Source organism: Paenibacillus sp. J22R232, assembly GCF_056269165.1.
Window position 1 is genome coordinate 1 of record NZ_JBWDNK010000002.1, and the last position, 230,686, is coordinate 230,686.

The following is a 230,686-nucleotide window of genomic DNA, read 5'->3' on the forward strand; positions in this document are numbered from 1 at the left end:
ACGTGACGCTGTACGCGCAGTGGACGGCCAACCCGACATACACCGTAACGTATAACGGCAATGGCAGCACGGGAGGAACCGTGCCAACGGATAGCAATCCGTACGAGCAAAGCGCAACGGTAACCGTATTAGTAAACACGGGAAGCTTGGTGAAGACGGGCAACACCTTCACAGGTTGGAACACGGCGGCCGACGGAACAGGAACACCCTATGCGGCAAATGCAACGTTCGGCATGGGAGCGGCGAACGTGACGCTGTATGCGCAGTGGACGGCCAACCCGACATACACCGTAACGTATAACGGCAATGGCAGCACGGGTGGAACCGTGCCAACGGATAGCAATCCGTACGAGCAAAATGCAACGGTAACCGTATTAGGAAACACGGGAAGCTTGGTGAAGACGGGCAACACCTTCACAGGTTGGAACACGGCGGCTAACGGAAGTGGCACAAACTATGTGACGGGCGCTACTTTCAGCATGGCAGCGGCGAATGTGACGCTGTATGCGCAGTGGACGGCCAGCCCTGATGGCGGTAGCGGTGGCATCCCAACACCACCAGATGACAGCAAAGTAATCTCAAAGAATGGTGAATTATTGCTTCCCGCAGGCAAAACGGGTGAGGTTAGTTTGGGAGATGCAATTACAATAGATATTCCGGCAAATGCAACGGGCAAAGAACTGAAATTAACGATCGAAAAACTTACTGGAACTCAAGATCTTCTAACGGATGAAGACGTTCTGGCTAGTCCGATCTTCGAGATTCTGAAAAATTTCTCAGAGAACTTCAGTAAACCGGTAACACTGACTTTTAAGTTTGATCCGACAAAATTGAGCGGTAATCAAAGAGCAGCCGTGTTCTATTATGATGAAGTGCAGAAGAAATGGGTGGAAGTTGGCGGTGTTGTTAGGGGTAATCAGATTACCGCAGAAGTAACCCACTTTACAAAATTTGCGGTAATGGTTGTAGGGCAAGCGGCAAGTGAGCCAAAACCAACGATTAACTTTAGCGATATATCCGCACATTGGGCGAAGGCAAGCATCAAGGAAGCGGTAAGCAGCGGAATCGTCACTGGTTATCAGGACGGCACGTTTAAGCCGGACAAAACCGTGACTCGTGCGGAATTTGCCGTCATGCTGATGAATGCGTTGAAGACGCAAGGAGCGGGAGCGGCGCTGACGTTCACAGATACAGCGAAGATCGGAAGCTGGGCGCAGAAAGCGGTCGCGCAAGCGGTGCAAGCAGGCATTATTAATGGCTATGAGGATGGTACTTTCCGTCCAGCTGGGGAAATTACACGAGCAGAGATGGCAGCGATGATTGCGGGTGCATTGGGTAAAGATAGCGAAGCGAATGCCACAGCAACTAGCTTCGCAGACGACAAGGACATCCCAGCGTGGGCAAAAGCTGCGGTTGCTTATGTAAAGCAAGCAAGCATCGTGCAAGGGAAAGGCGACAATCAATTTGCCCCTGGGGACCATGCAACAAGAGCAGAGGCCGTAACGGTTCTGCTGAACATGCTGGCTCAAAAGAGCAAGTAAAGTAAAAATCGTCAACCCAAACTGATTTTAGATGTAAATAACAAGGGTTATTCCTTAAAGCGGTAAAATTAACTGCTTAGGGGATAGCCCTTGCCTTATTTAAAATAGGAAGTCTCGACACATGTGGAGTATTGTGTGTTGATAATGAGGGAGTATTATTGGAGCCGCATTACCTGAAAATATTAAGCAGGGCAAGCTCTGAATGGATTTGAAAATAGATTACGGGCGACTAAAATTGTTAGCTTCGTACTAAACATTAATATTTAAAAGATGAACGTGGGATCTACATTTCTTGCAATCCAAAAACGATTTAATGATTATGAGGTTCTTTAAAAAATGACTGCACACATACGAGGGTTTTTCATGTCGTGATATTCCACGACTTCAATGATTATAGGGACTTTCTTCTTAAGGGGTACTGTCGGGTGACAAGAACATTATCTCATTAAGGGCCGCGAATATCGCGGATTTTTGTATGTATAGCATCAAATTCTTGTCAAAACCAAATGACAAGAACTTGATCTCATTCCCGCGGAGAACTTGGAATTCGTATTAATGAAGCATCAAGCGAGAAATAACCGGCTGCGCTACGTTGAACTAACTGGCAGGAGAGTTGAGTATTTTGGTGGAAAATATATTATCCTGGGATTTATAGATAGAAAGGTGAGTCGAATGAAATTCAAATTTTATAATGACACTGGAAGAATAATCAGTATTCACCCTGGTACGGAGATAAGCGGCATTAAGTGTGATATGGATAATATTAAACCATTAGAAATAAGGACATTTCTGCTTCCCTCTTGAACATATCCGTGGGTGAAATTATGGGATTATGGTGAAGAACGGGGCTTATCTATTTTAGTATCAGCTCAAGTTAATGATTAACCTAACTAGGAGCTATAGCTTCATAATCACCAGGACGAGGCTGCCGGCATAGATCGGCAGCCTCATTGAGCTAAGAGGCAGATTTGCTTGATGAAATTGTGATAAAATGGAAAAGTTATGATTTTATCAGTTTTCTGCTTAGGGAGTTGAGTGAGTTCATTGTCCTTGCTAAAACAATCAAATGTAAAATATCTATATTTAATACCTTCCTCAGTTATTACGATAATCGTACTTTTTTGTTCTTACGTCTCGATATTCGGTTTTGAATATGAACACCGTTTTAGAGAAGAGTACATTGGTCCAGAAACGGGTTCAAAAGTTATTGGAGTTTTAATTATATTCGTGTATCTTATTTTCACCTATGTAGTGACTTGGTTTTATAATCAAGACATTAATGGTATTGTCTTACGGCTGAACAGATCTTTATTTAATACCTTTGTTATCGTTACTGTGGGGTTCTTATCGAGTTTCCCGTTGATGCTTTCCGCTTACCTTTCTCTTTTATACTAACGGGAAACGATAGCTCAATGCATTAATTTTGCTAACATTATCGGCAGTTTTGAGTAAAAGACATTAGACAATGAAAGGTGAATGTAATTGAATCAAAAAAAAACTTTCAAATTAAATGAAGACGATATTTTAGAAATTTTAACTGAATATCTTGCAGAAGAAAGTGGATTTAAAACATTTCAATCAAGAGCAATTCTTTTGGGTACGCCAGGTAAAGACTTCAGGTTAATTTCAGTAATTGTTGATTTAGAAGATGATGATATTTCGGAATTAGATTTAGGGGATATCGATAATAAAATAGAATTTAATGGTTCGCCTTGATGTTATAAAAACTTGTTCTTTGTTCAACTAGGGAGGAACGATAGTTCAACCAAGCAAGGAGCGGTATGCCAGCGCCAGCCTGATCCTTGCTCATGAAGTAGTGAGCAGTTTAGATTCATTAGTGGTATATAAGTGTGTTGTTGATCAAAATAAGGTGGTGCTGTAAATGCACAATAATGAGATTGATGGGTCTAAAACATTAGAGGAAGTTGAAAAGCTAGTCTGGGGCGAGCCCCAAATGAGTTCAAACTTAGTTTTGACAGCACATGCTTTGAGGAAAAAACCTCTTAAGGATTTTACTGCAGGTGATTTAAGATTGATGATTGGACAACAGTTAAGTTTAGAGCATCTTGTACCTATAGCTCTTGATGTATTAGGAGCAGATCCGTTTGTTTGTGGGAATTCTTACCGCGGGGATCTGTTAGAGCATGTTCTAAAAATACCGTCTTCTTTTTGGGAGTATAATACAGCCCTCTATTATTGTCTTGATGAGATTGTTACTGATGCTCAGTGTACAATAGAATCAGTAAAACCTCTTTTAGATTCTTATAAACCACCGTACTGAAAGGTTTTGAGCTAACTGGCAGGTGAATTATTGGAAGAATGTCATATTCAGGAGGCGTTTTTATGGGGAAGACATTCTGCAAACGAACTAAAAAGATAAGGATAGATGGTTCTCAATTCCACTGCGTTATTAACGAGATTCCTAGTAATAAATTTGTGAATTTTAAGGTCTATTCGTCAAAAACCTCATATTTTGAAGTGTTATTTACATGGAAAGGTAGCTGGCACTTTATCCCGCATAAGCCAAGTAATTGTGAAAGTTTAATTAGATATGCGATTGAAAATGGATGGGAATTTAATAGTGAAAATAAAATATTGAAAATAGGACAAGGGGATTTTCTCATACATAAATTAGGACTAACTTCACATACATCTCAGGAAGATATCGGAGAACTATAGCTTAACAATCACCAGGACGAGGCTGCCGGGCAGTATAGTTAAATCACTTCGCGAATACTTCAAGTAAGGAGAATTTGCGTAATTCGTAAAAAAGACGTTAGGTGAAATTGCTGTAACGGACAATAAAAATCAAAAATTTAGGGAGCAACTAATTGAAACGTATACAAATATTTCTATTAATATTTATTTTGATGTTATCTGGATGTGGTAAGAAATACACAAATAATAATGAAAATGAAGGGATGAGCTCAGTAATGGATGCAAAGGCAGACATTTTATCTATGTTTCAAGAAGCAGGACTAGAAGACTATTCGGAAACTTTTCAAAGAATGATCAAGCCATCTATCCGTTTAATAACGGAAAGAGAGTCAGAGAAAAAATTAGAAATTGGTCAAACAAAGTTAGGGGGCCAACCAGATTTGCCTGCAAATATTGAATGGCCGTATTGGAAAGAGTACCCTATGTCATTCATTGCGCAGATCAATTTGCAAGAAATGCCTAACATTCAGACAGATAACGATATTCATCCAACTAAAGGTATCATTTATTTCTTTTATACAGCAAATCCCGAAGCGATGTATGAAGAAGCCGATTTTGATAATAACCCTGAGACCTCAAAAGTTTTATTCTACGACGGAGATATAAAAAACCTAGTAAGAACACTACCTCCTAAAGAACTATCGGAAGAATTGCAGTTTTCAAGTGCGAGAGTTATACCAAAACTTGAATGGACTGTTCCCAGTTCGGATTCTTTTGAAGTACATGAATTGCTTAGGTTATCAGGAAATGATGAAGAAAAGTACTGGAGAGTATTCCTGGGAAATTTCTCAAATAAATATATAGAAGGCCATACTTCGGAATTCCATGTAGGAATGAATAGACTTTATGGATATCATGATCCAGTTCAAGGTGAATATAAGGGCGAGGGTTGGAGGCTCCTACTACAAATAGATTCGGAAGACAGTACTAATATGGACTGGGATGATACTGGAAGAGTTTATTTTTGGATTAAAGATTTTGACTTAAAGAATTTACAATTTGATGGCGTATCCACTATTCGTGAAGGGACCTAGGGATCACGAATGGAATTTACAGTAGATTTAAAGATGCCAGCAACATCGCCTAACACCATATTCAAACTTCGGGCCATTCGGCTCTTGGTCTGCCCAAGTCAATTCGGGGATATTCAACCGAATCTTCATTAAACTCCCTCGGTAAAATGTAGTTTCCTCACGAATGCTCGCTTATTCGCAGGATCTCTCCCAATAGATGAATCGCTATCCGGAAAGAAGTGGGGATGTACCGTCAAATCAGTAGCCGAAGCGCATGCGGGAACAGAAGGGGCGAATTTTCGCACCTTTTTTACTGCTCTATTGCACGTTGCTCCACGTACCTCCGGAGGCGTTCACTCCCATTTCTCGACGGGTCGATGTCCTTTCATTCCTTCGTTACGCTTATCCGGTGGGTGGAGGCCGCTTATCCTAACGGTACGGGTCTATGCCCTTTTGTTCAACGCAACCGTTACTCCGTGCAGTCTTGAGATCCCGCGAATAAGCCAGTATTCGTGCTAATTGAGAAGCGGTTAAGCAGCTTGTTTCATAGGGAAGATTCGATTCGGTTCGTAAGCTTCGCCGCTCTGTGCCTTGCCGTCGTATATTTAAAATGGAATCTACTGTAAGATGAAAGGGAAATCTTGGAAGGAGCGATGTGATCATGAAGTGGGAACGTAAAGAACTGAAGAGAAGAGCGAAGGATGTGCTTCGGACATCCTATTGGAAGGCATTTCTGGTGAGTATTATATTGGCATTTGTTACTGGAGGAGGCAGCCCACCGTCCTTTAACTTTGGCTCCTCCAATTCCTCCGGCATGGATGTGAATTGGGAAAGCATTGGACCTTTCCTTTTTATTTCCATTATCTTTTTTATTGCTTTCATGCTATTCGCATTTGCGTTTCGTATTTTCCTCTGTTTTCCCCTTGAGGTGGGCTCTATGCGTTATTTCAAGAAAGCGGCAGAGAATGAAGTGAATTTAAATCATCTCGGTTTTGCGTTTAATAAGCTTAGATACTGGGATATCGTGAAAACGATGCTGTGGAGAGCTTTTTTGATTTTCTTGTGGATCCTTCTGCTCATCATCCCAGGCATCGTGAAATCCTATGCATACAGCATGGTGCCGTTTATATTGTCGGATAACCCGAACATTGGGTACAGGCGTGCGGTGGAATTAAGCAATGAAATGACACGGGGAAACAAAGTCTGGATGTTCGTGCTTGATCTAAGCTTTCTCGGTTGGATCCTACTGGGACTAATGCTATTCTTCGTCGGTATCTTGTTCGTGCTGCCCTATATCAATGCCACGAAGGCGGAGCTGTATCTAACACTGCGTCAACAGGCATTGAAGGAAGGCCTGACTTCAGAAGAAGAGCTGAGACTGAATCAAACACCTGTATTATAAAATGTTAGAAATGCAAGCAGGCTTTAGTTAGGCCCAAGCATGGATTGGCCGGTACAAGCACAGGGCTATTGGCTGCATTTTACTCTGGACCGGCCAACTCATTGGCAGCATGCTCATCGTCTGTTCAAGATTAATGAAGGCATGGAAGCTATACAAAGCTGAAAATGAAGGCTTGACTGTATGATTATAAACATGATACGTTGACGTTATAAAAACGTTATGACACAGTACTGAAAGGTGAATAAATGAGCGCCACAATTAAAGATGTAGCATTGATGGCAGGCGTGTCTATTGGAACGGTGTCTCGGGTCATTAACAACAGGGATCGAGTAAGTCCGGCAACAAGGGCGAAGGTTCAGGCCGCCGTTGACAGGCTGAACTTCAAACCGGATCAGACGGCGATAAATATGATTCGCAAGAAGACGCACACAATCGGTTTAATCGTCCCCGAGTTATCCAACGAATACTGGTCCGCCCTAGCGGAATATATTCAGGAGGCTGCCTGGGAGAGCGGGTATACGATGCTGCTTAGCACAGCCGGCTATGGACTGGAGAAACAGCTGATGTGCATCTCCACTATGGCCGAGCGGAAAGTGGATGGCATTATTGCGGGTATCCGTCTCGATCGCCCGGATGACCGGCGGATGCTCCAAAGCGCAAGCTTGCCGAAGATCGAGATCGTATCGCTCGTGCAGAAGCTGCCGGGCTCCGTCCACATCAGTACAGATCAATTTCAGGGAGCATTCACAGCCGTTGAGCATCTTATTCAGCTTGGGCATACCGATATTGCTTATATTGGTCATGCATCGGAGCGTGAGTTGGGGTATAGGCACGCGTTAACCATGAATGGCATTACGCCGAGCCCGGTGCTCAACGTGACTAACAACAGCGGAACTTTTCAAGCAGGGCTTGAAGCTGTGACTGAGCTATATGCAAAAGGTTGTACGTTTACAGCAATATTTTGCTGGAATGATATGACCGCTCTCGGAGCGATACAGGGTCTTGGGACTTTGGGCCTGCGGGTGCCGGATGATGTTGCGGTAGTTGGCTTTGATGACATTCCATTGGCGGGTCTGGTCAAGCCGTCGTTGACGACTGTTCGCCAACCTCTGGAGCAGATTGGAAGAGCAGCGGTGAAATGTTTGCTGGAAAAAATCGGTGAAAGGGAACCTTCTTCGGAGATGCAATCTATCCAGCTTTCAACAGCGCTGATTGTGAGAGAAAGCTGCGGATCACATCTGAATGCCAAGCGATTGTCCGCTCGAGAGTGAGCGCTTTCGCTTTTCCTTTTTATATTTGTCATAACGTTTTTACAAAATGAAAAGCAGAGGTGTTTATTTATGGAAAGTAGTCAAAGCATTATTTTTCCTGGTCCTTATCAAACAGATATAGTTCATAATCCTATTGCCAAGCTTGCGGAAAATCAAATTCTCATTAAAACGATGTATAGCTTAATAAGTCCTGGCACAGAGCTGGCTATGTATACAGGAACACACACCGGTATAAGCAATCCCGGCAACAGCTGGGCTAAGTATCCTTTCATGCCGGGTTATGCCCTCGTGGGGGTTGTTGAAGAAATTGGCGTGGACGTGAAGGAATTTATAGTGGGACAACATGTATTTGCCATTGCTCAGCATGCAAGTCATAACGTTATGACATTCGAAAGAGAGGAACAGACTTCAGTATTTCCGCTTCCTGCCGGAAGTAATCCCGAGCATGCTGTTTTTGCCCGGCTGGCAGCAATCAGCGCGACTTCATGGTTGCAAGGGAGCATTCAGTATGGAGATAAGGTTGTTATTATAGGAATGGGGTTAATTGGACAATTTGCAGCCCAACTGTATGCATTGCACGGCGCGAAGGTCATTGCCGTTGATCCTGTCGCACAACGGCTGCAAATAGCGAAGCAGGCGGGAATTACTAATACGTTCGATCGAATTTCTTCTCCGTCCGAGCAACTCGGTCAGGATATAGCTGTTGTGGTTGAGGCTACAGGCATTCCAGAAATGGTCAACAGTGCACTGGAGATTGTGAAGCCGCTCGGACAAGTCATTCTGTTAGGCTCTCCTCGTGGACCGGCTGAAATCAAGACGTATGAGCATATTCATTGCAAGGGGGTCAGCTTGACCGGCGCCCATGAAAATATTCAAAATATAAAGGGCCCTGATGTGCGCAGCCGCTATATTCGTCACATGCTGCAATTAATTGCTACTGGCAAGCTGCAAATTGAGCCTCTTCTGACCCATACGTTGCCTGCTGCAGAAGCAAAGTATGCTTATGAACTGTTGTTGAATGCGAAGGAAAGCACCTTGGGGGTCTTATTGAATTGGAGTCATACATAGAGGAGGGCTTGGAATGAACGCGACCATATATGGTATTGGTATTGTAGGAGCGGGAGCAATCGCTCAAGTGCATGCAGAAGTCATTGGCCGTATCGGGCAAGTCCGGTTAGCAGCGGTGTGCAGTCATAATCCGCAAAGCGCGCAACGGTTTGCAGAACAATTTAATTGCGATTGGTATAGCGACCTCGGCGCTATGCTGAGAAATCCCAATATCCACATCATCGTTCTTTGCACGCCAAGCGGTCTTCACGGGGAACAGGCCATCCTCTGCGCGCAAGCGGGCAAGCATATTCTCACGGAGAAACCCATGGACATTGGATGGCAGCAAGCGATGAACATGATTTCGTCTAGCCGCAGCCATAATGTGAAGCTGGCTGTCATTTCCCAGCACCGCTTTCAGCCCGATGTACTGCGCGCGAAATCGCTGACCGACGCCAACAAACTGGGCAAAATTATAGCAGCAAATGCTTCAATGAATTGGTATCGAACACAAGAGTACTATGATAGCGCTTCATGGCGGGGAACCTGGGAGTGGGATGGCGGCGGCGCGTTAATGAATCAAGGCATTCATACGGTTGATCTGCTGCAATATTTGGCCGGATCTGTAGTGAGTGTATATGCGCAATGCCGGACCGCTTCGCATGAACGTATTGCGGTTGAAGATGTTGCTGCTATAATCCTGCAATATAAAGCTGGCGGAATCGGTACATTGTTTGCATCCACAAGTTGTTATCCGGGACTTCAATCCAGAATCGAGCTGTTCGGAGAGAACGGAACGATTATTCTGGAAAATAATATAATGACTAAACTTCATATAAAAGATGAAACCCAGGAAGGACAGCTTAACGGGATGAAATCGGAAGAAATGATCTCGTACAACCCTGCTCTAGCTGTCGGGAACATGCATTTTGCTCAATATATGGACCTCATTGAAGCGATTGAGCAAGACCGGGAGCCTTCCATCAATGGCGGGGAAGGTATTAAGCCACTTGCTATTGTGTTGGCTGCCTATCAATCCGCGAAAAGCGGCCAATCTGTTGAAATTGACCAGATCGGAATTTAGAATCGAGACCGTCAAGTTGAGACCGACGACGGAAGAGAGTTGTTTGTTGGCTTTTGTGCCCGCACCTCTTGAACCTTAATCCAAGCGCCTGCCTCGCCCGACTTGCCATAGACGAACGTAAAGAGGCGAGGATTGCTCCTCGCCTCTTTACGTTCGTCTACTTAAATTCACTCCGCTTTAGTTAAGCTGTCTACGACAAATGTAAGCTGGGCTTCCAACGAAATCGGGTCACTTAACACGAAGCCGCGACTGTTCTCACGATAAACGTGGTTATTCTGGACAGCGGGGAGACTATCCCAAATACTTCCTTCAAAAACCGGAGCCGCATTCTCATCGCCTGTCCACCCGCTAATAAAGATATAATCCCCTGCGTACTCCGGCAACAGCTCAAGCGATAGCTTGGCCCAGCCCTGACCGCTGTCGATGGCTTCCTTCTGAATAATCGGAGGTGCCTTCAGGCCGAACTCTCCATAAATAATGTCTCCGCCTCTGCCAAAGCTGCCGTAGGCATAAAATTCTTTGGCACTTCCCGAATCGAAGATCGATACGGTGCGATCACCTACCGCTTGCTCAACGATTGGTTTGTATTCGGCGATTTTAGCGTCCCACTCCGCAATCCAAGCCTTCGCCTGATCTTCTCTACCTGTCATCTTACCGAAATCGATTAATTGCTCCCGTAGAGGTATGCCATATTCTACAGCGACGGTCGGCGCGATTTTGGACAGCTTCTCGATCGTTTCAGGGTCGTTCCAGACTACAATTAAATCCGGCTGCAGCTCCATTATTTTCTCGTACGGTACATCGTTTCCGATGTTGACAACGTCGTCGAGCTTTCCTTCCGTATAGCCGTTAAAGGACTCGTCACCGGTCCCGACTGGCTTTAGGCCAAGCGCTAGCAAATGTCCCGTAAAGGCTCCTGCCACCATGACGATCCTTTGAGGATTTTTGGGAATTTGCACCTCGCCGTTAACGGCAGAATAGGTGACCATCTCCGAGCTGCCGGTTGTATTTCCGATTGCCGCGTTGCTGGAATTGTTGGCATTGCTCTCTGTACCTATAGTGGGGCTTTGTGTAGTGTTAGTCCCGGCATTCGAGTTCGCTGGTCCGGAGCATGCGCCAAGCAATAAGGTTAGGCAAAGCAGCAACGTAATTCCAACAGGTAATTTGCTTCTATACATCAGTAAATCTCCTTTTTCGCCATATTGATAATGATTATCATTTCTAATATCAATATAACGACGAAGTCTGCGCGGAACAATGGACGATCCAAGCCTAATGATAGGACGATAAGAGCCTCTCGCTATTTGTACGGACTCATCCTTGAATTGCTTTGGTGTTATTCCGGCATGCTTTTTGAACATTCTAATGAAATAGGATACGTCAGCATACCCGACGCTTGTTGCGATCTCTTGCAGCGATAAATCGGTCTGTTGCAGTAGTGCTCCTGCTTTATCCATCCGAATGCGGATTAAGCAATCGATTATACTTGCGCCAGTTTCCCGTCGGAAATGCTTGGATAGATAAGGTACGCTGTAGTGGAAAGTATGCGCAAGCGTTTCTCGGGTCAGAGGCTCGGCATAGTGCTCCTGCATAAAGCGAATAAGCTGGGAGGCAAGGTTGGGCCTAACGATGCTGACCTGCTGTTGATCCATCTGCCGGAGCAGCTCATATACAAATTGATAGAATAGCGTTTTGACATGGAGCCGCTCCAAACGCCCCTGTTCCAGCCATTCGCCCAGCATTCGATTAGCCAGTTCGTAGAGGATGGCAGGGTGGAGCGGAATAAAACCGTACTGGAGGCGGAATGGCAAATGTCGATCCGTATGTCGAAGGGTATGCTGCTCGCCGGATAGCGGTAAGGTGGCTTTATAGAAAATCAGGTAATAATGAAAGGATTCATCCGTTAAGACGATGTCCAGGCTGGTACCCTTGCCCCCATGAAGCATATAGAAACGCTGAGCAGCATGCTCGTTTCCGTCCATAATCATCGTTGCACTGCCATGCGTCACGTACAGAAAAGCGCTGGCAGGAAACAGGTAAGGACGCACGCGCTCGCCGACCTGTATGCAGATATGTCGAACATCCATGATTTTGAGCGCTGCATCATTCCAGACCAATATATGCTCTTGTACATCCACAGTTGCTTTCAATGGAGAGTTGTCTTCCTTCCGTGGGCTGCTGAAGCCAGCTTTTTATGTGGTGAGGTTATTATAATCATATTACTTGGCTCTTGCAAAAAACATCTCAGAGAATCATGGCCTAGCAAAAACACCTTCAAGTTGAACGATTATTTTACAATAGTCGTATCGTCAACTTAAAGGTGTTTTATTCTGCCTCATGCATGGGGGTCAATTCCTTCGTGATGTCGTGCCTACGGTTTTTGGGTTTAGGCTTCGATGCCCGGTTGTAAGGGAGCGTTGGTCTTCTTCTTGCGGCTCGGAAGCGGGCCGAAGAGCAGCCAGTGCCATTTGAATGGAGCGCTCAGCGTAACGATGGCCCACGGAATAAGGAGCGCGGCCAGGAAGCCGCCAACCACCCAGGCATGGTAGAGAAGCGGATCGCCTACGGAGCTGGTCTTGCGGTACAGATTCAAAATAAAGGGATGAACCAAATAGATGCCAAAGGACGTTGCGCCTATATGGATAAGGGCACGGACAACGGCTTTGTTCCAAGCTGCGTATACCCAAAAGGAGATCTGCAGCAGCAGGATGCCTGCCGTAATGCAGCGAACTTCATCGATAATCTCTAATAAATCGGTATTGATAACGGCTGTTTTATAGAGTCTATTCTCGTAATGAAAATAGAAGAGAAGCATGCTTGATGCAAGGAAAAGCAGCCACATGCCAATCGCTGCTGCTATTTTGCGAGGGGTCGCCGTATTTCTGGCAAGATTGATCCAAGGCGCCAGCTTCATATAATAAATGCCGATGAACGCACCAGCCGTAAAATAAAGCATGTAGGTGAAACAAAAGCTACCTGGGCTTTTGACTCCCCATTGGCCGGCCAGCTTATAAACAAACAACCACTGCACGAGCATCCCGATCCAGACGATATGCTTGCCGAGAACAGGGAATTTCTTGACCGCATAAAGGAGAAGCGGGGAGATCGCATAAAACTGAATAATGATAATGACGAAATAGAGATGCGTGTACGTTTTTCCCGACAGCAGCATGTTCAGAAACTTGGTCGTCGTGAAGTAACCGATAAAGGTTTGCATGTCTACAAATCCGAATTGCACGTATCGCGTATAGGCAAAGTAAAAGATTGAAAACAATAAAAAGGGTATAAAGATCTTGGACATTCTTTTTTTGTAAAACTGTCCGATTGTTCCAGCAGTGAAGGGTTTGTCATAGTAGTTGTAAAACAACACGAAGCCGCTTAAAAAAATGAAAACGGGAACTGCGAATTTGGCTGCGGTGTTCAAAAAAACATAAAGCGGATAAAGCGCAGCCTGGTGATCGTAGGAGGCTACGACCGATGAAGTAGCATGAATCATAATAACCGCCAAAATGCCGAATGCTCGTACGAGATCGAGCTCGGGTATGTACGGTCTTTTTTCAGCTTGTGCCATTGAAATCCCCTTATTCGCTATGTAATGATATCGGTTGCTAGAAACGCGGAACTGTCTCTAACGCTATTATAAGGTCCATGCTATATTCAGCCAATATATTTATTTTTTGCTAGCTTAGTTGTGAAGATTGCCTCTGATTGGATACAGACAAATGCGGCTCGGCTTGATATGATAGGTCCTATTATGTTTATCAGCCTTATAGGCTTAATTTCAGAGAGGGGCGATTTCTTCACATGTGGCTAACTTATTCGGTGTTCGCCGCCCTTTGTTTTGGCTTGCGCGGAATTCTCTATCATTGGACCAGCCAAATGCCGATAAATCGCAATCTATTGCTATTCGGTACGTTCAGCATGGGTGCTATTGTAAATGGAATCTGTGCGCTTGCGTTCTCATCGACTTGGACGCTATCGGCGCTTATCGGCATACAAATGGGGCTATTTTCTTTTGGAGCCAACGCCAGCATGTTCAAGGGCTTTGCGGTCGGGAAAGCATCGCTAGTCGCTATATTGACTGCGCTTCCGTCCGTTGTTGTCGTCATCGTTGCATTCGGCCTATGGCAGGAGAAGCTTCATGCGATGCAGCTAATCGCTTTTGTCGTGATTATCGGCGGCGTGCTGCTAGTGCGTCTATCCAATGATATTTCCCTGCGCAATCTGCAAGGAGCGCAGTGGGGGCTGTTAGCCATGCTGCTGTTTGCTGCCAATGACCTGTCAGGGAAATGGTCGACATTAATGGAAGCGGATTTGTTTCCTACGATGTTTTTTATGTTTGTAACGGGCGCGAGCTGTTTCGGGCTATGGTGGCTGCGGGACCTGCAGAGCGAACGCGGCAAGCGTGCGCTCGCGCTCGGAGCTTCGGGCACTCGTAGACGGGAGGTAGCCGTTTCTTCGCAGCTTGCTTCAGGAGGCCGGGCAGTGGAACCGGCGCTATGGACAGCTAAGCGGACATTTGCAGTAGGCCTGGCTGTCGGAACGACGAATGCGGTTGGCATGATGCTGATCGTTACGGCATTCGACCTCGGCAAAGCTGGACTTGTATCGGCGGTTACGGCACTGAATGTGCTGATCGTGTTGCTTTACACGCGTTTTGTCGTGAAGGAGCGGTTCACGCTGCTGGAGATAACGGGTATTTCGCTTGCATTTGCCGGCATACTGCTCATGAGGCTATTTGGGGCATAGGCTGTCCGAGCAGCATGGGCTATAGGCTGAATAGTCAATAAAAAAGGACTCGCCGGATGGTCAATGACCTCATGGCGAGTCCTTTTTGTTCTGGTAGAAATCAAGCATGACGTGTAGGAGGTTTGGAAAATCTCTGTCGCATGGGCGGGCTGGGCGAATGCTTCAGATTATTGCTGGCCGGGACGAACGCGAACGACACCGATGTCGGATGCATTGATCGCGAATGCATTGCCGCCTTGATTGATGGAAGCGTTAGCGCCTTGTTTCACATTGACGAAGGTTTTGCCATTGTCTTTTTTGACTGAGTTGCCTTGTTTGTAATGTTTGTTTTTGAATGACATGTTCTCACCTCCCTTCAAGCGAAGCGATGGCGGTTGCCTCGTGCACGGCTGCGTTTATTTGCGTTTTTGATTTTTGAAAATTTGCACGGTAGCTGCGTTGCTTGCCAGTACATTGCCCTGCTGGGCGCTTGCTTCTGCGGTTTGATAAATATTAATAATGAGGTAATTGTTTTTACCGACGCGGTATTTGATCGTTTTGACGTTTGAGCGGACCATTGCATTCCCTCCCTGCCAGCAGCTTTATCTTTGCTAGATAGCTTATGAGAGAATGGGACAACTTGTATCCGCGAATGATAACCGTCAAATCTATCAATTTTCGCTTCTTTTGTAATGGGAGGGGGTCATGCCCGTTAGTTTCTTGAACATGCGGTGGAAATGCGGAAGGCTTTCGAAGCCGCATTGCTCGGCAATCTCGGCGACGTTAACATCGCTTTCCGTAAGCAGCTCCTTCGCGCGGATAATTCGTTTGGTCGTGACGTATTCGGTCACATTCATGCCTGTAAGCTTCTTGAAGACGCGCGAAAAATGAGCAGGAGTGACAGCCGCGCGCTTGGCTAGCTGTGCGAGGCCGAGAGGGCTGCCGGGGTGGCTGTCGATGTAGGCAAGAATGGCTGTCATCCAGCCTGGTGCGGACGAGGAAACCGCCGGACCTTGTACGGAAGGCAGAGTACGGCCAAGCAGCAGCAAAATGTGCTGCAGGTTAAGAAGCACGGCTTGTCGATACCCTGGCAGCTTGCCCGTTTCCTCTTTATGAATGTTTTCCATTAGCAAGACGATCGTCTGCCGTTCAACATCGGCTTCCGCCGATAAGCGGTAGCGCTTTTGGCGCTTTGCCTGATCGAAGCAGCGCAAATAAGAGAAGGAGTCGCCGAGCGGCGCGCTATGCACGAGTGATGCGTTGAAAAATAGCGCGGTTGACGTTTTTGGCTCATCGGGGTCGGGGAAGGAACGGTGGATTGTATTGCCGGGAATGAGGAAGATGTCGCCTGCCATCGCATCATAAAAGGTTTGATCGACAAAAAAGGTGCCTTTGCCGCTATAGATGTAAACAAGCTCGTACCAATCGTGGAAATGGTCGGGCAGCTCGTTTTGTGCGCTTTTGGTATCCCGGTAGACGCATTCGAAGGGAAACGGCGTCAAGGCGTCAAACCTTTTGCGATATGGATTCACAGGGTCACCTACTCTTTTCGTATTTGTCAGCTCGATTGTAGCAAATATCAAAAAAGAGTACAAATATGCGATAATTACATATTTATTACCTCTAAATTGTTTTTTATAATAAAGAAGAAGATAATCTGCTGTATAAGTTGAACTAATAAATGAAGTGTAAGCGAAGTGAGAAGAACGTTCTGGAGAAACGAAGTGTTCGCCTTTGTAGGTGGATTCTTACCTTTAAATGTCTTAGGAAATCGAAGAATCTGGCTGCAACAGCGATCGTAAGAATGATCTACTCGCGCAGCGCCCAAAGCGTAAATGTTAATTCAAATGACATAGAAATGAGGCGGAATAGATGAGATTGGATGCGCATCAGCATTATTGGAGCATGGAACGCGGGGATTACGGCTGGATTACGCCGGAACTTCCAGTGCTGTACAGAGACTTTTTGCCTCAGCATTTGGAGCCACTTTTGAATAAGCATCAGTTGGACGGATCGATTGTCGTACAAGCGGCGGCGACGCTGGCAGAGACGGATTATTTGCTCGCTTTAAGCGAATCGGAGCCTACCATCCTAGGCGTTGTGGCATGGCTGGATATAACCGATCCTGATTATAGGAAGCACTATGAACGATTCGCCGAGCATCCGAAGTTCGTCGGCTTTCGTTTGATGATTCAGAACATGGCAGACGCGAATGAGATTCTTTCACCTGCCTATGTGGAAGCGCTCGCTTTTTTTGCGGAGCAAGGGGTGCCTGTCGATTTGCTGGTCGTATCGCATCAGTTGGAGCCTCTCGTTAAACTGCTGGATCAGGTGCCGGGATTGCATGGGGTCATTGACCATATCGCCAAGCCGAGAATCAAGGACGGGGTGATGGAGCCGTGGAAAACGCAGATGGCGCAGCTCGCTGCGCATCCCGGCCTCTATTGCAAATTGTCCGGCATGGTAACCGAGGCTGACCACGAGAATTGGAAGCCCGAAGCATTCAAGCCGTATATCGAGCATGTGCTGGATGTATTCGGAACGGACAGGGTGATGTATGGCAGCGATTGGCCAGTCAGCTTGCTTGCCGCAAGCTATGACGAGGTGGTCGAGGTGCTTGAGCAGGCGCTGCCTAATAACTGGACGCCAGCAGAACGAGCTCGGCTGTTCGGACTAAACGCGAAGGAGTTTTACCGACTATGAGGACCTTGCAGCAAGATGTGCTGAACGGGGAAGAAGCGCGGTTGTACGAAGCATCAAACCAAGCGAAGATAACGGTGCTGCAGATTGGCGAGGGCAACTTTCTGCGCGGTTTTTTTGATTGGATGATTCAACAATGCAAGAAGCAAGGCTTGTATGAGGGAAGCATCGCGGTTACGCAGCCTCGTCCGGGAGGGAAGCCCAAAATCGATGCGTTGGCAGGCCAAGACGGATTGTATACGCTTGTCATACGCGGGTTGGAAAACGGACAAAGCGTGGAGCGTACCGAGGTGATTTCCGTTTTTGGGAGCGTATTCGATCCGTACTCGGAGTGGGACCGTTATCTCGCTTTGGGCGAGAGCGAAGATTTGCAGGTTATCGTATCGAATACGACGGAAGCAGGACTCGCCTATCGGGAGGAAGCGACGGTGGAAGGACAGCCGGTGCAATCTTTTCCAGGCAAGCTGACGCAGCTGCTCTACCGGAGATTTGTTCATTTCGGCGGAGATCCGGGGCGTGGCTTGATATGCTTGCCGTGCGAGCTGCTGGAGAGAAACGGCGACGAGCTTCGCGGCTGCGTGCTGCGCTATAGCGATGATTTCGGCTATCCCGAAGCTTTCAAGGAATGGGTGACGCTGCATAACCGATTTTTGAATTCGCTGGTGGACCGCATTGTGACGGGCTATCCGGAGCAGGCGCAAGCAGAGGCCTGGTTTAGCGAATGGGAGTATTCCGATGCGATGCTGACGACGGCTGAGCCCTATCACTTATGGGCAATAGAAGGGGAAGCGGAGCTTGAAGCGGTGCTGCCGCTGCAGAAAGCGGGGCTGAACGTACACTGGGTCGAGGATCTCAAGCCGTTCCAGCTGCGCAAGGTTCGTATTCTGAATGGCGCGCATACGCTTATGACGCCGCTCGGCTTGCTTTATGATATCGAACAGGTACGAGAAGCGATGGAGCATCCGATGCTGGGCGGCATGGTGCGTCACACGGTAGAGGCGGAAATCATTCCGGCGCTGGTTGGCATGGGCGAAGATGAGCTGAAGGCATACGCGGGAGATGTATACGAGCGTTTCCTGAATCCGTTTATCCGCCACAGGCTTGCTGATATTGCGATGAACAGCTTGAGCAAATTCAAAGTACGGCTGCTGCCTTCTTTGCTTTATTATATGGGCGGCGATAAGGTACCGGGCGGCCTCGCTGCGGGTATGGCCGGTTTGTTGCGCTACTACAAGGTGCAGCATGCGGACGCGGGCTTCGAAGGCCGTACGTTGAGCGGTGCACCGTATACGGTGCGCGATGATGCTGCCCTGCTGGAAATCGTTGCAGGCGTCTGGGCAGAGGCAGGGAAGCAGAGCTGGCCGCAGGAGCGGATCACGTTGGAGCTGCTTCGTTTAAAAAGCGTCTGGGGACGCGATTTGGCTGCCGAATGGCCTGCCTTGGCGGATGCAATTGACATAGAACTTAAGGAAATGGAGCGTCGCGCCAATGAATAGCTGGGTTCGATTACACGAGCAGGATCATGTCGTCATTGCGCTTCAGCCTTTTGCCAAAGGGGATAAGCTGACGCTGGAGAACGGAGCGGAGCTTGAGCTGCTGGAAGAGGTGCCAAAGGGCCATAAAGTGCTGACGGCGGCAGTCCGCAAAGGCGAGCATGTGCTCAAGTTCGGCTACTCAATCGGGTTGGCGAAGGAGGATATCCAGCCTGGCAGCTGGGTGCATACGCATAATATGGGTACGGGCTTGAAGGGGGTTCTTGATTACAAATATGAGCAAATTGCGATAGAGCAAGGCGATATAGCGGGCGGAGCCAGCGGGAAGATTGGGTCAGCGTCTCCGGACGCAGAACGCACCTTTCAAGGCTTTGTACGCGAGAGCGGCGATGTCGGGATCCGCAATGAGATTTGGATCATTAACACGGTCGGCTGCATTAACAAGACCTGCGAAATCGTGGCGCGGAAAGCACATGCGCTTTATGAAGGACGCGTAGAGGGCGTCTACCATTTCGCGCATCCGTTCGGCTGCTCGCAGCTAGGCGATGATCTGGTGCACACGCAGAAGCTGCTTGCTTCGCTGGTGAACCACCCCAATGCGGCAGGCGTGCTCGTTATCGGGCTCGGCTGCGAGAACAATCAAATCGATGCTTTCAAGCGGGCGATCGGCGAGCATAGCCCGGAGCGGGTGAAGTTTCTTAAATCGCAGGAGGCAGAGGATGAGATTGAGGAAGCGCTTGAGCTTGTTGAGCAGCTAGTGCTGTATGCGGAGCGCTTCAAGCGCGAACCGGTTCCTATATCGAAGCTAAAGCTTGGCCTTAAGTGCGGCGGCTCTGACGGATTGTCCGGCATAACGGCCAATCCGCTTGTAGGCGCGGTATCCGATCGGTTGATCGAAGCAGGCGGAACGGCGATTCTTACGGAGGTACCGGAAATGTTCGGCGCGGAGAAGATTCTGATGAGCCGGGCGGCGGATGAGCAGGTTTTTGACAAAATCGTTCACCTGATCAATGACTTCAAGCAATATTTCATTAAGCATGACCAGGAAATCTATGAGAATCCGTCACCGGGCAACAAGGCGGGCGGGATAAGCACGCTTGAGGAGAAATCGCTAGGCTGTACGCAGAAGGGCGGCCATGCGATCGTGCAGGACGTGGTGCCTTACGGCGAGCGCATAACGAGCAGCGGACTTAACCTGCTGGAAGCGCCGGGCAATGACTTAGTGTCGGTAACCGCTTTATCCGCGGGAGGAGCGCATATCGTGCTGTTCACGACAGGCAGAGGCACGCCGTTCGGCGGCCCGGTACCGACGGTGAAGATTGCGACGAACAGCGAGCTTGCCGGAAGGAAAAAGAACTGGATCGATTTCAATGCCGGGCAGCTGCTTGAGGACAAGAGCATGGAGATGCTGACCGATGAGCTGTGGGAGCAGCTGATCAGCCTCGCCTCGGGCGAGATTCAGACGCATAATGAGCGCAACGGCTTCAAGGAAATCGCGATTTTTAAGGATGGCGTTATTTTGTAAATGGCAATAGGATTACATTTCCCGCAATGAGGAGTAGATGCTTGTGAAATACAGAAAGCTTGGAAATACGGGGCTGGAGGTATCGGCGCTTAGCTTTGGCGCTTCGTCACTTGGCTCCGTATTCAGGGAGACGGATGACGCCGAAAGCATACGGACGGTGCATGCGGCCGTGGATATGGGCATTAATTTAATCGACGTCTCGCCCTATTACGGGTTGACCAAGGCGGAGTCGGTGTTAGGCAAGGCGATAGCGGAAATTTCGCGGGATCGCTTTATGTTGAGTACGAAGGCGGGGCGTTACGGCGCGGAGGAATTCGACTTCTCCGAGAAGCGCATCATTCGAAGCGTCGATGAAAGCTTACAGCGTCTGCAGACCGATTATATTGATATTTTGTTTTTGCATGACATGGAGTTCGTACCGTTCGAGCAGGCAGCAGAGGGGGCGTTCCTTGCGCTCGATAAGCTGAAGCAGTCCGGCAAAATTCGCTTTAAAGGCGTTTCAGGACTTCCGCTGTCGGTATTCGAGAAGTCGCTGGCGTACACGGAGCTGGATGCGGTGCTGTCCTACTGCCACTATTCGCTTAATGACACGTCGCTACTTGCCATATTGCCGCTGCTGGAGCAAAAGCAGGTCGGACTAGTCAGCGCCTCGCCGCTGTCGATGGGATTGCTCGGCAATCGAGCGCTTGCAGACTGGCATCCCGCAGGGGATGAAATTCGCGCCGTATGCAAGCAGGCCGTTGACTACTGCACGGCTCAAGGCGCGGACATCACGAAGCTTGCCGTACAATTCGCCACAGCAAACGAGAGCATACCGACGACGCTGGTTAGCACGGCTAATCCGGACAATATCCGCAAAAACATTGCATGGACGGATGAGCCGATCGACGACGCGCTGCTGTCGGGGGTGCTTGCCATCCTAGAGCCGATACGCAACCGAAGCTGGATCAGCGGGCTGCAAGAATACAATACGAGCGTGAACGCATAAAGGGAGTGCTGCCAGTTGAAAGCCATCGTATGTGAACAAATTGACCAGCTAAAGCTGGTGGAGCAGGAGGAGCCGGCGCTGCTGCCCGGAACGGCCATCGTTCGGATTCGGCGCATCGGCATTTGCGGCACCGATCTCCATGCCTTTAAGGGAAACCAGCCCTTTTTCTCTTATCCCCGGGTACTTGGCCACGAGCTTGCCGGGATTGTCGAACAGGCAGATGATGCGCAGGATGCCATCAAGGCAGGCGACCAGGTCAGCATCATTCCTTACATGCACTGCGGGAAATGCATCGCATGCCGTTACGGGAAAACGAACTGCTGCACCGATATGAAGGTGCTGGGCGTACATATCGACGGAGGCATGAGGGAGCAGATTGCGGTACCGCTGACGCATCTTCTCGTGACGAACGAGCTGACGCTTGATCAGGCTGCCGTGCTGGAGCCGCTTAGTATTGGGGCGCATGCCGTGCGGCGCGCGGAGCTGCGTGCGGGCGAGACGGTCCTTGTAATCGGATCTGGACCCATTGGCCTTGGCGTGATGGCATTTGCCAAGCATCGCGGAGCACGCGTGATCGCCATGGACATTCAAGAAGAGCGGCTCGCCTTCTGCAAGCGCTGGGCGAGAGTAGATGAGACTGTGAACGCGCTGCAGGGCGCGAAGGAGCGGCTTGCCGAATTAACGGATGGCGAGTATCCAACCGTTGTGTTCGATGCAACCGGCAATGCGCGCTCGATGCAGGATGCGTTCGGCTTTGTCGCGCATGGCGGCAAGCTGGTTTACGTAGGACTGGTCAAGGCGGATATTTCCTTCCATGATCCCGAATTCCATAAGCGGGAGATGACGCTGCTTGGCAGCCGCAACGCAACGATTGAGGATTTCGCGGCGGTACAGGAGGCAGTGCGGAGCGGGAGCATCGACGTAGAGCGCTTTATTACCCACCGCGTGCCGTTCACGGAGATGATCAGCGAATTCGAAAGCTGGTTGAAGCCTGAATCGAAGGTTATTAAGGCAATGGTGGAGCTATAGCCGAAATATGCGATATCGCAACGAATATTGAAAGTCCGATTATGGGGCATTGCAGCCCATGACCGGGCTTTCTGCTCGTTCACCGGTAAGATTCCGCAGAACATGGTAGAAAACGATTATAAGCAATTCATGCATTGACAAGAAGGGCGAGCGGAATTATGATTGGTAGCTGGCTTACAGAAATTGGGATGCGGCATAGTGCTTATCGAGCAATAACCTAGGGGGGGATACCGATGCCAAAAACAGAAAAGCAACCGGAGGCAGCGCGGCAAACGAACGAGCGCAGCAACCGAGCGCGGAAGCAGCAGGAGAAGCAAAAACAAAAGGCGGAGCTTGACGAGTCCGGGCGTTCTTACGTATGGGCGCTGCGCTTTCTGCTGCCGTACAAGAAGCAAATCGCCGCGCTTGCCGCATGCGGCACGATGGCGGTCGCTGGTGAGACGCTGACGCCAAAAATGATTCAATATATGATTGACCATGTCGTTCCGAATAAGGATAAGTCGTTATTTTTGATCATATTGGCGGCGCTTACAGCCGTTAATTTATTGATGCTCGTCGCCAAAAATTATCGAAACCTGCTGCAGCGGACGATTGGCGAGCTTGCTTCTCGCGATATGCAAACGGCGATTTTCAAGCATTTGCGAAGGCTTGGCTTCGCGCATTATGAGCAGCATCCGGCAGGCGAAACGCTGTCCATGTTCAACTCCGAGGTGGCGTCCGTTCAGAAAATATACCGGAATGTCCTGCCGAGCGTCATCGACAACCTCTTGTTTATTATGGTAGCCATTGTGCTCCTGCTCAGCATTAGCGGCTGGTTATGCCTGATCATGCTGCCGACGTTCGGCCTTTATTATTTATTCGGTCCGTATTTCGAGCGGAAGGCGGCTCTGTACGGGAGGCAGTCCGGCCAAGGCCGCATTGACTATAACCAAGCCGTGTATGAGAGTATTTCCGGATTGCGGGAGTTCCGTGCGTTTGGCTCGCAGCCTTGGTACCATGAGCGGACGCTTGGCAAGCATAAGAACTGGTCGCGTGATTATCTCCTGGCAGCAACGTTTAGCTTTGGACGGGGAAGCTTCCGGCGGTTCACGTTTTATTTGGGAGCAATCGCCCTGTTCATCGCCGGCTACTATTCGGTTCAGAATCAATGGATTACGTTAGGGGGATTCATCGCTTTCACGCTCCTGTACATGACGACGATGTTCCGCCTCACGCTGCTCGTCACCCAGCTTACCGAGCAGAAGCTCATTATTCATCAGACGATTCCGTTGTTCAGATTCATGCACAAGCAGATAGATATTGATGACCCCGATGATCCGGTTACGCTTGCTGAGGTGCGCGGAGGCCTTGTGTTCGAGGATATCTGTTTTCAATATCCGGAGCAGCCTCCCGTTATTAACGGCTTCTCGCTCACGATCCATCCCGGTGAGAAGGTTGCTTTCGTAGGCGCAAGCGGTAACGGCAAAACGACGATGTTCAAAATGATCGGGCGATTCTATGATCCCACGTCAGGCATCATTAAGCTTGACGGCGTGCCGATTAAACAATTGACGCTGGAACGCCTGCGCGAATCGATCGGCTACGTGTTCCAAGAAACGTACCTGTTCGGCTCATCGGTCAAGGAAAATATCCGTTTCGGCAAACCCGAGGCGAGCGATGAGGAGGTTGTCGCAGCGGCGAAGGCTGCTTATGCGCATGATTTCATCATGCAGCTGCCTGAGGGGTACGATACGCTCGTCGGAGAGCGCGGCATGAAGCTGTCCGGCGGACAAAAGCAGCGTATAGCGATTGCGCGCATGTTCGCGAAGCAGCCGGCCATTGTGCTGCTCGATGAAGCGACCTCCTCGCTGGACAACGTGAGCGAATATGAGGTGCAGCGCGCTCTTGACGAGGTGCTCAAGGGTCGAACGACGATTGCGATTGCGCATCGGCTGTCTACGGTGAAGCATTTTGACCGCATCGTGGTCATTCATAAGGGACGAGTGGCCGAGGCCGGCAGCTATGAGGAGCTCATTGCACGTCAAGGTTTGCTATATGAGCTTGAAATAGGGCAGTTGGAAATGACGGAAGGGAGAGCGGTGCATGAAGTATCTTAAAATCTTTTGGTCGAACTCGGTTATGCTGAAAGGTACGTATTTGATCGTACTGCTCTACCTGGCTCTTGAATCGGTATCCAACTATACGCTGGTTTATGTCCAAAAAATACTAATCGATGACGTATTCACGAAAGGGCGGTATGAGCTGCTGCCGATCGTAATCGGAGTGTTCGCAGCGGCGGGCCTTATTTATTCGCTTATGTTTACGATGACGAGCCGCAGCCTCGTCCGCAATGAATTCGCAGTCAGCCGCTCGCTACTCTCCCGCATGCTCAAACGTCTCGAAGGCGTTCCGATCGAGCGGTTCCAGCAGGAGCGCACGGGCAAATACGTCTACTCCTTCACGCAGGATCTATTCATCTCTGCGAGTGTTATGGGCTGGCAAATTCCGCGCGGCATGCAGGAAATACTGAATCTCTGCATTCTAATGGTCATTATCTGGCTTGCCAGTCCCACGCTGCTGCTGCTCATAGTGGGATTGTGTGCGATATATGTACTGATTGGTTATTATTTCACGCCTAAACTTAAGGCACAGGCGAAGCAGGTAGCGGAGAAGCGAACCGCACTGCTTATTCAGATCGAGGAGGGGGTAGCATCAACGCGCGAGGTCGTCGCTTACCACCGGCTGAAATGGGAGTCGAAGCTGTACAACAAAATGTTCGGAGAATATTTTGAACAAGTCATGGCCGAAGGCAAGCTGGTAAACCGCCAAATCCGGTACAGCGATCCGATGAAATGGGGAATTGGCATTGTGGTACTCGGTTATTGCGGCATGCAGCTTATTAATGAGCAGATGTCGATCGGAACGTTCGTCATTTTGTTCCAGTTCTCGACCCAAATGGCAGATGCCTTCTATAATATTTTTCAATTCATAATGGGCATGTCCTCTCAGCTTGCGAACGTGGACCGCGTGCAGCGGATTCTGGAGCTGGAGCAGGCCGATCCTGGGGAAAGCCGTATGGAAGGGAAGATCGAGCAGCTATCGTTCGAGCAGGTCGGCTTCCGTTATTCCCCTGAGCTCCCAGAGGTTATTAGGAGCTTCACGGCGGAGCTTCCGATCGGGCAAAAGATCGCGTTCGTAGGCACGAGCGGCGGGGGCAAGTCGACCGTTGCGCAGCTGCTGGTACGATTCTTCGATGTGTCGCTAGGGCATTTTAAGTTGAACGAAAAGGATGCGAGTGCTTACAATCGCGGTGAATGGGCGAAGCGAGTATCGATCGTGTTTCAAGATCCGTATATGTTCTCAGATACGATCGAGGAGAATCTCATGCTCGGCAGAGACGGCGTATCGGAAGCGGATATGGAAGAGGCTTGCCGCATTGCGCAGATACATGATTTCATACTGGGGCTTCCGGAGGGTTATGCCACCAACATTGGAGAGCGGGGCATTAAGCTGTCCGGAGGTCAGCGTCAGCGCATTGCCATAGCGCGGGCGATTGTCACCAATCCCGAAATATTGGTGCTGGACGAAGCAACCTCCGCGCTCGATCTGGAGACGGAGCGGCAGCTGCTTGGGGCGCTCGAGGCAAGGCGCGAAGGATTGACGACGATCATGATTGCGCACCGGCTGTCTACGATTGAGAATGCGGACGTGATTTTCGTTATGGATCAGGGAGCCTTAGCGGAGTCGGGTACGCATCAGGAGCTGCTGGCTGAAGGCAGAGTCTATCAGCAGCTGCTTAGGGCGCAGCATTAATGAATGAGGGAAGTCGGCATTGACTGCTTGCTCGGTACATGAATTCAAAGCCCTCTGAGGACTTTCAGTATCGGATAATTACTTTTTCGTTTTACATCTTACATGGCCTGTTTATCTAGCTGGGGCTGTGCTTACATTCTCACTGTACGCGCTTTGTGTCATCGTAATAAGCAAATTACGGAAAAAGCAGAATAGTCCTTAGCCGATATATGACCTCGTTATCATGGACTAGTTATAGAGGTCGAGCATTTCTTAACTATAAGAAATGCTTTTTTTATATTTGGTTTGAAAACTTCGAATTTGAAAAAAACAATTAATATAAATTGTTTATCAATTAAAATATATTGCAAAACGATAAATTTTGTATTATTATCAAATTGAAAATAACAAGGCGAGGTGCTTTTTATGAAACGAGGAACAACGCTCTTTTTAAAGCTAGCTGTTATTATTATAGGTCTGCCTGCTTTGGCTCTGTACATATTTGTAGTGCCTGAGATCGGGAATTTCGCAGCAGAGCTTTATCCCGATATTGCTTATTTGAAATACCTCTTTTTCATTGATTTGTACGCCACGGCGATACCGTTTTACTTTGCGCTGTATCAAGCTTTTAAAGTGTTAAGCTATATTGATAAGAACATCGCTTTCTCGGAATTATCCGTACTTGCTTTGAAAAATATAAAATGGTGTGCGATTATAATTAGTGGCATATATGTGTTAGGCTTGCCGCTCTTGTATCTCTTAGCGGAAAAAGACGACGCCCCAGGTATCATCGTAATCGGACTGGTCATGGTTTTTGCCTCGATGGTGATTGCCGTTTTTGCCGCTGTTCTCCAAATGCTATTAAAAGAGGCGATTGATATAAAATCAGAAAATGACTTAATAGTCTGAGGTGAATATTATGGCGATCATAATCAATATTGATGTGATGTTGGCTAGACGGAAAATGAGCGTAACCGAACTATCGGAGAGGGTTGGCATTACGATGGCTAATCTCTCTATATTGAAAAATGGCAAGGCAAAAGCGATTCGAATCTCCACTTTAGAGGCGATTTGCAAAGCTTTGGATTGCCAGCCTGGCGATATTTTAGAGTATAGAAGCGATGAGGACATGCAAGGATTATAAGCATTCATCCAATCAAAAAACGGTCTACGCCTAGTAAAACAGGGTAGACCGTTTCATTTTTAATGCAGGATATGCCAAAGCCTCAGCAAGAGAACGCCTGCTTCGGCTCTTGTCGTTTTGCCGCGCGGAACGAATAAGTGGTCTCCCCGGCCTTGTACGAGTCCCCGCTCGCTCACTATGGTCACATAGGGCATTGCCCATGCTGGAATACTAGCAAGATCAGCGAAGGATAGCTCCTGCTCGCCGCTTGATTCCCATTTCATTGCTTTTGACAGCATTGCAGCCATTTCTATCCGCGTAATCGTCTGCTGCGGACGGAACGTCCCGTCGGGGTAACCATCAATGATTCCTTCTGCGAGTGCTGCCTGAATCATAGGGCGTGCCCAAGCTGGAATGCTCTCCTCATCACGGAATGACGGGGAGGCTTCACTTTCAATGGCAGAAACCTGAAGGGCGCGTGCCAACATGACGGCGAATTCAGCCCTTGTTATTTCCATGTTCGGTGCAAAGCGATTAACGTCCACGCCCTCAACGATAGCTAAGCTTGCCGCTTCGCAAATATCCGATTTGGACCAATGCTTCTCAAGATCCGTGAACGGACAAGCCGCTCCTGGAAGATCAGGCCCCGGATCAACAACCGGCGGTGGAGTAGATGGCGTTGTCGGCGGGCTCGTCGTTCCCGCTCCTGTCGTAAAGGTTATGTTGGAGCTATAACGCGTAGCTTGATCGGTTACCGCATAAGCACGCGCATGATAGGTTGTACTTGGCAGCAGTCCCGTTATTGCAATATGTTGTTCCCCTGCTGCATGAATCCCGGTAGAATAAACGGAATTCGAAACGGTAGGATTCATCGATGTGCTGAGCGCTATTCCGCTCTTCGTATATTGATCCCTATCGCTAGACATGATTTCGTAGATGGCTTGAGCCGAGTTTGCCGTTACATCCGCGTTATCCAGCTCAAGAGATACCGACCAATTGTCAATGCTGAAAGCGCCGTTTGTGGAGTAGGCATACGCCGTATTCGCCGTATCCGCAACGATGACCTTCCAGTAGTAAGGGATGCCTGTATACAGGTCACTTGTATCCATGGCATATGACTCTTCGTTTGTTAATATCACAGTTCGGATCACATTTCTGTAGGTGGGATCCGTGGACAGCAGCAATCTGGTTTGGTCGTAACTTCCCGGAACGTTCGGATTGTCCCATTCAAAGGTGACTTCCGGCGAATCCGGATAAAATCTCGTACCAAAAGTAGGCGATTGCAAAACTGGCTCAACAGGTGACGAAGCAGAGCTCAAGAATACGGGCTCATACTCAGCGCCATGGGAAACGTTGAAATAAGTGCGGTAAGGGAATAGTTTCACGACATCACCCGCACCTACTGATACATGTGAACCCGTTGCGCCAAAATTAACGTAATCAACCTCCCATAATACTAAGTCCTCCATCGTATTGCTGTTTCCTTGATTTTTGTCGACCTGTATTTGAATTTCGCCCGTCTCTTCCGAAAAAATCATCTGGAGAGTTCCGGAATTCCAATCGTTATCCAGATTATTGAACTGAAGGATAGCTTTGCGCTTCCCACTATCTCCAATAACCGCTTGGTATATCGTACCCGGCATTGATTTCAGTTCAAGATACGTCTCGCGAACCCCGTTAAAGAGAAGCTCATCCCCATTTAGGGTAAGAGCATTCACGACAACGCCGTTCATCGGAAAATCTATGCCTAAGCTAATCGTATTGGACGTTACTAGATTGCCTGCGATCTGGTCCAATTCATCTTCGTTCGTCAAAAAAGCAGGTGTATCAGATAGCGATGGCGCAGCGACGGTAATCCCTACGGGAATCGTCCGCACCGTGCGCAAGCTGGAGTCAAAGAACGTTTTTAGAACCATTCTGTGCCCATTGCCCTTATAAAAAGTGCTGGATCCATAATTGCGATCAGAAGACGTATATAGGGTGCCGGATGTTGCTGGATCAACAATACTCCAATACTTGTCTGCATTTACGGCAATAAGCCCCGACGGATCAAACCACGACGGATACCAGCTAGTCCAATCGGTATCTTCCGTTTCGAAGGTGTTAATGTTAATGAATCGCATGTTATAGGTCACGCTCATGCTTAGGGATACGAGGTCGTCTGACTGCATGGTTAAATTATAGCCCGTAAATGGATAAGTGTGGATCAATGTCCTTGTGTTATTAACGGGATCGATTGCATATTGCTCCAGTTGGTTCTCCCGTGCAACGAGCAGGGTTCCGCCCGGAGTTGCGAGAACAGACACGGCATCATTCCAAAGCGTATCCACATAGCTAAGATCAGCCGTCGAGATAGCAACGACACGGCCATTATCGTCATCGGCAGCGTAGAGCAGCCCATTGTAATACGTGAACTGATATAGGCTTCCGTCGAAATGCTTGCTTCGAACATACAAGCCTAGCTCATCGAATTCATCAATGGTGCCGTTGCTAGAATCCAATATAAATACATGGCCTTTCTCATCTTGTACAAAGCTGTAGTGATTGTTATCGTAAGTAGTTTCTCTACTTGTGCCAATTGTTCCAACCACTTCATACTTATTAGTAGATGCATTATATTCAATGACCTGTATGGGATGTTGATAAAACGAACCGACAAAGATCGTGCCCTGATTATTGATTTCAACGTAACGGGCATATCCATCAAGCTCAATCGCCGCATTTTCATTTACATACACCATAGAATTAAAAGAATCGCTCGAGCCGAAGCCAACAACCTGAGTACCATCAGGAGATGCGCTGATCTCCGAAAAGTAATTTTCGCTTCCCGTTAATAGATTACAACTAGCATCGCAGATATAGCCTTTGTCCGGATAAAAATAATTGCTAGCCATAAACTTTCCGTTTTGCAGCTTAACGATACTGTTAATTTCAAAACCCCAGCTCGTTGTTTGGGTGTTTATTGCAGGGGCTGACGGATCAATGGTGTAATAGGTATTCGTCTCTCTTGTCGATACATAAAAAAGTCCATCAAATGCTTTCTGAATGGAGGTTACCGGCTGGGTGAACATGATTACTTCCGGATTCGTGACGGATTTTGTATTCAGATTGTATTTGATCATTGGATAATTCGTATCATTCTGGTTATGTATAATGTACAAATAATCGACGCCCGACTCGCTAGAAAATACAATCTTTTCTGGCTTGAAGTCGAATTCTCCCGATAACCAAGTAGCGCCGGCGTCTAGGAGGTCCTGTTCGAGAGCCGTTCGATCAACTAACGCTCCATGATAGGTGCCATCTGTTTCGAAATGAAAGATATCCCATTTGTCTCCATACGGCAATTGAGCTATGACAAATAGATCATCCGCTGAACTAGACTCTAATTGCGATACATTTCTAATCGCTCCGCTATTAGGGAAGGTAAAAGCATGGTCATCCCAGCCTAGATCCGTTTCTTCAAACCTCACTGAAGCGTCTGCCGGTGCAGCATTTGCTACTGAGAACCAACCTGATCCACCAAAAGCTGACAAAAATAATGCAACAACCAAGAAACCCGTTAACGTTCGTTTCATCATAATCCTCCATTTGCTTCCACGTTTTTTGCTGCTTGTCGAAGTATAGCAAATCACTATGAAAGAATAATGAAAGAAAGGAGCTGTGAGCTTGAACGCCAACAGGCTCCTGTAGATTTCACCTGGCAAAGCCTGTTCAATTACTTGAAGGCAGAAGGCAATTTAACGCCTATCAGTTTGCCTGGCGACTGTATAATGAGAAATCCGTCTTCTTTAAGGATATGATCATATTGACGCGCACCCGTTTTTACACGGAATTGGGGTTTTCCTGAATCAAAATCGATGGCATGCAGAATGCCATCCGTTTGGGCAAGATAGACACCTTTTCCATAGATCGCAGTCAATGCGGGCGGGTTATCACCAGTCCAGCTTATGTTTTGCCCGTTTACCGTTTTCATGCTGAAGAGAGAACCGTCCTGCTGCGTACGGAACAAAATACGACCGCGGTGAACTTTATAAAGCGGGTATGACCCTTGATCATAGTTAGGCTCATAGTAAGTTTGTAAAGGTTTGGCCCCTGGTCTGTAATTTTTAAAATCATACCTCGCTATCATGCCATTCTGATGGATATAAAAATCATTTCCATTCAAGTAGTGTGGCGCGTTTCCGCCATATTCATTGGACGAATCTGCACGTACATTCCAGCGGTAATCGCGCGCGCCTTTTATTTCACCCGTTTTCACATTAATGACGGTAACTGTCACGCTGCGCTCGGCATCATCAACTATCGGTTGGTTATGATGCTTAATGGAGTAAGCTAACCCGGCTTCGATCTTTAATGGGGCGTCCTGGTTGTTCATACTCCAAAGCGTCTTTCCCGTTTTCTTTTCGATGGCATGGAGTTGACGCGTGGTTTGTGTAGGTTCATTCAATAGGATTGCGCGTAATACGATATCTCCAGCATCCATGATTCCTAAACTGGTGTAATAGCCTTCTTTTGGTTGGGTAGCAACTTGGGACCCCGTGTTTACCCAAAGCTGCTTTCCCGTTTTCACATGGACTGCAAAGGTATAATTGTCTATCAGGGCATATAACGTATCGCCGAAAACCTCGATAGCATTTGGTCTTTCAATCAGGACGCTCGACTGCCACAGCTTCTTCCCGCTTGAAGCGGAAAGGGCAAAGAGGCCTCCGCCTATTAAATTCCCGTAAATAACCCCATCGCGATAGACAAACATGGAATACACATGCTCGTTGAATGTCCAAAGCGTTTTTCCGGTTTGTGCGTTCAAGGCGATTAGCTTCTGATCTCTAAACGTGAATACTTTGCCCTCAGCCGTCGTTGTCAGGTCAGCGGAAGTGTAATAGCTATACCCATTATCGACTTTTGCGGACCAGGCTGGTTGGACAAACGGTGTCTGAATCCCGGGGTTTCCTAATCCGAAGGATACAACAGGCTTCTCGGCATACACTTGGCTAATACTACTATTATCAGCTGATTGTCCGATTTGCAAGGCAATGAGTAAGGCAGAGGCTGCAAGCGTGGTTCGAAGTATCGCTTTTCTACGCATGGATGTTCCTCCTCTAATTTCCATATATTCACTTTACCTCATTATAAACGCATTGCCACAGAAAAGGTTGCCATGATTCGTACGGGACTAACGTTAGGGGAAACCGATGCATGCAGCCGGTAGTTTCAGTTGTAGCAATGAGCGGTAAAATTCAACTATAGTTGTTAATGACGTTCATCTACGGTAGGCCATTTGGTAAAATAAGTTTAAACGCTATTGGGAATTGGAGTGATACGATGGATCCATTAATTAAAGTTCGCCAAATGGCAGAATCGGACGTAGATCTCGTATATCGGATTTTCGCGGAGCATCATATTAAAAAACCTAAGGATTACATCTTGAGGTGTTGGGAACAGAACGCAGCAGGAGAAAGAATAACGCTGCTAGCTTTTTACGAAGGTCAGTTTACGGGGAGCTTACATCTGCTTGGAAGATCTTATTATCCTTACTTTGCTGAAAATGGCATTCCGGAAATTAATGATTTTAATGTAATTCCGCCATTTCGAAAGCTTGGAATCGGAAACGAATTAATGGAAGCCGCCGAGAAAATAGCGTTTGAGAAATATGGGAAAGTGGGAATTGGCGTTGGGCTGTACCAAAGCTATGGCAATGCCCAGCGTTTATACGCAAAGAGGGGATATATACCGGATGGCAGGGGATTGATGTACAAAGGACAGCCTGTCACGCCTGGTGCGATAGTGTGTGCGGATGACGATTTAAATCTGTTTTTCATTAAAGATAAACCTAATGATTGAATGATATAGGATGGATAAGCTGAATTGGAACTGGGTATTAGTGTCAATGATATGCATTTTTGGATAGCAAATATAAGATAGGCGAAAATAATAAAATACGATGTCACAGATCAATGTGGTCGGTCGTTTTATTAGTGTCAAAACAAATCAGGAGGTATACAACAATGACACAACGCTTAAATTATATGCAGCAATCGCCGGAGCTTTTCAAAGGAATGATGGGATTCAGCATGTCTGAAAAGGATAGCTCTATTGAAGCGGAAATCCTTCATCTTGTTCATATTCGCGCATCGCAAATGAATGGCTGCGGGTTCTGTCTGGACATGCACGTCAAGCAGGCCAAAATCCATGGCGAGAGCGAGCTTCGCCTCTACCATATCTCGATTTGGCGCGAATCAACGCTGTTCACTCCGCGTGAACGGGCTGCGCTGGCATGGACTGAAATTTTGACCAAATTGCCTGAGCATGGTGTATCTGATGAGGTTTATGACCGTGTACGCGGGCAATTGTCCGAAAAAGAAATCTCGGATTTGACGTTCTCGGTCATGGCAATCAATGCTTGGAACCGTGTAAACATCGCTTTCAAATATGTACCGGGTTCTGCTGATGTGCAGTACGGATTGACGAAAGCTGGACTGAGCTAAGCCGTTGCAAAGCATTGATTAGGGTTAGCAGAATTAATCGGATTATTGTTTTTTAGATAACCAAAAAGAGCAATAGGTTTGAGTCAGAAAAAGGAGAGCCGTATGTTTACGGTTCTCCTTTTTGTTTTGGTTACGTTTTTCTGCTGAGGTGCAATGGACAATTATGACGCTCATTCCAGTACCTCTTATTGTAAAAGTTAACGTCCTGAGATAGAGTTGAAAAAACGAATGAGCTGCGCGGGCGGAGAGAACAAAGTCGTTCTGGAGAAATGCAATGTTCGCTTTTGCAGACCAAATGGTTACTATATATGAAGTTAACGAATCAAAACCATTTGGCTGCAACGGCGATCGGAAGAATGGCTTTGATCACGCAGCGATAACGGCGTACTCATGTTAAGTTTATCTGATTTGAACAAGAGGCAGCTGACCTTTCGCTTGTATTGCATGTCTTTTTCGATCAGCCGCAATCGCGCTATAATGGAAAGAAAATGAAAAGGAGGGCAATGATGAAGCCTATACTGGAGTTCAGTCAATTGAAGAAAAAAATAGGCGGACCAGTGAATAGCCCTCTTTTTTCAAATGTTTCCGCCAAGGTTGCTGAGCCCGCCATTATTGCGCTGCTCGGCATATCCGGCCAAGGAAAAAGCACATTGCTTCGGATACTTGCCGGACTTGAAGCCGTGGATGAGGGAGATATTCGATTGCATGACGTCTCGCTTCAAGGCTCGGATCCGAAGGAATGGCGGAAGAAGATGTGTTACGTCGCACAGCAAGCAGTCATGCTGCCAGGCAGCATCGAGCAGAACCTGCGTACGGTCAGCATGCTGCACCGTATTCCTTATGACGAGAAGCTAGTCCGGCGATTACTGCCCAAGTTAGGGCTTGATCATCTGGAGCTAGGCAAAAACGCGCAACAGCTCTCAGGCGGAGAAAAACAGCGGGTTTCCTTATTGCGCTCCTTGCTCCTACATCCAGCGGTGCTGCTGCTGGACGAGGTTACCGCTTCGCTGGACAGAGGAAGCAAGGAAATGGTTGAGCAGGTGCTGCGGGAATGGCATGAGCAAGCAGGCACAACGCTTATCTGGATTACGCATGATTTGGAGCAAGCCCGCCAGATGAGCGGGTCTGTCTGGTTCATGGGCGAGGGCACGCTGCTCGAAAATAGCCGAACCGAGCGTTTTTTCGAGCTTCCCGAAACGGAGCTCGCGAGAGATTATATCGCTTCACCTATGCAGAAGGAGCAGTCGCATGTCCATTCTAGCTCTTAGCTTTACGCTCTTATTCGTGATGATAACGATGCTTGTTTCCGTATGGCAGAAGCTCGGTCTCGAAAGGGATATTGCCGTAGGCACAATCCGTTCAGCGATCCAGCTTCTTCTGGTCGGCTATGTCCTGCAATTTGTTTTTGGAACAAGCAATCCATTGTTTATCGCATTGATCTTGCTGCTGATGATTGGGGTCGCATCACACAATGCGGCAAAGAGAGGATCAGGCCTGCGCGGTATTGCATGGAGAATCGCGATTGCTATCGGTTCGACTGAGCTGCTACTGATGGGACTGCTCCTCGGATTCAATATCATTGAAGCGACGCCGCAATATATCATTCCGTTAAGCGGCATGACAATCGGCAACGCCATGGTCGTATCGGGATTATTATTGAACCAGATGAGAAGAGAAATAAGTACGGCAAGGGGCGAGATTGATACGCTGCTCTCACTTGGAGCGACCGCCAGGCAAGCGGTTCAGGATGTCATGAAACGAGCGGTCAAAGCGAGCATGATTCCAACCATAGACGGCATGAAGACGGTGGGGCTTGTCCAGCTTCCCGGCATGATGACAGGCATGATTATTGCCGGAGCCGATCCAGTTGAAGCGGTTCGCTACCAAATTTTAATCGTATTTGCATTCGCCAGCTCTGCTGCGGTAACGAGCATTATTTTAAGCTTGTTGAGCTACAAGCTGTGGTTTACAAAAGAGCTCCGTCTACAACCTATGGAAGAGAAGGGATGATGAATGTCGTGAAAATCTATAACGGCGGCCCCGAATTGGTAAAGCAAATTATGGAGACCGAGTTGCCTGAGCATGCGCTTTCGTTATGGGCGCTGGGGCAGGAGGGTTTCCTAGTCAAATGGAAGAAGACAACGATTCTGTTTGATCCGTATTTGACGAATTGGGTATACGAGCTGAGCGGCCCGCCTTGGTCGCGTGCGTTCGAATCACCGCTGCAGCCTGCGGACTGCCTCGACGTGGACTTTGTGGTCTGCTCCCATCATCATGAGGATCACATGGACAAGCAGACGCTGCAGGTGATTGCCGGATCGGAGAAAACGCGCTTTATCGTTCCTAAAGCGCATTTGCGCTTATTGAAGGAATGGGGCTTGCGGGATGAGCAGCTAATCGGAATATCAGATGGTCAAACCTTGCAGCTTGCCGATGGCGTTCGGCTGGAGGCATTTGCCGCTAAGCATGAGCAATTCGAACAGGATGAAGCGGGCGAGCATAAATTTCTTGGATTTGCAGCACAATTGGGCAGTCTAACCTTATACCATGCCGGAGATACTGTCGGGTTTCCGGAGCTTGTGGAGTGGCTGCGGAGCAAGCAAGTCGATGTTGCTTTAATGCCGATAAACGGAAGAGATTTCGTGCGCGGCGGGCAAGGCATTGTCGGCAATTGCAACTATCGCGAGGCCGTAGAAATAGCGGTGCAAATCAACGCGGATATGCTCGTTCCGATGCACTATGGTTTATTTCCGCACAATGATGAGAACCCGGCTTATTTCGTCGATTATATCCAGCGTCACTATCCTGCAAAGAAGTTCCACATGTTCGCGCCGGGTGAACGCTTTATTTATATGAAGTAGGATCGTTATGGCATAGCTGGATTAGTGCTCAATTGCTGCTCGATTAGGGCGGGGCGGTATCGCATATCTGCCAACAGCTTGCGTAATGGACAACTCGATTCCTGGCTACATGATTTTGCTTCAATAGGACAAAATGATGAAGCAGAAGGAATGGAGGTGACGGCTGTGTCAAATAGAGGACTAGTGACTGCACTTGCTGCCGTTGGAGCGGCTCAGCTGCTAAAGCTGCCGCTGCATTACGCGAAAACGGGGCATTGGGACTTGCGCAGAGCCATTGGATCGGGCGGCATGCCAAGTGCCCATTCAAGCGGCGTTACGGCGTTAACTGCATATACCGCTACGAAATACGGCGTGAGAACGCCTGAATTTGCGATATCGGCGATGCTTAGCATTGTGGTTATGTATGATGCAATGAATATTCGAAGGCATGCAGGCGAAATAGCGGTGCAGGTGAATGATTTGGATGAGGATGTCGAGCGGCTTGCCGGAAAGCATCCGGGGATTTATCATAAGCGCAGGCGTGAAAGGCTTAAGGAAAGTCTCGGACATCACCCGCGCGAGGTCGCGGCAGGGTCGGTGCTCGGCGCGCTTTTTGGCTTTATAGGCGGAATTACTTCTTTCAAGAGGTAATGCTTCGGCGACCTCATGAGCATTCATCGCATACACGGGTTTAAGCCGGTAAAGGCTTAAGCCCTTTTTTTGCTAAATATGAATTTACAAGTTGTAGCATACAAACATGCTTATACTATCTCAACGAAACGACTGCTTTTGCCACAGAGGATGGCGATAGCCGTTTCATCTTGCTTAATAACGGATAGCTGGCCTGGCCGGTTAGGTATATAATGGAACAGGAATGAAGATACATACGAGTAATTAGGGGGTTATTCAAGTGGCGGAGCAATTATTGTGGATGCACGGGGCGCCCTTCGCGCGCAGCAATGAGGACGAGGATTGTCCGGCAATTACGCCTTATCTCGTCGAAGGAGAGCATGCGCCGGCTGTTATCGTATGCCCAGGCGGCGGTTACGGCGGCAGAGCTTATCATGAAGGTGAACCGATAGCGCAGTGGCTGAACAGCCTAGGCATATCGGCGTTTGTCTTGCGATACCGGGTATCGCCTTATGAATATCCGTGCGCGCTGCTTGACGTGCAAAGGGCCATTCGCACCGTGAGGTTCAAAGCAGATCAATACCGAATCAACCCGAATAAGCTGGGGCTGCTGGGCTTTTCCGCTGGCGGCCATTTGGTTTCTAATGCAGGCACAAGCTATGATGCGGGGAATAAAGAGGCCGAGGATGTGATTGAACGCGAGTCATCCCGTCCCGATCTGCTCGTGCTTTGCTATCCCGTTATCACGCTGCTTGATCCGTATGCCCATGCAGGATCAAGATCGAACCTGCTAGGGACCGAGCCGGATCCGCTCATGGTAAGGCAGCTAAGCAGCGAGCTGCAAGTAACGGAGGATACGCCTCCGACCTTCTTGTGGCACACGTCGGACGATGCAGCCGTGCCCGTTGAGAACAGCCTGATGTTTGCGGCCGCTCTCCGAAAGCATAACGTGCTCTTTGACCTGCATGTATACGCGAAAGGCCACCATGGCTTGGGATTGGCCGAGAGTGAGGAGCATACGAAGGAATGGACGGCTGCCTGCGCCTCATGGCTGGCATGGAACGGCTTTCAATCCTAATCATCGGCCTCCATTAGACACAAACGAGGATTTGCCTAATAAAACTGCCTTTCCGCGTCGTGCAGCGATCGACTATCGTGAATCCAGCTTCCGCAATGGACGCATCGACCGTTTCTGCCGTGATAACGATGACTCTGTCAGCGATGCGGCGGGCATGTACGAGCAATTCATGCTGCTTCTCGGGTGTTGTCGTAGAGAAGTGGTTGTAGGGCATGTCTAGAATCGCCGCATCGTAATGCTCGGTAACATCAGCGATATCACCGCAAACGACCGATGTCTCCAGTTCGAAGTGCGCTAAGTTCTCGCGCGTTCCCTGGACAACGAAGTGGTTAATGTCTCTTCCGACGATATTGATCCCCATCGATAGCGCTTCGACCAGCACGGTCCCGATTCCGCAGCAAGGGTCGATGGCAGTCTTCCCGCTTGGGAGCGGTACGGCAATGTTGGCTGCGGCTCTCGCAACCCGGGTGCTAAGGGCAATGGAATAGCTGCGGGGCTTCTGGATTTGCGTAAGCCAGACCGCTTTGCTCTTTATATAATGTCCGAAGTAGAAACGCCCACCCCAATAAACAAGGCCGAAGATGCGATCAGGATTCCGCATGTCGGCTTCTCCTTCTATATAAATGCCTATCTCTCTCTCCACTAAGCGCATCTGATCGAAATCGATTTTATCCTCGGGTGAAAGATCACTCATTTTGACGAAAATAACCTTAAACGTCTCATCGCCAAGCTCAATCTGCTTGACTTGCTCAAGGATATCCGCAAGCTGCTCACCTTGGTAGAGGACCTCAATCCGCTCTCTCATGAAGGGGCTTCGATCAGGGTGTACGGCAATTTCGCTCATCAACAGCCCGGATTCGGATTGCTTATCGAAAAAAGAACGCATTTCCAAGTAGCATAGCTCGGTTTCTTCCAGCCTAGAGCCATAAGTATATAAATATAACGGTACAGCATTTCTTGGTTCCAAGTGGAGTCGCATCCTTTATAAAAACGAATTGAAGCTTCTAGTATACAGGAAAAAGGGGACCATACAAAGGAAATGGAGGGAAGAAGCGTGCTTGGCGGCCAAGCTTGCACGCAATAGAAGGCGACAATGGCAAGTGCTGCCGCTGTCGCCTCCATGTAAAGGAAGGTATCCGATTATGTGTCATCATGCTGTTATCCAATGAGTGCTACCGCATGCTGCTCCGCATGCATAAGCCGCTCGCGGACACGTACGACCTCGCCAATGATAATCAGTGCCGGGTTAGCGAGCTTCATCGTCACGGCAAGCGTGTGGATATCCGCAAGCGTGCCAACGATGGTACGCTGCCTTTTCGTCGTGCCGCGTTCAATTAACGCTACGGGCGTTGCTGCCGACTTGCCATGCTTCAGCAGCTCTTCGCGGATAGCAGGAAGCTCGCTCACCCCCATATAAATGGCAAGCGTATCGACGCCGTGAGCAAGCAAGTCCCAGCGGATAGGCGTTTTGTCCCCATGGCATCTGCTCCCGGTTACGCAAGCGAAGGAAGCGGCGTATTCACGGTGGGTAACCGGAATCCCGGCAGCGGCAGCTGCGCCGATGGCCGACGTGATACCGGGAACGATCTCGTACTCGATTCCCCATGTAGCGAGCTCTAGAGCTTCCTCGGCGCCTCTTCCGAAGACGAGAGGATCTCCCCCTTTGAGACGTACGACCGTTTTGCCATCTTGCGCGAAGCGAACCAGCGCTTCATTGATAAGATGCTGGGGCATCGCATGTGAGCCGGGGGCTTTGCCGCAATATATAAGTTCTGCATGGGGACCGGCATATGCTAATAATTCTTTGCTAATAAGGCGATCATAGAGAATAATGTCAGCCTGTTGAATGCGCCGCATCGCTTTTACGGAAATGAGCTCAGGATCGCCTGGACCTGCACCTACTATATAAACCTTGCCTGCTGTTTTGTTTCTCATAGGATGCTCCCTCCGGCTCTTAAGCCGTTTTAGTGTCCAATGCTTTGGGATCCTGCAATAAAGCGATGGAGGTATGTCTTTAGCTAACCATTAATCTAAGATAATAGACGGCTTCCGGGCATTCGAGCATTATCCTTAAATCGTAACGTAGATAGAGCCGCTCTCACTGTCGATTTCCGTTTCGAAGGTCGTTATGCAGCCATCGTCCGGTTCATGTACTTTGCCGCTGCGCAAATCTATTTTCCAGTCGTGGAGAGGGCAGTGTACGGCTGTGCCGCACACCATCCCTTCCGATAGAAGACCGCCCTTATGCGGGCATTTGTTCTCGACAGCAAGCACGCTGCCGTCTGTCAAGCGGAATACGGCTATTTCAATATCCTGCACCTTTATGCGGCGGGATCCTTTTACGTCGATATCGGATAGATTGGCTACGAGCATTTTTGTAGTCATGTGAATTTCCCTCCTGGAAAGTTTAGTTGATCCATGCTGACTTGGATAACGTACGCATCCAACTTTTGCTACAGCTGTACCGGAACGGCGCTGTTCAGTTGCTCGAAGTTTTTGCGGAGTTCATCCGATTCAACGATTTGCTTCCAAGGATCGGTCGTCAGGCTCAGCGTTTTATCGATACGGGATTTGAGAGCGAGACGGTCTTCCGGATTTTCAAGTCCTTTTTTGACGTAATCCAGACCAACACGTTCAATCCACTGTGCGGTACGCTCGTTCCATTGTGCATTTTCACGGTAGAGCTGCAGGAATGCGGAGGACCATTCCATGACCTCGTCTTCTGTTTTCACGATGCAGAGCAGATCGGTTGCACGGACCTTCACGCCGCCGTTGCCGCCGACATGGAGCTCCCAGCCGCCGTCAATTGCGACTACGCCGAAGTCCTTGATGGTTGCCTCCGCGCAATTTCGCGGGCAGCCGGATACGGCAAGCTTAACTTTAGCTGGTGCGTTCAGCCCCTCGAACGCCTTCTCCAGCTTGATACCCATACCGATCGCATCCTGCGTGCCGAAGCGGCAGAAGGTGGAGCCTACGCAGGTTTTGACCGTTCTCAGCGTTTTGCCGTAAGCATGACCGGAGGGCATATCGAGATCTGCCCACATTTTCGGCAAATCCTCTTTCTTAACGCCTAGCAAGTCGAGACGCTGGCCACCGGTGAATTTCACCATCGGCACATCGTATTTCTCTGCGACCTCAGCGATTTTCTTCAAATCGGCCGGGGAGGTGACACCGCCGTAAATGCGCGGTACGACCGAATACGTTCCGTCTTTTTGGATATTGCCATGGAAGCGTTCGTTGGTAATCCGTGACTCATTCTCATCAACGTATTCCTCTGGATTGATCATGCCCAGATAGTAGTTGAGTGCAGGGCGGCATTTCGTGCACCCTTCAGGGTTGCTCCATCCAAGCACGTTCATGACTTCTTTCGTCGTGTTCAAGTTCATTCGCGTAATCTCCGCGACGATTTCATCTCTCGTATGGGTCGTACAGCCGCAAATGCCTTCTTTCACCGGCTCGCCAACAGCATCGTCAGCATATAAGTGAAGAAGCCCTTCGACAAGAGGCTTACAGCCGCCGCAGGAGGCGGATGCTTTTGTGCACGCTTTGATGGCTCCTACCGTATTGCAGCCTTTATTCAGAATGGCCTCGCCAATATCGCCTTTGGATACGCCATTGCAACCGCAAATGATCTCATCATCGGCCATGGACTCAAGCCGGCTGTTGCCGCTAGAGGATTGACCGAGCAGATCGGAGGAAATGCCAAGCAAAATTTCCTTTTCGCGTCCTGCGATGGATTCGCCGCTTTTAATAGAAGCAAACAACTCAGCGCCGTCAGCCGTATCTCCGAAGAGGACAGCTCCAACGAGCTTGCCGTCTTGGATCACGATTTTTTTGTAGGTGCCAGCCAGATCGTCCTGAATCTTCAGAGCACGGGTGCCTGGCGTATCTGCGAAACGTCCGGCAGAGAATACATTTACGCCGGATACTTTCAGCTTGGTTGAGGTTACCGAGCCAGCATAGCCTGCCGTTTCTATGCCAACCAAATGCTTGACCATAACGGCACCTTGTTCATAAAGCGGAGCTACGAGGCCGTAGGAGATACCTCTATGCTCAGCGCATTCTCCGACTGCATAAATTTCGGGCACGCTCGTTTGCATGAAGTCGTTAATAACGATTCCGCGGTTAACCTCGATACCGGCTGCCCTAGCAAGCTCAACATTAGGACGTATGCCAACCGCCATAACGACCAGATCACCGTCAACCTCAGTTCCGTCAGTGAAAGCAAGGCCCGTTGCGCGGCGCTTGCCTTTGATCGCTGCTGTATGTTTATTCAATAGAAATTGCATGCCTTGTGCTTCGAGGTCACGCTGCAGCATTCTTGAAGCGGCCTCATCAAGCTGGCGATCCATTAAGTGGTTATGGATATGGACGACATGTACCTCCATACCGAGGTGGAGCAAGCCGCGGGCGGCTTCAAGTCCGAGCAGGCCACCGCCGATGACGACCGCTTTTTTATACTTTTTCGCAGTGTCCATCATGATTTCGCAGTCCTTGATATCACGGAAACCAATGACGCCTTCCTTGTCAGCGCCTGGAAGCGGAAGCATGAACGGGTTAGAGCCTGTCGCAATGATGAGTGTATCGTAAGCGGCTTCGATGCCCAGATGTGAGATAACCCTCTTGCGGTCCGTATCAATTTTGGTTATTTTGTGGCCAGTATGGAGCGTGATGTTATTTTCTCTATACCATTCCCAGTCGTTGATGACGATTTCCTGCAAATCGGCACCGCCTACTAGAACGGAAGACAGCATGATTCGATTATAGTTAGGATGAGGCTCTGAGCCGAAGATTGTGATGTCATAGCCCTCCGGAGAAAGTTTTAATAAGTGCTCGATTGCCCGAACCCCCGCCATTCCGTTGCCGATGAGTACTAATTTTTTCTTCGTTGTAGTCATTGTATTTCTCTCCTCTCAGTCTCTGTCTATGCGAAAACGAAGTAAAAGCCTGCCTCGACCCATAGGAAAACGTACGTCCCCTTGGAAATCGAAAGCAGGCTTCTTTGCCGCTTATAACGAATACACCGTTGTACTCGTGAAAGATATGAATTTGATATGGTAAATATACAACGGCTTACAGGTTCGTGTCAAGATAGTTAACATGAAAAACGGTGAAAAAACTTGGTTAGTGACAATAAGTTGTTTTGTATGTTATATATAATCACAAAGGTATCGGCTTGTGCTGTGTTCACAAAAAGTCGAAATAGGAGGGGGCGCTTCCAAATGCGTTCTTTGTTAGTGGTCGATCATCGTACGGCAACCGAGGGGGCAATGGCGGACCCTCAGTCAGATCAGCTGTCCAAGAAAGAAACGCCGAAATATGTATTGGAGAATTACGGCTATCAGGTACTCCGCGCAGTGGATGAGAAGAAGGCTGAGTTGCAAATGGTCAGCGCAGACGCAGTCGTTCTTCACGTCCCTCTTAATGAAGTAAAGCAATGGGGAAGAAGGCTGCTGAAGCAAAAAACGGTGCCGATGCTTTGGTGGTGCAGCGCAGCGGCGGCATCCCAGTCAGCGGCATTCTGCGAGGATGACATCCAGGTGGATGGCATACTTACCCCATCCATGAGCGAGCAAGAGCTGCACTGGGCTCTTCATTTCGGCTCCAAGCAATGCTTTGAGCGCCTGCAGTGGATGAACGAGCGGAAGCAGCTCGAAGGCAGGCTTGAAGAGCGGAAGTGGATTGATATGGCCAAGGGCATTTTGTGCAAAATCAAAAATATTTCTGAAGCGGAAGCTTATGATGTGCTGCGCAAGCAAGCCATGAACGAGAGGAAACGCATGGTGGACGTGGCTACATCAATCGTTAAGGTCTATCAAATCCTTCAGGATCAAAAATAAGGGGGCTTTGCGATGATGATCAACCTGTTAAAGGAAGTTGGCCGGGGAAAAAGGGGAGCGCGGGATCTCAGTTATGAGGAGTCGCTGCAGGCAGCAACCGCCATTCTGGAGCTTAAGGCGACACCGGCGCAAATAGGCGCCTTTTTCGTTGCTGAACGCATTAAAATGGAAAGCGTTGAGGAAATTGAAGCATTCGTTAATGTCTGCCGGAAGCATGCATACCGTGCGCCGATTCAGCAAGGGCTAGACTGCGCGGGCCCTTATGACGGCAGGAAGAAATCGTTCTACGCCACGTTCGCGACCTCGTTTGTCCTGGCAGCCGCAGGACTTCCGGTCACGCTGCACGGATCAGCCTCATTGCCGCCCAAATGGGGGATTACGCTGCATGATCTGCTGATGGAATCGGACATTGACGCTGACCTGCTCTCAAGGGACCGTATCGTTCAGGCGGCGAAGGAGACTGGCGTTCTGTACGTGCCTGCCGAGGAGTGGTGTCCGCCGCTAAAGGCGCTGCGCCCGATACGGGTTGAGCTTGGCATGCGCACGGTGCTCAATACGGCGGAGAAGCTCATCGATTACGCCCATTCACCGTATCTCATTTTCGGCGTTTACCACAACACTGTTTTTGAGCGGATGGCGAAGCTGGCGAATAATCTGAACTATAAAAAGGCGCTGATTGTTCAGGGCACGGAAGGTTCGGAGGATCTGTTTATCGAGCGGCCAACCCGAACTTATTTCGTGGAGAACGGACAATCGCAGCTTAACGTTATTGATCCGGATGCTTACGGACTCGAGACGGCGGTGCCGGAGAAGGACTGGACGCCGGCGGAGCAGGTGCTGGAAACCGAAGCGATCCTGCAAGGGCGCGGGCATCTCGCCTTTGCGAATCAAGTGCTTCTCAATGCGGCTGTAAGGCTACAATTGGCGGAGAAGGTGGGCTCGATCGAGGAAGGCATTTATATTTGCAAGGATCTGCTTGATAATGGCGCGGCGTGGAAATTGTACCGCAAATGGCAGTCGGTTATGCGCAGCCAAAGCGCGCAGCCATGCAGCAGCTAGCTGCAGGCAGGAACGGATGGAATACGGTAGCCGAAACATGACACCATGGCTGTCTCAGAAGGCGATTTTGCCAACCGAGACGGTCTTTTTAATGTGATAGTGCCGGTATTTCGCGCTTCGAGCAGGCTTTCTATGAGAGATAAGGGGGAGAGCGGAGCTTCTGGAACGCTTGAATAGCCGTACATTTGCAGTGCGGCTATTCGTTCTGTTTGCTTAATAAAGGTTGTCGCTTGACCACTCGCCAGGCAAAGGGGAGTCGGTGAGGATGGGCAGCTTTAACGATTCCACGGCTTCCTGCAAATAAAGCTTGTTGAACTCCAAGCCGCCGTTATTTTTCTTATGCGCCGAAAGCCAATCGGACTGGCCTTCATTGAAGCGATTCAAGGTTTGCAGGTCGCGGCTGTAGATGGATGCATCCCACCTGATTTGCGTAAGTACGCTGGCGACGAGCGGAAGGGGAAAGCCGCTGGCTTTGTGTATCAGCTCGGCCGCGCGCTGCTGATCATGGCGGATGAACTCGTGTGCTCTCAAATGGGCTTTCAAATAAGCGATAACGATGGTTTCGTTGCCTCTTGACCAATTGCCATCGGTTACGAGCCCGGTCAAGTAATCGCCGCCGATTCCTTCGGAGAGGAGGGGGACGCCAGCGCCGATCGATTGCACCCAGCTTAGGTAGGGCTCCCATAGCATGCTGGCACCAACCTGCCCTTCAATGATGCCGTTAAGGCAGTCGCCCATGCCGCGATGAACGATAGGCTCGGAATGCAGGCCGTAGGTCTTCATCCATTCCTTCAGCCGGTATGAGGAGCTGGAGTTGCCTACCGTGGAAATAGATAGGGACGATAACGCTTCAATGTGGTCGACCTTGCCGCCAGTCGGAACGACAAGCGATATGCCGCCGCCGCTTCCGGTTTTACCGTCGAAAGCGATGACCTGCGGTTGGAAACGGGGAAGGATCTGGCTAAGTGCGCGGCTGGCTATAATCGGGTAATCGCCGACGGAGGCGATGTGGACCCGTCCAGCGATAAGCTCCTCGACTAGCTCCATGCCGTTCGGAGCGTTTACGTACCGGACCTGGTAGCGCTTCGAGGGGTTCATGCGCCTCAGCTCTTCCTCGAATAAACCGAGCTGTTTAATAATGAGCGGGCTCCAGAGCAGCGCTGCCCCGCTTTGATAGCCGATCGTAACGACGGTTGCATCATCCGGGACGATCGTCGGGGTAGCGGGATTCTGCGGCTCGGAAATGCCATGCTGCTTGATCCAAGCTTGAAGCTGCTGCTCGTCGATCCATACTTCCTTGCCTATTTTGATATGAGGAAGCTGCTTATCCTTGCGCCAGCGGTCGATGGTGGCACGGCTGATCCCTAGCAGGTCCATCGCTTCCTGCAGGCTGAGAAGATTCAAGCGATCATTCATCATAGTTGAACTCTCCATTTCTATGTGACAGACTAAATCATAGTTAATTCATAGGAATTATTATGTATAATGATAAGCTATGGACCATTAAACTTCAATTGATAAATGCAAAAAAACGGCATCATATTCCTCATTCCTCCTCATCGCTCCTCGTCTTTCCTCATTCTATTGACAGTCTTAGAAGCAAATGATAATTTCGATGTACATAAAACAAAGTAACTTAATAGGAATTATGAGTTATTACGATTTTAAAAAAAGCTGAGGGGCTGTGATTAGAGATGAATAAAGGAACGGTTACGCAAAAAAGAGGTTTGGCGAGAGTGGGGCTTCTGCTCGTTTTAGCTGCAATGATGGTGCTATCGGCTTGCGGTGCGAACGAGGCGGGCAATGATTCGGAAGCGGGCGGAGAGAAAGCGAAGACGGTTCGGATCGGCTATCAAAAATATGCTTCGGTGAACATCATGAAGGAGCGCGGCGGTCTCGACGAGAAGCTGAAGGAAGCGGGATATGCGGTAGAATGGACGGAATTCCCAGGCGGCCCGCAGCTGCTTGAAGCGTTGAATGTTGGCAGCATCGACTTCGGACACACGGGTGAAGCGCCTCCGATCTTTGCTCAAGCGGCCGGCGCACCGCTTGCGTATTTGGCCCATTCGCCAGAAAGCCCGAAGGCGGAAAGCATTCTAGTGCCTGAGAATTCCGCGATCCAATCATCGGCGGATCTGAAAGGCAAAAAAATCGCCTTGAACAAAGGCTCCAACGTACATTATTTGCTTGTTAAATACCTAGAGCGGGAAGGCCTTGCTTATAGTGACGTAGAGGTTGTCTATTTGCCGCCGGCTGATGCTAGGGCTGCATTCGAAAGCGGCAATGTGGATGCATGGGTCATCTGGGAGCCGTTCTACTCGGTTGCGCAGCTAGCTACCAAAGCACGCGTGCTGGCCGATGGGGAAGGGCTCGTGAAAAACTATGAGTTTTACTTGGCATCCAAAGATTTTGCGAAATCGAATAAGGAAGCAATCGATGTCATTCTCGCGCAGCTGGAAGAGACGGATAATTGGGCAAAGGACAATCAGCCTGAGGTTGCGAAGCTGCTCGCTCCTGCGCTAGGTCTCGATACGGCGCCGCTTGAGCAAGCGCTCTCCCATCGCGGCTGGGGTGTTATCCGTGTCAGCGACGAAACGTTGGAAGCCCAGCAGAGCATTGCGGATACGTTCCTGAAACTGGAATTAATCCCTTCTGCCATTAAAGTAAGCGACGCGGTAGTTAAATAAAACCTCATACCCTGCAGAGGATTAAGGAGCATGATGATGGAATTATTTTGGTTCATACCCTTACATGGGGACGGCAGATATTTGGGAACGTCAGAAGGCGCAAGATCAGTTGATTATGACTATATCAAGCAAATCGCACAGGCTGCCGACCGTCTAGGCTACCATGGCGTTCTGGTTCCTACCGGCAAGGCATGCGAGGATGCTTGGGTTGCGGCATCCTCGTTAATCGGCGCTACCCAGCGTCTGAAGTTTCTCGTTGCGATTCGGCCAGGTCTTATGTCGCCTTCGACGGCTGCGAGAATGGCGTCAACGTTCGACAGGCTCTCAAGCGGCAGGCTGCTTGTCAATGTTGTTACCGGAGGCGACCCGCATGAGCTCGGCGGTGACGGCATCTTCCTTAGTCATGGCGAACGATACGAGCAGACGGATGAATTCCTGTCGGTATGGCGGCGGATGATGGAAGGCGGAGAAGTGAATTTTGACGGCAAATATATTCGTGTCGAGTCGGGAGAGGTGCTGTTCCCCGCTCTTCAGAAGCCGTACCCGCCTATCTATTTCGGAGGCTCCTCGCCAGCCGCGCAGCAGATTGCAGCCGATCATGTCGATTGTTATTTGACATGGGGGGAACCGCCTAGCGAGGTTGCCAAAAAAATTGCCGATGTTCGCAAGCTAGCGGAAGCGAGCGGCAAGAAGGTTAAATTCGGCATCAGACTGCATGTCATTGTGAGAGAGACCGAAGAAGAGGCATGGGATGCGGCCGAAAGCCTTATTCGCCATGTCGATGAGAAAACGATAGCCGAGGCGCAGCAAATCCTGGCAAGATACGATTCGGTTGGCCAGAGGCGCATGGGGGAATTGCACAAAGGCGACAAAAACTCGCTGGTTATTTCTCCGAATCTATGGGCGGGCATCGGGCTTGTGCGCGGTGGGGCTGGGACAGCCTTGGTAGGCGATCCGGACACGGTTGCTGCTCGAATTAAGGAGTATGCGGAGCTGGGTATTGATACCTTTATTTTATCGGGATACCCGCATCTCGAGGAGGCTTACCGCGCCGCTGAGCTATTGTTCCCAAGGCTGCCGTTGGCGCCGCAAGGAGAAACGCTATACGAGGGGATCCAAGCGTCGGGTGAATTGGTCGCTTACAATAAACGGCCCCAATCAGGCAGTGCTATTTAAACGGAAGGGGCTTGCATCTTTATGTTTACTCGAATCTTAAACAGCCGTATCGCGCCTGCTATCGTCCCGGTTCTCATATTGATCGTTTGGCAGCTGCTCGGGGAGCTCGGCTGGATATCCAGCCGCACGCTCCCAACTCCGCTTAAAGTGGCTGAGGCGGGCGTTGAACTTGCAAGAAGCGGACAATTGTTCCATTACATGGGCAGCAGCACGAGCCGTGCGTTTATTGGTTTTGCTATCGGAGGCGGCATAGGCTTTCTGCTCGGCTTGCTGAACGGCTTGTCGCAGACGGCGAACCGGCTGCTGGATAGCTCCATTCAAATGGTACGGAACGTCCCTCATCTGGCTTTGATTCCGCTCGTTATTTTATGGTTCGGGATCGGGGAAACGGCCAAAATATTTCTGGTCGTGCTTGGCGTGTTTTTTCCGATTTATTTAAATACCGTGCACGGCATTCGTTCCATTGATCCTGGTCTCGTGGAGATGGCGAAGGTGTACGGCCTGCGCGGCTATGCATTATATCGAGATGTCATTCTGCCGGGCGCGTTATCGTCGATTCTGGTTGGCGTGCGTTATGCGCTTGGGTTTATGTGGCTGACGCTGATTGTTGCGGAAACCATATCCGCGAACTCGGGCATCGGTTATATGGCAATGAATGCCCGTGAATTTATGCGGCTTGACGTAGTGGTGCTGGCCATTATACTTTACGCGGTACTCGGAAAACTATCGGATACGGCAGCGAAGCTGCTAGAGCAATGGCTGTTGAAATGGCATCCGAATTACGTGAAACGTTAACAGAGAGGGCGGATACGCATGCATGCCACACAAGCGGGAGCGAGGTTACTCGTACAAAAAGCAGGGAAGCAATTTGACTCTAAGCAGGTGCTTGAAGGAGTGGAGCTTGATATTCCTCCGGGGCAGTTCGTTGCGATTGTCGGGAGAAGCGGCTGCGGTAAAAGCACATTGCTGCGGCTGATTGCGGGATTGGAAGATCCGACGCAGGGAGCGATCAAGCTAGACGATGCCGTAGTAACGGGCATCCGCGAGGATACGAGAATGCTGTTTCAGGATGCGCGGCTGCTGCCTTGGAAACGCTGCGTGGATAACGTTGCGATTGGCGTCAAATCAGGAGACAAGCAAAAGGCATTGGAGGCGCTGCGGCAAGTGGGGCTGCAGGACCGCGCGAAGGAGTGGCCGGGCGTGCTGTCCGGCGGGCAGCGCCAGCGCGTCGCGTTGGCAAGGGCTCTTGTCGGTGAGCCGAGATTGCTGCTGCTTGACGAGCCGCTTGGTGCGCTCGATGCATTAACCCGAATTGATATGCAGCAGCTCATCGAGGAGCTTTGGGCGGAGCAGCAGTTCACGGCGGTGCTCGTAACGCATGATGTCAGCGAAGCCGTTGCCCTTGCTGACCGTGTTATTTTGATTGAAAACGGGCATATCGCACTCGATGTGGCGATCACGCTGGATCGTCCGCGCGAGCGTGACAATGATTTCGTATATTTCGAGAAGCTGATCCTGGATCGGATACTCGTGCGCGACAAGCATGGCTCGCAAAGTGAAACGACGTATTCGATTTAGCGTAGGATCCGGTCGAACCGTTGACCTATATGCCGCTCTTGCTTCTACCGAATAAGCCGGGGAACAGTCCGAGACGTCTCGAACGTTTGGAATGCCTGCCGAATTCCGAGTGAAAGAGCAAGGCGGCAAGCTTGTATTTGAATGCGATGTAGTAAACATACTCTCTCAGGCTGCCGCATTTGTGGGCGAAGCCAAGCTGCTTGGTGCTGTCCGTCATCATCTTCAGACGGACGATACGCTTCATATCCCCTTTGGTAGCGGCATCCGGGCTGTTCCGCATATTCGTAATCAGCATGGACCGGATCGCGCTAATGTAATAGGAGGCCATATCGTCTCTGTACCTGTCATTGGCAAGCAAACCGGATTTGTCAGAAAGACGCTTTCTTAGCTCATATTGCAAAATCAGGCATTTCTCCAAATGAGGCTTAAAGGAGGAGCGGGTTAGACTGTTTGCATTGTTATCGGTATTATAGCGGTATAGAAGATCCGGAATCGCATAGACGCGATTGGCGGCTAGTACGACCTCGAGCAAAAAGATCGTATCCTCTCCGATGGTTAATCCCTCTTGAAATCTGATATTCCTCTTCATAATGAAGCTGCGCAGAAAAAGGCAGCGCCACACGAAGCACAGCTCGTTGCCGGAATGGGCCCGTTCGGCGCTGAGCACAAGCTCCTTGCCGCTCATGACGGCGTGAAGCGTGAATTGCGGCGGTTTTTCTTCCTTCGTCTGCAAAGATTGGTACCCGCAAATGACAGCCTCGCATTCGAATTGTTCCGCAGCCGCATAAAGCTTAACGAAGAACAGATCGTCAATTTCATCGTCCGCATCCACAAATGAGATGTATTTGCCCGTAGCAGCCTTTAATCCGATATTTCTCGCGCTGCTCGTTCCGCGGTTAGGCATATGCATCACTTTAATCCGTGAATCTCTCGCAGCAAACGCCTCGCAGATCGCCCCGCTTTGGTCGGTGGATCCATCATTGACGAGCAGCAGCTCGATATGGCGAAATGGCTGGTTGATAATGCTGTCTAGACAGATGCTTATCCACCTCTCGGCATTGTATATGGGCACGATAACGCTAATGGAGACAGTCATGCGCTTCACCTCGGGAGCGGATTGGATTTCCATGCAAGTTCGTTCATAGGCTATAAAATGATCATATCATATTCGTTATAAAGAACAATTATTATTTTATAAAGACGCGCTGCACGCTCCCTGATCCTCCTAAATAGTGGTAAAATAAGAGGTGAAGCGGAGGGGATAAGCGGTTGAAGCGAATTTATTTGAGTGTAATGGCATTGCTGCTGATAATAGGCAGTTGGGGCTGGAATATTTGGTATTTTCAAAGCATGCAGCTGTCTGCCCCTTTATTTCTAAAACATGATATCAGCTTGAACGGAAATGACGGCCATATGATCAATCTCTATTTTCTGGAAAACAAAAATAGTTCTAAAAAGGTTATGCAAATCCAAGTGGAGGAGCTGCCGGAGCTTCGGTTTCAGGTTCATGCGGGCATGCCCTACTCCCATCAAATGTTAAATATGGCATACGCCGAATGGAGGCCGGACCAAACGTACGGAGCGGGCAATCAAACTCCGCTTGTTATTAGAGAGGTTACGGTGTTTTACGACAAAGGAGGCGCGGAGAAGCTGCCGATCGGCAGCATTAATATTGAGTGGGGCGACAAGAAAGGGATTGTTGCATCCACCTGGGGAAGTGCTTCTTCTAACGGCGAAGGAAGCATTCATATGAGAATGACGCAAGCTGCTGATTTAGACAGAGCGGACGTTTCCTTCAGTGCTGAAGCAAAGCGGTGGTTGACGGTGCGTTTATCCGGGGTACCGATCGAAAATATCGATTTTCCGCTTGAGCTCTCCGAAGGGGAGGGCCTGTCATTTGAATATGAGTGGACAATACCGGGCGACAATGCTGTTTTTGGCGTTTATGATTCCGATCTGCTGCTTTATTTCAAAATGGAAGATGGGCAATCCGTAATGGAGAGCGCTCGTATAAACCGAAGCGCAAGCTTTACGGAATCTGAGCTGAAGCGGCTTGTCCGGTCAGGCGGTGAGCTGCATTGAAGGCTGCCTTATATGGTTCGTTTCGCGCGATTGGCTGGGGACTTGTTCTCGTTCTTATCGACATTCGTATCGTGACCATTGATCTATTGCCCGATTTTGCCGGGTATATGATGGTTGCCTTCGCGTTGCGTACAATTGGTAGGAATCATCCTGCATGCAATAAAGCCAAATGGACAGCGGTGTGCCTTGTTTTGCTTAGCATGCCCCGGGACTTCGCAATACCCCCTATTTCATATGAGGATTTCTCGGCTATTCCGCTAGCTGTGCATATGTACATGCAAGCGATATTGGCGCTGCATGCGCTGCTTGCTTTCTGGCTGTGCAGCAGCATGGCGGAAATCGCAAGACAGGATCATCAGAAGCTGCTGCTGGATTCGATTATTTTGCGGAGAAACCTGTTTCTGTTTGTTCAATTACTGCAGCTGATTTTATATCCGTTTTTATTGAACACTGGCAACTACCTGCTGCTGCTGTTTATGGCAATGAGCGCGTTCTCTTTCCTTCTAGAGCTGCTTTATGTCCAATTGCCGTTTCGATTATCCAAGCCGCCTAGAAGACTGTTGTAACCATTCGGAGAGGGAGCGGGCGCAGGCTGCCGCTTCCTTTTCCAATTGTGCTAGCCGAGGGAAAAGGAATAGGTGAATTCGTCTAGAGAATACTGCTATACTGAAAGCTGGTACTAGGAAAAGGGGGATCTCATGTCTTTTGTTAATCGGCTCCGGTGGTTTTTTAAAGATCGGTGGGGGAGCTATGCGCTCGCAATCGGCATTATGGCGCTCGTTAGCTTGCTCTCTACGATACCGCCTAATTTAATCGGAAGAACGGTCGATCATATTCGTGAAGGTGAGCTGACTTCATCGGGTCTAACGCAAACGGTTCTTCTGCTCATAGGTCTAGCTGTACTGCTCTATGTGATGGTTTACATATGGATAACGACGCTGTTCGGCAACTCGGCGCTTATTGAGAAGGTGCTGCGGGGAAGGTTGCTCGCGAATTTATCGCGGATGACGCCAGCATTCTTTCAACGCAACAGCACGGGGCAGTTAATGGCGCTTGCAACAAATGATATATTGGCAATCGGGCAAACGGCAGGCTATGGCGTCATGACGCTAGTCAACACGCTCGTTGGCGCGTCCGTCGTTGTCATTATGATGGTATCGCTAGTCAGCTACAAGCTGATGATCGCGGCACTCATACCGCTTCCGCTGCTGGCGGTCGTGATCAGCAAGCTTGGCAAAAAGGTAAGAACCCGGTTTCTGGACGCGCAGGCCTCCTTTGGCAAGATGAATGACCACGCGCTGGAGTCGATCTCAGGCATTCGCGTAATCCGCTCTTATGTGCAGGAGAATGACGATTTGCATGCATTTAATCGCGTTACGAATGACGTTATGCTCAAAAACAAAAGAGTATCGGTACTCAACGCCATGTTCCAGCCGATTATTTCATTGATCGTAGGAATCAGCTACTCCATCGGTATCGGCTATGGCTCTTACCTTGTTTTTCAGGATGAGATTTCGCTTGGGCAGCTGATATCGTTCAATATTTATTTGGGCATGCTGATTTGGCCGATGATTTCCTTCGGCGAGTTTATTAATGTGCTGCAGCGCGGAAGCGCCTCGGCCGATCGGCTGGATACGGCTCTGAACCAGCAGCCGGATCTTAAAGACGCGGAAAAGCTGGCGCAAGTTGACGTGCCGGGAAGCATCGAGATGCGGAAGCTGACCTTTGTTTATCCGTCTGCAACCAAGCCAGCCCTGGAGGATATCACGCTTCAGCTGGAGCGCGGACAGACGCTTGGCATCGTAGGAAAAACCGGAAGCGGCAAGAGCACGCTGCTGAAGCAGCTGCTGCGCCAGTATCCGGTGGAACGGGAGCTGCTCATGATCGCTGGTTTCCCAATCGAGCAAATCGCGATCGATCAGATAAGGCGCTGGGTGGCTTACGTACCGCAGGAGCACTTGCTGCTCTCGAAGTCGATCCGCGACAATATCGCTCTTGGGAAGCCGGACGCGACGGCAGCGGACATTGCACGCGCCGTCGAGATGGCCTCATTCACGGAGGACATTGCCCAAATGCCGCAAGGGCTGGAAACGGTCGTCGGCGAGAACGGCGTCATGCTATCTGGCGGGCAGAAGCAGAGGCTTGCCATTGCGCGCGCCTTGCTTGTTGACTCCGAGATCCTGCTGCTGGACGACTCGTTGTCCGCGGTAGATGCCCGTACCGAAAGCCGAATCCTTCACCACATCAGGCTGGAGCGCGAGGGGAAAACGACCTTTATCGCAACCCATCGCCTCTCGGCCGTCAGCCATGCGGACTGGATTATCGTCCTGAGCGAAGGACGCATCATCGAAGAAGGAACACATGATGAGCTTATGCTGTTCGGAGGCTGGTATAAGGAACAGTGGGATAGGCAGCAAATGGAAGCAAGCTTGGAAGAATGAGGAGGCTCTAGCATGCCAAAGCAATCGACGGCGAGAAGACTATTCGCATATGCTCTCGTCTATAAATTTAGAATTATCGGCGCCCTGCTTATTCTTTGCTGCGCGGTAGGAGCCGAGCTTGGCGGTCCTTTTATCATAAAAACGATTATTGACAAGCATTTGTCTGCGGGAGGCGAAGAGCTGGCACCGGTACTATGGCTGCTTGCGCTTTATATGGGGCTCTTGCTCGTAGCGAGCATCGGGAATTTCTCGCAGTCCTATATTTTGCAATCGACTGCCCTGCGCATCATACAGAACATGCGCATGGATCTGATGCGGCATATTCAGCGGATTCCGCTCCGGTACTTCGACAATACGCCAATCGGCCAAATCGTTTCCAGAATCGCCAACGATACGGAGGCTGTGCGTGATTTATTCATGAGCTTCATGGCTACCTTCGTCGTGAGCTTCGTGCAGCTGTTAGGCATCTTCACGGCGTTGTTTATATTGGATGTACGTTTAGCGCTGTTCTGCTTGCTGCTTCCGCCGCTGTTCGCGCTGATTATGGTCGTGCATCTGAAATATTCCAAAAAGTATATTACGGTCATGCGCGCCAGGCTTAGCGATATGAATGCCATGATTAATGAATCCATCGTCGTTATGCCCATTATTCAGGCTTTCCGCCGCGAGAAGGTGACGCTTGCGGAATTCGAGGTTCTTAACGAGGACAGATATGTCAATCAGATCAAGCAGTTCCGTGTCTTTTCGTTGTCCTCAAGGAATATCGTAGGTACGATTGGCGCGCTTGTTACGGCGATGGTTATTTGGTATTTTGGCCGCCAATCTCTCGAAACGGCTATTATGTATGGCGTATTTTACGCGTTTATTGATTATTTGGGGCGCATCTTTCAACCGATTATCGGGATCTTCGATCAATTGACGAATGCGCAGCGTGCTTTCGTATCCGCAGAGAAAGTATTCGCTATTCTCGATATGGAAGGGAAGGAGGTTGAAGAGGTTCAGCTGGTGCAAAAACCGGATGGCGCCGTCAAATTCGATAACGTGACCTTCGCTTACAAAGAAGGCGAGAACGTACTGAAACGGATTTCATTCGAGGCGCGCAAGGGAGAGACCGTGGCGCTGGTCGGGCATACGGGCTCGGGCAAAAGCTCGATCATGAACCTATTGCTCGGATTTTATGAACCGGATCAAGGGACGATATCGATCGATGGACGCAGCATATCGGGTTATTCGAAGCAAGAGCTGCGCAAGCATATGGGGATCGTGCTCCAGGACCCGTATTTATTCGCGGGGGACATTAAATTCAATGTCAGCCTCTACAATAAAGACATCACGATTGAACGGGTCAAAAGCGTGCTGAGGGATGTCGGCGCCGCGCCGTTTGTCGAGCAGCTGCCTAACGGCTACGATGAACTTGTGGTAGAACGCGGCAGCACGCTGTCTTCGGGGCAGCGGCAGTTGATCTCCTTCGCAAGGGCGCTAGCATTCGATCCATCCATACTTATACTTGACGAAGCGACTGCGAGCATTGACAGTGAGACGGAAGGACTAATCCAGCAGGCGCTCCGCGTTGTCAGCGAGGGGCGGACAACGCTCGTTATTGCGCATCGGCTGTCTACCATCCGCGAGGCCGATCAAATTCTCGTGCTGCATCGGGGCGAGATCGTGGAGCGCGGCAACCATGAGGCGCTAATGGCGCTGGAAGGCAGGTATTTCAAGATGTACCAGCTTCAGAAAGGCGAGAAAGCGTCGCTGAAGGCGGCTGGGGTGCCGAATGAGGCTTGAAGAAAGGGATTGTTCGCATTAACGATCCAACTCTAGTGAAATGAGCAAAAAGTGCCATGTACATGACGTAATAAGTCTTGTGAATGGCATTTTTTTATGTCTATAGCCTTACATTTCAGCCTATCAAATCACATCCTTCTACTAATTGACAGGGAAATAGTTCCAATGTATACTCTCAATAAGTTTAATGTCAGTTTACTTTACATTCGGTTTGAACGGCTTTAGCTGCTTTGGGCCCAAAGCGATAATCCCCTGCCTTCATCAATGCAATAGTCTGTTACAGGATGTCATGCATGTATTGGAGAAAGGGGATTTTTATTACCGTTCATGAACAAATGTGCAACTTTACTAGAACTTAATTTCACACTGATATTGCGATGACAAATTTTCTTTACGCTTACAGTGGCATATTAAGGGTAATGTATGATTTCTGGAGTGAGAGAGGAGAAATAAAATGCAGAAGCTTGTTAAACGAATACAAAAGAAAGCGTGCATGCTGCTTGCAGCTGTTCTCGTTGCCGGGAGCACGCTGAGCGGTATCGGAGGCTCCGTCCAGGCTGCCCCGGCGGGAGGCGATATCGTCATCTCGCAAGTATTCGGCGGCGGGGGAAACAGCGGAGCGTTAATCAAAAATGATTTCGTGGAGCTTTACAATCCTACTTCATCCGAGGTATCGCTCGCGGGATGGTATATCGCATATGCAGCAACTGGAGCAACAGCCTATCCGGCAAGGAACGCTTCGAATACGCTTGAATTAACAGGAAAGATCGGAGCAGGCCAATATTATTTAATACAGCTTAAAGCTGGAACTAGCGGCACAGTGGATCTCAGCTCGCCGAATTTGAGTTCAACAGCGATCGATATGAGCGGTTCGAACGGAAAGGTTAGATTGTATAACAGCACATCCGCAGTAGTGGATACAGTCGGCTACGGGACGGCGAGTGTCGCTGACACCTTGGAGACAGCACCAGCCGGGGGGTTAAGCTCAACAAAAGCGGCAATACGCAAATCGCTTCTTCCAGGCGATAGAGCCCTCGATACGGATAACAACAGCACGGACTTTGAAGTCGCGACTCCCGACCCGCGCAATTCGTCTTACGGCGTAGTTGCGGTGGAAGTCGAAGCGGTTAAGGCGGATATCGCTCCGGGAGCCGTAAAGCCAGGCACGGTCATTAAGCTATCCACCCCGACCGTTGGGGCGAGCGTGTACTACAGCGTATACGGAGCAGGTGATACGCAGGTTGATCCCGAGGATTTCACTTGGTACCAGCCAGAGAGCTCTGCAATCGAAGTAACGGAGCCGACGACGGTTCATGCTTACGCCACAAAAGAAGGGCTGACAAGCAGTCCGTTACGCGAGTTTGCATACAGCATATCGAGCCTTGGCACGATCGCCGATGCTCGCGCAGCGGCAATAGGCACGAATGCTACGCTAAGCGGAATCGTTACGCATCGGGCTGAGTCAGGCGCATTCGTCAATCTTTTCGTACAAGATGCGAATAATGGGATTATCGTTCGTGTTCCAAGCAGCACCGAGGCAAAGCCCGGCAATCTCATTGAAGCCTATGGCAAGCTGACCGAATTTTCCGGCTTGCTTCAATTGGAGGCTGCCGTAGAAAATACGGAGATTACAGGCTCCTCAGCGTTACCTGCGCCGACAAGCGTAGATTCCACAAGCTTCGGCAAAACGATAGAAAACCGCAGCCAGTTCGAGGGCCGTCTCGTACAGCTTGAGAACATAACCGTTGAAAGCGCGGCAGGCGGTGTCGTTACGGCAACGGACACGGTAAGCGGCGGCAAAATAATCATCTATTCCTCAGATGCCGCGTTTGTCGCTGGCAAAACATTCGAGCTGGTAACAGGAGTAATGACCTATCACTCCAGCGTTGGGCTTGAGGTACTGCCTCGCTCGCCGCTCGATATTGTCGAGAAGAGGCTGACCGTGCAAGCCAGCATTCCTTCCGGAAATATCAATGAAGGAGCGGCTATTGAGCTGAACACGCTGGCTGCAGGCGGAGTCATTCGTTATACAACGGATGGAACCACGCCTGCCGCGGCAATCGGAACGATTTATGCGGCACCAATCGTCGTGAACGAGGATACAGTAATCAAAGCGGTCGTAACGGCTAGCGGCGAGACGAGCGAAGTTGCAGTCTTCACGTATAAGGTGCTCGCGAATACGGACGGCATCGCCATCCACACGATTCAAGGCGAAGCGCACTCATCCCTTTATAATAATGTGAAAGTATCTCATGTAACAGGCATCATCACTTCCGTCAGCACGAACTCGTTCTACATGCAGACGCCAGATGACAAGCAGGATGACAATCCAAATACATCGGAAGCCATTCAAGTGTACAAGCCTGGTCATGGTTTAGCGGTGAAGGATTCTGTTTCCGTTGCGGGAACGGTGGAGGAGTACGGCAACAGCCCATCTCTCTCCGTTACTCAAATCAATGCTTCTGCAATTGAAAAGATATCCGGCAACAACGTACTTCCTACGGCGACTTTATTAGGAAAAAATGCCGATGAAACGAAAGAGCGCATCATACCGAGCATGATCGATACAGACAGCTTTGGCGTGTTTAATCCTGAGGTCGACGCAATCGACTTTTTTGAAAGCCTAGAAGGCATGCTGGTTGAGGTGATAAAACCGACGATTACGGGTCCTTATGCGAACGCGGTAATTCCAGTAGCGATCGATAACGGCGCTTTTGCGAAAAACCCTATTCGGACGGCCGCCGGAGGCCTCGTGCTTCAAGGCAACGGTTTGGACGGCACGGACAGCAGCCTTAATCCTCAGAAACTGTTCATTGGCGGCTCGAAGCCGGCAGGCGAAGAGATTAAAACAGGCGATGCATTCAACGGCAGCATCGTTGGCGTCATTCAATACGCTGGCGATTTGTACAAGCTGTTGCCAACGGAGGCATTGCCGGCAATTACGCGCAGCACGAACGCGCAGAAAGTTACTACTATCCAGCCTGATGGTGAAAAACTGACGATTGCTACGTTTAACGTCGAGAATTTCAGCGCGGCAGATACAGTAAAAGCAGGCAAAATTGCTTCGATTATCGTTACGAACATGAAGCAGCCGGATATTATCGGTTTGATGGAGGTTCAGGACAATGACGGCGAGAAGGATAGCGGCATAACTGACGCTTCCCAAAGCTTCCAAACACTTATCAATGCGATAAAAGACAAAGGCGGGGCTACGTACTCCTATACGGATATCGCTCCAGAGAATAACAAGGACGGCGGCGCGCCAGGAGGCAACATCCGCGTAGGCTTCTTGTACAAGGCCGATCGCGTTACGCTTGCTCCTGGAATCAAGGGAGATTTTGAGTCAGCCATAGCTGTGGACGCAGATGGAAGCTTGACACAAAACCCAGGACGGATCGGCTCCGCAGACGCTACTACCTTCAACGCGTCGCGCAAGCCGCTCGTTGCGGAATTTCTTTTTAACGGAAAACGGGTAGTCGCGATAGCGAACCATTTGAACTCCAAGGGCGGGGACGGCAAGCCATGGGGAAGTATTCAGCCGGTAATCCGCAGCAGCGAGGTTCAACGCGCGAAACAAGCGGAGACGATACACGGCTTTGTTCAGGAGCTGAAAGCAAAGGATTCTGAAGCAAGCGTCGTCGTATTGGGCGATTTTAACGATTTTCAGTTCTCTGGAACGTTAAACAAGCTGAAAGGCTCGGAGCTAACGAATCTGGTTGATAAGCTGGACGTCTCCGAACGTTATTCATATATCTACGACGGCAACTCGCAAACGCTGGATCACATTTTGGTAGATCAGGAGACGAGCCAAAACGCTGTTATCGATGTCGTACATGTGAACGCTGATTTTGCAGCCGAGCATGGACGGGTAAGCGATCATGATCCGCTGCTCGCGCAGCTGGATTTCACAGCTGGTCTAGCGGTAACGATTATGCATGTCAATGACTCGCATGCCAACCTTGCCAATGTAGCCAAACGGTTCACGGCAGTTAAACAGGTTCGCAGCACTTCGGCTAACTCGATCCTGCTTGATGCGGGGGACGTGTTCTCGGGTACGCTGTTCTTTAACAAATATTTGGGTCAAGCGGACTTGGCGTTTATGAATAAGCTTGGCTATGACGCGATGGTATTCGGCAACCATGAGTTTGATAAAGGTCCTTCCGTACTGGCAGATTTCGTAGAGAAAGCGAAATTCCCATTCGTAAGCTCCAATATCGACTTCAGCAAAGAGCCGGAACTTAGCGGATTCTTGGCTGACCAAGCGGTAGGACAAAAGGCTGAGAACGGTAAAATTTACGATGCTATCGTTTTGGAAGAAGGCGGAGAGGAAATCGGCGTATTCGGCTTAACGACCGAGGATACGAAGTTTCTTGCATCGCCGGGCGAGAACGTTATTTTCGAGAATTATATCGCCAAAGCGAAAGAAACGGTCAAAATGCTGCAGGATAGGGGCATTAATAAGATCGTGGCCTTAACGCATCTAGGACATGAATTTGACCTTGTGCTGGCTGAGCAAGTACTCGGTATCGATGTTATCGTAGGCGGCCACAGCCATACGAAGGTCGATGCGCCTAAAGTATTCCATGCCGAAACGGAGCCAACGCTGGTCGTTCAGGCAGAGGAATATAACAAATATTTGGGCCGACTGGATTTGAAATTCAATGCAGCTGGCGTGCTTACGAAGTGGAACGGCAAGTTGCTGGACATTGCAACTTTTGCTGCAGACCCGGAAGCGACGGAAATGCTGAAGCCGTTCAGTGACGGGGTCGCCGATATTCAACGTGAAGTTATTGGGAAAACGAATGTGCTGCTTGACGGCGCTCGCACGTCTGTACGCGCCAAAGAAACGAATCTGGGCAATCTGATGACTGACGGCATGGTCGCTAAAGTGAAAAGTCTCGTGACCAGCACACCGGAATTGCAGCAATATGACGTAAAAGGTTTTGTAGGCATTCAGAATGGCGGAGGGATCCGTGATTCGATTAAGATTAGCGCGGCAGGCAAGCAAGACGGAGACATTACGCTTGGCGAGCTGCTGACGGTTATGCCGTTCGGCAACAACCTGACGGCGCTTCGGATGACCGGGCAAGAGATTATTGCGGCGCTTGAGAACGGCGTGAGCGGAATCGAAACAGGTCAAGGCCGCTTCCCGCAGGTGTCTGGCATGCGCTTCTACTATGACAGCAAGAAGCAGCCGGAAGTACTTGATGCGAACGGACAGCTGACCCAGGCAGGGAGCCGAATTATCAAGGTAGAGGTCAAAAATGCGGATGGCAGCTACAGTCCGATCGACGTTAACGCTTATTATTTTGTGGCAACCAACTCGTTTATGGCCAATGGCGGAGATTTCTACCGTTCCATGAAGCAGGCGAAGGATGCAGGACGCCAGCATGAGCTGAACATCGTTGATTATGAAGTGTTCTTGGAGCATATTACCGGTTTAGGCACGATAAACACGGTAACGGAAGGACGGATCACCGATTTGCTTGGCGAGCCGCTTCCGGGCGGAGACGATGACCCGTTCAAGCTGACACTTATGCATGTCAATGATACGCATGCGCATCTGGATGCCGTTGCCAAAAGAATAACGGCTATCAAAGGCATCCGCGAAGAAGTAGATCATTCCATTCTGCTTGATGCAGGCGACGTGTTCTCTGGCACGTTGTATTTCAACAAGTACCTTGGCCTTGCCGATTTGGAATTCATGAACTACATCGGCTATGATGCTATGGTATTTGGCAACCATGAATTCGATAAAGGCCCATCCGTGCTAGCAGATTTCGTTAAACAAGCACAATTTCCGTTCGTAAGCTCGAACATCGATTTCAGCAAAGAGCCTGAGTTGAGCGGTCTTGTATCTAATGAAGCGGTTGGAAGCCCGGCTGCTGATGGGAAAATTTACGATGCGATTATTTTGGAGAGGGACGGCGAGAAGATCGGAGTATTTGGATTAACGACCGAGGACACGAAGTTCCTTGCATCCCCTGGAGAAAACGTCGTATTCGAGAATTATATCGACAAAGCCGATGAGACGGTCAAAATGCTTCAAGCGGAAGGTATCAATAAGATCGTTGCATTGACTCATCTAGGTAATGAGTTCGATAAACTATTGGCTGAAGCCGTTACGGGAATTGACGTAATTGTCGGCGGACACAGCCATACCAAGGTAGATGCTCCAATTGTATTCCGTGCAGATAGCGAGCCAACCTTGGTCGTACAGGCAGAGGAATACGGCAATTACTTGGGACGTTTGGATCTTGAATTTGACCAAACAGGTGTATTGACGGCATGGAACGGCAAGCTGCTGACAGTAAGCGGCTACGCTGCGGACGCAACGGCTGTCGAGATGCTTAAGCCTTACAGCAACGGTGTTGCCGATATTCAAAAACAAATCATCGGGAAAACAAATGTGTTTTTGGATGGCGAACGTACTTCCGTCCGAGCAAAAGAAAGCAATTTAGGAAACCTGATGGCGGACGGCATGATTGCCAAGGTGAAGAGCTTTGTAGACAGCAGCGCGGAATTGAAACAATTTGAAGTCAAAGGATTCATAGCCATTCAGAACGGCGGCGGAATTCGGGCATCCATTAAGCAAACCGCTGACGGTAAAGCAGACGGTGACATTACGCTTGGCGAGCTGCTGACGGTTATGCCGTTCGGCAACAACCTGACGGCGCTTCGGATGACCGGGCAAGAAATTATTGCGGCGCTTGAGAACGGCGTGAGCGGAATCGAAACAGGTCAAGGCCGCTTCCCGCAGGTGTCAGGCATGCGCTTCTACTATGACAGCAAGAAGCAGCCGGAAGTACTTGATGCGAACGGACAGCTGACCCAGGCAGGGAGCCGAATTATCAAGGTAGAGGTCAAAAATGCGGATGGCAGCTACAGTCCGATCGACGTTAACGCTTATTATTTTGTGGCAACCAACTCGTTTATGGCTAATGGCGGAGATTTCTACCGTTCCATGAAGCAGGCGAAGGATGCAGGACGCCAGCATGAGCTGAACATCGTTGATTATGAAGTATTCCTTGAGCACATTAGTAATCTCGGAACGATACAAGCTGCGGTCGAGGGACGCATCGTTGACGTGAGCGTAACTGCGCCAACGCCAACGCCACCAACCTCGACGCCGACGCCGACACCAACGCCGACACCGACACCGACGCCAACGCCAACGCCTGGCGGAAATGAAGGCACGGAATTCAGCGATGTGGGCAGTCACTGGGCTGCGAAAGCGATTGATGAGGCCGTAACGCTTGGTTTCGTTAACGGGTTCGGAGACGGTACCTTCAGGCCGAGCGATGAAGCGACTAGAGCGCAATTCATCACAATGGTCGGCCGCGCTTTTAAGCTGGAAGCAACGGGAGGACAGCTCAACTTCGCTGATGCAGGAAAGGTTCCTGCTTGGGCCCGCTCGTTCTTCGCGCAGCTCATCGAAGATAAAGTCATTGCGGGTTACGAGGACAATACGTTAAGGCCAGGAAGTGCGCTGACCAGAACGGAAATGACCGTCATTCTCGTACGTGCTCTTGGCATAGAGGTTGATGCCAATGCGAAGCCAACGTTTGCCGATGTAAGCAGCATTCCGGTATGGGCACATCCTTACATTGCAGCAGCTCAGACCGCAGGTCTGGTTGAAGGCATGGGAGGCAACCGTTTCGCTCCGCAATCGAACGCGACGAGAGCAGAGGTCGTAACGCTCTTGCTAGCAGCGCTGAATTATAAACAGAGCGCTATATGATAAAGAGGCTGACTGCAAACTCGATCTAAAGCTATGCGTCCCGTTCCACTTCAAATGAGTGGGACGGGGCGTTTTATTTTATAAGGAAAGGACGGATTGCATGATTGTATTTTTCATGCTGCTTTGCTATAGTTTGTGTGGAAATGAGGAGAGCGGATAGTTATACACAGAAAGAGTTGAGCTTGGATGGCGGATGACCGAATGGATGAGAAGCTTAGCAAGATGATTGACGTAGCAAGGCTCTATTATGAATTAAATTATAACCAAGAGGAAATTGCGCAGAAGCTTGGCGTATCACGGCCCACCATATCAAGGTTTCTTCAGCAGGCAAAGGACGAGGGCTACGTACAGATTAAGATCGTGCACCCTAACGAAAACAACTTTGTGCTTGCCGAGCGGCTGCAATCCAAATTCGGGTTGAAAAAGGCCGTTATCGTTTCCGTTCCCCAATACGAGGACAGTATCGTCAAGCGCTACATCGGCGAGGCAGCTGCCGCCTATCTTTATGATACGGTTAGGGATGGTGACATTATCGCGACGACTTGGGGAACGACACTGTTTCAAATGGCGACGCAGCTGAAGGACAAGCCGGTTCGCGATGTAAAAGTCGTTCAGCTAAACGGCGGGGTCAGCCATTCCGAGACGAATACGTATGCCTATGAAATTGTTCATTTATTCGGAAAAGCGTTTCATACGATTCCGTATTTTATACCTTTGCCAGCGCTGGTCGATCATGAGGTCGTGAAGCGGACGATCGAGTCGGATCGGCATATTCGCAATATTTTGGAGCTGGGCAAGCTCTCCAATATCGCGGTCGTAACCGTCGGGGCGCCAACGGAGGATTCGGTGTTGATCCGGGCCAATTATTTCACGGATTCGGATTTGGAGGTCATTCGCTCGAAGGCGGCTGGGGACATATGCTCGCGCTATATCGACTCAACAGGCGCACTTTGCTCAGAGGAGCTTAATGAGCGTACAATCGGCATTAGTCTTGACGAGCTGAAGCGCAAGGAACAGTCAATTCTCGTAGCGGGCGGAGCGAAGAAGGTAAACGGGATATATGGAGCAATGCGCGGAGGCTATACGAACGTGCTTATTACGGATCAGTTTACGGGGCGATATTTGCTGGAGCGTGACATCTAATTGCCGGCGAGGTTTGTATTACGTTGAATGGGATGAATGAGCAGGAGAGATGCGGAAACTAGACATATTGCTGTCCACATACTCGTTCTATACTTATATCAATTGCGTATAGAGGAGAGATTAGTTATGAGCCGGAAAATAGAATATAAAAAGGATTACAAATCATTTTATGTGCCCAAAACGACCCCAGGAATCATAGAGATTACCGAGATGCCCTTTATTATGATTAGTGGAACGGGCGACCCTAATGGAGCGGAGTTCGCGCGGGTGACAGAAGCATTGTATAGCGTAGCTTATGCAGTGAAAATGTCATATAAAAGTGATGATGTGCCGGTCGGTTATTATGAATATACCGTTTTTCCGCTTGAGGGAATTTGGGACTTGGTTGATAAGTCAAAGCCGGCAACGGATAAAAGTAATTTAAAATATACGATCATGATTCGCCAGCCGGACTTTCTTACTGATGAGTTATTCGCAAAATTCGTAGAGCAGACCAAAAAGAAAAAGACAAATCCATACCTTGAGCAATTAAAATTCAAAAAAGCGAATGATGGCTTAAGCTGCCAAATGATGCATATCGGAAGTTTTGACGATGAACCGGAAAGCTTTGCAAGGATGGAAGCGTTCTGCAAGGAAAACGGATATGCGCGAGCGGACAAGACTCATCGGGAAATTTATTTATCTGATCCTCGAAAGACAGAAATGTCAAAGATGAAAACGGTATTAAGATTTCCTGTACAGCGTGTGGATTAGAATCCGCTTTACGCTTTAGTTAAGGCGATGAACCGAATATGGCAAAGGAAGCTATAGATCGATACAACAAAGAAAAAGAGAAAGAAATGAAAACGGAATAGGCTTATGAATGTAGTAATATAGGGGTATGAATATGGAAGCAAAACAAATACTATTATTTATAGTTTAGGAGGCTGCAGTATGGAAGTTTTCGCGGAATTTTTAGAACGTATTGCTAACCCGCAGCATCGGGAACGAGCGGAAGAGATTTTCGGTTGGATCAATAAGAAATATCCGAATTTAGTGCCTAAAATCGCGTGGAATCAGCCTATGTTTACTGATCACGGCACTTTTATTATTGGATTTAGCGCAGCTAAACAACATTTGGCGGTTGCCCCTGAGAAGGCAGGCATTAATCGTTTTTCTGATGATATTGTACAGGCTGGCTATGATCACACTAAGGAATTGGTGCGTATCAAATGGAATGCCCCGGTTGATTTCTCATTGCTGGAGAAGATGATCGAGTTCAATATTTTGGATAAGGCAGACTGTTCAACGTTTTGGCGGTAATAGCGAAATTCGGAAAGCTATTGTTTTATTTAACCGCTAAAATGAAGATCGTGATTACGAGGCTACCGGTAAGATTGGTAGCCTTATTAGGTTAGTGGAGGGATAGCATGCTTAGTCCTTTAAATGATGCTTTCCGACTGATAAAAAATTGCGATTGTAAACAGCATACCGATATATAAATTAATCCATTACAACGGCATTTAACTTCCTCATAAGTTTAGTATCGTTGAACGTAACTTGCTTTTTTGACTTGTTCGGTTATAAAGAAAAGACAGCGTGTAAAGAGCCAGCGCTGCCTTTGTAAATCAAACGTATCGTTATTTAACGGAGCTGCATGAGCAAGCCTCAGACTTAACCCGCTAAGAGAACCGCCGCGAGAAACACGAGCTGTAGTAATGTACGGACAAGCAGCTTTGGCGTAGGTCTCCCCCCGATAGTTAATCCTTCCCGGGCTGCCCTTACATTGGCAGGGAACATAGATACCAGTAGTACCGCCAAGCAGATGGAAGCCGCTCGGGAGGTTGCGGGGAACATGATGCCAATGGCTCCCGCAATTTCCAGCCACCCGGTTGCCGTCACAATCCAATTCGGTTTTGGAAAAGCAGCCGGGATCATCCGGATGAGATCAGGCCGTCTTTTTCCCCAGTGGGCGGAAGCTGTAAGCAGCAGCATGACGGCCACTGCTCCCTGAAGCGGAGAATGCCAATTATCGAAGTAAGACCAGCCGAACAGCCCGAGAACCCGGAATAGCAAAAACGAAACAACAAGCGCAAATAAAGGTAGCATTTTTATCCCTCCATTTAAAAGCTATCCGTTATCATGAGAAATAAAATGATGATCGGCAGTAATGTCGCGGCAATTCCGAAAATGGCCCAATAGCTGGACGCTTGATGATACTCTTTGGAGATATTTCCGCTTTCGATGCATTGAGCGCCATGGCGGATCATTCCGCGCTGCAGCGGGATGAGAAGGCTAATCAGGCCACACCGGTAACGGCAAACAAAATCAGCGGCAGCGTAAGCCAATTAAGCCCAGAAAGCGGCATTTTCGCCTGAACGGCCATCGCAACACCCGAGACAATGATGATCGCGATTCCTGGGAGCGTAAACGCATAATCGGCAAGCATGACCTTTCTTTCTGTATTTATCGAAATTTTAAAAGATTGACCATAAACGACGAATAATCTTGGGTATTGAAAGAGACCGAAGCTAAAGGAATTGAGGAGCGGACGCGCAAGCCGAGCGACAGTAGGACGAACATTTCGGCTGTTTTATCCGAATCAATCGTTTCCGAAATAACTCCATGCCGTTGGCCGGTCGAAATCCATTGTTTGGATAAATGCACAGAACGCTCATAATATTGAGTGAGGGCTTCTGCGACGATAGGCTCATCTTCCTTTCCGAGTAAATAGATCAGTACCTTGTTCGTTACGGCCTGAGCATCATCCAGTACTGAAAGACTGTCAATAATTTTTTGCATGGGCCCATCGAACGTTTTTTCGTTTTGTTCAACTACGTTCATAAAATGTTCGTTTGTTTCTTCGAGTCGCTCCTGCAATACCCAAGCAAAGATCTCGTCCTTGCTTTTCACGTAATGGAAAATAGCGCCCTTTGACAATCCCGATTTTCCCATGATGTCTTTCATCGTGACAGAGTGACACCCTTTTTCTCGTATCAGCTCTTTGGTCGAATCGAGGAGCAGCTTAGTTGTCTGCTGTCTACGTTCCTTTTGCTTCAAAGTAATCCCTCCGTGTTTTTTGACAACCTATTCGTCGATGAATGAGAATTTATATTCTCATTATAAATACCGACCATCGGTTTGTAAATAGGCGACGGGACTTATCCTGCCCGTCATATGGCTAAGTCTACAATTAGGTGATCATGAAACGGCTAGCATCACGACGCCGAGAACCGCCAGCAGGAGCAGCAGACATGCAAACCGCATGTCTGCTCTGACCTGGCGCTGATTAGAGAAGGGCTTCAATCCCCGTCACGGCTATGGCCTTGTACAGTAGCGTATTCAATGCCGGCAACAGAAGCAGGTAGGCTGCATGGCGTCCCGCCCGGTTGAATCTCGCATCAGCCAGCCAAGCTTCACCTTGAGCGGTCAGCCCTTCCGGAACGTCCACAGCTCGAACGTGCCGCATTCGGCGAACAGCATCGCATAAATGATACCGTGGCTCACAAAATGTGGAGGCACTTCAAGGCTTCTAGCGTGATCGTCTTGGCAGTCGTCCCGCTGCTGTCCACGTTAGCGGCGAATACCCAGTTGGTTTTCCCGTGCTCCACATAGCCCACATACCAGCCGAGGCCCATGTCGGACAGCCTCGTGCCGGTTTTGCCATGTACGGTATAGTTGTCCTGCTCATTATCAATCATGATGCGCTTGACAGTCTTCATCGTTTGCTCCTTGAAGGGTAGCGTCTCCTCCACCAGATCTTTGATGAAGCCGACTTGCTCCTCCGCCGAAATCTTCAGCGAGCTGTCCAGCCAAAAGGTATCGATGCCCCCGCTAATATCCATATTGCCGTAACGAATACGATCCACGTAGCTCCTCATCCTCTCCATTCCGATGTCCCGGGCCATCGCCTGGTAATACCAGATTGCGGATGCCCGCATTGCGGAAGCAAGCGTATGGTCCAGATTCCACACCTCGAACGGCCGGACGACGCCGTCCCACCGTTTCACTTCATATTCGTCCCGCACCGCTCCCACCTCGAGGCCGATCAATGCGTTCGGCACCTTGAATGACGATTCTGGCGTGAACCGCTGCTGGCTCCGTTCGGAATTGCAGACATAGACCCGGTCGGTCTTCAGGTTTTTGACGACCAAGGTGCCCTGCACGTCATGGAACAGCTCTTTGCAGGGGAGCTTCATCTCTTTCATGGCGGCATTTACGGGTATTGCGGCACTACCCGTTGCACTAGCGAATAGCAGGGTGACGATCGCTAGGACGACTCGGTTTTTCTTTCTACAGGTATTCAAGTTGCATTCCTCCTCGGTCTTCTTCATAATGGCAAAACAGCAAGGCTCGTGTCGACAACACTGAGTATATAGGAATGTACGGCTGGGCTGTACCGCTGTTTGCGGTGATTGTACCCGTACAGTTGGCAGGAAGGAGTGCGAGGGGAAATGCTGTATGAAGCAATTGTGGAACAGCTCTTGCGGGAGATGAAGGTTGGCAAGCTGAGGCCGGGGGACAAGCTGCCATCGATCCGGGAAGCGGCGGAAGCATTCGGTTGCAGCCGAAATACGGTGATTCGGGCATACGGGGAGCTTGAGAAGAGGCACAGGATTTATGCTGTTCCCCAGAGCGGCTATTACATCGCGCACCGCAGCTCAGGCGGGGATGAATCGAGAGGCTCGGGGGAGGTAGGCGTCATCGATTTCCAGTGGGCAGGCCCCGACCGAGGCGCCATGCCATACCGGGACTTCCAGCACTGCATGAACGAGGCCATCGAGAGGTACCGCGAGGATATGTTTACGTACTCGGAGGGGCAGGGCCACGCTATGCTGCGGCTCCAGCTGGCCCGGCATCTGCGAGATTTGCAGGTGTTCACGGCGCCGGAGCGCATCTATGTGGTGACTGGCTCTCAGCAGGCGCTGCATTTGCTGGTAGGGCTGCCTTTTCCGAACGGCAAGGGGAACATCGTCGTGGAACAGCCGGTGCATGCCGGTATGGTCGAATCGCTGCGGGGATATGGGGGCGAAGTGCACGGAATCCCGTACGAGGAAGGCGGCATGGATTTGGAGCGGCTGGAGGCGCTGTTCCGGGACCGGGACGTCAAGTTTTTCTACACCGTTTCGCGCTTCCACAACCCAACCGGGTATAGCCACACGAACGAAGCCCGGAAGCACATGGTCGAGCTGGCGAAGCGGTATGACGTGTACATCGTCGAGGATGATTACATGGGCGACCTGGATGGTGATCCGAGGAATGACCCCATGTTCGCATACGATCCGTCCGGGCGTGTCATCTATGTAAAAAGCTTCTCCAAAGTCATGCTTCCCGGCCTGCGCCTTGGGCTGGCCGTGCTTCCGGACGGGCTGCGGGAAGGGTTCCTGCGGGCGTAGGCCGCGGCTGACGTACATACGCCTTTGTTGACGCAGGGGGCGCTCGAGGTGTACCTAGAGAGCGGCATGTTCGCCGCCCATATCGGCCGGATGCGAGAGATATATCGCCGCAAAGCGGTACTGCTGCAGGAAGCATACCGCAAGCACCTGCCGCCGGGAACCACTTACACTCGGTCGTACTCCGGCTTCTATACCACGATCCGGATGCCGGCCCCGCTCCGGGCGCAGGCAGCGGCCGACTACCTGCTGCAACGCGGCGTAAGGGTCGATCCGGCCCAGCGCATGTACCTTCCGGAGTTCCGCCAAGAGGACGTTCTCCGGTTGAGCGTCTCGCAGGTAGATGAAGAACTCATCGAGCCCGGCATCCGTGCTATCGGTGACGGAATCCGGGAGCTGCTCCGACTGCGCGCGGGAGTGAGGTTTGTGAAGCGGCGGTAAGGGAATCTTCTAAATCAGAAGAAAATAAAGTTTAGACTGATTGTACTTCATTATGCTAACTGGCAGGATACCCTAGTGATATACTTTACATGTGATATAGGATGACCTCTCTGTTCTCTTGTAAAAAAGCCTGATAAGAACAACTCTGGTATAAACAATTTCTCGGAAAAGGGTGCAGTGCATGAACAAAACGGATCGTTTGTTAGCGATAGTGCTTGAGCTGCAGCGTAATGAAGTGTTACGAGCCGAGGATTTAGCCGCTACATTTGAAACAAGCGTGAGAACCATCTACAGGGATATTCAGGCTTTGAGTGAAGCTGGCGTATCCGTGATAGGAGCGCCAGGGCAGGGATATTCCTTAATGGAGGGGTATTTCCTGCCGCCAGTCAGTTTCACGGTGGAAGAAGCGGTGACATTACTCATCGGGACAGATTTTATCGAGCATTGGTTTGATGTTCACTATGGCAGTAAGTCTCGAACCTCTAGAGGGAAGATTGAAGCCATCCTACCGGAACCGATCCGAAGTGAGGCATCACGGATTCGCAAGAGCTTTCGATTGTTTGCTTCTGCTGAAGATATAGCACGAATACAAGAGAAGGCATACTTGGAAGCGATTCGTCGAGCGATACTGGAGGAAAGAAAAATAAGATTCCGCTATTCCAAAAGAATTGCCGAGGCTGATGGGAACCGCCAAAGTGTTCGTACGGTTGCTCCTTATGGATTTGTGCTTCATCAAGGGTCATGGGTACTCGTTGCACGGTGTGAATTGCGTCAAAACATCCGTCATTTCCGGTTGTCCCGGATGTCGGAGCTTACCGAGCTGGAAGATAGATTTAGGTTGCCAGCAGATTTTCTTTTAGATGTTTACCAGCCTCCAGACGATCGCGACGTCCGTGTGCGCATCTGGGTCCAACCCGACATTGCGGATAAGGTAAGGGAATCGAACAACTTCTATATAGAAACCATAGAGGAGCATACGGAAGGGTTGCTTGTGATCTTACGAGTTCGGCAGCCTGAGGAATTGCTGCATTGGGTGCTCGGCTGGGGAGGCGGAGTGGTTGTGCTGGAGCCGGAATCCTTCCGAAATCGGGTTAGAAACGAACTGGAAAAAACGTTAAAACGCTACTGACATAATGGTGTCAGTAGCGTTTTTGTATAGTTAGAGAAAAAAATGATTAGAGGCGATGGTGTAGGATGATTACAACAAAGTTAGCATTACAACGATTCGAGGAAACGGCGACACATTATATTCATGAATTGGATCAATTCAGTCTGGAGCAGCTGAGGCAAAAGCAAAGCGAGAACGAGTGGTCAATCGGACAGATGCTGCAACATCTCATAAACTCGGCGCTTCATTTGCAGCTTCGTAATATTGATCAATGCCTGATGCCAAGCCAAGATCCCAAGGTACCTCGAACGGAAAAAACAGAGGTTGGCGCGGCTATATTTTCTCAAGGAAGCTTCCCGCCCATTCGTATTCAAGTTCCGCCTTCCCCACAATATACTCCGGAGCAGCCGGAAAGCAAAGAGCAGCTAATTGAAGGCTTGCGCACTGTCATCCAGAGAATGCATGACATTGAGCCTACCCTTGAAAAAGTGTCCAAACAAAATAGAGTGTCCCATCCGAGATTCGGTGGATTGTGTGCGGAGGAATGGTTTCTGCTTGTTGAAATGCACTACCGGCACCATCTTCTGCAGCTGGACCGCTTAAAACAAGGATTGGTACGGGAAGCGACAATCCCTCTATGATTTATTATAGAGGTTTTCTTCGCGTCCATCTATTCGGAGCAGTGTCATGAAATGACTCTAGTTGTCCACGTTTAATTATGCTAAGATAGCAGTGGCTCACAATGTATTTTTTTGCATAAAATAGAACGTTGTGGCTATTTTTCTTTTCGCAAATCCGTTCAATCTCCTTTGTTTTGAGCTGTCGCGCTTCATCTTGCAATCCGTTATCTGCCTAAACATACGGTTCCAGATCTTAGATAACAAAGCATGATTCTGCGTTTTGTGAATAACATGATGAATGATGCAACAGTCCGTATTCTTCTGAAACGCTCTGCCTCTTCATGCCATGCCAGTTGATGCGACTATACGATGTTGTACGAACGGAAGCGTAAGGGTTATTTTGTTGGAAAGCCTGCGGTATCGAGAGCGTTAATCGTTAGGGTAGTAGAAGGGAGAACGAATGATGAAAGGTTCAGGACTTAGTAAGGGAAGTAAAAGGGTTGCAGCAAAGATAAGAGGTTATTTGATGGTGGCAGCTATCATCCTATCGTTAATGACAGCAGGGATTCCTGCATTCGCCGGACTCGATGACGGTAACGCATCCGGCCAACTGGTGGTGACTTATGACACCAACGGCGGCTCAGTAGTCCCACCTCAATTTGTGAGATCTGGAGGTAAAGTGGTTTTTCAGAGTATGCCGACAAAGGCGTGCTTCAACTTCGAAGGCTGGTATTACGACAGTGCGCTGACGCAACGATACAATGCTTCAGATGCAATTACTAATAGCCTAACGTTGTATGCGAAGTGGGTGGCTTCGAGTACAAATGCTCAATGCGGTAATGCTGCATTGACCTCGACGATCGGTACGGTAAGTACTGGCGGGACGGTGAATGAGACAATCACTGTCGCGAGTGGCGTCAAGTTAGCTGCGCTGAAGGCAGCGATCACGCCGTCGGCGAATGCAACGTTCGAAATCTACAATGCTGACGGGATAACGAAGGCGACGACGCTAGAGACAGGCATGAAGATCATCGTCAGCCCGCAGGCTGGGGCGAGTAAGGTGACGTATACGATAACGGTGAGCTCGCCGAATTTAGCTTTAAATAGACCCGCATCGGCTGACAGCGCGTGTATCCCCTCACAGAATGCGGCCAAAGCAGTCGACGGCAGCGTGATCAACGACAGCAAATGGTGCTCCATGTCCAGTAACCGTTGGCTTCAGATTGACCTCGGCTCCGTGAAGCAAGTGAGCCAATTTGTCATTAAGCACGCATCGGAAGGCGGACAGCCTGCTTCTTATAACACGAAGGCTTACAACATCCAAGTGAGCAGCAATGGTACTGCTTGGAATACGGTAGTTACTGTAAATAATAATACGAGTGGCGTTACGGTAAACAACATACCTGACACGCAGGCGCGATATATCAGATTGAATGTCACGACACCTACGCAAACTTCAGATTCTGCGGCAAGAATATATGATTTCGCGGTATTCGAGCAGCAAAATTTGGCATTGAATAAACCAGCGACGGTCGACAGCGTGTGCAAAGCCTCGCAGACCGCGGCCAAAGCTGTCGACGGCAGCGAAATCAATGATAGCAAATGGTGCTCCCTATCCAGCAACCGTTGGCTGCAGCTCGATCTTGGCTCCGTGAAGCAAGTGAACCAATTTATTATCAAGCATGCAGCAGAAGGCGGGGAGACGGCCGCATATAACACGAAGGCTTATCATATCCAAGTCAGTAATAACGGCAAGGATTGGAGCACAGTAGTCAAAGTGACCAATAATACGAAAAGCTTGACGGTAGACGATATCGCTCCAGTATCAGCGAGATATATCAAGTTGAACGTTACGACACCTACGCAAACCGCAAACCTTGCTGCTAGAATCTATGAGTTTCAGGTATTTGGACCCTCAAATGTGGCATTAAATAAGTCTGCAACGGCTGACAGTGCGTGCAACGCTTCGCAAACCGCTACCAAAGCCGTGGACGGCAGCTACAACAGTAATGACAAATGGTGCTCTCTGTCCAGCAGCCGTTGGCTGCAGCTAGATCTCGGCTCCGTGAAGCAAGTGAACCAATTTGTCATTAAGCACGCATCGGAAGGCGGAGAGACTGCCTCCTACAACACAAAGGCTTACAATATTCAGGTTAGCGCTGATGGTGTGAATTGGAAGCAGGCAGTAAACGTAACTAACAATACGGGCGGCATTACAGTAGACAAGATTACTGTAGTATCGGCCAGATATATCAAGTTAAACGTTACGACGCCTACGCAAACCCAAAACACTGCAGCAAGAATTTATGAGTTTGAGGTATACGGACCTTCAAATTAGGCATTATATAAACCCGCTGCAACGGATGGAACTGACCGCTATTATGAGACAGGAATGGCATAACGTAATCTTAGCAAGAGAAACGATTCGTGTATCCGTTTGAGGGGAAACAATGACGAGCGAGGAGAAAGCGGAGGGCAGCACAAATAGTAAAAAAAACCTCGAACGCCGATAGAAACCTTGTTTACGGAGATTACGGAATAAGCAAATAACCCGATCATGTGCAGTTGTACCGCATATTCGCCACAAGAAACAGGCAGGCCACTTGGCCTGCCTGTTTGGGTTATGCATGCATGATCGCTAATGGCAGAATGATAAAACAATCGGGCTAGGGCTAGTTGTTGCGGCTAGTCCTGAGCACGTCAGGCTATATTTACTACACCAATCCGCGATCCATCGCCTTGACGATTAGGGTGGCGAACAGGCTGTTGGACCAGGCGAACCATGGACGAGAGAAGTCCGTCGGGTCGTCGGGGTGGAAACCCTCGTGCATGTAGCCGGTATCGGCGTCGGTGTTCACCAGCATGTCGATCAGCTCGCGAATCTCGTTGTCGTCGTCGGAGGTGAGCGCCTGCATGGAGAGAGCCATATGCCATACATAGCCTCCCGGAGTGTGCGGGCTGCCGATGCCGCGCGCATGCTTGCCCTCAAAGTAGAACGGATTGTCAAAGCTCAGCGCAAACCGCCGCGTGTTCTGATAGACTGGATCGTCGGTGCCGGTGTAGCCGATATACGGGATCGAGATGAGCCCTGGCGTACCGGCGTCGTCCATCAGGCAGTAATTGCCGAAGCCGTCCGTCTCGTATGCGTAGATGGGGCCATATTTAGGATGATTCACAATGCCGTAGGCGCGGATACCGAAGTCGATTTCCTTGCGCAGCTTCTCGGCCCGCTCGGCCAGCCGTTCGTCCTTGAAGATCTCGCTGGCGATCTGACGGATATGCCCGAGTACTACTACGGCGAACATATTGTTCGGAATGTTGTAGCCAAATAGACAAGCATCATCGCTCGGGCGGAAAGCGGACCAGGTCATGCCGGTATAGTTGACGGGAAGGCCGCGGCCGTCGTTTTGCAGCGTCTCGGTTTCCTGATGGGTATCGCGGATAAAATGGTACGGCGACCGTTCCATATGCCGCTGCTCGGTGATCATGAGATTAACGGCGGACGTAAGCGCACGGTAGCAGGTATCGGTGAACACATCGGTGCGCCCGGTCTCTTGCCAATAGGAGTACAGCAGCTGTACCGGGAAACAGAGCGAGTCAAGCTCATACTTGCGCTCCCACATCCAAGGATTCAAATCGCAGTCATCGCTTGCTCGGTAGTGCGCATCGCTGGCTGTTTCATTGAAGGCATTGGTATACGGATCGATGGTCAGATAGAACATCTGGCGGGCAATCAGTCCGCTCAGGATGCGCTGGAGCTCTTCGTCCTCTCTGGCGAGCGGCAGATAATGCCGTACTTGCTCGGTGGAGTCGCGCAGCCACATCGCCGGGATGTCGCCGGTGAAGACGAAGGTTGTGCCGTCATCGAGCAGCTTGGTTGTCGTCTCAAGCGTGTTGGGATAACAGTTGCGGAACAGCCGCTGCAGCTTGGGCCGGTGGGCCAGCCGCTCATCGGCTAGGTCAAGGAACTGAGTTATGGATGCAGGTACAGTCATGGGGTGGACAACCTCCTGTAGAGATGTAATCGTTCTCAAGAAAGGATGTCACACCCCGCAGCAAAGCACAATATGTATCATTTGAAGGTGGAATGTGAGGTAAAATACAACACATTTTGCTCCTGACAATGACAATTCGGGGATCGCGCTTCAATTGATGAAAGCCTTGTCATACTTGCTATGACGGGCTTTTTGGCATGACAATGCACATTCGACATATTTACCAAAGCCATCATGTTTCCTACAATTTGACGTATGAGCTAGGCAAGACGGATATGAATGCGCTTGCTTTAAGAAACATCAGCCGCCGTCCTGCGAGGGCGGTACGAGGCTGAGCCAAAAGAAAGGAGAAGATACGATTTGAAAGCAAGTCATGAGCTGTCGCTCCAGACAAAGCCGGGAATCAAGAAAACCTCCTGGCGAAAAAGAATCATGCACAATTGGGAGCTCTACCTATTCATCGCACCGTGTTTATTGTATTTCATTATTTTTCATTACGTACCGATGTACGGGGTTCAGATCGCCTTCAAAAACTTCCTTCCATCTAAGGGCATAGCCGGAAGCGATTCTAAGGGCATAGCCGGAAGCGATTGGATCGGTTTCGACCATTTCGAACGTTTTTTCAATTCCTATTATTTCTGGGATTTGCTGTGGAATACGCTCAGCCTCAGTTTGTATGAGTTGGCGGTTGGTTTCCCGCTGCCGATTATTCTGGCGCTGGCGTTCAACGAGATCAAGAATGGTGCTTTTAAAAAAAGCGTGCAAACGGTTACTTATGCGCCGCATTTTATTTCCATCGTGGTCATGGCGGGGATGATCATCACGTTCCTGAGTCCATCCTCGGGAATCCTGATCCGAATGATTGAGTGGATCGGCTTAGAGCCGGCTTCGTTTCTGGAGGATCCGCGTTGGTTTAAGACGGTCTACGTCTTCTCGGGCGTATGGCAAAGCGCGGGATGGGGCACGATCATCTATCTTGCCGCCTTGTCGAGCGTCGATCCTCAGCTGCATGAAGCGGCCATCGTCGATGGCGCGAGTCGCCTCAAGCGGGTGCTTCATATCAATATCCCGACGATTATCCCGACGATCTCGATCCTGCTGATCCTGAACGTGGGCAATATCCTCGGCGTCGGCTACGAGAAAATCTTGCTGCTGCAAAACTCGCTGAACATCGAATCCTCCGATGTCATATCGACCTTTGTGTACAGGTCAGGTCTGCTGAACAATCAGCTCAGCTTTTCTACGGCAGTAGGTTTATTCAACTCCGTGGTTAATGCAATCCTGCTTATAACGGTCAACCGAATCGCTAAAAAGACAAGCGACAACAGTTTGTGGTAATAGGAGGTCACATCGATGATATCGGCAATTAAAGAATCCAAAGGGGACAAGATTTTTCTTGTCCTGGTCTATCTCTTCTTGACAGCGGCGCTCATCGTCGTGCTCTACCCGCTGATCTACATGCTCAGCGCATCAATTAGTACACCCAAGTACGTGAACTCCGGCGAGATGTGGCTATTGCCTAAAGGCGTGACGCTGGAAGGCTTCAAGCTCGTTTTCGAGAATGCCAAGATATGGATGGGCTACCGCAACACGATTTTCTACACCATTATCGGAACCTTGATCAACTTGGCGGTGACACTGCCGGCTGCGTATGCGCTAAGCCGCAGCGACTTTTTTGGCCGCCAGTTCTTTATGATTTTGATCCTGATTACTATGTTTTTCAGTGGCGGCTTGGTGCCGATGTACCTGGTCGTGAAGGATCTCGGCATGATCAACTCGATGTGGGCGATGATCCTGCCGGTCTCCGCATCCGTGTGGAACATCATCGTAGCCCGGACGTTCTTCCAGTCTACGATCCCTAAGGAGCTGCAGGAGGCTGCTCATATTGACGGCTGTACCAATATGAGGCTGTTTTTCCAGATCGTGCTGCCGTTGTCTGCGCCAATCATCGCCGTCATGGCGCTGTTCTATGGCGTCGGGCACTGGAACAGCTATTTCCCCGCCTTGATCTATCTTAATGACGATACCAAGTTTCCGCTGCAGATGGTGCTCCGGCAAATTCTCGTGCTCCAGCAGATGGGCGCGGAAGCGAACGGAGCGGCGCTAAGCGGCGAGATGGCGCAGCTGGCCGCCTCTAAGGCAGAGGTCGCCTCGTTGGTGAAATACGCCGTCATCATTGTCTCTACGCTGCCAATCATCGCCGTTTATCCGTTTCTGCAGCGCTACTTCGTGCAAGGCATGATGATCGGATCGGTGAAGGGCTAAGGGGAGGGCCGGCTTTCCCGCCGGCTTAGCTGCCTAAAGAAGCCACCAATCGAACGGCGGGCCAGCACCACCCGATGTACTGGCAGACCGGTACCACCTTATGTATAGGCAGAACCGCAATTGGCGGAATGTTGGTCGTCATACGGAACGACGGCAATTTCATGCATTAATAACCGATGATTGGGTCTTTCCCTATACGGCTTTCATTTTTTTCTTCAATGTATATCCGAATTTAGGGAAACCCCACCAACTCGTTTATTATAGGAACCAATAGCTTTTTACCAAAAGGAGGAGCTTGTAAATGAAAACAGTAAAAAAAGGGTTGGGTCTGATGCTTGCTGGCGTGATGCTGGCTAGTTTATTGTCTGGCTGCGGCTCGGCAGAAGAGAAAGATGCTGGTAACAAACCAAGCAAGACCGCGGACAAAGTGAGCAAGGAAGGCTTCCCGGTGGTTAACGAGCCGATGACGCTCACCATGATGGGACCTGATGTCGGCATCCAGAACTGGGACAAGATGCCGCTGTTTGAAGAAATGGAGAAGCTGACGGGGATTCACATGGAGTTCCAAAACGCGCCTAAGGACGCCTTTGAGACGAAGAAAAGCCTTGTGCTCGTCAGCGGTACTTATCCCGATATTTTTTATGCGGCGGGATTGACCCCGGCGGAGCAGATGAATTATGGCGGACAGGGCATTCTCGTTCCGCTTGAGAATCTGATCGAGGGCTACGCGCCTAATATTAAAAAGCTTCTCGAAGAGAACCCGGATATCCGCAAATCGATCACCGCGCCGGACGGCCACATTTACGCGCTGCCGGTCATTGAATTCAACCAGCCCTGGTACCGCAATCCGCTATGGTACAACGGCGAGTTCCTAAAAGCGCTTGGCATGGACAAGCTGCCGGAAACGACCGAAGAGCTGTTTACGTACCTGAAGCGGGTCAAGGAAGAAGATCCGAACAAGAATGGCAAGGCCGATGAAATTCCGTTGTCCTCCGCTTCTCCGGGCAACAGCCTGCGGGATATCCGCACCTGGCTTCTCGGTGCCTTTGGCATCCATGAAGAAGAAATTTATATCGATGACAGCGATAAAGTTCACTATACGCCGATGGAAGAGGGCTACAAGGAATATCTGACTTATCTGAACCGTCTATGGAACGAAGAGCTGCTGGATCACGAGAGCTTCTCGCAAACGTCAGAGCAGCGCGAGGCTAAGGCGCGCAACAACCAGGTGGGCTTGTTCTCGGCCTGGACCGCCTTCCAGATGATGGGCGAAGAACCGAATACATCCGACCCCATGTTCAGTCCGGTAGTGAGCGACTTCGTGGATAAGCCGGCAATCGCCAAGAACAAAGGCATCAACACCGGCGCATTCGCTATCTCGAATTCGAATCCGTCGCCCGAGGCTTCCATGCGCTGGATTGACTATTCGTACTCGGTTGAAGGCGCAACCATGTTCAACAAAGGACCGGAAGGCATCCTGTGGCAATATACGGACAAAGAAAATTACGTAAAGGAATACTTGCCTGTGCCTGACGGCGGTGACCGAGAGGAATATCGCTCCAAAATTACGCCGAACTACGGTATCCCGGCTCCGACGATCAACCTTCCAGAGATCGACAAGGGTCTCTTGGGCGACGTGGACGCCTGGATCGCCAACGAGACCAAGACCAAGCTTCTCGACCGCGGCGCACGAATCCCGTTCCCTGTGCTGTTTTTGACGCCGGAAGAACAGGCTGAGGTTACGACCATGACCTCCGACCTCAACACATACGTGCGTCAGATGGAAGCCAAGTTCGTAACCGGCGCCGAGCCGATTGCTAATTGGGACAAGTATGTCGGCACAATCAAAAAGATGGGCGGCGAACGCATGGCTGAGATTTACCAAGCAGCCTATGACCGCTGGAAGGCCAACTAAGCACCGGACCTTATCATCGATTGAAAACTCTCCGAGGCTTCTGCTGTCGGAGAGTTTTTCTTTCAAACCTAAGTAAGCAGGGGCTTGTGAGGCATTAATCAGAAGGAGGGGACCATATTGAAACGTTTTGCGCGTTTTATCCAATTTCTTGACCGCGGGCAGTGGTTGGAAAAGAGGCTGATCGAGGAATGGGCTATCCGGGAGAAACGTTACATGGCTCAGGGGGTCTATGAAGAGATTGCCAAGGGGGAGAAGGAAAGCCAGGTCGACCGGCTCACGGGAGGAGCAGGCACGACTTATTTCCTCAGCAAGTCGCTGGCGGTTCCCGCGGACTGGGCGCAGGAAGATACGGCATTGTTGTACTATGGCACCGGCGAAGGCCTTCTCTGCATCGACGGATTGCCCTACCACGGGCTTGACCGCAACCATTGGTTTATCCCTCTGCCAGAGGCGCAAGAGGGAAGGCTGCTGCTTGACATCGAGTTGTTTGATCCATTCCCCGAACCTGTGGATCAGCTGAATAATCAGGCTCCGGTTCGACCGCCGATGCAAAGCGCGAAATTCGAGCTTGCGTTGATCAACCGTCCGGTCTATAGCTTGCTGCATAGCGTGAGAATGGTGCATGAGGCAGCAGTGCTGCTTTCCGAGAGCGATATGCGCCGTATACGCCTAGAGCGGGCACTGGAGAGGGCTATGGACGCTTTGTATCCTCAGCAGGAGAAACTTCACGATGCGGAACGAGTCATTTCGGTCGAGCAAAGCCTGAGAGAGGCTGCGGGACGGGAGCAGGCGCCGGATGGCCGCGACGGCGTTATGCACATGGTCGGGCAATCGCATATCGACGTGGCCTGGCTATGGCCGCTTAAGGAGACCCAGCGCAAGGTCGGCCGCACCTTTTCCACCGTTTGCGCGCTGATGGACCGGTATCCCGATTTCACCTACTCGCAAAGCCAGCCTCAATTGTACGCTTACGCCAAGGCGTATTATCCGGAGCTGTACGAACGGATCAAAGCAAGGGTGGCCGAGGGGCGCTGGGAGCTGGTCGGAGGCATGTGGGTCGAGCCCGACCTCAATATTCCTTCCGGCGAATCGCTTGTGCGGCAAATTCTCTACGGGCAGCGCTTCTATGAGAAGGAATTCGGCAAACGATCGACGATCGAGTGGCTGCCCGACACGTTCGGGTATTGCGCCTCGCTGCCGCAGCTTCTGAAGCAAGCCGGCATTGATTATTTCATGACCACCAAGCTGGGCTGGAACGATACGAATGTATTTCCGCACACCCTGTTCAACTGGGTCGGCATCGATGGCACGTCAGTGGTAGCTTACCAGAACCATGGGTTGAACGAGCATACGCGTCCTCTTGATGTGCAGAGCCATTGGCAGGCCTTCGCCAATAAGGACAGCCATGAAGAATTGATGCTGCTGTACGGCCACGGTGACGGCGGAGGCGGCGTTACTCACGAGATGCTGGAAAATATCGAGCGGGCGGACCTGATGATCGGTCAACCGGCCAGCCGCCTTTCCACGGCGGAGGTCTTCTTCGCTGAGATTGGAAGGACGCGTCCCGTGCTTCCCGAGTGGAACGGCGATCTCTACTTGGAACTGCACAGAGGAACACTCACCACGCAGGCTTACAACAAGCGCAGCAACCGCAAGGCAGAGCAGCTGTACCGCAAAGCGGAAATCTGGAGCCGCTTCGCGGAGCTCGGCGGTGCAAAGTCCGCGGCGATGGATGGACTCCAGGAAGGCTGGGAGCTGATGCTGCTCAACCAGTTCCATGATATCATCCCGGGCACGGCTATTCCCGAGGTATACACGACCTCCAGGGAGCAATACGAGCGAGTGTTCCAGTTAGGCGAGCAGGCGCTGGACGAGGGACTTTCGGCGCTGGCAGCCGAGATGAACACCGAGGGAGAGGGCAGGCCATACGCCGTCTTTAACAGCCAGGGCTGGGCGCGGACCGGTATCGTCCTACTTGAAGGCGACAGTCGACTGGCCGGCATGGAGGTCTGGGACGACGAAGGCGCATTGCCGAGCGATGTCCGGTCGGTTGACGAGGCGGCGGGCTTAACGACGTTGGCCGTTCAGGTGAGGGATGTGCCCGCCTTTGGCTGCCGGATCATCTGGCTTCGACCGAAAACGGATCGGCAAGCTTCCGGAACTGCCGCAGATGGCATTGACGCGTTCCCGGACGCATGGGAAACGGACCGCTGGCTGCTGCAATTCAACGAGCATGGCGAGATTACAAGCTGGCTGGACAAGACGGCGGGCCGCGAGCTGATCCCAGACGGCGAACGGGCCAACGAGTTGCAGCTGTTCCACGATACACCGGTGGAATGGGATGCTTGGGACCTGGATTCCCGTTTCGAGCAGCAGCCTGCCGGCAAGGCCGTATTGCTGGAGAGGTCCGTGGCGGTGCAAGGCGAGACGCTCGACGTGCTGCGCTTCCGCTGGCGCATCGGCCGCTCTATCGTTGAGCAGGACATGGTGCTCTACAAGCATACCGGCCGCGTGGATTTTATTACCCGGGCCGATTGGCAGGAGGATTATAAAGTGCTGAAGGCGGCGTTCCCCGTGGACATTCTGGCGACTCAGGCGACCTACGAGATTCCGTTCGGAGCCCTTACGCGTCCTACACACCGCAATACGAGCTGGGAGCAAGCGCAGTTCGAAGTGTGCGGACACCGGTTCGCCGATTTATCGGAAAACGGATATGGCGTCAGCCTGCTGAACGACTGCAAATACGGCTACGATATCCATGGAGGCGTGATGAGGCTCACGCTGCTGCGCGCGCCGGCATGGCCGGACAAGCAGGCCGACCGCGGCAAGCATACGTTCACTTATTCGCTTTATCCGCATGCCGGAGACTGGCGTCAGAGCCACGTTGTCCGCGAGGCGGCGGACTTGAACGAGCCGCTGCAGGCTTTTGCCACCGACCCCCATCCGGGAATTCGCGGCACGTCGCATGCCTGGCTGTCCTTTGCGAGCGAGCATGTTCATCTCGATACGATCAAAAAAGCCGAGGATGGCAGCGGAACCATCATTCGCATGTACGAGTCCGGCGGCGGCCGCGATACGGCGGTACTGCTCGGCTTGCCGGATTCGGCGCCCATCTCCCAAGTCAATCTTCTGGAGGATGAGACCAGCTTGCTGACCGCAGCAGGCGGGCAGCTGGATCTTACTTTCCGGCCTTATGAAGTCAAGACCATCAAAATTACTAACAGTGCGCCTGCACAGGAGGAATAATCCCATGAAAATTACGAGACATCCCGACAACCCGATTGTAGTTCCCGGCGAATACGAATGGCGGAAGGCGACGGTGTTCAATCCGGCCGTCATCATAGACGAGGGCAAATTTTATATGATCGAGCGGACCGCGGGTTCGCTTACCCCCTGCAAAAACTACCTTGGCTTGCTGGAGAGCGAGGACGGCGTGCGCTTCACCCATGTGAAGGACGAGCCGGTCCTGACGCCCGACGAGCTGGGCTTCCCGTATGGCAGCGTGCAGGATCCGCGCGTCGTCAAGATCGACGGCATATTCTACATGAACTATGCGCTTCGGCCTTGCGCAATGAATTATTATCCGACGAACACGGGCGTTCCGGAACGTTCTTTTCCGAAGTACCCGGATGGCTGGGGCGAACAGGAGGGGCATTGGCTGACCCGCTCGTCCATCGCCAAGTCGGACAACCTCGTCGACTGGGAGTTTGTTGCGGATACGACCGAACTGGACATTAATGACCGCGACAATATTCTGTTCCCGGAGAAAATTAACGGCAAGTATGCCCTCTTGCGCCGGCCGGAGGAATATGTCGGCGAAGCGTACGGCACAGAGAAGGCGGCCATGTGGATTACGTACTCCGACGATCTGATCAACTGGGAAGCGCCGAAGCTATTGGCCAAAGCCGAGAACATGGCCTGGGAATCCCGGAAGATCGGAGGGTCGACGCCGCCGGTTAAGACAGACAAGGGCTGGCTTGTCCTCTACCATGGCGTAGACGATAAGATCGTTTATCGGGTCGGAGCGCTGCTGCTCGATCTGGATAATCCGGAGAAGATCATCGCCCGGACGCACAACTTCATTATGGAGCCGGAGACGTATTACGAGAAGTTCGGCTACCAAATCCCGAACGTCATTTTCCCGACCGGCAACGTCGTGAAGGACGGTCTGCTCTATATTTACTACGGCGTGACAGATACGGCGATCGCTTTGGCGACCGTTCCGCTGGATGAACTGGTGGAGTACATTTTGAACGAGCCGAAGGTTTAAGGGGAAATAACAAGTAAGCTCGAGCCGGCAATCGTAAAGTTTCAGCTTTTATCGTTGAATACGCAAATAGCTGATAGAGAAGTAGGAGCTGTCCTGAACGTCTAACAACGGTGGACAGCTCCTTTTGTTGAAGGATGCGAATGTATGCACGTCCATTATATTTTGCTTATCTATCGTCGCCAAATGATTGATTCTACTCGAAGGGACGGCGTCAGCCGTTTACGGTAGAAATGTAGGAAAGTATATGGTTAGGCTATAGATTCTCGATATTTCTCGGAATGAAAAGCGCCGTGCCGCTAAAGGACCGTAATAGCCGTTTCAACTTGAAATATAAGACTTTGTATGACTTACGCGATAAAGTATTAATCTATTTCCACGAGAAACGGATACTCTCCGCTTGCGGAGGACGGAGAAGCCGAATCTTCTTGAAAGCTAAGGAGTTAATCCTCCGTGGAGACTGAACCGCCTGTGCTGTGCAGCTTGCGATATTGGCCGGGCGTATGGCCGGTTTCCTTCTTGAACTTGCGGATAAAATTCGGTGCATCCAGATAGCCGACGCGCTCGATGATTTCTTTGAGCGGCGCGCTGGTGTGGATGAGCTGGCGAATCACTTCCTTAAGCCGGCACTGCCAGATGTACTGTGTAAAGTTAAGGCCTGTTTTCTCCTTGAAGGTTCGGCTCAGGTAAGAGGTTGAAATATCGTACTTGAGGGCGATATGCTCCAAGCTGAGCGTATAGTCCGCGTAGTTCTGCGTGACGTAAGTGACGATCTCATCCATGAGCGCCGGCTGGACCGTCTCGGTCTGGTGCGTGGCTTCGCTGCAAATTTGCAGCGCGAGCGAGTTGAGTCTGTTCTCCAGCCCCTCAAGCGTCTCGAAAGCGTGCAGCGACGAAATCTCGCCATGCACCTCGTCCATGCCAAGCTCGGCGGCGGTCCGCAACAGGGAATTGAGCACGTCGAAGCATAGGCAGCGAAGCAAGCCGACCGATAGTTTCTCTTGCTTCAGCTTCTCCATCATTCCTGCAATCAGTTGAAGCGCCGTGGCTTCGTTGCCTTGCTTGAGGCTCTGCTCCAACTTGAGCAGCGACTTCTTCGGAATCCAGTAGCTCTCGCTCGAGACGGCCGCCGAAGGCTCCGTCAATTCATCGAAGTAAGCGATCCGTCCGCTGATCGTCAGCCTCCGCTGCTCAAGCGCCGAGGCGGCTTCGAGGAAGGACTGGTTCAATCCGGACAAATCGCCGTATACGGTGCCGACGCCTAGATTAGGCCGTCTTGGCAGCCGCTGCGCCAGTCGGTCGTCGAGCTCGTCGACGACCAGGCTGACGCGGCTCGTCTCGTCGTCTTCCTCCGACGGGAACAGCGTCACCATGAGGGCAAACTGGTGGGTGACGGAAAATTCGACGCCGTAGATCCGAGCTTGCAGCTCGGGCAGATCCAACTGATTGAGCCAAGCGCGCAGCGCCTGCTGCTCCTCCCATGACTGCTCATCGCGGCTCTGCTCGTCCAAGCTCAGGATAATCGTGAAGCAGCAGGCACGCTCCGGCAGCTCCAGCTCGGATTGGACGATCATCCGCTCGATTTCCGGATCGTCCGGCTTGCCGTGCTTGAACAGCAGCATGAGGTATTGGTTGCGCACGAACGGCTCCTGCATGTCGATGCGGGCGTGGTAATCATGGATCGTCTGTTTGATCCAGTCCCATTCGTTGCGGCTGTTCGGTTTCTCCTTGGTGCCGTCTTGCAACGAAGCGAACTCCAGCAAATCGCGGATCGGATGGTATTGCCGTCTGGCGAGCAGCATCGCCGCAGCGATGCCGACCAGCACCGTAATGACGAAAACGAGCAGGATGATCGTGCGAATCTGGCCGACCTGCTCGAAAAACTGGTAGCTTGGAATGGCCGTGACGTAAGTCCAGTCGTTGATTTTTGACTTGACCGTAACGACCGAATAGCGCTCGCCGCCCAGTTCCATGTTGTGAATGCCAGGTTTAAGCTCGATCAGCGACGTCAAATCGTGGCCGCGCAAGGCATCGCCCCGGTAGTTGGCCGTAACCACATCGCCGGTGCCGGATAAAATATAGCTGCTCCCAGAGAAGTCGTTCAAGATCGAATCCATGACGCCCGTCAGCTGCTCTTCTTTCACGAGATAGAGGATGGTGCCATAAGGGTACGGATCGTTGGTCTTGATCGGGAAGAGCACAGCCAGCTTGGATTCATTGCGCGAGCGGACGGTGACGTATTCGGCCGGACGTACGGTGGTGACAGACGTTTCGTTGAGGGCCTGCTTGATCTCCTCGGGCTGCCAGCGCTCGAACCGGAACATGTCGCCGAAGACGAGATCGAGATCGGTCATCCCAAGGCTGGTGTAGATCTTATCGTCACCGCGATAGTAGAGAAACAGCTCCTCGAGCATCGTGTTGCTGGTCTTGTAACGCGCCAGCGAGGCAATCGCATCCCTGCTGTAGTACGGATGCGATACCATGAATTTGGTGAGATGCTCGTCGAATGAGATGGTGTTGGCGGTCTCCAGCAGGTTGTTCATCTGGTTGTCGATGGAGAGTCTCACCTGGCTCAACTGGTTGACGTTGGACTGCTCGATTTCGGAGCGAAGATTGGTCGTTGCGTTATGATAGATGATGAAGGTGACGCCTGAAAGCGGAACCAAAAAGATGAGAATATAAGAGAGTGTATAGGTCACGAGCAATTTGGACTTAAAGCGGTTCCAATTGAAGCGAATGCCCGAGTTCATGCTGGATGGCTTAACGAATAATTTCACGATGACCTCCCGGAGATAAGTACTGCTTGCCGTTATAGATTAGTATAGCATTTTAGCCGCTGCCGTTTTGCTGTCGCAGACAACAGGGGCGTGAAGACGTTTCCAATTCATTTTCTAGTGCTTGTGCTCTATAAATAAAGTTTTGGAAGGATTCAGCTAGCTTTTGTTATTTAAACATTATAACGTTATATTTATTTCAATGCTAGGATGTGTTAAGCTATTGACGAAGAAATATTTGGACAACGTACGGACGCTGTCATAGAAGGGAAGGACGCTTCAAGAACATGGGTACTGTACTGCGTAATATGAAACGGTTGGACGGACCTGCAGCCGATATTGTCATAGATGGCGGCAAGATCGCCGCGATTTCCCCTCCTGGGACGGGCGATGGCGAGGTTGTCGCCGAGGGAGGATGCGTATCTAGCGGCTGGATCGACATGCACGTGCATGCCTTCCGCGAGCTTAAGCCTTACGGCGACGTAATCGACGAGATCGGCGTGAAGCAAGGCGTGACGACGATCGTCGACGCCGGCAGTTGCGGCGCTGACCGTATCGGCGAGCTGCAGGAAGGAGGGAGCCGGGCGGTTACCCGGTTGCTGGCTTTTCTAAATATTTCCCGGATTGGTCTGGAGCGCATCGACGAGCTGTCAAATCCGGCATGGATCGATGAGGCAGCCGTACGGGAGGCACTCCGGTCGTACCCGGACTTCATCGTTGGGCTCAAGGCGCGGATCAGCAGCAGCGTGGTGAAGGAGCAGGGCATCGAGCCCTTAAGACGCGCCCGCCAGCTCTCGGAGGCGACGGGATTATCCCTAATGGTTCATATCGGCTCGGGTCCGCCGGCAATTGAAGAGGTGATGGCGCTGCTCGCACGGGGAGATATTGTTACCCACTATTTGAACGGCAAAGCAAACAACCTCTTCAACGATCAAGGACTGCCGCTGCCCGCCCTACTGGACGCGGTAGCTCGCGGCGCGCATTTGGACGTCGGCCACGGATCGGCGAGCTTCTCATTCCGCGTGGCGGAGCAAGCCCGAGCGGCTGGACTGCCGCTGCATACGATCAGCACGGATATCTACGAGAGAAACCGGCTCAGCGGGCCGGTCTACAGTCTGGCCGATGTAATGAGCAAGTTTCTCTATCTCGGCTACAGTCTGCAGGAGGTTGTAGATGCGGTTACGGTCAAAGCGGCACAATGGCTGAGAAGGCCGGAACTCGGCGGGCTAAAGGTCGGCGGAGTGGCCGATCTGACGCTGTTCGATGTCGTGCAAGGCAGCAAAACGCTGATTGATTCCGAGGGAGAGACGCGCACGGCGGACACTTATATTCAAGTCAAAGGAGCAGTTATCGATGGATCATATTTTGCATGCTAAATACGGGTTGAAAAGAGTCGTCAATGCCAGCGGCCGGATGAGCATCCTCGGCGTCTCTGCGCCTACCGACGGCGTAATGACTGCGGTGAAGACAGGCGGTCAAAGCTATGTGGAGATGGCCGACCTGGTCGACAAGTCCGGAGCGTACGTGGCGAAGCTGCTGCATGCCGAAGACGCGGTTGTCGTCAATTCCGCTTCCAGCGGAATCGCCATGACCGTGGCAGGCGTTGTCACGCATGGCGACAAGCGGGCCAGTCTGAAGCTTCACCAGGAACTTCCAGAAAATAACGAGATCATCCTGTTCAAGGGACATAATGTCCAGTATGGCGCCCCGGTGGAGACGATGGTCGCGCTCGGCGGCGGCAAGCTCGTCGAGGTCGGCTACGCCAACGAAGGCCGCAAGGAGCATCTGGAGATGGCGATCAATGAGCGAACGGCGGCGATTCTGTTCGTGCAGTCGCACCACTGCGTCCAGAAGAACATGATCAAGGTTGAGGATGCTTGGGAAGTAGCGCAGCGCTGCGGTGTGCCTCTGATCGTCGACGCTGCAGCCGAGGAGGATCTGCGTAAGTACGTTACCTGCTCCGACCTGGTTATCTACAGTGGCTCCAAGGCGATCGAAGGTCCTACCTCCGGTATCGTGGCAGGCAAAGCCAGCTATGTCGGCTGGGTGAAGGCGCAGTTGTACGGCATCGGCCGCAGCATGAAGGTAGGCAAGGAGTCGATCTTCGGTCTGCTGCAGGCGTTGGACGATTATTTTGTAAAGGAAGACAAGAGCGAGGAAGAGCGCGCGGCGCTGGCAGCGCTCGATGTACTAGGCGCGCTGCCGGGCGTAATCGTCAGCATCGTCCAGGACGAGGCTGGCCGTGCGATCTTCCGGGGACGCATCAAGATTGACGAAGCGGTGGCAGGCCTTTCCGCACGGGCGGTCAACGATGGGCTGCGCGGCGGTGATATTGCGGTCTATACACGGGACTATGGATTGGCGCAGGGGTATTTTGACCTCGATCCGCGTTCGCTCCAGGGCGACGATCTGCAGGTGATTATTACACGCATCCAAGACATTATCGGGGGGAAACACTAATGGCAGGCATTTATAACCGGCTGTACAAGAATAAAGCAGCGCTCAACGTGCTGGCAGGCAGCATCGACAATGCGCGCGAGATATACGAAGCGGCGGAAGGCTATGTGGTCGTAGGCGTGCTTTCCAAGGCGTATCCCGATGCGCAGACGGCGGCAACGGCGATGAAGCGCTACGGCGAAGCTATCGAGGATGCGGTTTCAATCGGTCTAGGCGCGGGCGACAACCGCCAGGGCTCGGTCGTGGCGGAGATCGTAAAGTCTTATGAAGGTAATCACATCAACCAAATCTTCCCGTCCGTCGGCGCCACCAGCGCCAACCTGGGCAGTCGAGAGAGCTGGATCAACGCGCTAGTGTCGCCTTGCGGCCGACCGGGTTACGTCAACATCTCAACTGGCGTGTTCAGCGCAGCCATCGATGACAAGGCTATTGTGCCGGTCAAAGCGGCAATCGCGCTGGTGCGGGATATGGGCGGCCATGCACTAAAATATTTCCCGATGCAGGGACTGGAGCGCGAAGACGAATACCGCGCCGTTGCCAAGGCTTGCGGCGAGGAAGGCTTCGCGCTTGAGCCGACCGGGGGCATCGATCTGGACAACTTCGGCAAGATCCTCGAGATCGCTCTGGAGGCTGGCGTTCCTCAGGTGATCCCGCACGTATACTCGTCAATCATCGATTCAGCGAGCGGCGATACGAGAGCGGAGGATGTACGGACGCTTCTAGGCGAGCTGAAAGCGTTGGTTGATCGGTATGTCTAGAATTGCCGCGTTCGGCGAAGTGATGATGCGCCTCGAGACGCCGGGCTTCACGACGCTGTCCCAGAGCAGCAATCTTGCTTATTCATTTTCGGGGACCGGGGTTAACGTCGTATCGGCGCTGTCCCGTTTCGGGCACGAGACGTATCTGGCCAGCACGCTGCCGGACAATCCGCTCGGCGACGCCGCGCTTTCATATCTGCGTAAGCTGGGTATTCAGACGCCGTTTGTGAACCGGGGCGGCAAGTATATCGGGATGTATTTCCTGGAGCATGGCTTCGGAATCCGTCCCAGCAAAGTGACCTACACCGATCGTCTCGGCAGCAGCTTCAACACCGTGCCCCACGCCCAAGGAGACTGGGAGCGGATCGCAGCTTCGGTGGACGCGGTACACTTCTGTGGCATCACGCTGGCAATGAACGAGCTGGCGCGCACGCAGATCAAGCAGTTGGCACGAGAGGTCAAGAAGCAGGGCGGCATCGTGATTTTCGACTGCAACTACCGTGTATCGCTCTGGGGCGAGGGCGGCTATGAGGCGGCAGCGCCGCATTACCGCGAGATGCTGGAGCTGGCGGATATCGTCTTTATGAACGAGAAGGACGCAATGCTTACTCTCGGCATGCAGAGCCTTGGCACCGACAGGATGGCGCAGTTGCAGGAGCTCATACCGCAAACGGCGAAACAATATGGGATCGGTTTGGTCGCTGGCACGCATCGCCAGGTCAATGGGGATAACACCCATACGCTGACGGGCTATCTATATACGGAAGAGGCGTTCTGGTTCGCCCAGCCGGCTACCTTCTCGGTGTACGACCGGGTCGGTGCCGGCGATGCGTACGCGAGCGGCATCATCCACTCCCGGCTGCGCGGCGATGACCCGCAGTACGCGGTCGATTATGCGACGGCAGCAGCGGTATTAGCGCACACGGTGCACGGAGACACGCCGATGGCGGAGGAGGCCGATGTCGTGAAGGCGATGTCCCGCACGGCCGGCGACATAGAGAGGTAAGACGAAGACAGGAGAATGGGAGGGCCGGGATGGCCATTACACGCAAGAAAGGCCCGCTGTATCTGCAGGTCAAGAAGATCGTCAAGGACCGCATCCTGCACGGGATCTATCCGCTGGGCGGCCATATCCCGCCGGAGCCGCAGCTGGAGAAGGAGTTCAATGTCAGCAAGATGACGGTGCGCAATGCGATTAGGGAGCTGGCGGAGGAAGGCTACGTCGAGAGAAAAAGCGGCATCGGCACCATCGTCCTCAGCAACACGCCGGTCTCGCGCCTCTCCAAGGGAAAGCGGTTCACCGAGCTGCTGGTCGAGGAGGGTTACCGTTTGGAGAAACGGCTGCTCTCGATGACCTACGAGCGGTTGGAGTCCGGGACGGAGCTGCACAGCCTGCTCGGACCGAAGGCGATCCGCATCGAACGGCTGTATGTGCTGAATGACCGGCCTTACATTCACATCCTGCATTATCTGGATGCTTCTGCATTGTCGGAGGCGGAGCAGGCGGCAGGTGAGTCGCGGTTTGAGTCGTTGTACGATTTGCTGGAAGAGCAAGGTATCGTACTAGACAACTTCCGCGATGCTTTCTCGGTAGGCGAGGCTTCGGACGAAACCGCGAGCCTGCTCGGAATACCGGCAGGGACGACGCTGCTCGTGCGGCAACGGCATACGTACGATATCGAGGGTCGGCTCGTCGAGTACAGCATCGGCTATTACCAGACGGAGCTACAGCCGTATTTGGTTAGTTACGACACTTAAAATAGGCGGCAGGGCACTATGAGAAAGTCGCCCTACATGAATCCTAACGGGCAATGATATCTGAATAACAACAACGCGGCAGCCGTCCAAATAACATCGGCTGCCTTTTTGTTGAGCTAACTGGTAGTTTCCAATATGTTAAGATTATGTTATCTGCAATAGGTTGAAGGGGAAGCATTAAAATGGTTATTAAAGTTGAAGTTGAAATTGAAGTTGAATTCATCTTTGAGTCTCAATACATCCGTTGTCCCATCAATGAGGTCAAGAAAGAAAATTAGGTTTCAATGACTTTAAAGTTCAACTAACTGCCAGGATAGTTGAACTAGTTCACCTAATAAATAGCTCAAGCTTTAAGTCGTAAGATTACGGAGGAATTTATGGCACAGTTTCAAGTAACCCAAACATTGAAGACAGATATTGCTTTTATCATACAAGGTGTTTTGTTAGAAGGGCAGATAAACAAAGGAATGAAAATCCATGTCTCCCTTAATAAATCCTTGGATGTAACTGGCGTAATAACTGAATTTAATGAAACCAATAGTCAATATGACATCATTATTGGATGTTCAGACTTAGAAGAGATAGACCTTTGGGATATGTTGAATTTGAAAGATGATGTAATACAAATAAAATAATGATTATTGAACTGACTGGAAACGTTAGTTGAACTCGAATGATTGAAAAACACCATTCGTATACATAGGTCTAATGAAATCATATAACGGGGGAAACCGCTTGTGTGACAAAAACGAGTTTTTTATAACTAAAGAGGCAATCAAAAGTCTGACTCGAAAACTGGAACTAACCCAATTAGGTCAATATTCGCAAGATTGGGAACATGAAAGCGCAGATTCTTCGAGAGTGAACGAATTTATCTCATTTTATGAAAGTGCTGATCTAAACCTAAGTGAAAAATTCGCATTAATGAGCTTGATCATATCGTCATTTGATGACGCACTGGCAGTAGGAAAGATCGAGGAAGGAGTTTGGGAAAAGTTAAAGGGACATTTAATTAGTGATATTGATTTGCATAGGAAAACAATCTTGTATTGGTCATTAGTTGATGAAGAGATAGACGATTGTTTTTCAATTACTCCATTTATGAGAGAACTTATCTTGGATTGATAAATTCTGTCCAATACTTTCTGATTTCGCTAACGAGGAACTTTAGATGAATAACCAAAGTGAATGAAGCTGCTGAACTGTTGATCGGCAGCTTTGTCAGGTTTGAGGGAAGGATAGCTTTATCATTTCAAGAATACTTAGTTATAGAAGATACTCAGCAAAAGAGGTCGAGAGGGTTGATATAAGCTGCATAAATTTCATGGCACATTAAGTATAGTAAGTGAGTTGAAAAAAATTATAGATTCCCCAGATACTGATGTCACATGGTCTCGTTTCGAGACCGTTGAAGATGTATTAATAACCTTGGATAAGTTCAAACAGCGGCTTGAAACCGGAGATGATAATGCAATATGTGAACTCCTATTCTTATTTGCCCCTACTGGTTCGTTCCAAGAGATATCAATTGATAGTGGTTGGGGGGAAGAATTTATCAAGTTAGCTACTCGATTAGGACAATTGATGCTATTCTCATACGATTTACATTCTATCGGCTGGTCCAGTGTACAGCTGGAAATCAATAATCAACAACTTTTTGTTGATCCAAGTTACCTATCTGATCGAGAACGACCGACAGGCAGCCAGCTTCATGCTAGCTGCCTGTCGTCGTGCTATTACGGTTACGGCGGCGAGGCGTTCATTGCGGTGCATTCCCGACGAACTCCTGCATGAGCTGATTGAACTTGTCACGTTCGTCGTAGAACGAGCCGTGGCCGCTGTACATGAACGGCACAAGCCGCGAATGGGGAATTTTTCGGTGCATCTCCTCCGCCTGCGTGAACGGAATGACCAGGTCATGAATGCCGTGCACGATTAGGGTCGGCACCTGGATACGAGACAGGTCAGCATTCAAATCGAGGTCCCTTAGCATGACAATGACCGCGGCTGTCGACCAGCCAGCGGCTTGCATGCCCATCTGATTGAACCAGTCCGAGAATGGCTTTGTGATGTACCGGAAGAAGAAAATGTCCGTCACGCCGAGCATCATGTTCGCCCGATCGTTCAACGTCTGCTTCAGCATCTGTGCGGCCGTCTCCTTGTTGAAGCCGCGCGGCGCCGCCGCATCGATAAGTACGAGCTGAGATACGCCGCCGCCATTGTACCTCACAACGTATTTGATCGCGATCGCTCCTCCGGTCGAATGTCCGGCGAGCACGAAATCTTTCAACTGCAGCGTATCCACGACGGCGCGGATATCGTCCGCAAGCCTCTCTAAATTATAGCCGTCGTAGGGTCGGTCCGACTTGCCGAAGCCACGCCAGTCGATGCCAATGCAGCGGTAGCCCATACCCGGCAGCACGTCGAACTGATATTCGAACTGGTCATGGCTGAGCGGCCAGCCATGAAGAAACACTATCGTCTTGCTTCCTGTCGGGTTGATATCCTCTACGTAGAGATTTACCCCCGGCTCTACTGTTACGTAGTATCCCAATGTGAATGCCTCCGCGAATCAAAATCATATCCCGATATGATACGCGCACAGCGCCCAAATGTGAATGACCGAGCGGAAGCGCGGCGGTCCCGATTCATCGATTCTATAGACTAGAGATTCTCGCCATCTTGATCCCCGTGTTCTTCTCGCTGAAGACATGCAGCGTACCCCCGAACGATCGTATGAACTGAAAGCCATATTTATTTTGAGCTAAAAGTAAACCGCTGAATAAAACTCCGATATTGTAAACGAAGTGGTGATGATTACGGCAATATGGGATTATCAGTTTATTCTTTTTTCCAATTCTTTTAAATATACAAGAAATATTTTTGGACCCATCATTTCTAGGAATCAATATTGGTCCATCAGAAGTTTAAAAATTATGGAAAGAGAACCAATCAGTTAACTATGTAGTTACTCCGACTCGAATTAATCTTGAAAATTAATAATCTAGAACGAACGTTTAATTACTATAATTGTTTTTGCTAACGGCGAATGATAGTTTACTAAGAGGAGGAAACAGATGGATTTTAAAGGACGGGACTGGACTGAATTAGCAACTTCTTGGGGTATTTTACTCGACCATAGAAAAGATGAAGAAATACTTCGGGACATAGATCAAAAATTAAAGGAGTCAGTTAATCTGACAGGGATTCAAAATAATGATGTCATTAGAGACACGAAAAAATTCTTAAGTCTCTTTGTAAAGAACGATATGAGTAAAAAGCCGCTTTTTGAAGGTTTATTGGCAATAGAAGAACCAAACACATTTATCAAATACTTTAGATTATTACTCCCTCATATGTGGGCTTAAGAATTACAGGTAATTAGGTTAACGGGTTAAGAGCTTAATAAATAAAATGAAAAGACAAGATAGATATGATTACGTTTGTTAATGTTAAGTAAATAGGGTTGAGTTAGAAAGGATGATCAAGATAGAATAAAATCAACTTTAGATATCTTATTTCAATTTCGTTTTGTTATATTTACGGATTTTCTCATCTGCATTTTGATTTTCTAAGTACAGCAAACCTGTGGCATGATGTAGGATATGAATTTGAATAAACGCCAAAACGGGCACAGGAGAACAAGGAGAAGGAGTTATCCGTCTATATGGATACGAGTCAAAAAAAGGCACTAAAAGATAAGAAAAAAGGGAAAGTCGGGAATCTTCTAGAAGTGCTGATTGTGTCTACAAAACTGGGGCTCACCTCATTTGGGGGACCGATCGCACATCTTGGTTATTTCCATAACGAGTACGTACGCCGTCGAAAATGGATGGATGAACGAAGTTATGCCGACTTAGTTGCCCTTTGTCAATTTCTCCCGGGACCGGCCAGCAGTCAGATTGGAATCGGTATCGGTATTGTGAGGGCGGGACTGCTGGGGGGGATAATAGCATGGTTAGGCTTCACGCTGCCCTCAGTCATCGCATTAGTGGCGTTTGCTTTCCTGCTTCAAGGCTATGATATTGGTAGTGCAGGGTGGATCCATGGATTAAAGATTGTAGCCGTAGCGATTGTAGCTCACGCTATTCTAGGAATGGGGAAGAAGCTCACTCCGGATCGAGAAAGAGTCACGATAGCTGTAATCGCTGCAGCGATTACATTGTTATGGCAAACAACCTACAGCCAAGTGCTTATCATCCTTACGGCAGGTGTTGTAGGGTTGTTGCTATATCGAAAGAAAGCTGCGGAGGGGACTCCTGAACTTCAAATTGCAATCAGTCGAGTCTTCGCCGTCGTTTGTCTAGTTTTATTTATAGGTCTCCTAGTTGCACTTCCGCTTCTTAGACAATCGGCTGAAAACGGCTGGCTAGCGATGTTTGACAGCTTCTACAGATCGGGCTCTTTGGTGTTTGGTGGAGGGCATGTCGTGCTCCCATTGTTAGAACGTGAAGTCGTACCTACAGGTTGGGTTAGCCAGGAGGATTTTTTGGCAGGTTATGGGGCTACGCAGGCTGTACCAGGTCCAATGTTCACATTTGCGGGTTACCTTGGGGCTATGGCTGGAGGCATGTCTGGAGCGGTCGTTGCGACAGTTTCAATATTTTTGCCCGCATTTCTTCTTGTTGTCGGTGCGCTCCCGTTTTGGAATGGGCTAAGAAAGAGTTCGAAATTACAAGGAGCACTAGTGGGAGTTAATGCAGCGGTGGTTGGTATTTTATTAGCTGCTTTATACGATCCGTTATGGACCACCGCGATCTTGGATCCGATGGATTTTGCACTGGCAGTCGTTTTGTTCGTCATGCTGGTTTTTTGGAAGATTCACCCATGGGTAATCGTGCTAACTGGTGCTGCAGGGGGAATGATGTTGGGGTTCTTGTAACGGTAACTATTCATGCTCGCCAGAGGTTTATCCTTACGTTGTGAATGTCACAAATATCTAATTGGTAAAATGGATTTGCGGATATACGTTATCCAGTCAATGAGGCGCCTTCGCAAGTTCTAGTCAGTGGATACACCTTTAGATTATGGGCTGGAAAAGAGGTTGCCACGGTCAAGGTTTTATAGTTGCATAAGCGGCTAGGCTAGCGTGATAACTATATAATTAAGGAAACATCAGTTTATAAGATTCATTGGCGGGGAGCAATATGAAAAAAATTGTACTTATAGGTTCTGGAGGTTCAGGCAAATCAACTCTGGCTAGCAAGCTAGGCGGAATTTTATCGATTGAAGTTCATCATCTAGATGCAATCTTTTGGAAACCGGGTTGGATAAGCACGCCTAAAAACGAGCAAAAAGCTGTTCAAGAGGAGCTCATAAGCCGTGACAGTTGGATTATCGATGGTAATTATGGGGGCACTATAGACATTAGGTTACAGGCGGCAGATACAATCATATTTGTAGATCTTTCAAGGTTGATTTGCATTATCCGCGTGATGAAGAGAAGATTCCAGTACCGCAACAAAAAGAGAACAGATATGGCTGAGGGTTGCGAAGAAAGGCTCAGTCTAGAATTTCTGAAATGGGTCTGGGAATACCCAGAAAAACAAAAGCCAAAGATTTCAGAAAAACTTCGAAGGCTATCAAATGAAAAGAAAGTAATCATTTTAAAGACACCGAAAGACGTTCGAGAATTTTTAGCAAACATGGACTTGTTAAAGAAACGAGAAACGATAGTTCGGCGATCGGTGTAGTCTGCCGCCGAGGCAGCTGCTCCCTCTATCGTTAAGGTATCGGACAGAATAGCTGTCACACAAAAAACGCGTACCAATATTGGCACGCGGAAAGTTTGGTTGATATTATTTTTTTTATAATTGTGTGGACAGATAATTGGCCAGTTGCTCGAAAGTTCCCTCCATGCCTTGTGCAGCCATCGGTGCCATTGCATCGTATGCAGCCTGTTCCTCATCGGACGCATTCAGTGGTCCGCCTTGAAGCGTCAGGATCGTTTTACCTTCGACTTCTTCAAGCGTAAGGATGTTTAAGATTTCAAGGGGCCATTGTGCGTTAAACGGAGCGCGGATGGTGTTGCCATTTTCGTCAGAGAAAGATTGGACCCATGTTAGCTTCTCAGGCGGCTGAACCTCTTGGTAAACAAACTTGCCCCACATGACATGCTGTCCGTCCGGCGACTTCTGACAACCGAAAAACATTCCACCTGGACGTACCTCCATCTTAACGACTTCAAGGGTGAATCCCTGGGGGCCCCACCAGTTGCCGAAGTGATCAGGCTCGGTCCAGACTTTATACACCAGCTCGCGCGGAGCGTTAAATTCACGTTTCAGAAATACTCCTTTTGGGTTGCTCATTCTTAATCCTCCTCAGATCTAAGTATTGTTACCGATTATGGCTTTTATAACGTGTCAGAAGCTTGTTTCAGAAGCTCTGACAGCAATGAAAGATCCGCAGAGTCTCCCTCGCGTAATTTGATCCACTTCCGTTCTGCAGGACCATCGAATGTTTTTGGAAAATCTATGCCGTTTGCGTTCATAATCATAAAGGCAATCGCATCTTTAGATGGCGAAATTACGGCAGCATAATGTCCATTTTTCAGAAAATGCGGCTTCTTATACTGAATGCGTTCTTCTGCCGTCGGAATTGTCTCATGCACCAGATTACGTAGTGTGGAGCTGATGTTGGACTGCCATTCTGGCAAATTCTCAATATAGGCTGTAACTTCCTGATTCATTCTTTATTTCCCTCCAGATGGAAAAAGTTTTTGTTCATGCATCAAATATACCTGAGTTGGAATATTCCTGTCAATGCATATTTTGAAGAGGGGTGTACATTGAACAAACGGGAGACGATATTGGATGGGAGGGCACTGTGGCCATTCCACTATATAATTGAAGCCGAGGGCTATAAAACGATTTTTTGTCTTCTGCAGAGGAGAATATGGAGCAATCGATGGAACAACGTATAGCGAAAACAAATGAGTACCGGAAGAACCTTCTATTTATAAAGATAGACAAATAAACTGATACCCTCTTTTTTGATAGTATAGTTCTTGAACGAAGTTTCTTTTAAAAGGGACTCAAAATCTTGTTTTGTGTAAGCGCCTTGTTTTAGGAAAGTTTTAAATGCAAATTTCACAAAATGCTTGTCGAATCCTTTCATTCCTGTCTGTATAATCTCATTGTTAATGTCTTCGGATGATGCCTCATAATTCATATCGATGATTAGGGATGTTCCACCTTCGACCAGCACGCGATACATTTCAGACAATACCTTTACCGGGTCCTTGAAGTTCTTGAATGCAGCACTGCAAATAATAAAATCAAAAAAACTATTTTCACATGGCAGGTTAGATGCGTTGCCTTCTTTAAAATCAACCGAAACATTTGCTTCATTTGCATTGTTTTTTTCAATCTTCACAAAGTCCGGGCTTATCTCGACTCCGGTCACGTTAAACCCTTTCTTGGCTAGTTCGATCGACAAATAACCCGGCCCAGGCGCCACTTCCAAAATATTTGTTTTTTTGCCGACTAAAGATTCAACTTCATTCGCATATTCTTTCATTTGAGTCATTCGACTTTTGCGAGAATTCTTATCATACCACTTCGCAGTTAAGCCATAGATGCCGACATCCTTTTTTTTGCGTATGTTTTTCATCATAAAATATCTCCTTTATAATTAGATCGATTTTCAGCATCGTATCGATTTCATTATATGGAATAGGTCATTGTGTCTTAACCATCTGGCGGATGAAAAGAAGCTCCGTCTTCAGGCGGAGCCGTCAATAGGTGATGAATAGAAATGATAGCCTTGCATAGCTTAGGTGACTTGCTGATTTTGCATATCTTCTTTTGAGGCTGTCCGTAATTAGACCGAACAAGGCGATTTTCTGATCAATGAATGAATATTGGATTCATAAAATTGTTAAGGTATTAGGGGACGTTCGTTTAATACTAATAAAACAGACTTAGCACTTTTCTATGGACGCTTTTCTTGCGCGAATCAACAAAGTTGTGTGATATAGCTTATTCTCACTGGACGATTAATAGGGCTGATGCATACGCCGCTCTATTATATGCTCTGAGCGTTCATGTTCGGCTAAAGCCCCTTTTAAATAAGCTTTCAAGCTATAACCTCCCGCGCGGAACACCTTCCCGTGATAGAACCATACGACGGCAAGCGTTCCGGATAGTAGGAAGAAACGGCTGAAGCGGATGAGGCGTTTGATGGCTTTCGGGCGTTTCCTAGCGAAATGCCTTAAAGCGTCGGATTGGAATTCGATATGCTTTGTCTCATCACGGAGAATTTGTTCGCAAAGTTTGGTCAGGCTGCGGGATTTCGTAGCCTTTTTCAATGCATCGTAATAGACCGCCGCAATGATTTCTGCTGTTAGCAGTACTGTGATGGATTGTTCCAAAGTGGCAAAACGCCGCAGCTTTCGGAATATCTGATCCACCCAGTGCTTACGTATCATCGGGATGTTCTGCTTGTTCATAAACAGGGCCAATTCCTTCGCATGCCGCTGCTCCTCGTGAACGAATTGGATTAGTGCTTGCAAATAGCTCTTGTCGGGGTTGCCTGATAAGTACCGATTGGCGGATTCAATCAAATACTTGCCTTCCGAGCTTTCCCCGATTTGGAACTGCTGTATGGAATGGGCGATCGTAGCGTACTCCTGAGGGTCTAACCGATAGGGATCATCCCATAAGATTGGCTGCAGGTTCCGTTTATTTACGATGAAATATTCCGACCACGACTTCATATTCTCGTCCAAGTGACACCTCGATTGTCCAAAATGAATTAATTCCATTATAGGACTATGCTAAGCTTGTAAAAAGTGTAAAATAAACCAATATATTTTTCACATTATGCTAGCAAAAGCGGCCGTTAAGTTAACGGATCGAATAGCTCAATCGTATATCTTCAAGCTATTCAATCACGAAAGCAGGAAAGCACAGGGTTTGCATGGAATTCTGAAGTTGGCGAGAACTTAATTGATGGCGTGATTCGTGAAATCAAAGAGGAAAGCGGCATAGACACCACCGTTAGCCATTTAATTAGCGTTGTTTAGAATACAGCGATCCGTAAGTGGTATGACTATGTGACTGAGGCATGTTTAGTTTATATAATCAGATAGCTAAAAATTTGATGATAGATAGGAGTTAGATACGATGATCAAGGGTTTCGGAGGAATATTTTGGAGGACAAACAATCTTGAGGCAACGAAAAAATGGTACAGTGAAGTATTGAAGATTGAAATAGAAAATTGGAACGGTACAATGATAAAATCCCAATTAGGAAACGAGACTATTTTTTCTTTCTTTACGGAGAATGACAGTTATTTTCCAACAGAGCAACAAGTGATGTTAAATTTCCAAGTGCATAATCTAAACGAGACTATTGAGCATCTTGAACAAATGGGTGTACCTCTTGCAAAGAAAAAAGAGATTAGTGAATTTGGGGGATTTATTTGGATTAAAGATCCTGATGGTCGATTGGTCGAGCTTTGGGAGAAATAACGTGTTGGCTGAAAGTAGGAAGAGCCGTAGGTTGAATTAGGCGAACACAAAGGCAATTTACATATTCGAAAATGGCAATGAACCCTCAAAGATAACAATCCCACAAGAGGTCATGCCAAAAATACCTACCGTACATCAAGAAGAAGAAAATCAGCTCGTCATACCGCTCATCATTCTTGCAGTCGCTCTAACATTGGTTATCTTGCTTGTCATCTCAATAAGAAGGCGACGTCAATGACGGCATCTCATGCGGATGGCCTGGACATCATGCAGAAGCATATTACGTAAGAGCTTTAAGCTCATGTTCGAATAATGAATTAATCGTATTGGATAGTTATAAGTACCTTCCCACTATGTATATCATCAAATAGGATAATATGGTACCATATGGATAAATGCCTGCGGAAAGGTTGATGCATGTTGACATTAAATAAACGTGTTGGTTTTGGGACGTTTTCTTTAGTGCTTCTGCTTTCAGGAATCTTAATAAACTGGGATTTTGGGAATAATATGATTGTCAGCCATTCGATCTTTAAAATATTGGGACTGGATCTATACTCAAACGGAACCGATGGTTTTCATTATACGTTTTTAGCTTCAGTGCCCTTCTGGTTAGGGGCAGTACTCGTTTCCAGAAGGCATGTAAACGATTTTGGGGCTGTCGTGAGTAATAGAATTGGTGAGTTCATGCTCGCAATGAGCGTGATTGTTACGATCATTTTCTTAGTACTCCCTATTTGGTTTACGTTTTAGTTAGGATTACAATCGTAGAGCATCTCCATTCGGTGGCAGGTGCTCTTATATTATTTATAGGTATTTTTTGAGAGCCATTATGCTATCGGGCATTCTAGCTCAGCAAACAGCGGCAGTCTAGGACGTTGCACGAGTCCAAGGCTACCGCTGTTTTTATAAGTGGGGCGAGTCTATTACGTTGTTGTTATTTCACAATGTCTTGCCACACGTTAAACTTGTTTCCGTCTGGATCCTTGAACTTAAACTGCAGACCACAGCTATCATGGTCAGTTAGCGCTTCGACATCAACACCATTTTCTCGAAGCCTCTTATGTAGTTCAACAATATTCTCAACTTCAAATGTTAATGAGAACATTTCATAGTTCTCAGTCTCCCATTGGTTGGTGAAAAAGTTTGCCGTTTTATTAGGAATGGCTTCCAAAAGAAACAACCACTGTCCATCTCCTAAAATCAGGATAGCTCCATCAGGCTCACGTTTTCTTACCGCTAAACCAAAAGTCTTCTTATACCATTTAGCAGCGTTTTCCAAATTCGCAACAGGTAAGTAGCTGCAAAGAACCCTCTTTAGAGCAGGCTTCTGCAAAACTTGCTGCTGCAATTCGGTTATTTCTTTTTCCGCCATCTTTTGTTCCGCCTTTCCGTTCATTTATTTTGCTATATAGTCGGTTCAATACCGTCAAACCAGTCATATACGGCAGCATTTTTTAGAATTGTTCTCGGCATGGTATTTAGTTCTAACGGGGCATATGCTGAGACAGGGATATATCAACGATCATTTTCAATGATCCTCAATGATTAAGATATTCATCCAGTGCCTTGTGAATTCATGCATGTTCCGTTTTAATATTGAAGTGCTTGAACACATCGGAAAATATTCATATTACCATTTGGTGATTGTAGGAGGGAGCTTTATGAAAGTAAGGCTAAGTGATTTCGATGAAAAGTGGGTAAGAAGTTTCCAAGACGAAGCTGAATTTCTGAAAACTATATTTATGGAAAATATCGTAGGTTTCGAACATTTCGGAAGTACTTCAGTGCTAGGTTTAAAAGCTAAGCCTGTCATTGACATGATGTGCATTGTAAATGATATGAACAAAGTCGATTTATATAATGAAAAAATGCATTTGCTTGGCTATGACGTAGCTGGAGAATGGGGTATCCCTGGAAGAAGGTTGTTCCGAAAAGGTGGTGAAGAAAGGAGTCACCATATTCATTGTTATCAAATGGATGACCCGCAAATTGAACGGCATATCGTATTTAGGGATTATTTAAGAAGTCATCCCGAAGAAGTCGCAAGGTACAGTCGGTTTAAGGAAGAATTAACGGCGCGTTTCGATAACACAAGTGAATATAGCCCAGCAAAAAAAGCATTTGTAAGTGAAATGGAACAACTTGCGTTGAAATGGCATAACAAAAAATCATGATACTCAAAAGGAAACGGTATGATGCCATACGTAAACAATGCAATGAGATTAATAAATGAATTCGCTATCGCCACGATATGGTCTCCGTGATGATTTGAAGCAGCTGTGCTAACATCTTAATAAAAATATGACGTCAGCCGGCTGGTATCGGCTGACGTCATAGAGTGAATGGGGCAGGATGATACGAGCTTCTCACACAAAGCAAGTCACTTAATCGCTGTCACTGATCGCGCAGCCTCCAAGTTCCTTAGGATGATACGAGCTTCTCGCACAAAGCAAGTCGCTTAATCGCCGTCACTGATCACGCGGGCCTTCCAGCCCCTTAATAAGTTGTTGTTCCAACTGCCTGGTTATGGGCATTAGCGGCAATCGGAGGGTAGCCGACGCTAGGATGCCTTGATGCGAGAGCAGCCATTTGAGGGGAGCGGGGTTGGAATCCCGGAACAGCGTATCGATAAGAGGAGCCAATGAATGAAATGAGTTTGCTGCTTGAACCGTATTGCCGTCTCGGAATTGCCGATACGTCTCCAGAAACTTCTCCGTCCTGAGGTTGGCCGATGCTAATATGCCACCTGCAGCCCCTTGATTCAGCATCGCGAGAAAATTCGCATCTTCCCCGCATAGGATGGGCTTCGTGACGCCAAGACTCTTCAGCCCGGATAACAGCTCGAGCCCGCCGGAGCTGTCCTTCATTCCGATAACCCCGTCCAGCGCAAGAATTGCCGCTGCCGTGTTCACGCTCAAGTGCACGCCCGTACGGGATGGAATTTCATACGAAATTACAGGCAAGCCTGTTTGCGCGGCGCGTTTGAAATGTTCGAAAATACCCGCTTGCGATGGTCTGCTGTAATACGGTACGACGACAAGCGCGGCGTCCGCTCCGAGCTCTCCTGCTAGCTTAGTCCGGTTAACGGTCGAACGCGTATCGTTCGTCCCAGTGCCAACGACTATCGGAAGGAATTTCCCTATCCTTGCCATGACGGCTTTCGTCCGCTGTATAAGCTCTCGGACTTCTTCCCACGAGACCGTTGGAGCTTCTCCCGTCGTTCCGTTGATGATCAACCCTTGAATGTCATGAGTCAATAAATCCGTGATATAGCGGTCATAAGATGTGACATCCAGCGACTCATCTGGCAAGAACGGCGTTACGACCGGCACGAATATTCCTCTTAAATGCTCTTCCCTTAACATGCTAACACCTCCGTAAAATGTGGCGATAAGGTAACTGTAGCATAGTAATAAGTATCATAGTTATCTATAATAATTGATATACAACATCAATAATATTGATGAGGAGTTGTGAACGATGGAATTGATCTACTTGCAAACCTTTCGAGAGGTGGCGCTTCGCCAAAGCTTCACCCGGGCAGCGGAGGAGCTTGGCTATGCGCAGTCCAGCGTGACGACGCAAATTCAAAAGCTGGAGAAAGCATACGGAGTGGAGCTATTCGAGCGGTTCGGAAGAGGACTTCGGCTCACTTCGGCAGGTGAGGAGCTACTGAGCATAGCCGTACAAATGCTTGATTTGTACCAAGAATCCAAGGAAAAACTGACTCTTCAAGAGGGGGGCACGCTGTCGATCGGAACCATTGATTCCGTTGCGTCTTATTTTCTCCCGCCATACGTGCAGCAGCTGCGCAAGGACTATCCCAATCTGGCAATCCGGCTGAAGACTGGTCAAGAAGACGCCATACTTAACAAAATCAGAGAAGGCGAATTGGATCTAGGCCTCATTCTCGCTAACAATCCCTCCGATCCAGCACTCGAGTGGAGGGCAATACGGGAAGAGCAATTGGTACTCATCGTGAATCCGCTCCACCCGCTTGCAGCGCTTGATAAAGTGGAGCTGCCAAATCTGGCGGGCAGGGAATGGTTCATGAGCGAGGACAGCTGCAACTACCGCATTATGTTAGAAAAGGTGCTGCGGGCGAACGGAATCGTATACCGCATCGGTTTGGAGCTCGGTAACCCGGAAGCAATCAAACGCTGCGTAATGGCCGGCGATGGCATCGCGATCCTGCCGCGAATGGCGGCAGAGGATGAGATACGCAGAGGAGAGCTGGCGGTTCTGCCATTCGCTCACGACTAAATCCGGTTGGAACTTCAGCTTGTGATGCATCCGAAAAAATGGATGTCCAAAGCTCTTGTGGATTTTATGAACCGACTCAGGGGTAGGGCGGCCGAATAGGAACGTCGCTACGGCTGGTTAAGCTAAAGGTCAGGATTGCGTGAGAATAACATCGTTTAAGTAGAATGAACAAGTATTTTATTTATATTTTGATACAGTGTATAATTTTTCCTAATCAAGCGGATTTAAGGGGAGGAAAGGCTCATGAGAATTTTTGTCGCTGGAGCTACCGGAGCTGTCGGACGTTTCTTGCTTCCAAAATTGATACGTGCAGGTCATGAAGTAATTGGACTCACGCAAAGCGAGAGTAAGAAATCCATCATCGAGCATACAGGAGCAAAAGCAATAGTCGCTGATGTCTTTGATCGCGAGGCCATACGATCAGCATTAGATGAATCTCAACCCGAGGTTGTCATTCATCAATTGACTTCTTTGAGTAGTCGTAACTTTTCAGACAATACAAGGATACGTAGAGAAGGAACACAAAATGTAGTAGATGCCGCTCTTTCGGCAGGTGTCAAACGCATCATCGCACAAAGCATTTCTTGGGCATATGAACCGGGAGAGAGACCGGCAACCGAAAATGTATCCTTGCATGCAGCAGCCGAAGAACCACGGAAATCGACAATTGAGGGCATATTGGCATTGGAAAGTGCTGTGACGGAAATACCGCAATATGTCATTTTACGCTATGGAATGTTCTATGGTCCAGGCACTTGGTACGAGCATAATGGATTTATGGCAGAACAAATTCAACAAATGAAGGTTCCTGCAACCAAAGGGGTCACTTCTTTTCTTCATGTGGAGGATGCGGCGGAGGCAGCACTTTTGGCCTTGCAATGGCCCTCTGGAACAGTAAATATCGTGGACGATGAACCGGCAAGAGGAATGGACTGGCTCCCGGTTTATGCACAAGCCATAGGAGCGCCTATCCCGGAAACTCACTCGAACAGCAACGCTTGGGAGCGAGGGGCTTCGAACAGGAAGGCCCGTCAGGATTACGGCTGGAGCCCGCTATACCCGATTTGGCGGACAGGCTTTTCTGAAAGTCTGAACCAGTGATAAAAAAATATACATGCCCATGTTGCGGTTACAAAACGATAGACAGTGACGGCGATTATGAAGTCTGTCAGATATGTTTTTGGGAAGATGATCCTTTTCAAAAAATGAATGAATATGATCTTGGAGCCAATAAGATCCCATTGATAAAGGCTCAAAAGAATCATCTGAGATATGGCGCTTGTGAGGAAACCGCGACTCAATATGTTAGGAAGCCAACAGAGCAGGACGAAAGAGACCCTGATTGGGCGCCAATTAATGATAGTTTGTATGAGTTTAAGCTAGCTTGTCGTAAGTTTATTGAAGGCACATACAGTATCACAGGACTACAATATCATTATTCTTGGATAACAATGCCTGACGATATAACAGAAGAACTAATACAAATAAATGCCAACTTAGATATGATTAGATATTGTATTTTAGATTACAAGCAAAGAGATGAAGCGCTGAATGTGGTCAATGAATTGTTAAAAAAAATGAATATTACTATTGAAATAAATAAGTGACTTAGGCAGTAAATGAAAAAGGCTTGTTAAGCAATGGCCGCTTCCGGGATGAATAGCCGGAAGCGGCCATTTTTATTACGGAAAAATGATCAAAAGTGTTGGATTCAAATAAATGGCTAAGATTTTTTGTTCACTATGCAAAGTAGATAAAACGATATGGTTCAAAAGTATTGAATATCCTCTTTGTATTTTATGATAAGAAATTATATTAATTTTTGTAAGAATCTATAAATCTATATTTGAAAGGAAGGAATTGTTTGTATAGACGAAGAATGTTAAAGATTTAGATAAGACTAGAAAATATTCTATTTATTTGGAAGGGAAGAAATTTTAATGATATTGAAGTCTACAAGAAGATGGAGCGTAATGCTAATTACAGTGCTTTTGGTCTCCATCTTTAGTCCTGCTCAAGTTTTTCCAGTCACACAAGCACATGCCGTTTCTTCACTATCATCCTCCAAAACCATTAACGCTGGCTCCATTATCAACAGTTTGGAGATGGATGAACAGAGAGGGTATATTTATGCAACGGGAACGTCAACCAATGAATTATTGTTTCTCAATAAAGAAACAATGGAGATCGAAAAGCGGCTATCCGTCGGATCAAAACCTACGGGCATGGAGCTTGTTAATAATAAATTATATGTGGCTTTAAGCGGTGCTACTTCTATTGCAGTAGTGGATGTGGACCAAAAGATCGTAGCATCTACCATTAATACGAAAATTCAGCCCAATCGATTAGCTCTGGATGGTGAGATTCTGTTTTATGCCGGCGGAAATCAGCGGACTGAGATTTACCGCAAAGACCTTGGCAGCAATACAGATATTCTGATTGAACAGAGCATATATCAGCCAGAGCTAGCAATTGATAAGGAAAGGCATGTACTTTATGCGGGTGAAACGGGTGTTTCCGCATACTTACTAAATGCTTACAGTACGACTGATGGAAGCAAATTATGGTCGTTAAAGCCGTACCATGGAGACTATGCATATGCTCTTCATGTAGACAATGGCGATATTTATTATGGCATGTTCCGTATAAATCCTGACGAACGCACCATTATTTCCACCTATTCAGGACAAGCATTAACCGTTGATGATACATATGTGTATTCCAATGAACGCATTATTAGTAAAAAAGAAGAAATAGTGGTGGCAGTTTCATCTTCATCTTCTAATTATCGGCGAACAGCGGTAAGTGACAGTACGCGAACAGTATACAGCACTTCTTCTTATTCTTCTAACATTACGAAAGAAACGTTCACGCTTGACTCTTCGGAGCGAGCTATCGAATACCAGGATCGTGAGGGTGCAATTACATTTAATCGAAACCTTAATGCTTGGGTTCTAGGAAAAGAAGAGAAGTATTTATATGCGGTATCAACGGAAGCAAGCAGGCTGCTGCAGATTGACACAGCATCATTTAAGGTTGTAGGGGATCGTTACATTGGCTCTAAGCCTTCGGATGTGGACATTCGAGATGGTGTGTTGTATGTCTCTTTGGGGGGCAGCTCTCATATTGCAAAGATCGATACGCAGAATGAAAGCCAGTTTATGGCACCTATTACGCAGCTTGAAGTTGGTGAGTTAACTAACGACATTGCAGCAGGAATAGGGAAATTTTTCTATACGAATCAAGAGGGCTGGGCAAAAGTTAGTGTGTATGATTCCACTTACTCCAGCTATGAAAATTTATACAGCAGTCCGAGATTAACGATCAGCCCTGATGGATCCACGTTATACATCGGAGAAACGCGCTCAACTGGAAGTAAACTCTATATGATGAATACTGCAGCTGGACAAGTGACCCAGCAAACAGCCAACGGATATTCTAATATTCATAAAGATATTATACTGGATGAGAATTTTGTTTATTTTGCCGGTACCAGATTTGATGCAGCTAATTTGAGTCATGTTCATGGCCAATACTTAGATATGTATTTTACTCCTATTTTAGCGGCCAAAGGGAAAATTGTACTATCTAGCAATGCATTTTTTGACAGGGATTCATTTAATCCTATATTGAGACTTCCGTTTACGGCGAGTTACGGACATATTAATAATGACGGCACTGTAATGATTTTCGCGGCTGACGGAAAACAAGCAGCAGGAAATGAAACGTATTATACGCTTTATAAATCTAGTAGTTATGAAGAGTTTAAAACTAATTATGAGAATGGACTTCGTCCGGTAGAAGCCTATTTCATGGATACAAATGAAGAAACTCAAAAAGTAAGTGGTTCGATTACATTCCAACCGGGAGCTATTGATCATTTGGTAAGTGGTTATAGAGTGAAATATTATGATGCTTTTGATAAGCAGGTCACTTCCGTTTATGAGGACTATATTTTCAAATTTGATCGTCAGTCTGACGGAACTTACAAGAGGGACATTTCGAGGGAGCTGCCGCCCGAAGTGAAAAAAATGGCCATTGTACCCGTTGTTTCAAGTGAGTTTGGTCAAGACATGCATATGGAAAACTCCAAATTGTTATTTCGTTTATGGGATTACGGTACTTATTATGTAGATGATGTTGTTTTTAACGATACCGATCCATCCCCATCGAAAATCGGTGGAAAGGTAACTTTTGAAGAGGCGCCTGGTGTAATAGCAGGTGATTATTATACTCTTCATTTTGTAGATGAAGAGGGTGAGAAATTGCAGCAAATTGGTTTGCCATTAGCGGCAGGGAAGCTTAAAAATGAGTTTGTTATTCCTAACGGTACGGATATTCCCGCAGGGGCTGTCATGCTTTCCGTTCAATTGGTAGATCAATCTGGCGATGAAGCTCCTGGTTATTTCTTGACTGAAATACCAGATCGTATGACTCTCGCTCCTAATGCAGACCAAATTACTGTTACGTACGCGACAGGGGCAGCCAACTCAGTTACTGTAACGGGGCTTCAAGTGGGCGATGTTGTCAAAGTATATAATCTTTATGGTGAGCTTTACGGAGAAAATACAGTAGCAAATGGAAGTAGTTCCGTTGTCGTAGGCAATTTAAATTTAGATAACCTATATAGACTTCTATATGTGTCCGTGACATCAGTAGGTAAAAGTGAAAGTTTTCTTGTCTTAAAGGGATACAGCTCTTCAGGTGGAGGCGGAACAACACCTGGCAATGGAGGAGGCGGAACAACGCCAGGCGGCGGTGGCGGAATAACACCGGGCGGTGGCGGTACAGTACCAGGCGGAGTTGTTCTTCCAAATCCGTCTGAAAATGCCGAAAATGGATACGCACAGGTCGTTATTACCAAAAATGCGAATGGGAAAAATCTGGGTTTTGTCAATATTGACGATTCTTTATTGGATGCAGAAATCAAGAAGCCAGAAAGCAAGCTTGAGGAAGTCAAGTTAAAGGTTAAAGAGAAAGTTGATGAGGTGCAAGTCACACTGACGGGAAGTCAATTCCAAAAGGTGGCCAAGAAAAATGAGAATGCGGTTTTTTATATTGAAAGCGTAGATACAGGTTTCATTATACCTGCATCCATTTTCAAATCGCATAGTATAGGTGAACTCGATCGAATCAAAGTAAAGATTGTCGATTCAGCGTCTAATCTTGTTAATAAACCATTGAGCCTGCAAGGTGCAAAGGCGGTAACGCCGCAGTATGATTTTACAATATTTGTTGAACGAGCGAATGGTGCCGTAGAAGAAATTAATAATACCAATGTATACCTAAAGCATATCATTTCTTTTGATTTGAATAACCATGCGATGGAGTCCTTAGCAGCAATAACAATAAATTCGATAACTGGGGCGATTACTCCTGTTCCTGCAACCTTCAGTAAAGAAGGAAACAGAGTGATTGCAACCATTTATCGGAAGGGGAATTCTGTATATGCGGTCGTTTCTAAACAAATAAGCTTTAAAGACGTACCTTCATCCCACTATGCCAAAGCTGCTATAGATACCATGTCTTCCCGAATGGTGGTTCAGGGTTATGCAGGTGGTGCTTTCCAGCCTGACGCTTTTGTCACTCGTGCTGAATTCGCAGTTATGCTGATTAAAACATTAGGCATTGTGCCAACTGCGGAAGAAACTAAATTATCAGATGTAAATAAGGGTGCTTGGTACTATGATAGTGTTTCATCCGCTGTAAAAGCCGGTCTTCTAAATGGGTATGAGAATGGCACGTTTAGACCCAATCAAACCATTACACAGCAAGAAATGCTCTTCGTTCTGAACAGTGCTCTGAGCTATGGTGGATATAATGATAAAAGCTCAGGCAGTACTCAAAAGTTTGATGCTGCTCAGGGATATGACGAGTGGTCGGAGCAGGCAGTAAATGTAATGCTCAATGAAGGTATTATTAATAAAAAGGAAGTATTTGAAATTAACGCTGATAAAAAAACAACTCGCGCAGAAAGTATTGAATTGCTGTACCGTATGTTAAAGAAGCTGAATATGGTTTAACAAAAACGCATAGCAAGAAAATTGTATTAGTCTCATTCAAGGGAAACAGAAAAAAGAGCTCATCAGCTGATGAGCTCTTTTTTTCAATTAATTCAAATGAAAGGCCTTGTTGTACGAATGGAAAGGTTAGCTGAATAGTGACTTACAGCAACCTATTTATGAACGTGTCCGTCTGATTGTAACGAGGTGATAGTAATGAAGAAAATGAAAAGCATTTTCATAATGTTAGTCTTAGTCGAATGCATGATTTTGGCAGGCTGTACAACATCAACTACTGAGTCAGAACCAATACACACTGCCCCAACAGACGCGAAGACTTCTACAAATAAACCAACAGCTTCAAACAGTAATACAAATCAATCTGATTTAGTCGGCTCTGTTAAGGTGGAAAACGTAGGTGCCGATACTAAAATAATCTATTCATTTAAAAATGAAAGTGAAGAAAGAGTGACTGTAATTGGCGGAGCAAGCTATAAGTTGTTAAAAGGCAACAAAGTGGTAGACGAAGGTGGGGTTGCAGTAAAAGACTACATAGATTTGGAGCCTGGTAAGGATTATACAGATCTAAAGATATTTTCAAAATTGGAGCCTGGCTCGTACACAATAAATGTGGATTGGAACAACACCAATGTATCTGCCGAATTCCTTCAAAACTAAAATACGTTAAGCTAACAGACAGATAACGCTAATTAAGTAGTGTTAAAACGAAGATAGCAAAAGGGAGGTCTGCGGCTATCGCGAATAAATAATGAGTCATATATTGCTGTTTTAAGGAGCTTGAACCGGAAAGGGAAAAATCCTTATTATAGGAATTGTTGTAGTTACAAAATATTCAGCTTCAGTGGACGGGAACGGTAAAATATGGGTATCCGAAAGCCGTGATCTTGTGATAACATATAGAAATTATGGTAAGCAATAGAGAATCGTAGAGGGCGTGTTTTCGTGAAAATATGCAAAAAATGTAGCGGTACAGGTAAGTTAGCGGCTTCTTTGGAAACAAATCCTGCGGTAAATGTAATGGCAAAGGACAAATTATTCCCGGACTATTTGCTTCAAGTATAGATAAAATCTCGTCTTCAAAGGCAGATGATAATCAAGATAATTGGGAGGTTGCGGAACAGAGCAACGATTCCTGGCGGCAAAATACGAGGGATTCTTCTTCTAATAATGACCGTGCACACTCTAGCAATGACAACAGCAGCTATGATTCATCGAGCTCTGATGGTGGCTCATCATCGAATGACTAGTGTATAACCGTATCTTTTTAGAATAAAAGGATGATAAGGCGCAGGGAGCAGAGCCTATGTGTCTTTTTTTGTATGGTAACAAACTTTTGATCATGTAGAAGCTTCAACCACAACGTTACAAAAATAGAGCTGCTTTCCTATTTAAATAGTTATAGTGTGTGAAGAATTTTATTGATTTTTTTCAATTGATATACAAATCAAATAACAAGAACCAAGCGATTTATGTAAATGTTCGTTTTCCTTTTGAAGATGGTTCGCCGTATAAAAAAGAAATCATAAAAACAATCCTAAAGAGATTAAATGATTCGGAAACCCAAACATTCAGAAAATTGTTGCGTCACAAATCCGATATATATAAAATAAGCGATTTCAACACGCTTTCCTTCCTTGTAATGTTATCTACTAGAGAATTATGTTTTTCAAATTTCTATGTTCCTGATCTTGAAGCAGTGCTTTTAGGAAACTATGATTTAAGCTTTCCACTATACTGCAAAGATCATGGAAAATTCGAAAAGTTCAAAGAGTTTGCACATAAAGCTGGGCTTCACATTAGGCAGTGAAATTGGTGTGCAGCTATCGGGACACGAAAGCTAAAATACCAACAAATTAGAGGAGTCAGGCATGAACTGTATGATGCGTCATGCATGGACAGAAGCAGAAGAATGGTTCGAAAGCTCATCTTAATGTAACGATTGTAATGCTTGTACTAATCCTGTCTTTTCGGATCGCTCCATTTGGATTACAAGCTTTTCACTTACCAAAATATCGAGACGTTAAAGCAATACAATATACAATCCGATGAATGCATGAACGGTTCGTATTTTAGACTAGCGAAGGCGCCTCTCGATGAGCATAACTAATTCAAGTCGAAAGAAGGAGACCCATTCATGAGCATTAACTTCCCTTCAATAATCATCACTATTCTCAGCATTATCATGGTTATTGTAGTTGCTCGGTTGATCTTTATACTTTTCAGAAGAAAAAAGTGAAACTTCAATACGGAAGCACTAATAGCTTTTGAATAGGCTGTCGGAGTGGAACGAATGCCCCAACAGACTATTCATCAATCTTGCTCCGCCTCAAATAAACGTGATGGAGCAGTTAAACAGCAATGAACGGAGAGTGATTAGCCTTGAAAATAAAGGTTATTATTGCCGATGACAATCCTTTTGTCCGTGAAGGCATGAGGATCATCCTGACCACCTTTGATGAATTCGAGGTGTTGGCATCGGTTCAGGATGGTCAAGAAGCCCTAGATTTCTGCCTGCAGAACGAAGTAGACGTGGCACTGCTTGATGTGCAAATGCCCAATATGAATGGCGTGGAAGCGACCAAGCTGATTTCGGAGCAGACAGGAACCAAAGCGCTAATCTTGACCACCTTTGATGATGAGGCGTTTATTCTTGATGCGATAAGCAACGGAGCGAAGGGGTACCTGCTGAAAAATAATGATCCAGAGCGGATTCGGGATGCCATTATCACGATATACAACGGGCATAATGTGCTGCAGGATGCTGTGCTGGATAAGCTCAAATCTAGTTTGCTCGCGGACAAGGACAAAGATAAGAAGATGGATAGAGGCAGTAAAATCGATAGAGGCTTGTTTACCGATAGGGAATATGACATTATGTCTCTCATCGCAAAGGGACTATCTAACCGTGAAATTTCGAAGAAGCTGTTTATTTCAGAAGGTACGATCGCCAATCATATTACTTCTATTTTGGGAAAAAAGGGTCTAATGCACCGTACACAGATCGCGATTTATTTTCTAACCGGGGAAGTGGACTAAATGAGGGAAAGAGGAACCCCTGTAGAGATTTGGAGCATGGGCCTGAAAGCGGTCCTCTTAAGCTATGCAGCCATTCGATCCTATGAATCTATGGGCTCGATTTCACCATGGTATATGCTGTCGATCCTTCTCTACCTATGCTTGAATATTTCCATCCATATCGTGAAAAAGGCTAGCAGCAAGTCGACCGTGCTTCTGCTGGCCCTGCTGGCGACTGCAGTATCCTCCTCCTATGTTCATCCGGTGTTTATACTCCTGCTTCCTCTGAACATTTACGAGCTATTTGCTATATATCTGCGTAAACGCGGAATGATATTAGTGCTTATGCTGGCTCCGCTCATCTGGATAGCTCACTATGCTCAGTCCATCTTAGTTACGTACGGTCTCATCGTGATGATTAGTTTCCTATATAACCTCTTGCTTAACACGTACATAAGCAGAATGACAGACCTCAAAGCAGATTTAGAAAATAGGCATGAGCACATCCAGCAGTTGACTAAAAGTCTGAATGAGAATAAAGAATATATCAGACAGTCTGATTATACGATAAAGCTGGAGGAGCGGAACCGGCTGTCCCAGGAAATTCATGATAAGATCGGACACTCGATGACGGGCGCATTGATCCAAATGGAAGCTTCGAAACGCTTGTTCACTTCGAATCCGGACAAGTCGGCTGAGCTGCTGCAGAATGCGATTCACATCTCCAAGGACGGAATCGAGACGATCCGCCTTGTGCTCAAAAATATGAAGCCGCCAACAGAGCAGCTTGGGATGAATCGGATGAAATTATTCATTGATGAATTCTCTGCGAAGCATACGGTGCGGACTTCTCTCACTCATGAAGGAAATGTCGACAATATCACTCCGATTCAGTGGAAGGTCATTCAGGAGAACACCCAAGAAGCATTGACCAATGCCATGAAATATTCGAACGCTACCGTCGTCTCGACGCATATCCAGGTGCTGAGAACCTTGATTAAGGTCGAAGTATCGGACAACGGGCAGGGAGCACAGAAGGTGATTAAAGGCCTTGGGATAATGGGCATGGAAGAACGGGCAGCAAGCGTAAATGGCACGATTATTGTCGATGGCTCAAGAGGCTTCCGTGTCACTACGTTAATTCCTCACGGATAAAATGAGATTCGCAATCATGACATAGGAAGATTCTCATGGGTTAAGGATGAACTTGTGCACTGTCACAGGGGCATCCTTTTTTATTACAATTACATTATCCGAAAGACGAAACGGGAGTGTGATGAAATGAACGTACTTGAAATAAAGCAGCTTTCAAAAAAATTCGGGGATTTCATAGCGGTGGACAATATCACGATGTCTGTAAAGGAAGGCGAGATATTCGGATTTCTAGGCGCGAATGGGGCAGGCAAGAGCACGGCTATCCATATGATTGCCTCGTTGCTTCGGGTCACCAAGGGAGAAATCGAGGTTCTTGGCAAAAGTATTGCTAAGCATAGCAAATTCGCGAAGATGAACATCGGAATTGTGCCGCAGGAAATGGCTATTTATGAGGATATGACCGCATACGAAAACGTTCATTTTTTTGCCGGATTATACGGACTCAGAGGGGCGGAGTTAAAGGAACGGGTGGTTGAGGCACTAGCATTCGTAGGTCTTGGCGATAAGCACAAAAGCTATCCGAAAAACTTCTCAGGCGGCATGAAGCGAAGATTGAATATAGCCTGCGCGATCGCCCATCGGCCAAAGCTGCTTATTATGGACGAACCAACGGTGGGGATCGATCCGCAGTCCCGCAATTACATTCTTGGTTCCGTGAAAAAATTGAATGAACTAGGCTGTACGATCATTTATACGAGCCATTATATGGAGGAGGTCGAGGAGATCTGCACAAGGATCGCCATTATCGACCACGGTAAAATTATTGCGGAAGGAACGAAAAGCCAGCTGAAAGCTATCATTACGAATCAAAAAAATATAAGCATTGAGTTGCGCTCAGCGGAAAATCTCGATAGGAGCAAGCTGGAGGGAATACCGGGCGTAAACCGGGTTGAAGTGGAGGATCGGATCGTGAAAGTGACCTCTGATTCCGAGGTCAATAATTTGAACCGCATTATCCAACAGTTAATGGCAGACAATCTGGAAATCCGTTCAGTGGAAGAGAATGAGCCTAGCTTGGAGACGGTGTTCCTGACATTGACAGGCAGAAGCCTACGGGACCAATAAAATAGATGGAATAAGGGGGTGTAGTGGATATGAACGTATTCAGAATCATGCTCAAGGAACTAAAGGTTATCCGTGACCCCAAGATGCTGTTGTTCTTGCTAGTGTCGCCGCTAGTAACGATGCTTATTTTGGGAACGGCGCTTACGAATGCCTTTAACGGCAGTTTAACGGTTGGAGAGATAAAGGTGCTTTATAAGAACAATAGCTCGTCGAGTGATTTCTCACGCTATTGGGATGACTTCACGGGGCAGATGCGCCAAGCGGGCATTCAGCTCGAGAGGGCAGACGAGAAGACGGATGGGAAAACGGAAGTGAAAAATAACCGGTATGTCGGTTACGCCGAGATTACGGACAGTGGGCTGGAATATTACAGCAGCAGTCAGAGCTTAATTGAAAGCGGCATTGCGGGGAGCGTGCTCACGGCGTTTGCAGACCGTTACCGTCTGGCAGCCGAAGTAGCAGGTACCGACTCGGAGCAAGCCGATGCGATCATGAGCGGAAGCGAGAGCAAAAGCTATGTCGTGGAAGAATCGCTGAATGCGACAAGGAAACCGGGTGCCATGGATTATTTTGCCGTAGCGATTACGACAATGATTATTTTATACAGCGCCTTGACGGCTGCACAACTAATTGATGGCGAACGCAAAAGGAATACTGCTGTCCGATTGCTTGCTTCGCCGGTAACGAAAATTGAAATTTTCGCGGGTAAGCTAGCGGGGCTTGTCGTGCTGAATATGATACTCACGATGGTCGTAGTCCTAATTAGCAAATACATGTTTAATGCCTATTGGGGAGACCATTTGGGTCTCGTATTCCTAACGCTCTTTACTGAAATCATTTTCGCCGTGAGCTTGGGACTCGGGTTAAGCTACATCATTAAGGGGAATGCATCAGGCACCGTTGTTATGATTATTATCCAATTGGCCGCATTTCTCGGCGGTTCATATTTCCCGGTCGAGGAGGCTACTGGATTCATGGGAGCTCTCAGTACGCTTTCTCCGCTGCAATGGTCCAATGCCGCTATTCTTGAAATGATCTACGCAAACAATATGTCAGCAACCATTAACGCCATGCTGTTGAATATTGGCTTTGCCGTTGTCTTGCTTGGCATCGCATTAGTGATGATGCGCAGAAGGGAGGGGTTGTAGTGATGAGAGATACTTTATGGCTGATCCGGAAAACGTTTATGTCCACCTTTAAAAATTATTTGAATCTATTTATATACTTCGTCTTTCCCGTTATGGGTATTCTGCTCGCGACGCTAGTCCAAGGAGGCACGGGAGAAGTTGATTTGAAAATGGGCATTGTTAATCATGATGGAGGCCAGACGATTACTAAACGCATGATCGATTCGGTGGGCAGGCAGGATTCCATGCTTGTCATTGAGCTTGAGGAGACTGAGATACAGGGAAGGATTGCTTCCGGCGAGCTGGATGCAGCGATTATTTTTCCAGCAGGTTTCGCACAGGGCTTGATTGCTGGCGAACCCGCGAATGTTAAGATCGTATCGATTAAGGGGGCGCAGGTTACCGGACAGGTAAAGGCATCCTTGGATCAGCATATTAACAATATGGCTTCGATCGGCAGGGCAGCTCATGGAAATGAGGCAAAGTTTATTACCCTTTATGACGGCTTTGAAAAACCGGGATTCGAACTTTCGGCCCTGAAAGTGGAGGATCAATCGGTTAATTTCAACAAAACCAATCAATCGATAGGATATTTGCTTATCCTCATGCTGGTGTCAGCTTCGAATTTATCGGGCATTCTTATCAAGGAAAGAGAGAATAGAACCTATTATCGCCTTCTATCCTCACCGATTACCCCTAGAACCTATGTCTTATCTAATATCATCGTTAATTTAACGATGATGATGCTGCAGATTGCAGTGACGCTGTTGATCATGATGACTATATTCCATGTTGACCCGGGTATTCCTTATTGGAGCATGTTCCTCATTCTTGTGTTATTTGCGCTGGTGGCAATCGGATTATCACTTGTCATCGTGGCATTTTCCAGCAGCTCCTCAACGGCTAGCGGCATGCAGAATATGATCCTCATTCCTAGCAGCTTGTTGTCCGGATGCATGTTCCCGCTTGTTCTCATGCCGGAAACCATGCAGCAGCTTGCGCATTTTCTTCCCCAGTATTGGCTGCTGGATACCTTTAGCGATCTGCAGCAGGGAGTATCCTTTGGCGAATTATCCTTGAACCTGGTCATTTTGATTGCTTTCTCAGTGGTCTTCACTTTAATAGCCGTCTATAAGTTTGGCAGGAATAATGATACTCGAAGCTATATTTAATAAAATGAGATCATGCAGGGCAAAAAGGATTGAAATACTCATTTTAATAAAAGGAAATCGAAAAGTCTAAATGAACAAGGGCGTAAGCACAAATGTGTTTACGTCCTTGTTCACGTTTAAACAGAGCATCATATTTAGAGGGAATGAGGGTGAAGTGATTTTGTATGCGTAGGGACGGATAAGAATGTGAAACAGATATTTTCGAAGGTTTAGTTGAATAAATTACCCAAAAATGAAACTTAAACCATGGTATGAGAGTCTATACGGTTAAGCGTTTTTGGCTCATTTTGCAATTACGCGATGAAGTTGTAGAAGCGTTCATAAGGAGGATTTGCGTGAGGTTTAAAATGATGTTATTCATGATTACAATTATGTTCGTGCTTACTGCTTGTAAAGAGGATGAGAGAATTAAGCTTGATAAAGGTGGCGAGAATGAGCGCTCTATTGCATATGAAGAGAATGAATCTACGGTTCATATTTCCAATGAAATGAATGAAGCTATCTCAAATTATATCATTCAAAAATATTCATCCGTCTATTCTCATATAGAAAAGCCATTTGAGGTTCATCACGTATATGGAGCGAGCGAAACAAACGGTATCTTTACTGTTTATCTGCATTCCTATTTTGGCGGGTTTAATAGGTCCTCTGGGTTAGAAAATCAAGCGGGGCATTCATTGCCTGCTGTCATTCGGTTGCAGGAAAAAGCAGCGGGTTACGCTGTAATCGAATATACGGAGCCTAAGGATGGGAGTTTATATCAGTCCTCCTTGAACAAAATGTTCCCTGAGAAATACTTGAAGGTGATGTATCGGGACGCTGGAAGAACAGAAAAATTACATATTGAGATGGAGAATAAAGTGAAGCGTTGGCTGGAAGCAGAGGAATAATCTTTAAGCAGCCAACTGACTGCATAACCACATTGTGGTAAAATTTGAAAATAGGATAGATGTGGCCAGAGGATCATTGGTGGGGACAAAATGAATCATTCATTATTCAGAAAGAGTGTACAGATATAAATAGGATAGCATTTGCCGAATCAATAATAGTTCGCATTGTTGAGGTGACCGAATAAAAATGAATCAATTAACAGAAGTGTCACTGGAGAACATTTCAGCTTACTGCAAGCCATACATTTTCAATATGGAACCTATGCCAGATAAGCTTAGCTCGTTTAGCTACTCCTTCAAAGAAGCTCATGTGTATGGAATCATAAGCCAACCGGGAGGTGGCGCTTGGGCGCTTTCCTATTTGTTGGCGGGCAGGGCCAGAAAATATTCGGGCACGATCATAATGAATGGTGAGAAAGCGAACGGCGGATCATTGGAATCCAATAGTGTCTACGTCGGTGAGGGGCTTAAAGCCGGAAGGTGGATACGGAGTATAAATAGAAAAACGATACTTGAGCAGCTAAAAGAAGGGGATAGCTCATTTTCAGTCGGTGAGTTGATAGAGCTGTTAGATCTTTCCGATTCAAGAATGGACAGATCAATACAATATATAAGCAATGAGCGATGGAATGCATCAGTAGCTATTGGGTTAGCCCATTCCAGGAAATTGTTTTGTTTTCCATGGTTTGATTCAGCATGGAAAAGTATTAATCGTGCACGTTTGAAGCATTGTGCTGAAGTTTTGAGAGCCAATAAAAAAATAATGATTATCCCATCAGATAGCACTCTTTATTTGGAGAATATCGTTGATGAAATCATTTATCTGTAGCAGCCAATAGGTTACTCAAGAGAGTTGATTTCTATCAATCATGAGCACTGAATCACAAAGGGAGAGGATACGATGAGCGAGCGCTTGCCCTGTCAAACCGCTGGCTGCGCGGCAACGATTCTTCCTGCAACTGCTTTAAAGACTGGCGGGATCTGTATGCCCTGCCATCAGAAGAAGCTGGCATTGGAAGAAAAAACATATATTTTGCAAAATCGGAAAGATGTCGATCGGTACGCAGGTATGACGGATCCGGTCGAAATTCTCAAAATCATGCACACACCGCGGAAACACAATCCGCTTGAGAATGAACAACCATACCCGATAAGCGCGCAGGAACTGTATCATCAGCTATCTGATACAGAACGGAGTCGTTTGGAGAGCTACGCAATCACGTTGATGGATGAAGGAAGCTTTGATCAAGCGGAGTCCATTCTGCTCTCACTGCTATGTTTTACAAATGCCGGGATCGAGCGCGGGGTTGATGCCTTCTTCAACCATGGAAAGCTATACCCAGGCATCCTCTATAAGGAAGCGAGCCCAGCTATCCGGGAAAAGCTGATTCTTCAAGTGGAGCAAGATTCGGCTAATCGCAATCATCTTCTGCTCGCATTGGCTTGGATTGGTGATGAAGAGGTTGTTCGGTTGTTCGCAAATTGGAGACAAGCTCCGCCCCAATGGGCTTCAACGTTATATGTGCCCCCGGAGCATTATGCTCATGAAGCCGGTTGGGAGCTGGATGACAATGGCCGGAAGCGGCTTCTTTTCCACCGCGAGAGCTATCATTTTAAAGTATGCAAAGAGATCGGGGAAGCGGACAAGGCTCAAACGGCGGTCATAGCCCTGCAGAAGGATGAGCAAAAATGTCTTTGGTGCGGCAGTAATTTGACGGTGCTGTTTCATTACGATTTGCAGCATCCGATCGTACAATTTATGAAGCTGTCTGGCGAGGCGCTAAGGATACCTGCCTGCCTACATTGTAACTGCTACGGAACCGTGTTCATGAAAGTAGGGCTGGATGGTAGTCATTCGTGGAGCGAATACAATACCGTACCCGAATACTTGCCAGAAGCGGAACCGGATGAAGAATGGGCATGGCGTTCTCTGCGGCTATCCGAGCAACGGATGGGAACCTACGAAGGTGCCAATTGGATGCATGAGGCATCCAGCACTCAGATTGGCGGTCATCCCGCCTGGGTTCAGGATGCGGAATATGCTGCGTGTCCTTGCTGCTCGGAGACGATGATGTTTATCGGACAAGTGGATATGGAACAAGCAGCAGACAGCGAGGGAATATACTATGCATTTCTGTGTAGGCAGTGTCTGATTGCTGCCGTAAGTTATCAGCAGTCGTGAGGAGTGTCCCAGGTGCTGCGAGAATTAGCATGTCCCGCTAGTTAAATTCGGTGAAGGAGCGAGCATGATGAACAATAGCTTCGGCGATAAGATTGGAGAAGGCGGATGTTCGGAAGTATTTGCATGGGAGGACGAGAGCAAGATTGTCAAAATAGCGAAGCCCAATACGAGTACGGCAGCTTTGCAAGCAGAATTGCATCATTGCCGAATCGCCTGGGAATGCGGACTGCCTGTTCCCCAGCCCTTTGAGATGGTGGATATAGAGGGGCAACCGGGTATTGTGTTCGAACGTATCTATGGCGAATCGATCATGGAGCGATTTCTCGACAGGGCGGCGAAACGCCCTGGGCCGCAGAAACCGCTGCATGAGTCCGACGATTGCATCGAGGCACGAGTGACAGCACGGCTTTTTCATCAAATCCATAGCCATTCGGCATCCAATATGCCAAACCAGCGGGAAAACATCAAGCACGATATCCTTAGCGCGCCATATTTGTCCCAGTCTGACAAAGCAGCGGTCATTGCCCTTTTGGATCAATTGCCTGTAAAGCACCAGCTATGCCACGGCGATCCGAATCCGAATAATATACTGCTGCGAGAACATGATGCCGTCGTTATTGACTGGAACAATGCTTCGTCCGGAAATCCTGAAGCAGACTTAGCCGAATATATCATCATGATTCGATATGCGATATTGCCCCCGCACCTGCCTAGTGAAGCAAGCGTGATGCTGGAGGCGACGAGAGAAAATAGCATTCGCCTATTCACGGAGGAATACGAGAAGCTGTCGGGCATCGGTTATCCACATATCGAGCCTTGGATTGCTCCAATTGCAGCACGCAAGCTGGTGGCGGACGGGATATCTGAATCGGAGAAGCAGCTGCTCGCGAACGAGATTAAAAGAAGGCTTCACGGCTAGAGCCGCATTGTAGAAGCAGAGCCGCACCTTAACAGTTAATGGCTTTCTAATCTTGCCGCTGCGTCAACCGTATGCTTCAGCAACATCGCGATCGTAACGGGACCAACGCCGGCGGGTACCGGTGTAATTGCGCTAGCTCTTGCAAGGCATGCCTCATAATCGACATCGCCAACGTTTCCGGGATTGTAACCGGCATCGAGCACGACGGCGCCCTCGCGTATCCATTCGCCTTGTATGAACTTTGGCTTGCCGACCGCAGCGACCACGATATCGGCAAGCTGCAGCATCTCCGCCACGTTTTCGGATTTGGAATGGCAGGTTGTCACGGTGGCGTCACGGTTAAGCAGCATAAGCGATACCGGCTTTCCGAGAATGGGGCTGCGTCCGATAACGACAGCATGCTTGCCTGCAATCGGAATCTGATAATAATCGAGAATGGCTATAATGGCAGCCGGCGTGCAGGACGGATAATCGGCGTAGCCGAACGCATTCTGGGCAAATCCGAGCGCCGTTACGCCGTCTACATCCTTATGGATGCTAATGGCTTCGAAGGCTGCGCGCTCATCGATTTGATGCGGTACGGGATGCTGCAGCAGAATGCCGTGAACAAGCGGGTCAGCATTGAGCTGAGCGATCACTTCCACCAGCTGTTCAGTCGAGGTCGACTTATCCAGATGAATGCGTTTGGATTCGATGCCGAGCCGCTTGCAGGCGTTGCCTTTCATTCGGACGTAGGTTTCGGAAGCGGGATCGTCCCCGACAAGTATCGTCGCCAGGCATGGCACGGTACCTTGTGAAGCAAGCGTGCTTATCCTCGCTTTTAATTGCTCTTTGATTGCCTCTGCAACGCGCTTTCCGTCTAGAATCATTGGGTTTGTCATCTTCTACTCCAGCTCCTTCGAATCGTGGTCAGAAAACGTAAAAAGGCAAGGGGAATGTCCCCTTACCTTTGCCCAGGCGTACGGCCGTTTATCTGTGCGCTTCCTCATGGTTCCCCATGCTCCGCCAGTCACGCACAGCTTTTATTTCCTTTCATTCTACCAGCTTTGCCAAGAAAAAACGAGCCTAGCTCTTATTTTTTCGCGTACCGGATCGTCCAAGGATGCTATAATGAAACGAGCAAGAGGGTGCGTGAGGCGCTGCCCTCTTTATTTAAATATAAGGCTTTATACGTAACACGCGATTAAGTATTGTTCTATTTCTACGAGAAACGGATACCCTCCTCTAGCAGAGGACGGCGAAGCCGTTTCTTCTTGGCGGTTTTACCAAACAACAAGAGATTGAGGTGCACAGGTGCTAAAGCTTGCTAGATTTCTAAAAAAATACAAATGGCCTGCCGTGCTGGCGCCGTTATTCATGCTGCTTGAAGTAATCATGGATTTGCTGCAGCCAAGGTTTATGGCGACAATCGTCAATGATGGCATCGTGGCAGGTCAGCTTGGAGCGATTACGGACACGGCACCTAAGATGCTTATAGCTGCATTAATCGGCTTACTTGCCGGCGTAGGCTGTACGGTGTTTGCGACTATCGCTTCTCAAAACTTCGGGGCGGATTTGCGCCAAGAGCTGTTTCAAAAGATTCAGTCCCTATCGCTGCGCTCGCTTGACCGCTTCGGCTCCGGCTCGATCGTAACGCGCCTAACCGGTGATATTACGCAAATTCAGAACCTCGTCCTACTGCTGCTGCGCGTATTCGCACGGGATACGTTCATCATTGCCGGCAGCTTGATTATGGCATTCACAATCAGCCCGCGCCTATCGATTATTCTGCTTGCCATGATACCTATATTGGCTGCTTTCCTTGTTATTACGACCCGGATTACGGTTCCTTTATTTGCCGCGATGCAGCAGCGTCTTGACCAGGTGAATACCGTTATGCAGGAAAACTTAGCCGGCATCCGTGTCGTCAAAGCATTTGTACGCTCGGATTACGAGGAGCAGCGCTTTCAAACAACGAACTCCAATTTGCTCAAAGCGAGCTTGAAGGCGGCCAAAATCGTGGCGCTCAATACGCCGCTTATGTCGATTATTTTAAACTTTAGCATCGTGGCTGCGCTATGGTACGGCGGTATTTTATCCGAACAGGGGGCCTTATCGGTAGGCAGCCTAGCGGCTTTTTTAACGTATATCACCCAGCTGTTATTCTCAACCTTGGGGCTTGGCAACCAGCTGATGGCGATTTCCCGTGCCAAGGCGTCCGCTGACCGAATCAATGAAATATTGGAGCTGGCTGAGGATCAGCAGCGCGTACGTGGAGACTTGGCGAACAAGGCCGAGCCGATCAGCGAAGGGCGGATCTCATTCGAGCAAGTCAGTTTCGCCTACGACGGGCAGGCAGAGGAAGCCGTGCTTCGCGATATTGATTTCACGGCAGAGCCGGGTGAGACGATTGGCATCGTAGGCGTGAACGGAGCGGGCAAATCGACGCTTGTCAGTTTAATTCCAGCCTTCTACGCCCCGACTAAAGGCATCGTTCGTATCGATTCGCGCCCAATTGGCGAGATCGCTCCGGAGGAGCTTCAAGGGCAGATCGGCATGGTGCTCCAGCAGGCGCATCTCTTCAGCGGCACGATCCGAGAAAATATCTGCTTCGGGATGCCGGAAGCCAGCCAGCAGGAAATTGAAGCTGCTGCCAAAGCCGCCGAAGCGCATTCATTCATTATGAAGCTGGAGAACGGCTACGATACGGAGCTTGGACAGCGCGGCGTCAACCTCTCCGGCGGACAGAAACAGCGTTTGTCCATCGCTAGAACTTTATTGCTCAAGCCTAAAATAGTCATTCTAGATGACTGTACGAGCGCAGTCGATCTCCATACCGATTCGCTGATCCGCCAATCGCTTCAGACCGTTATGGAGAGCAGCACCTGTCTCATTATTGGCCAACGAATTGCTTCCGTTCAACAAGCCGACCGCATTATGGTGCTTGAGGAAGGCCGTATTACAGCGATAGGCACGCATGTGGAGCTGCTTCGTACAAGCAAGCTTTATCAGCAATTGGCCTTATCGCAGCAAGGAGCTTAACAGATGAACCATACGTGGGCAACACTGAAAAAAATCGGCCATTATTTGCTTCGTCAACGGGCTAAGCTGATTACGGTTATTATTCTTACGATAGTGGCGGCTGGTCTTACGCTGGCTGGTCCTTACCTGCTTGGAATCGCGCTCGATGATTATATAGTAGCCAAGCAATACGACGGTCTCCTGCAGCTATGCCTGCTCATGCTCGCGGTATATGCGGGTGGAAGCTTGGTCGGCTGGCTGCAGGCCTTTTTCTTGGCTGAGGTATCGCAGCGAACGGTATGGGGCTTGCGCAAAGATCTATTCAGCCACGTGCAGAAGCTGCCAATTCCTTTCTTCGCCAGCAGGAACCACGGCGAGCTGATGAGCCGCACAACGAACGATATCGATAATGTAACGAATACGCTTAACCAAAGCTTGATCCAAATCATTTCGAGCGTCATCATGCTCATCGGTTCGTTCACGATGATGCTTCTGTTAAACGGCTGGCTTACCCTGGTAGCGCTTATCGTCATTCCGGTTATCGTACTCGTCTCGAAAAAGATCGCCAAAGTAACGAAGCGGCAGTTCAAAGGGCAACAGCAGGAGCTGGGCGGCCTTAACAGCTTTATTGAGGAGACGGTGTCCGGGCAGAAGGTCGTAGCGCTGTTCCATCAGGAGGAGCGGATGGCCGAGCAGTTCGCTGCTGCAAATGCAAAGCTGAAGAAGGTCGGGATCAAAGCGCAAATCTACTCGGGCACGATGGGACCGTTCATGAATATGTTCGGCCATATCAGCTACTTGATCATAGCAGGCGTCGGAGGCTGGCTAGCCGTTCACGATCAGGCAACCGTCGGCGTAATTATTAGCTTTCTCGGTTATTCCAGGCAATTCAGCGGCCCGCTTAATGAAGTTGCCAACCAATATAATTTAATCCAGTCGGGCATTGCTGGAGCCGAGCGCGTATTCGAAATGATGGAGGTGCCGTCGGAATACGAAGCGGAAGGCAAAGCTGCCCTGATGGGTACCATTGCCGGAAAGGTCGAGTTTCGCGATGTACGGTTCGAATACAAGGATGGTACGGCTGCGCTTCGGAACATTAGCTTCACGGCAAAGCCTGGAGAAACGATTGCGCTGGTAGGCCCAACGGGAGCGGGAAAGACAACGATCATTAATCTCATCGGACGGTTCTTCGAGATCAAGAGCGGTCAAATCTTGATTGATAACGAGGATATTCGCGAGGTGGACAAAAATAGCTTAAGAAGCCAGCTTGGGATCGTTCTCCAGGATGCTCATCTGTTCACGGGCTCCATTCGCGAGAATATCCGCTACGGCCGGCTGGATGCGACCGATGAAGAGGTGGAAGCAGCGGCTGTGCAAGCGAACGCGGATAGCTTTATTGCCAAGCTGCCGCATGGCTACGAGACAGAGCTGACGGCAGAGGGAGGCAACGTAAGCCATGGCCAGCGCCAGCTGATCACGATTGCGCGCGCCATACTGGGCGATCCCGCTCTCCTTATCTTGGATGAAGCGACGAGCAGTGTCGATACGTTGGCTGAACTGCACATTCAAGAAGCCATGAAGAAGCTGCTTAAGGGACGGACAAGCTTCGTGATTGCCCATCGTCTTAGCACGATTCGCAATGCGGACCAGATTCTCTTTATTAAAGACGGCCAAATCGCGGAGCGCGGCAATCACGAGGAGCTGCTTGCCCGACGAGGACTTTACTACGAGCTTCACGGCAACACATTTTTACAAAAGGCTTAGCTTCGCCTGCTCATATTGGGGAATTGATTGTGGTACAATGAGACGAGCGCAACGATTAGGAGATGACAAACGATGAGTGAGCAATTAAATGAGCAAGAGCTTGTGAAGCATATAGCGAGCGAGACAAACGCGGATGAGCAGTTGATCAAGCTGGTATTGAAGCATGAGGCAGCGTTCATCAACAATGCGAAGGAAGACAAAAACGGCGAGGTCGAAATTGACGGCGACGAGCTGGTTGATTACGTGCTTAGCCGTCCGGACGTGAAGTCGAACGAGCTGGTTGTGGAATCCATTTTGGATGCGGAAATGGATTATCTGATGGATAAGGGACTTGCCGGTTACGTAGAATAACATTTCAAAGGTTATGCAAGAGAGCAGAAGAGCTGCCCAAGGCGAGAAGTCGCCAGGGTCGGCTCTTTTTTTAAATATAGGAAAGGATATCATTTCACCTTTCTTTCTCTATAATTCTCGGAATGAATCGCGCTGCGCAGCTATTGGATGGCGATAGCCGATTCACCTTGCATTCTCTATAATGCTCGGAATGAAACGCGCCGCGCCGCTAATGGACGGCGATAGCCGTTTCACCTTTTGCCATGCTGCTTGGCTAACGAGGGAAATTCGCGCATACTCCCATTTATTCCCGGGAATACTCACTCATGGGGTGATGGAATGGAAAAGAACATCGTTGATCGGCCGGCAGGAGAAACGGACCTGCTGGATAAGAGGCTGAAGCTCAATATCGACCGTTTGCTGCAGGCTACGGGTCAAAGCCCTGATTATGTGATCCGGCAATACGATAGGGATAAGGAACCACGCTTAACGGCTGCCGTCGCGTACAACGCCAACCTCTCCAATCGCCAAGCCATCGATGATGCAATCGCCCATATGTTCGATGAGAACAGGCTCTTTGCTCCGGAGCAAACGGAGCATCGCAACCGATTGCATTGGCTGATGCTTCAAGCTTCGCTAGTAGGCAGTGCCGCTAAATCTTCAAACTGGAAAGCGGTAATCCGAGCGGTCGTTTCGGGAGATATGATTATCTTTCTCGAAGGAAGCAGCGAAGCGATTATCGTATTCACTCAGGGCATGGAATGGCGCACCATTACGGAGCCTACGACGCAGGTTACGATCAGGGGACCAAAGGACAGCTTTACGGAATCGCTTAGCACGAATGTTTCCTTGGTTAGGCGCCGTGTCAAAAACGAAAGCTTGTGGCTTGAAATGTTTTCGATCGGGCAAATAACAGAGACAGATGTCGCGATGATGTACGTTCATGGCGTTGCTGACGAGAGCACCGTAGAGGAGCTCCGCAGACGATTAAATGAGATTCGCGAGGATGGCATTCTGGAATCCGGCACGATTGAAAAGCATTTGCAGGATAAGAAGCTGACGCCATTCCCGACGATTTACGATACCGAACGGCCAGATAGCGTTGTCGGACATCTGATGGATGGCCGAATTGCCATTATTGTTGACGGTACGCCATTCGTGCTCATTGCCCCGATTACTTTTTTTCAGTTTTTCCAATCGGTCGAAGATTTTTACCAGCTATCCGATATCGGCGTTCTCATTCGGCTTTTACGTTATGTAGGTTATCTGATTTCACTGCTGCTTCCCGCATTATATATTGCCGCGATCACGTTTCACCAGGAAATGATTCCGACTCCGCTGCTTATCAGTCTGGTCGCACAGCGGGAAGGCGTCCCGTTTCCGGTTATTATTGAAGCACTGCTTATGGAGCTAAGCTTCGAGCTGATGAGGGAAGCTGGCGTTCGAATGCCTAGGGCGGTTGGACAAGCAGTTTCTATTGTAGGGGCCTTAATACTCGGTCAAGCAGCCGTGCAGGCCGGAATCGTATCTGCGGCAATGGTCATTATCGTGGCCGCGACGGGCATTGCAAGCTTTACTGCACCGGCGTTCAACATTGCCATATCCGTGCGCATCCTTCGATTTGTCCTTATGATTCTGTCGAGCGTATTCGGCTTGTTCGGCATATTGATCGGCCTATTTATTTTGACGGCCCATTTGTCCAGCTTGAAATCGATCGGTTTGCCGTATTTTACGTTCCAACTCAAGCGTGGACAAGGAAAAGGATGAGCATGAGAAACAGATTCGTTTATATGCTAATTTTACTGGTCGCTGCATTGCCGTTGACGGGCTGCTGGAACAGCCGGGAGCCTAAGCAGCTTGCTATCGTTATGGCGATCGGCATTGACAAAGCACCCGGAAACAAATATAAGGTATCCTTTCAAATCGCGAATTCAGGCCAGGTGGCGCCGGGCATCGTTGCGGGCGGCAGCGCATATGGCGCCCCGGTCATGGTTTATAGCGGAACGGGAAGCTCTATTTATGAAGCGATAAGGAAAACGTCCCGATCGGTGCCGCGACAGCTGTTTTTTGCGCATATTCGCCTTGTAGTCATTGGTGAGTCGCTTGCGAAAGCAGGCATGCAGGAAATCTTCGATTTCTTTGACCGGTCCCGCGAAACGCGGCTAACGGCAATGGTGCTGGTAGCGCGTGGAGGAGACGCGGAGCAGGCGGTTCGAACGCTCACTCCGATGGAGAAGCTTCCGGCTAATGCCGTTATGGGAAAGATGACGTACAGCTCGCGCCTTTGGTCGGAAAATTTCACCGTATATATCGATGATGTCATTAACATGATGGTGTCGGAAGAAAATGTGCTCCTTGTAAGCGGCGTTAAGCTGGTCGGGAATAAGGAAATGTCGCCAAAGAAAGCGAATGTGGAGCAGACCAATCCGGCAGCCAGTCTGAACATTAGCGGAATGGCGGTCATGCAGGATGGGAAATTAAAGAAATGGCTGGACGGTAGGTTAGCACGGGGCGTAATCTGGGCGCGAAACAAAATGGAAAGCTCCGTCATGACGATTGATGCTTTGGGCAAACCCAAAGCCGTCAGCATCGAGGTAAGCAGAGGGAAAACGAAGGTGAAGACGCAATTCAATCACGATCAGCCGCGCTTTCACTTTCATATTGATGCAGAGGGATTCATAACGGAGCTCCAAGTGCCCTTCGATATGACGAAACCGGGCGGCATAGACAGCTTGGAGAAGGAATGGGCCGAAACCATTCGCGACGAGGTGGAGGCTGCGATCAAGCAGGCTCAGTCGGACAAGTGCGATATGCTCGGTTTAGGGCAAATGCTGAGGCGCGAGCATCCGAAGCAATGGAATAAGCGTAAGGACAATTGGAATAGCGTATTTGCGGAGAGTGAGATAACGGTCACCGTACATACTGAAATCCGTCACCAGGGCTTGCGGAATAAATCCTATTTGAGCAATATATCGAAATAAACGGTTAAAGGTGATTGCTTATGGAAGCAAGTAAGATCAGCAAGCTTCAATTGTTCAGCGTCATGGTCATGTTCGAATTGGGAGGGGTAATAGCGCTTGGCGTCGGCGGTAACGCCAAACAGGACACTTGGCTCGCTATTCTGCTCGGTCTCGTTCCGGGTCTTTGCATCCTGTTCGTGTACGGAAAGCTCTATACCCTCTATCCTAAGGATACCTTAACCGCCTTCATTCCGAAAATAGTCGGTCCCTACCTAGGGAAGCCGCTCGTTTTTATTTACAGCGTCCACTTCATGTATCAAGCGGTCCGCAATTTCCGCGGGATAGGCAATGTCATGTCTACCGCGGTGTATGACGAGACGCCGCTCATTGCTTTGCTTGCGTTAATGGCGATAGCATTGATGTATATCGTTTACCAGGGGGTTGAAGCGATGTCGCGTACAATCGTAACCTTTCTGATCGTCATGGCGATACTAGGCGTCATCGGCAATTTATTCGTCGTTTTTTCAGGCATCATCGATGTGAAAAACTTGCTTCCGATGCTTGAGACAGGGTGGAAAACGGTCATTAATACGATTCCGCTTACTTACTTTTTGCCTTATGCCGAGCTGGTTGTCGTCCTGATGTTTTTCCCGAACGTGCAAACGGCAAGCACCAGGCCAGTCGTAACCATTGTCACGCTTGCGGCAATCTTCTCCGGTTTAGTGCTTAGCTATACAATGGCGCTCAACACGGCCGTGCTGGGGCCGGACCTGCTTAGCCGTTCAACGATCCCGCTGCTTGCGACCACGTCCAAAATTAACATAGGCGACTTCATTCAGAAAATGGACGGCATTTCCTTATCGACGTTGGTTATCAGTTATTTTTTCAAAGCCGTCGTGTATTTCTATGCTGCGGTTGCGGCAGTATCGGATTTGTGGAAATTGAAAGGTATTCGGCAGATAGTTATTCCGATTGGCATGATTGTTTTTTTCTCCTCGATCATGATTGCGGAGAATGCGGTAGAGAACTATATCGAGGGATATGTGATTAATCCTTACGTGGCGTTTCCTTTCCAGACGGCAATCCCCATTGTTCTGCTAGTCGTTGCATGGATGCGGAAGAAGCGAGCCGCTGCTTGATGCTCGGGGCGAACATGCTGCCAATAAGAATCAGCAGGGCGGTGAATAGCACGACATACTCCGCGGTGGTCAGCATAATGAAATACGTGCCGAGGCTGAGCCATGCCTCGCGATAGGTCATGCCGTCTAACAGGTTCATCATGTAATCATATAGGAAATTCGCGATCCCGTAGACGATGACGAGAACTGGCAGTTTCATCGAAAGCCTCCTTTTTCTAAGTTTGGCATGTCATTATTGTGGCGGATTCAGGTGGCGGATATGCGGCGCTTACATGAAACAATAACGATTCCTTTTTGAAAAAATCCTATTTTTGTGCTAAAGTCAAAGGATAGAATGATGAAAAGACGGAGGTTGAACTGTTGGCAAAGGTACATAAGGGGTTATCATCTTTAGAAATTTTCAAGCGGTTTATATTTATTACGATTGGATCGGTTCTAATGGGCGTAGCCTTGGAATTGTTTCTCGTACCGAACAACGTGATCGATGGCGGCATCGCTGGCATTTCGATCATGCTGGCTCATTTGACGCCATTGCCCCTGGGCGTTTACTTGTTTATCGTAAACGTACCGTTCCTCATCCTCGGTTATAAGCAAATCGGCAAAACGTTTGCGATCTCAACGCTATACGGCATCATCGTAATGTCGGTGACAACATCGCTTCTGCACCATGTGGATGCCTTTACCGAAGAGAAGCTGCTGGCGGTATTGTTCGGCGGGCTAATCCTCGGCGCTGGCGTGGGTCTTGCCATTCGGTTCGGCGGTTCACTCGACGGCGTGGAAATCGTTTCGATCCTCATATCCAAAAAGATGCGCATGCCCGTTGGACAAATTATTATGATCTTCAATGTGGTCATTTTCGTAGTGGCGGGTTTTGTGTTTGAATGGGATTCGGCCATGTATTCCATGTTTACATACTATATCGCGATCAAATTGATTGACATCGTCGTAGAAGGTCTTGATGAGTCCAAATCGGTTACGATTATTTCGGCGGAATACGAAGAGGTATCGCAGGCAATCATTGACCGTCTGGGACGGAGCACGACACTGATCCAAGCGCGCGGCGGCTACTCGAAGGATGAGACGCAAATGATCTATTGCGTCGTTTCCCGTCTCGAGCTGGCTAAGCTCAAAGCGATCGTGCAATCCATTGACGAGAATGCGTTTATCGCCATTGAGCATGTATCCGACGTGATGGGCGGCGGGTTCAGCAAAGGCAGTATCCACTAACGTTGGCCCAATAAAAAGTCCGGCTGCGTCGCCAAAGCGACGCGCAGCCGGACTTTTTTGTTTGAATATATGACTTTATATGTGTTTCACGCGATAAAGTTCTATTTCTGCGAGAAACGGATGCCCTCCTCTTGCAGGGGACGACAAAGACGTTTCTGCTTGAAAAATAGGATAGATATCATTTCGACAACTTTTTCTATATTTCAACGCGAAGCGTAAGCTTAGCCACCAGAGGACGGCTTCAACCGTTTACGCTTGCCGAATCACAAGCTTGAAGCAGCTGCCGTGTCCTCGGAGGATTTTGCCAGCCCCTTATCCTTCACTCCCAGCAGGAAAAGAAGGGCAATAACCATACCTCCCGATGAGAAATAAAATAAGATCGAGTAGCCCATTATATCAATCAGACCACCCATCAGCGGAGGAGAAGCGATGGCCGCGAGCGATGAAATCAAATAATAGATGCCGGTACGCGTGCCGATGCTTTTCTCTTTCCCAAGCGAGATGATAAACGGATAGGAATTGATGTTGATCAATGCCCAGCAAATGCCGCCTGCGAGCAGCAGCAAACGAAGAGGGAGCAGCGCTTCGACGAACGAAATCATGGCAAAAATGACGATAAGGCCGATAACGCCAACGGAAATGATTCTTTTTTTACCAAATCGGCTTCCTAGAAGCCCGCTCGGAATAGCGGCAAGCACAAATGCGAGCGAGAAAAAGGCTAGAGAGAATGAAGACTGCCCTTCCGTAAGGTTAAGATGATTTTTTCCATATAAGGTGAACAAAGCTTCAACTCCTTGGTAGGACAGAAACCAGAAAAAAATCGCACCCAATAGAAAAAGCGTCGGACGGTTTAATTGGCTTTTAAACGATATTTTTTCTTGTTTTTCCAAAGGGGCATCAGAGATAGCGTCTCTCCTCTCTTTGATCGTGAGAAGGAGAATGCATAGACAGATCAGCGTCAGGATGGAAGCCGTTAGGAAAGGGAGGGAACGATGTTTCTCGTAGAGGATGGCGCCGCCGCCGAAAGCGATTATGGAACCGATCCCCCCCATGAAGTTAATGATGCCGTTCGCCTGCGTACGCTTGCTTCCTGGCGTAATGTCCGGCATCAGAGCGACAGTCGGAGAACGGTAGAGGCTCATGGATAAGTTCATGAGCACCATGAACAGTACCAACGTAAGCAAGCTGGTATGCCAAGGAATAAGCGCGCCGAATAGTGCAGCGAGCGGCATGCCGATGAGCAGATAAGGCATTCGCTTGCCTAGGAAGCTCTTCGTATGGTCGCTGCGCTTGCCGATCCATGGCTGCAAAAACAAGGCAAAATAGTTGTCGATCGTCATCATGAAGCCAATGAGGAAGGTACTCGTCAAAAACTTATCCAGAAAGAACGGAACAAAAGCGTTATAAAGAGCCCATGTAATGCTGATGCTGAAAAAACCAAACCCGAGCAGCCATGTTTTTTTCATTCCGCTTACGCTCCTCTCCTTGCCAGCACCTCGGTTAGGCGATCAGGGAAATCGGTGATGATGCCGGCAGCGCCAGCATCGATCAGCCGTTCCATCTCTGCCGCATCATTGACGGTGAATGGGTGGTAGGCGATGCCGTGCACGGCTGCTTCTGCTATCCATTCGGGCGTTACGGCATATTTGTAGGCATGGAGGGCTTCTGCCTGCAGCGATGCTGCATATTCCCATGGGCGGTAAAGCCCCTCCATATAGAGCACGCCAGTACGGATCTTAGGCGCAAGCTGCTTGCAGCGCACAAGCGAATAATGGTTAAAGCTAGAGATAAGGATGCGTTCCTCCATACGGTAGGCACGAACGAGCGCAATGACCTTTTCTTCCATTCCTTCATAGGGGAAGATGCCGTTTTTCAGTTCAATGTTGAGAATGGTTTCCGTTGGCTGCAGCAGCTCAAGCAGCTGCTCCAACGTCGGAATGCGCTCCGAATGGAATGCTGGCGCGAACCAGCTTCCGGCATCCAGTGAAGCAAGCTCGGCATAATCGGTTTCCTTCACGAGTTTGTTCAGCCCTGCGGTGCGTGCCAAGGATTCATCATGGATGACGACTATACGATCGTCTTTGGTTAATTGAACGTCGGTTTCAATTCCTGTAGCGCCAAGCTCAAGCGCCTTCCGAAAGGCGGCAAGCGTATTCTCGGGGCAGCAGCCGCTTGCGCCGCGGTGGGCAAAATTAATAATGGCAGGGATAGAAATTCCTCCTCACTTTGTTAGGCAAACCTAGGCGAAGCGGTAATAAATGAGCACGAAGGTTGCTAGCACAAAAATAAAGTTAAGCGAAACGAATACCATCTGGTCGACTACCGTGCGGTGCATGGAAACGGGCGGCTTGTAGAAGCTGGCTCCTTCAATAATAAACAGGATGAGCACGATATGGATCATGAAATGTCCCGCAAGCTCCATCATGCCAAACAGCATCGTGGTAGAGATGAAGATAAGCGTCAATACGACCGACAGCAGACGGTTCAATATGCCTACCACAAGCAAGTAACCAACGACAAATTCAATGAAGCCGGCCATGACGATGAATACGGCGGGTTCAAAGCCGAAGGTGGGTACCTGGTGGTTCTGGATAATATCTTCGGCCATTGTCGGGTAGATCCATTTCTCCACTGCAACCCAGCAAAGCGAAAGCCCCGTTCCTAAGTAGAGCAAAGGGAAGCCCCATCTCGATTCCTTGGTTCTCTCCAGAAGGAGCACGCCGATGATAGCCAGGTAGAATCCGTAATCCAGCATGTGGAATAGCCCGGCTTCTATGCCTGTATCAATGAATAACGCAAGCATGGCGAGCGCGCCAACCTTCGTTGCGTAATGCTGCGGAATAAGCAGCAGCACGATCGCGATCCACATGAGGATGGTTTGCCAGCCGCCCGTCAGCTCGAACTCGAGGGCGAAAAGCGTGCCGGAAGCGGCTTGGATAAGCAGAGATGCGGCCGTTCCGTATTTTAAGATAATCATGGAGTATTTTCTTAGCTTATCAAGCTCGCTGTCAATACGGGTGGATAGCTTGGATTTGGAAAGCGCAGGCAGCAGCTGGGTTAGTACGGCAAGCAGCACCGCAACGAATACAGCCAGCGTCATGAAGAAAGGAGAAAGGACGGCCGCAATCGATTCTTTCTCCGCGATGACGTCTGTAAACCATTTGACATGAGCATAATAATCCATAAGTTGTCTTTCCTCCGGTTAGTCATTTTTTACAGTTGTGTTTACGAGGATCGTAGCATATTGTTTCCTACAATTAAAGCTTCTGCTCCTTAATCTAAAAACAAAATATAAAAAGCGGTTTACATACCCCTTGGGGGTATGTTATTCTAAGTTCAGAAACAGATACCCCATGGAGGTATGTAGGATGAACAATAGCATTTCAGGTCAAGAGGTCCATGAGCATGCCGGTACAGCATGCCACGATCCGGCAGCACCGCGCAAGAGCCATCACTCGGAGCAGACGAAGGATAATTTAACGAAACGGCTGAATCGAATCGAAGGGCAAATTCGCGGGGTCAAGGCGATGATCGAGAAGGATACGTATTGCGACGACGTGCTGAATCAAATCGCTGCCGCACAATCGGCATTGAACAGCGTAGGCAAGCTGCTGCTTGAAGGCCATTTGAAGAGCTGCGTCGTGGAGCGCATTCAAGCGGGCGAGAGCGAAGTCATTGACGAGCTTCTGATAACGGTTAACAAATTGATGAAATAAGAGAGGGGAAATATAGGATGGCAAATACAGTATTGAAGGTAGAAGGAATGACATGCGGGCACTGTGTCAGCGCGGTTGAGAAAGCGGTGGGTCAGGCGGGAGCAGTCGGCAAGGTTGACTTGGCAAGCAAGAAGGTAACTGTAGAATACGATGAAGGCAAAGTAACGATTGAGGCTGTAAAAGCGGCGATTGAGGATCAAGGCTACGACGTCGTGTAAGGAAAAAGCACGTTATATGGCATGTAGAGGCTGAGTGTAGCCTCTCTTTTTTTACAAAATCATATACCCCATTAGGGTATATTGTCAGTAGGTGGTCAAGGATGAGCAAACAAACGACTATTCAAATAACGGGAATGACATGCGCGGCCTGCGCCAATCGAATCGAGAAAGGCCTCAACCGGATGGAAGGCGTCGAAGCAAGCGTCAATCTGGCGCTTGAGCGTGCATCGGTCCATTATGATCCGCTCGTAACCGACGATGCGAAGCTGGAGCAGAAAATTATCGACTTGGGCTATGGAACGATCAAACAATCGGATGATTCTGATGACAGCGCTGCAGATTACAAGAAGCAAGAAATTAGAAAACAGCAGGCTCGGCTAAGCGTTGCCGTGCTTCTTTCATTGCCGCTCCTATGGGCGATGGCGGGCCATTTCTCTCTAACAAGCTTCTTGCCCGTGCCCATGCTGTTCATGAATGCTTGGTTCCAGCTTTGGCTTGCTGCGCCTGTCCAGTTTATTATAGGCTGGCCTTTCTACGTAGGAGCATACAAGGCGCTGCGCAGCGGGTCTGCCAACATGGATGTGCTCGTTGCGCTTGGAACGTCTGCGGCGTTCTTCTACAGTCTGTACGAAACGCTGCGAACCTTGAACCCAGCCGGTCACGGCGCACATGAGGCAGAGCTTTATTATGAGACAAGTGCTGTGCTAATCACGCTCATCGTACTCGGGAAGCTGCTTGAGGCACTCGCGAAAGGCAGATCCTCTGAAGCCATTAAGACGCTGATGGGGCTGCAAGCGCCAATGGCACTCGTTGTCCGGGACGGCGCGGAATTCCGCATAGCGACTACGGATGTCATAACGGGGGATATACTGCTAGTAAAGCCCGGCGAAAAAATACCGGTTGACGGCATCGTCCTGGATGGCGCGTCGACAGTAGACGAATCGATGCTCACTGGCGAAAGCATGCCAATCGACAAGCGCCAAGGCGATGAACTAATCGGCGCGACAATCAATAAAAACGGTGCGCTACGGATGCAAGCGACCAAGGTAGGCAGAGAGACCGCGCTCGCCCAAATCATTCGGGTCGTCGAGGATGCGCAAGGCTCGAAAGCGCCTATTCAGCGGGTTGCCGATCGGATCTCCGGCATATTTGTTCCTATTGTGACGCTTCTGGCGGTCATTGCATTTGCGGTATGGTATTTGATCATCGAACCGGGTGATCTGGGCAATGCGCTGGAGAAAGCAATCGCGGTGCTCGTTATTGCGTGCCCTTGTGCGCTGGGACTTGCGACACCAACGTCCATTATGGCCGGTTCGGGCCGGGCCGCTGAGCTAGGCGTCCTATTCAAAGGCGGAGAGCATCTGGAGAGCACCCATCGCATCGATACGGTCGTCCTAGACAAGACGGGAACCGTTACGAAGGGCAAACCGGAATTAACCGATATTCGCGTGGCACCGGGTTTTGATGAGAAACGGCTGCTTAGCTGGGTCGGGTCCGCGGAGAAAAGCTCCGAGCATCCGGTTGCCGAGGCGCTTGTCGCAGGAATTAAGAAACGTTCGATCGAACTGCCGGAAGCAGAGCAATTCGAAGCGGTTCCAGGCTTCGGCATTGAGGCAGTAGTGGAGGGTGAACGGCTGCTGATCGGGACGAGAAGGCTGATGGAGAAGCATGGCGTTGACATCAAGGCTATTGAGGCAGACCAGCAGAAGCTGGAATCCGAGGGCAAGACGGTTATGCTCATCGCCGTGAATGGCGAGTATGCAGGGCTTGCCGCGGTAGCGGATACGGTGAAGGATACATCCGCGGAAGCGGTTGCCCGCATGAAGGCAATGGGGCTTGAAGTCATTATGCTGACCGGCGATAATGCTCGGACCGCGCAGGCGATTGCTAGAGAGGTAGGCATAGAGCGGGTCGTTGCGGAGGTATTGCCGGAGCAGAAAGCAAAGGCGGTACAGGAGCTGCAGGCGGAGGGCCGCAAGGTTGCGATGGTTGGCGACGGCATGAATGATGCTCCCGCATTGGTGGCAGCTGATATCGGCATGGCAATCGGCGGCGGAACCGACGTAGCGATCGAGGCTGCCGATATTACGCTGATGCGCGGCGATTTGAACAGCATAGCGGACGCGATCCGGATGAGCCGGGTAACGATGGCGAACATTAAACAAAATCTGTTCTGGGCACTGGCTTACAATGTAATCGGCATACCGATTGCCGCTGCGGGTTTTCTTGCACCGTGGCTGGCAGGAGCAGCGATGGCATTAAGCTCGGTATCGGTTGTTCTGAATGCGCTCAGGCTGCAAAGGATGAGATAAGTGAAGATGGATAAGGAATGGATATCGGTCAACAAATGCCGCAAGGGAACGACAGCTGCAGCCATTATCCTACTGGGCTTGCTCGCGGCGGGCTGCGGAAGCGCGTCAAAGGATGAGCATGCGCAGCATGCCGCGAGCAATCAAGCGGAAGCAAAGGATGGGCATAGCAATCACGCCGCAAGCGGCAATGCAAGTACAGCGGGAAGCCATAGCGAGCACAGCGGGCACGGCTCGAGCAATGAGGAAGCACCGGCCGCTGATGTACGCTTGGAATGGCGGTATTCGCCAGAGCGGCCTAAGCCGGGCGAAGAGACAAAAATCGAATTATTCTTATATGACGCAGGCGGGAAGCCAATCGAGAAATACGATGTGAACCATGAGAAGCTGATGCACCTTATCGTTGTTAGCGAGGATCTGTCGACGTTCATGCATATCCATCCCGACTATGTTGGAAAAGGGAAGTTCGAGGTGCATGCAGCTTTTCCAAAAAGCGGGACGTACAAGCTGTTTGCCGATTTCATTCCTACGGGCTCCTCGCAGCTAACGGTGACGTCGAGAATAAAAACAGCAGGCTCCAAGGAAGCGGAAATACCGGTAGTGAAGGATGAGGAGCTGGCCAAAACGTTGGAAGGCGTAACGGTAACGCTCGATGCGTCTGCTTTTAAATCAGGAGCGGACGTAGATCTGACCTTTACGCTAAGCGATGAGCAAACGAGGGAACCGATTACCGATTTAGAGCCTTATTTGGGCGCGATCGGGCATGTCGTCATTCTGAATAAGAACCTCAGCCGTTATTTGCATGTCCATCCGACAGACGATAATGCAAGCGGGCCAACCGCTCGGTTTACCACAAGCTTCCCGGGGCCCGGCATTTATAAGATATGGGGCCAATTCCAGCGTAGCGGGAAGACCTTCATCGTTCCATTCACGGTGGAAGCCGAATAAGCGAGGACAACATTGGCTATAAGATGACCGAAAGAGAGAGCAGCGCCCGTCTGGAAAGACGGATGCGCTGCTCTCTTGCCTGTTTTATACAGCTTGCAGTCCTGCTTGGTTGAGGAGATTCCATGGCTTATTGTAGTGCGGCTGGAAGAAGAAATCCACGAAGCTTAGTTCATCCATCGTCATGTTGTTCTGGATGCAAACCGAGAGTGTATTGATCGACTGCGTAAGATCGATCTTCGACAGCACCTGTGCGCCGACGATTCGGCCGCTATCTGCCTCGTATACAACCTTCAGCGTAAACTGCTCATAGGTGGGCATAAACTCAGGGCGATAGTTGTCAATGATTGTGACTTTTTTCACATTCATGCCGGCGGCAAGGGCAGCCACTTCAGTCATGCCGGTCGAAGCGATATTGTAATCGTAGATTTTGATACCCGATGTGCCTTGCGTTCCGAGATAGCGCACGGTTGGCTGCATCAAATTGCGAGCAACGAGCGTTCCCATACGGACAGCGTTGGTAGCAAGCGGGATATAGGCATTCTGTCCAGTCGGATTATAATGAACGGCGCAGCTGTCACCGGCTGCGAATACGTCCGGCTTGCTCGTTCTCATGTAATCGTCGACGATGATGGCTCCGTTCGGCAGCATATCGACTTGACCTTTCAACAACTCGGTGTTCGGACGGAATCCGATGCAAAGGACGACCAAATCGGCTTCGTATCTGCCAGCATCCGTTACGACGGTAGTTACATGCCCAGCAGTACCCTCGAACGAAGTAACGGTCTGGCCAGTTGCAATGGTAATGCCTTTATCGACGAGTGCCGTTTCAGTCAGGTCGGTAAACTCGCGGTCCAAATATTTATAGAGAATGCGCTCCATATTGTCAAACAGGGTGACCTGCTTGCCGAGCTGCTCAAACGCTTCAACGAGCTCTATGCCGATGTAGCCAGCTCCAATGACGGCAATCCGATTGGCGGTTTTAGCTTTTTCGATAATGGTTTGCGAGTGGCTGTAGTTTTTGCATAATACGATATTTTCGAGCTCAATGCCTTCCATCTGCGGAATGATCGGCCACGAGCCGGTCGTTACGACTAGTTTGTCGTAGCTATCCGTGAATACCTCGCTAGTGACGAGGTTGCGGATTTGAATTTCTTTTGTATCCGTGTCGATAGCAAGCACATCGTGACGCATCTTTGTAATAACGCCAAGCTTAGCAAGCTGGTCGGGCGATGCATAGAACAGCTGTTCTGCGTCCTTCACGACACCGCCGACATGAAGGGCGATTCCGCACGATAGAAACGAGATATTATCGTTCCGTTCATATACGGTAATGCGGGCTTCAGGGTATAGCTTAGCCATTTGGGTAATCGCGGCGGTACCTGCGTGAGTGCATCCAATTACTGCTATGTTCATTGTCATAAAAAACGCCTCCTATTTGTAGGTGTAAGAGCCATGCTGCGATGCAGTTGCCCTTTACAACGTGAATTATTTCACAACCACCGATACAATGTGAAAACATTCACAACCTTTTCTTGCTTTTATCATATTCTTTTTTGAAATGGATGGCAAGGGCAAATAATACGTTTTTTCGATTTTTGTTTAAATAGTCTGACGATTCGTCACCGTTTTGCAACAAATGATAAGCATCGGCACATAAGTCGTTTCTATTGTCTTTACATGCGCAAGGTACCATGAACGACAGGTATATTGCCCATCGCTAGCAGCCTACGATTTCCATTCTTGGATGATTTGATTTACACTCTTATCAAAAGCAAGAAATGAAGGAGGAGGACTTTCAATGACATTAAACTACGAGGGTAAACATGTACTAATAACGGGTGCAGGCGCAGGCATCGGCCGAGCGCTGGCGCTAGCTTACGCAGAGCAGGGAGCGCTGCCTATACTCGCGGATCGAGATGAAGAGGGGCTCGAAAAAACAGGCTTGCTGCTGGAGGAAGCCGGTTATCATTCTTTATCCATCCAAGCGGATATGAGCAGGCCCGTGGAAATTGCGAAACTGCTGAAGGACGTGGAGACATTAGTAGGCAGATTGGACATTCTCATTAATAATGCAGGTTTTGGCATATGGAAATCACCCTATGAGCTGGATATCGAGGAGTGGGACAGCGTTGTAAATACGAATTTGCGCGGGACGTTTGTATGCTCTCGGGAAGCGGCGAAGCTTATGCGTACTACCGGCGGCGGGGCGATCGTCAACATTTCCTCCACGAGGGCCATGATGTCAGAGCCGAATTCCGAAGCCTACGCCGCATCAAAGGGAGGCATATTGTCGCTTACGCATGCAATGGCTGTATCGCTAGGGCCAGACCGGATCACCGTTAACGCGATTTGTCCCGGCTGGATAGAAAACGGTGATTACGGCAAGCTGCGCGGGGAGGATCATAAGCAGCACCCGTCTCAGCGCGTAGGAAGGCCGGAGGATATTGCGCGCGCATGTCTGTATTTGACTGATCCTCATAATGATTTCGTAACAGGTACGCATATCACTGTCGATGGCGGAATGACTAGAAAGATGATATACGAGGAATAGCTCCTGCCCAAATATATCTATGGAAAACACTATAATCCGATTACACTGGAGAAGCATCTCGATGAGATGGTGAAATGGATAGCGGCAGGCCATTAAACGGGATCACTGGAGCGGTGCCAGTGCGGTAAGATGATCCGTTAATGAGGTTACGCAGCTTAGCATAGCCGGCATCCCTGCCGAACATAATAGTCCAAACAACTATTATAAACAGGTCAGGAGCACATCGACATGCAAACAGAAGCAGTATCCATCGTGGATCATAAAATAAAAGTCATTGAGAGCGGAAAAGGTATCATTTATTTGGTGGGTCCGATCCAGCTGCCAGTCAAGCTGGGTGAAGGGGAGGCGTTATTCAATTGGTATTGCTGGCTGAATTGCAAAGAAAAGCTCGATGATCTGGAGCAAATCGTGCAGAAGCTCTCTGCCAGCAATCTTGCTGAGATGCAGCAATCAAGCGTGCTTGTGTACGGCGATTTCGAACAAGCCGAGGAAGCTTGGATCCGCATGCACAGCATTTGCCATACGGGTGACATATTTGGGAGCAAGCGCTGCGATTGCGGTTATCAGCTGCATGAGTCGATGCGCATGATTGCGGAGAAAGGCGCAGGTGCTTTGTTTTATTTGGCCAACCATGAGGGCAGAGGAATCGGTTTGTTTAGCAAGGCGATGGCGTATTTGCTGCAAGAGCAAGGCTACGATACGGTAGAAGCGAATGTAGAGCTTGGCTTTGCGGATGATGCGAGAAACTATGGGGACGCGATTCGCGTGCTGAAGGCATTGCGTGCCAAGCCTGTTGCGCTTATAACGAATAACCCGAAAAAGTTGGATGCCCTGCAGGCTGCAGGACTGGATGTGATAGATCGGATTCCGCTGTGGGGAGACCGGTCCGAGCATAACGAGCGTTATTTGGATACCAAAATAAACCGATCGGGCCATTTGGCGGCAAGCGGCTGTCCGAACGAATAAAGGCTTGGAAATTGGATAGGGCTGTCCAGCTGACGCATAAATGCGCCAGCCGGACAGCCCTTGGTTGTATCGTATATTTAACCGGACCTTTGCTAGCATGAAAGGCCGTATGGAATCCCCTTGTTAACAGCAAACAGCATGTGTACCAAGTTGTCTAAAACTCGTATCCTAAAACAACGAAAGCCCTACCTCTCTTCCGTCCTCGCGGCTCCAGTGACCGCGCCAGTGTGAATCAGAAATACATCACGAAACAGGTTTGGGATTAACAGCAAAGAAATCAAAATCTGAGGAAAACATTGAATCTTACTGGGGATTTGCTGGGGTTAAATATTATACATTCTTTATATCTTACTACATCGAATCATAAAATGCAACTGTTAGTTGAAAAACGAATGACTTTGGCTATTCTGGACACTCTAGGATTGGAAGGGGGGAATAGACATGCCAAATTGGTTGGAGATCGTAATTCGTACATTGGCTGCCATCGTCATCTTATTTGCGCTGACTAAGGCGCTCGGGAAGCGCCAAATATCGCAGCTATCGTTGTTCGAGTACATAACGGGCATATCTATTGGCAACATAGCCGCGTATGTGTCGCTTGATCTCGATAATTTATGGTATTTGGGCATGGTATCTCTAGCTGTATGGGTAAGCGTCTCGGTTGCGATGGAGTTCGTGACAATGAAAAGCAAACGGATCCGTGATTTTGTCGATGGCAAAGGAACCGTACTCATTAAGGATGGCCAAATGCTCAAAAAGAATTTGCACAAGGAACGGCTGACCATAGATGAAATGCTCGAGCAGCTGCGGAAGAAGGATGTCTATCGCGTTGCAGACGTAGAGTTTGCCGTCATGGAGTCGAGCGGCGAGGTCAATGTGCTGCTAAAGAAGGAATATCAGCCCATTACGCCGGATCTTCTTGGCTGGAAAGTAGCCCATGAGCAGGAAACGCAGACGGTTATGATGGATGGAGATATTCAGGATGAAATTCTGGAGCAGCTGGGACATGACCGGCAATGGCTGCTTCATGAGCTGAAGAAAAGAAATCTTCAGGAAAAGGATATTTTCCTGGCGCAGATTGACAGCAACGATGAGCTGTTTCTTCAGACGGGGGATGAGGGCAAGCAGCCGGCAAGCCCTTCATCCAAGCCGAGGGAGCGAGTAGCGATGCTAGTGGAGCAATTCGAGGCGGAGCTGCTCCGCCTTGAACGCTTGTCTCGGAATGAAAGTGATCGGCGCGTATACCAAACGGCAATTGACCGGTTTCAAACGAGCGTTAAAACGCTTTCAGACCAAGCCTTAAAACGGTAGGCTACGTCCATCTAGCCGACCACAGCTTCATTTCTTTCAGGATGTGGTGGAGATCCTCGCCTTTGGGCGTTAACGTATATTCAACAGTGACAGGTACCGTAGGAAAAACCTTGCGCTCAAGCACGCCTTTGTCCTCTAAATGGCGAAGCGTGCTTGTCAGGGCGCGAGGGCTTACGGCTGGAATAAGCTTTTGGATTTCTCCGAAACGTTTGGTCCCGCAAAACAACTCCCTCAGCACAAGAAATGCCCACTTGCCTCCGATAACATCCAACGTTTTCTCGATATTGCATTCAATGCTTACCGGCTCTTTCGGGATGTAATTGTGTACGCTCATAACCTCATACCCCTTTTCGCTCATTACTAAAAACAAGTATAGTATATATACTAAAGATAATAAAATGAAAAAACATTCACTACTTACATTAAAACACAATCTGCTATAGACTACTACTTGTGAGTGACTGGAAGAGTAGAAGAGGAGTGTTAGCGATGAAATATAGAAAGCTTGGCAATAGCGGTCTTAAAGTGAGCGAGCTTGGACTAGGCAGCTGGTTGACTTACGGAACGGCGACAGAAGCGGAAACCGCACAGGCTTGCATTCATAAAGCATACGAGCTTGGCATTAATTTTTTCGATACTGCTAACGCTTACAATAACGGTGAAGCCGAAAAGGTAATGGGCGCTGCTTTGAAAAACTATACGCGCAGCAGCTATGTGCTTGCTACAAAGCTGTTTTTTCCGATGGGGTCTGGACCGAATGATCGGGGCTTGTCCAGAAAACATATCATGGAGCAATGCGAGGCGAGCTTGAAGAGATTGGGTACCGATTATATCGATCTGTATCAATGCCATCGCTTTGATTCAGACACACCGGTTGAAGAAACGCTGCGCGCGCTTGATGATTTGACGGCGCAGGGCAAAATTATATATGCAGGCATCAGTGAGTGGTCAGCAGGTCAAATTACGGATGCATCGCGGATAACGAAAGAGCTTGGCCTTCGTCCTTTGATCTCTAATCAGCCTATATACAATATGTTCGAGCGTTATATTGAGCAAGGTGTTGTACAAGCCAGCGAGCAAGCAGGCATGGGGCAGGTCGTCTTCTCTCCGCTAGCCCAAGGCGTGTTGACCGGCAAATATAAACCTGGACAAACTGCACCGGCGGGCAGCCGTGCCGCCAATGAAAAGACGAATGGCGTCATTAACAGCTACCTGCGCGAGGATGTGCTTGAGGTTACGCAGAAGCTGGAGCAGCTAGCCGGAACGGTAGATGCTACTTTATCCCAGCTTGCGCTCGCATGGGTGCTTCGCCAGCCTAACATCAGCTCGGCGATAATCGGCTCCAGCCGTCCAGCGCAAATTGAGGAAAATATAAAAGCGGTTGATCTTGCATTGACCGATGAGCTGCTTGCGCAGGTCGAGCACATTCTGGCAGAGGTAAAAGACTTCGCGCCAGCTCGTTAATTTGATAAGTGGATACGCTGATTATATATAGCAAAAAAGGCTCTTCGCCAGAAGAGCCTTTTTTGCTATATATAATAGAAGAGATTTTTTTATTGATCCATTTGTGACTCGGATGGACTGTACGTGCCGGGCTGCGTAATCGGAGCCGGCATTTCTTTTCCGCCTGCAAAATGGTATTTCACGACCGTATTGAATTGATCGATCCAAGGCATTAGCGACCTTCCGCCCCATGCTTCTTTGGCAAACTCATTGAAATAATTCATGAACTCCATATTCGCGGAAATATGAACCTCCTGCACGGCGGGCGCAAGCTCGCGTACCCGGAGCGCAACGGTCTGCTTAAGCTCAGCGGACAGGTTGTTAATATCATTCACCGAGAAATAAGAATTGTACGGGGACACAAGCGCACGGCTGTTGCCGGATGGACTGCCGGTATCATGGTTATAGACCCCTTCATTGGTACCGGTGTTGTCCTGCTCGCTTCTGCCGCCTGAATTGCGCGTGCCAACTGCTGTCCAGTCCAGCATGAGGCCAACGTATGCGTTTTTATCGGTCAGCATAACGATTGCGGAGGCGATGCCGTTAAGATCAGTAACTTTTCGCGAAATGACGGAGCTGTATTCGAAAAAGGAATTATCATGCTGATGCTTGTTCCCGGACACCGGGCCGTAAGCTCTCCCGCTCAGCATTTTCGGATCGCCTGCTTGGCGGCTTCCGTAATCGGTGTCGCTATGCTGGGCAAGCTCTTCGTAGTTGCAGCCTGTCGCAGCCGCCAAGAGTACGGCGGACAGTAATAATGAGGCTATTCTTTTCACCATTTCAAGTGGACCCCCATTCATACGATAATAGCATTAGCTTTTGCCGAGGGAGCGTAAATATACGTTTGCGGAAGCATACATAATTGACCATGGGTTTGGTGCACAATGTAGGATAGAGAGAATGCCATGCAGATGGGTGGAACACAACGATAAAGTAGGTGAAAAAACGTTGAATTGATGCGTTTTTGACAGCTTTGAGAACAATTTGTGAACTCTCTGTGGAACATTGACAAATAGGGGCTTCAACTTTATATTTAATAAAGTGATTTAAGTTGCAGGAGTTGTAATAACATCTGTGAAACACGCAGCCAGCCGCATGCCACGTGAAAATCAGGCAGCTGCGAAAACGTCAAAAGTGGGGTTGATTAATGATGAAACGGTGGCGATTTGTAAAACGGCTTGCGCCGCTTATGGCCATGATGGTATTGGTGCTAGCGGCTTGCGGGCGGAGCGATTTGTCGACGCTGAATCCTCAGGGACCTGTAGCGGAAGAGCAATTCGGACTAATGAAGCTGGCAATTGGAATCATGTTAATCGTGATTGTTGCCGTATTCGGGATTTCCTTGTATGTTATTATTCGGTTTCGCAGACGTCGGGGAGACAACACGATTCCTAAGCAAGTGGAAGGGAATCATAAGCTTGAGATCATCTGGACAGTCATTCCGATCATCATGCTTATCATTTTGGGTGTACCGACTGTACAATCCGTATTTAACCTTGCCAAAGATTACAGTAAAGATCCGGAAGCGGTTCAGGTTATCGTCACTTCGCACCAATACTGGTGGGAATTCGAATACCCTGATTACGGTATTAAAACAGCGCAGGAGCTTATCATTCCAAAAGGGAAAACGATTTCGGTTAAAGCGAAATCCGCAGACGTGCTTCACTCGTTCTGGATTCCGTCGCTTGCTGGTAAAATCGATACAAACCCAGGTGCTAACGTAAATGCGATGTACTTCTCGGCGCCAAAAGAAGGCGTTTACTTAGGGAAATGCGCCGAGCTTTGCGGACCTTCCCACGGATTGATGGACTTTAAGGTCAAATCGGTGGACGAGTCCTCCTTTGACCGCTGGGTTGCAGCGCTTCAAGAACCTGTAGCTTTGCCAAGCGACCCTGAAATCGCTAAAGCTTTTGAAAGCAAATGTCTGTCATGCCACGCAGTTGGCGACCTTGGCGGACCGGCATATCCTAACCTAACAGGTATAGGTAGCCGTGAGACTGTCGGAGGTATCCTTGTCAACACCGATGATCCGCAATATTCCAATGAAGGTTCAGTATATGACAACCTGCACCGTTGGATCGAAAATCCGGATGAGGTTAAACCGGGTAACCAAATGGGTAAAATTGATCTAACTGAGCAAGAACTTGAAGGTATTGCTAAATATTTATCAGAACTGAAGCTTAACTACGAACAATAATTTATCGGTGATTGAAGGAGGTACCTACTTTGGCTCATGCGCATACGCATACGGTCAAGCGTTACAGCGGTCTGATGGACTGGCTGACAACGGTTGACCATAAAAAAATCGGAATATTGTATATGATCGCTGGCGGTTTTTTCTTCCTTGTCGGCGGTTTGGAAGCGATCTTGATCCGGGTTCAATTATGGAAGCCGCTTAATAACTTCGTTAGCGCGGATACATACAACGAGCTGCTTACGATGCACGGTACGACAATGATCTTCCTCGCGGCCATGCCGCTCTTGTTCGCCTTAATGAACGCGGTCGTACCGCTTCAGATCGGCGCGCGCGACGTTGCGTTCCCTTTCGTTAACTCGCTTGGCTTCTGGACATTTTTGTTCGGCGGCGTGCTGCTTAACGTAAGCTGGTTCACTGGCGGCGCTCCAGATGCGGGCTGGACATCCTATGCTCCGCTTGCGGGCACCACCTACAGCGGCGACCATGGCGTCGATTATTATGTACTCGGTTTGCAGATTGCCGGTATCGGTACGCTTATCGGGGGGATTAACTTCCTAGTAACGATTATTAACATGCGTGCTCCAGGCATGACATTTATGCGGATGCCGATGTTTACTTGGACGGCATTCATCACGTCCGCGCTTATCCTGTTCGCATTCCCGGCTCTTGCAGTCGGTCTTGCGGCATTGATGTTCGACAGATTGTTCGACGCAAACTTCTTTGATCCTTCTGGCGGCGGTAACGCAGTTCTCTGGGAGCATATTTTCTGGATATTCGGGCATCCTGAGGTTTATATCCTCATCCTGCCGGCCTTCGGCGTTATTTCCGAGGTAATAAGCACATTCTCACGCAAGCGTTTGTTCGGTTACAGCTCGATGGTGTTCGCTACAATCCTGATCGGCTTCTTGGGCTTCATGGTTTGGGCGCATCACATGTTCACAGTAGGTCTTGGACCGGTTGCGAATGCGCTGTTCTCCATTGCAACAATGCTAATCGCGGTACCGACAGGTATCAAAATTTTCAACTGGCTGTTTACGATGTGGGGGGGCTCGATCAAATTCACTTCAGCGAATTTGTTCGCGGTCGGTTTCATCCCAACCTTCGTAATGGGTGGCGTTACGGGCGTTATGCTTGCGGCAGCGCCTGCTGACTTCCAGTATCATGACTCGTACTTTGTCGTAGCGCATTTCCACTACGTTATCGTAGGCGGCTTGATTCTCGGTATTTTCTCTGGCCTTCACTACTGGTGGCCAAAAATGTTCGGACGCGTGCTTAACGAAGCACTTGGCAAGCTGACGTTCTGGACATTCTTTATCGGTTTCCATTTAACATTCTTCATTCAGCATTTCCTTGGATTGCTCGGTATGCCTCGTCGTATTTGGACATACCTGGACGGTCTCGGCTTTAATGAAATGAATATGATCAGTACAGTCGGCGCATTCTTGATGGGCTTCGGTACAATCTTCTTCCTGCTTAACGTTGTCATTACGGCCTTCAAGCCGCAAAACGCACCAGCAGATCCGTGGGAAGATGGCCGTACGCTTGAGTGGACGATTCCGTCCCCGCCGCCAGAATACAACTTTGCGCAAACTCCGCTAGTACGCGGTTACGATGCTTATTGGAAAGAAAAAACAGATGGACATAAAGGCATGACGCCTGCGGAACCAATTGGTCCGATCCATATGCCATCGCCTTCGATCCTGCCATTCTTCATGGGTCTGGGATTGTTTATTGCAGGACTTGGTTTCATGTACTCCCACGACTGGGGCAACCTGTTCGGATCATTCAAAACAGGCTACGCAGTAGGAATTGTCGGTTTGCTGATCGTGTTTGGCTGCATGTTCCTTCGTTCAGTAATCGATGATCACGGCTTCCACATTGAAGAAGAAGAAATCCTTAGAGATTTGGGGGGGAAAGCATGAGCGCGCATTCGCATGTAGAGGGGCAATTGCCTCATGAGCCCGAAAAGGCGACCCTCGAGGGACGCAATAAAGTATTAGGTTTCTGGCTTTTCCTTGGTGGGGAAACGGTATTGTTCGGAACGCTGTTCTCAGCGTTTCTTGCACTCCGCCACCAAGTGCTTGACGGCCCGCCAGCACATGAGCTGTTTCAGCTTCCGCTAGTTGCGCTTGCAACAGCCCTGTTGCTGACTTCCAGCTTAACGAGCGTATTCGCAGTTCATGCTTTGCATACGAATAGAGTGAAGGCGCTCATTAACTGGCTCATTATTACCGTAGTGCTAGGCGCAGCCTTTCTTGGACTGGAGATTTATGAGTTCGTGCATTACGTGCATGAAGGCCATGGCTTTACGACAAGCGCGTTCAGTTCTTCCTTCTACACGCTTGTAGGATTCCACGGAGCGCACGTTGCGTTCGGTATCTGCTGGATTACGTTGATTATCATTCAGCTTGCAAGAAAAGGCTTGACTGTCGTTACCGCACCTAAGGTATATGTAGCCGGTATGTATTGGCACTTTATCGACGTTGTATGGGTGTTCATTTTCACCGTCGTTTACTTGATGGGAAAGGTGGTTTAATTCCATGGCAAGCAATCACACAGCCACAGAGGAAAGCCCCAAGCGTCATAAGGTCGAAGGACCTAAGAAGCATATCATCGCCTTTATTTTCTCAGTCCTGCTTACGTTTATCGCATTCGCGACCGTAATCAGCGGCGAGATCAACAAAGATTTTATTTACATTATTTTGATCGGTTTAGCCGTTCTTCAAGTATTCGTTCAGATGGCATTCTGGATGCATATGAAGGATCGCGGTCATACATTCGCCATTATCGGCATTCTGACAGGCGTCTTCATCGTATTCACATGTGTAATCATGGCTGAATATTGGGCTTGGTGGTAATACATTGTTTTGATGGAGGAGAGGAGGGTCCCGAGGCTTGGGTCCCTCCTCTTTTCTCAAAAAGCTAGCGTAATTGAAAGGAGCTTCCACGATGCTTGGCTTACAATATTTTCGCTTCGAGGAATTGTGGACCCCGATGTTTCTATTCGGAATGGCTGCCATTGTCATTCTATATTTCTATTTGATCGGTCCATGGCGCGAGAAGCATGCTCCGCAAGCACCTGCTGCGACAGCAATGCAGAAAACGATGTTTGTTTCGGCTGCCGTTATGTTGTATTTGGTTCACGGTGGTCCTTTTAATCTATTAGGCCATCTCATGTTTACGTTTCATATGATCAATATGTCTGTCTCCTATTTAGTTGTTCCGCCGCTCGTACTGCTAGGAATACCAAGCTTTTTGTGGATCAAAATGTTTTCCGCTCCATTCTGGCGGAAATTAAGCTTTATGATGCATCCGATTATGTGTCTTGTGTTATTTAATGTCTTGTTCTCTGTTTATCATGTCCCTGTTGTCCATGACTATGTGATGACGCACTTCGCCGTGCATCGTCTTTATTATTTGATTCTCCTAATCACGTCATTTATGATGTGGTGGCAGATTACAGTTCCAGTTCCAGAGTGGGCTAGACTGACCGACTTGAAGCGGATGGCGTATGTATTCGCGAACGGCATGCTGCTTACACCGGCGTGCGCACTTATTATTTTCGCCAAAACGTCTATGTATGCAATCTATAGCGATCCCAACGTTTGGGTAACCGCGATGGGATATTGCGTATCGGGTGATCCGACAAGGCTGCTGGACAGCTTTAGCGGACCGCAATTTTTCAATTTGATGGATGTCGTTGAGGACCAACAGCTTGGCGGTATTGTGATGAAGTTCGTACAGGAAATCATGTACGGGGTGATCCTCGTCTATATTTTCAAGCAATGGTTCAAAAGTGAGCATACAGAGGATGATTTGCCGAATACGAATACCGGTACGGCTTAGGACGTACTAATCATTATGTTAATCATAGGTGGGGTAACGTTGAACAGTTATAATATTATGCCGACAATTAGTACCTTCTTCATCGTGCTGAGTGCCGTTCTTGTAGCGGTAGGCTGGAGGCTTGCCATTAAACGCAGGCTGGAAGAACATCAAAAGGTGATGTTCTACGCAGCGGTATCTGCGACGATTTTCTTCATCGTGTACGTGTCACGGACGATATTCGTCGGCAATACATCATGGGGCGGGCCGGATGGCTTGAAGCCTTATTACTTGATTTTCCTATTATTCCATATCGTGCTTGCTACGGTAGCTGCCGTATTCGGCATTACGACGCTAACGCTTGGTTATAAGAAAAAGTTTGCGAAGCATCGCAAATGGGGTAAGGTAACATCGATGATTTGGTTTGTTACTGCGATAACAGGGACAATGGTTTATGTGCTGCTGTACCTCATGTATCCAGGCGGCCATACGAAGCCGGTTATTGATGCGATTTTTGGATAAGCAATGAATAGGTTACACCATAGAAGCTGTGCATGCGATAAAGCAATCTTTCGCTTGCATGGCTTTTTAAAATATAAGGCTTTATAGGTTTCAAGCGATAAAGTGTTCTTCTATTTCTACGAGAAACGGATACCATCCTCTTGCAGGACGGCAAAGCCGTTTCTTTTTTTTATGGTAAGGGTTGACAACTGTGTATACAGTGAATATACTGTGTATAAGGATATATACAGTATAGAGAGTGAGCAATGAAAGGAGCGAGTGCTGTGGGATTATGGAAAGGCGCATGGTATTTGGCAAAGCATGAGCTTGCGAGAGATGGCTGGAAGAGCCTATTCACGTTATTGTTTGTCGGATATTTATTGTTATTTACGGTTCCAATGATGAACAACGTTCTTATTGGTGATAGCGACCAGATGATGAATTGGGCGACGGACTTTTTATATCTTACTTTCTTGCCCATTCTTGGCTTTGTTATTAATCAAACGATGATGCGTTACTGGAAAGAAGATTCTTATACAAGAAAGATGGTATTATGGCGCATATTGCCGATCTCATCAAGGCAAATCGCACTTGGACGAATTATACAGTTGAGCGTCGTTCTGTTCTGTGCCCATCTTGTCTATTTTATTTTGCAGTTCGTACTAGTGCGAAGCATGGGAGCGGAACTATCGGTTGCCACCTTTATTCAATACGCTGTGTTTTGGTTCGGTTACTCGCTTACAATAGCCATTATCTATGTATACTGGGAAATCGGTCATTCGGGTAAAACCTATTTTTTCTCCAATCTCATATATATCGCAATACTGCTAATCGTCACCGTATGCTTTACTACATTTAATGGCGGGACTATGGTAGCTGCTACCCTTCACGCAATTGAGGACGGTAGCTGGTGGTTGCCGATCATAGCCATTGCCGTTTGTGTGGTAGCCATATTGATTGGGATCAATCGGATTGAGAATCGACTGGAGAGCCGCAGCTATCGGGCATAGTTAATTGAGAATGGAAGAAGGTGAGGTTTATGCGGCTGCCGATACAGATCAACGAACAAAGTGCTGAGCCGCTTTACCATCAAATTGAAGTTCAACTAAGAGCTTTAATTGTCAGCGGCCAGTTGGCGGAGGGGATGCTGCTTCCGTCCATACGAGAGCTTGCGCAAACAGTCAAATGCAGTGTCATTACGGTGAAGCGCGTATATAACGATTTGGAAGCTGAAGGCCTGCTTCGAACGAGGCAAGGGACGGGGACCTACGTAGCGCAGGTAGGCGATCAAGAGCGAGACCGGCACCGGCTTGCTGCAGTCGTTGAGGCATTGGAGCAGGCTATCGTTGCCGCAAAGCGCGTGCAGTGTACGGAGGATGAGTTGAAGACGATATTCCAGGAAGCATTATCGAAACATTACGAATAACGGAGGGACATGATGATGAACGAGGCGTTGGCTATTCAACTAGACGGCGTAGAGCAGAGCCGTTCGAATTTTAAGCTTGGTCCGCTTCATATGAGTATTCCAAAAGGATATATTACAGCTATTGTTGGACCAAATGGTTGCGGCAAAAGCTCAACGTTCCGACTGATGCTCGATCTGGATAAAGCGGATAAAGGAACAATCGAGCTGCTTGGCTGCAATGTCAATCAAGGAATAGACACAGAGCTGAAGAAACGGATCGGATACTTGCATGATCAATCCTCCTCCCACGAGAACAATATGACTGGAGCCGCGAAAGCGGAGTTTCACCGGTTCTGGTACGATGACTGGGATATTAACCGTTACCGGGAGCTGCTGCATATCCTTGAGGTGGAGGATCATCTAATGCTAGGAAAAATGTCAAAAGGTATGCGGCGCAAATTTGAATTTGCGCTGGCGCTGGCGCATGGACCGGAGCTGCTCCTTCTGGATGAACCATCGTCAGGACTTGATCCGCTTGCCTGGAAAACGATGATTGAGGTGCTCCACCGTTACATGGATCGAGGAGATTGTACGATTCTGATGACTTCCCATATCATTGAAGAAGTAAAGCGGCTAGCCGATTACATCGTTTTTATGGCGCAGGGCAGGGTGCTTGGGATGTACGAGAAGGATGAGCTGTTCAGCAGCTGGTTCACGGTATTCGTTAGCGGGGCGGAGCTTACGTCGAAGAAAGCAGCCGAGCTGCCCGGACAATGCGGAGTCGAGCATGCTGGAGCGACAACTTTCCGGATTACGACGAACAAGGCGGCCGAAGCAGAGGAATGGTGCGCAGCAGAAGGATATCAGATTGTCAGCAGGCAGGCACTGGAGCTTGATGAAATCATGAGCGCGTTATTGCAGCAGGACCGATTGCATACAAGAAGGAACTAATAGAGGAGGAACAATACAATGCATCCATTAAGAGTAGAAAAAGTCGTTAAACAATACGGGGATAAAACAGCCGTCAACGGAATCAGCTTCGAGGTAAGCGAGGGAGAAATCTATGGCTTGCTTGGCGCGAACGGAGCAGGCAAGACGACTACGATGCGGATGGTGCTTGGCCTTATTTATCCGGACGAAGGCAACATCCTGTACAACGGGAAAGCTTACAGCAAGGAGCAGCTTCGCAATTTGGGTTATTTGCCGGAGGAGAGAGGCTTGTATCCAAAGGTGCGCATTAGCGACCAGCTCATCTACTTGGGTCAGCTGCGGGGCATGTCGAAGAAGGATGCCGATCAAAGCTTAAAGAAATGGTTAGATCGCTTTGATGTACCCGAGTATTACAACAAACGGGTGGAGGAGCTGTCTAAAGGAAATCAGCAGAAGATTGGATTCATCGCAAGCGTCATCCATTCACCGAAAATCGTCATTTTGGATGAAGCCTTCAGCGGTCTCGATCCGGTCAACGTGGAGCTGTTGAAATCGACGGTCAAAGAGCTGCGGGATTCAGGTAGCAGTATCCTGTTCTCGACGCATCGGATGGAGCATGTCGAGGAGCTATGCCGGAATATTACGATCCTGCATCGCTCGAATGTCGTGCTGAAAGGCAATTTGAAAGACATCAAAAAACAGTTTCCCAAAGAGCGCGTTATTCTCAGCACAGATAATGAAGTAACCGGGCTTGAAAGCCTAAATGGCGTTACGAAGGTGACCCGTCATGAGAATGGCTACGAGGTAGGCATTGCAAGCGAAGCAGCAGGCATGGACATTCTCCACCATGCGCTTAAACAAACAAATATTTCGAGGTTTGAGATAAAAGAACCGACATTAAACGAAATTTTTATTAAAACAGTAGGTGGTGACAGCCATGAATAGTTTTTGGACCGTAGTTGGCTTTACGTTAAAGAATAAATTCAGAGGCAAAGCATTTTTGGTAACAACGCTTATTATTGCTCTCATTATTACGATTGGTATTAATCTGCCTTATATTTTCTCCCAGTTCAACAGTGGCGATAAGGTTACGAGCATCGGTTATGTTCAATCGGCGCAATCAGAAGGCTCGGCGACAGGCAACAAGCTCAAAGCTTATTTCGAAGCGCAGGAGAAGCCAGGCGTAAAGCTGGTTCCTTATGAAGATAAGGGCTCAGAAGCCGAGAATGAGAAGCAGCTGAAGCAGGCCATTACGGATAAAGATATTAAGGGCTATCTAGCTTTCGGTAAAATGACAGACAGCGGTTTTCCGGAAATGACGTACAAATCCGAAAAAATGCTGGCATTCGAGCTAACGAGCTCTATCCAAAGTGGCTTGCAAGTCATTCGCCAGGGAACCGTCCTAAAGGATGCAGGTTTGAGCTCCGAGCAGTTGGCGCTGCTAAATGCGCCGATTGAGATTGCATCGGTACAGATCTCGGCTACGGATGGCGCAGGCAACCTCGGCGAAGGCAAAACGCCGGAAGAGCAAGCCGTTAACATGGGACTTGTGTACTTCATCGTCATTCTATTGTTCATGGCCATTATGATTACGGGTCAAATGATCGCGTCTGAAATTACGGCAGAAAAAAGCTCGCGCGTAATGGAGCTGCTCATTACGAGCGTATCACCGCTCAAGCAAATGTTCGGCAAAATCGTCGGCATGTTTTTAGTAGGCTTGATTCAAATTACGGTATATGTGCTCGTTATCATCATAAACATAAAATTGCCGCACAATAACGAAATGCTTGAAAAGTTCAACATCGATCTGTCGCAGATTGATCCGATGCTTCTGATGTACTCCGTGCTGTTCTATTTGACAGGTTACTTCCTATTTGCAACCTTGTTCGCTGCGGTAGGTTCAATCGTCAGCCGCACCGAGGATCTGGGTCAAGCGGTATTGCCAATCACGATGCTCTCGCTGGCTGGTTTCTACATCGCGATCTTCAGTATCTCAAGCCCGGACAGCATGCTGGTTCAGATTTCATCGTTCATTCCATTCTTCTCGCCATTCGTTATGCTGTTAAGATTAGGCTTGACCGATCCGCCAATGTGGCAGGTGCTGGGCTCGATCGGGCTGCTGCTCGTAACGATCTACGCATCGGTATGGGTTTCTGCGAAAATTTATCGCACAGGCGTACTGATGTACGGCAAGCGTCCTACGTTTAAGGAGCTTCGCAAGGCGATGAAGGCTTATAAGATTTAGGGGGACGCCCTTGATTTAAAATAAATGCTTATGAATCAAGGGTTTGCTACTGTAAGAACTTCAAAGCGATTACTAAAATAGTTTTAATATTTATACCAAGTATGTGCATGAAGAAATTTGGACATGTATATTAATTCGCTACAGGAATCCTAACTTGAAATGTGAGATTAATCAAACAGCGGTATTCTAGGACTTTATTTCGTATTATTTGGTCAACCAGAGATTTCTGGTTGGCCTTTTTTCTTAGGCGTCATATGATGGCGGTAGCCGAGAGAACGTGGACTTTATTGGGGTGTACCCCGTCGTGAAAATAGTTCTCTCATTCCCCCAATGACCATGTTTGAGTTGGTTGTGACAGGAATCTCGTATCACAAGCGAAGCTATGGGTTTGGAATCATCGTGGGAGTGACGGAAATTTAAAAATCAGTGAGAGAAATATGCAACTGCGAAAAGTAAAAACCGACGCTGCAGATGCATGGCACTTAGCCGACATGTACTATCGAGGCGATGTAACACCACATCGAACATGGGAGCAATTGTATACCGAGCTACAGCATGTAACAAGACAACATTAGTTCATAACTTCGTTGTATGTTCAGGCAAAGCTAAACTCGAGAGCTTATTGGATTAGGTATTTCCAACGTTTGAGAAGCTATTCAGTAATCTCTTCTCATCTCCTGCACTTAAAGTACTGCAGTGTTTTCTGAACGACGAGTTTGAGCTGAGGTCCAACAGTTTGGTGGAACGGAGCTCGCTAAGGGTTATGACGACTTTCGCAACGTGTTTTGAAATATACGTGTAGCGGTCCAGCAGTAGTTGAAATATGGGATTAACTACACTTTCATGCATGATCCGGTATATCGATTAAGCGTAGCTTGGCAAAACGCTGCATATAACCAGCCTACTCATCCCAGGTTCTTTTTGGTACTGGAATAACAACAACAGCTCAACCGAATATTTATACCGTTAATTCAAAAAAAGAAGTTGCGGCTCCAGTAGCTTCGGTGAAATCAGGGGAATAATCCGAAACGAAACGAGTTGCATTAAGTACAAGTACGTTTTTTATGGAAGCTATAAGGACAATATGAAGCAATGGATGCGTAAATATTGAAAAATAGATTGAATAAGGTTCGGAAAGCTTTGCTTTAATATCCTAGTTAAAGCCAGTTGCAGTCCCTATACTTGAAAGAGTAACCAATACTAAATTTGGGGGTAGTTAGAATGAAAGGCGGTACTAAAAAGAAGTTATTTCTTATAATGCTTGCGCTGTTTATTATGGCGAGTTTGATCGGTTGTGCTTCAAAGGAAGATAATTCGCCGAACGACACAGTGAAAACTACCGATCCTGCTGGCGAAGAAGGAGTTAGTGAGTCAAAATACAAGGAAAAATATGATCCGCCTGTTACGATAACGACTGTATGGGGGGTAGATCCGACTCTTGAATTTAAGAATGGTGAGACGATTGAGAACAATGTAGCCACAAAATGGGCAAAGGAAAAATTAGGTATTGAAGTGAAAACCCTTTGGTCTGTCACCGACACGAATGGCGCATTTAATACGAAACTAAGGCTGGCGATGTCCTCTGGCCAAGAAATGCCCGATATTGTAACCGTAAGAGATAAGCTACTAGCATCTGAACTGATAGAATCCGGGATGTTTAGAGAAGTGGGAAGCCTATTCGATCAATATGCCAATGACAAATGGAAAAAAGCTATGAATTTAGATCCAGGCGTATGGACTGCATATTCGCGTAATGGCGAAAGAATGGGTATTCCTCTTCTAGATGCTGCTTATAACTCCGATTATCTATTGTGGATCAGGCAGGATTGGCTGGATAAGCTTGGTTTGCAATTGCCCAAAACGATTGACGAGCTTGAAGTCGTCATGGAAGCTTTTAAGAATAACAATCCTGATGGATTGGCTCCTGAAAAGGTGACACCATTAAGCGTTGGATGGAAGACTTCCATGAAGACGTGGCGGGGCGATCCGTCCTGGATTTTCGGGGCGTACGGTACGATTCCGAAACAATGGAACGAAGCTGGAGATGGTTCTTTAGAATACGGATCCATTCATTCGGGAATGAAGGATGGATTAGTGAAGTTAAAAGAATGGCATGAGAAGGGCTACATTCCTAATGAAGCGGCATTGTGGGACGAGAATAAAGTCCCTGAACCAGCAGTGGCAGGAACAGCGGGGATCATCCCTGGACCTTTTTGGATGATTGGCTCGACTCTTAGACCAACCGTTGAGAATGTACCGCATGCTGTATGGAAGCCTCTTTATATTCCTACAGGTCCAGACGGAACGGCTATGCGTCATGGAACGCATTATGTAACTGATGTTACGCTTATCAATAAGAACATGAAAAATCCAGAAGCATTCTTTACGTATCAAAACTATATGTTTGAAAATTACGCTGATCCGCAGGCGGGTGGAGAGTTTCAGCATGGTACTTTTGAAGGTTATGACTATGTACTAGATGCGAATGGAAAGGTACTTACTGGAGATGATGTTCCTGGGGGTGGGGTAAATGCAACGAGGTATTTCCTCGTACGTGACGGAGCGAGAATTCCCGACCTATTTGTAAATTCGGTGCTGGGTATGGCTGGCGGCAAAGAGCCTACCAATAAAGCCGGAAGAGAGGCCATTCAATTTTATACCAAAGAAGTTGTTAATATTGTTGAGAAGCTAATGGAGCAGGCAGACATTTCGAAGAAGGACATGTTTGTAGGGCCTACAACGGAGACGATGAAGTCAAGGTTTGATTATTTAAATAAACTTGAGGAAACCGTCTTTAACGAAATTATATATGGCAAGAAGGGTCCCGAGGCTTTTGATGAATTTGTAGCAACTTGGAAATCCTCAGGCGGGGATGATATTACAAGAGAAGTTAACGAATGGTATCAAAGTACGAAATAAAGGCTAGGTCGGAGGGGGAGTCCAACAAGGGTGGGACTCCCCTCTCTCTTACCAATTAAATGAAAAAGACTGGAGGATGAAGCGAAGTGATGCATAACATCAAGAAATACTGGTATTTTCATCTCATGATATTACCTTCCCTTATCTTTTTGATCATTTTTGCTTATTTACCTATGGCTGGCTTGGTTATAGCCTTTCAGGACTTTAAACCATGGAATGGCATTCTGGGATCAGAATGGATTGGTTTTAAGAACTTTACTTACTTATTTGAACGTGAAGACAGTGTTCAGGTCATTTGGAATACGCTTATTATTGCGGTGATGAAGATGTTCTTTAATCTGCTGGCGCCGTTTACTTTCGCTGTTTTTTTGAACGAGGTTCGCAAGCAAGGTCTTAAAAGATCGATCCAGACACTCGTCTACCTTCCCCACTTTCTGTCATGGGTCATTCTTGGGGGCATTCTCACAGATATATTATCTACCGATGGGGGCATTGTGAATCAACTGCTTACAAATTTATTCGGCATCAAACCCGTTTTCTTCCTTGGCGATGGCAATTGGTTCCGATTCACGGTCATTGTAACAGATGTTTGGAAGGAGTTCGGATTTGCGACAGTCGTTTTTCTTGCAGCGCTTTCTAATGTGAATCCTTCTTTGTACGAAGCAGCTGTTTGCGATGGGGCGAATCGCTTCAAACAGACGATTTATATTACGATTCCATCTATGATTCCTATTACGGTTGTTGTGGGTGTACTGTCGCTTGGCAGTGTTTTAAACGCAGGTTTTGATCAAATATTCAACTTGTATAATCCTCTCGTATATCAAAAAGGCGATATTATCGATACCTTCGTGTATAGAATGGGAATATTAAGCGGCCAGATGGGGTTTGGAACGGCCATCGGATTGTTTAAGTCGGTTGTTGGCATGATTCTAATCGTTATCTCGTACCGTTTGGCAGATAAATTAGCAAATTACAGAATATTCTAGAATGGAGGAAGCGGGAAATGTACTATAAAAGTGCATCTTACAGAGTCTTTACGATTATTAATAATTCAGCGCTGCTTGCAATCGCAATTATGTGTATTATCCCATTACTCCATGTACTTGCTGTTTCTTTAAGTTCAAAGGCGGCGGCAGACGGTAACATGGTTGTTTTATGGCCAGTTGATTTTAATCTTGAAGCTTATAAGAAAACGATAAACAATCCTGTTTTTCTTAACTCTATTCTGGTTTCTATCCAAAGAACCGTAATTGGAACGGGATTAACCCTATTCTTAGCATTCCTGGCTGCTTATCCGCTATCCAAGGAAGAAAATGCATTTAAAGGAAGGAATATATATTCGTGGATTTTTGTATTTACGATGGTTTTCACCGGCGGTCTTGTTCCCACTTATATTGTCATTCAAAAAATGGGATTAATGGATTCGTTTTGGGTTATGGTGCTGCCTCATGCAGTAAATGTGTGGCTAACGATCCTGCTTTTAAACTTTTTCAGGGGAGTTCCCAAGGAATTAGAGGAAGCGGCGCTGATTGACGGAGCAAGTCAGTTCCGTACCATGTTCAGTATATACTTGCCCGTTTCATTGCCAGCGATCGCGACATTAGCTTTATTCAGCATTGTCTATCATTGGAATTCCTGGTTTGATGGTCTGTTGTATTTGTCGAATTCTACGGATTATCCGTTAGCAACCTTCCTGCAAACGGTCATTATTCAACGCGATATGAGTTCGATGAGCCTCGATCCCAGAGAAATGGATTTGCTCTCTCAGAGGACGATCAAAGCAGCTCAAATTTTCATCGGTGCGCTGCCTGTTATTGTGGTATACCCCTTCCTGCAGAAGTATTTCGTAAAAGGGCTAGTGGTAGGTTCGGTTAAAGAGTGAGTGAAAGCGTTAGAAGGTTAAAGGATAAGGGGGAGAACTGGCTTGATATTCGATATGGAGTTTAGAAGGCAGCTTGAGCAAAAAGTGGATGCAATGATCAAAAGCATAGGTGACAAATCGCCGCATTTCGCAGGTGGAGATGGGAAATACGATGAAATGCCGACGGATTGGTGGACATCCGGGTTTTGGCCGGGCATTCTCTGGATCTTACATGACCTTACAGGGAAAGAGCATTATAAGAAGGCCGCATGGCATTGGGATGAAGTTCTAGAGCCATGGTTTATCAATCTTACGGATGATATCCATCACGATGTAGGCTTTCAGTTCTTACCCACAGCGGTTATTAAGCATACGATTACGAATGACAAGGACGCTTACCGTCGGGGAATAGTAGCGGCGAATTTTTTGGCTGGCCGATATAATGCAGCGGGACAGTTTATTCGTGCATGGAATGGGGATTTGAACGGATGGACCATTATTGATTGCATGATGAATATTTCTTTGTTGTTCTGGGCGAGCAGGGAGACTGGGGACCCTCGTTATAAGCATATTGCGGTCCGTCATGCGGATACGGCGTTGAAACATTTTATTAGGGAAGATGGATCGTCCCGCCATATCGTCAGCTTCGATCCGGAATCGGGCGAATTTATAGAGGGTCTTGGCGGTCAAGGAGCCGGACCAGAGTCAGCATGGAGCCGCGGAACAGGCTGGGCATTATACGGATTTGTCAATGCCTATAAGAATACGGAAGATGCCCGTTATTTACAAGCCTCTAAGAGGGTTGCCCACTTTTTCTTGTCGAATCTGCCGGAAGATCTGGTCCCGTATTGGGATTTCAGATTGCCTTCTAGGGAAGGACAGCCACGAGATAGCTCTGCAGCGGCGATCGCTGCATCCGGGTTGTTGGAATTGGCAGAGGCAGTGCCTGAAGTGGAACGCAGTTTGTATCGGGATGGCGCAATTAACATTTTAACGTCGTTGACTGAAAAGTATTCATCTGTATACGATTTGTCGCGTGACTCGATCTTGAATGGAGCGACGGGACATAAGCCGGCGGAGATGTATGTGGATGGATCTCTTATCTATGGCGATTACTATTATGTCGAGGCGATCGCCAAGCTGCTTGGCTGGAAAAATCGCATTTTTTAAAATTTAGAAGCATGATAAGGGAGGATATACGTGCGTGAAAGGAACGGTATGGAACGAATCGCAATTATACAATGACCCAGTTACCTTAAGAAAAGTAAGACAGATTACTACAAAAGGGATGATCAATACAATTCCTTCCTATCATACGGGGCAATCTTTTACCGACGATGGTGAATATGTAATATTCATTTCGGTCAGAGAAGGAAAGAGTGCATTATACAAGGCTCATTTGCCGACAGGAGATATCACATGCCTTATAGAGCCTATAGATGGTATAGGCAGCCTTGAAGAAATATATAAATTTGGAAACGGAAGGGGCATACCCATTGGGCCGGTATTAGCACCAAAGAGCAGGTGGGCTTATTATCTTGTAGGAAGACAAATTAGAGCGGTTCATATTGATACATTGGAAGAAGAGATCATTGTTGAAGGTGTAGATGGTAAATATTTTATAGAATCTATAGCCGTGTCACCAGACGAGGAAAACATGGTGTACTTAGTCAATGTGCTGCATCCGGAAAAACATGATGGACAAAGTTATCAAATATTTATTAAACCGATAGGTAGCCAACCAGAAGTTTTGTTTGCAGAAGATGGATTGAAGGCAGGTCATCTCATGTACAATCCCATAGACCCTGATCTATTGATGTATTGCCGTGATACAGGTCCGAGTCCTAGCAATAGGGTAGGGGAGCATGGAAGAGTCTGGATTTATAAGATATCGGAAGGGAGCTTAACAGAAGTAAAAACAAACGAGAAACAGAATTTCCAGACTCATAACGCATGGACCTGGGATGGAAAAGGAATCGTGTATCACGGAATCATAAACAACGTGGGATGGAAAAATAATACGACTGAGGGCGGATGGTACATCGGCTTGGCTGGATTGGATGGTAATCCGATTAGAGAATACAGTTTTAAAGACGCGAAGCATTACGGTCATGTTTCTGCGATGCAAGGTAAAAATGCAGCTATTATTGACGGGAATATTCTGGATGGTCTATTGATGTGGGTTTATTTCGATCAGGAAAACCCTAACATTGAGATCATCGCACAACATGGCACAGACTTTACATCAATGACTGGTCAGTATTCACATCCTCATGCTATTTGTGATCCTACAGGAAGGTGGATCGTGTACAATAGCGCGCCAAGGATTATATTTTCGGGTGCAAGAAGTGATATATACTCGGTTGAAGTATAACTAAACTGAAGGACTCAGCAGTGTGTAAATCGACGTATTTTCGGAGTAATAGAACTTGCTATCAGGAGCGCCACATGGCGCTTCTTTTTTAAAATAAGACTTTAAATGCCTCACCCGATAAAGTATTTTTCCTGGAATAAGAATGATCCTTCCATTGACAACTTGAAGGTGTTTTTCAAATGAGTGCAAGCAATCTTCATACATCTTCTCTTAATCAGAATATAGTACATGTCATGAGAATATGATGCATTGCTCATCATTTCACTAAGGGTTACTCTTATAGTATCGTAGTGATTTATCCAATTCTATAAGAACAGGTGAATCGATATGCCCAAATTTAATTTGTTTAGAAAAATTGTATTATTGCTTACCATTATTTTAATTCCAATATTGAGCTTGTACTATTACAACAATAAAACGAGTATGAAAATATTGGAATCTGAATTAAATTCAGTCAATAATAATCAGCTTATATTTTTTCAAAATCAGATGAATACGCAAATTAATTCGCTATCTTTATGGCCGCAATTGCTAATGTTTGATCCTGCAATAGCAGAGCTTAAAAATTTGATTAGTGCAAAGCCTAAATTAGAATTGGACGCCATTAATTTAATTAAGGATATACAAGTGAAATTAGGAATCCATGAAAACTCCTCCAATTGGAGCAGTAATATATATGTATATAGTCCAGTACTAGGAAGAGTGATCTCGACGGCACGAGTTGATAATTATCAATATAATAAGGATATTGAACATGAAAACTATGTGTGGCAAGTTCAAGAAACGGCCGACGAGAAGTTGCAATTTTCTATAAAAGTGTCATCCCCTTATCCTATTAATTATGATACGACGATACCTAATATCATACTTGAAGTTGCCTTCGATAGCTCTAATATTATTAATATACTGGATAAATTCAAAAGTGATGGCAGAAGTGATCCGTTCTTTTATAAACCCGGAGATCATGTCATTAGGAACAGTACAGCTAATGCTGAATTAATTGATCAGCTCATTCAAGCACTAGATAGGCAAGAGAATAAGGTGTCAAACAATCAGATTGAGCTAAATGGCGAGACGTACTGGATTGGCTCCGTTCAGTCTTCATTGAATGGATGGTATTTAATTGACTACGTGCCTCTGTCAGAAATTATGCGGCCGATTGATTATAATAATCGTTTATTTGTATTCACAGTCGGCGGGTTATTATTTATGAGTTTTGTAGTCGCCTATGTTTTATATTCGCAGGTGCAAGTGCCAATAAGAGAGCTCGTTAAAAGCTTCCAAAAAATAAAAAATGCCCACTACGAAGTGCGCATTAAAGCGAAAGGGAATAATGAATTTACGTATTTATTTCATAGATTTAACGGAATGGCAGAGCAAATTCAAGATTTATTCGGCAGGGTTTACCTGGAGCAGTTGCATGTAAAAGAAGCGAGGCTAAAGCAGCTTCAGTCACAGATTAATCCGCACTTTTTTTATAACTGCTTTACGTTCATAACAAGTATGGCCAAGTTTAATGATGTGCGGGCTGTAGTGGCAATGACCGAAAACCTGGCAAGCTATTATCGCTATACAACGAGACAAGAAAAAGAATATGTTCTCCTTAGGGAAGAGCTTGAATTTGTTAAGGTATATATGGAAATTCAAAACTTAAGATTAAAGCGCTTATCTTATCACATCGATATTCCTCTCTATATTCAAAAAATGGAGATTCCGCTATTGCTTATACAGCCCATTGTAGAAAATGCAGTTCTGCATGGCTTGGAACCGAGGACGGATGAAGGCATCATAAAAATTACGGGAGAAATCTATGATGATGAGGTTCGTCTTATCGTTGAGGATAATGGCATCGGAATGAGTTTGGACGAGAGGGCTAAGCTACAAGCCAAGCTGAATTACCCTATGGAGGAAACGATGGGCTGCGGCTTGTGGAACGTTCATCAGCGGCTTGTTCTGCGATATGGCGAACAGACGGGGGTGCAATTGAAAGCCTCAGCGCTAGGTGGCTTACGAGTAGAGCTGATTTGGAAGCATTCTATATAGAAAGTGGGAGAAGGCTGTGTTTGAAATTTTACTCATTGACGATGAGTCACACATTACGGCAAGCATTAAAAAAACGATTCCGTGGCATGAAATTGAAGTGCAACACGTATATGAAGCACACAGTGCTGAACAAGCGATTGAGCTGCTGGAAAATCAATCGATAGATATTGTGATTACGGATATTCAAATGCCTGGAATGAATGGCCTTCAGTTGGTGGAATTGCTACGCAGTCGTTGGCCCTATATTCGTTGTATCTTTGTAACGGGCTATGCGGATTTTGAATATGCACGAAAAGCGTTAAAGCTGCAAGCCTTTGATTATTTACTAAAGCCTGTCAAAGATGAGGATATGATTCGAAGCATTTCTAATGCCATTGACGTGTTGAAGGATGAATGGAACGAAGAAGAAAAAAATCATAAAATCAGCTATAATTTCAAATCCAATTATAATGTGCTCATTACGAATTTGTTCCATGATTTATTGCTGGGCAGAACGATGACAATCGCAAGTGTGGAAGAGAAATTCAAGCAATATGAGGTGGCGCTAAATACGGATGAGGAAACGGTTCTGTTGCTATTCCAATTATATAATGTCACGTATGATGAGCAATCATTGAAATTAATAGAATATGCTGTTGGCAATATTGCTCTGGAAACGTTTCAGGACGCCTTTCATGTGCTGCACAGTAAAACGCCGCATAATTGCTCGATGCTATTAATACAAGTTAAGCAAGACGGAGTCAATCGCATCTATATGTCCCCTCAGCGAAGATCAGAGTTATTTAAAGAGCGGATTAATAGCTTTCAGAAAAGTGTGAGCAACTATTTGAATATGAATATTTCGATTGTCGTGTCAGGATGGTTTGTTTTCCCTAATGAGCTATCTCAAGAGTATCGTTCTATATTAAGCAACTATTATTTGATGAATAGCCATCATCAGCCAGCTGTAACCTATAAGGATTCTTCTCAATCAATGAGTGAGAAGACCATTTATTCCTTGGAAAGTCTATATAAGCCGCCTACATTAATTAATTTATTGGAGTCCAAGCAGTGGCTGACGGCACGCAGCAAATTAGAGGATATTTTCCAAGAGCTGCGATCGGCATGCAGTATTGAGACCTTGTACGAGGTTTACTTCTCCGTGACGAATACCTTCCTATATGTTGCGCATAAGCAAGGACAAGGAATATCCCAAATTGACCAATTAAACGATGATTTGTTAATGGATCGCGGGATGCTTAACTCTGTTGCTAAATTAAAGGAATGGACGCTCTCAACGTTGAACGCGTTAGAGGATACAATGGCGGAAAACGATCAATACACGAAAGGTTATATCGTCTCGAAGGTACAAGCTTTATTGTCAAAAAGTTTAGGAGCTGACGTTTCCGTTAAATCCATCGCAGATTCCGTGAATTTGCATCCCGTGTACTTGTCGAAAATCTATAAGCTGGAGACAGGTGAAGGCTTAAGCGACTATATCATTCGTATGAAAATGGAAAGAGCGCTGTACATGCTCAAAAATACGACGAAAAAAATATATGAGATTACGGAAGAGCTTGGTTATCAAAACTCGCAGTCGTTTAGGAAGATGTTCAAAAGGTATTTTAATATGAGCCCGAATGAGTTTAGAGAGAGTTGAGTTGGCAACAAGACATTGAGCAAGAATGAAGAAGAGGTTTCAAAAGATTCGGAAACCTTGATTTTAGTATCCTAGTTGAAGCCAGCTGCAGTCCCTATAATTGATAGAGTAGCCGTAGCGCTGTCTGACAATAAGTTTATGGAGGAACATTCATGATTCGTACGTTTTCGCAACATGTTAAACGAGAGTGTGTGCTGCTCGACGGGCACTGGGATTTTGCTGTGGATGCGCACAATACCGGAATCCAAGAACAATGGTTTACTCAGTTCCCCGAGCACCCTCGCAAAATGTATGTTCCGGGATGCTGGAACAATGAAATGGGATTGTACGATTATGAAGGGGTAGCCTGGTACCGGACTTCATTTACGATCAGGTCTTCCGGACTTGCGAAGCTTATATTTCATGCGGTTAGCGGACAGGCGGATATTTATGTTGATGGCTTGCATGTAGGTGAGCATTATGGCGGTTTTACAGCCTTCGATGTGATTTTGCCTGAGCTGTCGGCTGGCGAGCATTCGCTTGTGGTCCGTACGGACAATGCTCATAACGAGCAGTCGATCCCGCTTGCACGCGTGGATTGGTATCATTACGGAGGTATACTGCGTCCGGTTGAACTTCAAATGTTGCCGGACATGTATATTGATAAAGTGAAAATCAAATATGTACTTAACGGAAATGATGCGAGTGTTGATATTTCCGTGCGTCTTCACAAACTTTCAGGCGTAAGTAAAAATATTCCTGTTACGATATCGCTGAATAGTGAAGTTGTGCATACGGCCCAAGAGGTTTGGCCAGAAGATCAGGAATATTTAGAGATTCTTGTCCGGCAACAGTGGCGGAATTTGCTTCTGTGGGAGCTTGAGAAACCTGAGCTGTATGCCGTTCATGTGATTGCGGGGAACGATGATTATGCTGACCGCATCGGGTTTCGGACTGTAGAGGTTAAGGACAAGCAAATCTTGCTTAACGGGAAGCCGCTGTATATTCAAGGGGTTAACCGACATGAAGAACATCCCGAGTGGGGCTTTGCGTTCCCGCCAAAATTGATGGACAAAGATTTGGATATTATCGAAGAATTGGGCTGCAATAGCATAAGAGGGTCCCATTATCCTCAAAGCGCTTATTGGCTTGACCTGCTTGACGAGCGAGGCATTGTTTTCTGGAGCGAGATTCCGCTCTGGCAGTATCACGTCCCGCATATGACAGATCCGTTAGTAAGCGAGAGGGCCATTCACATGCTGGAGGAAATGATCTCGCAGAACTTCCATCATCCAAGTGTGTTATTTTGGTCCGTTCATAATGAATGCGATACGAATACGGTAGAAGGTCTTGCGTTCACAAAGTTGCTCACCGATCGTGTCCGCGAGATGGATGACAGCAGGCTCGTCACCTATGCTACACATCAGGCTTTGGATGATCGTACGCTGGCTTTGTTTGATGTCATCGGAATCAACAAGTATTATGGCTGGTACGATGGCGAAGTGGAGGAGTTTGCCCAATTCATGAGCGATTACCATGCGTATGCAGAAAGCGTAGGCGCGGGCCACATCCCTGTCATTCTTGCTGAATTCGGAGGTGCCGGCGTGTTCGGAGATACGGGATGGGAAGAACGCAGATTGTTCAGTGAGGATTATCAGGCAGATGTTTTGAAGAAGTCGCTGACGATTTTCAGAGAAGATCGTCATATCGTCGGAACGTATATCTGGCAATTTGCCGACATCCGAAGCGATGCGCGCATGTTCCGCGATCGTGCCCGCAGTTTTAATAATAAAGGATTGGTGAACGAATATCGCAAGCCCAAGCTTGCTTATCGGGAAGTGCGCCGTATTTATCGCCAAGGCAGTGACGGGTATCAAGTAAGTGTCAAAAGGTAGTATTGATTATTCTAGGTACTTGGAGGCTTGATATGACAGTACAATACGAGGGCTATTTATTCGCTTACTTCAAAGGTGAATTTCATCCGGATGGTGAACAGATCCATTTCGCGCTTAGTGTAGGTAATGACCCTCTTCATTGGCAGGAGCTGAATGGTGGACGCCCGATACTCTTCTCCACACTGGGAGAGCGAGGTGTTCGGGATCCGTTCATCGTCCGCACGCCTTCAGGAGATGGATTTTATTTAATTGCAACCGACCTGAAAATATACGGCAACGGGGACTGGATACGTGCTAAGAATGCAGGAAGCCGTTCTATTATGGTCTGGAAGTCAGCAGATTTAGTTCATTGGTCAGAGCAAACAATGATTGAAATTGCACCGCCGGACGCCGGTAATGCATGGGCGCCTGAAGTGCTTTGTGGTGAGAATGGTGAATTTCAAGTGTTTTGGTCATCCTTCTTGAAGGATGAGGCAGGCTCGCTTGACAAGGAACCTTATCATAAAGTGTTGGTCGCGACAACGAAGGACTTCTCTACATTGAGCGAGCCGGCAATCTTTATGGATTACGGCCAGTCCGTAATCGATACAAGCATGATTCGGCATAACGGGCGGATCTACCGATTCAGCAAAGGAGATCATGTCTTTCAGGAGTCAGGAAGTCATTTCCATGACCTCGAGTTTACAATGATCAATCATAATGTGGAAGAGAAATTTATGGTTAAAGGTGAAGGACCGATCATTTTCAAGTCAAACTTGGAGGATAAGTGGTACTTATTTATCGACGAATTTGGTTTAAGGGGATACTTGCCGTTAGAGACAAACGATCTTGATTCGGGCGAATGGACGATGCCGGAGACATTCAAGCTGCCGGAAGTGCCGCGACACGGTTCCGTCATTTCAATAACGAAAGCTGAACATGATCGTTTGCTTACCTTTTACGGTATGTGATAAATAAACATCGAACATAAGTGAAGAATTAGCGATACCCATTAAAAGATAGCTGATTGCGATTAATTTCGAAAACCGCTATCTTTCCGCCAGCTCATCATAAGTGAAAACCTAGTATTAAATATCATACGCACTCTTTCTTTCTCCCAACTCGCTAGTTTTAACCCCTCTGAGCTCGTTTCCGTCATACCTTACTCTTAGAACGTACACCCATTGGCGAAAAATTATAGTAGCGTTTAAATAATTTACTGAATGTATAGATATCGGAATACGCGAGTGCTTCGGACACCTCTGTAACCGACATGGTCGTCTCAGTCAACAGATGCATAGCCCTCTCCATCCGGATCTTGGTGATTGTTTCCTTCAAAGATAACCCCGAATACCGCTTCAAAATCATACTCAGATAACGCGGGGTCAATTCTACTGCTGCCGCCAGTACATGATAATCGATTGGCTCCGACAACCTAATCTGTATCTCATTACGCACTTGCTGAACGATATGTTCATAATGGTAATTCTGCGTAGTCTCATGCTGCCGGTGCCGTTCTCTCTCCCACCATGTGAGTATCAATTTGAGCAATAAATCGAATTCTTCTTCTTCCCTTTGACTCTTCCAGGCAGCAAGGTCAACCAAAAGTTGCAGCAACGGCTCCAAACGATACGTATCCTTAACAAAGACAAAACGATCCTCTCCTAAAGGGAGAACTGTTTTCGCTTCATCCTCCATGTGATATGACTGAAAATGACAATAGATTACTGTTATTGGATTTTGGGGATCATGCACTGCCCGCATGTTATCACCTGGCCGCAGAATGAAAAAAGCACCTTGTTGCACAGGATAATGTTTTTCGTTAATCCACATATCCCCTCTGCCCGAGATGCAATACCATAAATCGTAGTCATCAAAGGGCGCAGGCTGCCAAGACCAGTTAGGTTCGCATTTCACCTTGCCGCTGATGCCGCTTAATGCAAAAAAACAGTTGTACAAGGTTGATTCCTTTGCCATATGAATGCCTCCGTTACATTAGCTTGTTAGTATTTATGTCCAAATATTAATTCGTTGAGTCTATCCAACTATCCTTCTTAATTAGATATGATAATGTCATAAATTCATTGGGAGGTATTGTATATGCCAAGTCTAGAATTGAGTGCAGAAGAAATTAACAGGGCTTTGTATAATTATGAAAAAGTGCAGGTAAGTCTAAAAGGTATAACTGATATTACAGATGATGTCATACGTGAGTACAAACAGCAGGGTTTCATTTCGTCGGACAACATTTTAAACGAAAAAGAAGTGACGCAAAGCATTGATGCTGTTATGCATCTGGGAATGGTCGATTCCAAAGGAGCAAAACTACAGTTTGTAAAAACGGAAAGCGAGCTAAAAACAATTGAGGAAAGAGAGTTGGCCTTACGTAAAATATACGAGTTCGTGAACGTTGAGGAACGATTACATGAGATTGCATACCATCCGGCTATTATTGACATCGTTACAAGAATTTTTGGAGAAGAGCCTAAGCTAATTCAAGATATGGCTCTGCTCAAGCCCCCGCATGGTGGAGGAGAGAAGCCTTGGCACCAAGATATGGCTTATGGCAACCTTACGTACACTAAAGCTGCTGTTGGTGTATGGATCGCTCTAGATGAAGCATCGGTAGAGAACGGCTGCATGCACGTCATTCCAGGCTCGCATCAAGAAGGAGCCACGCCTCATTATGCTATTAGGGATTGGCAATTATGCGATTCCCAAGTGCCTGTAGAACGAGACGTTGTGGTGCCATTGAAGCCAGGAGGCGTGTTGTTCTTCCATGGCATGCTCTACCACGGGACACCTTCGAATTTTTCCCATCTGCGCCGAAGAGCGTTGCAATTTCATTATATTCCTGCGTCGGCCGAAAAGATGGGACCTAAAGAGTATAAGCGCATGTTCACAAATGAGATGTCGGGGGCTGAATGTTAGAAGCAGTGAAATCCGGAATAAGCAGAAGTCAACGGCTTAATGCTCTGAGTCTTGATATCCAAATGTCGTGGTGGGCGATGTCGGGCTTGTCACCTAACGGGAGCACGGAGGAGAAATTCGAGCGCATTGCTCAAGCGGGTTTTTCCGGTGTGTTCGCTCGCCTACCACAACAAGGCCACGCCAATGAATGGATAAAATTTCTTGAACGGTATTCCTTGAGCTACGGGGTGCAATCCTTCCCGACTAGCGCAGACGAAATAGTTAGCATTATTCAGAAGGCCAAAGCACTAGGGGCAACCTATGTGAATGCACAAGTCAGAGACTATTACATGACGGAAGACCAAGCCATTACACGATTGAAACAATTGGTTGAAGTAACCACTGCTGCAAATTTTCCATGTTTCATTGAAACGCATAGAGGTACAATCACCCAAGACTTGCTCCGTACCATCGATTATTTAAATGTGATTCCTAGCTTGAAGCTAACGATTGATTTATCGCATTACGTGACAGCTGGTGAAATGGTTTCGCAAGCCGATTGGGACCAAGCCGAGCCTTACTTTGAGCAATTACTCAGAAGAACCGGCAGCATTCATGCACGGATCTCCGGAGGACAGCAAATCCAGTCAAAAATTGGTGGTGACAGTGGAAGCCCACTCCATCCCGCTGTAAATTCTTACGTTCGATGGTGGGCATCAGGCATGCGGCACTGGATTGCAAACGCAACATCAGATAACACATCACTGCCAGTTGTTTGTGAATTAGGACCGCCGGATTATGCGATAACATACTTTGAAACTAACGGCTCTCGGGAAATTTCTGACCGATGGCATGAATCCCTGCAATTGAGAGAAATGCTGAAGAAAGCTTGGGAGATAGCTCAATAGGAAGAGACAATAATGGAGCGTAAGAGACGAGGATGAACACCGTTAAGTCATGTCGTAATATGACAACTTGAAGGTGTTTTTCTCATGAGTTGAACGAACGAGTTCCGAGAAAAATGAAGATAGATTTCAAAAGGTTCGTAAACCTTGATTTTAATATTCTAGATGAAACAAGTTACAATTCCTATAATTGTAAGTGAAACCATACTAAATTAGGGGGATGGAACGTAGCCGGAAGGATCCATCTAAGAATAAACACAGAATATCGTGGTTTTCTAGGGAGGAAAAATTTGAAAGCGCTTTAATTATTAGTTGCAACTTGAAAAATATTCAGTACAAAGGAGTGAATATGATCAATATGAAGAAGAATTTGCATCGTATCATGATTGCTTTATTAGCCATCTTGCTGGCAAGCAGCGGGCTGATTGTTCCAGAAAAGAGGGTAAGCGCTGCGGCGGGTGACACGGCTAATTTGACGTTGAATCCTGGGTTCGAGACGGATCAAGCTGTTTCTGTTGTCCCTTCCGACTGGAACGCGATTCAGTCGGGAGGCACGACAACGACGCAGAGCGGAGGGACAGAGGGGGGTTATTCGGCAAGACTGAAATCGGTTACTAGGTCCGGGACCTTCGATAATCCGGCCGTCGGCATATATCAGCAGTTTACGGGACTTGAGCAAGGGACATACACGTTAACGGCTAGAATACGCACTAACAATCCTAATCCATCCAGCGTATCCATTCAAGAGGCCGCTTTCATGGAGGCTAGGAATACAGGTGCGCCAGCGATGAGAGCGTTCGTGAATCTGTTTGCTGAGAATAACACGGACTGGAACTTGGTCACACTTCGGAATGTTGTTGTATATAACGGTGAAGCTACGATCGGCTTCTATTTGAAGGATGCGGTGGCGGGAATGACTCTGGAAGTTGACGATGTCCAGTTCTATCTGGAACATTCAGATCAGAACCCGTTGCAGAACTGGGGGTTTGAGAGAGGCGATGTCTCTTCTTGGCAAACCAGCGGGAACCTCAGCGTAGTGACGGGGCAGGCAGATTCGGGTACGTATGCCGCGCGCTTGGAGGCTGGCGCCAAAGTCGCACAGACGGTGGCCGTGAAACCGAATACGGACTATATCGTGACGACAAGGGGCAAGGTGTCGGCTGGCAGTAACCGACTGCGTATCGGTGTCGACGGTATTGAGGAGACAAGGTCCGCTCCGTCGGCCACGACGGATTACACGTTGCTTCCGCTCTCATTCCGCACGGGACCGAACGAAACAAGTGCAACGATCTATGTTGAGCAGATCGCCGAGGATGGCGGATTCGGCTATGCGGACAGTATCAACGTGTTCGAGATCAATAACGACATCGTCAAAGGCATTGACGTATCGTTCCTGCCCCTCGTTGAGGATTATGGCGGTAAGTATAAAGCCAACGGTGTTGAACAAGACTTCTTCGAGATTATTCGGAATCGCGGCGTGAATGCGGTAGCGTCCATGTTCTTCGTAGAGTCCGGCAACTACGTTTACGAAGAGAGTGATTGGAAACAATACCAGGCCGGACTTAGGGAAGATCTTCCGATAGTAACCTATACCCCTACGTATATCAATGATTTGGAGCATTTGGGAACCAGAGATGTTCCACTGCAAATGTGGCCAGGATACTTTGGGAAGGAACAGGCACTGGAGCTCGGGCAAAGGGCCAAAGCGCATGGTATGAAATTCGAGCTGTCACTTCATTACAGCGACACATGGATGAGCTCGGGCAAAGCCTGGAAGCCGCTCTCGTGGTTTGGTCAAGATCTCGAGCAACTCCAGACAACGATGTACAACTACACGCACGATCTCATCAAATCAATGACGGATGCCGGAGTGCCGCCGCATTCCGTCAAGCTGGGCAACGAACAAAATTCCGGCATCGTATGGCCGGATGGGAAAATATGGTCTACCGGCCGGGACGGCTTCGCCAAGCTTGTCAACGCCTCCTATCAGGCGATGAAGGATGCTTCGCCGACGACTCGCGGCTTCATTCATTTGAACAACGGTTATTTGGTGGACTATACCAATCAATGGTTCGGTGTGAACGAGAACCTTGGCATGGACTGGGATGGCGAAGCCTACTCGCTGTATGGCGGTCGACCGACCGAGTCGATTCCGCTCATGCTGAGAAATAACCTGACGAAGTGGCAGGGCAAGGATGTCGTTTTTTCGGAAACGGGCCTGATGCATACCTCTGAAAATTACGATCCAAGCGGCAACGGTTCCGGTATGAAAAACAAATATTATGAAGTATCGCAACGCGGTCAATACAATTGGCTCATTGAATATATGCAAGCTTTCCGGGATGTACCTAACCCGCATGGAGCGCAGCTCGGCTTCTTCTATTGGGCAGCGGAATGGATTGCCAAGGGAGACGGTCATGACGAATGGTTCAGCCCGTGGCTTCCGGGATCCAGCACCTCACAGTACGGCAACAGTGTTGATTCCCGCACGCTCTTCACCTACGATGGGCATGCGTCCGACGGATTGTACGCCTATCTCTGGAGAGGCAAAGCGATTAGCAAACCGCTCGGGGGGGAAGTGTCTCATAACTGGGAAGCGCAGTTCTACGAGGTAGCACCGACTGAGGCGGAAAGTATTAGCGTACCGTCCGGGGCGCTCCAGCTGCGCGAAGGCGAGAGCGAACAGATTGTGCCTACTGTTCAACCGATGAATCAGTTCGTATATACCAACATGAAATGGGAAACAAGCGACAGCAGCGTAGCACAAATCAACAAGCAAGGAATCGTAACTGCCTTCAAGCCAGGTACGGCTACCATTACGGTAACTTTGGGCGAGCTGACGGCCACTCGTGAAGTCGTAGTAACGGCAGCGCAGCTTGCCGAATCGGTGACATTTACGAATCCGAGCATGACAGCGGGCAGCCAGAAAGCTGTCGTAGGCGATCGGATCCGCATCGCGGTGAATTTGTCCGCTGCCAATAATCGCAACGTTATTTTCACATCGTCCGACCCGAGTGTGGCGTCCTTCATAGGCGAAGCAGCAGAAACCTCCACGCCGGGTGAGCTGATCCAGCAGACGAATATCACGACAGGCGTTACGTTATTGGTGAAGAAGGATGGTGTATCGACGATCACGGCAACTTCGGCGGATGGGAACGCGACAAACAGCTTTCAATTAAACGCGGAGAAAATCGCGATTGAGGAAATCCAGATTAACGAAGACGATTTCGAGCTGGAGAAGAACCGCACCAAGCAGTTGGCGGCTACTATTGAACCCGCGAATGCCTCATTCCAGGACGTTATGTGGGAAAGTAGTGATGACAACGTCGCAACGGTTAGCGAGACGGGACTCGTGACCGCAGTCGGGAATGGCCAAGCGCACATTACCGTCGAGGCGATCGACGGCGGACTGAACGATTCCGTCAAAGTGACGGTTGTTGATGTGAAGACAAGCTCGATCGTGCTGGACCATGAGTTGATCCGGTTGCGCGCAGGCGAAAATACAGTTGTTCAGGCTACTGTATTGCCGGCGGATGCGGATAATCCGGCTATTCATTGGAATAGCAGCGATACCGATGTATTTACGGTCGACAACGGTGTCATTACCGCGGTTGCCGATGGAGCGGCTACTTTGACTGCAAGTGCGGTGGATGGCGGCGCGGAAATATCAATCGATGTCGTGATTGCCGATCGTATTCTGGTGGAAACCATAACCATCAACCCAAGCGCAGTTTCGGTGACAGCGGGACTGACAACTGCATTGTCAGCCGTTATTCAGCCTGCGTCTGCAGACAATAAGCAGGTCACATGGTCCTCCTCTGACGAATCGATTGCAACCGTCGATCAGAACGGGCTCGTAATCGCGAAGGGCAAAGGAGAAGCGATAATCTCGGTTACTGCTGCCGATGGAGGATTGACGGGAACTTCCATCGTAACGGTGGACGACGAGTTGCAGAAGCATTATGTGAGCACGGGATCGAATCGTCATCGGGCTGCAACGCCGGCTGCACATGCTCTGGACAACGATCCTGCCACGGGATGGACGCCTGGAGGTTACCGAGCGAATCAATCCGATATTTGGTGGGTGGACCTGGGGCAGCTTGCAGAGATTGAAGCAATCGACATGATTTTCTTTAGAGCACAGCGTTACAACGTTTCTGTCTCTGAATCGAATACAAGCAATTACGCCCAAGCGACTAATTTTACGAAAGTAGTGGATAATTCCGCCCAATTTAGCGCTAATGTCGAAGTCTCCCATTCGTTGCCTGCAGGCACGAAAGCCAGATGGATTAAGGTAGAGATATTTGAAGCAAACCCTCAAAATCAATGGCTGTATATCCGGGAATTCAAAGCTCACGGCCGTTTCCTGCCGCAGGTTACGGATGTGGCCTTGAACGCAAGCTCGGCAACGGTCATCATGGGGGATAGCTATAAGCTTCAAGCGGCGGTAAGTCCCTCTTATGCGCCGCAAGACGTGCAGTGGACTACAAGTGATCCGACTCTGGCCACCGTGGATGCGAGCGGCAACGTGACGACGTTTATTCATGATGGAATAGAAGGAGAAAGCAAGCAGGTGACGATTACGGCCACGGCTGTGAATGGTGTGTCGTCCAGCGCGGTGATCGATGTGAAGTCGCCGATTATCGTGGAAGGTATTGCGATTTATCGCCATGACAACCAACCGATAACGGGTCCAGGCATCGATGTGGCGCCAGGCACGGCGATCGATCTGGATGTCTCGATCTTCCAAGGCGATGCCGCTTACCGTTCGGTCAAATGGAATTCAACGGAGCCGGAGATTGCTTCCGTAGATCCTGATACGGGCGTGGTAACGGCGCTTCAGCCAGGAATAGCGGAAATTTCAATCGAGGTCGATTCTTACAGTAATTTGCCAGGAGGATTTATATTCGAAGATTCGATTAATGTCATCGTTCAAGAAGAAGGTGAACCGCCGATTTATCTGGCTCCGACGGGATTGCAAGCGGGAACGACGACGACGAATTCCGTGGAGCTGTCCTGGAACGCGGTGAACGGCGCGGGCGGCTACAATGTATATCGCGCTGCTGCGGCAGACGGGGAGTACGCGAAAGTGAACACTACCGTGCTGCCGGGCACATCGTATACCGACAGCGGTCTAATCGCTTCGACGACTTATTATTACAAGGTGACGGCGGTGAACGGCGCGCTGGAGAGTCTAAAGTCAGCGCACGCTTCGACCGTTACGACCGGTGAGGGTTCCGGACCGAGCGAGCTGGATGGCGATGGAAGCCTGCTAGGCCCGTCCGAAGCCTACGTCGGTCGGACGCTTGATCTGACGGTCGGATTGAACAACTTGAAAGGCAGCTTTACGATGCTTGAGGCGATTGTGAACTACGACCCGGAGAAGTTCGGTTTCGACACGATCGAGCATGAAGGCAAGACCAGGCTTGCCGAGAATGCAGTGACATCACTTGACGGTTCGCTGCAAGTGCTAGGCACGGCTGTAAAGCCGGATCAAGGACAGATCTATATGATTCTTGGAACCTTTGGCGTCCCGATTACCGCAGGGGGCAGTCTGCTCACACTTCATGGCAACGTCTTGGAGGACACCGAAGCAGGCACTACCCGCGTGTCCCTCTCGGATTTCGAGATTTCCTTTGAATCAGAAAGTGCAATCATTGATGTGACAAACGGTTGGCTGGATATAGAAGTAAAGTTGGCCGACAAGGCGGCGCTGGCGGATAAGATTTCCGAAGCGCAACTCTTGTACAACAGCACGACTGAAGGGAACGCGCCGGGACAATATCCGGCTCACGAAAGAGGAATCTTCCTCGCCGCTATTCAGGCGGCGGCAGCGATTAGTGGTAATGCCAATGCGACGCAGACCGATGTGAATACAGCAGCTACGCAGTTGGCGGCAGCCGTGACGACTTATCAGGGTACGGTCATTCAGGGAGCACCGGTCGATAAAGAGGCGTTGCAGGGGGCCATCGCGGCAGCACAAGTGAAATTAAATCGCTCCACGGCAGGCAATAAGGTGGGGCAGTATACGCAGGCGGCGAAGGAAGCGCTGGTAACTGAGATTCAAGCAGCGCAAGCGGTGAACAGCAGTGGCTCTGCTAACCAATCGCAGGTGAATCAAGCGACAGAGACGCTGAACAGCGCCTTACAGACGTTCACGGCACAGATAATCACCCTCGTCCCAGGCGCAGGCAAAGTGACGATCAAGGATCTGTCGATAATCGCCAAATATTATGGCGTGACGGATGAGGACGAGAACTGGAGCGAAATTGAGAAAGCTGACCTGTTCGAGCAAGGTCATATCGATATTGTCGTTCTGGCTGCGATTGCCCAGATGATTCTGGACGAGTGGCTGATGGAATAGTGGCGTAGCAAAGAGAACATCGAAAATCGATATCAATAGTGCGGGAGGCAGGCGGAATAACGTCTCCTCCCGTCCTGTTTACGAAAGGAAGGAATTGATATTCATGAGACGAATCTGGCTGGCTCTGACGGTGTTATTGCTGTCGTTTGCATGTGCATCCCCGTCTGCTGTCGTGCGGGCCACGGAGCTGCAAACGACGGACTTCGATGAGGCGAGCTTTGATCTGACAGCCGTCAAGAAGGACGGACTGCTGACGGTAACCGTGCTCGGTAAGCGATTGAAGGATGTATACGCCTATGAGCTGGTGTTTGAATATGACCCGCTCCGACTGGAGCTGATCGGGGCACAAACGGACATAAGCGGTTTTACGCTGGAGCCGATGCGGAAAGGAAGTCAAATCCTGCTGGCACATACGAAAGTGGGGAGTGCTGCTGGGGTAAACGGCGACGCCAAGCTGGCAGTATTAAACTTCAAGCGCATTCGCGGTGGAGATTCGTCGGTTATGCTAAAGGAGGTGAAATTGGTGAATTCCTCCCTCGCAATCGGAAGTTCGAAGTTAGAGGATCACGTTGCATTCACGGATGAACAAAAACGTACCGGACTGACCGACATAACCGGCCACTGGGCGGAGGAGCAAATCCGCACGGCAGTGGAGCTCGGCTTCGTGTCTGGCTACGGGGACGGCACCTTCGGACCGAGTCGTCCGATAACCCGAGCTCAGTTCGCGACGATGTTGTCTCGGGCGCTTCTACTGGAGTCGTCGGGAGGCATGAGCTTTATTGATAGCGGAAAAATTCCCGGCTGGGCAGTCGAGGCCGTGGCAGCGTCAGAGGAATTCGGACTCATCCATGGCTATAAAGACGGAACGTTCCGGGCGGAGCGGCTGATCAGCCGGGCGGAGCTGGCGACGATCATCGTTCGCGCGCTGGGCGTACAACCGAAAACCGGAGCTGTGCCCGGCTTCGTGGATACGGCGAAGATTCCGGACTGGGCGAAGTCTTCGGTGATGCTAGCGGTCGATCAAGGGCTGTTGCAGGGGCGGGGAGGCAATTTGTTTGCTCCGCTCGCCCAAGCGACGCGGGCCGAGGCAGTTAGTCTGCTACTTGATTTGCTTTATGAGAAGGCAGGTTTATAAAGGTGGAAGTGCACTGTGCGTATCTGCAAGGTATTTCGAATCTCTTATAATCATTACAATAGTTGCAGAGATGTTGTTAATAGCAGCATCTCTATTTTGCGACTTCTGCTTTATGAGCAAAGTGTCTCTTGCGGAATTCACTAGGAGAAACGCCGTTCATTTGTTTGAATATCGTACTAAAATACAATTCATCGGAGTATCCACACTCGGCAGCAACTTCTTTAATCGTTTCCTTTGAACGCAGCAATAAATGGAGTGCATGTTCATTCCGAAGTTGGTTTAAATAAGCTTTTGGGGAAACGCCAGCATACCTCACAAATAGTTTTCTTAGATAGGATGGGGATACAGCATGACTTTTAGACAACTCGCCGATTTTAATGTCCATATGGAAAAACATTTCAAGCTGACTTTTAACTTTTCCATAAATGTACTTGCCATTGTTATCTTCGATTGTCACTTCATCCGAGTTAATAAGTTTGGAGAGCAGGGAGAGTAGATAGCACTTGCATTCGATTTCAATGCTATGTACATCCGGAATAAATCGATTATTTAATTGAACGAAGAGATTATCGATTTGACTTGCCAATGGTTTTTCAAACCTTTCTAGGAATGGAAGCCCTAGCGTGGGGAGATTATATAGCTCCTCCCATTGTTTGTCTTTATAAGGTACTGCAATGCAATCAAACAGTACCATAATGATATGAAATGGAAATTCATTATTTGCTATCATGCGCACTTTTTGGCCAGGCGGGAGATAAGCGAGCATACCCGATTCGACCTCGAATGAGCCTGCCTCAGTAATAAATTGACCTCTTCCCTTGTGAATCCAGTAGAAGCTGTGGATCGATGTATTTATACGAGGTCCGTTCCAACCCTGATGGGTGGGTTTGTCATATACCCATAGTATTTTCAATGTAATATCGTTCAAGTTAACCGCCATAGATCAATCTTCTCCTTGAGCGTTTTCTCTTGGTATAAGATGTTTGTGCAATCATATCAATCCCTTTTTAAAAAAACAATCATCGAAAAATTAAGCTTTGTAAGTGGAGCGATTTCTCGATGAAATAAATGTTTTTATCCATCCTCCGAGGAGACGAAAAACCTTACAATGGATAAAAGGCAGATCAAGGAGGACGAAGGGAGTTTTTAAGAAATGAAAACAATATCGAAGAGTTTTGAACTGAGATATTTCAGCCGTGACACTAAAGCAAACGGTGAAACTGATTTTAAAGGAGAAACATCTGTACTTGATACAAGGCAGAGAATATCGTTTCTCAATGAATATGCCAATCAAATGGAGAAGAATCTTAAAGATGTTGATTTATATAACCCAATTGTTACTGCAAGTGAAGTAAACGCTGTTTTAGGGAAAATAAAATCTCAGCCCCTGCCAGAGCATAGAAAAAGAATCGTTTTGGATGAATGGACCTGGGTGGGGTATGGATCTGGAAAAGAAAAAAGACAAAGTGAGCAAAATCAAGAATGGAAAGAAAATAAAAATATTTGTATTACCGAGAAATGTCTCTGCTTTAACGATGAAACTTCTTTTCATATCGATTTGCCATTACAGGATTGGAATTGCTTTTTAGAGTGGACACTTAAGGCCGAATGTTCTGTTGAAGATTCTGTTTTCTCGCTTGGTGAAGCTGTAACCATCGGTTTTGATTCAGAAAAAAATCCGTATTACATAACGGATGGCAAGAAAATCACATTACCTATAATCAATGGTGAAATTACATGTAAAATTGAACTTGATTTTGTGAATAGAAAATATAATCTCTATTTAAATGATAACGTAGCAGCTGATTTTATTGAATTTTCTGACTTAACCGAAGATAACATTTCAAAATGGGTAGTATCCGGCAAGAAAGGATTAAAAATAGAACGTGTATGGGGTGTAAGCTATAAACGGCTTACAGAGAATGAGTTTGAACCGTTTAGTATTGAAACCTATATTGATGAGGACTTTACAACACCAATCCTATCAGATGGGTGGAATCAATTAGATTATGACAATTCCGGATGGTCAAAGGGAACATTACCAATTGTTCATGGCGGAGAGCGATATGCCGGTCAAGATATTCTCATGCGAAAGAAAGTATACATAGATAAAGTACCTCCTTATGCAGAGTTATATATCGAGAGTCTAACACCTGGCGGCGAAATCTATATCAATGGAGAACTTGCAGAATTAATTAAAGATGAATATATGCGTATGCTGAATATCACGTCATTCTTAAGGGCAGGCGAAAATCTCATTGCGGTAAAAGTATTCAGCGATAAAATTAAAGACTCAGAAAAGATGACGCATTCTCATACAGATTTGTATACAGGCTGGTTTGCAGGTCGTATGCATTTAGATCTTCTCCCTAGTATTTATATTGAAGATGTATTCACATGGACAGATTCTATTCATGAATATGCTGCAATCCAAAAGGTTAAAATTTCTGTAAAAACGCAAAAAGGACTAAGCTCTTCATATGTTACTAATCATAACTTATGTGTAAAAATAATGCCGTGGTTTCCTGAGGATGGACCTATATGTGCACAAGAGAACTGGACAACCGTTACCAATGCTAATTTGACAGAAATAACGGAAGGGAACTTGGAGATTGTTTCTCCGAACTTATGGACAAGCGATCATCCGAATTTATATAAGGTAGTCGTTGAATTATATGATAGCGAAAATAATAAATGTGACGATTATGTCCTTACAACAGGAATACGGACTGTAAGCCAAGAAGGCGGGATTTTCAGGATTAACGGAAAGCCTGAACTATTGCGGGCTCCTCTATTGTTTGGGGCAAGACCTCCTATGGATACCATTGCTGCATGGGAAAAGTGTCCACCAGCGGAGTATTATATAGAAGAAATGCTTATGGTACGTAAAATGAACGGAAATGGCTTTAGAATGAGCGTACATGATGAGAGAATGGGAGGAATAAATGATCCTCGTGTTTGTGAATATGCAGATCAATTAGGAATCATGTTAGTTTGGCAGACTTCTGCATGGCTAAGGCTGACTTCAGCAACTAACTTGGATCTTTATGGTATGGCATCCTGTATCAAACAAGTACGTAATCATTGCTCAATTGTTATATGGCAGCCATCCAATCATCCCTCATGGAAAAATTGGAATACTGTAATGAAGATGTATCACAAGATTTATGATATCATCACACCTTTGGATACTAGCAGATTGATATCTCCTTCAGCAGATAGCCGTCGATTAAATCCCTATAATGATAGTGGAACCATCGACTATGAAGGAAATCCAGTCGATAATTGTGATCCAATCTGGACTGCACCATTAATCTGCAGAGGCAATATGGATTATATTTTAGGGTATGGCAATGATTGGCCTGCGCTTCGTCAATGGCCAAATGTCGAGAAACAAAACTTACCTGCTTATATGGATACAACATCGTATATTCAAAGTTTTATTGACAGTAAATATAGAGCATATTTTAATTTTGAACACGATGAAACAGCGGGTCAACCCAATTGGGATCTTCATAAGGGCAAGCCCACCTATCAGGTTAGAAGTTATGAATGGCGATATGAAGAAGGTTCCATAGGACGCACCCTGGAATTTAATGAATGGAAGACAAGTCAAGCATGGCAAGCTTTTGAAGCCTATGAGGTAATCCGTAAAAGTCGTTGGCTTGATTATGATGGCTTTTCCTGGTGTTGCCTGCGCGGTGGCCCAAACACAGGAACCTATCAAAAACCTTTAATTGATTACTTTGGGCAGCCTAAGTTGGTATACTATGTGCATCGTATGGTGTTTCAAAATGTATTAGCAGGCAGCGGAAATGTAGATATTGTTTATGGACCTGATGATGAAATACCTATTATCGTGTTTAATTTGGGGGATCGGAAAGTTGTGGAAGTAGTTGTTGAAATATTATCGATAACAGATGATATTATTGAAACTCGTATTTATCCAAATGTTATTTTACCCGAAGGACGTACAGTTACTCAGCTAGAATCATATAAGCCCTCGACCAAATTAGAAGGTTTATATAGTGTTCGGTATGCTGTTAATGGATGAGTATAAAAGGATAACGGGCTCGTTACTTATTTGAAATTGCAATAGTTTGCCTAGTATTTTATTTTGTGCGAAGAGCTCTCGTGCGCACAATTTGTTTGTGAAGCGTTGGTAGATGCTAAAAACGAAGGAGCTAAACGATTACAGGCGGCTTGCTCCTTCGTTTTTGTAACATTGACTCAAATCTTGGAAGGAGATGGCTCCCGCGGGTTTTAATTCGCTTATGCTAACTTAATAGATTGTCAAACAGGTTTACGTTTATTACGAATATTATTATACATGCCCTTGAAGTCCTCCTGCCTTAACTCAGCTCTTGAGCCTCCTCACAACAAACACGCCCATGAATTGCCTATTTTACTCACCTACCTCTTCATGAAGAAGCTGCTCTTTATAATCTGTCGGGGATTTGCCTGTCACTAGTTTAAATACTTTGGTGAAATAGTGTCGATCCGTATATCCTGTAATATCGGCAATTTCTTTTAGGGGCATATCGGGATGAATTTTCATAAGCTCCTTCGCTTTATCAATGCGCAGAGCGGTTAAATAATCGACAAATGTTACTCCGTGATGCTTGCGAAATAGATTTCCTAAATGAGTGCTCGAAATTTGAAATCTATCCATAATGTGAGTCATAGATAATACTTCACTTAAATTTGCAGCCAAATAGTCTGTAATTTGCTCGATTAAGTGTATCCCTTTGTTAGTGATGGATTCAAGCTCTTCAAATCGGAAAATATGGGACAATAAGCTGTATCTGGTAGATAAGGAAAACCCCAGCGCTGTTTATACGGCAGATGCATACCGCGGCATCCTGTGGGATGATTTTGTGGATTTCAGAGAAGGATCCTATAACGACTATCTGATGAAATTATCAGACGTGATTACAAGTGTCGTTGACGTACCTGTCGTGTTTAAGCATGTATCAACACCGAGGAAATATTTTGTTAATGATAAACAGAATGGAGGATTTGCGGGAATTGGAGGAGAGATCTATGGCGACACTCAGTATCGTGTAAGAGAGGTTTCGGGGTATACGTTTTCTCTTGCTGAGCAATCGGCACAAACCTTATGGTTTCTAACGACGGAGACTCAGCTGGATGAAAATATGGAACGCAAATATCAATCTGGGGAAAAGGGTTATCCAGATAAAGAAACGATGTTTAATCATTTTGACTTACTTTTGGATACGGGTAGTAAAGGCATATATGACTTTTTATTTAATTGCGATTTTTACACTTCCTGTCAAGAGGCTTATGGGTATTATACAGCTAAACCGGTGCAGTTCGATTGGTTAAGGAATATAGGGATGGTATTCTTACGCTTGAATCTATTGACCATATTGAAAGCTATAAACCGGAGCCGTATTTCGTTTATCCAGCGGGTGAGTCATGGTGGATGATAAATAGACGTAATATCGTGCTTGCAGGCGATGATTATCGAGGGACAGCTGTGCTGCAAACCTTTGATAATAAATGGGTTCTTCCAACCTTTGATCCCGGTGCGTCAACGAATGTTATGGTTGTCAGCTTGGAGGACGATCCAGCTACGACACTCTACGGTGCAGGTTTGCTAGCTCAGGGAAGTCTGAAGAATGGCAAACGAAATATTGTTTACATGGGTTATCGTAAAAACCTTGGTGATTTGCCAGAGATTGATCAATATTTTACGAACGAATATACGGAATTAGAGGATGGAACAAAGGTACAGGTGCTTAATCCCAATGCGACAAGTACGGCAGAAGTGTTATACCGTACAACGGATGGCAAGCCTTGGGGAATAAGAGACGGAAAGCTTTGGATTATTACAGACCCGGATTGGATGATAGAAGCTACTGTCGATGTTCCCAAGAGGCAAATAAAGTATTTGGATGAGTTGGATTTTACAACAGACAATAGCAGCGGAGGTGAAACAGCTTGGCAGTTCCATTGCCGCTGTAGAAATCCATAAAATTCAGATGAGTTTAGGTTATCTATTATCACGGGAAGATATTGACGCTGCCAAAGTAGGTATGATCGGATTATCGTATGGAGGGTTTTATACGCTATATACAGCCGCTGTGGATACTCGGATCAAGGCGGCATACTCATCTTGCTTTTTCAACAACCGATTTCTATACGATTTGCCTGACTTTACGTGGTTTAATTCTGGAAACACCTTTCTGGATGCAGAAATAGGTGGATTAATTTGTCCGCGATATTTGCATATTGAGATTGGGAAAAGAGATGAATTGTTTCATTTTGTGCTTGCGCTTGAAGAGATGGATAAAGTGGCTAAGTCCTATGAACAATTGAAAATAAAGGACCGCATAGGTTTAGAAGTTTTTGATGGCGCTCATGAACTGAATACTGATGATCTAGGAATCGATAGGTTTTGTCTAGCTATCCTTAGTATGTAAAGATTATTTATAAGTGAGTCAAAAAGGCTGCCTGGTACGATCAAGATCATTGATCTATCAGGTTTTTTCGTTTTAGTCTCAAATCTTGCAGTATAATAACAGATGTAAGTTAAATGAGAAAGGAAGCTTCCTCTTATGCAACCTATTAAAGCGATATATAGGCAATTTTTAAGCGAACCGATGTGGTTCAAAATAATGCTTCTAACCGCTTTGCTTCTATCGATAGTACTTAGCGGTTCCTATTTTTCGGACCATGCTTATTATCAAAGCCTTTCTAAATTAGCAGCGGCAATCTTCTTCGGTTCATATGGAATAAAGATGCGGAGAAATAAGAAGGTGTCTGGCGCCTTTTTCATTGTAGCAGCTGTATGCGTTTATTTGGCTTGGAGCGCCTTAAGGAGTGCAGTTCTTTAAGCTGATGCTCGCGCGAATTGCTTTAAGCAGTCTTGGCGCCGTTTCCCGCCTAGACTTTTCTTTAGCCGGCGTAAGGTCGGGACCATTAACCGCAATGGTCGTTGGGATACGGGCCATATCTTAAAACAACAAAGCGAGTCCCCATGTATTCATATACATCGGGACTTTTTTGAATTTAGGCAGATCTATATTTGCATTCAGTCGATGAACGAATAAACCGCTTAAGAACAAGTATAGGCACGGGTTAAGTTAGGTATTCGAATGAAAAGAAGATAGATATTTTTCGGAACGGATTTGTTTTTTGCATAATAATCGCCTACTCTCGCAACCGATCTCTACCTTGGAAAAATTTCAGCAGTGGTATATTTAAGGAGGAAATATATTCACCACGGGCTATATGTAAATTTCGGTGAAGAATTGGGAGCATCGCAATAATGTTGAAGTAATGGATTAGTCCCTTTTGAATGCGGTTACACCCGGTTATTTTTTACGAAGGCGGAGGTGTTCATGGCACAGTATTTAAGTAACGGTCTACATTTTTCGTGAAATCGTTTTCTGTGAAATTCCCTTTTTACGAATCATTCCTATCTTATCAATAACATTTTATCAATAAGGAGATTGAACATTTCCATGAAACAAACAAATCAGCTGAACCGAAAACGTTTCCTCAGTCTGCTTCTCACTCTGGTGCTGATGGCCTCGGTCTTTACCATGCCGACGGTTCAGGCCGAATCTTTAACGGATGCACCGGTAACGGCGGGGGCCACCAAAGCGAACAGCGCCATCCCGGATCGCATACGTGATGGCGTTATCCTGCACGCCTTTGACTGGAATTTAAGTGTCATAGAGGAAAACCTACAGGTTATCGCTGACGCAGGGTACACGGCGATACAGACTTCTCCCATCATGGGCAGCGCCTCTGGGGCCAACTGGTATTTTGCCTATCAACCCAGCAACATGCTCGCTGGAGGCAAAGGCAACAGATACGGCGACAGGGATGCATTTGTCAGCCTGACCACCGCCGCCAAAGCGCTTGGCATCAAGGTTATCGTCGACGTGGTGCCTAACCATATGGGCAGTACCGGCAACTCGGATGCCCCGTGGAATGACAACGCCTATTTCCACAATGTGAGCGGCAGCGTAGGCTATAATGACCGTTTTCTTCTGACCCAGCCGAATATGATCAGCGGGCTAAGGGATTTGAACACGGGCTCCAAGTTTGTTCAAGATTCCTACATCGCATACTTAAAGGACATGATCGACGCTGGCGCGAGCGGCTTCCGCTATGACGCCATCAAGCACATCGAGCTTGACGACGACGCCCCTTCCCCGGCGAGCATTGCCGCGGGTTATCCCGATGGGGAGTTCAAAAGCGATTATGTGAAAAATGTGACCGGCGCCGCTAAAGCCTACTTTGAGGAGAATGGCAAAGTGAACTTCCAGTACGGCGAGGTGCTGCAAGGGGGAGATCCCAAGAACGACAGGATGAAAGGCTATGCCAAGTATATCGACATGACTGCTTCCAAGTACGGGCATGATGTACGTGGCGTCCTCGAGGTGGGGGACATCGGTCGTCTCGACAAATGGGCGGATTACGCGGCCGAGGGCCTGTCGGCCGACCAACTGGTACCCTGGGTGGAATCCCACGACACCTACAACAACGAAGGAGAGTCCCTGAGCTTCAGCCCGAAGCAGATCAGACAGGGCTGGGCCATTATTGCCGCCCGCAAGGACGCATCCCCCCTCTTCTTTGCCCGTAATGTCAACGCTGACGGCAGCCAGAGAACCAGCGTACTGACTGCAGACAACGTAGACAATAACCGGCCTCAGTGGAGCCATCCCGAAGTGGTGGCGGTCAACAAGTTCCACAACGCTATGGCGGGACGGGACGAGAATCTGGTAAGCCTCGGTAACAATGCCGTCATGATCGAGCGCGGCACAACCGCGGACGGCGGAGGCGCGGTGCTGCTCAACACCAGTACAACCGACCGCGTTCTAGGCAGTGTGCCTGTGAGTTTCTTAAAGGATGGCTTCTATGCTAATGCACTGAATCCGGCCAACATCTTTACTGTATCAAACGGCAGAATCAGTGGTACCCTTCCAGGAAATCCTGCAAAAGCTAATAACACTGACACCGGCAGCAACCCCGGCCTTGTGGTTCTAATGGAGAAGAAGGTCGCAACCTCCGCCGTTCTGGCTGCTTTGCCGAGCGATGACGATGTGCTCGCCGGTAACAGCTTTACCGGCAATCAGCTCAAGCTCAGGATGTCCGCCATCAATGTGACGAGTGCCAGCTACGCTATTAATAACGGCGATGCTGTGAGCTTTGCTCATAATGACATCATCACCGTGAACGGCAACTACAACGAGCCGATTACCGTTACGTTGGTGGGCAGGACAGTCGATGGGGATTGGATCACCAAAGCGTTTGCCTACACAAGAGTCGAGCCTGTAGGAGCGGTCGTTCCGCCGGTCGCAGAGCCAACGCATGTCAATGTATATTTGTCGATCAATCGTAATGCGAATTTCCAAGCTTGGGGTACCCACACCTTCGGAGTGAGGACCTATACGTACAACCCTGAGTTGTTCGGCGGATGGCCTGGCGGTACGATGACGAGACTGAAATACAATGGCGTCGACACGCATTGGTATAAGATTAGTATGCCTCGGGCTGCCGTAGGCGGAATCATCTTCAATACCCAAAACAACTCGGGCACTGGTCAACAATCCGGTCAACCGGCGATTACCGCTTCAATGCTGAATAATGAGCAATTATATTTCTATGGTACGGGAGCTTCGGGCTATGGCATCAACACTGGCGCCAACTGGGATACGACCTTTGCCGCAGGCAACAATATCGGCTTCGCAAGCAGCAACGTATTCCCGCCGGGGCGCAATGGCGTGATTTTCAACACATCGGGCGGAAGCTCGGTCGTCAATCAATATGTTCGCGAAGGGGAAAAGGCGATTCGGCCGGCAACCGACCCGACTCGCAGCGGTTATCTTTTCGACGGAAAATGGTATACCGATTCGACTTTCACGCAGGAGTATAGTTTCAACGCTCCCGTAGTCAACACTCTCGGCGACGGTCATATTTACGCCATGACTCTCTATGCCGGTTGGATCCAGCTGGAAGCCGACAAATTCCTCGTCCAGTTCAACTCTCAGGGCGGTAGTTCGGTCATGTCCATCCCTAACGTGGCTGGCGGCAGCAGCATCACTGCGCCGCAACAGCCAGTCAGAAACGGATATACTTTCGCGGGATGGTACAAGGATTCGGCCTATAATAATGCGTGGAGCTTTGGCTCCGATAGCGTGACGGCGGCGACAACGCTCTTCGCCAAGTGGGATGCTTTATCTTACGCGATCACCTATAAGGACGGTGGCGGATCTGCCGTTATGCCAGGCAGCCAGCAAGTCGCCTATACCTTTGAAACGCCGACGTTTAACCTGGCCGAGCCAAGCCCCAAGGATGGGTATAGTTTCAATGGCTGGTATACCGACTCGGAATTCCTGCCGAGCTCAAAGCGAACCAGCGTTGCAGCCAACTCTGTCGGAAACTTGACATTGTACGCCCGCTTTACGGCGGATACCTACCGTATTTCGCTGGATCCTCAGAGCGGGTTAGGCGGTACGGAAAGCATTTCGGTCAACTATGGCGGCAAGCTGCCACTAGGAATCACCCGCCCTGAAAAGGCTGAATATTCTTTCCAAGGCTTCTACGCGAACACTGGCGGAAACGGCCAACAGTATTACAACAGTGACGGCGTCAGAGTATTTGAGGGCAACTGGTCGACCGCATCCGTCAGCAGCTTCTATGCTCATTGGATTCTCAAGGATGATCCGGATATTGCCACTGTAGCAGCGGCGGCGGCAGCCCTCGAAGTGGGTTATGCTGCAGGCAACAATGCAGCTCATGTCACACAAAACATAACACTGCCAACAACGGGGTTAAATGATGTCACCGTTTCCTGGTCAAGCGACAATCCTGGGATCATTCATGCAGATGGCGCAGTTGTTCGTCCATTAGCAGGTGCGGCAAACGCCACTGTTACTTTGACTGCAACATTAACGAAAGGCGAAGTGACGGATACGAAAACCTTTACGGTAATCGTTATGTCTATGGAGACCGAGGCTATATCTGTTGAAACGATAAATATTAACGGCCATGACGCGATCACAACTAAAGGCGGTACGCTTCAGCTAACAGCAGAGGCGCTGCCGGCAGATGCAACGAACAAAGCGGTCATCTGGTCTGCCGAGAACGGAACGGGAAGCGCAACGATCGATGAGTCGGGTTTATTGACTGCAGTGAGCGACGGCACCGTTACGGTGAAGGCGACGGCAGCCGATGGTTCGGGCATCGCGGGAACGAAGTCGATTACGATTAGCGGCCAGGCAACAAGCAATCCGGAGCCAACGAATCCCCCTAGCCATCCAGGACCATCGACGCCGGCGCCAACAGATGTAATTAAGAATGGAGACAAGGCGATTGTGGAGTTCGGCAGTGGTATCACATCGAAGTCCATTCCCGTACGGGATATCGGCGGACTATCCCTGCAGGTGAAAGCCGCGAATGCGGTTCTAACGATTCAAGCGGATACGCTGAAGCAATGGCTGGCTCAGGCGGGGAATCCGTCCGGGGCAAATATTGAAGTAACCGTAGCGCCAGTAACTGCCGGCGATATGGCGAATGCTCCAGCCCAAGGTGGTCAAGCGCACGTAGAAGTTGCAGGCGTGGTCTATGACATAACCGTTAAGCTGAAGCATGACAACCAAGTCATCGAGATCAGTAATACAGGTGGCGGAGTTGAAATTGCCTTGCCTTATCGCAATGATGCCGATGAAGACCTGCTAGGCATTTATTATTACAATGAAGCAAGCAAAGAGTGGGAATATGTAGGAGGCAGCGTAGATGCTGCCAAGAATACCGTGACGGTTACGCTTGCGCATCTGAGCAAATATGCAGTGCTGGAATACGCGAAGTCATTCACGGACGTTCCTTCGAACCACTGGGTTTCTCGGACGCTGGAGGTGCTGGCTGCGAAGCATATCATTAACGGCACAAGCGATACGCGCTTCACGCCAAATGGACACACAACCCGCGCTGAATTCACATCCTTGCTGGTGCGGGCGTTAGGCTTGGCGAATGCGGCAAGCTCAGTTCCGTTCGACGATGTTCAAGCGAGCCAATGGTATGCGAAAGAAGTTGCGATTGCTTATGAAGCAGGGCTTGTCTTGGGAGTAACGGAGACCAAATTCGATCCAAACGCGAAAATCACCCGTGAGCAAATGGCGGCACTGCTCGTTCGTGCCTATGAGTACAAGAACAGTGCAATTGCAGTGACTGGTCAAGAAACAGCCGGTCTCAAGGATGGCTCAAGCATCACTTTATGGGCAGTAGAAGGAGTGAATAAAGCCATCGCTGCAGGACTTCTGCAAGGAAAAGGAAACGGAATCTTTGATGCATCGTCTGACGCCAACCGCGCGGAAACCGCGCAAGCCATCTTGAATTTGTTCAATAAGCTATAAGATGGAATAGAACGGTTAAGAGACTGTTAATCCGCCTAAGGGCACTCGGGATCTGTCCGACAGGTCCAATGTTTTCACCGGGCGATAACACAGTTGAACCAACCTCTCTACTTACACGCGCTGAAGCAGCAAAAGTTATTTCCACCGTTTTGAATACTTAGCGGATGTAACAATAATCCCATTACCGCAAGGTAATTGGGGTTATTGTTTTTCTGTTATTAAATCTGTACGATCCGTGATAAAATTTCAAGAGATTGGGGGGAGACACCATGAAGCTAAACTTCTTACAACGCTATAGACAGCTCACTTTTAAAAATCGAATTATTACGATATTCATACTCATTATTCTGGTTCCGTTTATTTGTCTTGGGCTTGCATCGCTATTTACGATTAACTCCATACTTGTCAATAAAGTCGAGGGTTCCATCCAGAGCAACTTAAGGCAAGATGTACTGACGATGGAAAACACATTAAACAACTTAAACCATGTTTTGCAACAAATCACTTTTGGGGGCGGAACGAACAAACTGCTTGAGCAGCTGCAAAATGAAACGGAGCCTTTCGAGCGGATAAGGCTTCGAAACGAGATGAAGAGCGAGCTGAACGTGATCACCTTCTCCAACCCAAATATAGGATTAACGATGTATTACTTCAAGAATAGCAAAGAGTATGATTTTGAGAATTTTCCAGTCAGAGATCCCTTTAATCCGGAACAGCTGCCAGTTATGGCGATATATCCCGAGATTACTTATTTCGGCCCTCACAAAAGCAATAATAGATCGATTAATCAATTAGTCTTTAGCACCATGCGTAAAGTGAATTGGCTGGATCAAGACGTTTATTTATACATAGAGACAGGCTTTAATGCCACCGCCAAATTATTTGATTCCGACAATCCTTCCAATAAGTCACGAAGGCTGCTTATTCTTGATAATGAAGGTAAAATAACGTTCAGCCAGGACCAAGAGCAATTTCCGCTAAACAGAATGTTTCCCATCGAAAATGCCGAGACCGTGTCAGGATCATATGGGCAATATATATGGCATAAAGAAACGAGCAATCAAGGCTGGAGCATCGTTTCCATATTGCCAAAAGAGGTATTGAACCAGGAAAAAACCCAATGGTATTTTCAAATAACCGTTTATTTCTTAATATTTGAGCTTGCGGCAGTCATTCTCGCTTTATTATTGTCAAGAATGGTATACAAGCCACTAGAGAAGTTCAATATGGAAATTAAAACACTGGTGCAATCCAATTCCAAGGAGAATACGGATTTAACCCATATACCTGAATTTGATTTTTTGCTGTTTAAGATCCGAGCGATGAAAAAAAAGATTTGGGAATTATACGAAGAAATTGAACAGAAAGAAAAGAGAAGAGCGAATTTAGAGGTTGAAACGCTATTGTATCAGATTAACCCTCATTTCTTAATGAATACGCTAGACACCGTACATTGGCTCGCGATGATCAATGGGCAGGAGGAAATCGACAAGCTGGCGCTTTCTTTAAATAAACTCCTGCAATACAATCTTGGCAAGTCGGGTGAGGCTACCACGATTGGAAGGGAAATAGATGCGCTAAAAGAATATTTGCAGCTTCAGAAGATCAGGTACGATTTTCAATTCGATGTGGATATCGATGTGGATGACGATGCGATGATGCTGTCGATTCCACGGTTTATTCTCCAGCCTTTAGTTGAGAATGCCCTTTATCACGGAGTAAGCGATAATGGATATATTCATGTGGATATACGGTTAAACGATGAGCTTGAAATTACGATTGAGGATAACGGCGCCGGGATGCTGCCGGATAAAATCGATCAATTACTGAATGATGATTCCATGGACAGCCAGAAAGTAGGGATGGGCATCGGAATGAAATATGTCAAACGCATACTGGAAGCCAATTATGGAGAGCAAGCAACGTTTCATATTAAGAGCGTGATCGGTAAAGGGACCGTCGTTTCTATGAGCTTGCCTGTGTTTAGAGGTGAACAACAATTATGATTAAGGTATTAATTGTAGATGATGAGAAAATCGTTCGTAAGGGATTAGTCAGCTTTATGCCCTGGCAGGAGTTTGGGATGGTTGTTGTAGGGGAGGCAAACAATGGCGAGAACGCCCTGCAGTTCTTGGAAACGAATAAGGTAGATCTGTTGCTTACAGATCTGTCCATGCCGGTCATGTCGGGAATTGAATTGATGAAGGAAGTAAGAAGGATACATCCGAGTATCCAAATTGTCGTACTGACCCTGCATCAGGACTTCGAATACGTGCAGGAGGCACTTCGGATTGGAGCTATCGATTATATCGCTAAGACACAACTGGAAAAGGAACAATTCAAAGATGTGCTGGGTAGAATTTCATCGTTATTCGATTCGAAAAAATCCACAGGGTACGACAGCCAACGTGATGAATTCGATCAAGTCGATGAACTATACGTGATCTACATCTTGAATGGGCAAAACGACGACTCGGCAATGGATTTCACGCTGCCCAAAGGCGCCATAGAATTGGATGTAGGGGTATGGGGAATGACTTATTTGCCACCGGACTCTATAGCTTCAAGTGCTGATTATGCCATCATCTGCTTTCGTGATTTGAAAGAGCTGGATCGGAAATCAATCGTGCAGCTTACTCGCGTCTATCGAAGGAACGAATTTTTTTACGATTATAGTCCATTGCAGTCTATTCCGTTTGTTCATAATGGCGGGATTACAGCTTTAGGAGAGAATGCCGATTACGACTTGAACAAGCTGAAGCGGAAGTGGCTGTCACCGGATTGGATCTACGAGGATCACATTTTCGAAACGATGCTTCAGGAGCTGAAGGCCATAAAGCTTCCGCCAATAAGATTAACTAGATTATTCTTTTCCTTGTCGGATGAATGGAATCGATTGTATGAGCAAATATTGATTGATCCCATTGGAATGGATGATTCATTCGCCTATTATGCGCAGTTTGAAGGCTGGTTGCGCAACGTAAGGGATGCCATCCATCAGGCTAATAGCAAGCCCCAATATTCCAAGGAAATTCAGAACAGCATTGCGAAGGCGGCTAATATGGCTCAGTTAATGATGAATCAATCCCTATCGGCAGGAGAAATGGCGCAGATCGTCAATATGAGCAGCAGTTATTTCAGCCAATGCTTCAAACAAATCGTAGGCAAAACCTATACGGATTATTTGCGTGATATTCGCTTGGAAAGAGCCAAGCATTATTTGATAAACACGACTAAAACCATTCAGTGGATTGCCGAACAGGTTGGCTATAATGATGAAAAGTATTTTAGCCGCTTGTTTAGGGAGCATATTGGCATTCTGCCAAGTGACTATAGACAGGCTAACAAACAAGTGTGATAGGTTCGTTTTTGAGCTCCTGCATGCTAGGTAGAAATTCGTCCGAAAACAGGGTAGACAGTTTTCGGGCGTCTTTTTATTTTCATCGTATATTCGACCTATCCCTCTTGTATCCTCTAACACGCATCACCTCTTCGAGGTATTATAATCAAGTTGTAGCGAAAGACGTTCATTTAAATTTGCAGTAGGGGGAAAGAAAATGAAAAAGAATTTCAAAACCTTGGCGGTCGGGCTGGTTGTTGCGCTGAGTTTGAGCGCATGTGCCAGCAACTCGCCAAATGAGAATCCAAACAACCAATCAAGCAGCCAACCAAGCAACAATCCAGAGACGGACGTGGCAGTTAATCCATTGGAGAAATTTCCAGAGCCGGTTGAAGTAGCGATAGGCAGGGGGATTGATCCGACTTACAAGTACGAGGGCGAGGATACAGCAGAGAATAACCTGTATACGCGTTGGCTGAAGGACTCCTATAACATTGTGATCAAACATGAGTGGGAAGCATCGACTGTCGATTATGGCCAAAAGGTAAGCTTAGCCATCGGAAGCAATGATTTGCCCGATGCCATGCTGGTTAACGAAACGCAGCTAAGACAAATGGTTAAAGCCGACCAGCTGGCGGATTTGACGGAAGTATACAATAAGTTTGGGGCAGACCGTCTGAAGCAAATCTATGAATCCAATGCAGGATTGCTCGAAGGCGTTACCTTTGACGGCAAGCTGTATGCCCTGCCTGAAACAACGTTGCCTTCGGCACCGATGACGTGGATTCGTAAGGATTGGCTTGATAAGTTAGGCTTGGAAGCTCCCAAGACGTTAGAGGATCTTGAAAAAATCGCAAAAGCTTTTATCGATAATAAAATGGGTGGAGACAAAACGTTAGGCATAGTGGGTACCCAGCAAGGCGGAACTCTTTATTCTACCTTCCTTACCTCTGGCGACCATTTCATGAATTTCTCGCCTGTGTTCTTCTCCAATAATGCTTATCCGGGCATTTGGGTAAAAGATAAGGACGGGAATGCCGTATACGGTTCTACTACTGCTGAGACGAAGGAATCTTTGGTCAAGCTGCGGGATTGGTACGCGAGCGGCATTCTGGATAAAGAGATCGGTTTGAGAAAAAGCACGCAAGAGGTAATAACCAGCGGTCAAGCAGGTATTTTCTTCGGTCCATGGTGGGCACCGTACAACCTTATGGATTCCATGAAAAACGATCCGAATGCCAACTGGAGACCATACACGGCGCCAGTGGATGAGTCGGGCAAATTTAACTCTAACCAAACTACGGGTAGTTCGTACATCGTTGTGAAGAAAACCTACAAACACCCAGAGGCTGTCGTTAAAATGCTTAATATTCATGTATCGGAAAAAGAAGAAAGCTATAAAACAGCGGTGGGCAAAGAATTGACTTCCCAGGAAATTCCATTGTTCCTTATTATGGGTCATGGCGATCAATTGGAATATGCCGTGAAATCCACGCAAAAGGTTCTTACAGGCGAAATGAAGCTGGAAGATGTGGACAAACTCAATTACGGATTTGCTTATGAGCTTGCATCCCATGTGAAGAATGTGAAAAAAGAGCCTTTTGACAACTATGACATTCAATATTGGGACCAACAAAAAGATCCCGACTTCTTCACCCATCTTTACTCACATTTGAATGGCGGTTCAACGTTTGTGGATGCGGACATCAATTATGTGAAGAGTCTTGCAACGGCACAGACCAAAACCATGCAAACAAAATGGACCAACTTAAAGAAAATCGAAGATGAGACCTTCTTGAAAATTATTATGGGCAGTGCCCCGATCGAAGAGTTCGATGCTTTCGTTGAAAAGTGGAATGAACAGGGCGGAGACCAAATTACTAAAGAAGTGAATGAGTTGAAATAAAGCAGAATGATCAAGGCGGGTGGATCGTTCACCCGCCTTGATTATCCTTTTAAGGAGATAGAGATATGCTTAACCGAGGTATTTATAAACACTACTATTTGATGCTCCTACCCGGATTGCTGTGGCTTGCCTTTTTTAATTTGCTTCCCATGTACGGGGTTTTAATGGCATTCAAGGATTTCAACCCAGGCTTAGGCATATTTAAGTCCGAATGGATCGGCTTGGAAAATTTTAAGTATATGTTCGAACTGGATGATAGCAAACAAGTATTCCAAAATACGATTTTCATTGCCTTGTTAAAAATGATTGGTAACTTGATTTTCCCGCTCATCTTTGCGCTCATGTTAAATGAAGTGAAAAACAGGCTGTTTACTAGGTCCGTTCAAACCATTGTCTATTTGCCCCATTTTTTATCCTGGGTTATCGTGGCAGGAATTATGTTGGATATCCTATCTTACTCAGGTCCCATTAACCAGATTCTTTCTCTATTTGGCGTAGAGCCAACCTTGTTTTTCGCTAATGCGGATATCTTTCCTTGGCTTGTCGTGTTTAGTGACGTTTGGAAGGAATTTGGTTTCGCAGCTATTATTTATTTTGCCGCGTTAACATCCATTAACCCTGAAATGTACGAAGCAGCAGCGATAGACGGAGCTTCCCAGTTTAAAAGGTTGACGAGTATTACCCTCCCTAGCATATTGCCGGTTGCGGTTTTGCTTGGCACATTAAGCTTAGGAAATATTCTGAATGCTGGGTTCGATCAAATATTCAATCTTTACAATCCATCGGTCTATTCAACGGGCGATATCATTGATACTTGGGTTTATCGAGCCGGCTTGCTTGATATGCAATATGGTCTTGCGACTGCCGTCGGCCTCCTGAAGTCTGTTGTTGGTCTCGTTCTCATTTCAGTATCTTACGGGCTTGCCTATCGGTTTGCGAATTACAGAATTTTTTAACGGAAAGATGTGATCATCATGGTAGAAGAACGCTCGGTTCCATCTAGGCTATTTAATGGATTCAACATATTCTTGCTTATCATCATTACGCTGCTTTGCATACTGCCTGTTTGGTATACGCTAGTCGTTTCTTTGAGCGACAGGGCAGCAGTGGCTGCGGGTGAAGTTTTTATTTGGCCGCAAGGGTTAACCTTGGGTTCCTACGAAACGATCATTGATGATGGCCAGTTTTTCAAATCATTTTTCATATCCGTGCAGCGTGTATTATATAGTGCCGTTATTACTTTCTTTATCGTACTATTAATGGCCTATCCGCTATCCAAAACCTCTAAAGAGTTTAAGCCGAGAAATATCATTATGTGGCTGCTCATTTTTTGCATGCTGTTCGGAGGCGGCTTGGTCCCATGGTACATGACCATGAAATCCCTTGGCTTAATCAACACGATCTGGGGACTCGTTCTGGGTGGAGGGCTACCTGTTTTTAATGTCATTTTGGTTATGAATTTCTTTAGAAATTTGCCGAAGGAAATGGAAGAATCCGCATTAATTGATGGCGCAGGACCTTGGCGCATCCTTTTTGGTATCTTTTTGCCTCTTTCTACCCCGGTCTTGGCAACGATTCTAGTGTTTACGATTGTCGGGCATTGGAATGAGTTTTTCCAAGCACTTGTGCTCATGACCAAAAATGAAAACTATCCTTTGCAATCTTATATACGCCAAGTCACTCTCGTCATTGACCCGTCCAAAGTAGATGCGGAATCGGCAAAACGGCTGACGAGCTTATCCAATCAGACGTTAAATGCAGCTAAAATTTTCATATCCATGCTTCCGTTATTGATTATATATCCCTTTTTCCAAAAGTATTTCGTGAAGGGAATTACGCTTGGTTCGGTTAAGGGTTGACTTTATGGCAATTACAATCAAATATATTGCAGAGCTCGCCGGCACTTCTATTGCGACCGTGTCGAGAGTCATTTCCAACGACTCAAGAATCAGCGAGAAAACGCGATTGAAAGTAATGGGGATCATAGATCAACACGGTTATCAACCCCATTTACACGCAAAAGGCTTGGCATTAAAGGCTAGTCATAACATGGGTGTCCTGCTTCCTAATCCAGCAGCAAATTTGCACTTCAATTCCATTAAAGCGTTGCGAGGAATCATATCGTCAGCGCAACATTGCGGCTATAATGTATTGCTGCTAGCTGGGAATAGCGAGAAGGATGTATTGCAAATAATTGAGTCCCGATACAAAGGACGAAGCATGGATGGCCTTATCCTCCTTTATTCAAGTGAAAGGGATATTGTCATATCCGAATTAATTTTGAATGGGATCCCCTTTGTTTTCATTGGAAGTCATATGGAGCACGCAGATATCAATGCCGTCGATTACGATCAATTTCAGGCAGCATGGGATGCTACACATTTCCTGATTCAGCTGAACCACCGGAATATTGCCCTACTTCACGCTCCTGTTCACGTCGCTGTCCAGTCGGATCGCATGAAGGGTTACCAATTGGCTTTACAAAGCTCGCGTATTGAACCGAATCCAGACTGGTGTATGGCAGCCGAAAAGGACGAGGAAGATATTATCGTTTGGACATGGATGAATTCGGCTGAAAGGCCTACTGCAATCCTTGTGCAAGATGATGTCTCAGCATTAAAAGTGGTTCGTGCTTTGACAAGATTAAAGCTAAAGGTGCCTGACGATGTGAGCATTGTTAGTTTTAGCCAGGATAATATGGGAGAACTAGTACCGCCAGCTTTAACAGTTGTTCATACGGATTCTTATTCTCTCGGCTACGAAGCTGCTTCCATGCTGCTTCAAATACTGAAGGGAACAATGAGTGGATCAAATCGCATGATTTTACCGCATGGGATTAAGGTTAGAGAGTCCACAAGGAAAATAGATTGAATTACGGTTAATAACTTGCTCCCGCCAAAATGAGGTTGAGCTGATAGCTAATGCGGATACCTTCGGGCTAGCTTGTAATGGCTTGATTATGTGGAGGGAGCATGGTAAGAAATACAATCGTCACATATACGGATGAAAAAACAAATTTAGCAAATGCTAGAGGAAAAACATCCAGGGAGTGCATCATAATGGCAAGAAGACGAAGGTATGCAGTGCCGGGGGTTGAACGGGAAATGCAAACGTTCAAAGCGGAAGTCATGAGGCGCGAAGGCTATGCCGTTGACCCGAATCGGCCGGATGATGTGAAATATGAAGTAGCCAAGGAGCTTGGCGTACCTCTACAGTCTAGCGACAATGGCGAATTAAGTACGGAATCAGTTGGCCATATTGGCGGTAAAATTGGCGGTTCCATGGTCAGGGAAATGGTCCGTCGTGCCAAAGCCCAGCTTGCTAATGAGGATCAACCGTGAAAAGCGGTTAATCACACGATTTGGGACTATATAAGATGTAGCCAGGCTGTCGAGAAAAACTCGGCAGCCTTTATTTCGTTCAATTGGATCTATGCGAGACATGTATCTCGAATAATGATTTGAACGCATACAAACGGTCGTATTAATGGATAGAAAAAGGAGCATTCCTACAGATAATGTCTCGTTTTATATCGCCTAAAAATGATATGACACTATTCGACAAAAATAGATAAGAAGTAGAGGAGCGGCATGCTATACTTATCTAGCAGAAAAGTGATCGATTCACTATTCATTTTTCATGACAGTTTAAGAGGAGCATACGCAAAATGAGTGTATTTCGCAAAAAAGGTTTAAGGATGCTGTCTAGTTTTTTGGCATTATCCATAATCATGTCCAGCTTTAGTGGTTTGGCCTTAGCAACAAGCATTGGGAGCGGTACTGCAGCAGAGGCAACTAGCAAGTTACTCTCGAGTTTTGATTTTTCGGGAGCCAATGCCAAAACATTTACGATCAGCGACGGTTCAGCCGAGCCGGAACATACTGTACATATTATTCTGGATCAGAATATGGTTGATATGCAGGGCATTGTGAATCTACTAAATGATGCCTCCATGCTAGCAACAACCGATATTATTGCCGATGCAGTATCTCCTAATGCATTTAGGCTTACCTCCAGCGTAATCGGTAAAACAAGCCAGATCGCCATCACGGGACCGGACGCTGCCGACTTTTTTGCGCTATCCCAATACTCCGGTACGGCTACGGATCAAGAAAGCGTTGAAGAAACGAAGATAAGCCTGTCTCCGTTTTATGAATCGGATGAAAGCATGGGCTATGTATTAAGCGATATGACGTTGCCGGTTACCGATATCATAAACCATACCTCTATTTCATGGTCCAGCGACAATGCGGCAGTCATTACCGATTCAGGTGAAGTCGCAAGACAAGCCGCCAACACGAACGTGACGCTTACCGCCACGATAACGAAGGGATCAGCGATAGACACGCAGACGTTTGTTATTACGGTTATCGGAACAGAGCCTACCGTGGTGTTAACGGACGAGGAGAGCGTAGCGAATACGAAAGCGAGCTTGACGCCTTTTTATGATACGGATGAATCGGAAGGGTATGTAAAAGGTAATTTGACATTGCCATTGACGGATGTCATCAACATAACCAACGTATCTTGGGATTCGAGCCACCCAACGATTATTACGAATGCAGGAACAGTAAACAGACCCAATGTTACAACAACGGTTACGTTGACGGCTACGATATCCAAAAATGCAGTTACGGATTCCGTATCCTTTCAAGTTTCCGTAATCGGAACGGATTCGGAACTGGTTAACATAGCAAAAGCAGGTCTCAATCCAACCTATGTTAGCGGCGATTCCGAAGCTTCGGTCACTCAAAACCTACTGCTTCCTAGTACCGCTAATAACGTAACCATTAGTTGGGAATCCTCTAACCTGACGTTTCTGACCAATGCCGGCGTGGTGGAGCGACCAGCTTTCGTTGATGGTCCGGCAAATGTCGTTTTGACAGCTACGCTTACGAAAGGCCAGGCCGTTGATACGAAAACCTTCAATCTGACCATTGCGCCAAAGGAAGCGACTGATCTTGAAGCCGTCGCATTCGCTAAAGGAAATATAGCAGTAGGATATATGACAGGGGACTCGGCTAGTCACGTAACGGGCAATCTTACGCTAGATACCACGGGTGCACTCGATACAGCCGTTTCTTGGACATCAAATCTTGCTTCAGTTGTTTCATATAACGGAGTCGTTAATAGGCCTGTAAGTGCACAAAACATGAATGTTACGCTTACAGCTACGATTACGAAAGGATCGGCTATGGATACGCAGACTTTTGACGTGACTGTGCTAGGAACAGTCACGGATGAGGAAAGCGTAGCGAATACGAAAGCGAGCTTGACGCCTCTATATGATACGGATGAGTCGGAAGGCTATGTTAAAGGCAATATGACGCTGCCGCAGGCGAATGCCATTCAATTGACTTCTATTGCCTGGTCTTCAAGCCAACCGGCCATTATTTCTAATGCTGGCATTGTAAATAGACCCTCTGCTACAACTATGGTTACTTTAACAGCTACCATTGTCAAAAATTCAATTACCGATACAGCAGTATTCAATGTTTCGGTAATAGGGATTGATTCGGAACTTATTCAACTCGAAAAAGCTAATCTCAACCCAACCTATGCTAGCGGCGACTCAGAAGCTTCGGTCACTCAAAGCCTGCAGCTTCCGCTTGCCTCAAACGGTGTGATGATTAGCTGGGGTTCGTCAAAACCGAACGTACTTGCCAATAATGGAGCAGTGACGCGTCCGGCTTTCGTTGATGGTCCGGCAACGGTTGCCTTAACAGCCACGCTGACAAAAGGTGATGCCGTTGAAACCAAAATCTTCAACCTCACCATTATGCCGTTAGCTGCAGAATCCGTTACTAATCCGGGAACCGCATTGCCGACACCTGCTTTTGAAATGACAAGCGCAACAAAATCGTTAATTGAAGCGTTAGGCGCAGGCGTTGTAGTAGCTCCCGTACAATACTCTACAAGCAGTACAGGCGATACCCTAACCAAAGTGAATCAAGCAGAGCTTCTTGCACTGGTGAATAGCAAGGAGACCAAAGCGGTAATTGTTCCAGTTACGAATAAGAATGGTCGTGCCGTCGTATCTTTGACGCCTGGATTGCTTGCCGTTATGAAACAAAAAGATGAGCAGTCGAAAATCGTGTTCCAAAGCAATGGCGTGACGTATGAAATGCCTGCTGCTTTTGCAGACACGGCAGCTATAGCCAAAGCACTGGGGTTTATTGAGTCTGTCGCTAAGGATGCCGAACTTCAAATAACGATTGAAACCGTACCTACGGACACTGTAATTGGACAGATTACGGATGCGGGTGGCAAGCCAATCGCTCCTGTAGTCAGCTTTTCCATTGTAGTGGTTACTCCCGACAAGACCTATGCGTTCAATGATTTTAGAGGTACGTATATCAAACGTTCGTTTGATTTGAATGCAACGGTAGATTCGACTAATTCGGTTGGCGTTCTTCTCCATCAGAATGGCTCCGTAACGCCGGTACCGACCATTTTCACTAAGGTTGACGGCAAACCGGTAGCTATTATTAAAGTAGATCACAACTCCACTTATACGATTATTGAGCACGCCAGCATGCTTTCGGACATTGACACCTCATGGGCGAAAGATAAAATTAGAACGTTGGCTAACAAGAAGATTATTAACGGATACGAAGAGGGAATATTCAAGCCAAACGGTCATGTCACCCGTGCGGAATTTGCTTCCATGATTGCAAAGGGGCTTGGCTTGAATGAGGATTCCAGCGCAGTCAAGTTCTCTGATATCGGCAATGAAGCATGGTACGCCGGAGCCGTAGGCGCAATGTCTTCACGCGGATTCATCAGCGGATATAACGACGGCAGCTTTAAAGCAGACCAAAAAATTACCCGCGAGGAAGAAGCGGTTATTCTCGCTCGCGTGCTTGCTTATCTTAAGCGCGATGTGAAATCGAGCAGTTCAATTCTAGATAACTTCCGCGATCAGGCATCCGTATCTGAATATGCGCTATCCTCCGTCGGGACTCTCGTGCAATTGAAGATTATGAACGGGGATAACCAAGGAAACTTAAATCCGCAAGGAAATGCTACACGCGCGGAAACCGCAACTTTGGTTCACAATCTACTAAGCTTAGTGGAGTTCCTGAACTAATAAGCCAAACGAATATAGGGAAGAGTCAACATATAAAGAGCAGGAGACGCCCGGTGGGGTGCTTCCTGCTCTTTGTTATTCATTTGCTAAAATTTGAAAAAAGCTGAAATGTAACGTGAGCAGCTCTTACTTTGCGTAACAAACAGGTATAATGATAGCAAAGAAGTAGCAATTAGGGCTTGAGCCTGCTGAATCTATATAATAAAAGGAGTATGAACATGGACAATAGCAGCCAAACAAACCAAGAAAGCGATTTTCCTAAGATAAGCCAACCGGCGACTCGTGCGCTCTCGCATGCGGGTTTATACAGGCTCGAACAACTGACAAAAGTGACGGAAGCAGACTTATTGAAGCTGCATGGCCTGGGACCGAAAGCCATAAGGATTTTGAATGAGGTTCTCAAAGAGAAGGGGCTGTCCTTTGCAAAAAAAGGATAACATGACATCCATAACCCAGATGTTGATCGCATGTATGAGCGAAACGATAAGACAATTGCAGAAGGGAGACCTGTAACGGATGTACGAACAAAAAACAAAAGAAACCGACAACAGCGTAATCGAATTTCTTGATCTCATCGAGAATCCTAAGAAACGCGAGGACGCATATAAGCTGTTGGATATATTTACGGAAACGACGGGGCATCCAGCTAAAATGTGGGGACCGAGCATCATTGGTTTCGGCTCCTATCACTACCGTTATGACACAGGCCATGAAGGGGATGCGCCGCTGGAGGGCTTCTCGCCGAGAAAAGCAAAAATAAGCTTATATTTCGCAACCGGTGACAACGAAAGAGCTGCCTTGCTGCAAAAGCTCGGCAAGCATACCTCGGGAAAAGCATGCGTCTATGTCAACAAGGTAGAAGACATTGATGTTGACGTTCTGAAAGAATTGATTCTTCAATCCATTGTATTTCTGAATGAGCGGTACCCGGAGTCTTGAACGAAACATCAGCATTCGAATAAGCCTCATTGATGAAAGAGACCTGAAATGGAGGTCTCTTTTTATTTTTATGCGTATAGGTGAAATCCCCCGCTTTGATTAATGAGATGGCAAAAACGGTTTTGTTGACACATATATTAGCGAATGCTAATATAATCATCATATTAGATTTAGCTAATATGAAGTGGAGGGAAATGAATAATGACGGTAGCTCCATATGACATAAAGGCCAAATTCATGCGTGGATTTAGTGATAAAACAAGGCTTCAAATACTTGAATCGATTAAAAAAGAGGAAAAAACGGTTTCTCAGATCGTAGAGGCGCTAAACGGAAGCCAGTCCAACATATCTCAGCATTTGGCGTGTTTGAAAGGCTGCGGCATTATTGTTAGCCGTCAAGAAGGGAAATTCATTTACTACAGCTTGAGGAATGATCAGATTGCTCTTTTATTAGAGGTAATGGATGCCGTATTCCATCAAGTAGAGGACGAAGTCGCTGCATGCGAGAGAAATGATGAATGGGATTGCTGCTCTAAAGGGTGAGAAGGGAGGAGAATATGGTTCAGGGGACGACTCAGAGCTATCTGATCGAGGGCATGGATTGCGGAGCTTGTGCAAAGACGATTGAAAATCATTTTAAGCATAACGGGCTTGCGAGTAGTATCAGCGTGAACTTCTCGACAGGAATAATGACGATTGATCATGCTGGCACGATTAATGAAATTATTGACGAGGTGTCAAAAGCGGGTTTCAAAGCGACGTTAGCTGGTGACAATAGGAACGCCGAAATGAAGCAAGATAAACGCTTTGCTAACCACGTTGTTTTATCGGGTTTATTTCTTGTACTGGGCTTCCTTGGTTCCCACACGTTCGTATCCGAATCATTCATTGTCATTCTTTATGCCGTTTGTATGGTGACAGCCGGATATAAACCGGCAAGAAGCGCGTATTATGCGGTCAAAAGCAGATCATTGGATATGAATGTACTAATGACTGTAGCTGTGGTCGGCGCTGTAGCAATTGGGCAATGGCTCGAGGGGGCAACGGTTGTATGGTTGTTTGCATTAGGCAATCTGCTGCAGGCAAGATCCATTGAAAAAACGCGGAATTCCATTCGAAGCTTAATTAATCTTGCTCCGCCTGCCGCTTATGTGAAACAAGGGGCTGAATGGATACAGAAGCCAGTGGATCATATTGCAATTGGAGAGATTATAGTCGTTAAGCCTGGCGATAAAATTCCGTTGGACGGGCGCGTTACTGCCGGTACGTCAAGCGTCAATCAAGCTCCCATAACAGGGGAATCCATTCCGGTTGATAAGGATGAGGGAGATCTTGTTTACGCTGGCACGATAAATGAGCATGGCGCTTTGGAGATTGCCGTCACAAAAAGATTCAAGGATACGACGCTTTCCAAGATCATTTACTTGGTTGAAGAAGCACAAGAAAAGAAAGCGCCCACTGAAGCCTTTGTCGATAAATTTGCCCGCATTTATACACCGATCGTGTTCGTTGCAGCGCTTGTCTTCATGGTGATCCCGCCGATCCTCGGTATAGGGTCTTGGGGAGATTGGTTCTATAAAGGATTGGAATTGTTAGTGATTGCTTGTCCGTGTGCGCTTGTGATCTCAACCCCCGTAGCGATAGTGTCTGCAATTGGCAATGCCGCAAAAAACGGCGTTTTGATTAAAGGCGGAGCCTTTTTAGAAATAGCAGGCACCGTTTCTGCCATCGCCTTTGATAAGACAGGCACTTTAACAGAAGGGAAGCCTAGTGTCTCGCAGGTTGTTGCATTTGAAACAAGCGAAGAGCAATTAATCGCTGTTGCACAGACGCTAGAACAATACTCCACCCATCCGATTGCCCAAACGGTCGTTCAGTATGCCAAAGAAAAAGGATATGCTTCCTTGCAGGCTGCGGATTTTAGAAATATGGTGGGCAGAGGTATTGGAGCCCTCATGGATGGCAGTCAATATTTTGCAGGGAATCTAAGACTGTTTCAAGAATTAAACACGCCTCTTGGAAATGCAGAAGCTAGGTTTGCAGAGCTTCAGCAGGAAGGGAACACCCTTGTTATTATTGGTACCCGTGAGAAGATATTAGGCGTGATTACCGTAGCGGATGCTGTACGTCGTTCAACGCTCGAAGCGCTCGAGAAACTTAAAGAATCAGGTGTTAAACAAATGGTGATGCTGACGGGTGATCATGAGGGTGCGGCGCGGAAAGCAGCTGCTCAAACAGGCATTAGCCGTTATTTTTCAGAGCAGCTACCGGAAGACAAAGTGAATTGCATACAGCAATTGCAGACAGAAGGGTATACGGTAGCAATGGTAGGAGACGGAATTAATGATGCTCCGGGACTCGCTGCAGCAAACATAGGCATCGCTATGGGAGGCGCAGGAACCGATACGGCGATGGAGACGGCGGATATCATATTAATGGCTGATAACTTGGAGAAACTGCCGCATACCTTAAAGCTTAGCCGAAAAGCGTTAAAGATCATAAAACAAAATATTTGGTTTTCTATAACGATTAAGGCAGCTGCGCTCATTCTTATTTTCCCCGATATTTTGACGCTATGGTTAGCTGTCATTAGCGATACTGGCGCTGCATTGCTTGTCATTCTGAATAGTATGAGGCTATTGAGGCTTAGAAGCTGATGAGGCTGTTCATTTGAATATAATAGAAACGGGATGAAGAAATGATTAAGGTCGGAGCCGTTATTTTCCTATATGCGGCAGTGATTGCAGCTGTTCTAGCGAATCAGGAGCCCATTCTATCTTGGATCGCTCAAGATGGAATGAAGCGGCTCCCCTGGATGGTTGGGCTTGCTGTTTTTACGGCAACTATTCCGTTTTTCCCATTCGGATTTATAGCAACGATGATGGGCGCGCAATACGGGCCGATTTGGGGCAGTTTGATTAATGTAATCAGTTCAACAGTAGCTGCCGCATTAACCTTTTGGCTCGTACGAACCCTGCTCCAGGATTGGGGACGCTCATTCATCGCGAGATCGCGGAGGATGGACCGGTTCATGCACCATTTTGAACGCAATGCGTTCATGACCGTATTTGTGTCTCGCCTTATTCCTTTCGTACCCGCTCAGGCGGTCAATGCGGCCTCCGCAATCAGCCAGATGGCTATTGGTAGTTTTGTGCTTGCTACTTTAATTGGAAAAATACCGGTCATGTTTGTATTTGCCGTGATGGGCAATCAGTTGTTTTCAAGTCTCTCCAATCTATTAATCACTTGCGGCATCTATTTGTTCTTTTTAATGATGGTGTATGCGGGCTTGCGCTGGCGGAATTGGAAGGGGAGCCCTAATGCGAAAGACTGAATGTTTACTTATATCGTTCTTGAACTAAAGCGCAATAAAGTGCTTGCCTCATAAAGCAAAGCTTTGTAGAATGCTTAAACGCTACTGACATCCTGCTGTCAGTAGCGTTTTTTGGATAGCGGGCTTAAGTCCAAAGCAATGGAGCAAGATCTTAAAATGGCCGTGTTGCTGAATCGTTTTCTTTTATGATTGGGGACCGCCTGGCTGGGCGGAATTTCCAACGAGCAGGAAATCTCCTTTCCGGGTTTCGCTTTGAGCGCAATCGTAACTTTCTAAACTGTTTGAGTATATTATTCCATTGTATTTAATTGTCGAAACACTATGATTAGGTATATAAACACCATAGGAGGTTATGACGAATAAGCCCACTACATATAGGGAAAGGAAGAGCGTCTTGAACGGTGGTGACGGGAAGAGCCATGTATGCGCGTGCGTAAGCGACAATAGCCAACCTGAATTGTAAGCGTTTTATAAATCAGTGGTTGTATAACGGCCATTCTTCCAGTAGAAGAACATTTTAGAAGTGAAATCGACGATTTGCGGTAAATAACCAAAGACGATTACATAGGGAGGCTCTTGGGCCATGAAGATTTTTAAGAATAAAAAAGTAAAGCAGTCCTTTATTTCGCTTTTCGCTTTTTGCCTTGTTATCACCTCCGGACTGCCGGCTGGCAAGGCTGCCGCTGCGGAAGCGGCTACTGAAAGTTTCGATGCAAGCGCAGGCGCCTTGGACATCGATTACGCTTCGTATCTGTCCAAGCATGATATTGTTTATAAAGCGCCGATTGCCGATCCGAAAGGCGCATTGTTTGCAGGCAACGGCCGTGTAGGCGCGATGGTGTGGGATACGGAAAACGGCATGACGATGCAACTATCCGGTGTCGACGCTTCGCAGCAAGGGTTCGCGTCTCAAGGCCTTGTCCATTTGCATACGAATCCGGGCTTAAATACGGCCTACGCCGATTATGAGCAGAGGCTTTCCTTGTACGACGGTACACTGACGACCAAGTACGATTCGAACCGCAAAATCACGGTGTTGGGCGATCCTGATTCGGAAGTCATCGGCATTCACGTCGAAGACAGCCGTGTGGGCCTCGCCAGCGTTTCGCTGGATTTGAGCCTGTGGGATGTCAGCACCTTCAACGGCGGCGACGTCAGAAACATCAATACGTGGAGAAACGTGACCCCCTTCGCGGACGAAGCGAACAAGATCGTTGGCTTCAGCCGCGGTCAGGCCGATCCGGACAACTTCGGCTATACGATGGCCGCTACGGTTGAAGGAGCGGACTTCTCCACGCAGACGGTGGACGGCAGCAAGGTAAGATTGAATATCAAACCTTCGTCGAGCTACACGATCTGGATCTCTACGGCGAGTCGACTTAACGCTCCGGGCCACGATTCGGTCGCCGAAGCGAAAAACCAATTGGCGAGCGTCACAGCCAAGGGGTATGCCGACACCTTGTCCGATTACAAGCAATGGTGGCATGATTTCTGGGAGAGATCATTTGTACAGTATTCCAACGCGTCCGGCGACGCGGACTATATGGAAACGTTCTATTACCTGAGCACGTACTTTATCGGCGCAGGCGGCTTCGGCAATTATCCAAACCACTTTATCAACGGCGTATTCAGCGCTGTCAAGGACGACGACGTCAGCAAGTGGAGCCATGCTTACTGGTACTGGAACCAACGGGACGTGTACCACTCGTTCCTTGCGTCCAACCATGCGGAAATGGTCGGTATTTTCAACAATTTATACAGCCGCAATTTTGATTATTTGAAAACGTATACAAATACGCGGTACGGCGTTGACGGCATCTGGGTGCCGGAGACGATGGGCTGGAGCGGCAGCGCGCAAGGTACGATCAGCAGCGATTATACGCAGGACACGCTATCCACCGGGCATGAAGCTGCGATGAACATGTACGCGCAGTACAAGTATACGAATGATGAGGATTACCTGAGAGAAAAGGCTTATCCGTTCATGCGCGAAGCCGCAAAATTTTATTTAGGTATGCTCAAGCTGGACAGCAATTCCGGCGAGTACTACATGCCTTCATCCAATGTGCATGAACAGCACTGGGATGTAAAAAATGCGATTACCGATTTGGCTGCGGTGCGCAACTTGTTCCCGGTCGTTATCGAGACTAGCGAACAGCTGAGCCTGGACGCCGATCTGCGCGACGACTGGCAGAACGTGCTGGACAATCTGTCTCCGTACCCGGTCGATCCGAGCAACCCGACTCAATATTTACCGCATGATCTACCCGAGTCCCCGGCGCGGAACAACGAAAACGTCATACTGGATCTGGTATGGCCGTATAGTGTAAGCGGTATCGGCTACCCGGATCACCAAATGTTCGTGAACAACTACAATACGCGTCCTTATAAATACACAGGCAATAACGTCTGGGATCCGGCGCCGATTCAGGCGGCTCGCCTCGGCCTTGGCGACGAAGCGTATCTGGGCATGAGAATGATGCTTCAACGCTATCAGAACTATCCGAACGGACGTACGACTAACACGAACGGCGAGCTCGAATATTTGGGCGTGCATTTGCTGGCGCTTAACGAATCGTTGCTGCAAAGCTATAACGACAAAATAAGGGTTTTCCCGGCTATGCCGACGGGAGATCCAAGCTTTGTGAGCAAGTTCACACTACTTGCGAGCGGAGGCTTCCTTGTAAGTTCCGAGAAGGAAGCGGACGAAATTAAATATGTCGGCATCAAGAGCCAATATGGCAACAAAGCGACAATGATTAACCCTTGGGGAACCGAGGCGCTGCAAGTCAGAAACGAAGCGGACGACTCCATCGTCATCACGACATCGGACAATGAGTTCTCGTTCGATACGGAAGAAGAAGCGGTGTATGTTGTGGAACGCGTCGCGAAGACGCTGGAAGCCTACACGCACACACAGCTTACAGGAACGGTGAATAATGCGGTCAAATCGTTGAGCGGGACCAACTCGAAGCTGGGCTTGGACGCTACGGGCGGCCGCGTGACAGCAACGACTTTCTATGCAGACGGCTCGTACGGCGGGACTGCTGTAACGCTTGCCCCTGGCACGTATACGACCGCACAGCTTTCGGCGGCAAATATTCCGAACAACTGGGCTTCTTCGGTCAGAGTTCCGGCCGGCTATACGGTTGCGGTTTATGACAATGACAATTTGACGGGTACAAAATGGCTGTATACGTCGGATGCGGATTTCCCGTCCGGTCCAAGCCCTAATGCGAACGACAAAATGTCTTCAGTACGCATTTATTTGAGCGACGGCAGCACAACTTACGAAGCAGAGAGCGGCACGGCCAACAATCCGGCTAACAAGTATAACGACGGTGCTGCTTCCGGCGGCATCGCAGTGAAGCTTGCTTCGCAAGGCGACTCGCTGACTTTCGCGAATTCGGTGTCGGCATCGCAAATTATTTTCAAATACGCGACGGCAAGCAATCCGGGCCAAATCAGTCTCTACGTGAACGACAATTTCAGCAAAAAAATCGTATTCCCGACCAACGGCGTATGGGAAGGCGGATATCCGACGCTAACGGTTCCGGTGAGCGTGCCAGGCGGAGCAAAGGTAACATTCCAGCTAGACGCCGGTGACAGCCCCGTTCACCTTGACTCGATGTCGATGATTTCAATGGATTTGAGCGGAGTGGCGCTTGATATCGCGAGCAATACGATTAATGGCACGTCAGTCAATATGCAATACAGCATTAATTCCACGAACGGTACTGACGGCACTTGGACAACGGCGAAAGCCGGCAGCACTTCCGTCTATCTGACCGGAGGCAAGGTATATGTCAGAGATAGTAGCGATTATACCAATTTTGCTCTGGTAGGCACGGTTCCGAATTTCGCGGGGCAGAAGTACGAAACGGAAAGCGGCACAAGATCGGGTACGGTCGGAATATCGAACGATGGGAGCGCATCGGGCGGCAAAGCGGTCGACCACTTCTCGCAACAGGGAGATTCCGTGTCGATTGCCAACGTGCAGCAAGGCTCGAGACTGACGATCGGTTATGCGACGGACAACAGCAATGCGCGTTTGAGCTTATACATCAACGATCAGGACGCGGGCAACATCAGCTTCCCAAGAACCAACAGCTGGAATACGACGTATGCGACGGTAACGGTGCAAAAGGCTATTCCTGCGGGAGCTACGCTCAAAATTCAATTGGATAGCGGCGATTCGGGCGCAAACCTCGACTACATTACCGTCCAGGGGCAAGATTTGGTCGGCGTAAGTTTCGATGAAGCCACAGGCTTCATTAAAGGCACCAACTCGCTGTTGGAGTACAGCCTAAACTCGACCAACGGCACCGACGGCAATTGGGCGACTGCGAAAGCCGATAATACGCAGATTGCCTTGGTACCAGGCAGCATCTATGTCAGGGAAGCGGCCAACCACGGCAACTTCAAGCTGCTCAAGACGGTTGCCGGACAATTGTATGAAGCGGAGCGGGGGACGCTTGTCGCGGCTAACGCATCCGATGACGGAGCGGCTTCCGGCGGCAAAGCGGTAACCGGCCTGTCAACGCCGGGCAGCTCGTCGATGGCATTCACAAGTACGGGCAAAGGCGGACAATTGGTGATCGGCTATACGACGGCCAATACGAACAGCAAGCTGAGCCTTTATGTCAACGATCAACTCGTGAAGAGCGTAGGTTTCCCTAGCACCGGAGTTTGGAGTGGAGCCTATTCGACCGTTAGGACCAATGTCAGCATTCCTGCCGGCGCAACGGTCAAGCTGCAGCTTAACAATGGCGATTCGGGCGCGAACGTCGACTACTTCATCGTTCAGCCGCTGGATAATTTTAGCGGTACGGGCATAAATGTGGCGGCAGGCCAAATTTCGGGCACAACTGCCGACATGGAATACAGCATGGACTCCACTGACGGCACCAACGGCAATTGGAGCTCGGCAAGCGCGGGCAATACGCCGGTTGCATTCGGTCCAGGCAAAGTGTACCTGCGCTCAGCGGATAATCATAGCTTGAACAGCTTGCTGGCCACGATTGCTGCTCCGGCTGAAGCCCCTGCGGTTACAGCTGACTCGGCGGCGGGAATGTCGCAAGTGAAGCTTGAAGGCGCTACGACAGCCATGCAGTACAGTCTCGACGGAGGCGAGAGCTGGTCCGCCGTTACGGGAAGCCTGGCTGCGGGCACGGCTGCGCTTGATCTGTCCGTTTCTCCGAATGACGATCTGCGGGTACGACTAGCGGCAACGGCCTCCGCGCTCTCCTCGCAGGCAACCGTTAAACTGAATATTTCAGTCGTGCCGACACCGGAACCTACTACGGAGCCAACACCGGAACCGACTACGGAGCCGACACCGGAACCGACTACGGAGCCAACATCGGAACCAACGACAGAGCCGACACCGGAACCGACTACGGAGCCGACATCGGAACCAACGACAGAGCCGACAACGGCACCAACGGCAGAGCCGACGGCGACTCCTGTCGTAACGCCGACCGTACCTCCGACGCTGCCGCCGACCAGCACACTGGTTCCGATTAAACCGAAAGTAGTCGTAGATGAGACGACTAAGATCGGAACGGCATCTGTCGACAGCGATGTTTTGGCTAAAGCGATTGCGGCAGCGAAAGCCGACCCGACAGGCCATGCAACCGTCAGCATCGAGCTGAACGCGGAAGGCGCGGAGGCTTACGTACAGAAGCTCCCGGCATCCGTGCTTGGCGACGAGAGGGCGCCTGTAACCATTGAAATTAAAACGCCGCTGGCTTCGATTTCCATACCTACTGATCTGTTGCAAGGCAGCAAGCCTGCCGACGATACGGTAGAGTTCTACATCGGGGTACCGGAAGAAGGTATGTTGAGCGAAACGATCAAGAAGCAAATTGGCAATCGTCCGGCGGTTACGTTGGCCGCCTGGTCCGACGGCACAGCCCTGGCATGGGATGACCGGTCTGGACCGATTGCGATGCAAATTCCGTATCAGCCGAGCGCAGCAGAGCTGGCCGACCCTGAGCATATCGTCATCTGGTCCATTGACGAAGCAGGTCAAGCGAGGCCGGTAACGAGCGGCAAGTACGACGCGGCTACCGGGCAAGTCATCTTTAATGCTGTGGAACCGGGAACGTTCGTCGTAGCGTACGTACAAAAAACGTTTGAAGACATCACGCCGCTGGATTGGGCGAAAAACCAGATCGAGGTGCTGGCGTCCAAAGGCATCATTAACGGTATCTCGGAAAATTCGTTCGAGCCTAAGCAGCAGATTACGAGAGCAGATTTCCTAGTGCTGCTGATGCGTATGCTGGAGATGAAGGGCGAGGCGGGAGAAGCATTTGCCGACGTTCCTGCCGAAGCGTATTACAGCGAAGCGCTGCTTACGGCGAGAGGCCTTGGCATCGCCAACGGCGCAGGAGACAACCTTTTCCTGCCGACTGAACCCATCTCCAGACAAGAAATGGTCGTATTGACGGAGAAGGCGCTGAAAGCAGCGAATAAAAAGCTGACTGGACAGACGTCTGCCGGCTTGAATGACTTCAAGGACAGCAACGCTGTAGCCGATTACGCAAAGGAAAGCATTGCTTACCTGATCGAGAGCGGAATCCTTCAAGGCTATAACGGGCAAATCCAGCCTAATGCGCCGACTACGCGCGCAGAAGCGGCGGTAATGCTGTACAATATCTACAACGCAGCGCAATAATAACAAAGCAGAAAAGAGAAGAGCAGACTGGTACCCATACGTTGGACACTTTGAAAAAAGGGTTTAGCGTATGGGTACCTTTTTGTATAACTAGTCAATATTGAGGGTGAGTTAAGAGCAAGAAACACTTTAAGGAGATAATTAGCAGCGGGAAAAGGCACAAGCCTAAGCGCTTGTTTTACCTTATTCAGGATGCCATGCAACAAGCCATGGCGCGAATGACATGTTATCCCTGCCAAATTGCTTGAGGTTTCTCGCTCTGGCTTTTACAACCGCCTCATTCTGCTGACATACGCGAGAAGCGTATGTTAGCAGATAAGCAAGCAGATGCATTCGTCAAGAAAATATTTGATGGAAGAGGTTACGATAAGGATAAATCAAAGTAAAAGAATTGATGCCATTAATAAAATACTTTCAGCGTCTTGATTTCAAACGCACCGAAGTCAAGCTCGACGCGTCTGCCGTCCAGCAGCGGCAGCTCAGCCAGTTCTTCTTCGAGCATGTTGGCAAGGGCGACGCGCGCCGGTACTACTCCGAATGTGAGCGAGGCTCCGGTTACCGCGGAACGCTCGGCTTCGTATAAGCGGACGATATATGCGTCGCCTTCCTCGCCAGGCTTCACTGCTTCCACGATCACATTCGGCGCGTCGATCGACAGGAACGAATCGGTCGGGCGGCTGCTCTGGCCCTGTACGGTCAGCATTGGCACGTTTAATTCATATGCAGGCCGAATGACCGATTCAGCGCTAAAGCCCGTGGCATGCGGAAGGAAGGCGTACGTTACCCGATGGACGCCGATGTCGCCGCGCGGATCGGGGTGAGTGCCGCCCTTGTGCAGCGATAGACGCATATCCGAGCCATGCACGGATATGCCGTACTTGCAGTCGTTGAGCAGCGCAACTCCGTAGCGGTTCTCGGATATATCGGTCCATTTATGGGCGCATACCTCGAACATCCCCTGATCGTACGGCGTATTTGTATGCGTCGGCCGCTCAACGTGGCCGTACTGCACTTCGTGACGGGCGTTATGGGCATACACAGCCGTATCGAAGCCGACCTTTAACAGCTGATGCGAATCCTTCCAGTCGATGACCGTCTCGAAATCAACCCGGGCCGTATTAGCATGGAAAACCATATGCTGTGTGAGCAAGGAAAGCTTGCCGATCCGGTACTCACTGCGTATCCGGAATTGCAGCGGGCCATCGCTCACAAGCTCGCGAGCGAGCAGTCCGGTTTGCAGGTGCAGCTTGCCGAATATATCGCGGTCGATGTCCCAATTGTCCCAGGCGCCCGGCAAATCCTCGCCCATCAGAAACGCGTTGAGCGGATGGCCCGAGCCGCGCAGCTCACGCCTTGCGGATTTATCGAAGAACGAGACGATATAGCCGAATTCGTCAAACCGGACATGCGCATGCGGCGTATCCAGAATATTCGCGGCTTTATCATACCGGAAACGGGAGGAACTCGCGTATTCCGCTTGCGGGACGTTGGCCAGCGGGATCGCAATGGAGCCCATCGCAGGCACAGCGGCGCCGGCGATCAGCAGCTTTTCGCGGCCGAATGCGTCCGTAATCCGTTGGTTCTTAAGCGCCGCGTCGGCTGGCACCCAGCCTTGTCCGATGCCTGCTACGGCAACGGTGTCGTCCCGTTCCCAGCTCAGCGGGTTCCAGACCGTTATCGCGTCCTCCGCGCCGTTCGCCGTTCCCGCCAAAATCGCAGCAGCGGCCGCTTGCGCCTCACCGATCACCGCGCCAACTTCGCGGATAGCGCGGTCGTGCACCTCCGGTATCGACGTTCCCGGCAAAATATCATGGAACTGGTTGATCAACAGAAGCTCGTATAGCGCCTCCAACCGCTCACGATTCGGCGTCTCTCCGTTTGCTGCGCCGATGCTCTCCAGCAGGTCGAGATTCCGCAACGCGAATTCGGCTTTGCGGTTATTGCGTTTAATCTGGTGCATTTGCGTCAGGGTTCCGCGATGGCCTTCAAAATAAAGCTCTCCGACATAGAGCGGCGGATTGACCGACGTCGCCTCTAGCTCCTGCATGAACCGGCTTGCCGTCGTATGTTCCGACTTCGGAACACCCTCTAGATCGGCCGCGCGACGCGCCATTTCCAGCATTTCGTACTGCGGGCCACCCCCGCCATCGCCGAAGCCGTAGGAAACGAGGCGTCGGTCGTTCACATGCTTGTGCGCAATCGCGTTATGCGGCGCGTATACCCGGTCGATGAGCGTCTCCGCGTCGGGCCAGCAATGGATCGTATTGAAATGCGTCAGCACCTTCGTCCCGTCAAGTCCCTGCCAATAGAACGTATCGTACGGAAAGTGGTTCGTATCATTCCAGGATAGCTTAGTCGTCAGAAAATAGCGCACGCTTGTCCCCGCCATAATTTGCGGTATGGCCGCGCTGTAGCCGAACGTGTCCGGCAGCCAGAAAATATCGGCCGTATAATTGAAATGCTTGCGCGTATAACGCTGACCGACCAAAAATTGCCGGACGAGCGACTCGCCGGATACGAGATTGCAGTCGCATTCGATCCAGACGCCACCGTTGATTTCCCAGCGCCCTTCCGCGATGCGCCGTTTCATCCCCTGGAAAATATCCGGGTAATGCCGCCGCATCAGCTCCGCATGGAATGCCGAGCTCTGGATGAAGGTGTACTCCGGATATTGGTCCATCAGGCTCAGTGCGTTTGCATAGGTTCGCGCGCATTTGCGGATGGTCTCATCGCGCGTCCACAGCCACGCGGTATCCATATGCGAGTGGCCGATCAGACCGGCAATGGGAGCGGAAGGACTCGTTTTCCGGTCAAGCAGCGGCTTCATGATCGCTCGCGCCTTATCAAGCGGCCGCCGCCACATCTCCTCGGACACCTCGTCTGGCGATTGAACGAGCAGCGGAAACAACTCCAGCAGCGCGTTCTCCACTTTTGCCCTGCGGAACGGGTCGACGGCCCCGCCACCCGCCACCTGCAGCAGCGTGCGAAGGTCGAACACAAAGTCGTTGACATCGTCGCGGCGCACCATCACTTCAATGGAGAGGAAAGTGCGGTTATAACGCTGCTCGCCCGTAAAATTCGCTTCGCTTACCTGATACGGCTGCGTGCCTACGCAAGGATGACCGGCGTAAGCCTCGAATGCGAGCTCGTACTCCATCCCGCGCTCCGCCTCCTCCGTCAGCAGCAGCGTGTGATGGGATCCACGGTTGGCCGCTTCATGCTTGTGGGTGAATATGCCGCTTGGCTTGCCGTTTACCCAGAAAAGCGTTTCGACGCCGTCCGTTTGCGCGCGAATAAACAGCTTTTGCCCGTGCAGCGCCTCGGGAACCGTAAAGCGTCCCTTGAACCAGGCGGAGCCCCATTCCCTGCCCCAAGATCTGCCCTTTCCCGCCGATTGCCACGCTTCTACTTCGCCTGGTACTTGATAATGATGCTCCCCGGTTTCAAAAAAAACGACCGCGACTTCCTCGGCCTTGTAAAAGATCAGTGAGGTGTATACCTCGTCCAGCTTCTTTAGCTTACCAAGCGTCTTGGCTCTGTGTTTTGCATGAATCATGGACGATTCGCTCCTTATTTTTCGAATACATCCAGTATAAGCGTACGCCTGTCCGCCTTCTACGAGACGAAAGTAAACTTTTGCTGGCAATATTGACGGAATTGGTAGGAACGAGGCCTTTTATGATTGGCTCAAAGTACTTTCGGGCGCTGCGCACACCGAAAATATTTCGACTAAAAAGGGATAAATATACATGGGCTGGAGGCGAGGAACGGCTGTATAATGAACTTGAAGAAAAGCCGGAAAATCCGAAGCGAAAATGAAAGCGGATTCAAACAAGCGGTCAACGCTTATACAGGAGGGGGCTGATTACAATGATTAAACCCATTAAAGTGAAAAACGCAAACGACATCGAACAAATCAACCGTATCGAATCCCTACTATGCTGCGGATGGTCATTTATCCCGCTCAAGGAAGCGCTATGCTATTGAGACGATTTGAAGGAGGATAACGGTGAACGCGTCAGCCAAGCAGCATTCTCTATGGAATAAAATATCCAATCTTCGCATCTTACGCTTCTCTTCGATACAAACGCGTCTAACCCTCTTTTTCACCATTATTTTGTTTGCGTCAATCGCCACGGTGAGCGTTGTCAATTACCGGCAGTCCAGCGCGGCGCTCAGCGGCAAGATCGAGCTGTATACCAGGCAGGTAGTCGGGCAAGTCGGCTCGAATCTTAATCTGGAGTTCAAGCATATTCAGTTCGTCATGGAGGATATCGTTTCCGGCGAGGATGTGCAGAGCGGCCTGACAAGCCTCAAGACGCCGGACGGCCAGCAATCTGCGATTTCAAGTGCGATTAACAAAAAGATTTCGCACAAGCTGTCAATGCTGCCCTACATTTCCAGCGTCACGGTCCAAGTTGACGGGGAAACGTCGCTCGGCAGCTACAACTCTTTGGACAAGGGGCAGCTGGAATCCATTATTCAAGCGACCGAGGCCGGAATGGACTATCGTTACTTTTTAATCGACGATGCGGTTAAGGGCAAAGCATTTCTTTCCATAAGCAAGTCCATACGTTCGGCCATCGACGGCCAACCGCTTGGCGTGATTGTCATCACGCTGGAGGAAAATCATATCGCGAAGCTTTATGAGGGCATCGACCTTGGCAATGCGTCGGAAATTTTTATATTGGATGAACAGGGCAGCGTTATATCGAGCCGGAACAAGAGCCTCTATCCGGTCAACCGTCCGTTCCCGGATGGGGAACTTGCGGCACGGGTGGCTGGCGGAAGCGCGCCGGGGGGCGAGGCTTACTTCGGGCAAATGTCGGGAGAGCCTTCGCTAATCGCATACGCGCCGATTACGACGAACGGATGGAAGGTGGCGGCGGTCATTCCCGAAGCGTTCATTCAGGCGGAAATCGATAGCCTGCGCGTTACGACGCTCATGATCGGGACGGGCTGCTTGCTCGCATCCGCTTTGATCGCCTTCCTGATCTCGCTCGGCGTATCGGTACCTGGCAGAGAGCTGAGGAAGCAGATGAAGCGGGTAAACGACGGAGAGCTGCATGTGACGGTGCATTCGCGGCATAAGGATGAAATGGGCGCGATTGCCGCGGGCTTCAGCGAAATGGTTGGCACGCTGAGGGCGCTGCTGGAGCGGGTGGGCTCTTCCTCGGACTACATGCGGGAGCAGGCCGGCATCGTATCGTCGGTATCCGGTAAGTTCCGCAGGAATCAGCGCCAGCTCGTCGGCGTTATCAAGCAGATCGCCGAAGGGTCCAACCAGCAGGCGATCGATGTGGCGGAAAGCGCGGAGAGCATGAACGGCTTGTCCGGCCACATCAATGCAATCGGGGTCGGGATAGGCACGATCTCGGAATCGATTGCGCTCATCGACGATATTTGCGATGGCGCGGAGGAGGCGGTGTACAGGCTGAACGACAAAGCAGCTGCCGTGCATGCTTCCCTGCTGCTTACCCATCGCGATATCGGCTCCCTCGATTCGGAGCTTAGCCGGATTGCCGGCATAACCCAATTGATTACGGATGTTTCGAAAAAAACGAATATTTTGGCTATCAACGCCTCGATCGAAGCCGCAAGAGCGGGCAGCGCGGGGCGCGGCTTCGCCGTGGTGGCCGAGCAGGTCCGGCAGCTCGCGGAGCAGTCGCGGATTGCGTCGGGACAAATCGGGGATACGGTCTCGGAGGTGCTGCTCAGGTCGAAGGCTACCGTCAAGGAGGCCGGCCGCTCGGTCGAGGTCATGAACGAGCAGCTTCACGCCGTGGCGGAAACGGAGCGCAGCTTCGTTCTCGTCAAGCGGCAGCTTGAGCAAATGCTTTCCCAGTCGGCGAATGTACGCAGCGCGTCTGGCCGCTTGCAGCAGTCGCGCGACGGCGCTCTCCTGGCGATAGAGAGCATTGCGTCTGTCGCGGAGCAAACGGCGGCGGCTTCGGAGGAAGCGTATGCTTATTCGGAAGAACAGATGCAAGAAACGGAAGCGCTTGCGATTATGGCGGAGCAACTGGAGCAGGCCTCTTTGAAACTTACCAATGCGATCGTGAAATTTAAATAACGCGGGACACCGAGGTGAATGCGCCATGTACAAGTTGTTGATTGTCGACGATGAAACGCTCGTTCGCGAAGCGATTCAGGATGGAATGAATTGGGAAGCAATGGGTTTTGAATGTGTGGGCGCCTGCGAGGACGGCATCGAGGCGCTTGAATTCGTCGAGCGCGAGCAGCCGGACATCGTGCTGACCGATATCGGGATGCCGTTCATGAACGGCATCGAGCTGACGCGCGAGCTGGCTCTGCGTTTCCCGGATGTGAAGGTCATTATCCTGACCGGCTACGACGAGTTCGAGTTTGCCCAGCAGGCGCTCAAGATGCAGGTGGCGGATTATATATTGAAGCCGGTTACGGCTGCGGAGATGGAAGAGATTTTTCTGCGAATCGGCCAGCAGCTTGACATTGAAAACCGCCATAAGCGCGATTACGAGGAGCTTGAGCGGCAGCTCAAGGAAAGCATGCCGCTGCTTAAGGAGCGCTTTCTGGAGCGGCTGGTCACATCATCGATGACGGCGAAGCAGAAGCGCGAGAGCTGTGCTTATTATCAGCTCGACTGGAATCAATCGTGGCTGATCGAGCTGGCCATTGATGTTGACGAGCTCGAATTGAAGCAGCCGCCTACGCCAAACGACGACGAGCTGTTCCGGTTCGCGATTTTCAACATCGTCCAGGAAATAACGGAAAAGCACAAGGGGACGGAGGTGTTCCGCGACAGGGAGAATCGCGTGCTCGTGCTGCTGCCCGGAGCCGATTCCGAAACGCTGGCCGAGGAAGCGGGAACGGCGGCGGAGGAAATTCATGCTGCGGTAACCGCCTACTTGCCGCTTAAGGCCTCAATCGGCATCGGCCATGCTTGCCGGCTGGAGGATCATGTTGCACTGGCACACCGTTCCGCGCTGTCGGCGCTCGATTACCGCTTTGTCATCGGCACGAACGAAATTATTCGCATTTCGGATATGGAGCGGCACAAGCGGCCGGCGTTGCTACCGGTCATCGCCTGGGAAAACGAGCTGATCACGAAGCTGAAGACGGGAACGCCGCAGGAGATGGACGAATGGATCGGCAGGCTGTTCTCGACGTTCCGGAAGCAGCTTTTTCCAATCGACGTCTGTTATATTTATTTGCAGCGGTTTGTGCTTACCCTGATGCACACGCTGTATGAGATGGAGAGCGACACCGATCTTGTCTTCGGAGAAGCGTCTAATCCGGTAGCGGAAATCAGCCAGCTTGCAGCGCTGGACGAAATCGAGGCGTGGATGAAGACGCTGTGCGGCAAAGCGGTAACGGTCATCAGGAGTATGCGGGAGGATCACAGCATGCTGCAGATCGAGAAGGCGATGGCTTATGTCCGTAAGCATTATATGAACCCGGAATTGTCGCTGAAAATCGTATGCAAGCATGTGTCGATGAGCACCAGCTATTTCAGCACCCTGTTCCGGACGAATACGGGCAGAACTTTTGTGGAATATGTCATTCATGAGCGGATGGAAAAGGCGAAGGAGCTGCTGAAGCTGACGTCCATGCGCAGCTATGAAATCGCTTACGCGGTCGGCTACAGCGATCCGCAATATTTCAGCAGCGCGTTCAAAAAGCATTCCGGCGACACGCCGACCGACTTCCGCTACAAGATGACGGGGAAAGAAGGATGAAGCTGCCATTCTTCTCCCGGTTTCGCAGCATCCAAACGAATATGGTGCTGGCGTTTGTGCTGCTTATTCTGATGACTATCGTGATTATGAGCGTTGTCTCTTATTATTTATCCAAGGACGCGGTGCAGTCGAACGCGCAAACCTATACGAACGAGCTCGTGAAGCAAGTGAACAACAATATCAAATCGTATGTGAACGGCATGAAATACATCTCCGATATGGTGGACGGAAATCCGTACGTACAGCAATATTTGTCGCAAGACGCATATGACGATCCGACGGAGGAAGCGGCCAGCAAGCAGGCCGTCGTCGCTTTTCTGGAGTCGATGGCCGTCTCGCGCGCCGACATATCCTCCGTGAGCCTGTTCGGCTACAACGGACAGTTCGTAACGGGCAGCAAAGGGCTTGAGCTGAACCCGTTCATCGAAATTCCGAGCCTGAGCTGGTACCGTAATGCGAGCGAGGCGGGTGGTGCCTACGTGATTTCCCCTTCGCATGTCCAGCCGGTGTTCAAGGACCGGTATCCATGGGTCGTTTCACTGAGCATGGAGCTGGTCAGCAAGGAAAACGAGAAGCTAGGCGTTTTTCTCATCGACCTGAACTTCAGCGTCATGAACGATATGCTTCAAGATATCCGGCTCGGCCAGCGAGGGTATTTGTTTATCGTCGATTCCGAGGGCCAGATCGTGTACCATCCCCAGCAGCAGCTGATTTACAGCAATCTGAAAACCGAAAAAATAGACGAGGTGCTGAGCAACAATAACGGCACGTTCACAAGCAACGAGGGCGGCAGCAGCAGAATGTATACGGTACAGGAATCCGACTTCGGCTGGAAAATCGTCGGCGTTTCCTATGTCAATGAATTAGTCGGCAACCAGAACGAGGTGCGGCTTTCTTTTATTTTTCTGGGATTGATCTGCGTTGTAATCGCAATTGTCATTTCGCTGTTTCTGTCGCAGAAGGTGAGCCAGCCGATCAAGCAGCTTCAAGGGTACATGAAAGAGGTGGAGAAAGGCAACTTCGACATTCAGGTGCCCGTTCCGACGACGATCGAGATCGGCAGGCTGGCCCGCGCTTTTAACATCATGGTGGGCAAAATAAAAGAGCTGATGTCGCAGGTCGTCCGCGACCAGGAGCTGAAGCGGAGAAGCGAGATGAACGCGCTCCAGGCGCAAATCAATCCGCATTTCCTTTACAACACGCTTGACTCCATTATCTGGATGGCGGAGAGCAAGAAGTTCCAGGAGGTCGTGCTGATGACCTCGGCGCTCGCGAAGCTGTTCCGCGCGTCAATTAGCAAGGGCGAGGAGCTCGTTAGGATCGAGACGGAGCTGGAGCATATTACGAATTACTTGAAGATTCAAAAGATGCGCTACAAGAACAAGCTGGACTATCAAATTGAAATCGGCGATTCGGTCAGGCAGTACAAGACGATCAAGGTTATATTGCAGCCGATTGTGGAGAATGCGATCTACCACGGCATTAAGATGAAGCGCGGTCCCGGCCTCATTACGATTTCCTCGGAGGAAACGGAGACGGACATTATTCTGATTGTCGGCGATAACGGAAATGGGATGGACGAGGATAAGCTGTCCAAGCTGCTGACGAATCTGTATGACGGAGAGGAAGGCAGAGGCGTCGGCGTCCGCAATGTGCAAGGACGGCTTAAGCTGTATTTCGGCGCGCAATACGGGCTCGTTTACAAAAGCGCGCCGGGCGAAGGGACGACCGTCTACATCCGGTTTCCCAAGTATCCGCCATTATTGGAGGCAGGCAAACGATGATATGGAAGCATAAGCGGACGCTGGCGATTGTCGGGCTGCTTCTTATACTTGCGGCCGGCCTGGCGTGCTGGGGCAAATGGCTGGCGAACGGGGAGCCGGTTAATATCGTAGTGATCATCAAATCGACCGACGCGACGATCGAATTCTGGGAGGTGCTGATCGACGGCGTGCAGGAGGCGGCGCAGGAATTCGAGACTGCCGTCAAGGTGACCGGCTCGAAGACGGAGACGGATGTGGACGAGCAGATTGCGCTCGTAGAGCAGGCGATCCGCGATAAGCCCGATGCGATTGTGCTTGCCGCCAACGACTTCGACCGCCTCGTTCCCGTTGCCGAGAAGGTTCGCGCAAGCGGCATCAAGCTGATCATTGTCGATTCGGGCATCAATTCGAGCACGGCGCATAGCATTGTAGCTACGGATAACGTGATCGCCGGCCAAAAAGCGGGTCAAGCGATGCAGGAGCAAATTCCGGGAGCTGCCAAGGTAGCGATCATCAGCTATGTCAAAAATGCCGCTTCGCATATCGACCGGGAGAAGGGGGTCCGGGCGATTTTGGCCGGCAACCCGAATCTTGATTTGCTCGATACGTATTATGTCGAAGGCTCTGAGCAAAACGCTTATTTGATGGCGAAGGAAATTTTGGAGACGCAGCGGGACGTTGTCGGAATCATCGGCTTAAACGAGCCGACGACGGTCGGAGCCGGCCGGGCGATTCAGGAGCTGCGGCTCAAGGACCGGGTTAGCTTGATCGGCTTCGACAGTTCGGTCAACGAGATCAAGCTGCTCGACGAAGGCGTGATGAAGGCGACGGTTATTCAGCGCCCTTTCCAAATGGGCTATTTAAGCGTGAAGACGGCCGTAGAGGCGGTTAGAGGCGGGAAGGTGCCGAAGGTAATCGACACGGGCTCGCTCGTCATTACGAAGCAGAACATGTACGAGGAGGAGAACCAGAAGCTGCTGTTTCCTTTCGTAAACAATTAGCGGGAACGCGGCGGGGCTGCGGCCCCGCTTTTTTTTGTGCCCGAACCGGGTTTAATCGGATAAATTATTCGACTGTTACAGGAAGAAATCACATGTTAGCAGACAGGCGGACCGTGTAAAGTTATCCATAACAGCAGGAACCAAGAGGATGAAGGAGGTGCGGGGTTGGAACAGGCGATTGTACGCATGGAGGGAATCGAGAAGCATTTTGCGGGCGTTCATGCTTTAAAGGGCTGCCGCTTTGAGCTTCGGGCAGGCGAAGTGCATGCGCTCGTCGGCGAAAATGGCGCCGGAAAATCGACCATGATGAAGGTGCTCACAGGCGTCTACAGCAAGGATGAGGGAAGCATCTTCTATCAAGGCAAGGAAGTGCAGATCACCGATACGCGGTCGGCCCAGAAGCTGGGTATAGGGATGATCCATCAGGAGCTGAATCTGGCTCCCGACCTGACGGTAGCGCA

Annotated in this window: 177 protein-coding genes, 3 pseudogenes and 1 riboswitch (1 of these 181 cut by a window edge); of the genes and pseudogenes, 141 read left to right on the plus strand and 39 right to left on the minus strand. The window is 48.3% G+C overall.

Annotation, left to right across the window (positions count from 1 at the left end):
- The 9 genes from AC0YN3_RS06470 to AC0YN3_RS06510 all read left to right on the plus strand — a co-directional run.
- On the plus strand, positions 1-1,541 hold a 1,541-nt coding region (locus AC0YN3_RS06470), incomplete at its 5' end, for an S-layer homology domain-containing protein (RefSeq protein ID WP_475774310.1).
- Positions 1,542-3,023: 1,482 nt separating this feature from the next.
- Positions 3,024-3,257, plus strand: coding sequence for a hypothetical protein (locus AC0YN3_RS06475; protein ID WP_475774311.1), 234 nt, complete (start codon positions 3,024-3,026; stop codon positions 3,255-3,257).
- A 166-nt stretch (positions 3,258-3,423) separates the two neighbouring features.
- Positions 3,424-3,822, plus strand: a complete 399-nt coding sequence (locus AC0YN3_RS06480) for a contact-dependent growth inhibition system immunity protein (RefSeq protein ID WP_475774312.1) — start codon at positions 3,424-3,426, stop codon at positions 3,820-3,822.
- Between the two features lie 62 nt (positions 3,823-3,884).
- A complete protein-coding gene (locus tag AC0YN3_RS06485) occupies positions 3,885-4,220 on the plus strand; it encodes a hypothetical protein (RefSeq protein ID WP_475774313.1) in 336 nt (111 codons plus the stop codon).
- A 152-nt stretch (positions 4,221-4,372) separates the two neighbouring features.
- Positions 4,373-5,293 carry a YwqG family protein gene (locus AC0YN3_RS06490; protein ID WP_475774314.1) on the plus strand — a complete coding sequence of 307 codons (921 nt, stop codon included), beginning with the start codon at positions 4,373-4,375 and terminating at the stop codon, positions 5,291-5,293.
- Between the two features lie 640 nt (positions 5,294-5,933).
- Positions 5,934-6,674, plus strand: coding sequence for a DUF975 family protein (locus tag AC0YN3_RS06495; protein ID WP_475774315.1), 741 nt, complete (start codon positions 5,934-5,936; stop codon positions 6,672-6,674).
- A 245-nt stretch (positions 6,675-6,919) separates the two neighbouring features.
- The gene (locus tag AC0YN3_RS06500) at positions 6,920-7,945 is read left to right on the plus strand and encodes a LacI family DNA-binding transcriptional regulator (protein ID WP_475774316.1); all 1,026 of its coding nucleotides are present in this window, start codon (positions 6,920-6,922) and stop codon (positions 7,943-7,945) included.
- A gap of 69 nt (positions 7,946-8,014) precedes the next feature.
- Positions 8,015-9,013 carry a zinc-dependent alcohol dehydrogenase gene (locus tag AC0YN3_RS06505; RefSeq protein ID WP_475774317.1) on the plus strand — a complete coding sequence of 333 codons (999 nt, stop codon included), beginning with the start codon at positions 8,015-8,017 and terminating at the stop codon, positions 9,011-9,013.
- Between the two features lie 13 nt (positions 9,014-9,026).
- Positions 9,027-10,076: a Gfo/Idh/MocA family protein gene (locus AC0YN3_RS06510; protein ID WP_475774318.1), complete on the plus strand. Its 1,050-nt coding sequence runs from the start codon at positions 9,027-9,029 to the stop codon at positions 10,074-10,076.
- 167 nt (positions 10,077-10,243) lie between these two features.
- Here AC0YN3_RS06510 and AC0YN3_RS06515 read toward each other — a convergent pair whose 3' ends face one another.
- Both AC0YN3_RS06515 and AC0YN3_RS06520 read right to left on the minus strand, forming a co-directional pair.
- A complete protein-coding gene (locus AC0YN3_RS06515; protein WP_475774319.1) occupies positions 10,244-12,226 on the minus strand; it encodes an AraC family transcriptional regulator in 1,983 nt (660 codons plus the stop codon).
- 236 nt (positions 12,227-12,462) lie between these two features.
- Positions 12,463-13,647 (minus strand): acyltransferase, encoded by a 1,185-nt coding sequence (locus tag AC0YN3_RS06520; protein ID WP_475774320.1) that lies wholly within the window; start codon positions 13,645-13,647, stop codon positions 12,463-12,465.
- A gap of 233 nt (positions 13,648-13,880) precedes the next feature.
- On the opposite strand from AC0YN3_RS06520, the gene AC0YN3_RS06525 reads away from it, so the two are divergent.
- Complete coding sequence (locus AC0YN3_RS06525; RefSeq protein WP_475774321.1) at positions 13,881-14,825, plus strand: EamA family transporter; 945 nt, start codon at positions 13,881-13,883, stop codon at positions 14,823-14,825.
- Between the two features lie 167 nt (positions 14,826-14,992).
- On the opposite strand, the gene AC0YN3_RS06530 is transcribed toward AC0YN3_RS06525, so the two are convergent.
- The 3 genes from AC0YN3_RS06530 to AC0YN3_RS06540 form a co-directional block, all read right to left on the minus strand.
- Entirely contained in the window at positions 14,993-15,166 is a 174-nt protein-coding gene (locus AC0YN3_RS06530) for a hypothetical protein (protein WP_441944883.1), read from the minus strand.
- A gap of 54 nt (positions 15,167-15,220) precedes the next feature.
- Positions 15,221-15,382 (minus strand): hypothetical protein, encoded by a 162-nt coding sequence (locus AC0YN3_RS06535; protein ID WP_441944884.1) that lies wholly within the window; start codon positions 15,380-15,382, stop codon positions 15,221-15,223.
- A 93-nt stretch (positions 15,383-15,475) separates the two neighbouring features.
- A complete protein-coding gene (locus AC0YN3_RS06540; protein WP_475774322.1) occupies positions 15,476-16,336 on the minus strand; it encodes a helix-turn-helix domain-containing protein in 861 nt (286 codons plus the stop codon).
- Between the two features lie 340 nt (positions 16,337-16,676).
- Between AC0YN3_RS06540 and AC0YN3_RS06545 the strand changes: the two genes are divergently transcribed.
- From AC0YN3_RS06545 to AC0YN3_RS06585, 9 genes are all read left to right on the plus strand, one after another.
- On the plus strand, positions 16,677-17,507 hold the full coding sequence (locus tag AC0YN3_RS06545; protein ID WP_475774323.1) for an amidohydrolase family protein: 831 nt from the start codon (positions 16,677-16,679) through the stop codon (positions 17,505-17,507).
- Positions 17,504-19,000: a tagaturonate reductase gene (locus AC0YN3_RS06550; protein ID WP_475774324.1), complete on the plus strand. Its 1,497-nt coding sequence runs from the start codon at positions 17,504-17,506 to the stop codon at positions 18,998-19,000. Before AC0YN3_RS06545 ends, AC0YN3_RS06550 begins: the two co-directional genes overlap by 4 nt.
- Complete coding sequence (locus AC0YN3_RS06555; RefSeq protein WP_475774325.1) at positions 18,993-20,522, plus strand: UxaA family hydrolase; 1,530 nt, start codon at positions 18,993-18,995, stop codon at positions 20,520-20,522. The genes AC0YN3_RS06550 and AC0YN3_RS06555 overlap by 8 nt, the downstream gene beginning before the upstream one ends.
- Positions 20,523-20,565: 43 nt before the next feature.
- Entirely contained in the window at positions 20,566-21,510 is a 945-nt protein-coding gene (locus AC0YN3_RS06560; protein WP_475774326.1) for an aldo/keto reductase, read from the plus strand.
- 15 nt (positions 21,511-21,525) lie between these two features.
- Positions 21,526-22,539, plus strand: coding sequence for a zinc-binding alcohol dehydrogenase family protein (locus AC0YN3_RS06565; RefSeq protein WP_475774327.1), 1,014 nt, complete (start codon positions 21,526-21,528; stop codon positions 22,537-22,539).
- A 233-nt stretch (positions 22,540-22,772) separates the two neighbouring features.
- Entirely contained in the window at positions 22,773-24,635 is a 1,863-nt protein-coding gene (locus AC0YN3_RS06570) for an ABC transporter ATP-binding protein (protein WP_475774328.1), read from the plus strand.
- Positions 24,622-26,331 (plus strand): ABC transporter ATP-binding protein, encoded by a 1,710-nt coding sequence (locus AC0YN3_RS06575; RefSeq protein WP_475774329.1) that lies wholly within the window; start codon positions 24,622-24,624, stop codon positions 26,329-26,331. Before AC0YN3_RS06570 ends, AC0YN3_RS06575 begins: the two co-directional genes overlap by 14 nt.
- Before the next feature lie 405 nt (positions 26,332-26,736).
- Positions 26,737-27,219 carry a DUF2975 domain-containing protein gene (locus AC0YN3_RS06580; protein WP_475774330.1) on the plus strand — a complete coding sequence of 161 codons (483 nt, stop codon included), beginning with the start codon at positions 26,737-26,739 and terminating at the stop codon, positions 27,217-27,219.
- Between the two features lie 10 nt (positions 27,220-27,229).
- Positions 27,230-27,454: a helix-turn-helix domain-containing protein gene (locus AC0YN3_RS06585; protein WP_475774331.1), complete on the plus strand. Its 225-nt coding sequence runs from the start codon at positions 27,230-27,232 to the stop codon at positions 27,452-27,454.
- A gap of 59 nt (positions 27,455-27,513) precedes the next feature.
- Here the strand turns inward: AC0YN3_RS06585 and AC0YN3_RS06590 are convergent, their stop codons facing one another.
- Together AC0YN3_RS06590 and AC0YN3_RS06595 are read right to left on the minus strand one after the other, a co-directional pair.
- Entirely contained in the window at positions 27,514-31,011 is a 3,498-nt protein-coding gene (locus tag AC0YN3_RS06590; protein WP_475774332.1) for an S-layer homology domain-containing protein, read from the minus strand.
- Between the two features lie 137 nt (positions 31,012-31,148).
- Positions 31,149-32,519 (minus strand): outer membrane protein assembly factor BamB family protein, encoded by a 1,371-nt coding sequence (locus AC0YN3_RS06595; RefSeq protein WP_475774333.1) that lies wholly within the window; start codon positions 32,517-32,519, stop codon positions 31,149-31,151.
- A gap of 236 nt (positions 32,520-32,755) precedes the next feature.
- Between AC0YN3_RS06595 and AC0YN3_RS06600 the strand changes: the two genes are divergently transcribed.
- From AC0YN3_RS06600 to AC0YN3_RS06630, 7 genes are all read left to right on the plus strand, one after another.
- A complete protein-coding gene (locus AC0YN3_RS06600; RefSeq protein WP_475774334.1) occupies positions 32,756-33,274 on the plus strand; it encodes a GNAT family N-acetyltransferase in 519 nt (172 codons plus the stop codon).
- A 164-nt stretch (positions 33,275-33,438) separates the two neighbouring features.
- On the plus strand, positions 33,439-33,918 hold the full coding sequence (locus AC0YN3_RS06605; RefSeq protein ID WP_475774335.1) for a carboxymuconolactone decarboxylase family protein: 480 nt from the start codon (positions 33,439-33,441) through the stop codon (positions 33,916-33,918).
- A 503-nt stretch (positions 33,919-34,421) separates the two neighbouring features.
- Positions 34,422-35,186 (plus strand): ABC transporter ATP-binding protein, encoded by a 765-nt coding sequence (locus AC0YN3_RS06610; RefSeq protein WP_475774336.1) that lies wholly within the window; start codon positions 34,422-34,424, stop codon positions 35,184-35,186.
- Positions 35,167-35,928, plus strand: a complete 762-nt coding sequence (locus AC0YN3_RS06615) for an ABC transporter permease (RefSeq protein WP_475774337.1) — start codon at positions 35,167-35,169, stop codon at positions 35,926-35,928. The genes AC0YN3_RS06610 and AC0YN3_RS06615 overlap by 20 nt, the downstream gene beginning before the upstream one ends.
- Positions 35,925-36,779: an MBL fold metallo-hydrolase gene (locus AC0YN3_RS06620; RefSeq protein ID WP_475774338.1), complete on the plus strand. Its 855-nt coding sequence runs from the start codon at positions 35,925-35,927 to the stop codon at positions 36,777-36,779. Before AC0YN3_RS06615 ends, AC0YN3_RS06620 begins: the two co-directional genes overlap by 4 nt.
- A 165-nt stretch (positions 36,780-36,944) precedes the next feature.
- Entirely contained in the window at positions 36,945-37,409 is a 465-nt protein-coding gene (locus tag AC0YN3_RS06625) for a divergent PAP2 family protein (RefSeq protein WP_475774339.1), read from the plus strand.
- Positions 37,410-37,689: 280 nt separating this feature from the next.
- Positions 37,690-38,466 (plus strand): alpha/beta hydrolase, encoded by a 777-nt coding sequence (locus AC0YN3_RS06630; protein WP_475775087.1) that lies wholly within the window; start codon positions 37,690-37,692, stop codon positions 38,464-38,466.
- 13 nt (positions 38,467-38,479) lie between these two features.
- Here AC0YN3_RS06630 and AC0YN3_RS06635 read toward each other — a convergent pair whose 3' ends face one another.
- The 4 genes from AC0YN3_RS06635 to nirB form a co-directional block, all read right to left on the minus strand.
- Entirely contained in the window at positions 38,480-39,433 is a 954-nt protein-coding gene (locus tag AC0YN3_RS06635; protein WP_475774340.1) for a TRM11 family SAM-dependent methyltransferase, read from the minus strand.
- Positions 39,434-39,624: 191 nt separating this feature from the next.
- Positions 39,625-40,401, minus strand: coding sequence for a uroporphyrinogen-III C-methyltransferase (cobA, locus tag AC0YN3_RS06640; RefSeq protein WP_475774341.1), 777 nt, complete (start codon positions 40,399-40,401; stop codon positions 39,625-39,627).
- Positions 40,402-40,536: 135 nt separating this feature from the next.
- A complete protein-coding gene (gene nirD / locus AC0YN3_RS06645; RefSeq protein WP_475774342.1) occupies positions 40,537-40,851 on the minus strand; it encodes a nitrite reductase small subunit NirD in 315 nt (104 codons plus the stop codon).
- A gap of 68 nt (positions 40,852-40,919) precedes the next feature.
- Entirely contained in the window at positions 40,920-43,364 is a 2,445-nt protein-coding gene (gene nirB, locus AC0YN3_RS06650; RefSeq protein ID WP_475774343.1) for a nitrite reductase large subunit NirB, read from the minus strand.
- Between the two features lie 324 nt (positions 43,365-43,688).
- Here nirB and AC0YN3_RS06655 point away from each other — a divergent pair, with 324 nt between their 5' ends.
- The gene (locus tag AC0YN3_RS06655; RefSeq protein WP_475774344.1) at positions 43,689-44,306 is read left to right on the plus strand and encodes an ANTAR domain-containing response regulator; all 618 of its coding nucleotides are present in this window, start codon (positions 43,689-43,691) and stop codon (positions 44,304-44,306) included.
- Positions 44,307-44,321: 15 nt separating this feature from the next.
- Positions 44,322-45,365: an anthranilate phosphoribosyltransferase gene (locus AC0YN3_RS06660; protein ID WP_475775088.1), complete on the plus strand. Its 1,044-nt coding sequence runs from the start codon at positions 44,322-44,324 to the stop codon at positions 45,363-45,365.
- A gap of 213 nt (positions 45,366-45,578) precedes the next feature.
- Here AC0YN3_RS06660 and AC0YN3_RS06665 read toward each other — a convergent pair whose 3' ends face one another.
- Complete coding sequence (locus AC0YN3_RS06665) at positions 45,579-46,784, minus strand: helix-turn-helix domain-containing protein (protein WP_475774345.1); 1,206 nt, start codon at positions 46,782-46,784, stop codon at positions 45,579-45,581.
- A 275-nt stretch (positions 46,785-47,059) separates the two neighbouring features.
- On the opposite strand from AC0YN3_RS06665, the gene AC0YN3_RS06670 reads away from it, so the two are divergent.
- The 4 genes from AC0YN3_RS06670 to AC0YN3_RS06685 are packed head-to-tail and all read left to right on the plus strand — an operon-like array spanning position 47,060 to position 50,806.
- Positions 47,060-48,052, plus strand: coding sequence for a sulfonate ABC transporter substrate-binding protein (locus AC0YN3_RS06670; protein ID WP_475774346.1), 993 nt, complete (start codon positions 47,060-47,062; stop codon positions 48,050-48,052).
- A gap of 36 nt (positions 48,053-48,088) precedes the next feature.
- Positions 48,089-49,228 (plus strand): FMNH2-dependent alkanesulfonate monooxygenase, encoded by a 1,140-nt coding sequence (ssuD, locus tag AC0YN3_RS06675; RefSeq protein WP_475775089.1) that lies wholly within the window; start codon positions 48,089-48,091, stop codon positions 49,226-49,228.
- 21 nt (positions 49,229-49,249) lie between these two features.
- Entirely contained in the window at positions 49,250-50,023 is a 774-nt protein-coding gene (gene ssuC / locus AC0YN3_RS06680) for an aliphatic sulfonate ABC transporter permease SsuC (protein WP_475774347.1), read from the plus strand.
- Positions 50,024-50,041: 18 nt separating this feature from the next.
- The gene (locus tag AC0YN3_RS06685; RefSeq protein ID WP_475774348.1) at positions 50,042-50,806 is read left to right on the plus strand and encodes an ATP-binding cassette domain-containing protein; all 765 of its coding nucleotides are present in this window, start codon (positions 50,042-50,044) and stop codon (positions 50,804-50,806) included.
- Positions 50,807-50,831: 25 nt separating this feature from the next.
- On the opposite strand, the gene AC0YN3_RS06690 is transcribed toward AC0YN3_RS06685, so the two are convergent.
- A complete protein-coding gene (locus AC0YN3_RS06690) occupies positions 50,832-51,935 on the minus strand; it encodes a glycosyltransferase (RefSeq protein WP_475774349.1) in 1,104 nt (367 codons plus the stop codon).
- 140 nt (positions 51,936-52,075) lie between these two features.
- Here AC0YN3_RS06690 and AC0YN3_RS06695 point away from each other — a divergent pair, with 140 nt between their 5' ends.
- The 8 genes from AC0YN3_RS06695 (at position 52,076) to AC0YN3_RS06730 (ending at position 67,300) form a co-directional block, all read left to right on the plus strand.
- Positions 52,076-52,888: a hypothetical protein gene (locus AC0YN3_RS06695; protein WP_475774350.1), complete on the plus strand. Its 813-nt coding sequence runs from the start codon at positions 52,076-52,078 to the stop codon at positions 52,886-52,888.
- On the plus strand, positions 52,885-53,454 hold the full coding sequence (locus tag AC0YN3_RS06700) for a hypothetical protein (RefSeq protein ID WP_475774351.1): 570 nt from the start codon (positions 52,885-52,887) through the stop codon (positions 53,452-53,454). Before AC0YN3_RS06695 ends, AC0YN3_RS06700 begins: the two co-directional genes overlap by 4 nt.
- Positions 53,455-53,586: 132 nt before the next feature.
- Positions 53,587-55,329, plus strand: coding sequence for an ABC transporter ATP-binding protein (locus AC0YN3_RS06705; RefSeq protein ID WP_475774352.1), 1,743 nt, complete (start codon positions 53,587-53,589; stop codon positions 55,327-55,329).
- A 12-nt stretch (positions 55,330-55,341) separates the two neighbouring features.
- The gene (locus AC0YN3_RS06710) at positions 55,342-57,114 is read left to right on the plus strand and encodes an ABC transporter ATP-binding protein (protein ID WP_475774353.1); all 1,773 of its coding nucleotides are present in this window, start codon (positions 55,342-55,344) and stop codon (positions 57,112-57,114) included.
- A 454-nt stretch (positions 57,115-57,568) separates the two neighbouring features.
- Positions 57,569-64,855, plus strand: a complete 7,287-nt coding sequence (locus AC0YN3_RS06715; RefSeq protein WP_475774354.1) for a 5'-nucleotidase C-terminal domain-containing protein — start codon at positions 57,569-57,571, stop codon at positions 64,853-64,855.
- 186 nt (positions 64,856-65,041) lie between these two features.
- The gene (locus AC0YN3_RS06720) at positions 65,042-65,998 is read left to right on the plus strand and encodes a sugar-binding transcriptional regulator (RefSeq protein WP_441944925.1); all 957 of its coding nucleotides are present in this window, start codon (positions 65,042-65,044) and stop codon (positions 65,996-65,998) included.
- A 126-nt stretch (positions 65,999-66,124) separates the two neighbouring features.
- The gene (locus tag AC0YN3_RS06725) at positions 66,125-66,751 is read left to right on the plus strand and encodes a GyrI-like domain-containing protein (protein ID WP_475774355.1); all 627 of its coding nucleotides are present in this window, start codon (positions 66,125-66,127) and stop codon (positions 66,749-66,751) included.
- A gap of 180 nt (positions 66,752-66,931) precedes the next feature.
- A complete protein-coding gene (locus AC0YN3_RS06730) occupies positions 66,932-67,300 on the plus strand; it encodes an iron chaperone (RefSeq protein WP_475774356.1) in 369 nt (122 codons plus the stop codon).
- 351 nt (positions 67,301-67,651) lie between these two features.
- On the opposite strand, the gene AC0YN3_RS06735 is transcribed toward AC0YN3_RS06730, so the two are convergent.
- The 5 genes from AC0YN3_RS06735 to blaOXA all read right to left on the minus strand — a co-directional run bounded on the left by AC0YN3_RS06735 (position 67,652) and on the right by blaOXA (position 70,284).
- Positions 67,652-68,086 (minus strand): DoxX family protein, encoded by a 435-nt coding sequence (locus AC0YN3_RS06735; RefSeq protein ID WP_475774357.1) that lies wholly within the window; start codon positions 68,084-68,086, stop codon positions 67,652-67,654.
- A gap of 190 nt (positions 68,087-68,276) precedes the next feature.
- Positions 68,277-68,426, minus strand: a complete 150-nt coding sequence (locus tag AC0YN3_RS06740; protein WP_475774358.1) for a hypothetical protein — start codon at positions 68,424-68,426, stop codon at positions 68,277-68,279.
- A gap of 17 nt (positions 68,427-68,443) precedes the next feature.
- Positions 68,444-69,037 (minus strand): TetR/AcrR family transcriptional regulator, encoded by a 594-nt coding sequence (locus tag AC0YN3_RS06745; RefSeq protein WP_475774359.1) that lies wholly within the window; start codon positions 69,035-69,037, stop codon positions 68,444-68,446.
- 229 nt (positions 69,038-69,266) lie between these two features.
- Positions 69,267-69,446, minus strand: a complete 180-nt coding sequence (locus tag AC0YN3_RS06750; protein WP_475774360.1) for a hypothetical protein — start codon at positions 69,444-69,446, stop codon at positions 69,267-69,269.
- Between the two features lie 34 nt (positions 69,447-69,480).
- Positions 69,481-70,284: a class D beta-lactamase gene (gene blaOXA / locus AC0YN3_RS06755; RefSeq protein WP_475774361.1), complete on the minus strand. Its 804-nt coding sequence runs from the start codon at positions 70,282-70,284 to the stop codon at positions 69,481-69,483.
- Positions 70,285-70,431: 147 nt separating this feature from the next.
- Here blaOXA and AC0YN3_RS06760 point away from each other — a divergent pair, with 147 nt between their 5' ends.
- From AC0YN3_RS06760 to AC0YN3_RS06780, 5 genes are all read left to right on the plus strand, one after another.
- Positions 70,432-71,373: an aminotransferase-like domain-containing protein gene (locus AC0YN3_RS06760; protein WP_475774362.1), complete on the plus strand. Its 942-nt coding sequence runs from the start codon at positions 70,432-70,434 to the stop codon at positions 71,371-71,373.
- 48 nt (positions 71,374-71,421) lie between these two features.
- Positions 71,422-71,811: an aminotransferase class I/II-fold pyridoxal phosphate-dependent enzyme gene (locus AC0YN3_RS06765; RefSeq protein ID WP_475774363.1), complete on the plus strand. Its 390-nt coding sequence runs from the start codon at positions 71,422-71,424 to the stop codon at positions 71,809-71,811.
- A gap of 181 nt (positions 71,812-71,992) precedes the next feature.
- Positions 71,993-72,940 carry a helix-turn-helix transcriptional regulator gene (locus AC0YN3_RS06770; protein WP_475774364.1) on the plus strand — a complete coding sequence of 316 codons (948 nt, stop codon included), beginning with the start codon at positions 71,993-71,995 and terminating at the stop codon, positions 72,938-72,940.
- A gap of 65 nt (positions 72,941-73,005) precedes the next feature.
- A complete protein-coding gene (locus AC0YN3_RS06775; RefSeq protein WP_475774365.1) occupies positions 73,006-73,560 on the plus strand; it encodes a DinB family protein in 555 nt (184 codons plus the stop codon).
- Positions 73,561-73,999: 439 nt separating this feature from the next.
- Complete coding sequence (locus tag AC0YN3_RS06780) at positions 74,000-75,877, plus strand: discoidin domain-containing protein (protein WP_475774366.1); 1,878 nt, start codon at positions 74,000-74,002, stop codon at positions 75,875-75,877.
- Positions 75,878-76,253: 376 nt separating this feature from the next.
- On the opposite strand, the gene AC0YN3_RS06785 is transcribed toward AC0YN3_RS06780, so the two are convergent.
- Positions 76,254-77,534: a glycoside hydrolase family 125 protein gene (locus tag AC0YN3_RS06785; RefSeq protein WP_475774367.1), complete on the minus strand. Its 1,281-nt coding sequence runs from the start codon at positions 77,532-77,534 to the stop codon at positions 76,254-76,256.
- Between the two features lie 360 nt (positions 77,535-77,894).
- Here AC0YN3_RS06785 and AC0YN3_RS06790 point away from each other — a divergent pair, with 360 nt between their 5' ends.
- The 5 genes from AC0YN3_RS06790 (at position 77,895) to AC0YN3_RS06810 (ending at position 85,984) form a co-directional block, all read left to right on the plus strand.
- A complete protein-coding gene (locus AC0YN3_RS06790) occupies positions 77,895-78,872 on the plus strand; it encodes an ABC transporter permease (protein WP_475774368.1) in 978 nt (325 codons plus the stop codon).
- Between the two features lie 15 nt (positions 78,873-78,887).
- Positions 78,888-79,799 (plus strand): carbohydrate ABC transporter permease, encoded by a 912-nt coding sequence (locus AC0YN3_RS06795; RefSeq protein WP_475774369.1) that lies wholly within the window; start codon positions 78,888-78,890, stop codon positions 79,797-79,799.
- Positions 79,800-80,100: 301 nt separating this feature from the next.
- Positions 80,101-81,714: a type 2 periplasmic-binding domain-containing protein gene (locus AC0YN3_RS06800; protein WP_475774370.1), complete on the plus strand. Its 1,614-nt coding sequence runs from the start codon at positions 80,101-80,103 to the stop codon at positions 81,712-81,714.
- Positions 81,715-81,831: 117 nt separating this feature from the next.
- Positions 81,832-84,960 carry an alpha-mannosidase gene (locus AC0YN3_RS06805; RefSeq protein WP_475774371.1) on the plus strand — a complete coding sequence of 1,043 codons (3,129 nt, stop codon included), beginning with the start codon at positions 81,832-81,834 and terminating at the stop codon, positions 84,958-84,960.
- Between the two features lie 4 nt (positions 84,961-84,964).
- A complete protein-coding gene (locus AC0YN3_RS06810; RefSeq protein WP_475774372.1) occupies positions 84,965-85,984 on the plus strand; it encodes a glycoside hydrolase family 130 protein in 1,020 nt (339 codons plus the stop codon).
- A 440-nt stretch (positions 85,985-86,424) separates the two neighbouring features.
- On the opposite strand, the gene AC0YN3_RS06815 is transcribed toward AC0YN3_RS06810, so the two are convergent.
- Entirely contained in the window at positions 86,425-88,758 is a 2,334-nt protein-coding gene (locus AC0YN3_RS06815; protein WP_475774373.1) for a helix-turn-helix domain-containing protein, read from the minus strand.
- Between the two features lie 284 nt (positions 88,759-89,042).
- Here AC0YN3_RS06815 and AC0YN3_RS06820 point away from each other — a divergent pair, with 284 nt between their 5' ends.
- From AC0YN3_RS06820 to AC0YN3_RS06850, 7 genes are all read left to right on the plus strand, one after another.
- Positions 89,043-90,131, plus strand: a complete 1,089-nt coding sequence (locus tag AC0YN3_RS06820; protein ID WP_475774374.1) for an amidohydrolase/deacetylase family metallohydrolase — start codon at positions 89,043-89,045, stop codon at positions 90,129-90,131.
- Positions 90,109-91,215 carry a DgaE family pyridoxal phosphate-dependent ammonia lyase gene (locus AC0YN3_RS06825; protein ID WP_475774375.1) on the plus strand — a complete coding sequence of 369 codons (1,107 nt, stop codon included), beginning with the start codon at positions 90,109-90,111 and terminating at the stop codon, positions 91,213-91,215. Before AC0YN3_RS06820 ends, AC0YN3_RS06825 begins: the two co-directional genes overlap by 23 nt.
- Entirely contained in the window at positions 91,215-91,970 is a 756-nt protein-coding gene (gene dagF, locus AC0YN3_RS06830) for a 2-dehydro-3-deoxy-phosphogluconate aldolase (protein WP_475774376.1), read from the plus strand. The genes AC0YN3_RS06825 and dagF overlap by 1 nt, the downstream gene beginning before the upstream one ends.
- Complete coding sequence (locus AC0YN3_RS06835; RefSeq protein ID WP_475774377.1) at positions 91,963-92,976, plus strand: sugar kinase; 1,014 nt, start codon at positions 91,963-91,965, stop codon at positions 92,974-92,976. Before dagF ends, AC0YN3_RS06835 begins: the two co-directional genes overlap by 8 nt.
- 29 nt (positions 92,977-93,005) lie before the next feature.
- Positions 93,006-93,728 (plus strand): GntR family transcriptional regulator, encoded by a 723-nt coding sequence (locus AC0YN3_RS06840; protein ID WP_475774378.1) that lies wholly within the window; start codon positions 93,006-93,008, stop codon positions 93,726-93,728.
- Between the two features lie 377 nt (positions 93,729-94,105).
- Complete coding sequence (locus AC0YN3_RS06845) at positions 94,106-94,363, plus strand: hypothetical protein (RefSeq protein WP_475774379.1); 258 nt, start codon at positions 94,106-94,108, stop codon at positions 94,361-94,363.
- Between the two features lie 100 nt (positions 94,364-94,463).
- Entirely contained in the window at positions 94,464-94,853 is a 390-nt protein-coding gene (locus AC0YN3_RS06850; RefSeq protein WP_475774380.1) for a hypothetical protein, read from the plus strand.
- Positions 94,854-95,487: 634 nt separating this feature from the next.
- Here AC0YN3_RS06850 and AC0YN3_RS06855 read toward each other — a convergent pair.
- Positions 95,488-96,282 (minus strand): alpha/beta fold hydrolase, encoded by a 795-nt coding sequence (locus tag AC0YN3_RS06855; RefSeq protein WP_475774381.1) that lies wholly within the window; start codon positions 96,280-96,282, stop codon positions 95,488-95,490.
- 523 nt (positions 96,283-96,805) lie between these two features.
- Between AC0YN3_RS06855 and AC0YN3_RS06860 the strand changes: the two genes are divergently transcribed.
- The 3 genes from AC0YN3_RS06860 to AC0YN3_RS06870 all read left to right on the plus strand — a co-directional run bounded on the left by AC0YN3_RS06860 (position 96,806) and on the right by AC0YN3_RS06870 (position 99,421).
- Complete coding sequence (locus AC0YN3_RS06860) at positions 96,806-97,096, plus strand: hypothetical protein (protein WP_475774382.1); 291 nt, start codon at positions 96,806-96,808, stop codon at positions 97,094-97,096.
- A gap of 299 nt (positions 97,097-97,395) precedes the next feature.
- Positions 97,396-98,610 (plus strand): chromate transporter, encoded by a 1,215-nt coding sequence (locus AC0YN3_RS06865; protein ID WP_475774383.1) that lies wholly within the window; start codon positions 97,396-97,398, stop codon positions 98,608-98,610.
- Positions 98,611-98,875: 265 nt separating this feature from the next.
- Positions 98,876-99,421, plus strand: a complete 546-nt coding sequence (locus AC0YN3_RS06870) for a DNA topology modulation protein (protein ID WP_475774384.1) — start codon at positions 98,876-98,878, stop codon at positions 99,419-99,421.
- 114 nt (positions 99,422-99,535) lie between these two features.
- On the opposite strand, the gene AC0YN3_RS06875 is transcribed toward AC0YN3_RS06870, so the two are convergent.
- The 4 genes from AC0YN3_RS06875 to AC0YN3_RS06890 all read right to left on the minus strand — a co-directional run bounded on the left by AC0YN3_RS06875 (position 99,536) and on the right by AC0YN3_RS06890 (position 102,456).
- On the minus strand, positions 99,536-100,036 hold the full coding sequence (locus AC0YN3_RS06875; RefSeq protein ID WP_475774385.1) for an SRPBCC family protein: 501 nt from the start codon (positions 100,034-100,036) through the stop codon (positions 99,536-99,538).
- A 44-nt stretch (positions 100,037-100,080) separates the two neighbouring features.
- Positions 100,081-100,416: a DUF1801 domain-containing protein gene (locus AC0YN3_RS06880; protein ID WP_475774386.1), complete on the minus strand. Its 336-nt coding sequence runs from the start codon at positions 100,414-100,416 to the stop codon at positions 100,081-100,083.
- 263 nt (positions 100,417-100,679) lie between these two features.
- Entirely contained in the window at positions 100,680-101,342 is a 663-nt protein-coding gene (locus tag AC0YN3_RS06885; protein ID WP_475774387.1) for a class I SAM-dependent methyltransferase, read from the minus strand.
- A gap of 382 nt (positions 101,343-101,724) precedes the next feature.
- The gene (locus tag AC0YN3_RS06890; RefSeq protein WP_475774388.1) at positions 101,725-102,456 is read right to left on the minus strand and encodes a hypothetical protein; all 732 of its coding nucleotides are present in this window, start codon (positions 102,454-102,456) and stop codon (positions 101,725-101,727) included.
- Between the two features lie 397 nt (positions 102,457-102,853).
- Between AC0YN3_RS06890 and AC0YN3_RS06895 the strand changes: the two genes are divergently transcribed.
- Entirely contained in the window at positions 102,854-103,201 is a 348-nt protein-coding gene (locus AC0YN3_RS06895) for a VOC family protein (protein WP_475774389.1), read from the plus strand.
- Positions 103,202-104,138: 937 nt separating this feature from the next.
- Here AC0YN3_RS06895 and AC0YN3_RS06900 read toward each other — a convergent pair.
- Positions 104,139-104,576, minus strand: coding sequence for a VOC family protein (locus AC0YN3_RS06900; protein WP_475774390.1), 438 nt, complete (start codon positions 104,574-104,576; stop codon positions 104,139-104,141).
- A gap of 289 nt (positions 104,577-104,865) precedes the next feature.
- Between AC0YN3_RS06900 and AC0YN3_RS06905 the strand changes: the two genes are divergently transcribed.
- On the plus strand, positions 104,866-105,378 hold the full coding sequence (locus AC0YN3_RS06905) for a GrpB family protein (RefSeq protein WP_475774391.1): 513 nt from the start codon (positions 104,866-104,868) through the stop codon (positions 105,376-105,378).
- A gap of 294 nt (positions 105,379-105,672) precedes the next feature.
- On the opposite strand, the gene dapA is transcribed toward AC0YN3_RS06905, so the two are convergent.
- Positions 105,673-106,569 (minus strand): 4-hydroxy-tetrahydrodipicolinate synthase, encoded by an 897-nt coding sequence (gene dapA / locus AC0YN3_RS06910; RefSeq protein WP_475774392.1) that lies wholly within the window; start codon positions 106,567-106,569, stop codon positions 105,673-105,675.
- Positions 106,570-106,684: 115 nt separating this feature from the next.
- On the opposite strand from dapA, the gene AC0YN3_RS06915 reads away from it, so the two are divergent.
- The 14 genes and pseudogenes from AC0YN3_RS06915 (at position 106,685) to AC0YN3_RS06980 (ending at position 125,015) form a co-directional block, all read left to right on the plus strand.
- A complete protein-coding gene (locus AC0YN3_RS06915) occupies positions 106,685-107,467 on the plus strand; it encodes a LysR family transcriptional regulator (protein WP_475774393.1) in 783 nt (260 codons plus the stop codon).
- 243 nt (positions 107,468-107,710) lie between these two features.
- Positions 107,711-108,568, plus strand: a complete 858-nt coding sequence (locus AC0YN3_RS06920; RefSeq protein WP_475774394.1) for an NAD-dependent epimerase/dehydratase family protein — start codon at positions 107,711-107,713, stop codon at positions 108,566-108,568.
- Positions 108,568-108,822 (plus strand): annotated as a pseudogene (locus AC0YN3_RS06925) (CPCC family cysteine-rich protein); the annotation flags it as partial. The gene AC0YN3_RS06920 and the pseudogene AC0YN3_RS06925, both read left to right, overlap by 1 nt.
- A 618-nt stretch (positions 108,823-109,440) precedes the next feature.
- Positions 109,441-113,490 carry an S-layer homology domain-containing protein gene (locus tag AC0YN3_RS06930; protein WP_475774395.1) on the plus strand — a complete coding sequence of 1,350 codons (4,050 nt, stop codon included), beginning with the start codon at positions 109,441-109,443 and terminating at the stop codon, positions 113,488-113,490.
- Positions 113,491-113,685: 195 nt separating this feature from the next.
- Positions 113,686-114,147 (plus strand): hypothetical protein, encoded by a 462-nt coding sequence (locus tag AC0YN3_RS06935; RefSeq protein ID WP_475774396.1) that lies wholly within the window; start codon positions 113,686-113,688, stop codon positions 114,145-114,147.
- Positions 114,148-115,869: 1,722 nt separating this feature from the next.
- Positions 115,870-116,526: a response regulator gene (locus AC0YN3_RS06940; RefSeq protein ID WP_475774397.1), complete on the plus strand. Its 657-nt coding sequence runs from the start codon at positions 115,870-115,872 to the stop codon at positions 116,524-116,526.
- On the plus strand, positions 116,527-117,660 hold the full coding sequence (locus tag AC0YN3_RS06945) for a sensor histidine kinase (RefSeq protein WP_475774398.1): 1,134 nt from the start codon (positions 116,527-116,529) through the stop codon (positions 117,658-117,660).
- Positions 117,661-117,786: 126 nt separating this feature from the next.
- Positions 117,787-118,725 (plus strand): ABC transporter ATP-binding protein, encoded by a 939-nt coding sequence (locus tag AC0YN3_RS06950; protein WP_475774399.1) that lies wholly within the window; start codon positions 117,787-117,789, stop codon positions 118,723-118,725.
- 29 nt (positions 118,726-118,754) lie between these two features.
- The gene (locus AC0YN3_RS06955; RefSeq protein ID WP_475774400.1) at positions 118,755-119,873 is read left to right on the plus strand and encodes an ABC transporter permease; all 1,119 of its coding nucleotides are present in this window, start codon (positions 118,755-118,757) and stop codon (positions 119,871-119,873) included.
- 2 nt (positions 119,874-119,875) lie between these two features.
- Positions 119,876-121,024, plus strand: a complete 1,149-nt coding sequence (locus AC0YN3_RS06960) for an ABC transporter permease (protein WP_475774401.1) — start codon at positions 119,876-119,878, stop codon at positions 121,022-121,024.
- Between the two features lie 335 nt (positions 121,025-121,359).
- The gene (locus tag AC0YN3_RS06965) at positions 121,360-121,914 is read left to right on the plus strand and encodes a hypothetical protein (RefSeq protein WP_475774402.1); all 555 of its coding nucleotides are present in this window, start codon (positions 121,360-121,362) and stop codon (positions 121,912-121,914) included.
- 187 nt (positions 121,915-122,101) lie between these two features.
- Positions 122,102-122,743, plus strand: a complete 642-nt coding sequence (locus tag AC0YN3_RS06970; RefSeq protein WP_475774403.1) for a hypothetical protein — start codon at positions 122,102-122,104, stop codon at positions 122,741-122,743.
- A gap of 72 nt (positions 122,744-122,815) precedes the next feature.
- Positions 122,816-124,096: a DUF1963 domain-containing protein gene (locus AC0YN3_RS06975; protein ID WP_475774404.1), complete on the plus strand. Its 1,281-nt coding sequence runs from the start codon at positions 122,816-122,818 to the stop codon at positions 124,094-124,096.
- 64 nt (positions 124,097-124,160) lie between these two features.
- A complete protein-coding gene (locus AC0YN3_RS06980; protein WP_475774405.1) occupies positions 124,161-125,015 on the plus strand; it encodes an aminoglycoside phosphotransferase family protein in 855 nt (284 codons plus the stop codon).
- Between the two features lie 35 nt (positions 125,016-125,050).
- Here AC0YN3_RS06980 and AC0YN3_RS06985 read toward each other — a convergent pair whose 3' ends face one another.
- Positions 125,051-125,896: a bifunctional 5,10-methylenetetrahydrofolate dehydrogenase/5,10-methenyltetrahydrofolate cyclohydrolase gene (locus tag AC0YN3_RS06985; RefSeq protein ID WP_475774406.1), complete on the minus strand. Its 846-nt coding sequence runs from the start codon at positions 125,894-125,896 to the stop codon at positions 125,051-125,053.
- Positions 125,897-125,959: 63 nt separating this feature from the next.
- A riboswitch (ZMP/ZTP riboswitch) is annotated at positions 125,960-126,038 on the minus strand.
- A 270-nt stretch (positions 126,039-126,308) separates the two neighbouring features.
- Here AC0YN3_RS06985 and AC0YN3_RS06990 point away from each other — a divergent pair.
- From AC0YN3_RS06990 to AC0YN3_RS07015, 6 genes are all read left to right on the plus strand, one after another.
- Entirely contained in the window at positions 126,309-128,036 is a 1,728-nt protein-coding gene (locus AC0YN3_RS06990; protein ID WP_475774407.1) for an ABC transporter ATP-binding protein, read from the plus strand.
- A 3-nt stretch (positions 128,037-128,039) separates the two neighbouring features.
- Positions 128,040-129,779 (plus strand): ABC transporter ATP-binding protein, encoded by a 1,740-nt coding sequence (locus tag AC0YN3_RS06995; protein ID WP_475774408.1) that lies wholly within the window; start codon positions 128,040-128,042, stop codon positions 129,777-129,779.
- A 72-nt stretch (positions 129,780-129,851) separates the two neighbouring features.
- Positions 129,852-130,130 carry a hypothetical protein gene (locus AC0YN3_RS07000; protein ID WP_475774409.1) on the plus strand — a complete coding sequence of 93 codons (279 nt, stop codon included), beginning with the start codon at positions 129,852-129,854 and terminating at the stop codon, positions 130,128-130,130.
- A 318-nt stretch (positions 130,131-130,448) separates the two neighbouring features.
- Complete coding sequence (locus tag AC0YN3_RS07005) at positions 130,449-131,876, plus strand: spore germination protein (RefSeq protein ID WP_475774410.1); 1,428 nt, start codon at positions 130,449-130,451, stop codon at positions 131,874-131,876.
- Positions 131,877-131,878: 2 nt separating this feature from the next.
- Positions 131,879-133,090 (plus strand): Ger(x)C family spore germination protein, encoded by a 1,212-nt coding sequence (locus AC0YN3_RS07010; RefSeq protein WP_475774411.1) that lies wholly within the window; start codon positions 131,879-131,881, stop codon positions 133,088-133,090.
- Positions 133,091-133,110: 20 nt separating this feature from the next.
- Positions 133,111-134,208, plus strand: a complete 1,098-nt coding sequence (locus AC0YN3_RS07015; RefSeq protein WP_475774412.1) for a GerAB/ArcD/ProY family transporter — start codon at positions 133,111-133,113, stop codon at positions 134,206-134,208.
- Here AC0YN3_RS07015 and AC0YN3_RS07020 read toward each other — a convergent pair.
- The gene (locus AC0YN3_RS07020; protein WP_475774413.1) at positions 134,117-134,407 is read right to left on the minus strand and encodes a YczF family membrane protein; all 291 of its coding nucleotides are present in this window, start codon (positions 134,405-134,407) and stop codon (positions 134,117-134,119) included. The genes AC0YN3_RS07015 and AC0YN3_RS07020 overlap by 92 nt on opposite strands.
- Before the next feature lie 161 nt (positions 134,408-134,568).
- Here AC0YN3_RS07020 and AC0YN3_RS07025 point away from each other — a divergent pair, with 161 nt between their 5' ends.
- Positions 134,569-135,435, plus strand: a complete 867-nt coding sequence (locus tag AC0YN3_RS07025; RefSeq protein WP_475774414.1) for a YitT family protein — start codon at positions 134,569-134,571, stop codon at positions 135,433-135,435.
- Positions 135,436-135,698: 263 nt separating this feature from the next.
- Here AC0YN3_RS07025 and AC0YN3_RS07030 read toward each other — a convergent pair whose 3' ends face one another.
- The 3 genes from AC0YN3_RS07030 to AC0YN3_RS07040 are packed head-to-tail and all read right to left on the minus strand — an operon-like array spanning position 135,699 to position 138,619.
- Entirely contained in the window at positions 135,699-136,901 is a 1,203-nt protein-coding gene (locus AC0YN3_RS07030; protein WP_475774415.1) for an SLC45 family MFS transporter, read from the minus strand.
- Between the two features lie 5 nt (positions 136,902-136,906).
- Positions 136,907-137,644 carry a glycerophosphodiester phosphodiesterase gene (locus AC0YN3_RS07035; RefSeq protein WP_475775090.1) on the minus strand — a complete coding sequence of 246 codons (738 nt, stop codon included), beginning with the start codon at positions 137,642-137,644 and terminating at the stop codon, positions 136,907-136,909.
- A 30-nt stretch (positions 137,645-137,674) separates the two neighbouring features.
- Positions 137,675-138,619 (minus strand): DoxX family membrane protein, encoded by a 945-nt coding sequence (locus tag AC0YN3_RS07040; RefSeq protein WP_475774416.1) that lies wholly within the window; start codon positions 138,617-138,619, stop codon positions 137,675-137,677.
- Between the two features lie 184 nt (positions 138,620-138,803).
- Here AC0YN3_RS07040 and AC0YN3_RS07045 point away from each other — a divergent pair, with 184 nt between their 5' ends.
- From AC0YN3_RS07045 to AC0YN3_RS07060, 4 genes and pseudogenes are all read left to right on the plus strand, one after another.
- Complete coding sequence (locus tag AC0YN3_RS07045; protein WP_183569486.1) at positions 138,804-139,151, plus strand: metal-sensitive transcriptional regulator; 348 nt, start codon at positions 138,804-138,806, stop codon at positions 139,149-139,151.
- 17 nt (positions 139,152-139,168) lie between these two features.
- Complete coding sequence (locus AC0YN3_RS07050) at positions 139,169-139,369, plus strand: copper ion binding protein (RefSeq protein ID WP_475774417.1); 201 nt, start codon at positions 139,169-139,171, stop codon at positions 139,367-139,369.
- Between the two features lie 50 nt (positions 139,370-139,419).
- Positions 139,420-141,681: pseudogene (locus AC0YN3_RS07055) on the plus strand (heavy metal translocating P-type ATPase); the annotation flags it as partial.
- Positions 141,682-142,626, plus strand: a complete 945-nt coding sequence (locus AC0YN3_RS07060; protein WP_475774418.1) for a hypothetical protein — start codon at positions 141,682-141,684, stop codon at positions 142,624-142,626. It begins immediately after the preceding pseudogene.
- 84 nt (positions 142,627-142,710) lie between these two features.
- Here AC0YN3_RS07060 and AC0YN3_RS07065 read toward each other — a convergent pair whose 3' ends face one another.
- A complete protein-coding gene (locus AC0YN3_RS07065) occupies positions 142,711-144,039 on the minus strand; it encodes an FAD-dependent oxidoreductase (RefSeq protein WP_475775091.1) in 1,329 nt (442 codons plus the stop codon).
- A gap of 385 nt (positions 144,040-144,424) precedes the next feature.
- Here AC0YN3_RS07065 and AC0YN3_RS07070 point away from each other — a divergent pair, with 385 nt between their 5' ends.
- The 3 genes from AC0YN3_RS07070 to AC0YN3_RS07080 all read left to right on the plus strand — a co-directional run bounded on the left by AC0YN3_RS07070 (position 144,425) and on the right by AC0YN3_RS07080 (position 147,454).
- Entirely contained in the window at positions 144,425-145,177 is a 753-nt protein-coding gene (locus AC0YN3_RS07070) for an SDR family NAD(P)-dependent oxidoreductase (protein ID WP_475774419.1), read from the plus strand.
- A gap of 228 nt (positions 145,178-145,405) precedes the next feature.
- Positions 145,406-146,143 (plus strand): GTP cyclohydrolase II, encoded by a 738-nt coding sequence (locus tag AC0YN3_RS07075; RefSeq protein ID WP_475774420.1) that lies wholly within the window; start codon positions 145,406-145,408, stop codon positions 146,141-146,143.
- Positions 146,144-146,584: 441 nt separating this feature from the next.
- Positions 146,585-147,454, plus strand: a complete 870-nt coding sequence (locus AC0YN3_RS07080) for a DUF421 domain-containing protein (RefSeq protein WP_475774421.1) — start codon at positions 146,585-146,587, stop codon at positions 147,452-147,454.
- A 1-nt stretch (position 147,455) separates the two neighbouring features.
- Here AC0YN3_RS07080 and AC0YN3_RS07085 read toward each other — a convergent pair whose 3' ends face one another.
- Positions 147,456-147,788: a winged helix-turn-helix transcriptional regulator gene (locus AC0YN3_RS07085; RefSeq protein ID WP_183569498.1), complete on the minus strand. Its 333-nt coding sequence runs from the start codon at positions 147,786-147,788 to the stop codon at positions 147,456-147,458.
- A gap of 155 nt (positions 147,789-147,943) precedes the next feature.
- On the opposite strand from AC0YN3_RS07085, the gene AC0YN3_RS07090 reads away from it, so the two are divergent.
- Entirely contained in the window at positions 147,944-148,918 is a 975-nt protein-coding gene (locus tag AC0YN3_RS07090; protein ID WP_475774422.1) for an aldo/keto reductase family protein, read from the plus strand.
- A gap of 89 nt (positions 148,919-149,007) precedes the next feature.
- On the opposite strand, the gene AC0YN3_RS07095 is transcribed toward AC0YN3_RS07090, so the two are convergent.
- Complete coding sequence (locus AC0YN3_RS07095; RefSeq protein WP_475774423.1) at positions 149,008-149,736, minus strand: hypothetical protein; 729 nt, start codon at positions 149,734-149,736, stop codon at positions 149,008-149,010.
- 368 nt (positions 149,737-150,104) lie between these two features.
- Here AC0YN3_RS07095 and coxB point away from each other — a divergent pair, with 368 nt between their 5' ends.
- From coxB to AC0YN3_RS07205, 22 genes and pseudogenes are all read left to right on the plus strand, one after another.
- Positions 150,105-151,154, plus strand: coding sequence for a cytochrome c oxidase subunit II (coxB, locus tag AC0YN3_RS07100; RefSeq protein WP_475774424.1), 1,050 nt, complete (start codon positions 150,105-150,107; stop codon positions 151,152-151,154).
- Between the two features lie 74 nt (positions 151,155-151,228).
- A complete protein-coding gene (ctaD, locus tag AC0YN3_RS07105) occupies positions 151,229-153,076 on the plus strand; it encodes a cytochrome c oxidase subunit I (protein WP_475775092.1) in 1,848 nt (615 codons plus the stop codon).
- Positions 153,073-153,690, plus strand: a complete 618-nt coding sequence (locus AC0YN3_RS07110; RefSeq protein ID WP_183569506.1) for a cytochrome (ubi)quinol oxidase subunit III — start codon at positions 153,073-153,075, stop codon at positions 153,688-153,690. Before ctaD ends, AC0YN3_RS07110 begins: the two co-directional genes overlap by 4 nt.
- A gap of 4 nt (positions 153,691-153,694) precedes the next feature.
- Complete coding sequence (locus AC0YN3_RS07115) at positions 153,695-154,012, plus strand: cytochrome C oxidase subunit IV family protein (RefSeq protein ID WP_139994795.1); 318 nt, start codon at positions 153,695-153,697, stop codon at positions 154,010-154,012.
- Between the two features lie 91 nt (positions 154,013-154,103).
- Positions 154,104-155,000 (plus strand): cytochrome c oxidase assembly factor CtaG, encoded by an 897-nt coding sequence (gene ctaG, locus AC0YN3_RS07120; protein WP_475774425.1) that lies wholly within the window; start codon positions 154,104-154,106, stop codon positions 154,998-155,000.
- Positions 155,001-155,015: 15 nt separating this feature from the next.
- Positions 155,016-155,501: a DUF420 domain-containing protein gene (locus tag AC0YN3_RS07125; protein WP_475774426.1), complete on the plus strand. Its 486-nt coding sequence runs from the start codon at positions 155,016-155,018 to the stop codon at positions 155,499-155,501.
- A 263-nt stretch (positions 155,502-155,764) separates the two neighbouring features.
- The gene (locus AC0YN3_RS07130) at positions 155,765-156,490 is read left to right on the plus strand and encodes a hypothetical protein (RefSeq protein WP_475774427.1); all 726 of its coding nucleotides are present in this window, start codon (positions 155,765-155,767) and stop codon (positions 156,488-156,490) included.
- Positions 156,491-156,519: 29 nt separating this feature from the next.
- Complete coding sequence (locus AC0YN3_RS07135) at positions 156,520-156,906, plus strand: GntR family transcriptional regulator (RefSeq protein ID WP_475774428.1); 387 nt, start codon at positions 156,520-156,522, stop codon at positions 156,904-156,906.
- A gap of 9 nt (positions 156,907-156,915) precedes the next feature.
- Positions 156,916-157,836, plus strand: a complete 921-nt coding sequence (locus AC0YN3_RS07140; RefSeq protein WP_475774429.1) for an ABC transporter ATP-binding protein — start codon at positions 156,916-156,918, stop codon at positions 157,834-157,836.
- Between the two features lie 18 nt (positions 157,837-157,854).
- Entirely contained in the window at positions 157,855-158,760 is a 906-nt protein-coding gene (locus AC0YN3_RS07145; protein WP_475774430.1) for an ABC transporter ATP-binding protein, read from the plus strand.
- Positions 158,753-160,060 carry an ABC transporter permease gene (locus tag AC0YN3_RS07150; RefSeq protein ID WP_475774431.1) on the plus strand — a complete coding sequence of 436 codons (1,308 nt, stop codon included), beginning with the start codon at positions 158,753-158,755 and terminating at the stop codon, positions 160,058-160,060. Before AC0YN3_RS07145 ends, AC0YN3_RS07150 begins: the two co-directional genes overlap by 8 nt.
- A 491-nt stretch (positions 160,061-160,551) precedes the next feature.
- The gene (locus AC0YN3_RS07155) at positions 160,552-160,635 is read left to right on the plus strand and encodes a hypothetical protein (RefSeq protein ID WP_475775093.1); all 84 of its coding nucleotides are present in this window, start codon (positions 160,552-160,554) and stop codon (positions 160,633-160,635) included.
- Between the two features lie 259 nt (positions 160,636-160,894).
- Positions 160,895-161,082 (plus strand): annotated as a pseudogene (locus AC0YN3_RS07160) (rhamnogalacturonan lyase family protein); the annotation flags it as partial.
- A 199-nt stretch (positions 161,083-161,281) separates the two neighbouring features.
- Positions 161,282-162,979, plus strand: coding sequence for a type 2 periplasmic-binding domain-containing protein (locus AC0YN3_RS07165; protein WP_475774432.1), 1,698 nt, complete (start codon positions 161,282-161,284; stop codon positions 162,977-162,979).
- An 89-nt stretch (positions 162,980-163,068) separates the two neighbouring features.
- A complete protein-coding gene (locus AC0YN3_RS07170) occupies positions 163,069-163,965 on the plus strand; it encodes an ABC transporter permease (RefSeq protein ID WP_475775094.1) in 897 nt (298 codons plus the stop codon).
- A gap of 17 nt (positions 163,966-163,982) precedes the next feature.
- Positions 163,983-164,861, plus strand: coding sequence for a carbohydrate ABC transporter permease (locus AC0YN3_RS07175; RefSeq protein ID WP_475774433.1), 879 nt, complete (start codon positions 163,983-163,985; stop codon positions 164,859-164,861).
- 54 nt (positions 164,862-164,915) lie between these two features.
- Positions 164,916-166,010: a glycoside hydrolase family 88 protein gene (locus AC0YN3_RS07180; RefSeq protein WP_475775095.1), complete on the plus strand. Its 1,095-nt coding sequence runs from the start codon at positions 164,916-164,918 to the stop codon at positions 166,008-166,010.
- A 34-nt stretch (positions 166,011-166,044) separates the two neighbouring features.
- Positions 166,045-167,214 carry a TolB-like translocation protein gene (locus tag AC0YN3_RS07185; RefSeq protein ID WP_475774434.1) on the plus strand — a complete coding sequence of 390 codons (1,170 nt, stop codon included), beginning with the start codon at positions 166,045-166,047 and terminating at the stop codon, positions 167,212-167,214.
- Between the two features lie 327 nt (positions 167,215-167,541).
- Positions 167,542-169,257, plus strand: coding sequence for a sensor histidine kinase (locus AC0YN3_RS07190; protein ID WP_475774435.1), 1,716 nt, complete (start codon positions 167,542-167,544; stop codon positions 169,255-169,257).
- A gap of 16 nt (positions 169,258-169,273) precedes the next feature.
- Complete coding sequence (locus AC0YN3_RS07195) at positions 169,274-170,896, plus strand: response regulator transcription factor (RefSeq protein ID WP_475774436.1); 1,623 nt, start codon at positions 169,274-169,276, stop codon at positions 170,894-170,896.
- A gap of 152 nt (positions 170,897-171,048) precedes the next feature.
- Positions 171,049-172,770, plus strand: a complete 1,722-nt coding sequence (locus AC0YN3_RS07200; RefSeq protein ID WP_475774437.1) for a glycoside hydrolase family 2 protein — start codon at positions 171,049-171,051, stop codon at positions 172,768-172,770.
- Positions 172,771-172,802: 32 nt separating this feature from the next.
- Positions 172,803-173,720, plus strand: coding sequence for a glycoside hydrolase family 43 protein (locus AC0YN3_RS07205; protein ID WP_475774438.1), 918 nt, complete (start codon positions 172,803-172,805; stop codon positions 173,718-173,720).
- 184 nt (positions 173,721-173,904) lie between these two features.
- On the opposite strand, the gene AC0YN3_RS07210 is transcribed toward AC0YN3_RS07205, so the two are convergent.
- The gene (locus tag AC0YN3_RS07210; protein ID WP_475774439.1) at positions 173,905-174,726 is read right to left on the minus strand and encodes an AraC family transcriptional regulator; all 822 of its coding nucleotides are present in this window, start codon (positions 174,724-174,726) and stop codon (positions 173,905-173,907) included.
- A gap of 123 nt (positions 174,727-174,849) precedes the next feature.
- Here AC0YN3_RS07210 and AC0YN3_RS07215 point away from each other — a divergent pair, with 123 nt between their 5' ends.
- From AC0YN3_RS07215 to AC0YN3_RS07230, 4 genes are all read left to right on the plus strand, one after another.
- Positions 174,850-175,680, plus strand: coding sequence for a phytanoyl-CoA dioxygenase family protein (locus AC0YN3_RS07215; RefSeq protein WP_475774440.1), 831 nt, complete (start codon positions 174,850-174,852; stop codon positions 175,678-175,680).
- Positions 175,674-176,567 (plus strand): sugar phosphate isomerase/epimerase family protein, encoded by an 894-nt coding sequence (locus AC0YN3_RS07220; RefSeq protein ID WP_475774441.1) that lies wholly within the window; start codon positions 175,674-175,676, stop codon positions 176,565-176,567. The genes AC0YN3_RS07215 and AC0YN3_RS07220 overlap by 7 nt, the downstream gene beginning before the upstream one ends.
- A 355-nt stretch (positions 176,568-176,922) precedes the next feature.
- Positions 176,923-182,928 carry an Ig-like domain-containing protein gene (locus AC0YN3_RS07225; protein WP_475774442.1) on the plus strand — a complete coding sequence of 2,002 codons (6,006 nt, stop codon included), beginning with the start codon at positions 176,923-176,925 and terminating at the stop codon, positions 182,926-182,928.
- 103 nt (positions 182,929-183,031) lie between these two features.
- Positions 183,032-184,063 (plus strand): S-layer homology domain-containing protein, encoded by a 1,032-nt coding sequence (locus AC0YN3_RS07230; RefSeq protein WP_475774443.1) that lies wholly within the window; start codon positions 183,032-183,034, stop codon positions 184,061-184,063.
- Between the two features lie 91 nt (positions 184,064-184,154).
- Here the strand turns inward: AC0YN3_RS07230 and AC0YN3_RS07235 are convergent, their stop codons facing one another.
- Complete coding sequence (locus AC0YN3_RS07235) at positions 184,155-185,003, minus strand: AraC family transcriptional regulator (protein ID WP_475774444.1); 849 nt, start codon at positions 185,001-185,003, stop codon at positions 184,155-184,157.
- 213 nt (positions 185,004-185,216) lie between these two features.
- Between AC0YN3_RS07235 and AC0YN3_RS07240 the strand changes: the two genes are divergently transcribed.
- Complete coding sequence (locus AC0YN3_RS07240; protein ID WP_475774445.1) at positions 185,217-188,117, plus strand: glycoside hydrolase family 2 protein; 2,901 nt, start codon at positions 185,217-185,219, stop codon at positions 188,115-188,117.
- Positions 188,118-188,468: 351 nt separating this feature from the next.
- On the opposite strand, the gene AC0YN3_RS07245 is transcribed toward AC0YN3_RS07240, so the two are convergent.
- Positions 188,469-188,747, minus strand: coding sequence for a helix-turn-helix domain-containing protein (locus tag AC0YN3_RS07245; RefSeq protein WP_475774446.1), 279 nt, complete (start codon positions 188,745-188,747; stop codon positions 188,469-188,471).
- Positions 188,748-188,811: 64 nt separating this feature from the next.
- On the opposite strand from AC0YN3_RS07245, the gene AC0YN3_RS07250 reads away from it, so the two are divergent.
- The 18 genes from AC0YN3_RS07250 to AC0YN3_RS07335 all read left to right on the plus strand — a co-directional run bounded on the left by AC0YN3_RS07250 (position 188,812) and on the right by AC0YN3_RS07335 (position 219,743).
- Positions 188,812-189,513 (plus strand): hypothetical protein, encoded by a 702-nt coding sequence (locus AC0YN3_RS07250; RefSeq protein WP_475774447.1) that lies wholly within the window; start codon positions 188,812-188,814, stop codon positions 189,511-189,513.
- The gene (locus AC0YN3_RS07255; RefSeq protein ID WP_475774448.1) at positions 189,510-190,061 is read left to right on the plus strand and encodes a hypothetical protein; all 552 of its coding nucleotides are present in this window, start codon (positions 189,510-189,512) and stop codon (positions 190,059-190,061) included. The genes AC0YN3_RS07250 and AC0YN3_RS07255 overlap by 4 nt, the downstream gene beginning before the upstream one ends.
- On the plus strand, positions 190,018-190,509 hold the full coding sequence (locus tag AC0YN3_RS07260) for an alpha/beta hydrolase family protein (RefSeq protein WP_475774449.1): 492 nt from the start codon (positions 190,018-190,020) through the stop codon (positions 190,507-190,509). Before AC0YN3_RS07255 ends, AC0YN3_RS07260 begins: the two co-directional genes overlap by 44 nt.
- Positions 190,510-191,553: 1,044 nt before the next feature.
- Entirely contained in the window at positions 191,554-196,455 is a 4,902-nt protein-coding gene (locus tag AC0YN3_RS07265) for an InlB B-repeat-containing protein (RefSeq protein ID WP_475774450.1), read from the plus strand.
- A 269-nt stretch (positions 196,456-196,724) separates the two neighbouring features.
- Positions 196,725-198,461: a sensor histidine kinase gene (locus AC0YN3_RS07270; RefSeq protein WP_475774451.1), complete on the plus strand. Its 1,737-nt coding sequence runs from the start codon at positions 196,725-196,727 to the stop codon at positions 198,459-198,461.
- Complete coding sequence (locus AC0YN3_RS07275; RefSeq protein ID WP_475774452.1) at positions 198,458-199,813, plus strand: response regulator transcription factor; 1,356 nt, start codon at positions 198,458-198,460, stop codon at positions 199,811-199,813. Before AC0YN3_RS07270 ends, AC0YN3_RS07275 begins: the two co-directional genes overlap by 4 nt.
- Positions 199,814-200,012: 199 nt before the next feature.
- Positions 200,013-201,701 (plus strand): extracellular solute-binding protein, encoded by a 1,689-nt coding sequence (locus AC0YN3_RS07280; protein WP_475774453.1) that lies wholly within the window; start codon positions 200,013-200,015, stop codon positions 201,699-201,701.
- A 65-nt stretch (positions 201,702-201,766) separates the two neighbouring features.
- Positions 201,767-202,657, plus strand: coding sequence for an ABC transporter permease (locus AC0YN3_RS07285; protein WP_475774454.1), 891 nt, complete (start codon positions 201,767-201,769; stop codon positions 202,655-202,657).
- Between the two features lie 18 nt (positions 202,658-202,675).
- Positions 202,676-203,560 (plus strand): carbohydrate ABC transporter permease, encoded by an 885-nt coding sequence (locus tag AC0YN3_RS07290; protein WP_475774455.1) that lies wholly within the window; start codon positions 202,676-202,678, stop codon positions 203,558-203,560.
- A gap of 4 nt (positions 203,561-203,564) precedes the next feature.
- Positions 203,565-204,572 (plus strand): LacI family DNA-binding transcriptional regulator, encoded by a 1,008-nt coding sequence (locus tag AC0YN3_RS07295; protein ID WP_475774456.1) that lies wholly within the window; start codon positions 203,565-203,567, stop codon positions 204,570-204,572.
- Positions 204,573-204,760: 188 nt separating this feature from the next.
- Positions 204,761-205,042, plus strand: a complete 282-nt coding sequence (locus AC0YN3_RS07300; RefSeq protein WP_475774457.1) for an alpha/beta-type small acid-soluble spore protein — start codon at positions 204,761-204,763, stop codon at positions 205,040-205,042.
- A 326-nt stretch (positions 205,043-205,368) separates the two neighbouring features.
- Positions 205,369-208,791: an immunoglobulin-like domain-containing protein gene (locus AC0YN3_RS07305; RefSeq protein WP_475774458.1), complete on the plus strand. Its 3,423-nt coding sequence runs from the start codon at positions 205,369-205,371 to the stop codon at positions 208,789-208,791.
- A 218-nt stretch (positions 208,792-209,009) separates the two neighbouring features.
- The gene (locus AC0YN3_RS07310) at positions 209,010-209,228 is read left to right on the plus strand and encodes a helix-hairpin-helix domain-containing protein (RefSeq protein ID WP_475774459.1); all 219 of its coding nucleotides are present in this window, start codon (positions 209,010-209,012) and stop codon (positions 209,226-209,228) included.
- A 79-nt stretch (positions 209,229-209,307) separates the two neighbouring features.
- Positions 209,308-209,730 carry a DUF1801 domain-containing protein gene (locus tag AC0YN3_RS07315; RefSeq protein ID WP_475774460.1) on the plus strand — a complete coding sequence of 141 codons (423 nt, stop codon included), beginning with the start codon at positions 209,308-209,310 and terminating at the stop codon, positions 209,728-209,730.
- Positions 209,731-209,931: 201 nt separating this feature from the next.
- Complete coding sequence (locus tag AC0YN3_RS07320; protein ID WP_475774461.1) at positions 209,932-210,273, plus strand: ArsR/SmtB family transcription factor; 342 nt, start codon at positions 209,932-209,934, stop codon at positions 210,271-210,273.
- Between the two features lie 14 nt (positions 210,274-210,287).
- Positions 210,288-212,387, plus strand: a complete 2,100-nt coding sequence (locus tag AC0YN3_RS07325; RefSeq protein ID WP_475774462.1) for a heavy metal translocating P-type ATPase — start codon at positions 210,288-210,290, stop codon at positions 212,385-212,387.
- A gap of 41 nt (positions 212,388-212,428) precedes the next feature.
- A complete protein-coding gene (locus AC0YN3_RS07330) occupies positions 212,429-213,064 on the plus strand; it encodes a TVP38/TMEM64 family protein (protein WP_475774463.1) in 636 nt (211 codons plus the stop codon).
- Positions 213,065-213,647: 583 nt separating this feature from the next.
- The gene (locus AC0YN3_RS07335; RefSeq protein ID WP_475774464.1) at positions 213,648-219,743 is read left to right on the plus strand and encodes an S-layer homology domain-containing protein; all 6,096 of its coding nucleotides are present in this window, start codon (positions 213,648-213,650) and stop codon (positions 219,741-219,743) included.
- Between the two features lie 400 nt (positions 219,744-220,143).
- On the opposite strand, the gene AC0YN3_RS07340 is transcribed toward AC0YN3_RS07335, so the two are convergent.
- Complete coding sequence (locus tag AC0YN3_RS07340) at positions 220,144-223,299, minus strand: alpha-mannosidase (protein WP_475774465.1); 3,156 nt, start codon at positions 223,297-223,299, stop codon at positions 220,144-220,146.
- Between the two features lie 453 nt (positions 223,300-223,752).
- Between AC0YN3_RS07340 and AC0YN3_RS07345 the strand changes: the two genes are divergently transcribed.
- From AC0YN3_RS07345 to AC0YN3_RS07365, 5 genes are all read left to right on the plus strand, one after another.
- A complete protein-coding gene (locus AC0YN3_RS07345) occupies positions 223,753-225,816 on the plus strand; it encodes a methyl-accepting chemotaxis protein (protein ID WP_475774466.1) in 2,064 nt (687 codons plus the stop codon).
- A gap of 25 nt (positions 225,817-225,841) precedes the next feature.
- Complete coding sequence (locus AC0YN3_RS07350) at positions 225,842-227,461, plus strand: response regulator (protein WP_475774467.1); 1,620 nt, start codon at positions 225,842-225,844, stop codon at positions 227,459-227,461.
- A complete protein-coding gene (locus AC0YN3_RS07355; RefSeq protein ID WP_475774468.1) occupies positions 227,458-229,245 on the plus strand; it encodes a cache domain-containing sensor histidine kinase in 1,788 nt (595 codons plus the stop codon). Before AC0YN3_RS07350 ends, AC0YN3_RS07355 begins: the two co-directional genes overlap by 4 nt.
- On the plus strand, positions 229,242-230,225 hold the full coding sequence (locus AC0YN3_RS07360; RefSeq protein WP_475774469.1) for a substrate-binding domain-containing protein: 984 nt from the start codon (positions 229,242-229,244) through the stop codon (positions 230,223-230,225). Before AC0YN3_RS07355 ends, AC0YN3_RS07360 begins: the two co-directional genes overlap by 4 nt.
- Before the next feature lie 165 nt (positions 230,226-230,390).
- A protein-coding gene (locus AC0YN3_RS07365; RefSeq protein WP_475774470.1) for a sugar ABC transporter ATP-binding protein crosses the window boundary here: on the plus strand, positions 230,391-230,686 show its 5' portion. 1,210 nt of this gene lie beyond the right edge of the window; only the first 296 of its 1,506 coding nucleotides appear in the window; its start codon is at positions 230,391-230,393; its stop codon lies off the right edge, out of view.

Excerpts from the sequence above, each read along its gene's own strand:
- AC0YN3_RS06480 (WP_475774312.1), top strand. The coding sequence starts at position 3,424 with ATGCACAATAATGAGATTGATGGGTCTAAAACATTAGAGGAAGTTGAA.
- AC0YN3_RS06485 (WP_475774313.1), top strand. The coding sequence starts at position 3,885 with ATGGGGAAGACATTCTGCAAACGAACTAAAAAGATAAGGATAGATGGT.
- AC0YN3_RS06495 (WP_475774315.1), top strand. The coding sequence starts at position 5,934 with ATGAAGTGGGAACGTAAAGAACTGAAGAGAAGAGCGAAGGATGTGCTT.
- AC0YN3_RS06500 (WP_475774316.1), top strand. The coding sequence starts at position 6,920 with ATGAGCGCCACAATTAAAGATGTAGCATTGATGGCAGGCGTGTCTATT.
- AC0YN3_RS06505 (WP_475774317.1), top strand. The coding sequence starts at position 8,015 with ATGGAAAGTAGTCAAAGCATTATTTTTCCTGGTCCTTATCAAACAGAT.
- AC0YN3_RS06510 (WP_475774318.1), top strand. The coding sequence starts at position 9,027 with ATGAACGCGACCATATATGGTATTGGTATTGTAGGAGCGGGAGCAATC.
- AC0YN3_RS06520 (WP_475774320.1), bottom strand. The coding sequence starts at position 13,647 with ATGGCACAAGCTGAAAAAAGACCGTACATACCCGAGCTCGATCTCGTA.
- AC0YN3_RS06525 (WP_475774321.1), top strand. The coding sequence starts at position 13,881 with ATGTGGCTAACTTATTCGGTGTTCGCCGCCCTTTGTTTTGGCTTGCGC.
- AC0YN3_RS06530 (WP_441944883.1), bottom strand. The coding sequence starts at position 15,166 with ATGTCATTCAAAAACAAACATTACAAACAAGGCAACTCAGTCAAAAAA.
- AC0YN3_RS06535 (WP_441944884.1), bottom strand. The coding sequence starts at position 15,382 with ATGGTCCGCTCAAACGTCAAAACGATCAAATACCGCGTCGGTAAAAAC.
- AC0YN3_RS06545 (WP_475774323.1), top strand. The coding sequence starts at position 16,677 with ATGAGATTGGATGCGCATCAGCATTATTGGAGCATGGAACGCGGGGAT.
- AC0YN3_RS06550 (WP_475774324.1), top strand. The coding sequence starts at position 17,504 with ATGAGGACCTTGCAGCAAGATGTGCTGAACGGGGAAGAAGCGCGGTTG.
- AC0YN3_RS06555 (WP_475774325.1), top strand. The coding sequence starts at position 18,993 with ATGAATAGCTGGGTTCGATTACACGAGCAGGATCATGTCGTCATTGCG.
- AC0YN3_RS06570 (WP_475774328.1), top strand. The coding sequence starts at position 22,773 with ATGCCAAAAACAGAAAAGCAACCGGAGGCAGCGCGGCAAACGAACGAG.
- AC0YN3_RS06575 (WP_475774329.1), top strand. The coding sequence starts at position 24,622 with ATGAAGTATCTTAAAATCTTTTGGTCGAACTCGGTTATGCTGAAAGGT.
- AC0YN3_RS06580 (WP_475774330.1), top strand. The coding sequence starts at position 26,737 with ATGAAACGAGGAACAACGCTCTTTTTAAAGCTAGCTGTTATTATTATA.
- AC0YN3_RS06585 (WP_475774331.1), top strand. The coding sequence starts at position 27,230 with ATGGCGATCATAATCAATATTGATGTGATGTTGGCTAGACGGAAAATG.
- AC0YN3_RS06590 (WP_475774332.1), bottom strand. The coding sequence starts at position 31,011 with ATGATGAAACGAACGTTAACGGGTTTCTTGGTTGTTGCATTATTTTTG.
- AC0YN3_RS06595 (WP_475774333.1), bottom strand. The coding sequence starts at position 32,519 with ATGCGTAGAAAAGCGATACTTCGAACCACGCTTGCAGCCTCTGCCTTA.
- AC0YN3_RS06600 (WP_475774334.1), top strand. The coding sequence starts at position 32,756 with ATGGATCCATTAATTAAAGTTCGCCAAATGGCAGAATCGGACGTAGAT.
- AC0YN3_RS06605 (WP_475774335.1), top strand. The coding sequence starts at position 33,439 with ATGACACAACGCTTAAATTATATGCAGCAATCGCCGGAGCTTTTCAAA.
- AC0YN3_RS06610 (WP_475774336.1), top strand. The coding sequence starts at position 34,422 with ATGATGAAGCCTATACTGGAGTTCAGTCAATTGAAGAAAAAAATAGGC.
- AC0YN3_RS06615 (WP_475774337.1), top strand. The coding sequence starts at position 35,167 with ATGTCCATTCTAGCTCTTAGCTTTACGCTCTTATTCGTGATGATAACG.
- AC0YN3_RS06620 (WP_475774338.1), top strand. The coding sequence starts at position 35,925 with ATGATGAATGTCGTGAAAATCTATAACGGCGGCCCCGAATTGGTAAAG.
- AC0YN3_RS06630 (WP_475775087.1), top strand. The coding sequence starts at position 37,690 with ATGCACGGGGCGCCCTTCGCGCGCAGCAATGAGGACGAGGATTGTCCG.
- cobA (WP_475774341.1), bottom strand. The coding sequence starts at position 40,401 with ATGAGAAACAAAACAGCAGGCAAGGTTTATATAGTAGGTGCAGGTCCA.
- nirD (WP_475774342.1), bottom strand. The coding sequence starts at position 40,851 with ATGACTACAAAAATGCTCGTAGCCAATCTATCCGATATCGACGTAAAA.
- nirB (WP_475774343.1), bottom strand. The coding sequence starts at position 43,364 with ATGACTACAACGAAGAAAAAATTAGTACTCATCGGCAACGGAATGGCG.
- AC0YN3_RS06655 (WP_475774344.1), top strand. The coding sequence starts at position 43,689 with ATGCGTTCTTTGTTAGTGGTCGATCATCGTACGGCAACCGAGGGGGCA.
- AC0YN3_RS06660 (WP_475775088.1), top strand. The coding sequence starts at position 44,322 with ATGATCAACCTGTTAAAGGAAGTTGGCCGGGGAAAAAGGGGAGCGCGG.
- AC0YN3_RS06665 (WP_475774345.1), bottom strand. The coding sequence starts at position 46,784 with ATGATGAATGATCGCTTGAATCTTCTCAGCCTGCAGGAAGCGATGGAC.
- AC0YN3_RS06670 (WP_475774346.1), top strand. The coding sequence starts at position 47,060 with ATGAATAAAGGAACGGTTACGCAAAAAAGAGGTTTGGCGAGAGTGGGG.
- ssuD (WP_475775089.1), top strand. The coding sequence starts at position 48,089 with ATGGAATTATTTTGGTTCATACCCTTACATGGGGACGGCAGATATTTG.
- ssuC (WP_475774347.1), top strand. The coding sequence starts at position 49,250 with ATGTTTACTCGAATCTTAAACAGCCGTATCGCGCCTGCTATCGTCCCG.
- AC0YN3_RS06685 (WP_475774348.1), top strand. The coding sequence starts at position 50,042 with ATGCATGCCACACAAGCGGGAGCGAGGTTACTCGTACAAAAAGCAGGG.
- AC0YN3_RS06690 (WP_475774349.1), bottom strand. The coding sequence starts at position 51,935 with ATGGAAATCCAATCCGCTCCCGAGGTGAAGCGCATGACTGTCTCCATT.
- AC0YN3_RS06705 (WP_475774352.1), top strand. The coding sequence starts at position 53,587 with ATGTCTTTTGTTAATCGGCTCCGGTGGTTTTTTAAAGATCGGTGGGGG.
- AC0YN3_RS06710 (WP_475774353.1), top strand. The coding sequence starts at position 55,342 with ATGCCAAAGCAATCGACGGCGAGAAGACTATTCGCATATGCTCTCGTC.
- AC0YN3_RS06715 (WP_475774354.1), top strand. The coding sequence starts at position 57,569 with ATGCAGAAGCTTGTTAAACGAATACAAAAGAAAGCGTGCATGCTGCTT.
- AC0YN3_RS06720 (WP_441944925.1), top strand. The coding sequence starts at position 65,042 with ATGGCGGATGACCGAATGGATGAGAAGCTTAGCAAGATGATTGACGTA.
- AC0YN3_RS06725 (WP_475774355.1), top strand. The coding sequence starts at position 66,125 with ATGAGCCGGAAAATAGAATATAAAAAGGATTACAAATCATTTTATGTG.
- AC0YN3_RS06730 (WP_475774356.1), top strand. The coding sequence starts at position 66,932 with ATGGAAGTTTTCGCGGAATTTTTAGAACGTATTGCTAACCCGCAGCAT.
- AC0YN3_RS06735 (WP_475774357.1), bottom strand. The coding sequence starts at position 68,086 with ATGCTACCTTTATTTGCGCTTGTTGTTTCGTTTTTGCTATTCCGGGTT.
- AC0YN3_RS06740 (WP_475774358.1), bottom strand. The coding sequence starts at position 68,426 with ATGCTTGCCGATTATGCGTTTACGCTCCCAGGAATCGCGATCATCATT.
- AC0YN3_RS06750 (WP_475774360.1), bottom strand. The coding sequence starts at position 69,446 with ATGCGGCACGTTCGAGCTGTGGACGTTCCGGAAGGGCTGACCGCTCAA.
- AC0YN3_RS06760 (WP_475774362.1), top strand. The coding sequence starts at position 70,432 with ATGCTGTATGAAGCAATTGTGGAACAGCTCTTGCGGGAGATGAAGGTT.
- AC0YN3_RS06770 (WP_475774364.1), top strand. The coding sequence starts at position 71,993 with ATGAACAAAACGGATCGTTTGTTAGCGATAGTGCTTGAGCTGCAGCGT.
- AC0YN3_RS06775 (WP_475774365.1), top strand. The coding sequence starts at position 73,006 with ATGATTACAACAAAGTTAGCATTACAACGATTCGAGGAAACGGCGACA.
- AC0YN3_RS06780 (WP_475774366.1), top strand. The coding sequence starts at position 74,000 with ATGATGAAAGGTTCAGGACTTAGTAAGGGAAGTAAAAGGGTTGCAGCA.
- AC0YN3_RS06785 (WP_475774367.1), bottom strand. The coding sequence starts at position 77,534 with ATGACTGTACCTGCATCCATAACTCAGTTCCTTGACCTAGCCGATGAG.
- AC0YN3_RS06795 (WP_475774369.1), top strand. The coding sequence starts at position 78,888 with ATGATATCGGCAATTAAAGAATCCAAAGGGGACAAGATTTTTCTTGTC.
- AC0YN3_RS06800 (WP_475774370.1), top strand. The coding sequence starts at position 80,101 with ATGAAAACAGTAAAAAAAGGGTTGGGTCTGATGCTTGCTGGCGTGATG.
- AC0YN3_RS06810 (WP_475774372.1), top strand. The coding sequence starts at position 84,965 with ATGAAAATTACGAGACATCCCGACAACCCGATTGTAGTTCCCGGCGAA.
- AC0YN3_RS06820 (WP_475774374.1), top strand. The coding sequence starts at position 89,043 with ATGGGTACTGTACTGCGTAATATGAAACGGTTGGACGGACCTGCAGCC.
- AC0YN3_RS06825 (WP_475774375.1), top strand. The coding sequence starts at position 90,109 with ATGGATCATATTTTGCATGCTAAATACGGGTTGAAAAGAGTCGTCAAT.
- dagF (WP_475774376.1), top strand. The coding sequence starts at position 91,215 with ATGGCAGGCATTTATAACCGGCTGTACAAGAATAAAGCAGCGCTCAAC.
- AC0YN3_RS06835 (WP_475774377.1), top strand. The coding sequence starts at position 91,963 with ATGTCTAGAATTGCCGCGTTCGGCGAAGTGATGATGCGCCTCGAGACG.
- AC0YN3_RS06840 (WP_475774378.1), top strand. The coding sequence starts at position 93,006 with ATGGCCATTACACGCAAGAAAGGCCCGCTGTATCTGCAGGTCAAGAAG.
- AC0YN3_RS06845 (WP_475774379.1), top strand. The coding sequence starts at position 94,106 with ATGGCACAGTTTCAAGTAACCCAAACATTGAAGACAGATATTGCTTTT.
- AC0YN3_RS06860 (WP_475774382.1), top strand. The coding sequence starts at position 96,806 with ATGGATTTTAAAGGACGGGACTGGACTGAATTAGCAACTTCTTGGGGT.
- AC0YN3_RS06865 (WP_475774383.1), top strand. The coding sequence starts at position 97,396 with ATGGATACGAGTCAAAAAAAGGCACTAAAAGATAAGAAAAAAGGGAAA.
- AC0YN3_RS06870 (WP_475774384.1), top strand. The coding sequence starts at position 98,876 with ATGAAAAAAATTGTACTTATAGGTTCTGGAGGTTCAGGCAAATCAACT.
- AC0YN3_RS06875 (WP_475774385.1), bottom strand. The coding sequence starts at position 100,036 with ATGAGCAACCCAAAAGGAGTATTTCTGAAACGTGAATTTAACGCTCCG.
- AC0YN3_RS06880 (WP_475774386.1), bottom strand. The coding sequence starts at position 100,416 with ATGAATCAGGAAGTTACAGCCTATATTGAGAATTTGCCAGAATGGCAG.
- AC0YN3_RS06885 (WP_475774387.1), bottom strand. The coding sequence starts at position 101,342 with ATGATGAAAAACATACGCAAAAAAAAGGATGTCGGCATCTATGGCTTA.
- AC0YN3_RS06895 (WP_475774389.1), top strand. The coding sequence starts at position 102,854 with ATGATCAAGGGTTTCGGAGGAATATTTTGGAGGACAAACAATCTTGAG.
- AC0YN3_RS06900 (WP_475774390.1), bottom strand. The coding sequence starts at position 104,576 with ATGGCGGAAAAAGAAATAACCGAATTGCAGCAGCAAGTTTTGCAGAAG.
- AC0YN3_RS06905 (WP_475774391.1), top strand. The coding sequence starts at position 104,866 with ATGAAAGTAAGGCTAAGTGATTTCGATGAAAAGTGGGTAAGAAGTTTC.
- dapA (WP_475774392.1), bottom strand. The coding sequence starts at position 106,569 with ATGTTAAGGGAAGAGCATTTAAGAGGAATATTCGTGCCGGTCGTAACG.
- AC0YN3_RS06915 (WP_475774393.1), top strand. The coding sequence starts at position 106,685 with ATGGAATTGATCTACTTGCAAACCTTTCGAGAGGTGGCGCTTCGCCAA.
- AC0YN3_RS06920 (WP_475774394.1), top strand. The coding sequence starts at position 107,711 with ATGAGAATTTTTGTCGCTGGAGCTACCGGAGCTGTCGGACGTTTCTTG.
- AC0YN3_RS06930 (WP_475774395.1), top strand. The coding sequence starts at position 109,441 with ATGCTAATTACAGTGCTTTTGGTCTCCATCTTTAGTCCTGCTCAAGTT.
- AC0YN3_RS06935 (WP_475774396.1), top strand. The coding sequence starts at position 113,686 with ATGAAGAAAATGAAAAGCATTTTCATAATGTTAGTCTTAGTCGAATGC.
- AC0YN3_RS06945 (WP_475774398.1), top strand. The coding sequence starts at position 116,527 with ATGAGGGAAAGAGGAACCCCTGTAGAGATTTGGAGCATGGGCCTGAAA.
- AC0YN3_RS06950 (WP_475774399.1), top strand. The coding sequence starts at position 117,787 with ATGAACGTACTTGAAATAAAGCAGCTTTCAAAAAAATTCGGGGATTTC.
- AC0YN3_RS06955 (WP_475774400.1), top strand. The coding sequence starts at position 118,755 with ATGAACGTATTCAGAATCATGCTCAAGGAACTAAAGGTTATCCGTGAC.
- AC0YN3_RS06960 (WP_475774401.1), top strand. The coding sequence starts at position 119,876 with ATGAGAGATACTTTATGGCTGATCCGGAAAACGTTTATGTCCACCTTT.
- AC0YN3_RS06970 (WP_475774403.1), top strand. The coding sequence starts at position 122,102 with ATGAATCAATTAACAGAAGTGTCACTGGAGAACATTTCAGCTTACTGC.
- AC0YN3_RS06975 (WP_475774404.1), top strand. The coding sequence starts at position 122,816 with ATGAGCGAGCGCTTGCCCTGTCAAACCGCTGGCTGCGCGGCAACGATT.
- AC0YN3_RS06980 (WP_475774405.1), top strand. The coding sequence starts at position 124,161 with ATGATGAACAATAGCTTCGGCGATAAGATTGGAGAAGGCGGATGTTCG.
- AC0YN3_RS06985 (WP_475774406.1), bottom strand. The coding sequence starts at position 125,896 with ATGACAAACCCAATGATTCTAGACGGAAAGCGCGTTGCAGAGGCAATC.
- AC0YN3_RS06995 (WP_475774408.1), top strand. The coding sequence starts at position 128,040 with ATGAACCATACGTGGGCAACACTGAAAAAAATCGGCCATTATTTGCTT.
- AC0YN3_RS07000 (WP_475774409.1), top strand. The coding sequence starts at position 129,852 with ATGAGTGAGCAATTAAATGAGCAAGAGCTTGTGAAGCATATAGCGAGC.
- AC0YN3_RS07005 (WP_475774410.1), top strand. The coding sequence starts at position 130,449 with ATGGAAAAGAACATCGTTGATCGGCCGGCAGGAGAAACGGACCTGCTG.
- AC0YN3_RS07010 (WP_475774411.1), top strand. The coding sequence starts at position 131,879 with ATGAGAAACAGATTCGTTTATATGCTAATTTTACTGGTCGCTGCATTG.
- AC0YN3_RS07015 (WP_475774412.1), top strand. The coding sequence starts at position 133,111 with ATGGAAGCAAGTAAGATCAGCAAGCTTCAATTGTTCAGCGTCATGGTC.
- AC0YN3_RS07020 (WP_475774413.1), bottom strand. The coding sequence starts at position 134,407 with ATGAAACTGCCAGTTCTCGTCATCGTCTACGGGATCGCGAATTTCCTA.
- AC0YN3_RS07030 (WP_475774415.1), bottom strand. The coding sequence starts at position 136,901 with ATGAAAAAAACATGGCTGCTCGGGTTTGGTTTTTTCAGCATCAGCATT.
- AC0YN3_RS07040 (WP_475774416.1), bottom strand. The coding sequence starts at position 138,619 with ATGGATTATTATGCTCATGTCAAATGGTTTACAGACGTCATCGCGGAG.
- AC0YN3_RS07045 (WP_183569486.1), top strand. The coding sequence starts at position 138,804 with ATGAACAATAGCATTTCAGGTCAAGAGGTCCATGAGCATGCCGGTACA.
- AC0YN3_RS07050 (WP_475774417.1), top strand. The coding sequence starts at position 139,169 with ATGGCAAATACAGTATTGAAGGTAGAAGGAATGACATGCGGGCACTGT.
- AC0YN3_RS07065 (WP_475775091.1), bottom strand. The coding sequence starts at position 144,039 with ATGAACATAGCAGTAATTGGATGCACTCACGCAGGTACCGCCGCGATT.
- AC0YN3_RS07070 (WP_475774419.1), top strand. The coding sequence starts at position 144,425 with ATGACATTAAACTACGAGGGTAAACATGTACTAATAACGGGTGCAGGC.
- AC0YN3_RS07075 (WP_475774420.1), top strand. The coding sequence starts at position 145,406 with ATGCAAACAGAAGCAGTATCCATCGTGGATCATAAAATAAAAGTCATT.
- AC0YN3_RS07080 (WP_475774421.1), top strand. The coding sequence starts at position 146,585 with ATGCCAAATTGGTTGGAGATCGTAATTCGTACATTGGCTGCCATCGTC.
- AC0YN3_RS07085 (WP_183569498.1), bottom strand. The coding sequence starts at position 147,788 with ATGAGCGTACACAATTACATCCCGAAAGAGCCGGTAAGCATTGAATGC.
- AC0YN3_RS07090 (WP_475774422.1), top strand. The coding sequence starts at position 147,944 with ATGAAATATAGAAAGCTTGGCAATAGCGGTCTTAAAGTGAGCGAGCTT.
- AC0YN3_RS07095 (WP_475774423.1), bottom strand. The coding sequence starts at position 149,736 with ATGGTGAAAAGAATAGCCTCATTATTACTGTCCGCCGTACTCTTGGCG.
- coxB (WP_475774424.1), top strand. The coding sequence starts at position 150,105 with ATGATGAAACGGTGGCGATTTGTAAAACGGCTTGCGCCGCTTATGGCC.
- ctaD (WP_475775092.1), top strand. The coding sequence starts at position 151,229 with ATGGACTGGCTGACAACGGTTGACCATAAAAAAATCGGAATATTGTAT.
- AC0YN3_RS07110 (WP_183569506.1), top strand. The coding sequence starts at position 153,073 with ATGAGCGCGCATTCGCATGTAGAGGGGCAATTGCCTCATGAGCCCGAA.
- AC0YN3_RS07115 (WP_139994795.1), top strand. The coding sequence starts at position 153,695 with ATGGCAAGCAATCACACAGCCACAGAGGAAAGCCCCAAGCGTCATAAG.
- ctaG (WP_475774425.1), top strand. The coding sequence starts at position 154,104 with ATGCTTGGCTTACAATATTTTCGCTTCGAGGAATTGTGGACCCCGATG.
- AC0YN3_RS07125 (WP_475774426.1), top strand. The coding sequence starts at position 155,016 with ATGTTAATCATAGGTGGGGTAACGTTGAACAGTTATAATATTATGCCG.
- AC0YN3_RS07135 (WP_475774428.1), top strand. The coding sequence starts at position 156,520 with ATGCGGCTGCCGATACAGATCAACGAACAAAGTGCTGAGCCGCTTTAC.
- AC0YN3_RS07140 (WP_475774429.1), top strand. The coding sequence starts at position 156,916 with ATGATGATGAACGAGGCGTTGGCTATTCAACTAGACGGCGTAGAGCAG.
- AC0YN3_RS07145 (WP_475774430.1), top strand. The coding sequence starts at position 157,855 with ATGCATCCATTAAGAGTAGAAAAAGTCGTTAAACAATACGGGGATAAA.
- AC0YN3_RS07150 (WP_475774431.1), top strand. The coding sequence starts at position 158,753 with ATGAATAGTTTTTGGACCGTAGTTGGCTTTACGTTAAAGAATAAATTC.
- AC0YN3_RS07155 (WP_475775093.1), top strand. The coding sequence starts at position 160,552 with ATGTACTATCGAGGCGATGTAACACCACATCGAACATGGGAGCAATTG.
- AC0YN3_RS07165 (WP_475774432.1), top strand. The coding sequence starts at position 161,282 with ATGAAAGGCGGTACTAAAAAGAAGTTATTTCTTATAATGCTTGCGCTG.
- AC0YN3_RS07170 (WP_475775094.1), top strand. The coding sequence starts at position 163,069 with ATGCATAACATCAAGAAATACTGGTATTTTCATCTCATGATATTACCT.
- AC0YN3_RS07175 (WP_475774433.1), top strand. The coding sequence starts at position 163,983 with ATGTACTATAAAAGTGCATCTTACAGAGTCTTTACGATTATTAATAAT.
- AC0YN3_RS07180 (WP_475775095.1), top strand. The coding sequence starts at position 164,916 with ATGGAGTTTAGAAGGCAGCTTGAGCAAAAAGTGGATGCAATGATCAAA.
- AC0YN3_RS07190 (WP_475774435.1), top strand. The coding sequence starts at position 167,542 with ATGCCCAAATTTAATTTGTTTAGAAAAATTGTATTATTGCTTACCATT.
- AC0YN3_RS07200 (WP_475774437.1), top strand. The coding sequence starts at position 171,049 with ATGATTCGTACGTTTTCGCAACATGTTAAACGAGAGTGTGTGCTGCTC.
- AC0YN3_RS07205 (WP_475774438.1), top strand. The coding sequence starts at position 172,803 with ATGACAGTACAATACGAGGGCTATTTATTCGCTTACTTCAAAGGTGAA.
- AC0YN3_RS07210 (WP_475774439.1), bottom strand. The coding sequence starts at position 174,726 with ATGGCAAAGGAATCAACCTTGTACAACTGTTTTTTTGCATTAAGCGGC.
- AC0YN3_RS07215 (WP_475774440.1), top strand. The coding sequence starts at position 174,850 with ATGCCAAGTCTAGAATTGAGTGCAGAAGAAATTAACAGGGCTTTGTAT.
- AC0YN3_RS07220 (WP_475774441.1), top strand. The coding sequence starts at position 175,674 with ATGTTAGAAGCAGTGAAATCCGGAATAAGCAGAAGTCAACGGCTTAAT.
- AC0YN3_RS07225 (WP_475774442.1), top strand. The coding sequence starts at position 176,923 with ATGAAGAAGAATTTGCATCGTATCATGATTGCTTTATTAGCCATCTTG.
- AC0YN3_RS07230 (WP_475774443.1), top strand. The coding sequence starts at position 183,032 with ATGAGACGAATCTGGCTGGCTCTGACGGTGTTATTGCTGTCGTTTGCA.
- AC0YN3_RS07235 (WP_475774444.1), bottom strand. The coding sequence starts at position 185,003 with ATGGCGGTTAACTTGAACGATATTACATTGAAAATACTATGGGTATAT.
- AC0YN3_RS07240 (WP_475774445.1), top strand. The coding sequence starts at position 185,217 with ATGAAAACAATATCGAAGAGTTTTGAACTGAGATATTTCAGCCGTGAC.
- AC0YN3_RS07245 (WP_475774446.1), bottom strand. The coding sequence starts at position 188,747 with ATGACTCACATTATGGATAGATTTCAAATTTCGAGCACTCATTTAGGA.
- AC0YN3_RS07255 (WP_475774448.1), top strand. The coding sequence starts at position 189,510 with ATGATAAATAGACGTAATATCGTGCTTGCAGGCGATGATTATCGAGGG.
- AC0YN3_RS07265 (WP_475774450.1), top strand. The coding sequence starts at position 191,554 with ATGAAACAAACAAATCAGCTGAACCGAAAACGTTTCCTCAGTCTGCTT.
- AC0YN3_RS07270 (WP_475774451.1), top strand. The coding sequence starts at position 196,725 with ATGAAGCTAAACTTCTTACAACGCTATAGACAGCTCACTTTTAAAAAT.
- AC0YN3_RS07275 (WP_475774452.1), top strand. The coding sequence starts at position 198,458 with ATGATTAAGGTATTAATTGTAGATGATGAGAAAATCGTTCGTAAGGGA.
- AC0YN3_RS07280 (WP_475774453.1), top strand. The coding sequence starts at position 200,013 with ATGAAAAAGAATTTCAAAACCTTGGCGGTCGGGCTGGTTGTTGCGCTG.
- AC0YN3_RS07285 (WP_475774454.1), top strand. The coding sequence starts at position 201,767 with ATGCTTAACCGAGGTATTTATAAACACTACTATTTGATGCTCCTACCC.
- AC0YN3_RS07290 (WP_475774455.1), top strand. The coding sequence starts at position 202,676 with ATGGTAGAAGAACGCTCGGTTCCATCTAGGCTATTTAATGGATTCAAC.
- AC0YN3_RS07295 (WP_475774456.1), top strand. The coding sequence starts at position 203,565 with ATGGCAATTACAATCAAATATATTGCAGAGCTCGCCGGCACTTCTATT.
- AC0YN3_RS07300 (WP_475774457.1), top strand. The coding sequence starts at position 204,761 with ATGGCAAGAAGACGAAGGTATGCAGTGCCGGGGGTTGAACGGGAAATG.
- AC0YN3_RS07305 (WP_475774458.1), top strand. The coding sequence starts at position 205,369 with ATGAGTGTATTTCGCAAAAAAGGTTTAAGGATGCTGTCTAGTTTTTTG.
- AC0YN3_RS07310 (WP_475774459.1), top strand. The coding sequence starts at position 209,010 with ATGGACAATAGCAGCCAAACAAACCAAGAAAGCGATTTTCCTAAGATA.
- AC0YN3_RS07315 (WP_475774460.1), top strand. The coding sequence starts at position 209,308 with ATGTACGAACAAAAAACAAAAGAAACCGACAACAGCGTAATCGAATTT.
- AC0YN3_RS07320 (WP_475774461.1), top strand. The coding sequence starts at position 209,932 with ATGACGGTAGCTCCATATGACATAAAGGCCAAATTCATGCGTGGATTT.
- AC0YN3_RS07325 (WP_475774462.1), top strand. The coding sequence starts at position 210,288 with ATGGTTCAGGGGACGACTCAGAGCTATCTGATCGAGGGCATGGATTGC.
- AC0YN3_RS07330 (WP_475774463.1), top strand. The coding sequence starts at position 212,429 with ATGATTAAGGTCGGAGCCGTTATTTTCCTATATGCGGCAGTGATTGCA.
- AC0YN3_RS07335 (WP_475774464.1), top strand. The coding sequence starts at position 213,648 with ATGAAGATTTTTAAGAATAAAAAAGTAAAGCAGTCCTTTATTTCGCTT.
- AC0YN3_RS07340 (WP_475774465.1), bottom strand. The coding sequence starts at position 223,299 with ATGATTCATGCAAAACACAGAGCCAAGACGCTTGGTAAGCTAAAGAAG.
- AC0YN3_RS07350 (WP_475774467.1), top strand. The coding sequence starts at position 225,842 with ATGTACAAGTTGTTGATTGTCGACGATGAAACGCTCGTTCGCGAAGCG.
- AC0YN3_RS07355 (WP_475774468.1), top strand. The coding sequence starts at position 227,458 with ATGAAGCTGCCATTCTTCTCCCGGTTTCGCAGCATCCAAACGAATATG.
- AC0YN3_RS07360 (WP_475774469.1), top strand. The coding sequence starts at position 229,242 with ATGATATGGAAGCATAAGCGGACGCTGGCGATTGTCGGGCTGCTTCTT.